Origin of the sequence: Dactylosporangium sp. CA-152071 (genome assembly GCF_050936335.1) — a bacterium.
In the GTDB taxonomy this organism is placed as follows: Bacteria; Actinomycetota; Actinomycetes; order Mycobacteriales; family Micromonosporaceae; genus Dactylosporangium; species Dactylosporangium maewongense.
This window is the reverse complement of sequence record NZ_JBNJMZ010000001.1, coordinates 5,512,200-5,736,727: the sequence shown is the minus strand read 5'-3', so window position 1 is coordinate 5,736,727 and position 224,528 is coordinate 5,512,200. Positions and strand designations below refer to the sequence as shown.

Genomic DNA, 224,528 nt, shown 5'->3' with positions numbered 1-224,528 from the left:
TCTACCAGCTCGTCGACGGCCATCTGCGTCTTCACGAAGAGGATCGTGCGGCCCTTGCGGGCGGCGATCGACGCGGCGATGGCGAACTTGTCATTCGGCGGGACCAGCAGCACGTGGTGGTCCATGGAGCCGACAGAAGCGGTCGGCGGCTCGATCGAGTGCGTGACCGGGTCGACCAGGAAGCGCTTGACCAGCGAGTCGACGTCCTTGTCGAGCGTCGCGGAGAAGAGCAGGCGCTGGCCGCCGGCCGGCGTCTGACCGAGGATCTCGGTGACCTCCGGCAGGAAGCCCATGTCGGCCATCTGGTCGGCCTCGTCGAGCACGGTGACCTCCACCGCGTCGAGCCGGCAGACCCCGCGCTTGATCAGGTCACCGAGGCGGCCGGGCGTCGCGACGAGCACGTCGACCCCCCGCTCGAGCGACCAGATCTGCCGGTCATACGGCACGCCGCCGACGGCGGTCTTGCAGAACAGGCCGAGCGTCTTCGCCAGCGGCGTCAGCGCGTCGTTGACCTGCATCGCGAGCTCGCGCGTCGGCACGAGGATCAGCGCCTTCGGCGCATGCGGACGGGACCGCCCGCTCGCCGCCAGCCGGGCCAGCAGCGGCAGGCCGAACGCGAGCGTCTTGCCCGAGCCGGTGCGCCCCCTGCCCAGCACGTCACGGCCCGCGAGGACGTCTGGGACCGTCGCTGCCTGGATGGGGAACGGATCGGTGATGCCCTGGTCGGCGAGTGCGCGCACCAACCTGGCGGGCAGACCGAGGCCGGCGAAGCCCGGCTCATCGGTGGATTCGAAGATGGAGGGGAACGAACTGGGGTCAGCGAGCAGCAAGGAGCTGGGACCTTCCGATTGGAGACCCTTCAGCTTATCCGATCTCGCTCACCGACCCCGCGTCGAGGTGTCGTGCCTCACTATTTCTGCGGTACGCCGCTGAACATGTCCTCCATGAATGACTTGGAGAACGTGACAGCGAGGTAACCGCCCACCACGAGCACCACCACGATGACCGCGATGATGACCATGACTTTCAGGTTGCTGGATCGGGCCGGCTCGTCGTCGTCCTCGTCCGCTTCCTGCGTGCCTTGACTCAAGATGTGCCCGGTCAGCGAGCCGGAGTTCTCCAAAGGACTGCTGCCGCCGTCGGCCGAGGCTGTTGTCACCGGGGTGACACCTTGCCCGCCATAGACTGTGCCCGCAGAGCCGCGATGGTTCCGAGCCCATTTTCCGTAGCTTTCCGCCGCGGGCGAAGGGCCCGCGTCGCTCACCACCTGGGTCTCGTCGGACGCAGGCGGGGGGATCGCGGGCGGCTGCTGATGCGGCGGAGGAGACGGGTTGGCGGGTGCGCCGCTCGACGGGTAGACGGCGCCGGGCGTCCTGTCGTTGGACGGCCGGTCGTCCCGCTCGGGACCCGTCGACGGCGGCTCGGACGGGGTCCAGGCGGGCGCGCCCCAGCCCGTCTGCTGCAGCGGGGGCAGCTCGGGCTGGGCGGTCGGCACCGAGTAGGCGGGCGGCCCGTCGGAGGAAGGCGGCGGCGCCCAGCCCTGCCCTGAGTCCGGCGATGACGGAGGCGGCGCCCAGGCAGAAGCCGCGGGCGCGGCAGGAGAGGAGGGAGCGGAGGACGCAGACGGCGCGGAGGGGTCTGCGGCCGGCGCGGCCCAGCTCGGCGCGAACGGCGCCGACACCGAGTCAGCGGCCGGCGGCGGTGGCGTCCAGCCTGACGCCTGCCCACCGGGAGCCCAGCTCGGCGGCGCCGACACCGGCGGCGTGGAGTCCGACGGGCTCGCCGAGGGGATGGAGAAGGCCGGCGGCGATGAGACCGGCGGCATGGAGTCTGACGGTGACGCTGATGGCATGGTGTACGACCCAGCCCCCGAACTAGGTGGCGCAGAACTCGGCGGCGTCGACTGTGACGGCGTCGCGGACGGCATGGTGAACGATCCGGACACAGCGCCCGGCAAGGAGACCGGCGGCATGGAGTCCGACGGTGATGCTGATGGCAATGTGTACGACCCTGCCCCGGAGCTTGGTGGCGCCGAAGCAGGCGGCTCCGACGCCGGAGCCCCGTAGGCGGGCGGCGCGAACGGCGGAGTGCCCGCACCCGGCCCACCCGCCGCCGGCGGCGGTGCGAACGCGGGTGGGGCGAACGGCGGGCTGCTGGAGGCCGGTCCGCCCGAGGTGGGCGGCGCGAACGCGGGCGGCGTCGAGTCCGACGACGGCGGCGCGAACGCCGGCGGTGCCGACGCTGGTGCGCCGAACGCCGGTCCGCCCGAGGTGGGTGGTGCGAACGCGGGTGGGGCCGAGGCCGGTCCACCTGAGGTCGGCGGTGCGAACGCGGGCGGGGCGAACGGCGGGGTGCTGGATGCCGGTCCGCCCGAGGTGGGTGGTGCGAACGCGGGCGGGGCGAACGGCGGGGTGCTGGATGCCGGTCCGCCCGAGGTGGGTGGTGCGAACGCGGGCGGCGTCGAGTCCGACGACGGCGGCGCGAACGCCGGCGGTGCCGACGCTGGTGCGCCGAACGCGGGTGGGGCCGAGGCCGGTGCGCCGGAGGTGGGTGGTGCGAACGCGGGCGGTGCCGAGTCAGATGACGGCGGTGGGGCGAACGCGGGTGGGGCGAACGGCGGGGTGCTGGACGCTGGCCCGCCCGAGGTGGGTGGTGCGAATGCGGGTGGGGCCGAGGCTGGTGCGCCGAACGCGGGTGGAGCCGAGGCCGGTGCGCCGGAGGTGGGTGGCGCGAACGCGGGCGGTGCCGAGTCGGACGACGGCGGCGGGGCGAACGGCGGGGTGCTGGAGGCCGGTGCGCCCGAGGTGGGTGGGGCGAACGCCGGTTGAACCGGGGGCGCCTGCCAGGAGGGTGCCGGGGGAGAGGAGACCTGCTCGCCCGTCTGGCCGGTGCCTGGCTGCCAGGCCTGAGCGGCCGGCGGCGGGGCCCAGCCCTGGCCGGGTGGGGCGGCCCAGCCCTGCTCGCCCGGTGCGGCGGCGGGCTGCTGGCCCTGCGGCTGCTGCCAGCTGGGCTGGGCGGGTGCCGGCGGCGCGGCCCAACCCTGCGCGGGCGGGGCTGACGCCGGCGGGGCGGACCATCCCTGCGCGGGTGGGGCCGGGGGCTGGCTTGGCGTTCCGTAGGTGTTGGGCTGGCCGGGCGTGCCGTGCTGGGGGGGCTGGCCGGGAGCGCCGTATTGACCTGCGGGGCCGGACTGCCCGTGCTGAGGCGGCGTGCCGTACTGACCCGCGGCGCCCTGCTGGCCGGGCTGCGGGGCACCCCACTGACCAGGCTGGGCCGGGGCGCCGTGCTGTCCCGGAGCGCCGTGCTGTCCCGGAGCGCCGTGCTGACCAGGAGCACCCGGATGCCCCGGAGCGCCGTGCTGACCAGGAACACCGTGCTGGGCCGGGGTGCCGTACTGCCCGGGCTGGGCGGGCGTGCCGTACTGGCCCGGCGCACCGTGCTGGGCGGGCGTGCCGTACTGGCCCGGGACGCCGTACTGGCCGGGCTGGGCCGGGGCGCCGTGCTGGGCCGGGGCGCCGTGCTGACCAGGAACACCCTGCTGGCCGGGAGCGCCGTACTGGGCAGGGGTGCCGTACTGGCCGGGAACGCCGTATTGACCCGCCGGGCCGGTCTGGCCGTGCTGCCCGGGGGTGCCGTACTGCGGCGGGGGCTGGTAGGCCGGGGGCTGCTGGGCAGGGGGGCCGTAGCCGCCGGGGGTGGGTTGGGCCGGGGGAGCCTGCCAGGGCTGCTGCGCCGGGGGCTGGGTCCAGCTCTGGCCGGGCGGGGTCGACACGGGCTGCTGGCCAGCCAGCCACGGCTGCGCAGGGGCCGGCGGCTGCTGCGGTCCGGCAGGCGGCTGCGGTACGCCGGCGGCCGGCTGGGCCCAAGCGGGCGCCCCGTCCTGTCCGGGGGCAGCGGCCGCGGGCTGGCCGGCGTCGGAGGTGCCCCACGGGTGCTGGGAGGACGGCGTCGTGTACGGCGTGGGCGCCTGGAACGGCGACGGCGGCTGCGGCCCTGGCCCGGGGAACGGCGGCGACGGCGCGGGTCCGGGGCCCGGGACCGGGGACGGCTCAGGCACGGGGAACGGCTGCGGCGTCGGCTCCGGTTCCGGCACGGGAGCGGGCTCGGGCGCAGGGGGAGTCGGCGGGTACGGCGTCGGGATCGGCTCGGGCTCCGGCGCCGGCGGGAACGGTGCCGGCTCCGGCGTGGGCACGGGCTCCGGACTCGGGAACGGCGACGGCTCCGGGCCGGGGAGCGGCGACGGCTCCGGCCCCGGGATCGGGTCGACAGGCGCCGCGGCAGGCGAGGCGTCCTGACCAGCGGCGGCGAAGGCGCCGGAGGGAGAGGCGCCCGGACCGGCCATGGACTGGGGCAGGGCCATGGAGGTGCGGTACACGGTCGGGGTGGCGGCGGCGCGGGCGGCCTGCTCGGCCTCCTCGGCGGTCACCGAGTGGGCGCCGGGCACGGAGGCGCTGGCCCGGGCGGCGACCACGGCGGCGGCGAACGCCCCGGCGACCGGCAGCACCACCGGAGCGGAGGAGACCGGAGCGGACGAGCCGGGCGCCATCAGCGGCTCGGCGGGCACGTCGACGACGGGCCGGTCGATCGGCGCGAGCACAGGCTCAACGGCGGGCTCGGCTACGGCGGCCGGAGCAGGCTCGGCGGCGGGCGGGAACGGCAGGGACGGCCGCTGCACCGCGAACGGATGCACCACCTGCGGCTCCGACACCGGCGCCTCAGCAGCCGAACCAACAGGTGAACCAGAAGGTGAATCGCCGGCAGCGGGTGAATCGGAGGACGAGGGTGCGCTCCACGGCAGCGCGAACGCGTCCCACGACGACTCCGGCAGCGGCCGCGGCGCCCGCGCCCGGCTCGGCAGCGGCGGCAACGATTCCTCAGACGAACCAGCGACCGGCGAACCAGCGGGCGAGTCGGCCGGCGAACCAGGGGCCGGCGACACCGGGTCCTCGATCGACGCGGCGGGAGCCCCGAAGCCCGACACCGGAACCGGCGCGAACGGCGGCGCCGCCACGTCCGAGGACTCCGGCTCCGCGGGGTGGATTCCGGAGTACGGCGTGGACTCGCCGGGCGGGGGACCGTACGTCCCGGCGACGGAGTCGAAGCTCGGCAGCTGGAACGCCGGCGGCTCGGCGGAGAGCGCGGCGGCGATCACGTCCGCCTCGGGCTCGGCGCGGCGGCGCGGCCCGTCGGGACCGGCCGGCCGCTGGTCGGGCGCCTCGTTCAGCGAGCCGCTCGGCGCGGGGCTCAACCCGGCGTCCACACCGGTGCTGGCGGGGCCCAGGCCCGCGGGGCTCACGCCGGCGTCCAGGCCTTCGGGGGTGTCGGGCGCCTCGGACAGCCCGTCGGACGCGGGCACGGTGGTGTCGGTCGAGTGGAACGCCGCGACCATCGCCGCGACCTCCGGGTCGTCCTCGTCGTCGTCGGCGTCCGCGAACGGGTCGCCGCCGGGCCAGAGGGCGCCGTCGGTGGGGGTGGGCGGGAGCTCGTACGCCGCGTCAGGGACCACTTCCTCCGGCGTGTCCGGCGGCAGGTCGGCGCCGACCGGTGGTGGCGGCGGCAGCGGCGGCAGGTCGTCGAGTGCTTCCGCGTCGGTGCCGGCCGCCGGGTTCGTGGCCTGCGGCTGCGCGCCGGGCGGGAAGCCGAACGGGGAGCCGGCCCGCACCCCCTCGTCGCGTGCGCCGTCCCGTGTCTCCCGCTCGTCCATTGCTGCCCTCCATGACCGTGCCCTGCCCGGGCGTCGTCGCGCTTCCGGCGTGCCCCCACCGCCGGTCACGCGTCCACGGTGCCACATCGAGTCACGGAACGCTGGACCGGACCTCGGTCGGGTTTTAGATCATCCGCCTGCGCGGACGCCGGATTTGTTGGGAAACGAACGGACCGGCCACGGGAGACCCCGTGAGCCGGTCCGGTGGAACAGGTCGCTCAGTTTCCTGACGCGGACGCCGTGGTCTGCGCGGTCGTGCTGGCCCCGGCGGCGGACGGCTTGAGCGCCGACTTCGAAGGCGCCGCGGCGCTGCTGGCCGGCGTGCTCGGCGGCTGCGTCGTGTCCTCGGGCTTCGGCGCCGGCGAGGGCGCCGAAGCGGACGTCGACGCGGAGGCCGATGCGGTCGCGCTCGCCGAGGCGGACGCGGAGGCCGTCGCGCTCGCCGAGGCGGACGCGGTCGCCGAGGCCGTGGCCGACGCTGTGGCCGACGCGGTGGCGGATGCCGTCGCCGTCGCCGACCTGGTCGCGCTCGGCGTCGCGTTCGGTGCCCGCACCGCGTCGAAGATCCGGGTGGCGCCGAAGAAGCGCGACCACTTGACCTGCCCGATCTTCACCTTGTCACCCGTGGTCGGCGCGTGCACCATCTTGCCGCCGCCGACGTAGATGCCCATGTGGTAGATCGAGCGCCAGTCGCTGGAGTCGCTGGCGAAGAACACCAGGTCGCCCGGGAGCAGCTGGTCGCCGAGGGTGCGCTTGGTCGCCTGGATCGCGTGGGTGCCGTGGTACATGTCGTTGGCGACCCGCGGCACGCGGACCCCGACCTGCCCGTAGGACCAGTAGGCAAGCCCCGAGCAGTCGAAGGTGCTGGGGCCTTCGTCGCCCCACACGTACCAGCTGCCGATCTTGCCAAGTGCGTAGTTCAGCGCCTGGAGGGCCTTCGGGTTGGCGACCATGCCGTCGACCGGCACGTTGTCCACGGTGCCGAGGACCTGCTCGGCGGCCGCGTCCTCCGCGGCGATCCGCAGGACCGCCGCCTCGTTGTCGGCCTTGAGCTTCTGGAACTCGGCGTCCTTGATCCTGAAATCGGAGTCCAGCGGCACGAACGTGCCCTGCGCGGCGAGGTAGGTCGACTGGGCCAGCTCGTACTGCTGCTTGGCGGCCGCCTCCTCCTGCTCGGCGCGCAGCAGGCCACGGGCGTCCTCCTGGCTGCCCGGCTGCTGACCGAGGCCCGGGGCGAGCAGGCCGAACTGGTGCAGGTTGTGGGCATAGCCGTCGAGCGGGCCGAGACCCGTCGCGCGCTTGTAGGCCTCCGCGGCGGCCGAGTCGGCCCGGCTGCGCAGCTCGGTGACCTGGTCGGTGGCCAGCCGCAGCTTGTCCTGGGCGTCGGAGGCCGCGGCCTGCGCGGTTTCCAGGTCGATCTGTGCCTGGAGCCGTTTCTGCCCGAGCGTGCTGACGGCGACCTCGAGCGTGGCGAGCTGGGTGGCGAGCGGGCCGCGCTGCGTCGTGGTGCTCCCACCGACGGGCACGGGCGTGCCGGTGCCCGTCTGCCCGGGCATGAGGAGCGTGCCGGCCGCGATCGGCCGCGAGCCCGTGTCGGGGATCGCGCCGCCCGGATCGGCGTACACGGGCCGGGGGACCAGCGAGCACAGCAGCGTGCACACGATCGTGGCGACGAACATCCTGCCGCGCCGGCCGGTCGAGTGCTTCCCGCGCTGTCTGGGGGTCATGGCCGCGACCTGCGCGGACCCCTCTGCTTGGGCAGGCGGGACCCACTCGTCGCCGGGATAGCTCGCCGCTCTCAGTACCAATCCGTCCATGCCACCGTCCCCAGTCGGTCTGCCCGCCATTGGTCGATCAGGATCGATCGATCAGTCGGTCTGCCGCCCGACCGTGTTTCTGCCCACTTTTGTTTACCTCACGGAAGCAATCAGCGTCGAGAGCTGATCAATGTCAGCTTGCTCGCGATGAGGTGAACAGAGAGATGAACACCGCACTGGCGCCCGGGCCTCTTCCCCGCCGGACGGGCCGACGTACGCTGGCCTCGTGGATGCAGGTGTGAAGCGTGAACTCGAGGCCAAGGTCGTCGCCGGCGAGCGGCTGAGCAGGGAAGACGGCATCGCTCTGTATGAGAGCGACGATCTTGTCTGGCTCGGGAAGCTGGCGCACCACAAGCGCACCGAGCTCAACGGCGACCGGGTGATGTTCAACGTCAACCGGCACCTCAACCTGACCAACGTCTGCTCCGCCAGCTGCGCATACTGCTCGTTCCAGCGCAAGCCGGGCGAGAAGGACGCCTACACGATGCGCATCCACGAGGCGGTCGCCAAGGCCAAGGAGATGGAGGACGAGCAGCTCACCGAGCTGCACATCGTCAACGGCCTGCACCCGACCCTGCCGTGGAAGTACTACCCGAAGGTGCTCCGCGAGCTGAAGGGCGCGCTGCCCGGCGTCAAGCTCAAGGCGTTCACCGCCACCGAGATCCAGTGGTTCGAGAAGATCAGCGGCCTGCCCGCCGACGAGATCTTCGACGAGCTGATCGACGCCGGCCTCGAGTCGCTGACCGGCGGCGGCGCGGAGATCTTCGACTGGGAGGTCCGCCAGCACATCGTCGACCACGCCTGCCACTGGGAGGACTGGTCCCGCATCCACCGCCTCGCCCACAGCAAGGGCCTGCGGACCCCGTCGACGATGCTCTACGGCCACATCGAGGAGCCCCGGCACCGGGTCGACCATGTCATGCGCCTGCGTGAGCTGCAGGATGAGACGGGCGGCTTCACCGTCTTCATCCCGCTGCGCTACCAGCACGACTTCGTCGACTCCGCCGACGGCAAGATCCGCAACAAGCTGCAGGCCCGCACGAAGATGGCCTCACCCGCGGAGTCACTCAAGACCTTCGCCGTGTCGCGGCTGATGTTCGACAACGTGCCGCACGTCAAGTGCTTCTGGGTCATGCACGGCCTGTCCGTCGCCCAGCTCTCGCTCAACTTCGGCGTCGACGACCTCGACGGCTCGGTCGTCGAGTACAAGATCACCCACGACGCCGACAGCTACGGCACGCCCAACACGATGCACCGCGAGGACCTGCTCCACCTGATCTGGGACGCCGGCTTCCAGCCCGTCGAGCGCAACACGCGGTATGAGGTCGTCCGGGAGTACGAGAAGCCGACGCCCCTCGCCGCGCGCCGGGCGGAGCCGCAGCAGGTCTGGGCGTAGAACGACACCATGTCCGCTCTGCTGAAGTACTCCCTCGCCCGGCTCGGGCTCTTCGTCCTGGCCGCCGCGGTGATGTTCGCCGTCCCGCTCGACATCAGCGTGCTGCTGAAGCTGATGATCGCCGTGGTGGTCTCCGCCGCGCTCGCCTTCTTCCTGTTGAAGAGCCTCCGCGAAGAGGCCTCCGTGCAGGCGGTCGGCGCCGCCCAGCGCCGCACGGAAAAGCGCGATCGACTGCGCGCCGCGCTCAACGGGGATGATGATGGGGGTGAAAGCACCACCAAAGCGGACCAATAGCGCTTAAACCTTGGATGGTGCAGTCCACCCAAGGAGTCACGATGGCCCGCAAGCTGTCCGTTTCACTCTCGCTCGCCGGCGTCGGCCTGCTGCTGCTCGTCGGGGTCAACCCCGCCGGCGCCGCGCCCGCCGAGCGGTCCGGCAGCTACGTGGTGGAGGGCGTCCGTACCCTCGAGGACCGCAACCGGGTGGCGCGCAGCGGCGCCGCGATCGACGGGATCGACCACGGGCGGGCCGAGATCACCGCCCTGCCGTCCGAGGTGCGCAAGCTGCGCGACCAGGGCTACGCCGTCGCCGAGGTCCGCGCCGAGGACTTCCCCGTCGCCGACTCGGGTTACCACAACTACGCCGAGATGGTCGCGGAGCTGGACAAGGCCGTCGCCGACCACCCGGCGATCGCCCGCAAGATGAGCATCGGCAAGTCGTTCCAGGGCCGCGACATGCCGCTGATCAAGATCTCCGACAACGTCGCGGTCGACGAGGACGAGCCGGAGGTCCTCTACGGCGCCCACCAGCACGCCCGCGAGCACCTGACCGTCGAGATGGCGCTGTACCTGGTGAAGCTGTACACCGACGGCTACGGCAAGGATCCCCGCATCACGAAGCTCGTCGGCAGCCGCGAGCTGTGGATCGTGCCGGACCTCAACCCTGACGGCGGCGAATACGACATCGCCACGGGCGGCTACCGCAACTGGCGCAAGAACCGCCAGCCCAACGCCGGGTCCAGCAGCATCGGCACGGACCTCAACCGCAACTGGAGCTACAAGTTCGGGTGCTGCGGGGGATCGTCGGCGAACCCGTCGTCGGAGACCTACCACGGCGATGCGGCGTTCTCCGCGCCCGAGACCCAGCGACTGCGCGACTTCGTGCTCAGCCGGCGGGTCGACGGGGTCCAGCAGATCAAGGCGAGCATCGACTTCCACACGTTCTCGGAGCTGATCCTCTGGCCGTTCGGCTACACGGTCGCCGACACGGTGTCCGGGCTCAACGCCGACCAGCAGGCGGCGTTCGAGGCACTCGGCGCCGGGATGGCGAAGTCCAACGGCTACACCGCCCAGCAGTCCAGCGACCTCTACATCACCGACGGCTCGGTCATCGACTGGCTGTGGGCGACGCAGGGCATCTTCGCCTACACGTTCGAGATGTACCCCGGGCCCGGCTCCGCCAGCGGCTTCTACCCGCCGGCGAGCGTGATCGCGGCGCAGACGGCCCGCAACAAGGAGGCGAGCCTGCAGCTCGCGGAGTACGCCGACTGCGTCTACCGGATGATCGGCAAGCAGGCGCAGTACTGCGGCGGCGACACGGTCTGGTCGGACGACTTCGAGACCGCCAAGGGCTGGACCACCACCAGCGGCACGGCGACCGCCGGGCTGTGGGAGCGCGGCAACCCCGAGGCGACCACCCAGAACGGCCCGAAGCAACTCGGCGACACCGTCAGCGGCGACTACGACCTGGTCACCGGTCGCAAGGCGGGCACCGCGGCCGGCAGCTACGACGTCGACGGCGGCACCACCGGCGTGCGGTCACCGTCGGTCGCGCTGCCCGCCGCCGGCCCGCTCACGCTGGGCTGGTCGTGGTACTTCGCGCACGCCGCGAACGCGTCGGCCGCCGACCAGTTCAAGGTCAGCGTGGTGCAGAACGGCTCGAAGACCGCGATCTTCACCCGGGCCGGCGCGGCGTCCGACCGTGCCGCGGTGTGGGCCGCGGCCAGCGCCGACCTCACTCCCTACGCCGGCAAGACGATCCAGCTGCTGATCGAGGCCACCGACGCCGCCGGCGCCAGCCTCATCGAGGCCGCCGTCGACGACGTCAAGATCACCCGCGGCTAGCGTTCACTAGAGGCCGCCCGAAAAGCCGTACTCGTCGGAAATCTCGATCAGTGCGAAATGAGCACCGGCCGGGTCGGCGACGCGGGCGTACCAGCCGGCCGACGACACCATCGGCTTGCGGGCGACCGTGCCGCCCAGCTCGGCCACCCGCTCGCACGCCGTGACCGCGTCGTCGACCATGAAGCACACCGTCCAGTGCTCCGGCAGGCCCGTGGGGAACCGGCCGTCGATCGGCAGCAGCCCGCCGACGGCGTCGTTGTGGTGGTGCAGCTCGAAGTACGGCTCGGCGTTCTCCGTCTCCACCGCGTGCCACCCGAAGACCTCGCCGTAGAAGGCGCCCGTCCGGTCCAGGTCGTGGGCGGCCAGCTCGTACCAGCAGATCGCGCCCGGCTCGAACGACACCTGCGCCCCGCCGAACCTGCTGCGCTGCCACGTGCCGAAGACCGCGCCGCCGGCGTCGGCGAACACGGCGGCCGTGCCCAGGTCCCGCACGCTCGCCGGCGGCACCTTCACGGACCCGCCGGCCCGCTGGACCGCCTCGGCGGTGCGGACCGGGTCGTCCGTCGAGATCGAGATCAGCCACGCGGGCCGGCTGGCGGTGCGCAGGCCGGCCACGGCGCGGCCGTTGAGCGTGAAGTGCCCGTCGTCGTTGAACTGCCAGCCGAAGAGGCCGCCGTAGAACGCCCGCGCGGCGACCGGGTCGGGGCTGCCGACCTCGGCCCAGCACGGTGTACCCGGCGCGTAACCCCTTACTCGCATTCCGCGTCCTCCCGGTTGTCACACTGTTTCGAGATAGTGACATCCGGGACGTGATCACGACACCCTATCCAACGGTGCAGGAAGCGGACGTTCGTGGAGAACGTCCAACCGCGACACCGCCCGCGTCAGGACCACGAAGAGCCGGTTCAGCCCGCGCGGCTCGGCCTCGACGATGTCGGCCGGCTCCACGACGATGACGTGGTCGTACTCGAGACCCTTCGCCAGGCTCGCCGGCAGCACCGTGACCCGCTCGTGGACCACCGAGGCGGCGATCGCCGGGACCGCCGCGTCCGCCGCGATCACCCCGATCGACCCCTCGAAGGTCAGCGCCAGCCGCACCGCGTCCTGCAACGGCGTCGCGCCGATCGTCAGCGCGCCGTCGGTCCGCAGCGACCGCGCCTCCGGCACGTCGACACCGAGCGCCGGCAGCAGCCGGTTGGCCAGGGCGACCACCGCGGCCGGCACCCGGAACCCCGTCGTCAGCGGCACCACCCGCGCGTCCGGCTTGCCCAGGTGCGCCAGCAGGGTCCGCCACTCCAGCGCCGCCCACGGCGCCGTGCCCTGCGCGAGGTCACCGAGCAGCGTGATCGACCCGTGCTCGGAGCGCCTGGCGATCACCCGCGCCTGCATCGGCGACAGGTCCTGCGCCTCGTCCACCACGACGTGGCCGAACGAGGGCACCCGGTCGATCAGTCCGGCGGCCTCGTCCACCAGTACCGCATCCGCCGCCGACCAACGGGCGGACCTCGCCGTCTTCGGCGGCTTGGCCCAGGCGATCGCCGCCTGCTCGTGCGGCTCGAGGAGCTCGTCGGCCGGGTCGCTGAGCACCTCGAACACGAGCTGCTCCGGCGTGACCGCCGGCCACGCGTGATCCAGCACCGCGACCACCGGCTGCGACTTCCCCATCCGCCGCTGCCAGCCCTCGCTCGGTGAGTCGCCGCGCCGCGCCTCCGACTGCCGCATCAGCAGCGACACGATCCTGGCCCGCACCCGCTCCCGGCCGATCCCGTACGGTGGCGCCTCCCGCCGCACGTCGTCGACCACCCGCCGCAACGCCTCCGCCGACACCCGCCACCGGTAGGACCCGTCGGACACCGTCAGGGGCTCCTCCGGCTTCCGGATCTTGCCTTCCAGGCGTCTGCGCAGCACGTCCGCCATCCGCGGGTCGTGCTTCACCCTCGCCGCGGCCTCGTCGTCGTCCGTTTTCGCCGGTGTACCGAGCAGCCCGTCGATCGTGGACTGCTGCACCTCGATCTCGCCGAGCGCCGGCAGCACGCTCGCGATGTAGCCGAGGAACGCGCTGTTCGGCCCCACGATCAGCACCCCGGACCGCTTGAGCCGCTCCCGGTGCAGGTACAGCAGGTACGCCGCCCGGTGCAGCCCCACCGCCGTCTTCCCGGTCCCCGGCGCCCCCTGAACGCAGATCGACTCGTCCAGCTCCGCCCGCACCAGCTCGTCCTGCTCCGGCTGGATCGTCGCGACGATGTCCCGCATCGGCCCGACACGCGGCCGCTCGATCTCCTCCAGCAGGATCCTGCTGGTGCCGAGCTCCTCGCCGGCCTGCAGGTTCTCGTCCTCGAAGCTGGTCAGCTCGCCCTTGACGAACCCGAACCGCCGCCTTCTGCTGACGTCCTGCGGGTCCTTGACGCTCGCCTGGTAGAACTTCCGGCTCATCGGTGCCCGCCAGTCCAGCACCATCGGCTCCCCGGCGACGTCGGTGACATGCCGCCGCCCGACGTGGAACTTGTCCTGCTCGATCTCCAGCTTCCCGAAGAACAACGGCGTGTCGGGACTGTCCGCCAGCTCGGCGATCCGCCGGGCCAGATGCCGCCCCAGCGTCTCCGCCGCGAACGGGTCCCCGGCCACCTGATCCCCGGTCGAGAACAGATCCTCGGCATGCTCCCGCATCCTGCGGAGCGCTTTGCGTGAGGCTTCCAGGTGCGCTCGCTCAGCGGCGAGCTCGTCTTCCAGTGCGGGCACGGTGATTTCCTTCAGGGGAATCTCAGCAGCTGCTCGCTCGCGTATCCGGACCGCATCGACCCGGCGCGTAGGGACGTCCGCTGCGGTGCCTACCTCACCGCGGCCGTCAAGCGGTCCACCACCTTACGCCCCACCCACCACCCCCTCCACCCATTTCCACCGTCGTGTCGGCTCCGCTGGTTCAGACGCGGGCGTCGGCGGTGCGGGCGGCGTGGCGGCAGGACTCGGCGAGGAAGCAGCGACGGCAGTCCGGGGTGGCTGCGGTGCACGTGTCGTAGGCGACCTGCTGGAGCAGGGGGTGGACGCGCGCCAGGTCCGGGCCGTAGGCGAGGAGGTCCGCGGCGACCCGGCGGCTGCCCGGTTTGGTGAGGCCGCCGTCGTGGTCGGTGAGGCCGAGACGGTACGCGACCCGCATCAGGTGCTGGTCGATCGGCACCATGTCGGGCACGTTGTTGATGATCGTCACCACGAGGGCGGCGGTGTGGGTACCGACGCCGGGCAGCGACAACAGGTAGTTCAGGGCGAGCGAGCCGGAGCCGGCGATCAGCCGGTCGAACGCCGTCGCGCCGCGCCTGGTGAGGATGGCCGCCGTGGCGTGCAGGCGGGAGGCCTTGACCTCGCCGAGCGGCCTGACCAGCTGGGCCAGCCTGGGCAGTGGCAGGGCGGACAGTCGTTGCGGGGTGAGGCCACCGCATGTGGCGGCGAGCCGGGGAAACACCTTCCGCACCGCCTCGGCGGGCCGGCCCTGGGCCAGGATGGCCAGGACGAGCGTCTCGAACGGCGAACCGTTCAGCAGGATCATGCCCTGGTGGTGCCGGCGCAGCGTTCTCAGCGCCGGGTGACCCGCGAGGGCCATGGCGCCGACCTGTTCGCCGTTGCGGAACGTGGAGATCAGCACGTCACGCAGCAGCGCCTCCTCCGCACTCGTCCGGAAGGTGAACCGCAGCCCGCCGTGGTCGGCCTCGACCCGCACCGGGACGCCCCGCCCGTTCGGGTGGTAGGTGCGTTGCCACTCGCCGACCCCGGTCCTGTACCAGGCCAGGGCAGGGATCTGCAGCTTCATGGTGGCTGCGAGATCAGGCGTGGTGTCGCATTCCAGGCGTAGTGCGGTAAGCATCCGTGCACCTCATCGGCAGGGGGCCAGGACGGCGAGGTACGACCGAGATGCCATCGCGTCCACCCAGCGGCGCTCAACGCGCCGGTGCCGATGCCACTTCGGAGTGCCCTCCCGAAGTAGCGCGCTACGTGCCCACCCCGTTACAGATAGGCAGATCGTGATCGTCGGTGGCTGGTCGAAACGCCGACCGATCGGCGCAATTCCCCCGTGGGATGCGGCGGAAGCGCCGCTACGGCAGGGTCCATCGTTGCGCGTCGGACTGGTTGCAGGCCGACATCCGCTGCGGGGCCCTGCTGCTCACGTTGTCCGGGCTCCCGAGGCACAGCCCCGACGCCTGGTTGATCAGCGAGCCCGCGGGTCCGGACCGCCACCGCTGGGCCGGTCCGCCGTCGCAGCCGCGCAGGCGGAGCTGGTCGCCCGACGCCTGCAGGCACCGGCCGACGGCCCGGATGGTGCCGTCCCCCGCCACGGTCCATGCCTGGCCGGAGTTGCCGTTGCAGTCCGCCCGCCGGACCTTGTCGCCGCCGTCGTCCGGGTAGGCGCTGCCGTCGAGGCACAGCCCGGAGGCGCCGGTGATCCGGCCCGTGCGGGACTCGACGCCGGGCGGCGGCGACACGCCGGGCAGTTCGCTGGGCGCGGGGTCACCGTTCGGCGGGACGGCATCCGACGGGCTGGGTGACACCCCGGGCAGCGGCGGCTTCCCGGGGACGGACGACGCCCCGGCAGTCGCCGGCGCGTCCGACGCCCCAGCCGTCGCCCCGGCCGACGCCGCCTCCGTGTCCGGCAGGCCCGGCGCGGCGGCCGTCTCGAAGAGGCCACCCCTTGGCGCCGCCGTCCAGGCCGGGCTCGCGGCGGGCGCCGCGGGCCGGTCGCCGAGGCCCAGCCCGAGCGCGGTGGCGCCCAGCGCGAGCACCAGCATGCCCGAGCCGACGGCAAGGCGGCGCCAGCGGACCCGCCTGCCCGGACGGGCGGCCTGGGTCGGGAGGACGTCGGTGGGCGTCCCCGCGTGCCGGCCGTCGTCCTCGGATCGGTCGTCGGGCGCCGGTACGTCGTCCAAGGGCTCGTCGGCCGCGAGCTGGTCCGCGAGCAGGCGGACGTACGGACGAACCAGCAGCGGCTCGTCGTCGAGTTCCGGCCCGGCCGTGCACGCGGCCGTCATGCTGGGATCGGTCATGCGCCGGCCGCTCCCTCCACCCAGGGCCGCCGGTTCAGCCGCGGCCGTCGCCGTCGCGGCCCTCGAACACCATCACGAACAGCGCCGGGGGTCGCATGACGCCGAACGTAGCGGCCATCGGTGCGTACTGATGAAATTGCGGAGGGTGATTTCGGAAATCACCCTCCGGATTCACCCGCCCCGGGTGGGTGGAACGTCTACCTCCGTCCGGCCAGGGCGCGTCGTGGCCCTGGCCGAACGGCCGACCGTCAGCCGGCGGCGATGTCCACGGGCAGCGGCTAGAAGTGCTCGCGCAGCTCGGGGAGCAGCTCGAACGCGAGGAACGCGGCACCCGTCGGGTCCAGCAGGAACGCGCCCTGGCCGATGCCCGCGTCCACCGGGCCGGCCATCAGGCGCCCGCCCAGCGACTCGGCGCGCGAGGCGGTCGCGGCGCAGTCGTCGACCAGGATGATCGTGCGCCAGTGCGCGGGGGTTCCCGGCGGGTAGAGCGCGCCCATCGGGCTCATGCCGCCGACCACCCGGTTCGTCGCGACCCACTCGTGGTACTCCTGGTTGGCGCCCGCCGAACCGGCACGCTCGGTCCAGCCGAAGACCTTCCCGTAGAAGCTGACCGCCGTGGGAATGTCGGGGGTGACGACCTCGCTCCAGCAGATCGCGTTCGACTCGTTGACGACCTGCGTGCCGGCGAACGTCCCGCGCTGCCACGCGCCGAACACCGCGCCGCTCGCGTCGGCGAAGAGGGCGCTGCGTCCGCGCGTCCCGGCCTGCGCCGGCGGGGCGAGCATGCTGCCGCCCGCGTCGGCGACCAGGCCCGCGGTCGCCTCGGCGTCCTCGGTCGACACGTAGGTCAGCCACGCCGACGGGCGGCCGGGCGCGGCGGCCAGGCCGGCCACCGCCAGGTCGCGCAGCAGGAACGTGGTGGTCCCGTCGTCGGCGGGCGCCGCCGTCCAGCCGAAGAGCCCGGTGTAGAAGTCGGCGGAGGCCGAAGGGTCGGGGCTGGTCAGCACGGTCCAGCACGGCGTAGCAGGGGCGTAACCACGTACTCGCACCAGTCCCCCTCAGTTGAAGATCCCCAACGATAAGAAAAAAGGTCTGACCTTAGATCATCCGAAGGGCCATGAATACCCTGGGTACGTGGCTGATGAGACCCCGGTGCGAGCGAACATCCGCGACGCCTCGACCATGCGCGCGCTCGCGCACCCGGCGAGGATCGCCATCCTCGACCGGCTCTTCGACGGCGGGGAGCCGGCGACCGCGACGGAGCTCGCCGAGGTCTGCGGCCTGTCACCCAGCGCGACCAGCTACCACCTGCGCGAGCTGGCGAAGGTCAACCTGATCGAGCAGGCGCCGAGCCGCGGCGACGGCCGGGAGCGGGTCTGGCGCAGCCAGCTGCGGGGGCTCAACATCGAGCCCGGCCCGGAGGGCGGCGCGGCGGAGCGGGCCGCGGACCGGGAGCTGTCGCTGATGTTCCTGGAGATCGAGGACGCCCGGGCGCGGGCGTGGCTGGCCCGCCGCGACGAGGAGCCCTACGCGTGGTACACGGCCGCGACCTCGGCCGACATGCAGATCCAGGTCACCGCGGACGAGCTCAAGGCGCTCAACGACGAGGTGTTCGCGCTGTTCGAGCGGTACGCGCGGTCCCGCCGCCCCGACCCGCCGGAGGGCGCCCGCCAGGTGAACGTGACGTACCGGACCTTTCCCCGCAGTTAGGGCAACCATCTGGTGATCACGAGATGTGAAGCATTAACTTCGAAGTATGTCCTTCACATCCGCTCGTGACGTGTACCTGCTCGCGGTCGCGCGAGGCGTCTCGTACCTCGGGGACTTCATGGCCGCCACCGCGATCCTGCTCGCGCTGCAGGACCGCGGCGCGGGCGGATCCGCCGTCGCCGCCGTCCTCATCGCGTCGGTCCTGCCGGTCGTCGCGCTCGCCCCGCTCGTCGGTCGGCTCGTCGACCGGGTCGACAGCCGCGTCCTGCTCACCGCCGTCGGCCTCGGCCAGGCCGCCTGCTGCGCCGCGATGGCCCTCACCACCAGCACCTGGCTGCTGATCACGCTGGTCGCGCTGCTGGCCGCCGGCGTCGCGGTGACCTCACCGACGTTCAACGCCCTGCTGCCCGACTGCGCCGGACCCGACGGCGTCGGCCGGGCGATGGCGATCGGGCAGACCGCCAACTCGGTCGGCTCGCTCGCCGGACCCGCCCTCGCCGGGCTGCTCGTCGGCGCGTTCGGCCTGCGCGTCCCGCTGCTCATCGACGCCGTCACCTACCTGGCCGTCGTCGCCGCTGGGCTCCTGCTGCGCACCCGCCGCACGGCGGCGCCGGCAGAAGCGGCAGGCACTGGTCGTACACCGTGGAAAATCCGCGACGACAGATTCCTGCTCGCATTGACCTGCCTGGTCGGGGCCATCGTGCTCACGATCAACGTCGACATGGTCGTGGGCGTGTTCTTCATCCGCGAGACACTCGGCGGCAGCCCCGCCGAGTTCGGGCTCGTCGAAGCGGCGTGGACGGCCGGCATGCTCGCCGGAGGATGGCTCGCCGCGTCCCGCGCCCGGGACGACGGCGCACTCGGCCGGGCACTCGCGCTGATGCACCTGGCGACCGCGCTGGTCGTGCTGCTGTCAGGCTTCGTCACCGCGGTGTTGCTGGTGTACCCCCTGTGGCTGCTGGGCGGCGCCGTGAACGGAGCGGAGAACAACTTCCTCGGCGTCATCGCCGCCAGGCGCGTCCCCGCGGCCGTGCGAGGGGCGTTCTTCGCCCGGTTCGGCGCCGTGATCAACGCCGCCAACCTCATCGGCTACGCGGCCGGCGGCGTGCTCGTCGGCCGGTTCGAGCCACGGCAGATCGTCATCGGCTGCGGCGTCGCCGGCCTCATCGCCGCCGCGACCCTCGGCGGCTGGATGTGGCGGGTCAGCGCGGCGGCTGGGTCAGCAGCTGCTTCGTCACTTCCCGGCACGTCTTCGTCCCGTAGTCCTTCCCCAGCGTGCTCGGGTAGTGCGCCATGATCCCGATCGTCCACCCGTCGCCGACGGCCATGCACGCGATGTGCCACTGACCGTCGTCCCGGGCGAGCCAGCCGTTCTTGATCGCGGTCGCCTTCTGTACGTCCGCCGGCAGCACCTCGATCGGCCCGAACCGCCCCGGCCCGCGCACGTTGCGCATCTCGTTGAGCAGCCAGCCGGTCCACTTCGGCCCCGCCGCCCGCCCGTCGCCGATGCACTTCGCCAGCCGGGCCACGTCACGCGCCGACATCTGCGTCAGGCTCCACGAGTTCTGCGTGCCCTTGGTCTCCGTGAGCCCGCAGGTCGTGATCATGCGCTTGATCGAGGTCAGGTTGCCGTTCTGGACGTGGTACTTGAACGTGTTCTCCGTCTCGGAGTCGCGGATCATGCGCGTCAGCTCCTGCAGCGCGACGGCCGCGGGCTGCTTGTTCTGCTCGGCCTGCCGGCGCAGCCAGTCCGCGGCGACCCAGGCCTTCGCCATGCTCGCGGTGTCGCTCGTCGTGTACGGGGTCGACCCGTACATCTTGTCTTCCTTCAGGTCGTAGAACGCCCACGACCAGAAGCCCTTGACGTTCATCGTCACCGGGTTGGTCGGCGTGAAGAGCGGGCCGCTGGGGCTCGGACTCGCCGCCGGACTCGCCGCGGACCCACTCGCCGCGGCTTCCGAGGCCGCTGCGGCGGCCTGCTGGGTGTTTTGCGGCTTTTGCTCCGCGGGTGTGCTGCAGCCCGCCAGCATGATGGCGCAGGTCAGTACTGCGAGGGGGCGTCGCATCCCCCAGAGGGTACGCGCCGTGACAATGCCCCGCCCGCCTGCGTGTCCCGCCGGATCACGCGCTGTGACAATGACCGCCTCTCCTGCTTGAGCGGCGAATCCTGGGGCACCATGGGCGGTGTGCCTGCACTGCAGCGGCCCCGCGTCGGCCACATCCAGTTCCTGAACTGCCTGCCGCTCTACTGGGGGCTGATGCGCTCGGGCGCACTGATCGACGTCGACCTGCACAAGGATTCCCCCGAGCGGCTGAGCGCCGCCCTCGTCGCCGGCGACCTCGACGTCGGCCCGATCACCATGGTCGAGTACCTGCGCAACGCTTCCGACCTGCTGCTGCTACCCGACATCGCGGTCGGCAGCGACGGCCCGGTGCTGTCGGTCAACCTCGTGTCCACCGTGCCGCTCACCTCGCTCTCGGGCCGGCGCGTCGCGCTCGGCGCCACGTCCCGCACCGGCGTCATGCTCGCCCAGATGTACCTGGAGTCGAAGGTCGGCGTCACGCCCACGTACTTCCAGAGCCCGCCCGACCTGGCCCGCATGCTCGACGAGGCCGACGCCGCCGTGATCATCGGCGACGTGGCCCTGCGCGCGATGCACGACGCCCCGCAGCACGGCTGGACCGTCACCGACCTCGGCCAGGCCTGGCGCGACTGGACCGGCCTGCCGATGGTCTTCGCCGCCTGGGCCGTCCGGCGCTCCTTCGCCGAGGCCCACCCCGGCCTGGTCAAGGACGTCCACCAGGCATTCCTGCGCTCCAAGGAGCTCTGCCTGACCGAGCTCGACGAGGTCGCCGAGGCCGCCGCCCGCTGGGAGACTCTGTCGGCGGCGACCCTCGCCCACTACTTCCGCGTGCTGGACTTCTCCCTCGGCGCCCGCCAGGTCGAGGGCATCCGCGAGTTCGCCCGCCGCACCGCCGCCCGCGGCGTCGTGCCCGCCCTCCCCCCGAACGGCCCGGAGTTCTTCATCGGCTAGTACTACATTCGGTGACTGTTGCGTATACGGTTTCAGTGATCAATCCGGCAGGGCCAGCGCGGCGGCGGGACCGATCCCGGCCCGACCGGCGCGGCGGGAGGCGGGTTCGCTAGGCCTGGAGCTGGCGGGTGACGCTGGTGCAGATCTCGGCGCCGTAGCCCATGCCCTTCGAGGACGGGTAGACGGTCAGGACGCTGAGGACCCACTCGGTGCCGATGGCCAGGCAGTTGACGTGCCACTTGCCGTCGCTGCGGGCGATCCAGCCGTTCTTGACCGCCGTCGCCGCCTGCTCCGTGGCCGGCAGGGCGGGCACGATGCCGAACTCCTGGCTGCTGGCGACGTTGCGCATCTCGTTGAGGACCCAGTCGGTCCACTTCGGACCGGCCGCGCGGCCGTCGCCGATGCAGGCGCCCATCCGGGCGGCGTCGCGGGCCGAGAGCAGGGTGCTGGCCCAGTCGATGTAGGCCTTGCTGTCCGTCAGTCCGCACATCTGCACGAGCCGCGTGATGCTGGCCGAGCGGCCGTCGAGGGTCCAGAAGTACGAGGCGGCGGTGTTGTCGCTGTTGCGGATCATGGATGTGAGCTGGCGGAGGATCGAGGCGCTGGGGTTCGGGGTGCGGCGCAGGTAGTCGGCGGCCAGCCAGGCCTTGATCATCGAGGCGGTGCGCTGGGTGGTGGCGGCGTTGGGGGAGCCGGCCATCTCGCCGGTGCGGCGGTCCAGGACCGTCCAGGACCAGAAACCCGTGGCGTTGACCGTGACGGCGGCGGGGTGCAGCAGCGCCGGCGGGAGTGACGGGGCGGCCGGGGCCGCCGGGGCGGCCTTCCGGGTCGCCTCGACCTGCGGCGCCGTGGACTCGGTCACGGCCGCGGGCGCGGCGGCGCTGAAACTGTGGTCGTCCAGCAGGTCGCTGCCCCACACGAACGGGACGCCGATCATCACTGCGACGGCCAACAGTACGAGCATGGTGAATCCGACGCGCTTGCGCATGGGTCGGTGGTCCTCCCTGGCGGTCGCACCCATTGCATCGACCGCTGGTCATGAGCAGATGTAGCCGGGGTAACCAGCACGTAAGCAATCAGTGGGTGACGCCACGTGATGATCCCGGACAGTCTCTCCTTCCAACGCATTCTTCGCAGCTCGGACGCGCTCAAAGGTCCCTGGTAGTTGCCTCGATGGCTGTGACACCTTCTTGCCGATCCAGTCGGTTGCTGTAACACTGAGGGGGTGTACGGCAACGACTTCGCCCCGCTCCTCGAGCAGGTGGACAGCGCCGAGCGGGACCTTCAAGACGCCGCCGGCCGGGACGTCGCGGCTGGTGAGGACCTCCAGGGCTACTTCGACGCGATCGTCGCGGCCGACCAGAAGATCGAGCCACGCGACTGGATGCCCGAGGCCTACCGCAAGACGCTGATCCGGCAGATCGCCCAGCACGCGCACTCGGAGATCATCGGCATGCAGCCGGAGGGCAACTGGATCTCCCGCGCGCCGTCGCTGAAGCGCAAGGCGATCCTGCTGGCGAAGGTGCAGGACGAGGCCGGGCACGGCCTGTATCTCTACGCCGCCGCCGAGACGCTCGGCATCTCCCGCGACGAGCTGGTCGAGATGCTCATCGACGGCCGGCAGAAGTACAGCTCCATCTTCAACTACCCGACCCTGACCTGGGCCGACGTCGGCGCGATCGGCTGGCTCGTCGACGGGGCCGCGATCGTCAACCAGGTGCCGCTGTGCCGGTGCTCCTACGGGCCGTATGCGCGGGCGATGATCCGCGTCTGCAAGGAGGAGTCGTTCCACCAGCGGCAGGGGTTCGAGATCCTGCACACGCTGTCGCACGGCACCCCCGGGCAGAAGGCGATGGCGCAGGACGCCGTCGACCGGTGGTGGTATCCGTCGCTGGCGATGTTCGGTCCGCCCGACGGCGACTCGACCCACTCCGAGCGGTCGATGGCCTGGAAGATCAAGCGGTTCTCCAACGACGAGCTGCGGCAGCGGTTCGTCGACATGTGCGTCCAGCAGGCCGGCGTCCTCGACCTGCGGATCCCCGACCCCGACCTGCGGTGGGACGAGGAGCGCCAGCAGCACCACTACACCCAGCCCGACTACGACGAGCTGATGCGGGTGATCAAGGGCGACGGCCCCTGCAACCAGGAGCGGATGGAGCACCGCCGGCGGGCCCACGAGGAGGGCGCCTGGGTGCGTGAGGCCGCCATGGCGTACGCGGCGAAAAGAGAGAACAGTGCTGTTTGAAGTGTTCGTCCGGCCGAGGCGGGGGCTGTCCCACGCTCACGTCGGCAGCCTGCACGCGTCCGACGCCGAGATGGCGCTGCGCAACGCCCGCGACGTCTACACCCGCCGCCAGGAGGGCGTCTCGATCTGGGTCGTGCCGGCCGCGGAGATCACCGCGAGCAGTCCCGACGAGAAAGACGCCTTCTTCGCGCCCGCCGCCGACAAGGTGTACCGGCATCCCACGTTCTACGACGTGCCCGAAGGTGCGAGCCACATATGAGCCACTTCGGATACGTGCTGGGCCTCGCCGACGACGCGCTGATCGCCGCGCAGCGGCTGAGCGAGTGGTGCTCGCGGGCGCCGGAGATGGAAGAGGACATCGCCCTGGCCAACATCGCCCTCGACCAGCTCGGCGTCGCCAGGATGCTGCTGGGCTACGCCGGCGAGCTCGAAGGCCAGGGCCGCACCGAGGACGACCTGGCATACCTGCGCGAGGCGCACGAGTTCCGCAACGTCCGGCTGGTCGAGCTCGACAACGGTGACTTCGCGGTCACCATGGCCAAGCTGCTGTTCCTGTCCGTGTACCAGCGGCTGCTCTACGACCGGTCGATCGGCGCCGGCGACGAGCGGATCGCCGCGGTCGCCGCCAAGGCCAGGAAGGAGTCGGCGTACCACGTCGATCACAGCTCCAGGTGGGTCGTGCGGCTCGGCGACGGCACCGATGAGTCGCACCGCCGCATGCAGGCCGCCGTCGACCAGATCTGGCCCTACACGCACCAGCTGTTCGAGGCCGGCCCCGCCGTGCACGCCCTGGCCCTGGCCGGCGTCGTGGTCGCCCCGTCGACGCTGCGCCCGGCCTGGCTCGAGACGATCGACACCGTCCTGAACGAGTCCCAGCTGAGCCGACCGACGACCGAAACGGCGTCCCAGCTGGGCAGACCGGCGACTGAATCGGCGTCCCAGCTGAGCAGACCGAACACTGAAACGGCGGTCATGAGCAGGACCGAGCACACCGAGGCCCTGACCGAGCTGCTCGCCGACATGCAGGTGCTGCACCGCGCACACCCGGGAGCCCGCTGGTGACGCTGTTCGACGTGGTCGCCGCCGTCAAGGACCCCGAGCTGCGGGTCCTCAACGTCGCCGAGCTCGGCATCCTCCGCGACGTCGACGTCACCGAAGACGGCAGCGCCGTCACGGTGACGATCACCCCGACGTATTCGGGCTGCCCCGCCATGGACCTGATCCGCAGCGATATCGAGTCCGCCCTGCACGACGCGGGCGTCGAAGACGTCAAGGTGCGGACCGTGCTCGACCCGCCCTGGACCACCGACATGATCACCGAGGAGGGCCGGTCGAAGCTGGCCGCGGCCGGCATCGCGCCGCCGAGCTCCACCAAGGTGACCGTCCAGCTGTCGATCCGGTGTCCCAGGTGCGGGTCGCCGGCGACCGAGCAGCTGTCCCGGTTCGGCTCGACCGCGTGCAAGTCGCTGTGGCGCTGCACCGCCTGCCTCGAGCCCTTCGACGCGGTGAAGGCGCTATGACTGCCCCGCCCAAGCTGCGCCGCCCGACGTTCCACCGGCTGCCCGTCGTCGACGTCGAGCAGCTCACCGACGACTCGGTCGTGGTGACGTTCGACGTCCCGGTGCCGCAGCGCGCCGCGTTCGCGTTCCAGGCGGGGCAGCACCTCACCGTGCGCAGATGGCACGACGACACCGAGGTCCGCCGCTCGTACTCCATCTGCTCGAGCCCCTCGAAGCTCGCCGCCGAAGGGGTCCTGCGGGTCGGGATCAGAGCGGTGCCCGGCGGGGCGTTCTCGTCCTACGCGGTCGCCGACCTCTGCCCCGGCGACGAGATCGACGTGATGCCGCCGCTGGGCCACTTCACCACGGCGTTCGACCCCGCCCGCACCCGGCACTACGGTGCGCTGGTCGCCGGATCCGGCATCACGCCGGTCCTGTCGCTGGTCGCGACGGCCCTCGAGGTCGAGCCGGCCAGCCGGTTCACCGTCGTCTACGGCAACCGCGCCGCCGGCACCGTCATGTTCGCCGAGGAGCTCGCCGACCTCAAGGACCGCCATCGCGAGCGGCTGCACGTCGTACATGTGCTGTCGCGGGAGGCGCAGGAGTCGGCGCTGCTGTCGGGGCGCCTCGACGAGCAGCGCATCGGCGCCATCCTCGACACGCTTGTCCCGGCGGCCACCGTCGACGAGTGGTTCCTGTGCGGGCCGCACGGCATGGTCCTCGACGCCCGGGTCGCGCTGAGCCTCCGGGGCGTGTCCGACAACGCCGTGCACACGGAGTTGTTTCATGTCGCCGATGTACCGGCAGCGCCTGCCCGTGTCACCTCTGAAGCAGCGGGCGTGACGGTCGACATCGTGCTCGACGGCAGGACGTCGACCATAGCGATGGCTCCTGACGAGCGGATTCTCGACGCCGCGCTCAGACAGCGACCAGAGCTGCCGTACGCGTGCAAGGGCGGTGTCTGCTCCACCTGCCGTGCCAAGGTCGTGTCCGGTTCCGTGGAGATGGCCCGCAACTTCGCCCTGGAGCCCGACGAGGTCGCCGCCGGGTATGTCCTCACCTGTCAGGCCCTGCCGATCACCGACAAGGTCGTGGTGGACTACGACGCATGACGCTGTGCTTCGATCCGTGGATCGATCCCATCCGCGGCCGCGGCGGCTCCGAATGAACGACATGAGACCCGAACACGAGGAGCTGCCCACCCAGCGACTCGTCGCCGTGCCGCCCCCGCAGCGCCGCGTCGACGCCGACGAGCTGCTGGGCCGGGTCGCCCGGGGCGACGAGCGGGCGTTCGCCGAGCTGTACGACCTGCTGTCGCCGCGCGTGTACGGACTGATCCGCCGCGTGCTGCGGGACCCGGCCCAGTCGGAGGAGGTCGCGCAGGAGGTCATGGTCGAGGTGTGGCGCAACGCCGGCCGCTTCGACGGCACCCGCGGCTCGGCGACCGCGTGGGTCTTCACGATCGCGCACCGCAGGGCCGTCGACCGGGTCCGCGCCGAGCAGGCCAGCAGCGACCGGGCGCAGCGGGTGGCCGCCAGCAGCGTCGACACCCCGTACGACGACGTGGTCGAGACCGCGACGGCCCGCATCGAGCAGCAGCAGGTCCGCCGGTGCCTCGACGGCCTCACCGACCTGCAGCGCGAGGCGATCACGCTCGCGTACTACAACGGCAACAGCTACCGCGAGGTCGCCGACCTGCTCGGCGCCGCGCTGCCGACCATCAAGACACGCATGCGTGACGGGCTGATCCGGATGCGGGACTGCCTGGGGGTGGCGTTCTGATGGCCGAGACGGTGGACATCCACGCGCTGGCCGGCGCGTACGCGCTGGACGCGGTCGACGACCTGGAGCGCGCCGCCTTCGACCGGCACCTGCGGGAGTGCGGGACGTGCGCGGTCGAGGTCGCCGAGCTGCGGGAGACGGCCTCGTGGCTGACCCACGCGGTCGCCGAGGCGCCCCCGCCGCGGCTGCGGGAGTCGGTACTGGCCGAGATCGGCCGGACGGCGCAGGAACGACCCCGGCGGGGTGCCTCCGGCGCGGGCCGGTCCCGGCGCGCCCGGGTGCTGCGCTGGGCCGCCGGCGCGGTGGCGGCCGCGGTGCTGGCCGCCGGCGTGGGGGTGGCGACGTGGACGGTCGCGCAGCAGGACGTGCGGCGGGAGAACGCCCGGGTCGACGCGGTCCTCGCCGCTCCGGACGCCCGCCTGGTCTCCTCCGAGATGGCGGGCGGCCGGGTGACGCTGATCGTCTCGCCGTCGCGGAACGCCGCGGTGGCGGTGCTGGACGGCCTCGACAACCCCGGCGCCGGCAAGGCTTACCAGCTGTGGATGGTCGACGACTCGGCGCACAATGCCGGCGTCCTCGCTGGTGGGACGGGCCGGCAGTACATCTCCGGCCTCGCGCCGATGTTCGCGGTCACCGTGGAGCCCGCGAGCGGCTCGTCGAGCCCCTCTGACACGACGGTCGGGCAGATCACGCTGTGAGTGCGGCCTCGATCGCGGCCTGGTCCTCGGCGGTGGGGACCCAGGATCCGGCCGCGACGTTGGCCTCGACCTGCTCCGGGCTGGTGGCACCGGCGATCACGCTGGTCACTGCCGGGCGGGCGGCCAGGCCACCGATGGCGACCGCCAGCAGGTCGACGCCCCGCTCCCGGCCGACCGCTTCCAGGCGCTCGATCGTGTCCCAGGGCGCGGCGGCGAGGACCTTGTCGAAGCCGTCCCGCGCCAGGCGGGTGCCCTCGGGGGCGGCCTCGCCGCGCCGGTACTTGCCGGTCAGCAGCCCGTGCGCGAGCGGGAAGAACGGCAGCAGACCCACGCCGTAGTGCTCCAGCGCCGGCACCAGGTCCTTCTCGATGCCACGCTCCAGCAGCGAGTAGTAGTTCTGCGCGCTGACGAACGGCGCCTTCCCGGTGGTCTTCGCGGTCCACGCCGCGTCGGCCGCCTGCCACCCGGAGAAGTTCGAGTGTCCGATGTACCGGACTTTGCCCGCTTTGATGAGCGCGTCGAGGGCGTCGAGGGTCTCCTCGATCGGCGTCTCCGGGTCCGGGGCGTGCAGCTGGTACAGGTCGATGTAGTCGGTCTTCAAGCGCCACAGCGACGCCTCGACGGCCTTCGCGATGTACCGCCTGCTGCCCCGCGCACCCCAGTCGGGCCCGTTCGAGCCGCGCGCGTCCATGCCGAACTTGGTCGCGACGATGACCTCGTCCCGGCGTTTCCCCAGCGCCCTGCCCAGCGCCTCCTCCGAGGCACCCGGGGTCGCGCCGTACACGTCGGCGGTGTCGAACAGGGTCACCCCGAGATCGATCGCGGCGTGGACCACGCCCGCCGCGCGGTCCGCGTCGATGCGGCCGCCGAAGTTGTTGCATCCGATGCCGACGACGGAGACGGTCAGGCCCGAGGAGCCGAGGCGTCGATAGCGCATGTCAGTCACTTGGTGATCCTAGGCACGAGAGGTCGCGGGGCCCTGCCATACCCGTTTGCCGCCAACGTAGTCTCGGAGGTGTGACGGAGACTCCGGTGATCAGCGACATCCTGCAGCGTGCGGCCGACGGCGGGCGGATCAGCGCGGAGGAGGCGCTGCTGCTCTACACCGACGCCCCGTTCCACCCGCTCGGTGAGGCGGCCGACACGGTGCGCCGCCGACGATACCCGGACAACATCGTCACGTACCTCATCGACCGCAACATCAACTACACCAACGTCTGTGTCACGGCCTGCAAGTTCTGCGCCTTCTACCGGGCGCCGAAGCACGCCGAGGGCTGGACGCACGGCACCGAGGAGATCCTGCACCGCTGCCAGGAGGCGGTCGACCTCGGCGCCACCCAGGTGATGCTGCAGGGTGGTCACCACCCGGAGTACGGCGTCGGGTACTACGAGGAGCTGTTCTCCTCCGTCAAGCAGGCGTTCCCGTCGCTGGTCATCCACTCGATCGGCCCGTCCGAGGTCCTGCACATGGCCAAGGTCTCCGGCGTCTCGATCGAGGAGGCGATCCTGCGGATCAAGGCCGCCGGCCTCGCCTCCATCGCCGGCGCCGGCGCCGAGATGCTCCCCGAGCGCCCGCGCAAGGCGATCGCCCCGCTCAAGGAGTCGGGCGAGCGCTGGCTGGAGGTCATGACCCAGGCCCACCGCCTCGGCGTCTCCTCCACCGCCACGATGATGATGGGCACCGGCGAGACCAACGCCGAGCGCATCGAGCACCTGCGCATGATCCGCGACGTGCAGGACAAGGCGGTCGCCAACGGCTACACGACCGAGGCGGACCTCGACGGCACCGTCGGCGGCTTCCGGTCGTTCATCCCGTGGACGTACCAGCCGGAGAACAACCACCTGAAGGGCCGCACCCAGGCGACCAGCCTCGAATACCTGCGGCTCGTCGCGGTCTCGCGACTGTTCTTCGACAACATCGCCCACCTCCAGTCCTCGTGGCTCACCACGGGCAAGGACGTCGGGCAGGTGTCGCTGCACCTCGGCGTCGACGACCTCGGCTCGATCATGCTGGAGGAGAACGTCATCTCCTCCGCCGGCGCCCGCCACCGCTCCCGCCTCACCGAGCTGGTCCAGATGATCCGCGACGCCGACCGGATCCCCGCGCAGCGCGACACCCAGTACCGCCATCTGCGCGTCCACCTGACCCCCGCCGACGACCCCACGGACGACCGCGTGCAATCACACTTCTCCTCGATCGCCATCCCCGGCGGCGGCACCGGCCGCTCCATCCCGCTGACGCCGGTGTCGTCATGAGCCGCGCCTCGCTGGACAAGCAGCCCCACGAGGTCGCCGCCATGTTCGACGGCGTGGCCAAGCGCTACGACCTCACCAACACCGTGATCTCCGGCGGTCAGGACCGCATCTGGCGCCGCGAGACCCGCCTCGCGCTCGGCCTCAAGCCCGGCGAACGCGTCCTCGACCTCGGCGCGGGCACCGGCGTCTCGACCGAGGAGCTGGCCAAGTCCGGCGCCTTCGCCGTCGGCGTCGACCTCTCCATCGGCATGCTCCAGGCCGGCCACGTCAAGCGCCCAGCGGTCCCGCTCCTCGCCGGCGACGCCCTGGCCCTGCCCTTCGCCGACGAGACCTTCGACGCCATCACCATCTCCTTCGCCCTGCGCAACATCGTCGACACCGATGCCGCGCTCCAGGAGATGGCCCGCGTCACCAAGCCCGGCGGCCGCCTGGTCATCTGCGAGTTCAGCCACCCCACCTGGCGCCCCTTCCGCGGCGCCTACCTCGGCTACCTGGTCAAGGCCATCCCCCAGGTCGCCAAGCGCGTCTCCAGCAACCCCGACGCCTACGTCTACCTCGCCGAGTCCATCCGCGCCTGGCCCGACCAGGAAGGCCTGGCCGCCCGCGTCGCCGCCAACGGCTGGCGCAAGGTCGCCTGGCGCAACCTCACCGGCGGCGTGGTGGCCCTCCACCGCGGCTTCCGCGTCTAGCCCTGACCGCCACCTCACCGCGGCCCGCCGCCGGGATGCTCACCCTGCACCCCGGCGGTTTCGCGTCGGGGGAGGGCTCACCTCGCACCGCGCGGCGGACCCGTTGCGAGACGCTCACTCCGCACCGCGCGACCGGCCGCCCACATTGCACGGCGGTCCGTCGCGAGAAGCTCCAGAAACTGGGCGGCAGGTCCGTCAGATCTGGTCCTCCTCGCCGGGCGCGACGAGTCGCCCCAGCGCGTGGTCACGAAGGCTCACCTGCGTTCACCGGGGGAGACTCACCCCGGCACCCCGGCACCCCGGCACCCCGGCACCCCGGCACCCCGGCACCCCGGCACCCCGCACGTCGGCACCCCGCACGCCGGCACCCCGCACGCCGGCACCCCGCACGCCGGCACCACGCACGCCGGCACCACGGCGGGGCGCGCCGCTGCGACCACACCAACAGGGGCGCGCCAGCGGGCGACGTCCGATGGCCGGATGCCGTTGAGTGTGGCTCCGGCTGAGGCTCCGCGACCGACCCGCCCGTGATCCCGTGCGGTTCCGGGGCCAGGGCTACCGGAACCGCACGGGATCATGAAGGACGGGGCGGAGGGCGGGGCGCCGGCCAGGCTTTCCAGTGCAGCGGGCCGAGCGCCACTGTCACCACCGCACCGGGGTCGAGCGGCGGCACTGTCACCACCGCACCGGGGTCGAGCGGCGGCACTGTCACCACCGCACCGGGGTCAGGCGGTCCAGGTGCTGGCGCAGCTCGGCCACCAGGTCGGACGGGCGGGTGGTCAGGTCGGTCCAGGAGTAGCTGACGACCGTCCAGCCGGCGGCGGCCAGCCGGGTGTGCCGCTCCCGCAGCGGCGCCGGCTCCAACTCGTCGATGCCCAGCTCGATGACCAGCTTCGCCTCGGGGAAGACCAGGTCGCCCAGGCCGATCAGGCCCCACCGGTCGCTGATCGGCTCGTGCGGCGACCAGCCCCAGATCCCGGCCCGCTGCAGCAGCTTCCCCGCCAGCTTCTGCGCGGCCGTGCGGTTGCCCAGGGCGACCATCCGCACCAGCCGGACCAGCCGCGGCGTCCCGTGCCGGCCGGTGGCGTCGCGGATGCGGGTCGCCAGGTCGGGCATCGTCGTCCAGCACTCCTGCAGGGCGGTCGCCAGCAGGGCCGAGGCGGCGCCGTCGGGCAGCAGGCGGGCGCAGTCGAAGACGGTGCGTGACGGCGTCGTGACCTGTTGCTGATCGACGGTGCAGATGTCCGTCGCGGGCAGGTCCACCGGCACGACGTGGACGTGCCTGAGCCGGGGGCGGCGGCCGGGAAATGCGACGAACGTCTCTGTGCTCGGCACCTCCCACCCATGCCAGCGGGCGGCGGAAGGGCCGGCGAGCACGGCGCCGGGAAGGGCGAGCTGCGCGGCGACGTCGCGCAGCCTGGGGGTGACCGGCAGGCCGCGGTCGGCGAAGACGTCCCGGACGACCGGGGACCAGTCGCCGGCCTGCACCTTGGTCCTGATTCGCAGCGTGCTGAAACCGCAGCTCAGAGCCTGTGCGCGAGTGAAGAGGCCGCATTGGTCAGCGGCAAGTGCGTCGAGCCGGTCACGGTCCGGCTGCCCGGGGTTCATGATGACCGAGGATCGTCATGCGCCCACCCGAAGTCGACGCACAACAATTTTCTGTGGATAACCCAGCGCCATGATCACCGTCTCCGAGACGCTGGATCAGACCGACCGCTGCCTTGTCGTCCTATTTGCCGATCTAGGTGACCGCCGGGGTGAAAACTTAGGGTCGCCTAACCGACAGCGGACCTCGTCACGGTTCTAGACTCGCACCAGAGTGACTTTGTGAAGACTTTCACGAGCCGGAAACGACCGGGAGCGACCCCCGGGAGCTGCCGGTCAGCGAGACGAAGGGCAGGGAGGTGGCGGCTGTGACCGACACGCGGCAAGACGCAGATGTCATCGTCGTCGGCGCCGGGCCCGGCGGTTCGTCCGCCGCGTTCCACCTCGCCCGGCACGGGCTGCGGGTGCTGCTGCTGGAGAAGACCGAGTTCCCCCGGGAGAAGGTCTGCGGCGACGGCCTGACCCCGCGCGCGGTCAAGCAGCTCATCAAGATGGGCATCGACACCACCGAGGAGAAGGGCTGGCTGCACAACCGCGGCCTGCGCGTCATCGGTGGCGGCATCCGGCTCGAGCTCGACTGGCCCGACCTCGCGAGCTTCCCGGACTACGGGCTGACCCGCACCCGCATGGACTTCGACCAGATGCTGGCCACGGCCGCGACCGACGCCGGCGCGATCCTGCGCACCGGCACGCCGGTGACGGGGCCGATCCTCGACCGCACCGGCCGGGTGGTCGGCGTGACCGCGACCGGCCCCGGCAAGGAGCCGCTGGAGTTCCGGGCGCCGCTGGTCATCGCGGCCGACGGGGTCTCCGGCCGGTTCGCGCTCGCGCTCGGCATCGCCAAGCGGGAGGACCGGCCGATGGGTGTGGCCGTCCGGCAATACTTCCGCAGCGAGTTCCGGCACGACGACGACTACCTGGAGTCGTGGCTGGAGCTGCGCAGCCGCGAGTCCGGCGACAAGCTGCTGCCCGGCTATGGCTGGATCTTCGGCCTCGGCGACGGCCGGGTCAACGTCGGCCTGGGCGTGCTCAACAGCAGCGTGGCCTACGGCAAGACCAACTACAAGACGCTGCTCTCCGACTGGGTCGACAACACGCCGGCCGAGTGGGGCCTGTCCGACCCGGCCAACGCCGAGGGCAAGCCGCAGGGCGCCGCGCTGCCGATGGGCTTCAACCGGGTGCCGCACTACACCCGGGGCGTCCTGCTGGTGGGCGACACGGGCGGCATGGTCAACCCGTTCAACGGTGAGGGCATCGCATATGCGATGGAGTCGGGTGAGCTGGCGGCGGAGATCGCCATCCAGGCCCTGGCCCGCCCGCAGGGCACCGCGCGCGAGCGGGTGCTGGCCAACTACCCGACCGAGCTCAAGGCGCGGTATGGCGGCTATTACCGGCTCGGCAACATCTTCGTGAAGCTGATCGGCAATCCGCAGGTGATGCGGATGGCCACCAAGCACGGCATGCCTCACCCGATGCTCATGCGGTTCGTCCTGAAGCTCCTCGCCAACCTCACCGACCCGCGGGGTGGCGACGCAATGGACCGTGTGATCAACGCGATGACCCGGATCGCGCCGGCAGCTTAGCCAGCAGGCAGACATATGACGGCACATCCCGAAAACCGCAACTGAACAGCCAAAGCACAGCCAAAAGCACAGCCCCGGACGGAGCGGTCCGGACCTCACCGAATAGTGTTAAACCGCATACAGCTTGAGTGGTCCCCAGGGGCGGCAGCCCCGCCGGGCTCGCCGAAAGGACGGAGCAGCACAGTGTCGCTCGCGCCGTACGTACCTATCCTCGGACTCTTCGCCCTTGCCGCAGCCTTCGCGCTGTTCTCGGTGGCGGCGGCCCCGTTCGTCGGGCCGCGCCGCTTCAACAAGGCGAAGCTCGACGCCTACGAGTGCGGCATCGAGCCCACTCCGCAGCCCGTCGGCGGTGGCCGCTTCCCGGTCAAGTTCTACCTGACCGCGATGCTCTTCATCGTCTTCGACATCGAGATCATCTTCCTGTACCCGTGGGCCATGAACTTCGGCATGCTCGGGGTGTTCGGGTTCGTGGAGATGGTCCTGTTCATCGTCACGGTGTTCGTCGCGTTCGCCTATGTGTGGCGGCGCGGCGGGCTGGATTGGGACTGAGCCATGGGCATCGAGGAAAAGGTACCGACCGGCGTTCTGCTGACGACCGTCGAGAAGCTGGTCAACTGGTCGCGCAAGGCCAGCTTCTGGCCCGCCACGTTCGGCTTGGCCTGCTGCGCCATCGAGATGATGGCGACCGGCGCGGCCCGCTACGACCTGGCGCGCTTCGGCATGGAGGTCTTCCGGGCCAGCCCCCGCCAGGCCGACCTGATGATCGTGGCCGGCCGGGTGAGCCAGAAGATGGCCCCGGTCCTGCGCCAGATCTACGACCAGATGCCGGAGCCCCGCTGGGTGCTCTCGATGGGCGTCTGCGCGTCCAGCGGCGGCATGTTCAACAACTACGCGATCGTGCAGGGCGTCGATCACATCGTGCCCGTCGACATGTACCTGCCGGGCTGCCCGCCGCGGCCCGAGATGCTGATCGACGCGATCCTGCGGCTGCACGACAAGGTGATGGCCGAGCCGCTCGGTGACCGTCGCCGCCGCATGATCGAGGCGCGGGTCGAGCGCGACGGCGCGCCGATCGTGGCGCCGGGCGCGATGCCGTCGAGCTACCGGTTCGACAAGGCCAAGCGCGCCGAGTGGACCAAGGCCGTCGCTCAGGGCCGCGAGGAGCAGCTGCGCATCCAGAAGTGGATGGAAGAGCGGGCGAACCTGTCCGGAGGAGCGAAGTGACTGAGGTAGAACCGGTCGGTGCCGAGCTCGGCGCCCCGGCGCAGTTCCCCCCGTCCAGCACCGCCGGCCGCGGCATGTTCGGCGTGCACGGCACGGGCGACACCTCCGGCTTCGGCGGTCTGCGCCGGCGCCGCGAGGTCGAGCTGGACTCGCCGCGGCCGTTCGGCGGGGACTTCGACGAGGTCGTCGACGCGCTCGAGGAGGCCTACCCGGGCTTCAACGACGCGATCGAGCGGATCGTCGTCGACCGCGGCGAGCTGACGCTGCACATCGTGCCCGATCGCATCGCCGAGGTCGCCCAGATCATGCGCGACGACCCGGCCCTGCGCTTCGAGCTGCTGTCATCGGTGTCAGGCGTCGACTACCTGGGCACCGACGGCCGGCGGCTGCACGCCGTCTACCACCTGACCTCGATGACGTTCCGCCGCCGGGTCCGGCTGGAGGCCGCGGTCACGACCGAGGACCCCCACCTGCCGAGCGTCACCCAGGTGTACCCGACCGCCGACTGGCAGGAGCGGGAGACCTACGACATGTTCGGCATCGTCTTCGACGGCCACCCCAACCTGACCCGCATCCTCATGCCCGACGACTGGGAGGGCTTCCCGCAGCGGAAGGACTACCCGCTCGGCGGCGTGCCGGTCGAGTACAAGGGCGCCGAGATCCCACCGCCGGACCAGCGGAGGAGTTACCAGTGACCACCGATTACGCAAGCGCCCGGGAGACCACGGAAGGCCGGGTCTTCACCGTCACCGGCGGCGACTGGGACTCGGTCGTCAACGAGGCGGGCGCCGAGGAGCGCATCGTCGTCAACATGGGCCCGCAGCACCCGTCGACCCACGGCGTGCTCCGGCTGGTCCTGGAGCTGGAGGGCGAGACGGTCACGGAGGCCCGGACCGTCATCGGCTACCTGCACACCGGCATCGAGAAGAACCTCGAGTTCCGCAACTGGACGCAGGGCACCACGTTCGTCACCCGCATGGACTACCTGGCGCCGATCTTCAACGAGACCGGCTACTGCATGGCGGTCGAGAAGCTCCTCGGTATCGAGGACCAGATCACGCCCCGCGCCAAGACCATCCGCGTGCTGATGATGGAGCTCAACCGGGTCGCCTCCCACCTCGTGTGGCTGGCGACGACCGGCATGGAGCTCGGCGCGCTGTCGATGATGATCTACGGGTTCCGCGAGCGGGAGTACATCCTCGACATCTTCGAGATGATCTCCGGCCTGCGGATGAACATGGCCTACGTGCGGCCGGGCGGCGTCGCGCAGGACGTCCCCGAGGAGGCCCTCGCCAAGATCCGCGAGTTCCTCGGCTGGATGCCCGAACGCATCGACATGTACGAGGACCTGCTGTCGGGCAACACGATCTGGAAAGAGCGCACGCAGGGCGTCGCCGTGCTGGACGTGACCGGCTGCCTGGCGCTGGGCATCACCGGCCCGGTGCTGCGCTCCGCGGGCCTCGGCTGGGACATCCGCAAGCAGCAGCCCTACGCGGGCTACGAGACCTACGACTTCGAGGTCCCGACCGAGTCGACCGGCGACGCGTGGGGCCGTTACAAGGTCCGGCTCAACGAGATGCGCCAGTCGGTGCGGATCGTCCAGCAGGCCATGGACCGGCTCGAGCCCGGCCCGATCATGATCGGTGACAAGAAGATCGCGTGGCCGGCGCAGCTGGCGATCGGCGGCGACGGTCTCGGCAACTCCCTCGACCACGTCGCGAAGATCATGGGCCAGTCGATGGAGGCCCTGATCCACCACTTCAAGCTGGTCACCGAGGGCTTCCGGGTGCCGGCCGGCCAGGTGTACGTGCCGATCGAGGCGCCCCGCGGCGAGCTCGGCGTGCACGCGGTCTCCGACGGCGGCACCCGCCCTTACCGGGTGCACTACCGGGAGCCCAGCTTCGTCAACCTGCAGGCGATTCCGGCGATGGCCGAGGGCGGGCTGCTCGCCGACGTCATCGTGGGCGGCGCCTCGCTCGACCCCGTCATGGGTGGGTGTGATCGTTAATGGCGTTCAGTGAGGTCACGCGCGAGCGCGCGCGGCAGATCATCGCGCGGTACCCCGAGGGCCGGTCGCGCTCGGCGCTGCTGCCGCTGCTGCACCTGGTGCAGTCGGAGCAGGGATACGTCTCGCCGGAGGGCATCGCCTTCTGCGCCGAGATCCTGGGCATCACCAAGGCACAGGTCGGCGCGGTCGCGACGTTCTACACCATGTACAAGCGCAAGCCGACCGGCGACTACCTGGTCAGCGTCTGCACCAACACCATGTGCGGCGTCCTCGGCGGCGACAAGGCGTACGAGGCGCTGCGCGACCACCTGGGCGTCGACCACGACGAGACGACCGCCGACGGCAAGATCACGCTCGAGCACGCCGAGTGCCTGGCCGCCTGCGACTACGCGCCGGTGATGACGGTCAACTACGAGTTCTTCGACCAGATCACCGAGGACAGCGCGCTCACCCTGGTCAAGCAGCTGCAGAACGGCGAGCGCCCGCAGCCGACCCGCGGCACGCGCCTGTGCACGCTCAAGGAGATGGCGGTCCAGCTGGCCGGCTTCGCCGACGACCGGGGCGACGACGTCATCGCCGACGGCCCCGCGGGCGAGCCGACCCTCGCCGGCAACCGGCTCGCGGAGCGCTTCGGCATCGCGGTCCCCGGCTTCGACCCCGAAACGCCGATCTCCAAGAAAGAGGAGGCGAAGCCGTGACGCTGGACTACCAGCCCTCCCAGGAGTCGCTGTCGAAGCTGACGCCGGTGCTGACCAAGCGCTGGCTCTCGCCCGACGCGTGGAAGATCGACGTGTACGAGCGGCTCGACGGCTACACCGCGCTGCGCAAGGCGTTCAAGGCCCACCCTGACGAGCTGATCCAGCTGGTCAAGGACTCGGGCCTGCGCGGCCGCGGCGGTGCCGGCTTCCCCACCGGCATGAAGTGGGGCTTCATCCCGCAGAACGACGGCAAGCCGCACTACCTCGTGGTCAACGCCGACGAGGGCGAGCCGGGCACCTGCAAGGACCTGCCGCTGATGATGGCCGACCCGCACGCGCTGGTCGAGGGCGTCATCATCGCCTCCTACGCCATCCGGGCCAACTTCGCCGCGATCTACATCCGCGGCGAGGCCGTCCACTCCGCCCGCCGCCTGCGTGCCGCGGTCGAGCAGGCGTACGCCAAGGGGTACCTCGGCAAGAACATCCTCGGCAGCGGCTTCGACCTCGACCTGGTCGTCCACAGCGGCGCCGGCGCGTACATCTGCGGCGAGGAGACGGCGCTGCTGGACTCGCTGGAGGGGTACCGCGGCCAGCCCCGGCTGCGGCCACCGTTCCCCGCGACGCATGGGCTCTACGCCTCGCCGACGGTCGTCAACAACGTCGAGACGATCGCCAGCGTCCCGTACATCGTCCTCGGCGGCTCGGCCTGGTTCCGCAGCATGGGCACCGAGAAGTCGCCCGGCCCGAAGATCTACTCGATCTCGGGACGGGTCAACAACCCCGGCCAGTTCGAGTGCGGTCTCGGCGTCACGCTGCGGCAGCTCATCGACCTGGCCGGCGGCATGCAGGCCGGCCACGAGCTGAAGTTCTGGACGCCGGGCGGCTCTTCGACGCCGATGCTCACCGACGAGCACCTCGACGTGCCGATGGACTTCGAAGGCATGGCGGGCGTCGGCACGATGCTCGGCACCACCGCCGTCCAGGTCTTCTCCGACCAGGACGACATCGTCTACGCGACGTACCGGTGGATCGCCTTCTACCACCACGAGTCCTGCGGCAAGTGCACGCCGTGCCGCGAGGGCAACTACTGGATGGTGCGGATCCTGCACCGCATCCTCGCCGGCCAGGGCACCCACCAGGACCTCGACACCCTGCTGGACGCCTGCGACAACCTCCTCGGGCGCTCCTTCTGCGCGCTCGGCGACGGTGCCACCAGCCCGGTGACGTCCTCGATCAAGTACTTCAAGCAGGACTACCTGGACTACATCGAGGGTCGCAAGGCCCCGATGTTCAAGGGCGAACTGGTAGGAGCCCACTGATGACGGACGTCGTTCCGAAGGTCGAGACGGTCAAGCTGACCATCGACGGCATCGAGGTCGAGGCACCCAAGGGCGCCCTCGTCATCCGGGCCGCCGAGCAGATCGGCATCTCCATCCCCCGCTTCTGCGACCACCCGCTGCTGGCTCCCGCCGGCGCGTGCCGCCAGTGCCTGGTCGACGTGGAGGGCCAGCGCAAGCCGGTGGCCTCGTGCACGCAGCCGGTCGCCGAGGGCATGGTGGTCCGCACCCAGATGACCTCCGACGTGGCCAAGAAGGCCCAAGAGGGCATCATGGAGTTCCTCCTGATCAACCACCCGCTGGACTGCCCGGTCTGCGACAAGGGCGGCGAGTGCCCCCTGCAGAACCAGGCGATGAGCAACGGCCAGGCCGAGAGCCGGTTCGTCGAGCACAAGCGGGAGTACCCGAAGCCGCTGCCGATCAGCACCCAGGTGCTGCTCGACCGCGAGCGGTGCGTGCTGTGCCAGCGCTGCACCCGGTTCTCCGACGAGATCGCCGGCGACAAGTTCATCGACCTCATGGAGCGCTCGTCCAACGAGCAGATCGGCGTCTTCCGGGGCAACCCCGAGTCGCCCGAGGACGACGCGCCGTTCAACTCGTACTTCTCCGGCAACACGATCCAGATCTGCCCCGTCGGCGCGCTCACCAGCGCGCAGTACCGCTTCCGGGCCCGGCCGTTCGACCTGGTCTCCACGCCGAACGCGTGCGAGCACTGCGCGGCCGGCTGTGACCAGCGGGCCGACCACCGCCGCGGCAAGGTCATGCGCCGCCTGGCGGGCGACGACCCGGCGGTCAACGAGGAGTGGAACTGCGACAAGGGCCGCTTCGCGTTCCAGTACACCAACGCCACCGACCGGCTGACCAAGCCGCTGGTGCGCGACGCGAAGACCGGTGAGCTGCGCGAGGCGAGCTGGCCCGAGGCCCTCACCGTCGCGGCCGCCGGGCTCGCCGCGGCGAAGGACAACGGCGGCGTCGGCGTCCTGACCGGCGGCCGGCTGACGGTCGAGGACGCGTTCGCGTACTCGAAGTTCGCCCGGGTCGCCCTCGGCACCAACGACATCGACTTCCGGGCCCGCCCGCTGTCCACGGAGGAGACCGAGTTCCTCGGCTCGTCGGTGGCCGGCCAGGTCGAGGTCACGTACGCCGACATCGAGCGCGCCGGCGCGGTCGTCTTCGTCGGGCTGGAGCCCGAGGAAGAGTGCCCGATCATCTACCTGCGGGCCCGCAAGACCTACCTGAAGCGGGGGCTGGCCAGCTACGCGGTCGCCCCGTTCGTCAGCCGCGGGTTCGAGAAGCTCGGCGCGACCGTCCTGCTCACCGCGCCGGGCGCCGAGGCGGAGGTGCTCGGCGGGTCCGAGCAGCTGCGCGAGGCGCTGTCGGCCGAGGGCGCGATCCTGTTCGTCGGCGAGCGGCTGGCGAGCGTCGAGGGCGGCCTGTCCGCCGCGGCACGGATCGCCACGGAGACCGGCGCCAAGCTCGCCTGGGTCCCACGGCGCGCGGGTGACCGCGGCGCGGTCGAGGCCGGCGCGCTGCCGACCCTCCTGCCGGGTGGCCGTCCGGTGTACGACCCGGCCGCGCGCAGCGAGGTCGCCGTCGCGTGGCAGCTCGACGCGGGCGTCCTGCCCAGCGCGTCGGGACGGGACACCGACGCGATCATCGCCGCCGCGAAGGCCGGCCAGCTCGGCGGGCTGCTCGTCGGCGGCGTCGACACGGGCGACCTGGCCGACCCGCGGGCGGCCGAGGAGGCGCTCGACGCGGTCGGGTTCGTGGTCAGCCTGGAGCTGCGGCTCAGCGCCGTCGCCAAGCGCGCCGACGTGGTCCTGCCGATCGCCCCGGCGGTCGAGAAGAGCGGCTCCTACGTCAACTGGGAAGGCCGGGTCCGGCCGTTCATCACGGTGCTGAAGACCGCCGCGATGAGCGACGCCCGCGTGCTGGACGCGCTCGGCCGTGAGCTGGGCATCGAGCTGGGTGTCGGCGACGTCGACGCGGCGCGGGCGCAGCTCGCCACGCTCGCGGAGCTGCCGCTGCCGGGCACCGCCACGGCCGGCGCCGCGCTGCGCGCCAGCGTCCGGGCCGAGGTGCCGACGGTGGCCGCGGGTGTGGCCGCCACGCCGGCCGGCGGCCAGGCGATCCTGGCGTCCTGGCACCACCTGATCGACAGCGGCTCGCTGCAGGACGGCGACGGCCACCTGGCCGGCACCGCCCGCACGTCGGTCGCGCGGATCTCCAAGAGCACCGCCGCCGACCTCGGGGTCGCCGACGGTGACCCGGTGACGGTCGGCACGGCACGGGGCGCGATCACCCTGCCGGCGCTGGTCACCGACATGGCCGATCGCGTCGTCTGGGTCCCGACGAACTCGCCCGGCTCGACCCTGCGGCGCACGCTCGGCGTGGCCGAAGGTGCGCTGGTCGAGATCAGCACTGGGGGTACCAACTCATGATCCTCGCCGCGAACCTCGACCAGTTCGGCAAAGACCCCTGGTGGCTGGTGCTCGCCAAGGTCGTCGTGATCTTCGCGTTCCTGGTCGTCATGACGCTCTTCGCCATCTGGTACGAGCGCAAGGTCGTCGCCCGGATGCAGGTCCGCCCGGGGCCGAACCGCAACGGCCCGTTCGGCCTCCTGCAGTCCCTCGCCGACGGCCTGAAGCTGGCGTTCAAGGAAGACATCATGCCGCGCCTCGCGGACAAGGTGGTCTTCTTCTTCGCGCCGGTGATCTCCACGGTCACCGCGTTCACCGCGTTCTCGGTGATCCCGTTCGGCCCGACGGTGTCGATCTTCGGCCACCACAGCCCGCTGCAGCTCACCGACATCCCGGTGGCGGTCCTGCTGGTGCTGGCGTGCTCGTCGATGGGCATCTACGGCGTCGTGCTCGGCGGCTGGGCCTCCGGCTCGACCTACCCGCTGCTCGGCGGCCTGCGCTCCAGCGCCCAGATGATCTCGTACGAGGTCGCGATGGGCCTGTCGATCGTCTCGGTCTTCCTGGTCTCCGGCACGATGTCGACCTCGCAGATCGTGGAGAAGCAGGCCGGCAACGGCACCGTCGACATCGGCGGCTGGAGCGCTGACCTGCCCGCCTGGTACGGCATCCTGCTGCTGCCGAGCTTCCTCATCTACTTCATCTCCGCGGTCGGCGAGACGAACCGGGCGCCGTTCGACCTCCCCGAGGCCGAGTCGGAGCTCGTCGGTGGCTTCCACACCGAGTACTCGTCGCTGAAGTTCGCGCTGTTCTTCCTCGCCGAGTACGTCAACATGGTCACCGTCTCCGGCCTGTGCACGACGCTGTTCCTCGGCGGCTGGCGGGCTCCGTGGCCGATCTCGCTGTGGGACGGCGCCAACCAGGGCTGGTGGCCGGTTCTCTGGTTCACCATCAAGGTCCTGCTGCTGCTGTTCGTGTTCATCTGGCTGCGCGGCACGCTGCCCCGCCTGCGGTACGACCAGTTCATGCGGTTCGGCTGGAAGGTCCTCATCCCGGCCAACCTGATCTGGATCCTGACCCTCGCCGGCATCCTGCTGACGATCAACACCGACAGCCTCAGCTCGATGGGCAAGTTCGGCGTCTCCGTAGCGATCATCGTCGCGGCCCTGGCGCTCGGCCTGGTGGCGATCGTCCTGTCGCGGCGCGGCGCCACGGTCGTCGAGATCCCGGAGGCACACCCCGGCGGCCGGGTCGGTGGCAGCAAGGGCTTCCCCTTGCCGCCGCTCAACCTTGAGGTCCCGCCCAGCCCGCGGGCCAAGCGCGTGATCGTCGAGCGGGAGCCCGTCTCGACCGGCAAGGAGTCAGCATGAGCATCGGTGGAACGCTGAAGGGCTTCGGCGTCACCTTCTCGCACATGTTCAAGAAGGTGGTGACCGAGGAGTACCCGGAGCAGCGCAAGCCTCCGGCCCCGCGGTACCACGGCCGGCACATCCTCAACCGGTGGCCGGACGGCCTGGAGAAGTGCATCGGCTGTGAGCTGTGCGCGTGGGCGTGCCCCGCGGACGCGATCTTCGTCGAGGGCGCCGACAACACCGAGGACGAGCGATTCTCGCCCGGTGAGCGGTATGCCCAGACGTACCAGATCAACTACGCCCGCTGCATCTTCTGCGGACTGTGCATCGAGGCCTGCCCGACCCGTTCGCTGACCATGAGCAACGAGTACGAGCTGGCCCGCGACAACCGGCGCGACCTCATCTTCACCAAGGAGATGCTGCTCGCGCCGCTGCTGCCGGGCATGGAGCGCCCGCCGCACGACATGCGTCTCGGCGACACCGAGAAGGACTACTACGTCGGCGCGCTCGACAACCCCGGCACGTCCGCGGGCGCCGAGCACTACAAGGGGGGCCAGGCGTGAACCACTCCCTGGAAGCCCTGAACCTGCTGGCCGCCGCGGGTGACGTGAAGGGCGGCGAGGCCGCCACCTTCTGGATCCTCGCCCCGATCGCGGTCCTCGGCGCCATCGGCATGGTCTGGGCGCGCAACGCGGTGCACTCCGCGCTGTTCCTGGTGATCACGATGCTGTGCCTGGGCGTGTTCTACGTCCTGCAGGCCGGCCCGTTCATCGGCATGGTGCAGATCATCGTCTACACCGGCGCCATCATGATGCTGTTCCTGTTCGTGCTGATGCTCGTCGGCCGCGACTCCTCGGACTCGCTGATCGAGACGTTGCGCGGCCAGCGGATGGTGGCGATCCTGCTCGGCGTCGGGCTGGCCCTGCTGATGGGTATGGGGCTGTACCGCGCGCTCGGCGGGAGCGCCCCGAAGGGGCTGGCCGAGGCGAACGCGGCCGGCAACGTGACCGGCCTGGCCAGCCTCATCTTCACCAAGTACGTGTTCGTCTTCGAGGTGACCTCGGCGCTGCTGATCACGGCGGCGGTGGGCGCGATGATCCTGGCGCACATCGAGAAGCGCAAGGAAGACAAGGTCGGCCAGCCGGAGCGGATGCTCGCCCGGTTCCGGCCGGGCAACTACCCCGCGCCGAAGCCCGGCCCGGGCGTGTTCGCCACCTCCGACTCGGTGGCGACGCCCGCGCGGCTGCCCGACGGCACCCCGTCGGACCGCAGCATCTCCAAGATCCTCCCGACCCGGGAGTTGACGTCGGCAGACGTCGCACCGAAGGGGACCGAAAAGTGACACCGACGTACTACATCGTGCTGGCGTCGATCCTGTTCACGATCGGCGCGGTGGGTGTGCTCATCCGGCGCAACGCCATCGTGCTGTTCATGTGCATCGAGCTCATGCTCAACGCGGCCAACCTCGCGCTGGTCACGTTCAGCCGGATCAACGGCTCGCTCGACGGCCAGATCATGGCGTTCTTCGTCATGGTCGTCGCGGCGGCCGAGGTCGTCGTCGGCCTGGCGATCATCATGTCGATCTTCCGGACTCGACGCTCCGCAAGCGTCGACGACGCGAACCTGCTGAAGTACTAGGGAGCGGGTTGTGGAACAAATCGCCTACACGGCGGCGTCCGGGTGGCTGGGCTCGTTCTGGCTGCTCGTCGCGATCCCGCTGGCGAGCGCGGCGGTGCTGCTGCTGCTCGGCAAGCGCGCCGACCGTTGGGGACACTGGCTCGGCGTGCTCAGCGTCGCCACGTCCTTCGTGCTGGGACTGACCTACTTCTTCACGCTCCGCGGGCTGGAGAACCGCAGCGGCGTCGAGCTGAAGCTGTGGGACTACATCGGCGTCGGGGACTTCAAGGTCGAGCTGGGTCTGCTGTTCGACCCGCTGTCGGCGATGTTCGTCCTGCTGATCACGGGTGTCGGTTCGCTGATCCACCTGTACGCGGTGGGCTACATGGACCACGACCCGGGTCGCCGGAAGTTCTTCGGCTACTTCAACCTGTTCGTCGCGGCGATGCTGCTGCTGGTCCTCGGCAACAACTACGTGATGCTCTACTTCGGCTGGGAGGGCGTCGGTCTCGCGTCCTACCTGCTGATCTCGTTCTGGTACCTGCGCCCGAGCGCGGCGACCGCCGGTAAGAAGGCGTTCCTGATGAACCGCGTCGGTGACGCCGGTTTCGCGATCGCCATCTTCATGATGTTCGCCTACCTCGGCACGGTCGACTACGCCGAGGTCTTCAACAACGTCGACAAGCTCAGCGGCGGCGTGATCCTGACGATGGCGCTCCTGCTGCTGCTCGGCGCGGCCGGCAAGTCCGGCCAGTTCCCGCTGCAGGCCTGGCTCCCGGACGCCATGGAGGGCCCGACCCCGGTGTCGGCGCTCATCCACGCCGCCACGATGGTCACCGCCGGCGTCTACCTGGTCGCCCGGTCGCACGCGATCTTCGACGCCAGCGAGACGGCGCAGCTGATCGTGGTCGCGGTCGGCGCGCTGACGCTGCTGATTGGCTGCATCATCGGCACCGCCAAGGACGACATCAAGCGGGTCCTTGCCTGGTCGACGGTCAGCCAGATCGGCTACATGTTCCTCGCCGTCGGTCTCGGTGGTGCGGCGTACGGCCTGGCCCTGATCCACCTGCTCGCCCACGGCTTCTTCAAGGCCGGCATGTTCCTCGGCGCCGGTTCGGTCATGCACGGCATGCACGACCAGACCGACATCCGTCGCTTCGGCGGACTGTGGAAGTACATGAAGATCACCTGGGTCACGTTCGGCCTCGGCTGGCTTGCCATCATCGGCTTCCCGTTCCTGTCCGGCTACTTCTCGAAGGAGCCGATCATCGCGGCGGCCTTCGAGCGTGAGGGCTGGCAGGGCTGGGTCTTCGGTGGCGCGGCGATGCTCGGCGCCGGGCTGACGGCCTTCTACATGACCCGGCTGTTCTGGCTGACGTTCCACGGCCCGAAGCGCTGGACCGACGACATCCACCACCCGCACGAGTCGCCCGCCATCATGACGATTCCGCTGATCCTGCTGGCCGTCGGTTCAGTCGGCGCCGGCTACCTGCTGAAGGGCTCGGTGCCGGACTGGCTGACGCCGGTCTACGGCACGGAGAAGGAGGAGGCGGTCCACGGCGCACTCGGCCATGACGCCGTCACCTGGCTCTCGCTGCTCGTCACGGTGCTCGGTGCCGGCCTGGCCATCGCGCTGTTCAACAAGGGCACCGCCCTGCAGGAGCAGCCGGCCGGCGTGCTGGTCACCGCGGCCCGCAAGAACCTCTACACCGACTCGTTCAACGAGGCGGTCTTCGAGGCGCCCGGCCGCTACCTGACCCGCGCGCTGGTCTACCTCGACAACCGCGGCATCGACGGGCTGGTCAACGGCCTCGCCGCGGGTGTGGGCGGCGGCTCCGGCCGGCTCCGCCGGGCGCAGACCGGTTTCGTGCGCTCCTATGCCCTGTCCATCCTTGGAGGCGCGGTGCTCGTGGTGGCCGCCATGCTGGCGGTGACGTTCGGATGAGCTCCTTTCCGTACCTGACCGTGCTCACGGTCGCGCCGCTCGTCGGCGCCGCCGGGATCGCGTTCCTGCCGAAGGACAAGCCGGAGCTGGCCAAACGCGCCGCGTTCGGCTGGTCGCTGCTGATCCTGGCGCTGACCGTCGGGCTGTGGCTGCAGTTCAAGCCCGACGGCGACCGGTTCCAGTTCCGCGAGTCGTACACCTGGATCCCGCAGTGGGGCGCCAAGTTCACGTTCGCGGTCGACGGCATCGCCCTGGTGATGGTCGCGCTGATCGCGCTGCTGGTGCCGCTGGTCGTGCTCGCCTCGTGGCACGACGCCGACAAGAGCAAGCGGTCGGTGCCGGCGTACTTCGCGCTGCTGCTGGCCCTCGAATCCACGATGATCGGCGTCTTCGCCGCGCAGGACGTGTTCCTGTTCTACGTGTTCTTCGAGGTCATGCTCGTGCCGATGTACTTCCTCATCGGCTCCTACGGTGGGCACCAGAAGCAGTACGCGGCCGTCAAGTTCTTCCTGTACTCCCTCGTCGGCGGCCTGTTCATGCTCGCCGCCGTGGTCGGGCTGTGGGTGCTGGGCGGGCACACCTTCGACTGGCAGACGCTGGTGTCCGCGGACTTCAGCGTCACCGCCGAGCGGTGGCTGTTCCTCGGCTTCTTCCTCGCGTTCGCGATCAAGGCGCCGTTCTTCCCGTTCCACACCTGGCTGCCCGACGCCGGTGGCGCCGCGCAGGCCGGCTCGGCGGCGCTGCTCGTCGGCGTCATGGACAAGGTCGGCACGTTCGGCATCCTGCGCTACTGCCTGCCGCTGTTCCCCAACGCCTCGAAGTACTTCGCCTGGCTGGGGCTGACGCTCGCGCTGGTCGGCATCGTGTACGGCGCGCTGGTGGCGATCGGTCAGCAGGACCTGAAGCGGCTGGTCTCCTACACGTCGATCGCCCACTTCGGCTTCATCGGCATCGGCATCTTCGCCTTCACCACCCAGGCGGGCACCGGCGCCGTGCTGTACATGGTCAACCACGGCCTCGCGACCGGCCTGCTCTTCCTGGTCGTCGGCATGCTGGTCAGCCGGCGCGGCAGCGCCCTGGTGAGCGACTTCGGCGGCGCCGGCAAGCTCGTGCCGGTCCTCGCCGGCGTCTTCTTCATCGCCGGTCTCGCCTCGCTCGCACTGCCCGGCACCTCGCCGTTCGTCTCCGAGTTCCTGGTGCTGATCGGCACGTTCACGGTGAACAAGACGGTGGCCGTCATCGCCACCGCCGGCATCATCCTGGCCGCCGGCTACGTGCTCTGGATGATCCAGCGCACCACGCAGGGCACCACGAACCCGAAGCTGCTCGAGATCAAGGCGATGACCCGCGACCTGTCGCTGCGTGAGGCCGTCGTCGTCACGCCGCTGATCGTGCTGATCCTGGTGCTCGGCTTCTACCCGAAGCCGGTCATCGACGTGATCAACCCGGCGGTCAAGGCGACGATGACGGACATGCACGTCACCGACCCGAAAGCCACCGCAGGCACCGTGGAGGCCGGCAAGTGAACGACAAACTCCAACTGCCGCACCTGGATTACGCGGCGCTGTCGCCGATGCTGATCCTCTTCGGCGTCGCGTGCGTCGGCGTGCTCGTCGAGGGCTTCGTACCCCGGCGGATCAGGCACACCGTGCAGCTGTCGCTGTCGCTGCTCGGCATGGTCGCCGCGCTCGTCATGGTGATCAACCAGGGCAGCAAGGAGGTGCTCACGGCGCACACCGCGGTCGCCATCGACAAGCCGGGCCTGTTCCTGTCGGCGTCGGTGATCGTCCTCGGCATCGTGTCGCTGCTGCTGATCGGGGAGCGGACGCTGGAGACCGGCGGCGCGTTCGTCGCGCAGGCCGCGGTCACCGCCAACACGGACGCCGACCGCGACCAGGCCACCCGCACCGCCGGCGCCACCGAGGTCTTCCCGCTGGCGATGTTCGCGTTCGGCGGCATGCTGCTCTTCTGCACCGCCAACGACCTGCTGGTCATGTTCGTGGCGCTCGAGGTCTTCTCGCTGCCGCTGTACCTGCTGTGCGCCCTCGCCCGCCGCCGGCGGCTGCTCTCGCAGGAGGCCGCGCTCAAGTACTTCCTGCTCGGCTCGTTCGCCTCGGCGTTCTTCCTCTTCGGCATCGCGCTGATCTACGGGTACGCCGGCCAGGTCGACTTCAAGGCGATCGACACCGCGATCCAGAGCTCCGCCAACGACGACATCCTGCTCTACGTCGGCCTGGCGATGCTGTCGATCGGCCTGCTCTTCAAGGCCGCCGCGGTCCCGTTCCACGTGTGGACCCCGGACGTCTACCAGGGCGCGCCGACCCCGGTCACCGCGCTCATGGCGGCCTGCACCAAGGTGGCCGCGTTCGGCGGTCTGCTGCGGCTGGTCAACGTCGGCTTCTCCCGCACCGAGTGGGCGCTGCAGGACGTGCTCGGCACCGTGGCGGTCATCACGATGCTCGTCGGCGCGATCCTGGCCGTCACGCAGACCGACATCAAGCGCCTCCTCGCCTACTCGTCGATCGCCAACGCCGGCTACCTGCTCGTCGGTGTCCTCGCGTTCAGCAAGGGCGTCTCCAGCTCGATGTTCTACCTGGTCGCCTACGGCTTCACGGTGCTCGCCGCGTTCGCCGTGGTGACCCTGGTCCGCGACGCCGACGGCGAGGCGACCCACCTGTCCCGCTGGGCCGGGCTCGGGAAGCGTTCGCCGCTGTATGCGACGCTCTTCACGTTCATCCTGCTGGCCTTCGCCGGACTGCCGCTGACCAGCGGTTTCACCGCGAAGTTCGGCGTCTTCGCCTCCGCCATCGACGCCGGCCAGACGTGGCTGGTGATCGCCGGCGTGGTGAGCAGCGCCATTCTGGCCTTCCCCTATCTGCGGGTGGTCGTCATGATGTGGCTGTCGGAGCCGGGCGAGACCACCCCTGCGGTGTCGATCCCGGGCGCGATGACGGCAGCGGCGCTGGTCATCGGGACCGTCGCGACCTTGGTGCTTGGTGTCGCCCCGAGCGTGCTGCTCGATGCGACCGAGCACGCCGGGGCATTCTTCGGAAAATAGCCCCGCACACCGTGACGTCCCCCGTGGCCAACCACGTGGGGACGTCGCTGTATGAAGGGCGCCGCAAGCTGATCGGACAGGCTATGGCATCGTTGGAGCTGTGGTGAGTACGGGAACCGTGCAATCGGGTGCGTCTGTCGGCCTGACTTTCGCCGATCCGGCGTTGGAAAGCAGCGTCATGGCGATCCTCAAGGACGTCGAGACGGTGCTGATCGACTCCGTCGACAGCGCCAACCCGCTGGTGACCGAGGCGGCCCGCCACCTGGTCAACGCGGGCGGCAAGCGCTTCCGCCCGCTGCTCGTGGCGCTCGCCGCGCACTTCGGCGACCCGAGCTCGCGCGACGTCGTGATGGCCGGCGCGGTGGTCGAGCTGACCCACCTCGCCACGCTCTACCACGACGATGTCATGGACGAGGCGGACGTGCGCCGCGGCGCGCCCAGTGCGAACTCGCGCTGGGGCAACTCCCTGGCGATCCTGATCGGCGACTACCTCTTCGCCCGTGCCGCCGCGTGCGCCACCGAGCTCGGCCTCGAGGCGGTCAAGATCCAGTCGAGCACGTTCTCCCGCCTCGTGCACGGCCAGGTCGCCGAGACCGCCGGCCCGATGCACGGCGAGGACGCGATCTCGCACTACCTGCGGGTCATCTCGCAGAAGACCGGCTCGCTGATCTCGACCAGCGCCCGCTTCGGCGGCATGTTCGGCGGCTGCAGCGAGGAGGAGATCGAGGCGCTCGCGACCTTCGCGGAGACCTTCGGCATCGCCTTCCAGCTGTCCGACGACCTGATCGACATCGCCAGCGAGAGCACCCAGTCGGGCAAGACGCCCGGCACCGACCTCCGCGAGGGCGTGCCGACCCTGCCGGTGCTCTACGCGCTGGCCTCCGGTGACGGCGACGCCGCGTCGATCCGCCTCCGCGAGATCCTGTCCGCGGGGCCGGTCACCGACGACGCGCTGCACGCGGAGGCGCTGGGGCTGCTCCGGGAGTCCGCGGCGCTGAAGCAGGCCCGCGAGACCGTCCGTGGCTATGCCGACCGCGCACGGGCGTCCCTGGCCCCGCTGCCGCACGTGCCGGCGCGCGCGGCCCTCGAGTCGCTCTGCGACTTCATCGCCGACCGCACCAACTGATCCTTTCCGAAGCCCCGGGGCGGTCACGACGACCGCACCGGGGCTTCGGCATGTCCAGCCATATTGCTCATAGCGACCTGGCGCCGGTACCTGCCCCCGCAACAACTCGCAACGGCGTGATGACAGCCAGGAGCGGCTTGGCGGAACTCGCGCGACGGTTACTCAAGCGCGCACCCATTACTTCCACAGATGCCACGGTCGCGGCCTGAGCATTACTCACGCTACACGGCGTGTCGACAACGTGACTGCACATGACCCATGTCCAGAATGGGCTATTCATCGCTATGTGTAGAGCCGCCGGATTCCCTGACCTGGCTCCAGAAATGATCAAAGTGTTCCCTGGACCCGCTCCAGTTTCATATGGTGTGAATCCAGTTACTGCTGCGGCTGGGGAGGGCGGCGGTGCGGGATCCACAGGCCGAACCCTCGGACCTCATCCGGAGCGTTTCGAGGGCACTACGAGTCTTGGAGGCCGTGGGTCAGTCACCACGCGGCCTCACCGTGAAGCAGATCGCCAGGCGATGTGACTTCACGGTCGCTACTACCTATCACCTGGTGCGCACCCTCGCGTACGAGGGCTACGTCATCCGCCGCGAGAACGGCACCTACGTGGTCGGCCTGGAGATCGCCGACCGCTACCGGGAGCTGGTGCTCGCGTTCCGGGGGCCCAGCGCCGTCACGGACCGGCTGCGCCGCGCCGCCGCCGAGACGGGGTACAGCCACTACCTGGGGCGCTTCATCGGCGGCAGGATCGCCGTGACGGCCGCTGCCGAGGGCCCGCGGACGCCGCCGCTCGACGACCTGGTGCCCGGCTACGACGAGGCCGCGCACGCGACCGCGCTGGGCAAGGCGCTGCTCGCGACGATGAGCGCCGACCAGCGGTGGCGGTTCCTGAAGGAGTACGGGATGCGCGCCTACACCTCGGCGACGCTGACCTCGCCCGAGGCGCTCGACTCCGACCTCGCCGCCGGCGACCGCCGCGGCATGCAGATCGAGATCGGCCAGTTCCGCCAGGGCCTCGCCTGCGCGGCCGTCATGGTCGTCAACGACCGCGACCCCGACCGCCGGGTCGTGCTGGCGTGCGCGCTGCCGCCCGCCGAGCTGATGTCATCGGCGAAGGTCGTGCGGACCCGCCTGCTGGCCACCGCGCACCACCTGGCGACGGTCCTGGCCGAACAGTGAAGCGGGTGCCTCCCCCTCGTACAGGGGAGACACCCGCCACAGAGATACGGCTCAGACGCCGATGTTGCGGCCGTCCACCCGCCACGCCACCGCGACGCCCGGCTTGGCGAAGTCGCCGTCGGGCCAGTTCGACGCCGGCTTCTCGATCGAGGCGCCGGTGATCTCACCCGGGTGCTGCACCGCGACGAACGCGCTCTTGTTGTCGCCGTGGATCCACGGGCCGCAGGTCTCGGCGCCGTAGGGCACCGTCAGGAACTGCTTCAGGTGGCCCTTCTCCGGACCCTCGAGCGGCACCGCGAACAGGCCGTCGTTGGTGCCGAGCGCGTTGCCGTCCGTGGAGATCCACAGGTTGCCGGCGCCGTCGAACGCGACGTTGTCGGGACAGGAGATCGGCGACACCTGGGCCTTGTCGAAGCCCATGAAGTAGGTCGCCGGGTCCTTCGGGTCACCGCAGACGATCGGGATCGTCCAGGTGAACGTCGTGCCCGTGTGGTCGCCCTGGTCCTCGGTGATCTCGAAGATGTGGCCATGCTTGTTGTTCGTGCGCGGGTTCGCCTCGTCGGCGGGCGCCTTGCCGGCCGGGCCGCGCGCGGTGTTGTTCGTCAGCGCGACGTAGATCTTGCCGGTCTTCGGGTTGGGCTCGACGTCCTCGGGGCGGTCCATCTTGGTCGCGCCGACCGCGTCACCCGCGAGGCGCGTGAAGATCAGCACCTCCTCGACCGACATGCCGGGGACCTGCGACTTGCCGTCCTTGACCAGCGCGACCCACTCGCCGGTGCCGTTGAACGCGCCGTCGGCGGGCAGCTTGCCACTGCCGTCGATCTCCGCCGCCGACGTGAAGCCGAGCTTCGCCACGTACAGCGAACCCGACTCCAGCAGCGTCAGGTTGTGCCGGCGGGCGAAGTAGGACTTCCCGCTGTCGAACTTCTTGTCCGACACGAACTTGTACAGGTAGTCGAAACGCTCGTCGTCGCCCATGTACGCCACGGCCTTGCCGTTCCTGGCGATGATGATGTTGGCGCCCTCGTGCTTCACGCGGCCCAGCGCGGTGTGCTTGCGCGGGGTGGAGCCTGGCGTGAACGGGTCGATCTCGACGACCCAGCCGAAGCGGTTGGCCTCGTTCGGGTTCTTCGTCAGGTCGAAGCGGGCGTCGGCGCGGTCCCACTTGCGGCTGCCCGACGGGTAGTGGTTGACCGTGTCGATGCCGTACCGGTTGAACCGGGTCTTCGCCGGCTCGACGGCGGTCTCGGCGCCGACGAAGTACTGGTTGAAGTTCTCCTCGCCCGACAGGATCGTGCCCCACGGGGTCACGCCGCCGGCGCAGTTGTTGAGCGTGCCGATGACGTCGCGGCCCGACGGGTCCGCCGCGGTCTTCAGCAGGGCGTGGCCGGCCGCGGGGCCGGTCATCTTGAAGTGCGTCGCCAGTGCGGTGATCCGGCGGTTGTACCGCCGCGACCCGCGCGACACCGGGGTCCAGCGACCCGAGTCGCCGACCCGCTCCAGCTCGACCACCGACATGCCGTGCGCCGCCATCGCGGTGCGCAGCTGCTCGACCGACAGCCCGTCGATGCCCGGGAAGTTCGGGAACATCAGGTCTTCGTTGGTGTACTCGTGGTTGCACACGAGCAGCGCCCGCTCGCCCCGGCGGTCCAGCGGCAGCACCGCGACGAAGTCGTTGTTGTAGCCGAACTGCTTCGACTGCGCGTCGGCGGACTGCTTCGCGACGTTGAACCGCGGCGCGCCCGGCACGACCTCGTCGCCCCACTTGATGACGACGGCGTGGTCGTACCCGTTGGGGACGACGATGCCGTCGACCTGGTTGGGCGTGACCGCCTTGAACGTCAGCTGCGACGGCTCGGGGCTCTTCGCCGCGAACGTGTCGACCTCGGGCACCACCACGTCAGGCTCGACGGCCTCCCCAGCCGGCGCGGCGAACGCGGGCGTCCCGACGGCGGCTCCCGCCCCGGCCAGGCCCAGCACCAGCGCGCCGGCGCGCATGACGCCCCGCCGCGACACCGCGTTCACCTGGTCGGTGAAGTACGGGTTGTCGGACTGGTTCGGCACCGGGTGCTCGCAGGCGTTGCCACAGCGGTACAGGCAGGTCATTCGGTCACGGCCGCCGTGCGTCACGTTGGCCGCGCCGATGAACGGTAACGGCCGGCGATGGGTATCCGACATTACGGGCTCCTGATCCTGATCAGCGACGGGGGATGACACGCGACCCTAGGGATGTCGGGTGAATGACATGTGACGCCACCTTGAACCGCTGTGCGTATTAGTGCGTAGAAGCCAGTGGAAGGGATGCGGATAGTGCCAAAGCGTGAGTACAGACGATGCTGACCTGCTGCTGAAGGCGCTCCACAAGGAGCACGGAGACGCGCTGCTCGCCCACGCGCTGCGAATGACCGGCGGAGACCGTCAACGGGCCGAGGACCTCGTGCAGGAGACCCTGCTGCGGGCCTGGCAACACCCGGAGGCGCTCGACCCGGCGCGCGGCTCGGTGCGGGCCTGGCTCTTCACCACCGCTCGGAACCTTGCCATCGACGCGTGGCGGCGACGCTCCGCGCGGGTCGGCGAGGTCTTCACCGACCAGCTGCCGGAGGCTCCGGTCGCGGTCGACGAGACCGAGCGCGCGGTGGAGTCCTGGGTCCTGGCGGAGGCACTGAACCGGCTTTCCCGACCGCACCGCGAGGTCCTGGTGGAGTGCTTCTACCAGGGACGCTCGGTCGCCGAGGCGGCCGAACGACTGGGCGTGCCCCCGGGCACCGTCAAGTCGCGGACCTACTACGCACTGCGTTCGCTGAAGGTCGTCCTGGAGGAGTTGGGGGTGGGCAATGAGGTGTGAACACCTCCATGACTCGGCCGTGTACGTGCTCGGGGCGCTGTCGCCCGAGGAGCGCGACACGTATGAGCGGCACCTGGCGAGCTGTGCGGAGTGCCAGGCGGAGGTGGCGGAGTTCGGCGACCTGCCGGAGCTGCTCGGCAAGCTTGATCCTGGCGTCGCTTCGTGGGCCGGTCCCTCGGCTGTGCCGCCGTCCTCGTCTTCGTCCTCGTCCTCGTCTTCGTCCTCGTCTTCGGACCTTTCGTGGGCCGGTCCGTCGGTCGCGTCTTCGCCTTCGTCTTCGTGGGCCGGTCCGTCCGCCGTTCCTTCGCCGGCCGATGCTTCGTGGGCTGATCCGCTGCTGCCGCGGGTGCTCGACCGGGCGCGGCACAGCCGGCGCACCGAGCGGCGCCGCCGTCGCTGGCAGACCGCGGGGACGGCGCTCGTCGCCGCCTGCCTGGGCGTGCTCGCCGTGCTCGGGGTGCGGTCCGCGGGGCTCGGACAGCCCGATTTCGTGGCCATGCAGGAGGTCGCGGCTACGGTACCGGTGACCGCCAGCCTTGCGATCGAAGGGCTCGACGACGGCACCCTCGTGCGGATGCGGTGCGCCTACAAGCCCGGCGGTGGCTACGGCAAGTGGACGTACAAGCTCTACGTCGTGCCGAAGTCCGGCGAACCCGAGGAGCTCGACTCGTGGACCGCCGGCGCCGGCGACGAGTACGAGCTCAAGGCGCACAGCCAGTTCCGGCGCGACAACATCCAGAAGATCGAGATCCGCGGGGCGGACGGCACGCCCCTGCTCGCCCTCGACGCCTGACCTTCGTCGTCTGACTCACACCGCTTCACGGACGGCGGTCGCCGGCTCCTTCACGGCGGCCGCCCTTCGCTTGTGGCTGTGCCGGATCGCGTCGGCGGTGAAGATCGCGAGCGCGCACCACACGACGGCGAACCCGGCCAGCCGCACCGGCGGCATCGGCTCGTGGAACACCAGCACGCCCAGCAGCAGCTGCAGCGTCGGCGTCAGGTACTGCAGGATCCCGAGACCCGACAGCGGCACCCGGTTCGCCGCCTCCGCGAACAGCAGCAACGGCACCGCGGTCAGCAGGCCGCTGCCCGCCAGCATGATCGTGTGCCAGGTCGACACCGTGACGAACGTCTCCTGGTGCCGGCTCGCCAGCCACGCCAGGAACGCGAGCGCCGGCAGCGTCAGCACCGCCGACTCCAGGAACAGCCCCTCACCGGCGGGCAGCCCGAGCCGCTTCTTGATCAGGCTGTACGTCCCGAACGAACCGGCCAGCGTCAGCGCGATCCACGGCAACCGCCCGTTGTCCACGCTCAGCACGACGACGGCGACCAGGCCGACGCCGAGCGCGACCCACTGCAGCCGCCGCAGCCGCTCGCGCAGCACCAGCACGCCGAGCAGGATCACGAACAGCGGGTTGATGAAGTACCCCAGCGACGCCTCGACCACGTGGTCGGTGTCGACGGCGAAGATGTAGACACCCCAGTTGACGGCGATGAACACCGCCGCCGCGGCGATCCCGGCGAGCCGCCTGCCGTCCTTGACCAGCGCCTTCAGGGTCTTCCACCGCGACAGGACGGTCAGCAGCACCGCCACCGAGATCAGCGACCACACGATCCGGTGCGCGAGCACCTCCACCGCCCCCGCCGGCCGCAGCGCCCGGAAGTACAGCGGGAACACGCCCCACATGATGTTGGCGGACAATGCGGACAAATACCCACGGCGCAGCGGTTCCACGCCTCTTACCGTAAGGGGCGGTCGGCCAACCGCCCCTCACCGGGTCGTTCGCCTACCTGTAGTTGCGGGGGTAGTACTGCTGCTGCCGCGACGGCGGGGGCTGCCGGCGCTGGTTTCGGTCCTTGTCGCCACCGTCCGGGATCACGAGGTTGATGACCCAGCTGACGATCCCGATGAACAGCGCCCCGAGCACCGCCGACGGCCAGAAGTTCTCGACGTGGAACGCCAGGTCCAACTGCTCGGCGATCCAGCTCGTCAGCATCAACAGCAGCCCGTTGACGACCAGCGAGATCAGTCCGAGCGTCAGCAGATACGCCCAGCACCCAATGGTCTTGATGATCGGGCGCAACACCGCATTGACGATCCCGAAGATCGCGGCGACGACGAGCACGGTGAGCACCGTCCGCCCAGTCGTCCCCCCAACAGTGATGCCCGGGATCACCAGCGTTGCCAGCCACACCGTGAACGCACTCACGCCGAGCCGGATCAGGATTCCCATGCGGGTGATCGTGCCACGCCCCACCAGGGTGGTGCTAGCTGCGACGCTGTACTTCCGCCGCTGTACTTCCGCCCCACCGCTGCGCGGCGGGTCCCGGCGGGGCTTCCCACCCGACCGCTGTGCTTCCGCCCCACCGCTGTCGCGGCGGGTCCCGGCGGGGATTCTCACCCGCACCCCAATGCTCGCTGCGCTCGCACCGCCTGCGCGCTGCGCTTACCGCGCGCCTTCGGCGCGAGGCGGCGGCTTCCGCGCCTGCGCGCCGCATCCGGTGCCCGGCGTCCGCCGTGCCCCATCGAGTCCAGCCATCGACCCTCGCCGTTTGCCCCAGCCGGCTGCACCGAACAAGCGCCGACGGCCGTCAAGCCCGATCGGGACGCGGTGAGCTGCTGCATCCTGGTGCCCTTCTGCGCATCTCCAAGGCCCGGGCGTTGCATTCCCGGGAAGCGTCGGTGGATTGGAGCTTGGGGGAATAGGCGGCTCCTGCATTTGGACCAGGGACATCGGCGGCGACAGCGGCATTTGCTCGGGTCAAGGGTTCGAGAAGGACGAGGCCGGTGTGGTGGGCCGCGATGTGCGTTGTGGAGTTCGTGGATGTTGGTAGCGGTCGCGGTCCGTTGGGTCAGGACGGAGTGGCCACGCGCAAGGTGGTCTGGGTCAGCGGGTGGGGCGGCCGATGAGCTGGAGCTCGATGGGGGTTGGGGACAGGTGGGTCCAGCGGAGGGTGTGGTGGTTGATCACGGTGCCGAGCATCTCGGGTGGGATGCGGGTCAGCCAGGAGGCTGAAGCGGTCAGGCCGAGGACGTCGGTGGCGATGGTGGCCTCGGCTGGGGTCAGGGGCTGAAGGAAGACGAGGTCGGCCTCGGTCAGCAGGTCGGCATCGGCGAGCGTCAGCCCGTCACGGATCACGAGGGTGGCGCGCCAAGCGGACTCGGTCGAGATGGCAGGGAAGCCGGCTCCGACAACGAGATCTGCGTCAGGGCCATCGACGGGAGTGGGAGTGAAGCCGGTCGACGGCGCAGGTGTGGACGTGAGAGCGGGTCTGGGGGCGTTGGCGTGAGCAGGGGTGGCGGCGGGCCTGGAGCTGGCGGTGGGAGTGCGGTGAGCAGCGGCCGCGGGTCGGGCGGTGGGGGCGGCGTCGAGGTCGAGGATCAGGAGTTGGGGGTGGGTGGGGGTCGGGGCGGGGAGGGCGGCGGGCTGGGTTGCTGGGAGCAGGGTGATCTGCTCGCCGGTGAGGGAGCGCAGGAACGGGGACCAGGTGTCGGGGCGGGACGACTGGATCGTGACGTGGGCGCCGACGGCCAGGGCGCGCAAGGTCAGGAGCTGGACGCAGCGGGCGCCGCCGATCAGGACGGCGCGGGTGGGCTGGGCGCGGAACGGGTGGATGACGGCGGGAGCGCCGCGGCGGTCGCGGCCGAGCATGAGGCCGGCCGGGGCGGGGGTGGGCTGGAGGGAGGCGAGGTCGGCGGCGGTGACGGGTCGGGCCGGGGTGCCGTCGGGGGTCAGGTCGTCGCGGCCGGTGAGCAGGCCGGCGAGCGCGGCGGTGCTCGACGGGGCGCCGCCGCCGAGGGGGAGCGTGGCGGCCAGCCCGTCGAGCTGGGCGCCGCGCAGGCGGGTGACGGCGGCGTCGTGGGTGGTGGCCAGGCGGTGCAGCGCGGCGGTCGCCCGGTCCAGGGCGGCCGGGGTCGGGGCCGCGAGGCGGATCGTCAGCGCGGCGCGGCACGGGTCGTCGCCGGCGGCGGTGAGGGCGACCGTCACGGCGGCGCACGGCAGCGTCAGCAGATGCGTGGCGAACGGGCCTTCCCGCGGGCGGCGGCGCAGCCTGAACACCGCCTGGTGCAGGCCGCCGACCTCCAGGCCGCGCCTCGTCTCGCGGGTCGGCAGGCCGGGCCGGTCGCCGGCGATCTCCGCGAGCGCGGCCGAGGCCGACGGTGCTGAGAGGGGGTGGGCGGGCAGGTGGGCCTTGGTGAGCTGGCGGCACACGCGGCGGACCGCGGCGACGAGCGTGTGCTCCAGGTCCTCGCGCTGAAAGCCGCCGGCGCGGCGGGCGCGCACGCACAACAGGACCCGCTGGTGTGCGAGGACCTGGCCGTCGGTGAGCTGCCGGTAGGACACGGCGGAGGGGGACGCGTCGCGGTCGAGGGCGGCGGTCGCGCTGATCAGCAGCTGGACGCGTAGGTTCGGAAGGTCCGGGGCGGGCGGGGGCAGCAGCGTGCTCAGTGGCGGGAGCGGCGGCGGGGCGTCGCCGAGCAGATCGGACAGGTCGCCGACCTGGAGCATCGCGGCCAGACCGTCGGCGTCCTCCACCACGCCCGCGGCGACACCATCGATGTCTACGGATGTCACGAAGGGCCGGACAGCGGTGCCACGCGAGCGGGCGAGAAGGCCGACCGGCGCCACCACCAACCCCAGGGCCCACGCCGGGTGCACCGTCCACGCCAGGACGGACAGCGCCAGCGCGGCCTGCGCCAGCACCACGTACAGGACCTTCCTCATATCGCCCCCCGCCTATGCGATCCACGGAATATCGTAGAGCGCCGGTACGACATTTTCGGAGGGGCTGCATGGCGTCGCGGCAGGACCAGCTGCATTCGTATCAGTTCATGGTCCAGCGGGTCGTGGCCGCGTTGGTCATGCGCGAGGGCGACCCGCCGAGATCGCCGTTTCGGCGCGTAGCAGGGGCAACGCTGGTCGGCGTGCTACTCGCGGCGCTCGGCATCGGAGGCGCCGCGGCTTATGCGCTGATCGTCCCCGGCACCTCCGGCAAATGGCGCGACGAAACAGCGATCATTGTGGAGAAGGAGTCGGGCGCCCTATTTGTGTATCGCGACCAACGCGTCCATCCAGTCCTGAATCAGGCGTCCGCGCTGCTCATCATCAACCGCGCCGGAGCGAAAACCGTGTCGGTCGGCAGGAAGGCGCTGGCCGGGGCGCCCCGCGGCGCGCCGCTCGGCATTCCGGGCGCGCCCGCGTCGCTGCCGCCCGCGAAGAGCCTCCACCGCGGGGCGTGGGCAGTCTGCGCGCAGCAGGGCGAGTCGGTGCTGTTCGTCGGCGCGAACGCGCCACGCGACGGCGCGCCGCTCGGGACCGGGGCGCTGCTGGCGAAAGGAACGACAGAAAGCCTGTACCTGGTCGTACACGGGCGAAAACACCTCATCAGACAGCCTGGGAGCGTCCTGCCCGCGCTGGTGTGGTCGGGACGCGGCCAGGCCAAGGTCGCCCAGGCGCTCCTGCACGCCATCCCATCAGGCCCTGACCTGGTCGTCCCCGACATCGCCGACCGCGGGCGCAAGGTCGCCGCGGGCACGGTCGGGCAGCTGTTCGAGGTCCGCACCGGGGACAGGGCCGACGCGTTCGTCGTGACGGCCGGCGGGCTCGCCTCGGTGACCCCGCTGCAGGCCGCGCTCCTGCAGGTCAGGCCGCAGCCGCTGACACCGGGGGAGTTCGCCGCGCTGGTCGGGGACCGGCCCGTCCACCCGCTCGCGTCCGGCGCCGGCCTGCCCTCCGAGGTGCCTGAGCTTCTCGACGATGTCTCCGGCGTCGCGTGTACGACCAGCGAGGCCGCCATCACGACCGGCAACACGCTGCCCGACCTCGGGGCCGCACTGCAGACGTCCTCGGCGTCGGCCTCGGGCGCGGTGCTGGCCGACCGGATCGTGGTGGCGCCGGGTGGGGGTGCGCTGGTCCGTACCGACTCCGGAAACCTCACACTGATCACCGATCTCGGCCGCAGGCACGCCCTTCCCGTGGCGGGCGTCCTGTCCGGCCTCGGCTATCAGGGCGTGGAGCCGGTCATGGTGCCCGGCGAGTTCGTCGCGCTGCTGCCGGCCGGACCGGCGCTCGACCCGGAGGTCGCGCTCAGTAGTTCGTGAGGATCAGGTCCGAGCTGGCCCGCGCGTCGGACCGCAGGTTGATGTCGCGGCGCGTGGCCATCGTCGTGGCGGTGAAGTCGCCGTAGATGCGACGGGTGGCGTCGGTGTCGCTGTTGGTCATGGTGATCAGGACTCCGCGTCCGGTGGCGGCCCGCATCGCGGCGGCGAGGCGCTCGTGGTCCGTGTCGCGGAACTGCCCCGGCGTGTACCGCTTGAAATCCGCGAACCCGCCCTCGGGCAGATACGGCGGGTCGAGAAACACCCAGTCGCCCGCCGCCGCCTCACGCAGCGGCTCCTCGAAATCGCACAGCCGGATGTCCACCCCGGCGAGTGCCGCCGACGCCGCGAGCAGCGTTTCCCGGCGATAGTACGGGCGGTCGTAAGCGCCATAAGGTGCGTTGAACCCGCCCCGCCGATTGACCCGCCAAAGCCCGCGAAACGCGGTCTTGTTGAGGTAGATCACCCGGGCGGCCCGCTCGATGTCGGTCAGATCGTCGGGATTCTGCGCCCGGACCGCGGCGAACCGCTCGGCCGTGTTGGGCAGCGCGTCCAGCCGCCGCATGACCGCTTCCGGATGCGCGGCCACGGCGCGGAAACAGGCGACGAGCTCGGGATTGGCGTCCGACAGCACCGCCTTGGCCGGCCGCAACTCGAAGAACACCGCGGCACTGCCCATGAAGGGCTCCCAATAGCGCCCCGTGAACGGTGGCGCCATCGCGATCAACTGCGTCGCATACCGGGTCTTCCCACCGGCCCACTTGATGAACGACCGGCCATCCGCCACGCGCACCATCGTAAAGGAGCGGCGAAATGCCGGAAGTTATCCACAGGGAGGAATTACGTCTGGTTGCGGATCGGTGACTGCCGATACGGTCGGCGAGTCCGCGACACGAGAGACGGGGTGAGCACCGTGGCACAGACGACACAGGCGCAGCAGGCCGAGCTGCAATCGGCGGCACAACGGTTCGAGCAGGTCAACGGCGAGCTGCAGACCATGCTCAGCACGCTGATGCGCGAGCTGGAGACGACGAGGACCGGCTGGCAGGGCGCGGGCGGCCGGTCGTTCGACACGGTCAAGCAGGCATGGCACCGCGACCAGGACACGCTCAACAAGAACCTGCTGGAGACCGCCGAGGGCCTGCGCTCCACCGGCCGCAACTACGAGGTCTCCGACACCGACGCCGGCGCCCGCTTCCGGGGCATCGGCACCAAGCAGCTGCCGCTCTGAGCCGGGGGAGACACTCATGGACGACACACTGGTGGTCAACTTCGCCGCCATGGACCACGCCGGGCAGTCCATCCAGAGCGCGCTCAACACGCTCACCGCCCGCCTCGACGAGGTCTCACAGCTCGGCCGGCGCCTGACCGCCGGCTGGCAGGGCGAGTCCCAGCAGGCGTACGCCGCCCGCCAGGCCAACTGGGAGCGCGCCGGCGCCGACCTGGCCGCGACGCTGCGGGAGATCAAGGTCGCCCTGGACGAGTCCATGCGCCGCTACCTGGAAACGGAGCAGCGCAACAGGCACCTGTTCCCCCAGCGCTGAGGCGCCCGGAGGACGGCCCGGTCCGCACCTGCTCGCGGACCGGGCCCCTGCCATGCCCGTCGCCTCGCGGTTTGCGGGCAGGTTCGACGAGCGTCGGGGGTCGCCCCCGGCGCTCGCCGGTTTGGGAGAGGCCCGTGTCTTTCGTCCGAAGGGAAGCGAACGGCACGGTGTTTCTGGTCGGGTTGTCAGCGGCGCGGGGTGAAGGCGGGGGCTGAGCGGTCGGGAGTGGTGTCGGTGGGTTCGGGGAGGCGTTGGAGGCCTGGGCGCCAGCGGCGGTTGCGGCCGCGGGGCAGGACGACCGCGGCCAGCAGGAGCAGCGCGGCCGCGCCGGTGGTCAGGGCGGCGAGGAGGAGCGTCCGGTGCTCGGCCGCGGCGCGCTCCGCTGCGTGTGCGTCCGTGGCGATCGGAGGGAGTGGCCGGCCGGCGCGGGTCGGATGGGCGCCGGTCTCCTCTGTCAGTGCGCGGTAGGGGTTCAGCACGCCGGCGCCGTAGCCCGGGCCTGCCGTGCCGCCGTCGGCGGTTGCCGTGAGGCGGGCGGCGATCTCCTGTGCCGTCAGTTCCGGGTGGTACTGGCGGAGCAGGGCTGCCGTGGCGGCGACGTACGGCGTCGCGAAGCTCGTGCCCTCCACCATGGCGAGGCCGCGGGGTGGGGAGGTCGTCACGACGCGGCCGCCGGGGGCCACGAGGTCGACGTACGGGCCGGTCTGCGAGCCCGGCAGGCGCTGGCCGTCCGGGCCGATGGCACCGACGCCGATCACACCGTCGTACGCGGCGGGGAACGGGGTCCGGTTGCCCTCCGCGAACCTGTTCCCAGCTGCGGCGACCAGGACCACGTCGCGCGACACCGCGAAGCGGACCGCCTCACGTACGCCGGGATTGTCCTGGTATGACACGAGCGACAGGTTGATCACCCCGGCGCCCAGCTCGACGGCCGACCGGATCGCCGCGGCGACGCCTGCTGGGGTGCCGCGCCGGCCGGCGGTGCTGCCGTCCTCGAGCTCGACCAGCTCGCTCACCCGGATCGCCAGGATCGTCGCGGCCGGGGCGAGGCCCCGCAGCGGTGAACCGGCGACGGGGCGCGCGGCGATGATGCCCGCCACGCCCGTGCCGTGGCCGACGCAGTCGACCAGCGAACCGCCCTCCTGGAACTGGTCTGGACCCTCCCGTACCGCGCCCTGGAGCTGCGGGTGCCCGGCGTCGACACCCGAGTCGACGACGGCGACCGTCACGCCGTGGCCGTCGGCGAGGGGGTCGAGCTTGCGGTGGTCGTACATCTGCGAAGGCCAGGGAAGCGAGGTCGGGGCGGGCGCGGGTGGCCGGATCGGGGCCGGGCAGGCAGATGGAGCGTGCGCCTCGACCGTCGGAGGTGCGACAAAGAATGCGACGAAGCAGCATGAAACACTCAGAAAGGCCGTTCTGACGGCTCCTGGCATGCGCAGATCGTAGTCGTTCGACCCTCGGACGGTGACGCTCGTGAGACAGGCCTGGGTTCGGAGGCGGTTGGATCGCTATGCTGGCCGGAGCGCTTGCAGGGTCGCACCCCTCGGATTGCCGTGGCCGTATAGGTTAAGTTTCGCGAGCGCGGCGGTTCCGAGCCCGACAGAGGGGGTGGCCGTGAGCGAGTGGCAGCCGGCCACCGAGGCTGAGGGCGCCATGCGTGACGCCCTGCGCGCCAATGACCAGGAGCAATACTTCCGCATCCTGGCGCGGACGGACATCTTGCTGCCCATCGCGCCCGAGGGCGTGCAGAGCGGCGACTCCGGCTGGGGCACCTGGACGACCGAGGGCCGCACGCACGTGCTGGCGTTCACGTCGCCCGAGGCGCTCCGGGAGTGCCTCGCCGGGCATCCGGGCACGCATCGGCGGGTGCCGTTCCGTGACCTGTCCGGCATCTGGCCCAACGTCGAGTGGTGGCTGGCGGTCAACCCCGGCCTGCCCATCGAGGGCTACCTGCCGTCGTGGTTCGTGACCCAGATCACTCGCGGCGACGTCCGGCTGCCCGGGCGCACGCTCGGGGCCCGGGCGAGGATCGAGCAGGCGTCCGGCCCGCGGGCCAGGGCGACCGCGCAGGTGCCGGTCCGCGGCGTGCCCAACCAGCCCGCCCCGACGCCGATCGAGCGCCATCGCATGAAGGCCGCCGAGTCGTCGTCGCCCGCACCGACCTCCGCGCCGCCTGGTTCCGGGCCCGGGGCTGCTGGAGCGGGCGGCGCCCGGTCCGGGATGCCTGGTGCCGGCGCCGGTGCTCCGGGAGCCGGAGGTTCGGGGGCCGGTGGGTTCGCGGGCGCGGGGCAGTCGGGGCTCGCCGGGCGGTCGCCTGCGGGGCCGCCGCCGAGGCGGGACGTGCCGCCGCCTGACGTGGCGCCGCCCGGGGCGTTCCTGCCGACGCGGGCCGATCGGCCGATCAACTACGAGCGCACGACTGGGGCCGCGGGCTATGACCGGCCCGCCGACTTCCGCCGTCCCCGGCCGCCGGTGACGCCCGCTGCCGCTCCGCCGCCGACGGGCCGGTCTGGGCTCTTCGACGATTCGGACCGTTCGTCGCTGGACGTGCCGGGCGAACGCGAGCTTTTCGGCGACCTGCAGTCCGAGGCGCCCAGCCGCGCGCCGGGCTGGTCACCTGGTGCCGACACCCGCCCGGCAGCGCAGTCCAAGTCGTCCGGCCTGCCGATGCGCCCGACGTCGCCCGCTCCCGGGTCCGCCGGTTCGTCTGGTCTGCCCATGCGGCCCGGTGCCGGTGAGTCCGGTGCGTCGGGCTTCGCGGGGCGTCCGGGTGGTGCCGAGGCTGGTCCTGGTGGCCTGCCGATGCGCCCGACGTCACCTGCTCCCGGGTCCGCCGGTTCGTCTGGTCTGCCGATGCGACCCGGTGCGGAGCCTGGTGCTTCCGGGCTGCCCACGCGGCCCGGTGGCGAGTCCGGCCTGCCGACGCGGCCTGGTGGTGGTGAGTCCGGTCTGCCGATGCGGCCGACATCGCCGGCGGGGGGCTTGCCGTCGCGGCCGTCCACGGCGCTTGGTGGTGGCTCGGCGTCCGCTCCCGGGCGACCGCAGTCCGGTGGCCTGCCCTCGCGCGGTGCTGACGCTCCTGGGCAGGACGACCGTGAGGGCGATCCGCGCCGGTACTGGCCACGCCGCGAACCCGCACGCAGCCTCGGCGAGATCTTCACCGAACACGCCGACCCGGTGATCCCGGCGGCGTGGCAGCCGCCCCCGGACCTGCCGCTGTCGACCGCTCCGCCGCTGCCGACCCGCCAGCCGGGTGGGCGCGGCGAGGCTGACGTGCCGGCCGCGTTCAGGTCTGGAGAGGGCGGCTCGCTGCCGTCCCGGCCGACCCCCGGTGGCGGCTCGCTGCCGTCGCGACCCAGTGTCGGCGAAGGTCCTCAGCCCGGCGGTCCGGGCGCTCTCCCGCAGCGGCCCGCTGGTCAGGGCGCGCCGGGTGGGTTGCCGGTGCGTCCCGGGCTGGTCGACCCCGGCGCGTTCCGGCCCGGTGAGAGCGCACCGCGTGAGGGTGGGTTCCCGCAGCCTGCGCCAGGTGGGTTCCTGGGCGGGCGGGACAGGGACGAGGAGCCCCGCCCGGGTCAGGGCGAGAGCGGGCCGCAGGAGCAGGGCGGTTTCCTGTCCGCACCCGCGGGGTCCCGTGCCGAGGAGCCGCGGCGGCCGCAGACGGAGCCGCCGTTGCCGTTCGACCGGCCGGTGTTCGACCGGCCAGGGTTCAGCCGGCTGGACATCGAGGCGCCCGAGGTCGATGAGGCGCCCGCGCCCGCCGACGAACCTGCCGCGCCGGTGGACGAGCCGAGTTCGCTCTTCGGGCCGGTCAAGGGGCGAGCCAAGGCCGCCGGGTTCGGGCGGGTCTCGGACCTGGACGATCACCCGTTCTTCGCCGATGCCGAGCCTTCCGGGTTCGACATGCCGGGCCGCTCGTCCGGGCTGTCCGACCGCGCGCCGCACGAGCAGGTGCCGTGGGGCCCGGACGCGTTCGAGCAGAGCAACGGCGACCAGATGGCCCGGGAGATCGCCGCCCAGCAGGCCGCCCGCGAACAGGAAGCCCGCGAGCAGGCCGCCCAAGAGGCCCGCGAGCAGGAAGCCCGTGAGCAGGCCGCACAGGCCCGCGAGCAGGAAGCCCGGGACCGGGCCGCTCAGGAGGCACGCGAGCAAGAAGCCCGGGAGCAGGAAGCCCGGGAGAGGGCCGAGCGCGAAGCCCGTGAGCGGGCCGCCCGCGAGCTGGCCGAACAGGAAGCCCGGGAACAGGAAGCTCGGGAGCAGGAGGCATGGGAGCGGGCCGAGCAGGAGCGGGCCACGCAGGAGGCCGCCCGGGAGCTGGTGGCCCAGCAGGCCCGCGACCTCGAAGCGCAGGAAGCGGCCCGTGCGCAGGCAGAGCGGGACGCCGAGGCGGCGGCCGCCCAGAGCACGTTCGAGCCGTGGCGGCCGTCCGACGAGGCGACAGGCCTCGACCTGGCGGCCGAGCTGCGGGCGATCGAGGAGCGCGCCGCCCAGGCCAGGGCGGCCGAGGAGCAGGCCGCCCGCGAGCTGGCCGAGCAGCTGCGGGCGATCGAGGAGCGCGTCGCCCGGTCCAGCGCCGTCGAGGACGCCCGCCGCCGCGCCGAGGAGGCCAGCGGCCGAGCCACGGCAACGTCTGAGACAGGCAGCGGTGCCGCGTTCAGCCACGCCGACGCCGACGACGCGGTAGGCAGCTGGACCGGCGCGCAGGACACCCCCCGAGGCGACAGCGAATCGACCCAGGCGATCGGCCGGCCCGCTGAAGACACCCCGATCTCGTTCTTCGCCGCCGGTGCAGCCGCCGGTACAGCAGCCGAAAACGCAACGGGAGCGGCGCCCTCGCACGAGGTGAGGTCCTTCTTCGAGTCGGTCTACGAGCCCGAGCTCGTCGACGAGCCGCCGGTGCGGCTGCACGCCGAGGTCGTCGACGCGGAGGTCGTCACCCCGCCCGCGACGGTGCCGGTGAAGTCGGCCGCGGCGCAGGCGCGGGACTTCCGGCCGGCCAACACGGTCGAGCAGGACCTGTTCGAGGCGGTGCAGGCCAACAGCACCGACCGGTTCCTGTCGACGCTGCTGCTGGCCAAGGTCCTGGTGCCGGAGTGGAACGGTGAGGGGCTGATCGACCCGGCGTCGTGGCGGACCGAGCACATGAACGGCCTGCCGCACCTGGTCGTGTTCACGTCCGCGGAGCGGATGGCGGACCGGCTCGGCGCGGACACGCAGGGTAGCTGGATCAAGTTCACGCGGCTGATCCGCAACTGGCCGCCGGGGGACCAGCTGGCGTTCGCGGTCAACCCGGACTCGCCGACCGGGGCGGTGCTGCCGGGCACGGAGGTCGTGCAGCTCGCGACGTGGGCCGCCGAGCTGGGCCTGGGCGTCGACGAGCCGGAGCCGGTGCAGCCCGCGGCGGCGGCGAGCCCCGTGCAGCAGCCGAGGCCGGCGTTCGAGCCGCCGGCGGCCAGCGGGCCGCTGCTGATGCAGAAGCCGATCTCGCCCGAGCAGCTGTCGTACTACCTGGAGCGCGGCTACGACCGGGTGTCGGGCTTCGTGCACCGCGCCGGCGAGGTGGCGCATCTGCAGACGCCGGAGCAGCTCTATCAGGCGCTGGGTCTGGGGTACGCGGGCTCGTCGTTCAAGCCGGACGCCGAGGAGGCGTACGTGCTGCGCTGGAAGGCGTACCGCGGCGACCTGTACCGGATCCCTTACGGCGGGTCGCACGAGGCGGGGATGCGGGCGATGGAGGGCTGGGTCATCGAGCGCCCGCCGTTCCGGGGCAACGGGTTCGCGCCGAGCGAGACCAGCGACGTGATCGCCGAGTTCAAGGTCGACAGCGCCCGGCTGCCGCACCACGCGGAGCTGTGGCGGCTGCGGCGCGACGGCAGGCAGGAGCTGATCGCCCGCCTCGACGCCGACGGGCCGGCGTGGCGGAAGGGCCAGGAGCTGTGATCCGGGACGGTTACGCGGCCCGCTGGCAGGGCGCGGAGTACGAGGCCAGCCCGGACGGCGACAACGTCCGCCTGTACCGGCCGGATCCGAGCGACGGATTCGAGGAGGTGCGACCCGGGCGGTTCCGGCGGGTGGTGCCGCTCGGCGAGGTCGACTTCGCGTACGTCCGCACGACGTGCTTCTGGCGCGACGAGCCGTTCATCGTGCTCGGCGAGCACGACGGATGGCTGCGCGTCGAGTACACCGGCGGCAAGGCGACCGTGGCCACCGAGCTCGGCCTGGAGGAGTTCGACTACGGCGTGTATCAGGGCTGGGCCCCCCGCGCAGACGTCAGCGAATTACGGGAATATCGGGTCTAGTCCGAAAACTGAGGGTGAGTGGGCGTGCGGCAGCTCCCGGCGATGCCGGGACCTGCCGTATGTTGCTTCACGCTGCTTGTGGTTGGGGTCGTTCGGCGGTGACGGTGTAGCCGAGGGCTTCGAGTTGGCGGATGTGGTTGCGGGCTCGTCGCTCGGGGTTGATCCGGCTGTCGTAGAAGTCGGCGCCGAGGTCATGGAAGGTGGCCTGGGCGTCGCCGAGGATGTGCCAGATGACGATGAGGGTCGACCGGCCGATAGCGACGATGGCCCGTTTCGCGCCGCGTCTTCGGGCGATGCGACGGTAGCGTTCACCGAGGAAGGTCGGGGTCCGGGCGGCGCTGACCGCGGCCTGGCCGAGGGTGCGGGCCAGGTAGGGGTTGCCGTGTCCGGTGGCGCTGCTGCCTTTCTTGCGGCCGGCGGATTCGTTGACCTTGGGTGAAAACCTGGCCCAGGAGGCCAGGTGGGCCGGGGTCGGGAAGCGGCTCATGTCGGTCCCGATCTCCGCGATGATCGCCCGGGCGGCGATCGCGCCGACACCGGGGATCTGCTCAAGCCGGGTCGCCGCTTGCGCGAAAGGGGCGATGCGGACCTCGATCTGGGCGTCGACGTCGGCGATGTCGGCCTCGATCGCGTCGATCCGGGTGAGCATCTTGGCCAGCAGGAACGCGTGATGTTCGCTGAACCGGCCGACGAACGCTTCCTCCAGCGTGCCGATCTTGCGGCGGAGGGTCGAGCGGGCCAGCTGCGCCAGCCGGCCCGGATCGCGTTCACCGGCGATCAGTGCAGCCATCATGGCCCGGCCCGAGACACCGAAGATGTCCGAGGCGACCACCGACAGCTTGATCTGCGCGTCCTCCAGCAGCTTCTCGGCCCGGTTCTTCTCCGCTGTCTGCGCAGCGACGAGATCGACCCGGTACCGGGTCAGGTCCCGCAGCATCCGAATTTCCGGCGGTGGCACGAAACTGGGCCGCAGCATCTGCCGTTCGGCGACCTTGCACAACCACACCGCATCCAACCGGTCGGTCTTGGGCCGTCCCGGCAGATGCTTGACGTCACGGGCGTTGACCAGCCACGTCTGGAACCCGGCCGCCTCGAGGAGGTAGAACACCGGCTTCCAGTAGTCGCTGGTCGCCTCCATCACCACCCGCGTCACACCGAGCTGCCGCAGCCGGTCGGCCATCCGCAGCAACGACCTCGTCATGGTCGAGTAGGTGTCGACCTCCTGCAGCCGCCGACCCGGCCTGGCCGGGTCGGGCAGCCGGGCGCAGCACACGAGCGTGGCCTTACCAATGTCCAGCGCGGCGATCCGCTCGATGATCTCCTCGCGCTCCTGCGTCTCCTCCAACACGTGGCCCTCCCTGCCCACGCCGAACCGTGCCAAGGCGTCGCCCGCGGCGGCCACTGAGGGACAGCGAATCTAGTCCTCGTGCTCGAAGCAACAGTGAAGGGCCCATCAGCGTGACCACCAGCATCCGACTAGCCCACGGCCTGGAACGAACCAAGAAGACACGACGTCAGCGGGCGACCCCACCACGGCACCACCAACCACCCACACACCGCAAGAGACGAATGCAGTTTTCAGCCCGGAACGGGCCGCCAACCGGCGAACGGGACTAGCCCGTTTTGATCCACCGCAGGATCTCCCCGGTCACGAGCTCCGGCTGCTCGAGATGCGGGAAGTGCCCGACATCGGGGATCAGTCGCCACTCGTACTCGGCCTGCGCGTAACGGCCCGAGCCCTGCGCGGTCCGCGGCAGCACCGCCGTGTCCAGCGCGCCGTGCAGCTGGAGCACGGGCGCGGTGATCGGCGTCTGGAGCTGCTTGACGAAGCGGTACCCCTGCAGCCGCAACGCCGACCGCGCCGCCCACCGGTAGGTCTCCAGGGCGCAGAACGCCGCCTGCGGGATGCGCATCGCCTGCCGGCAGCAGTGCTCGTAGTCGCGGTACTCATCGGTGCCGACCCACGCCGGCCCGCCCCACATCGCCAGGTACTCGCCGACCAGCGCGGCGTTGTCGCGGGTCAGCACGTGCTCGAAGCGCGGCAGCTGAAACTTCAGCACCGGTCGCGCGGCCGCGAGCTGGCCGCGGGGGTCGGTCGCGAGCGCCGCCCGCAGCCGCAGCGGGTGCGCCGCGCCGAGCACGACCAGGCGCCGGACCAGCTTCGGGTGGAATGCCGCCGTCGCCCAGCCGATCATGCCGCCGTACCCGGCGCCGACGAGGTGCGCGGTCCGCTCGCCGAGCGCGCGGATCAGCCCGGCGACGTCACCCGCCATCGTGTACCCGTCGTAACCGCGCGGTGGCTTGTCGCTCGCACCGTAGCCGCGCAGGTCGACGGCCACCGCCCGGAAGCCGGCGTCGGCGATCGCGCTGAGCTGGTGGTGCCATGCGTACCAGAACTCGGGGAAGCCGTGCAGAAACAGCACGAGCGGACCGGTTCCGGCCTCCACGACGTGGAACCTCGTGCCGTTGGCGCTGACGAAGCGGTGCGACCACGGCCCGTCGAGCATGACGCACGTGTCGTCTACCGCGGGGTTCATGTAGCTCAGCGTAGGGCCCCGGAGCCCGGATCCCTGCCAGGCGACCGGGTGTGATCCGCCGCTCCGGGGAACGCCGAGGGTTCTCGGCAGGGGTGGGTCACGCTTAGCGTGCAGCGCATGAGCCTGCCGTTGCCGCTGATCGAAGTCTCGGGCACACCTGGTGAGTGTGGCGTCGCTTACGGTGCTGCCGCCCGTTCGATGATCGCGGCGAACACCGCCAACTACATCGAGCGGTTCGCGGCGACGGGGCTCGACCGCCCGGCCGTCCGGCGCGCCGGCAGCCTGTTCCGCGCCGCGTCCCGGCAGCACGCCCCCCGCGTGGCGGAGATGCTCGACGGTGTCGCTGAGGGTGCCGGTGTACCGGTGGAGGAGATCTACGCCCTCAACGCGCGCACGGAGCTGCTGTACGGCAACACGGAATGCACCTCGATCGGCGTGCTGGACGGGCGGACGGCCTCCGGTCACACCCTCCTGGCGCAGAACTGGGACTGGCACCCGGCGCAACGCCCGTACACGCTGCTGCTGGCGACCCGGGACGAGCGTGGATCGACGGTGCTCACGCTGACCGAGGCCGGCATGCTGGCCAAGACGGGGTTCAACGACGCCGGCCTGGGCGTGTGCGTCAACATGCTCACCAGCGACCGCGACGGCCGGCCCGGCGGCGTGCCCTATCACGTCCTGCTCCGCGCCGTGCTGGAGGAGGACGTGCTCGGCACGGCGCTGCGGGTGGCGTGCTCCACGCCGCGCAGCGCGAGCATCAACCTGCTGCTCGGTCAGGCGTTCGCCGCGGGTGTACCGGGGGAGCTGATCGATCTGGAGGTCGCTCCCGGTGACGTCGGCGTGCTGCATCCGGTCGACGGCGTGATCACCCACGCCAACCACTTCGAGGCGCTGCCGACGGTGCGCGACACGTTCCGCGACTTCGGCGGCTCGTCGTTCTTCCGCGGCGCCCGGGCGCGCCGCCTGCTCGGCACGCTCCCTGTGGATGAGAAGCACCTCCAGGCGGTGCTCGCGGACCACGGCGGCCACCCGCAGGCGATCTGCCGGCACGACGTGAACGCGCCGACGGAGGAGGACCGCTCGGAGTCGCTGTACGCCGTGATCCTCGACCTCGACGAGCGCCGGATGTCCATCGCCGCCGGCCCGTCGTGTCAGGCCGACACGTATCACGAGGTCCGACTAACCGGACTTTTCGCCTGACCGCTGCGGTGCAGAACCACCTTAAATGTATCTGTGCTGATGAGGCTGTTCCGGCGGCCGGCCGCTGCCGTCAGAAGGCCTGTTTCCGCAGCTCAGCACGGTTAAGCCCGGCAGGTCCCCGGTGATCTTCGCGGTGGGTGGTCGCGCGACTCCTTAAGTCCTGGTCAGAGCGCTTCATACGCGGCTTGTCGGTGCTCTTGGCACCTACTACCTTCCCGATCGACGCACGTGAGCCCCCACCTCGTCGGAATCGGGATTTGTAGATGAACGAGCGAGACGTGCCGAGACGGCGCCCGGGACAGGGCCCTGACGGTAATTACGACCCGTACGCCGACTCGTACTACGAGTCCGGCTACGAGGACCAGACCGGCAGCGGCCGGCGTGGTTACGACCGCGCCATGCCCGCCGACCGCGGCGGCTCGGGCCCGCACTTCTACGACCCCAGCACCACCGCCCGCAACTACGGCGCGGGCCTGCCCGACATCGATGACGAGGACTTCGACGACGAGCAGCCGTCGAACTGGCGCCGCCGCACGGCGATGATCGCCATCGGCGGTGGAGCGGCAGCCCTCATCGGTGGTGGCGCCTACGCCGTCACGCAGTTCTTCGGCGAGGGCACCCAGCCCTCCAACGTCGGCGCCGAGACGCCCGTCGACACCGCCGCCCCGGCGTACGTCGACCAGAACCAGAGCCTGATGAACGGCCAGGCCGGCCTCGGCATCCGCAAGAACACGCCGACCACGGGCAACTCGTTCGGCACCCCCGCCGACGCCGCCAAGAACGCCAAGGTCACCGCGAAGACCGTGCTGCCGACCAAGGACCCGGTCCGGCACCTCGCTTCGCGGCTGACCTTCGGGCCGAACGCCAAGACGATCGCCGACATCAACAAGCTCGGCATCAACGGCTGGATCGCCAAGCAGCTGAAGCCCGAGACGATCCCGCTCACGCGCGGCGAGCAGAAGGCCGACGCCGAGCTGGTCACCTGGGCCATGTCGTACGAGCAGCTGAAGGCCCAGCGCGAGGACCTGGACAAGAAGGGCATCCAGGCCGACGACCAGAACGTCCGCTACGCGATCGCCAAGCAGCTCTTCTCCGACCGCCAGCTCTTCGAGATGATGGTCGACTTCTTCGGCGACTACTTCCACGTCGCGGCCTTCCACGACGGCAACGAGCTGATCCGCGCCTCCTTCGAGCGCGACGTCATCCGCAAGCACGCGCTGGGCAACTACGTCGACATGTTCGTCGCCGGCAACAAGCACGCGGCGCTGCTGCGGTACCTCGACCAGGACGAGTCGACCAAGGACCAGATCAACGAGAACCTCGCCCGCGAGAACCTCGAACTCTACACGGTCGGCGCCTTCAACGGCTACACCGAGACCGACGTCCGGCAGGCCGCCATGCTGCAGACCGGTCGCAGCATCCGGGACAACCAGTACGTCTACCGTCCGGAGCAGCACTACGTCGGCCCCGTGAAGATCATGGGCTTCTCGCACCAGAACCCGACCGCTGAGGGTGGCGAGGCCGTCCAGGAGGCGTACTTCCGCTACATCGCACTGCACCCGAACACCGCGCGGTACATGGCGCAGAACCTCGCGACCCGCTTCGTCTCCGACGTGCCGCCGAAGACGCTGGTCGACGCCATGGCGAAGACCTACCTGGACAAGAAGAGCAACATCCCGGCCGTGCTCATGACGATGCTGAGCCGCACCGAGTTCTGGGAGTCCGTCGGCCAGAAGGTGCGCCGCCCGGGCGAGTACCTCACCGCGACCTACCGCGCGCTGGGCATCGGCGCCGAGGCCCCGGCCGGCTTCACCTCCAACAACATGAACGTCAGCCCGATGGTCCAGGGCCTCGGCGACATCAAGCGCAAGCTGGAGGAGTACGGCCACGCCCCGATGGAGCTGCCGACCCCCAACGGCTACCCGGACGTCTACGTCGCCTGGACCTCTGCCGGCACGATGGTCAACCAGTGGAACGACGCGTACGGCGCCGTCACCGGCGGCCGCCGCCAGTTCACCTGGCAGAAGCCCGAGGCGATCATCGCCGCGCCGCCGGCGACCGCGGGTGCCTACCTCGACGCGCTGACCAAGAAGCTCATCAACGTCACGCTCGACAACGACCGCCGCCTGGCGATCCTGCACATCCTCGGCCCGGCGACGACCGCGAGCACCCCCGTCGACGCCACGTTCAACGGCGCGATCGCCTCCATCGTCCGGGCGATCTTCGCCACTCCCCACCACCACCTCCGGTAAGTCGAGGCATACCAATGGAGAAGACAGTGCGCGCACAACACCCGTCACTGCACCCTGAGTGCCCCGACCTGCTGAAGCTCGGCCCCAACCGGTTCGAGGCCGCCCTGCGCGCCGAGGCCGTCGCGGTGCAGGAGGAACAGAAGGCGACCCGCGACGAGTACCTCGAGCTCGCCCGCCAGGAAGACGAGCAGGACGATGGCAAGGGCGTCACCCGCCGCCGGTTCTTCGTCGGCGCCGCGGCCACCACGACCGCCCTCGCGACCAGCCAGTTCCTGACCACGCAGGCCTCGTTCGCGGCCACCCCGACCGGCACGCTCATCCACGTGTTCCTGTACGGCGGCGCCGACGGGCTCTCGCTCTTCGCCCCGATGAACGACGCGGTCCTGCAGCGCGTCCGCCCCAGCTTCACGCTGCCGGAGAACGGGTCCATCCCGCTGGACCGCGGGTTCGGCCTCAACCAGTCCTTCGCCCCGCTGAAGAAGTACCTGGACGGGGGCCAGCTGGCCTTCATCCCGGCCGTCAGCGACCGGCGCCTCGACCGCAGTCACTTCGCCGCGACCGACATCTGCCAGCTCGGCGGCCTCCCCGCCGAGACCGGCGGCATGGGCTGGCTGACCAACCTCGCCGACAAGCTCGGCCCGGGCACCGCCTTCCGCGCCATCGGCATCGGCTCGACCCTGCCCCGCTCCCTCGTGGGCGGCGGTGGCGCGCTCGCGCTCAACAGCGTCGGCTCCCTCAACGTGAACGGCGACGGCAAGTACAAGCAGGCCACCGTCGACGCCATTCAGAAGCTCTTCACCGGCACCAACCACCCGATCGAGGCCCCGGTGAAGGCCGGCATCGACGCCCTCACTCTCGCCTCCACGCTGGCGCAGAAGGGCTACACCCCCACCGAGGGCGTCAAGTACACCGGCGTGGGCAACGCCTTCAAGGAGCTCGCCCAGCTCATCAAGGGCGGCGCCAACGTCCGCATCGCCACGATCGGCATGGGCGGCTACGACACCCACGAGAACCAGGGCACCCGCGGCGGCTACCTGGCCGGCCGCTTCGGCGAGCTGGCCGCCGGCATGGCCGCCTTCTTCGACGACCTGGGCGACCTGGCCGCCAACATCACCGTCATGGTCTCCACCGAGTTCGGCCGCCGCGTCGCGGAGAACGGCGGCGGCACCGACCACGGCAAGGGCGGCGGCGTCATCGTCCTGTCCGGCAAGAAGCTCGCCGGCAACCTCCTCGGCAACTGGAACGGCCTCACCACCCTCACCAACGGCGACGTCCCCGAGTACAACAACATGTTCAGCGTCTTCGGCTCAGTGGCCCAGGGCCGCTTCGGCCTGACCGACGCCGAGGTCGGGCAGATCTTCCCGCGCCAGACCTACACGCCGGTCAAGATCTACGCGTAGCTCCACCTACGCGTAAGTAGGGGCGGCCCCGGTCCCGGGGGCCGCCCCGCTGTTCTTCCGCTGTGCTGTGCTTCCGCCCCACCGCTGTCGCGGCGGGTCCCGGCGGGGCTTCTCACCCGACCGCTGTGCTTCCGCCCCACCGCTGCGCGGCGGGTCCCGGCGGGGATTCTCACCCGCACCCCAATGCGCCGCTGCGCGGCGCACAGCCGACGCTTGCGCGTGGCTGGAGTTGCGCATACGCGCCCATCCCGTGGTCACCCGCCGCCGCGCCGGGAGAGAACCACCCCGGCGCCGCCAACCGGGGTCATCCGCCGCGACTGGTGAACGAAGGACAATCGTGGCCGTGCGGGCGACCGCGACGCGCCTTGGATCATGTGTGGTGGCTGCTGGGGGCGGTCGTTCTTAAGCCTGGTCCGCGTGTGAATGCTGGTCTGGGCCGAGGGGCGTTCGCGGCGTCTGGTGATCGAAGGACGGTCGTGGCTGTCTGGGCGACCGCGACGCGACTTGGATCACGAGTGGGGACTACGCCGCCAGGTGCATCCGGCCGAGACGGGCTCGCGCGCCATCCATTGCCCGCCAGGCTGCGGGCCGAACCGGCTCTGCTGTTGATCAAAGACGGCCGTGGTTGTCCGGGTGGGCCACTACGCGAGTGGAATCACGAGCGGCGGCCGGAAGCGCCCGAACGCATCTATCCGACAGGCGCGCCACCCATCGGTCCCGGCTCGATGGAGTTGGGCTCGCTGCCTTCTGACCGCCGGCCACGTAGTCGTCTGGCTTGGCTCGGCCGGCTCCGGCTGACGACAGGCGCGCCCTTCGTCGGTCCTGGTCCGATGGAGTGGGGCTCGCTGGCTTTGACCGCTGGCTTCGTGGTCGTCTGGCTGTTGGCTCGCCCGGCTCCGGCTGACAGCAGGCTCCGCGTCAGCGACCTCTGGCTCGGTTGGCTTCGGCTGATGGCCGGGTTCCGCGACGGGCCGGCAGCGGTGAGACGCTGCCGGCCCGGGAAGCGGGGGTGTCAGTCCTCGGACTTGCCCGACTGGAGGCCGGACGAGATCAGGTCCATGACGGTCGAGTCCTGCAGGGTGGTGACGTCGCCCAGGCTGCGGTTCTCGGCGACGTCGCGGAGCAGCCGGCGCATGATCTTGCCGGAGCGGGTCTTCGGGAGCTCCGGCACGAGCATGATCTGGCGGGGCTTGGCGATCGGGCCCAGGGTCTTCGCGACGTGGTTGCGCAGCTCCTGGATGAGCGCCTCGCCCGCGTCGCCCTCCGTGTCGACGCCGCCGCGCGGGATGGTGAACGCGACGATCGCCTGCCCAGTCGTCGGGTCGGTGGCGCCGACGACCGCGGCCTCCGCGACCTTCGGGTGGCTGACGAGCGCGGACTCGACCTCGGTCGTGGAGATGTTGTGACCCGAGACGAGCATGACGTCGTCGACGCGGCCGAGGAGCCACAGGTCGCCGTCGGCGTCCTTCTTGGCGCCGTCACCGGCGAAGTACATGTCCTGGAAGCGTGACCAGTACGTCTCCTTGAACCGCTCGTCGTCGCCCCAGATGGTGCGCAGCATCGACGGCCACGGCTCGCGCAGGACCAGGTAGCCGCCACCGCCGTCGGGGACGGACTGGGCCTGGTCGTCGACGACGTCAGCGGAGATGCCCGGCAGCGGCCGCATGGCGCTGCCCGGCTTGGCGGCGGTGACGCCCGGCAGCGGGGAGATCATGATGGCGCCGGTCTCGGTCTGCCACCAGGTGTCCACGATCGGGCAGCGGTCGCCGCCGATGTGCTCCCGATACCACATCCAGGCCTCGGGGTTGATCGGCTCGCCCACGGAGCCCAGCAGGCGCAGCGAGGAGAGGTCGAACCCGGCGGGGATGTCGTCGCCCCACTTCATGAACGTGCGGATCGCCGTTGGCGCCGTGTACAGAATGGTGATCTTGTACTTCTGGATGAGCTCCCAGAAGCGGCCACGGTGCGGCGTGTCGGGCGTGCCCTCGTACATGACCTGCGTGGCGCCGTTGGACAGCGGCCCGTAGACGATGTAGCTGTGCCCGGTCACCCAGCCGATGTCGGCGGTGCACCAATACACGTCGCTGTCGGGCTTGAGGTCGAACACCGCGTTGTGCGTGTAGCTCGCCTGGGTCAGGTACCCGCCGGTGGTGTGCAGGATGCCCTTCGGCTTCGCCGTGGTGCCCGACGTGTAGAGGATGAACAGCGGGTGCTCGGCGTCGAACGCCTCCGCGGTGTGCTCGGCGGAGGCGGTCTCCACGACGTCGTGCCACCACAGGTCGCGGCTGTCGTCCCAGTCGACGTCCTGGCCGGTGCGGCGCACCACGATGACCTTCTCGATGCTCGGCGACTTGGCCGCGGCCTCGTCGACGATCGCCTTGAGGCCGCTGGGCTTGCCGCGGCGGAAGCCGCCGTCGGCGGTGATGACGACCTTGGCGCTGGCGTCGTTGACCCGGCCGCCGAGCGCGTCGGCCGAGAAACCGCCGAAGACGACGCTGTGGGTCGCGCCGATGCGGGCGCAGGCGAGCATCGCGACCGCGGCCTCGGGGATCATCGGCATGTAGATCGCGACCCGGTCGCCGGCGGTGACGCCGAGGTCGGTCAGCGCGTTGGCGGCCTGGCACACGGAGCGGTGCAGGTCGGAATACGTGATGGTGCGGGTGTCGCCGGGCTCGCCCTCCCAGTGGATGGCGACCTTGTCGCCGCGGCCGGCCTCGACGTGCCGGTCGACGCAGTTGTACGCCACATTGAGCTGGCCGCCCACGAACCACTTGGCGAACGGCGGGTTGGTCCAGTCAAGGACCTGCTCCCACTCCTTGGCCCAGCTCAGCCGGTGGGCCTGCTTCTCCCAGAATGCGAGCCGGTCCTGCGTGGCCTCTGCGTAGGCACCCTCCGTCACGTTGGCGGCGGCGGCGAACTCGGCAGGCGGGGGAAACTGCCGGGTCTCGTTGAGAAGGTTTTCCAAGGTCTCGCTCATCGGTGATGGCTCCTCGATGTGGTCCAGCTCTCGCAAGCAGGCTAGTTGGGGGGTGTGACAGTTTGCGAGTGTTCTGCGCTGAGTGGCGCCTGTGAAGCGCCGGGCTCTTCTGTAAGTATTGTTACCAGTAGGGGCACGATACCGTTTGCCCGTGCAAGATGACCCACTCGCTCCGCTGTTGGATCTGGCCGATGTCCGGCCGGCGTTCGACGCCGCGCGCGTCGCCGTCGACGCGGCCATGCGCCACCGTGCCCTGCGCCGCTCCGGCGGGCCCGTCGCCGCCGAGGTCGCCCTGCGTTCGTCGGTCGCCAGCGCGGCGCTCGACACGCACGGCTTCGACCTCGAAGGAGTGCGGGCCGGTGTCGTGACCGACCCGGTGGTCCACGGCGCGCTGCGGGCGACCGCGGCCCTCGACGGGCTGACAGGCACCTGGTCGAAGGCGCCCCGCCAGGCGCTCGCCCGGCTGCACACGCTGGTCGCCCGCGACGTCGTGCCCGAGGCGTCGCTCGGCCGGCCGGTCAAGCCGGAGGCCGCGACGCGTCTCGATGCATTGTCAGCGCTCATCACCGGTGGCACGAAGGTGCCCGTGTTGGTGTTGGCGGCAGTCGTACATGGTGAGCTTCTGGCTCTGAAGTCTTTTGACGGGCCGAACGGTGTGGTGGCGCGTGCGGCGGCGCGGCTGACCTTGATCGGCGGCGGGTTGGACCCCCGGGGCCTGCTGGCGATGGATGTGGGCCACCGTAGCCGCGAGCCCGAGTATGTCGGTGCGGCCAACGCCTTCGCGACGGGCACGCCGGATGGTCTGCGCTCCTGGCTGCGCCACTACGCGACGGCGGCCGAGCGGGCGGCCGAGGAGCTGGTCGAGATCTGCGACAGCGGCGCCTACGTACAGTGAACGGCGCCCCATCCAGAGGCGCCGTCACACACGTCCTACCGGGTTACCATGCGTGCACTTTGAGTCCGTTGTCGGCGGTCCTTGTGGAGCCGCCGCAACGCGCCTACCGCGGCTGATCGCTCGTGGGTGCCCGGTGGCCGTGCACGAGATCCGTGCAGATCCCGCTCTTCTGTTCTACGCCGCGACCTCCATGAGCGGAAGTCCTCGGCGGCAGAATGTGACGGATGGTGCTGCTGTGATCATGCCGCGGTGAGGGCCGCCTTGGTCCGGCGGTGCTTGCTGTACAGCGCGAACGCGATCGCCAGCCCGACACCGACGCCGATCGCGGCGGCCGTCACGGGCACCGCCGGCCGCTCCCGCAGCCGCCGGCTGAGCGGGATCGGGTGCCGGAATGCGAGCATCGGCCAGCCGCGCTCGATCGCGATCTTGCGAAGGCCGCGATCGGGATTGACGGCCGTCGGGTGTCCGACGAGGCTCAGCAGCCCGGCGTCGGTGACCGAGTCCGAATAGGCGAAACAGGCAGCGAGGTCGTAGTCACGCTCCGCTGCGAGCTCCTTGACCGCGACGACCTTGTTGGGTCCGGCGGCGTAGAAGTCGACGTCACCGGTGTAGCAGCCGTCCTCGCCGATGACCATGCGGGTCGCGACGATGTCGGTGACACCGAGCTGCTCGCCGATCGGCCGCACCATCTCGTCGCCCGAGGTCGAGACCAGGACCACGTCCCGGCCGGCGGCGCGGTGCTCCTCGATGAGCAGCACGGCCTCCGCGTAGATGTACGGGCTGATCAGCTCATCGAGCGTCTCCCGCACGATCTGCCGGACCTGCTCGGCGCGCCAGCCCTTGACCAGGGCCGCGAGGTAGTCCCGTGTCTTCGCCATGGTCTGCTCGTCGGAGCCGCCGCCGACGCGGAAGAGCAGCTGCGCGTAGGCGCCTTTGATCACGTCGCGGCGGTTGATCAGCCCATCGCGATAGAACGGTCGACCGAAGGCCAAGGCGCTTGACTTGGCGATCACCGTTTTGTCCAGGTCGAAAAACGCGGCGCTACGCCCCACGGCGGGCAAGTGTAGCGTTGTCGGACATGGTGTGGGGGCCGGACGCCGCAACCCCGACTACGGATCACGCTGGGCGTGTGCTCGATCACGCAAGATTACCGGCGGGCGAAATATTGATTGGCGTTCCGGGCGTGTTGCGGGCCGGGCCTACTCGACGTATGGCGGTCCACTCAGGCATGCTTATGTTTACGACGCGGTTTCACGTCGACGCGACAACGATCTGCTATTGACTCTCAGCGGTTGCACCCCCCGTAGCCGCTGAGTGGGTTCGGCTCGACCCCCCCGGAGCCGAACCCCCGGCGACCCCCGTCACCCCCCGGCGGGGGTCGTCCCCTTTGTATCTCGACTGCTATGTGGCGTTTTGCTGGGTGGCCCGGCGATTGGTCGGGCTAAGGGCATTGACGCTCGATGCTTTGTTGAGCGTTCACGGTTAGGCATCTCCTGCCGTTTTGATTTTCCTCCACGGTACTGCCGGCGCACCGCAACGCGGCATTACACCCGATTTGTCCGTACTGCTGTAGCAGATCGACTGATGGTGCGGGAGATATCCACAAGCGGCGGGTTATCCACAGAAACGAGCCGGCGGTCGAGCGGCCGAGGCGAGGTCGGGGCGATGGTGTGCGGAGTCCACCAGCCCGTCTAGACCGTGGAGCACGCCGTGACCCGTCACCGACCGCTGCTCGTCACCGCCGACGTCGACCTGCTCGACGACGTGCTCGCCCTCGCCGCCGGGGTCGCCCTCGACGTCGACGTCGAGCACGGACCCGAGCCGGCCAGGGCCCGATATCCCCACGCGCCGATCGTCCTGATCGGCGACGCCGCGGCGCAGGCGTGCGCCCGGGCCCACCTGCCGCGCCGGCGAGGCGTCGTGCTGCTGACCCGCGACCACGGGACGGACCGCCTGGCGGCGCTCGCCGACGCGGTCGGCGCCGAACAGATCGTCCGCTTCCCCGACGGCGCCGCATGGCTCACCGAGCGCCTCGCCACGGTGGCCCACGGGCCCGCCGTCACCGTCTCCGCCCGCGGCAGGATCCTCGCCGTCCTCGGCGGGCGCGGCGGCGCGGGTGCCAGCGTCCTCGCCGCCGCCCTGGCGATCACCGCCGGCAACGTCGGCCTGCGCTCCCTGCTCGTCGACGCCGACCCCCTCGGCGGCGGCGCCGACCTGATCCTCGGCTGGGAAAACGTCGCCGGCCTGCGCTGGCCCGCGCTCGCCGCGACGAGCGGCGCCGTCGACCCACCGGCGCTCGTCTCGGCCCTGCCCAGCCGCGGCGACGTGGCCGTCCTGTCCTGCGACCGCGGCCAGCCCGGCGGCCTGTCGCAGGACGCGATGGCCGCCGCGCTCGACGCCGGCAGCCGCGGCCGCGACCTCGTCGTCACCGACCTGCCCCGATCGCTGGACGACGCGGCGGTCCTCGCCCTGCGCGCCGCCGACCGGGTGCTCCTCGTCGTGCCGGCCGAGCTGCGCGCCTGCGTCGCCGCCGCCAGGGTCGCCGCGACCGTCACGCCACACACCGACGAGCTGCGGCTGGTCGTCCGGGGCCCCGCGCCGGGCCGACTGCGCACCAGGGACATCGCGCGCTCGCTTGGCGTGCCGGTCGCTGGCACTCTGCGCGCCGAGCCCGGCCTCACGCGCCGGCTCGAGAAGGGCAGCCCACCGGCCGGCGACGGCCGCGGCCCCCTCGCCCATCTCTGCCGCCGCATCATCGGCGACCTCGGCCTGGCGACCGGAGCGGCGGCATGAGCGCGCCGCGGATCGGGACTGCAGGTCTTTGCTCAGGCGGGCGCTGGGGCGCAGCGGAGGCGACGGCATGAGCGCATTGATGCTCGACGAGCGCAGCAAGGCGGCGCCGGGCAGGCGGATCGTGACGGCCGGCGGAGGGGTCGTCACGAGCTCGCTCGACGAGTTCGCCGAGCGGGTCAGGCTGCGGATGACCGTCGGCAGCGTCGAGCCGACCCCGTCGGCGGTGCTGGAGGCGGTGCGCGCCGAGCCGGGCGCCGCGCTGCTCGGCGAGAGCACGCTGCGGCAGGTCGCCGACCGTCTCATCGGCGAGATGATCGGCGCGGGCGGGCTCGCCCCGCTGCTCGCCGACCCGTCCGTGACCGACGTGCTGGTCAACGGTGTGGAGGTGTGGGTCGACCGCGGCGCGGGGCTGCGGCGGGCCGGCGGACGGTTCGGCGACGCGACCGAGGTGCGGCGGCTGGCGCAGCGGCTCGCGGCGAGCGCCGGGCGGCGGTTGGATGACGCGTCCCCGTTCGTCGACGCGCAGCTGGCCGACGGCACCCGGCTGCACGCGGTCCTGCCGCCCATCGGCCGGGAGGGGCCGTATCTGTCGCTGCGGACGTTCCGCCGGCAGACGTTCACGATCGACGAGCTCATCGCGCGTGGCACGTTCGACCCCGGCGCGGCCCGGCTGCTCGCCGCGATCGTCGCGGCGCGGATCCCGTTCCTGGTGACCGGAGGCACGGGCACTGGCAAGACCACCGTCCTGGCGGCGCTGCTGTCCCTGGCCCCGCCCACGGAGCGGCTCGTCGTCGTAGAGGACGCCGCGGAGCTGCGACTCTCGCACCCGCACGTCGTGTCGATGCAGTCGCGGATGTCCAATGTGGAGGGCGCCGGCGAGGTGACCCTCCGCGACCTGGTCCGCCAGGCGCTGCGGATGCGCCCCGACCGGCTGGTCGTCGGCGAGTGCCGCGGCGCGGAGATCGTCGACCTGCTCGGCGCCCTCAACACCGGGCACGAAGGCGGAGCGGCCACCCTGCACGCCAACTCGCCGGCCGACGTGCCGGCCAGGCTCGAAGCGCTCGGGCTGCTCGGTGGCGTGCCGAGAGCGGCGCTGCACGCCCTCGCCCACGCGGCGCTGCGGGTCGTGATGCACCTGCAGCGAGCCGGCGACGGCAGCCGCCACCTCAGCGAGATCTGCCTCCTGGAGGCGCATCCGGAGCAGCGCACCACCGTCATGGCCACCGCCTGGCGGCGCGGCACCGGCAGGGCGGCCGCGGCCGACCAGCTGGAGACGTTGATCGCCGCCCGAGGCATCACACCGCCCCGCTCCTCGGGGCCCTGGCGCTATGAGAGAGGAACGGGCTGGCAATGAACGCCATCGACCTGGCCCTCATGACCGGCGGCGGCATGACCGTCTTCTGTGGACTGTTCGTGCTCCGCCGGCGCCGGGCGCGCGCCCGGCTCGACCGCATCACCCGGCATCGCAGGACGACCATCGCCGCACGGTGGCCGAAGGCCGACCGGCTGCAGGCCGCGCTCGTCGACCGTCCCCGCGCGACCATCACCGCCGGCTGCGTGGTCGCGGCCGGGATCGGGCTGCTGAGCGGCGGCCCGGTCGCCGCCGTGCTGGCGGGGGCGTATGCGGCGGTCGGGCTGATCGGTGTGCGCCGCCAGCTGGCACGCCGGGCGGCCGACCGTGCGGTCGCCGAGCTGCTCGACACGATCGAGGACGCGGTCGGAGACCTGCGCGCGGGCATCGTGCCCTTTGCGACCGCCGCGCCGTATCCGGGCGGGGCGGACGTGGAGCTGTACACCACGCCGAGCCCATTCCGCACGCCTGGTGCGGGCGGCCTCGGGGCGACCGTCCGCCGGATCTGGGACGCCGCCGACAGGCAGGACGGTCAGCCCACCGGCCGCGACCGGAATGCGCAACGGCGCCGGCCCCCTGCAGGTCGGAACGCTGCCGAGGCCGCACTTGCTGCGAACCGTCGCCACACCGGTCGGGGCGCCATCACCGGCCGGGCTGCCGTTGGCGGCTGGGCTGCTGTCGATGGTCGCGCTGCGGTCGGCGGATCGGCTGGGGCGGATGGCTGGCCCGCGATCAACGGCCGGTCTGCGGTCGATGGCTGGGCCGCGGCTGACAGCCACGGCGTGGTTGATGGTTGGGGTGCAGCTGATGGTCGGGCTGCAACTGACCGTCGACCTCTGGTCAGCGGCTGGGCTGTGGCTGACGGTTCGTCCACGGTCGGTGGCTGGGCTTCTGTCATCAATGGCCGGCCTGCAGACGATGTCTGGTCTGCAAACGAAGCCCGCCCTGCGGTCGATGGCCGAGTTGCGGAACGTGGCCGGTTCGCAGGCGGCTGGCAGATGACGAATGACCAGGTTGCCGAACATGGCGGGGTTGCCGACGGCTCCCCGACGGTGGTGAACGGCCGGGCGACGGGCGATCTCCCCGCAGCAGATGGTGGCCGGGCGGTCGGCCGGTATGGGGTCGAGAGCGGCCGGGCAACGACAGGCTGGCCGGCGGCGGGAACTGGTCAGGTCGCGAATGGCTGGTCGGCCACGAGAACTGATCGGACTGCGAGTGGCCGGGCTGCGAGTGGCCGGACTGCGAGTGGCCGGGATGCGAGTGGCCCAGCCGCGAGTGATCGGGCTGCGAGTGGTCGGGCTGCGAATGGTCGGGCTTTGGGTGACCGTGTGGCGGGCGGGGGCGTGGTGTCGAGCGGTGGTCTGGTCGGCGGCGGGGTCGGGGCGGCCGGGTCGTCTGGTCGAGCGCGCGGCGGGCGGGCGCGGAGGCGCGAGGAGGCTGCGGTCGCGGTCGCGATGGCGCGTCTGGAGGCCGCGCACCGGGTCAGTGAGGCGCTCGGCACGCCGCTCGCCGATCTCCTTGACCAGGTTGAGGCCGACCTGCGGGCGGGGCAGGCCCTCCGGCTCAACCTCGCGGCGCAGACGTCCGGGGCGCAGACGACCACGACGCTGCTGGTCGGGTTGCCGGTGGCGGGGCTGTGGCTCGGCGCGAGCATCGGGGTCGACCCCGTCGGCCAGCTGCTGCACACGCCGCTCGGTGCGGCGTGCGCGATCGTCGCGGTCGCGTTGCAGTGCGCCGGGATGTTGTGGACCGGGCGGATGGTCGGGTCCGTCGTCGCGGAGGTGCGGTGATGGGCCGGGGGCGACGGTGGCTGTACGCGATCGGTTGTGGCCTGGCCGCCGGGCTGCTGCTGGGCGGGCTCGTGGGTGTCGTGGCCGGCGTCGTGTCGGCGGTCGCGGCGGAGCGGATGCTGCGGCGGGTCGAGTCCCCGCACGTGCGGCGGGAGCGGGCGACGGCCCGGGGTGACCTGCCGTTCGCGACGGATCTGCTCGCCGCCGCGTTGAGGACCGGCGCGCCACCCGATCGTGCGGCGATCGTGGTCGGGGAGGCGGTCGGCGGGCCGGTCGGGACCAGGTTGACGCTCGTCGGACGGGCACTGCGGCTCGGTGCGACGCCGCGGGATGCCTGGGCGCACCTGGCCGACCTGCCCGGCGGGCGGCGGCTTTCCCGGGTCGCCGCCCGCAGCGCCGACCGGGGCACGGCGCTGACGCAGGCGCTGGAGCGGCAGGCGGCGGACCTGCGGGTCGCGAAGGCCGCGGCCGGCGAGGCGTCGGCACGCCGGGTCGGCGTGCTGGTGGTGCTGCCGCTCGGGGTGTGCTTCCTGCCCGCGTTCGTGCTGATCGGGGTCGTGCCGGTGGTCGCCGCCATCATCCGCGACGTGGTGAGCGCCCTGTGATTCGTATTCAAGTTCATCGATCGGTTTGGTTCAGCGTCATCGTGAAGGAGCACCAGTGCACAACCTCCGCGCCCGTCTTCGTGCCTTCCGCCGGGAAGACCGTGGGTCGCACAGCATCGAATACGTCCTGGTCATCGGCGTCGGGGTGGCGCTCGCCGCGGTGCTGCTGAGGGTGGTCGTGTCGGATTCGACGTACGACGCCATGTTCCGCCTGATCGGCGGTGCGCTGGCATGAGAGACGACCGGGATCGTGGCGCCTGCCGTGGGGGTCCGTGGCGCCGGCGGAGATGGACGCTCCGCAACGGCCGGGCCGACGACCGCGGATCGGCGACGGTCGAGTTCGCCGTGACACTTCCTGGAGTCGTCGTCCTGCTGCTGATCTTCGTCGCCGGGTGGAGCGCCTTCGCGGCCAAGGTGCGCCTCACCGACGCGGCGGGGCTGGCGGCACGGGCGGCGGCCCGCGGCGAGCCGGTGGCGTCCCGCGGCGCCATGCCGGCGGGCGCCACGATCTCGGTCCAGCGTGACGGCGACCTCGTCCGCGTGACGGTGCGCCAGCGGGTCGGCCTCGGCCCGCTGCCGTCGATCACGTTGCAGGAGGAGGCCGCCGCCCTGGTCGAACCCGGAGCGGAGTCCTCATGACCGGGCGGCGACAGGCGGCCGGGGCCCGGGATCGCGGGTCGATCTCGCTGCTCATGGTGGTGCTTGGGGTCGTGTTCGTGGGGGCGCTGCTCGCCGGGATCGGTCTGGGCGGTGCCAAGGTCGCGCGGCACCGGGCGCAGAACGCGGCCGACGCGGGTGCGCTGGCCGGGGCGGTGTGGGCGATCGACGGTCCGGCGGTGGCCTGCGCGGTCGCCGGCGAGGCGGTCACGGCCAATGACGCGAGTCTGGTCAGCTGCGCGGTCGACGGGTTCGAGGTGTGGGTGACCGTCGAGGTCCGCCTGGGCGACGGGATGGCCGGCGGCAAGGCGAGCGCCCGCGCGGGGCCGGTGTGGTCCACCGGTACCGGCGACGCTGACGACGACAGATGACTACAGCGACGCGAGGACGAGCGAGAGGACCTGGACCGCATCGTGCTTGTTGAGGGGGTTGTTGCCGTTGCCGCACTTGGGGGACTGCACGCACGAGGGGCAGCCCTGCTCGCAGCGGCACTCGGCGACGACGGCACGGGTGGCGCCGAGCCAGTCGGTGGCCACGTCGAACGCGCGCTCCGCGAAGCCGGCGCCGCCGGGATGGCCGTCGTAGACGAAGACGGTCGGCAGGCCGGTGTCGGCGTGCAGCGCGGTCGACAGGCCACCGATGTCCCAGCGGTCGCAGGTCGCGACGAGCGGCAGCAGGCCGATCGACGCGTGCTCGGCGGCGTGCAGGGCGCCGGGCCAGTCGACCTCCGCGATACCGGCCTCGTCGAGCGCCTCGGGGGACACGGTCCACCAGACGGCGACGGTCTTCAGGATGCGTTCGGGGAGGTCGAGCTGGCGGGTGTCGATGACCTCGCCGCTGGTGATGCGGCGGTGCTGGTAGCTGACGACCTGGGAGGTCACCTCGACCTCCCCGAGCGAGAGCGTGACCGGGCCCGCCGTGCGGGTCTGGCGGACCGACAGGACGGTGAGGGAGGTGACGTCGCGGGGATGGGTGCTCCAGTCTGGCTCCTCGGCGTGGACGAGCGCGACGGAGTCGGCCAGGTCGAGCTTGTCCACGACGTACGAGACGCCCTGGTGCAGGTGGACCGCCCCGGTGTGGACCTGATGGTGCGCGGAGCCGGTGTCGACCGTGCCGAGCAGGCGGCCGGTGGCCTCCTCCACGACCGCGATCGGCCCGCCGCCCGCGCCGCGGAGGTCGACGTCCGGGCGGTGGCGCTCCGTCCAGTACCAGCCGCTGGGCCGCTTCCGCAGGATCCCCGCGGCGACCAGGGCGTCGAGCGTGGCCTCGGCGGTCGGCCCGAAGAGCGGCAGGTCCGCCGGGGTGAGCGGCAGCTCGGCGGCGGCGCAGCACAGTTGCGGCGCGAGGACGTGCGGGTTGCCGGGGTCGAGGACCGTCGCCTCGACCGGCTTGCCGAACAGGGCCTCCGGGTGGTGCACGAGGTACGTGTCGAGCGGGTCGTCCCGGGCGACCAGCACGCACAGTGCGTCGCGGCCCGCCCGGCCGGCCCGGCCCGCCTGCTGCCAGAGGGAGGCGAGGGTGCCTGGATAGCCTGAGATGAGGACCGCGTCGAGACCGACGAGGTCGACGCCGAGCTCCAGGGCGTTGGTGGACGCCAGGCCGAGCAGGGTGCCGTCCATGAGGTCGCGTTCGAGGGCGCGGCGCTCTTCGCGGAGGTAGCCGGCGCGGTAGGCGGCGACCCGGTCGCCGAGGCCCGGCACGGCCTGGTCGAGTGAGCGCCTTGCCATGCTCGCCACCACCTCGGCGCCCTTGCGGGACCGGACGAAGGCGAGTGTCCGTACGCCGGCGATGACTGCCTCGGTGAGCAGGTCGGCGGTCTCCCGCAGTGCCGACCGTCGCACCGGCTCCGCGTCCCGCCCGGCGCCCGCGAAGTCGCGCGCCGCCCCGGCGACGCCGCCCGCTGCGGTTGCGGCGCCGCCCGTGGGTGTGGACCTGCGCGCGGTCGCGGAGGCGCTGGCGGTGGTGGAGCTGTGAGCTGCGGTCGGGTTGGCCGCGGTCGTGGAGCCGCGCGCGGTTGCGGAGGCGCTGGCGGTTGTGGAGCTGTGAGCTGCGGTCGGGTTGGCCGCGGTCGTGGAGCCGCGCGTGGATGCGGAGGCGCACGCGGTCGTGGAGCTGTGCGCGTTTGCGGAGCCGCCTGCGGTCTTGGCGTCGGCAGTGGTTGACAAGCTGAGGGCGGTTGTGGGGCTCTGTGCCGAGGTCGTGGGGCTGGCCGCGGGTGTAGAACCGGCCGTGGTTGTCGGGGTGGCCGCGGTCGTGGAGCCGCGCGCGGTTGTGGAGTCGCCTGCAGTCGTGGGGGCGGGGATAGTCGTGGGGGCGGGGATAGAGGTGTGCGGCGTGGTGGAAGGGCGGGTGGCGACGGCGGGTGTGGTGCGTTCCGCGACCGTGGTCATGAGGGTGGGGTCGTCAGGGAGGAGGAGTTCGGCCTCGCCGATGCCGGAGAAGTCGGGGGGCGGTGGAAGCAGTGGGGGTTCCCAGAGGGCGAACGTCACCCCGCCGCGTGGCGATGCGTCTGTGGTCACGGCGGTCATCGGCAGGCCGGTCAGGCGCGAGCCGGAGGACTGCGGGTCGCCTGAGGTGGCGGACGCCAGGACGAAGCACGGGGACGGCAGGCCGCGAGGCGTGTAGCGGGCGGTCACCCGGCGCAGGCGGCGCAGGACGTGGGCGACGTGGGAGCCGAAGACGCCGCGGTACGTGTGGCACTCGTCGACGACCACGAAGCGCAGGCCGCGCAGGAAGCGGGTCCACGAGGCGTGGTTGGGCAGGATGCCGTGGTGGAGCATGTCGGGGTTGGTGAGGACGACGCGGGCGTGCTGGCGGACCCAGTCGCGTTCCTCGCGGGAGGTGTCGCCGTCGAAGGTGGCGGGGCGGGTGTCCGGCAGGTCGAGGGCTTGCAGCGAGCGGAGCTGGTCGGCGGCCAGGGCCTTGGTCGGCGAGATGTAGAGCATCGTGGCCTTGGCGTCGCGCAGCAGGGCGGAGAGGGCCGGCAGCTGGTACGCCAGGGACTTGCCCGAACCGGTGCCGGTGGCGACGACGGTGTGGGTGCCGGACCACGCGAGGTCGGCGGCGGCGGCCTGGTGGGTCCACGGGAGGGCGACGCCGCGGGCCTCGAAGGCGGTGCGCAGCGAGGGCGGCGCCCACGACGGCCACGCGGCGGTGGACCCGGCGCGGGGCGGCACGTGCTCGACGTGGGTGAGCGACTCGGCGCGGTGGGACGGTAGGAAGGAGTGCGGAAGTACGGCCGTCACGTCGAGCACTCTAAGACAGATGTTCGAAGAAGAAGGCGTGATACACGTGTGGCAATTGTGGGAAACAGGGTGGACGCGTCGCCTTGCGGAGGCGTCGATGGTTAGATGCCCGAGAGACTCATTGTGCGCAGCACCCGCCAGAAGAGGAGGTCCGCATGGAGCTGTCGTTGTCGACGTACGACTCCGGCGACCACACAGTGCTCGAAGTCGGCGGTGAGGTGGATGTGTACACCGCGCCACGGCTTCGCGAGAAGCTGGTCGAGCTCGTCGAGACGGGTGCCCGCCATGTCGTGGTCGACCTGAGCCGGGTGGAGTTCCTCGACTCGACCGGGCTCGGTGTGCTCGTGGGCGCGTTGAAGCGGCTGCGGGCTGTCAACGGCACGTTCGGGCTGGTGTGCGCGCACGAGAGGCTCCTGAAGATCTTCCGGATCACCGCCCTGGATCGGGTGTTCTCCCTGTACGACTCCGTGGCCGCCGCGACCGCCGCGGCCGGCTCGGACACCGAACCCACGGCGTAGGTTCATGCCCACAGTCAGGCTGTCGTTCTCGCCGGCGGCCGCACACGTCCGCACCGCCCGTCTGGTCGGTGTGGCCGTCGCGCGGCGCGCCGGTGTCGCCGAGGAGCTGCTGGAAGAGGTCAGGCTCGCCATCGGTGAGGCGTGCTCCCGTGCCGTCGCGCTGCACCGCTCGCACGGGCTGGACGACCTGGTCGACGTCGCGATGGCCGACGGCGACCGGTTCACCGTGCTGGTGGTCGACCGGGCGGCGAACGGGGCGATGGTGACCCGCGCCGAGGGTGAGACCGGGGATGAAGTCATGGTGCTGTCGGACCCGGCGCTGCCGCTGACCACCCCGCCCGACCTCCTCGCGGAGGAGGCGGTCGCGGCGAGGATGGGGCTCGCCCTGCTCGCCGGGCTCGTCGATGACCTCAACGTCTCCGAGCTGGGCGAAGGCGTCGGCACGCAGGTGCGCATGTCGTGGCCGCTGGAGCGTCCGACGGAGTAGAGCCGCCGGGGCGCCCGACGGGACGGCCGTGGGAGCGCTCAACGGAGTGGCCACCTGGAACGCCCAATCGAGTGAAGCGCGCCACAAACCGGACCATCGACAAAAAGCGATCTCTTGAAACGCGCAAGTCGGTGTGACCACAGACACGCTCTGCGGCTAGAGTACGGCGATCGTGTATGACGGGCCTGGTCATTGGGTACCTCGACCGTCCAGCACGGCTCCCTTGGGAGAACCCGCCGCCGGCCTGACCGCTCGCGGCGCTGTCATGTGTCGGTACAGGAGGACAACGAATGTCCGCAACACTCGTCGCAGCCGACGAGATTTCCCTCAGCGGGAACAACCTGACCTACGTCGTCGTCGCGCTCGTCATCGCCTTCGTGGCGCTGGGCTTCGCGGCCGCGCTGGTCAAGGCTGTGCTCGCGACTGGTCGGGGCACCCCGAAGATGCAGGAGATCGCCGGGGCGGTGCAGGAGGGCGCGACCGCGTATCTCACTCGCCAGTTCAAGACCCTCGGCATCTTCGTCGTCATCGCCGTGGTGGTGCTGTTCCTGCTCCCCGTGGGTGACGTCGGGGACAACGAGACCATGGTCAAGATCGGAAGGTCGGCGTTCTTCATCGTCGGCGCGGTCTTCTCGGCCTTCATCGGCGGCGCCGGTATGGCGCTGGCCACCCGCGCCAACCTGCGCGTCGCGGCGGCGGCCCGAGAAGACGGCGGCCGGGAGAAGGCGATGAAGATCGCCTTCCGGACCGGTGGCGTCGTCGGCTTCCTCACCGTGGGCCTCGGCCTGTTCGGCGCGGCGCTGGTCGTGCTGATCTTCAAGAGCGACGCCCCGACCGTGCTGGAGGGCTTCGGCTTCGGCGCCGCGCTGCTCGCGATGTTCATGCGGGTCGGCGGCGGCATCTTCACCAAGGCCGCCGACGTCGGCGCCGACCTGGTCGGCAAGGTCGAGCAGGGTATCCCGGAGGACGACCCGCGCAACGCCGCCACCATCGCCGACAACGTCGGCGACAACGTGGGTGACTGCGCCGGTATGGCCGCGGACCTGTTCGAGTCCTACGCCGTGACCCTGGTCGCCGCGCTGATCCTCGGCCGGGCCGCGTTCGGCGAGGAAGGCCTGGTCTTCCCGCTCATCGTCTCGACGATCGGTGTCATCGTCGCGATCCTCGGTGTGGCGCTCACCCGCCTGCGCCCCTCCGACCGCAACGGCCTGGTCGCCATCAACCGGGCGTTCTACATCTCTGCCGCAGTCTCCGCGGTCCTGGTGGCCGTCGCCGCGGTCGTCTACCTGCCCAAGACGTGGGCCGGCCTGCACGGCCAGACCGACTCGCTCAAGGCGATCGTCGGGCTCACCGGCGACGACGCGCCGCCGTTCGGCCCGCACGTGACCGCCATCATCGCCTGCATCATCGGCATCGTGCTCGCCGCGATCGTCCAGGCGCTGACCGGGTACTTCACCGAGACCGAGCGCCGCCCCGTCAAGGACATCGGCAAGAGCGCCCTCACCGGTCCGGCCACCGTGGTGCTCGCCGGCATCAGCGTCGGTTTCGAGTCGGCCGTCTACTCCGCGCTGGTCATCGGCGCCGGCGTGTTCGGCGCGTTCCTGCTCGGCGGCGGCTCGATCACCCTGTCGCTGTTCGCGGTCGCCATGGCCGGCACCGGCCTGCTGACCACTGTCGGCGTCATCGTCGCCATGGACACGTTCGGCCCGATCAGCGACAACGCGCAGGGCATCGCCGAGATGTCCGGCGACATCGACGAGCGCGGCGCCCGCACGCTGACCGAGCTCGACGCGGTCGGCAACACCACCAAGGCGATCACCAAGGGCATCGCGATCGCCACCGCGGTGCTCGCCGCCACGGCGCTGTTCGGCTCCTACACGGACTCGATCCTCAAGGAGTTCAGCCAGGTCGAGGTCGACAAGTTCCTGAACGTGGCCAACCCGGGCAACCTGGTCGGCCTGCTCATCGGCGCGGCGGTCGTGTTCCTCTTCTCGGGCCTGGCGATCAACGCCGTCGCCCGCTCGGCCGGCGCGGTCGTGTTCGAGGTGCGCCGCCAGTTCCGCGAGTTCCCGGGCATCATGGACTACAGCCAGCGCCCGGAGTACGGCAAGGTTGTCGACATCTGCACCCGTGACGCCCAGCGTGAGCTCATCACCCCGGGTCTGCTCGCGGTGATGGCGCCGATCGCGGTCGGCTTCGGTCTCGGCGTCGGCCCGCTCGCGGCGTACCTCGCCGGTGCGATCGGCACCGGCACGCTGATGGCGGTCTTCCTGTCCAACTCGGGTGGCGCGTGGGACAACGCGAAGAAGCTCGTCGAGGACGGCACGCACGGCGGCAAGGGCTCCCCGGCGCACGCCGCGACGGTCATCGGCGACACCGTCGGCGACCCGTTCAAGGACACCGCCGGCCCGGCGATCAACCCGCTGATCAAGGTCATGAACCTGGTCGCGCTGCTCATCGCGCCTGCCGTGGTCGTCTACACCACGGGCGACGGCAGCCCGGCGGTCCGCTTCGCGATCGCGATCGCGGCGACGCTCGTCGTCGCCGTGGCCGTGCTCATCAGCAAGCGCAAGCCGGTCGCGGTCGACGCCGGCAACGGCGACGACTCCAACGCGCAGGAGACGACGCCGGAGCGGGTCACCGCCTGACCTTCCCACCGATCCGACGCCCCGGCCGGGAGCATCCGGCCGGGGCGTCGTATTTGTCGAACAGACGATCGGTTCTAGGCTTCCATCCATGCACTTCCGCGCCGTCGCCACAGCCGCCCTCATTGTCGTCGTTTCGACGGGTATGAGCGGCTGCGGTGACGACGGCAGCGGCGACATCGCCCCCAAGCACTGGGCGCAGCAGGTGTGCACGGCGCTCACCCCCTGGCGGACCGAGATCGCCGACCTGACGACGAAGGCCCAGCAGCAGCTGCAGTCGGCGACGACCGCCGCGCAGACCAAGACCAACATCGTCGACCTGCTCGCCGGCGCCGAGACCTCGAGCGAGAAGGCCCGGGCCGGGATCAGCGGCGCCGGCGTGCCCGACGTCTCCGGCGGCGACAAGGTCGCCCAGCAGTTCACCGGCTCGCTCGCGAAGGCCCGCGACGCGTATGGCAACGCGAAGCGCTCCGTCCAGGGCCTGCAGACCGCCGACGCGAAGGCGTTCTACACCTCGGTCGGGTCCACGTTCGCGGTGCTCAAGGAGGAGTACGAGCAGAGCGCCATCGACCCGCAGCACGTCAAGCAGAAGGACCTGCAGAAGGCCTTCAACGAGGTGCCCGAGTGTCGGTGACGCCGGCTCGGAGCCGGCAACTGTCGCTGTTCGGGGTCGAGGCGCGCCCGCCCACCCCGATGGACCTGGAAGGCCTGCTCGCCGGCGCGGGCGAGGTCGGCAGGATGGGCGGCACCGCGAAGGTGTCGATCGAGGTCGAGGACGCCTGGCGGGCCGACGTGCTGCGCGCCGAGTGCGAGCAGCGGGGCCTGGTCGTGTCCTGCGAGCCGACCGGCGTCGAGGACCGGTGGACCGTCCGGACGGCGTACGCGGCGCTGCTGGCCCCGCTCGCGGCCCGCTGGCTCGACGGCACCGCGAAAGTTTCCCCACCCGACCTGGTGCTCGACGGCCGGCGGCTGCGGCTGTGGGTCGCGGCGGCGGGCTCCTGGGACGGCCAGCGCGCCTACCTGCTCCGCCTCGCCCCGAGCCGCCCCGCCCTGACAGACGAGGACGTCGATCCCGAAGCGGCGGACGACCAGGTCATCCCGTTCGATCCGTCGGGCGACATCTCGGACATGTCCGGGGTGGGGGGCGGCACGGACACCGACGGGGTCGGAGCGGGAAGCGAGGCGCGGCGAACCGGACGAAGCGGCACCGGCCAGGGTCCGGCGGGCGCGGCGGACGTAGGTGATGCCGGCGACGACGGGTCGGCTGCGGCCGGCGTCGAAGTGGTCGAGGGCGCGTCGGGCAAGCCCCGAACAGGAGACGGGGCGGAGCTGGTCGGCGACGAAGGCCTCGACGAGATCGAGGACCTGCCCGGCAAGCCCCGGGTGAAGGCGAAGAAGAAGGCCGCACCGCTCATCTCCGGGTTCGATCCCGGCCCCGTCGACCTGGGCGTGGAGGTCGAGGACTGGGTCGACGACGTCCGCGACGAGTGGCCCGACTCCGGGGTCGCCGACCTGCCCACCGTCGAGCTCGACGCCGTCACCGAACCGCCGGCCGAGGCTCCCGCGGTACCGACGCAGCAGGACGAAACCGATGAAACCTCCATCAACAGGAGAATCGCGGACAACTGGGTCGCTATCGGAGATGCCCTGGCGGCCGTCGGATTGATCGCGGTGTTCGTCGGTCCCAAAGCCGGCGGGCCCGCGTACCGGATCGTGGGACTGCGACGCGTGACACGTCTCGCGGAGCTCGTCGGTGAGCCACCGGCCGGGGCGCCGAACGCGAGTTGGCCGAGGTGACCGCGGGGTAGACTGGCCAGTCGGCGCGCAGTGTGATTCCACCCGCCATCGGGGTCACCGCCGTACGACAAAGCGTGACAAATACGGCAGCCGATGCGACACGATCGCAAGATCGGGCAGGTAGCGCTTCTGCTTGGGTGTACCGTGGCGCCGATCGGCGTGTCGCGAGCCGACCGCCGGGTGCCGCATTGCGCAACTCGGCGCGAGAGCGCGCGTTACGTTTGACACATGTCCGTCCGCACCGGGGAGAGCTGTGCCGAACTCCGCCAACACGAAGCGGCTGGTGATCGTCGAGTCGCCGGCGAAGGCCAAGACGATTTCGGGCTATCTGGGCCCGAATTACGTCGTGGAGGCGAGCTTCGGCCACGTCCGTGACCTGCCTGTGGGCAAGAAAGACATGCCCGAGGACCTCAAGAGCAAGCCGTGGGCCTACCTGGGCGTCGACGTCGACAACGATTTCACCCCGGTCTATGTCATCTCGGCGGACCGGCGTAAGCAGATCACCCGGCTCAAGGAACTGCTGAAGTCGGCCAGCGAGGTCTACCTCGCCACTGATGAGGACCGCGAGGGCGAGGCCATCGCCTGGCACCTCTTCGAGACCTTGAAGCCGAAGGTCCCGGTCAAGCGGATGGTCTTCCACGAGATCACCCGGCCGGCGATCCAGGCCGCCGTCGCCAACCCGCGCGAGATCAACCGCGCGCTCGTCGACGCCCAGGAGGCCCGGCGCATCCTCGACCGCCTCTACGGCTACGACCTGTCCACCGTCCTGTGGAAGAAGGTCCAGGGCGGCCTGTCCGCCGGCCGCGTGCAGTCGGTCGCCACCCGGATCGTGGTCGAGCGCGAGCGGCAGCGGATGAAGTTCCGCTCCGCCGAATACTGGGACATCCTCGCCAAGCTCCTGCCCGACGGCGACACCCGCACGTTCAACGCGACGCTGCTCGCCATCGACGGCGACAGGGTCGCCACCGGCCGCGACTTCGACCCGGAGACCGGCAAGGTCCGGCCCAACGCCGGCGTCATCCACCTCGACGAGCAGGGCGCCCGCGGCCTCGCCGCCCGCCTGGAGGGCCGGCCGTTCACGGTCACCCGGGTCGAGGAGAAGCCGTACCGGCGCAAGCCCGCCGCGCCGTTCATCACCTCGACGCTGCAGCAGGAGGGTTCGCGCAAGCTGCGCCTGTCCAGCGCGCAGACCATGCGGATCGCGCAGCGGCTGTACGAGAACGGCTACATCACGTACATGCGAACCGACTCGGTGAACCTGTCCGAGGCCGCGATCGCCGCCGCCCGCAAGCAGATCCTCGACCTCTACGGCCCGAGCGCCGTCCCCCCGCAGCCGCGCCGCTACACCGGCAAGGTCAAGAACGCGCAGGAGGCGCACGAGGCGATCCGCCCCGCCGGCGACAGCTTCCGCACGCCCGGCGACGTGGCCAAGGAGCTCAGCGCCGAGGAGCTGCGCCTGTACGAGTTGATCTGGCAGCGCACCATCGCGTCGCAGATGACCGACGCGGTCGGCAACAGCACCTCCGTCCGGATCAACGCGACCACCCCCGCCGGCGAGTCGGTCGACTTCAGCACCACCGGCAAGACCATCACCGATCCCGGCTTCCTGCGCGTGTACGTGGAATCCTCCGACGACGAGAACGCGGAGGCCGAGGACGCCGAGCGGCGCCTGCCGGTGCTGGTCAAGGGCCAGACGCTGACCGAGAAGGGGCTGACCGCGACCGGGCACACCACCCAGCCGCCGGCCCGCTACACCGAAGCCTCGCTGGTCAAGGTGATGGAGGAGCTCGGCATCGGGCGCCCCTCCACGTACGCCTCGATCATGGAGACGATCAACAACCGCGGCTACGTGTTCAAGCGCGGCCAGGCACTGATCCCGTCGTTCCTGGCGTTCGCCGTGGTCGGGCTGCTGGAGAAGCACTTCCCGCGCCTGGTCGACTACGACTTCACCGCGTCGATGGAGAACGTCCTCGACGAGATCGCCAACGGCGACGAGAGTGCCGTGGACTTCCTGCGCCCCTTCTACTTCGGTGGAGACACGGGCGACGAAGGGTCGGTGCCCCGCCAAGGCGGGCTGAAGCGCATGGTCACCGAGCGCCTCGGCGAGATCGACGCCCGCGGGATCAACTCGATCCCCCTGTTCCGCGACGAGGCCAACCGCGACGTCGTCGTGCGCGTAGGGCGGTACGGGCCGTACCTGCAGCGCTTCCTCGCCGACCAGCCCGAGGGCGACGAAGGCGACCGCGCGACCGTGCCGGACGGGCTCGCCCCGGACGAGCTCACCCCCGAGAAGGTCGCGGAGCTGTTCGTCGGCGGCGCCAGCGGCGAGCGCAAGCTCGGCGAGCACCCCGAGACCGGCGAGCCGATCGTCCTCAAGTCGGGGCGCTACGGGCCGTACGTGTCGACCGGCGAGAAGAACTCCTCGCTGTTGTCCACCCAGTCGCCGGAGCACCTGACCCTCGAAGAAGCCCTGCAGCTGCTGACCCTGCCGCGGCTCGTCGGCAAGGACCCCGACGGCGTGGACATCATCGCCTCGCCCGGCCGGTACGGGCCGTACATCAAGCGCGGCACCGACACCCGTTCGCTGGAGAACGAGGGCCAGCTCTTCACGATCTCGCTCGACGCGGCCATGGTGCTGCTGCAGCAGCCGAAGACCCGCGGCCGCGCCGCTGCCAAGCCGCCGCTGCGCGAGATGGGCCCCGACCCGGCGACCGAGAAGCCGCTGGTCATCAAGGACGGCCGGTTCGGCCCGTACGTGACGGACGGCGAGCACAACGCGTCGCTGCGCCGCAACCAGACGGTCGAGTCACTCTCGGTGGACGAGGCGAGCGAGATGCTGGCCGAGAAGCGGGCCAAGGGCCCGGCGCCGAAGAAGCGCGCGGCGAAGAAGGCCACGAAGAGCGCCGAGGACGGTACGGCGGCTTCCGCTTCCGCTTCCACTTCCGCGAAGAAGACGGCGGCGAAGAAGACGGCGGCGAAGAAGACCACGGCGGCGAAGAAGACGACCACCGCGGCGAAGAAGGCAACCCCGGCCAAGAAGGCAGCCCCGCGGAAGGCCACCTCGGCGAAGAAGTCGACCCCGCCGGGAGAGTGACCAGCCGGCGTCGCCGACGCACAGCCACCAGTCCGGATACGCACGGTCGCCACATCGACGCGATGGCGACCGTGACGCGATCCGTGCAGTGGATCAGTGGATCGGCGCCTGTGGACGGCAGTTCCGGTGGCGGTGCGGATGCGGTGACGCGCGATCCGTGCAGGGGTGGTGAAACGGCGGGTCAGGCGCCGGGTGGAAAAGGGGTCAGGCGCCGAGGACGCGGTCTGTGTAGGTGTTGGCGAACAGGCGGCCCGGGTCGAGCTTGTCGCGCAGTGCGGTGAAGTCGGTGAAGCGTGGGTAGGCCGCGGCCAGTGACTCCGCGTCGCGGAAGTTCATCTTTCCCCAGTGTGGGCGGCCGCCGAGGGGGGTGGTGACGGCCTCGAAGCGGCGGAAGTACTCCTCGAACGGGGCGCCGACGTACTGGTGGATGGCGATGTAGGCGTTGTCGCGGCCGTGGCCGTGGGAGAGCCAGATGTCGTCGGCGGCGGTGAAGCGGACCTCGACCGGGAACTGGATCTTGTACGGCAGGCCGGCGATCACCGAGCGGAGGCCGTCGAAGGCTTCGCGGAGGGCGGCGCGGGGCAGGCCGTACTCCATCTCGACGAAGCGGACCCGGCGGGGGGTGCAGAAGACCTCGTGCGAGGCGGCGGTGTACGTGCGTGCGGACAGTGCCCGGGCCGACACACGGCTGATCGTGGGGACGGTCGAGGGCAGGGCCCGGCCGAGCCGGCACGCGCCGCCGAAGACGGTGTTGGACAGGAAGTCGTCGTCGAGCCAGCGGCGCCAGCCCGCGAGGGGGTGGTCGGAGGCGGGCACGATGTTGTTGCGCTTCATCTGGACCCGGTCGGTGTAGGGGAACCAGTAGAACTCGAAGTGGTCGTTCGAGGCGATGTGGGTCTCCAGGCCCGACCACACGTCGGACAGCGGCGCCGGGCGCTCGTCGGCCTGCAGGATGAAGGCCGGCACGCATCGCAGGGTCACCTCGGTGAGCACGCCCAGCGCGCCGATGTTGACCCGGGCGGCGGCGAACAGGTCCGGTTGGGTGGACGCCGAGCAGCGCACGACCGCACCGTCGGCGGTGACCAGCTCGAGGGCCTCGATGAATGTCGAAAGGCACCCATATGCGGCGCCTGTCCCGTGTGTACCGGTGGACAGCGCCCCCGAGATGGTCTGCGCGTCGATGTCGCCGAGGTTGGGCATGGCCAGGCCGTGCGCGGCGAGCGTGGCGTTGAGGGTCGCGAGTTTCATGCCGGCCTGGACGGTGACGAGGTTGCCCTCGACCCGGACGAGTGACGCCATCTGGTCGAGCTCGATCCGCACGCCGTCCGTCAGAGCGGTGGGTGTGAAGGAGTGCCCGGAGCCGACGGCCTTGACCCGGAGCCCCTCGTCCGCCGCGGCGCGGAGCACAACGGCCAGCTCAGCGCTGGTCGACGGGTGTGCGACACGCGTCGCCCGCGCGGTCTGGTTGCCGGCCCAGTTGGCCCACGGAGAAGTCACGAAACCTGAGTACCCTTCACGTATGCCCGCCGTCAATGACCCGTTGAACCACAAGGGTGATATGGGCTATCCGCCGATCCCGCCCGCTCGTTGACGTGAGTAGGTTTCAGAGGGACGAGCTTGAGGGGGGACTGCCGGGTGGCGACGCAGACAGTGGCCAGTGCCGGGACGAAGCCGCTGCGCCGGGTTCCGGTGCAGGGGCGCAGTGTGGCGAGGGTCGGGCGGATGCTCGACGCGTGCGCCGAGCTCGTCGACGAGGTTGGCTACGACGGGTTGACCACGACGCTGCTCGCGGAGCGGGCGGGGGTGGCGATCGGCTCGGTCTACCAGTTCTTCCCGGACAAGCGCGCGATCGTGCAGGCGCTCACGCTGCGCAGCTTGGAGGGCTACCTGGAGCGCCTCGGCGCCCGGCTGGCCGACGAGGACATCTCGCACTGGTGGGACGCGGTCGACGCGGCCATCGACGAGTACATCGACATGCACCGCACGGTGCCGGGCTTCCGGACGCTGCACTTCGGTGACGTCGTGGACATCCACCTGCTCGACGACGAGCGGGACAACAACGACGTCATCGTGTCGCAGCTCGCGGCGCTGCTCATCGGCCGGTTCGGCATCGTGGACGCCGAGCGGCTCCAGTTCGTGCTGGCGATCGCGGTCGAGGCCGCCGACGCGCTGATCAAGATGGCGTTCCGGCGCTCGCCGGACGGCGACCGCGCGGTGCTCGGCGAGGCCAAGGCCCTGATCAAGGACTACCTGCACCACCGCCTCTGACGACGTCGTTCGGACCCTTTATCGGCTGCTCGCGAGGCCGGTAAAGGGTCTGAAACCTCGTGTTGACAATCCCACACGTCCTGTCCGCTTTGCCCCGCACGACGCATACTCGTGGTCGACCGGTACCCCACTTTCGAGGACTGGATCCACCGCGATGAACAGTGCTCTGAACAGCCAAAAGAGCAGCCAGAAGAGCGGCCGGGAGAGCGGCCGGAGCATCGGCATCATCGGTGCCGGGCGGGTCGGCGCGGTGCTCGGCGCCGCGTTCGTGAACGCCGGCCACCAGGTGGTCGCCGCGGTCGGTGTCTCGACCGCCTCCAAGGCCCGCGCGGAGCAGCTGCTCCCGGGCGTCGCGCTCCTCCCCGCCGACCAGGTCGCCGCCTCCGCGGACCTCGTGCTGCTGGCGGTCCCCGACGACGTGCTCGCCGGCCTGGTGCACGGGCTGGTCGAGACCGGCGCGCTGCGCGCGGGGCAGATCGTCGCGCACACCTCCGGCGCCCACGGCCTCGACGTCCTCGCGCCTGTCACGGCAGCCGGCGCGCGCCCCCTGGCGCTGCACCCGGCGATGACGTTCACCGGCACCGCCGTCGACCTGAGCAGGCTCGCCGCCGGTGTCTCGTTCGGCGTCACCGCCCCCGACGACCTGCGTGACCTCGCCGCCTCCCTGGTCGCCGACCTCGGCGGTCAGGTCGAGTGGATCGAGGAGGAGCGGCGGCCGCTGTACCACGCTGCCCTGGCCCACGGTGCCAACCACCTCGCCACCCTCGTCAACGAGGCGCTCGACCGGCTGCGCGACGCCGGCGTTCAGCACCCGGAGCAGGTCCTCGCCCCGCTGCTCGGCGCCGCGCTGGACAACTCGCTGCGCCTCGGCGACGCCGCCATCACCGGCCCGGTGTCCCGCGGCGACGCCGGCACGGTCGCCAAGCACCTCAGGGCGCTCGACGCGGTCGCCCCGGAGTCGGTGCCGCCCTACCTGGCGCTCGCCCGGCGCACCGCCGACCGGGTCATCGCCGCCGGCCGGCTCCGCCCGATGGACGCCGAGCCGCTGCTCGACGTGCTCAGCGGCTCCGGGCATAAGGGCGGCGACTCCGGACAGAAGGAGGGCTCAGCGCAGAAGCAGGTGCCGGTGATCGCCGCGCAGCGCGGCGGCCGCCGGAAGGCCAAGGGCACCGGAGGTAAGCCATGATCGTCGCCGAGACCCGCGAGCAGCTCGCCGTTGCGCGGGCGGGAGCGCGCGGCACCGTCGCTGTCGTCATGACCATGGGTGCGCTGCACGAGGGGCACGCCGAGCTCCTGCGTGCCGCACGCGCCGAAGCGGACACGGTCCTGCTCACGATCTTCGTCAATCCGCTGCAGTTCGCGCCGGGTGAGGACTTCGAGCGCTACCCGCGCACCGTGGAGGCCGATCTGGCGATCGCGGAGCGGGCCGGTGTGGACATCGCGTTCACGCCGACGCCGGAGATCATGTACCCGCAGGGTGAGCCCGCGGTCCGGGTCGACCCCGGGCCCGCCGGCAACGAGCTCGAGGGCGCCAGCCGGCCGGGGTTCTTCCACGGCGTGCTGACGGTGGTCAACAAGCTGTTCCAGCTGACCCGCCCCGACGTCGCGTACTTCGGGGAGAAGGACTACCAGCAGCTCGGCATGATCCGGGCGATGGTCCGCGACTTCGACCTGCCGATCGTGGTGCGGGGCGTGCCGACGGTGCGGGAGCCCGACGGTCTCGCGCTGTCCAGCCGCAACCGCTACCTCGCCCCGGCGGAGCGGCAGGCGGCGCTGGTGCTGTCCAGGGCGCTCACGAAGGCGGCGCGCAGCGAGGACCCTGTCGCCGTGGGGATCGCCGAGTTCGCGACGGAGCCCGAGGTCAAGCTCGACTACTTCGTCCTGACCGACCCGATGCTGGGCCCGGCACCCGCGCACGGCGCCGGCCGGCTGCTGACCGCGGCCTGGGTCGGCGGCACCCGCCTGATCGACAACATCGCGGTGGACCTGCCGTGACGCACCAGAGGCGACATCGCGGTGGACCTGCCGTGATCCGTACCAGAGGCGACAAAGCAGTGGAGATGCCGTGATCCGTACGATGCTCAAGTCCAAGATCCACCGGGCGACGGTGACACAGGCCGATCTGCACTATGTCGGTTCGGTAACGGTCGACGAGGATCTGATGGACGCCGCGGACCTGCTCGCCGGCGAACAGGTCGCGATCGTGGACGTCACCAACGGGGCGCGGCTGGAGACCTACGTGATCGCCGGGCCCCGCGGCAGCGGCGTCATCGGGATCAACGGCGCCGCTGCGCACCTGGTCCACCCGGGTGACCTCGTCATCCTGATCTCCTACGCGCAGCTCGACGACGCCACCGCCAGGACGTACCAACCGCGGATCGTCCACGTCGACGCCACCAACGGAATCATCGAACTCGGTCACGATCCCGCGGACGCCATACCGGGTATGGTGGGCGAGCCTGTGAGGGGAGACCTTCTCCGGGCGTAAGCACCTGGGGAGGTGGCGGTGCGGCGCGCGGTCGTGCTGGTCGTGGCGGTGGCGACACTGCTGAGTGCCTGCGCGCGACCGACCCCGGCCGGCACCGACAAGGACCTGGTCAACGGCTGGCCGATGCTGCCGGCCGCCGTGCTGCAGCAGCCCACCGCGCCGGCGTGTTACGCGCTGCCGGCGGGCACCGCGAGCGCCGACGTCACGAGCTGGCCGGCGCCGGTCGGCTGCACCGAGCCGCACGAGGTCGAGCTGATCACGGTGGGCCGGTTCGCCGGTGCGGACGCCGAGCGGGCCACCCCGCCGAACGTCGGGAGCCCGGCCATGCGCGACGCGTACCGACGCTGCGCCGACGACGCGAAGGCGCTCCTGGGCGCGGACTGGCGCACCGGCCGGGTGTCGCTGAGCGTGGACGTGCCGAAGCCGTCGCTGTGGGACGCCGGGGCGCGCTGGTTCCGCTGCGACCTGCAGGCGCTCCAGGACATCGACCGCTTCAGCGTCGCGACCCGCACCGCGTCGCTGCGCGGCACGCTGCGCCCCGACGGCGGGGAGCTGCGCATCGGGTGTGTGAAGGTCACCACCAAGGCGGGCGGCGCCGCCGGCGACATCGACCGGATCTTCCCCGCCTCGTGCACGACCCCGCACGAGGGCGAGTTCGCCGGCCTCTACGAGCCCCCGGACGGTGAATACCCGGCCGACAGCGAGGCCCGCAGCAACGCCAACCTCGCCGGCTGCCGCCCCGTTGTGGCGGGCTTCACCGGCGTGCCGGACGACGTGAACTTCCGCTCCCGCACCGGTCTCGTAATGTGGCCCTATGACAAGACGGCCTGGGAGCTCGGCAACCGCGGGGTGCGCTGTTTCGTGTGGCCGCCGAAGCCGGTGACGACGTCGTTGCGGGGCGCGGGTACAAAGGGTCTACCGATCACAATCGCGTAGATGCTGTCCTAGATCTGGCAGTTGGGCCGGGTTGCCAACCACATTGATCATTGGCACACTGCACCCGCGCTGTGTGCGCCGGGGGAGGGGTTGGAATCATGGTGCGTTTTCGACGGCTCGCCATGGCGGTGGCACCGGTCGCCGCCGTCGTGATGCTGGCGGGCTGCTCGACGCCCGCGGGTGTCGACAAGAACCTCGTCGACGAATGGGCCATGCTCGCCGCACCCAAGGTTCCCTCGCCGCCGGTCGGTGCGTGCTACGACACCACCGTGCCGTACTTCGAGACGGACACCCTCACGGTCTTCTCCTTCACGGCCGTGGCCTCCTGCACGACCGCGCACATCAGCGAGACGTTCTTCGTCGGCGAACTCAGCGGCACCGCGGCCAGCGCGTCGTCGCCGCCGAAGGGCGCGGACCTCAAGGACGCCTGGGCGAAGTGCAACACCGAGGCGCAGACCTTCCTCGGCGGCGACTACCACGACGCCCGCCTCGAGCTGATCGTGCTGCCCCCGTCGACGACGCAGTGGAGCGGCGGCGGGCGCTACTTCCGCTGTGACCTCGCCGAGGTGCAGAGCGACGCCGGCAAGCCGATCAGCCGCACGAGCAGCCTCAAGGGCAACCTCACCGGCGACAAGCCGATCGCGCTGACCTGCGCCCAGGAGATCTACGAGGCCGACGGCAAGACCTGGGACGACTACGAGCCGAGGGCGTGCACGCAGACGCACAACATGGAGTACGTCGGCACGTACCTGGCCGGCGAGCGGGCCTTCCCGAAGAACGCCGACGAGCGGCGCGCCGCGATGCGGACCGGCTGCGAGGCGCTCGGCGCCAAGTTCCTCGGCATGACGCAGCAGATGCTGGACAACCACCAGGAGGTCGGCATCGGCTTCTGGATGGTCGACGAGGAGAACTGGCTGCGCGGCAACCGCACCGCCCGGTGCTACGCGATGCTCTACGGCACCAAGAGCACGATCCGCTCCCTCAAGGGCCTCGGTCAGAGCAAGATTTGATCCCCTCTGCGAGACTGTGAGGCCCGTGCTACGAGGTGAGGGAGTTCTGCCGATGAAGCGGTGGACCGCCGGGCTGTCAGCGGCGCTGGTGCTGTTCGCCGCGGGCTGCGGCAATCCGGCGGGCACGGACGGCGACCTCGTCAACGGCTGGACCGCCCTCGCGGCGCCGAGCGTGCCCAAGCCCTCCGCCGGTGAGTGCTGGACCTTCTCGGGTGACGCCGACAAGCTCGCCGTCGGACCCGACCTGGTCGAGGTCGAGTGCACCGCGTCGCACGCCAGCGAGACGTTCAAGGTCAGCGAGTTCACCGGCGCCATCGCGCAGAAGTCGACGGTGCCGGCCGACGCCGACCTGATCGACGCGTTCACCGCCTGCCAGGCCGAGGCCATCAACTTCCTCGGCGCCGACTGGCACGACGGCCGGCTGATGCTGCGGGTGCTGCCGCCGTCGTCGAAGCAGTGGACCGGTCAGGCGCGCCACTACCGGTGCGACCTGATCGAGGTCTCCGACGACACATACACGATCGCGCCGCGCACGACGAGCCTCAAGGACACCCTGCGGGGCTCCAAGCCGGCCCTGCTCCGCTGCGTCAAGGTCGCGACCGACAGCAAGGGTGGCATCGAGGACTTCATCCCGGTCCAGTGCGACACGCTGCACAACGGTGAGTACACGGGCACCTTCTACTCGCCGGACGCGCGGCCGTATCCGAGCGACGCCGCGGCCCGCCGTTCGCTGCTGCAGCCCGGCTGCAAGACGATCGTGGCGCGCTACCTGGGGCTCACCGACGCCGAGTACGACCTCAACAAGCAGATCTCGTTCGCCTGGTCGACCGCGACGCCGACCCGGTGGGGCTACGGCGACCGCACCGCCCGCTGCTACCTGATGCTGGAGGGCAACCTCTCGGTCAGCCGCTCCCTGCTGGCGAACGGCAACCGCCCGGTCTAGGAGCGAGCCGGTGACGTCCCGGTCCAAGACGGGTCGTGACGTTACCGGCCGGTAATGGCACACTGCTTCCTCATGAGGCGGGTCATCTTCATCGTCGTCGTGCTCGCGCTCGCCGGGGGCGGCGCCTACTGGCTGCTGCGCGACGGCAACCGGAAGATTCCGAAGACCCCACCCGCCGCCGCGCCGCAGGCCGGCTCCTGCTGGTCGGTCGACGCGGCCGGCGCGAAGGCCGCCTTCCCGTGGGCCGGCGGCCCCGTCGGCTGCGCCGCCGCCCACACCGCCGAGGTGTTCCACGTCGGCCAGGCCACCGAGGACCTGCTGCACCGCCTCGACAAGGCCAAGGGCCAGGACGTCGCGATCGCCCAGAACCTCCTGTACGCCCAGGCCCGCCGCGCCTGCGTCGTGCAGGGCACCGCGTTCCTCGGCGGCAACTGGCACGAGTCGAAGGTCCAGATCCTCGCCTCGTGGATCACGCCGGCCAAGGACGGCTTCTTCGGCTGCGCGGTCGCCCCCGTGACCGGCCCGGCCGGCGACGAGTTCGCGACCCGCGAGGGGAGCCTGGCCAAGGCCGGGCCGAGCCTGCCGATCGAGTGCATCTCCGCGCTGAAGTACGTCGGCTGCGCCGGCCCGCACGACGGCGAGTACTCCGGCAGCTACTCGATCGCCCCGATGGACGCGCCGTTCGACGAGACCGCGGTGCGCAACGCGTCGGCGAAGGGCTGCACGAGCGTCGGGCTGCGGTACCTCGGCCTGGCGGAGACCGCCGACCGGGCCGACCTGTCCGCCGCCGCCGTCGGGCCCAAGACCGGCTCCGCCTGGCTCGGCAGCGACCAGACCTTCGCGTGTTACCTGATGAGCGCACGCCCGCTGAAGGGAACCATCCAGAAACTGGGCACGGGCCCCTTGCCGTTCGCGTGATTCTCGGCACGGCGCGCAATGCCTGGTTGTGATGTTTGACTGGAGTGATGGAGCTGCCCGTACTACCGCGCCGACTCGCCGGGCCCCAGCCGGGGTGGGCCGAGCCGACCGACGTCGTCGTGATCGGCTCCGGCGTCGCCGGGCTGACCGCGGCCCTGCACCTGCGCGAGGCCGGCCTGCACGTCACCGTCGTCACGAAGGTCAACATCGATGACGGCTCGACCCGCTGGGCCCAGGGCGGCATCGCCGCGGTCCTCGACCCGCTCGACACGCCCGAGGCGCACGCCCAGGACACCCTCGTCGCCGGCGTCGGGCTGTGCGACACCGCCGCCGTCGACGTGCTGGTCCGGGAGGGGCCGACCCGCGTCCGCGAGCTGATCCGCTGGGGTGCCGAGTTCGACCGCAACAACGACGGCTCCCTCATGCTGACCCGCGAGGGCGGCCACCACGCCAACCGGATCATCCACGCGGGCGGCGACGCGACCGGCGCCGAGGTGCAGCGGGCCCTGCACGCCGCCGTCCACCGCGACCCGTGGATCCGCCTCATCGAGCACGCCCTCGTCCTCGACCTGCTCACCGACGCCGCCGGCCGGGCCTGCGGGGTCACCCTGCACGTCCTCGGCGAAGGCGCGGAGGACGGCGTCGGCGCGGTCCTCGCCCGGGCCGTCGTGCTCGCCACCGGCGGCATGGGCCAGATCTACTCCGCCACCACCAACCCGATCGTCTCCACCGGCGACGGGGTCGCGCTCGCCCTGCGCGCCGGGGCCGCCGTCACCGACATCGAGTTCGTCCAGTTCCACCCGACCGCGCTCGCGCTCAACAACCGCGACTCCCAGCAGCCGCTGGTCAGCGAGGCGCTGCGCGGCGAGGGCGCGTACCTGCGCGACGGCGACGGCAACCGCTTCATGGTCGGCCGCCACGAGCTCGCGGAGCTCGCCCCGCGCGACGTCGTGGCCAAGGGCATCTACCGGGTCATGCGCGCCGAGGGCACGAACAACGTCTGGCTCGACGCCCGCCACCTCGGCCGGGACTTCCTCGAGGGCCGGTTCCCGACGATCGTGGCGTCCTGCCGGGCGGCCGGCGTCGACCCCGCCGCGGACCTCATCCCGGTGTCCCCGGCCGCGCACTACGCCTCCGGCGGCGTCCGCACCGACCTGCACGGCCGCACGTCGATCCCGGGCCTCTACGCGTGCGGTGAGGTCGCCTGTACCGGTGTGCACGGCGCCAACCGGCTGGCCTCCAACTCGCTGCTGGAGGGGCTGGTCTTCTCCCGCCGGATCGCCGAGGACATCGCCCGCGACCTGCCCGCGCAGACCGACCCCGTGGCCGGCGACCTGCCGGCGTGGACCGCCGACCCCGGGCTGCGCGGCCCGCTGCAGGCGGCCATGTCGGCGCACGCCTCGGTGCTGCGCAGCGCCGAGTCGCTCGACCAGGCGGCGCAGGCGATCGCCAAGCTGGCCCTGGACCGCGCCGCGCCCGGCCTCGCCGGCTGGGAGGCCACCAACCTGCTCACCGTCGCGGCCGCCCTCGTCGGCGCCGCCGACCAGCGGCAGGAGACCCGCGGCTGCCACTGGCGCGAGGACTTCCCCGACGCCAGCGACGTGTTCCGCGGCCACTTCCTCGCCGGCCTGTCCGACACCGGCGCCCTGACCGAGACGTGGGAGGACGCGTGACGCCCCTCGTGGCCGCCGCCGGTGCCCTGACCGAGACGTTGGAGGACGCGTGACCCCGGAGACCGAAGCGCTGTTGCGGAAGGTCGGGCTCGACCCGGTCGCCGTCGGCGAGATCGTCGAGCGGACCCTGACCGAGGACCTCGGCCCCGACCGCCTCGACGTGACCAGCGTGGCGACCATCCCGGCCACCCAGACGGACTCCGCCGAGCTCGTCGCCCGCGCCGACGGCGTGGTCGCCGGCCTGGCCGTCGCGGCCGCCGTGTTCGAGGCCGTGTCCCCGTCCGTCGAGGTGGCGATCCACGCCGTCGACGGCTCGTCCGTCGTGCGCGGCACGGTGCTCGCGACCGTCACCGGACCGACCCGCGACCTGCTGACCGCCGAGCGCTCCGCCCTCAACCTGCTGTGCCGCATGTCGGGCGTCGCCACCCACACCCGCCGGTGGGCCGACCTCCTCGACGGCACCAAGGCCCTGGTCCTCGACACCCGCAAGACCACGCCCGGCCTGCGCATCCTGGAGAAGTACGCGGTCCGCGCCGGCGGCGGCACCAACAAGCGCATGGGCCTCTACGACGTCGCCATGATCAAGGACAACCACAAGCTGGCGGCGGGCGGCATCTCCGCGGCGTACGCCCGGGTCCGTGAGGCGTTCCCCGACGTCCCGGTCCAGGTCGAGGTGACCACGGTCGGCGAGGCGGTGGAGGCGGTCACCGCCGGCGCCACGTTCCTGCTGCTCGACAACATGGCGCCGGACCTGCTGCGGGAGGTCGTGGCGGCGGTCGGCGGCCGGGCCGAGCTGGAGGCGACCGGCGGCCTGACCCTGGAGACGGCGGCGGACTACGCGGCCACCGGGGTCGACTACCTGTCCGTCGGCGGCCTCACCCACTCCTCACCGATCCTCGACATCGCGATGGACCTGCGGACCCACTGAGCCCCTACGCGGGGAACGCGACGGCGACCAGCGCGGAGAACCGCTGGACCTTCCACGCCGGCGGGACCACCGCGGCGCAGCGTTCGACGCCGGAGACGCACACGATCGCCTGCACCGACGAGACCGGTGCGGGCGGGGCGGACGGGATCACCGACTCGGCCGCGACCAGCTCGACGTCCGGCAGGGAGATCTGCAGCGGGTACTCCCACAGGTCCCCGTCCATGACCAGGCCGACCCGCCGGACGCCGCTGGCCTTGATGGCGTCGATCGCCTGCTGGTACGGCACCGCCTGGTCGGGCAGCCGGACGAAGCGCTCCTGCCAGTCGGTGAGGGTGAAGACGGAGCCCTGGCCGACGAGGCGGCGGGGCTGCCCGTACGCGACGGAGATCCCGCCGGCCGCGAACGCCGCCGCCATGACGACGATGAGCGCGGCCGCGGTGGCGCGGTGGGTGCGCAGGCGGTCGGCCCAATAGCCGGCGAGCGGCGCGCCGAGCGCGAACGCGGGCAGGATCAGCCGGTTGCCCCAGTCCTGCCACTTGACGACCGCGGCGGTCATGACGAACGCGCCGAGCACCATGACCGCGTAGCCCCTCAGCAGCGGGGGCAGCCGCCGCCACACCAGCGTGACGACGAGGGCGCTCAGGATCAGCGCGGACTGGATGGGGTACGGCGAGCGGTCCTCGTCCGGCTTCCAGCGCGTGCCGGGGAAGACGCTCCGCCACTGGGTGATCTTTGGGTCGTTGGGGTTGACGCCCGCGACGTCCGCGACGGCGATGACGGCGTCGCTGACCACGCCGTTGACCGCCGGGAACGGCGTGGTCAGCGTGGAGGCGGCCAGGCGCAGGCCGTTGACCAGCACCGCGGGCGGGTCCTTGCGCTCCGTGGACAGCGAGGCGCTGTAGCCGGGCGGCCCGAGCGGCGAGCCGAACGCGTCGTTGACGCGCAGCATGGCCGGCCCGGCGAGCACGACCATGCCGGCGACGATCGTCAGGCCGGCGCCGGCGGTGCGCAGCCACTGCCCGGTCCGGCCACCCGCCCCGTCTGAGAGCCCGTCTGAAAGCCCGCCTGAAGGCCCGTCGGAGGGCACGGGAGCCTCGGACGTCACCGCGGACCGCGCCGGCCGGAGACGGAGCTGGCAGACGCCCCAGAAGACGAGGATCGGGGCGAGCGGCATGAGGCCGGTCGACTTGGTGACGGCGGTGAGGCCGGCGACCGTGGCGAGGGTCAGGACGTCGCCGGCGGTGGCGACCCGGCGGGCGCCGTCGAGCGCGAGGCTGGCGGCGCAGGCGACCCACGCGGTGACGACGAGGTCGTTCTGGGTGCTGGTGGCCTCCAGGGCGACCGCCGGGGCGGTGAGCAGGACGGCGGCGGCGATGAGCTGGCCGAGGCGGCCGACGCCGAGCTGGGCGGCGCAGCGGGAGACGGCGACGGCGGCCAGCAGCGACACGCCCCACTGCAGCAGGTTGTACAGCGAGTCGTCCCCGGTCAGCAGCCGGGCCTGCAGCAGCAGGTACTCCGCGCCCGGGACCAGGATGATCTGCTGGTTCTGGATCGTGGCGTAGGGGGCCAGGTCGCCGTCGGCGATCCAGTGCTCGATCTTCGTGAGGTGATAGTGGTTCGAGTCGTAGTTGTTCGGCGAGTGGGCCAGCGCGAGGACCAGCTCAGCCAGTACCAACGCCGCAAACGCTGACAGCAGCACCTTGTCCCAGTTTCGCAGGACAAGGTGGGGAACGTGCAGGTGGCGCCTGGCGAAGAAGGCCGACACGCCGGCGAAGAGCAGCCAGTAGACGATCACCGGCCAGGTCGTGATCAGCCCCGCGAGCGACAGCAGCTCGACGAAGACGACCGTGACGCCCGCCACCGTGGCCGCCGCGCGGATGACCGCCTGGCGGGCGTCCAGACTGCCCGGACGCAGCGCGAACGCGGTGAACACCAGCGCCGCCAGCGGGAGGAGCGCGAGCAGCGTGCGGGCCGTCGGCATCATGGGAACCGGATCGTAGATGACCAGGCTCACCCCGCCGCTGGCGGGCCTTTCGTTAGGCTCACCGCGTGCTGCTGTGCATCGACATCGGAAACACCAACACGGTGCTCGCCACGTTCGAGGGCGAGAAGCTGGTCCACTCGTGGCGGATCAAGACCGACGCGAGGGCCACCGCCGACGAGCTCGGCCTGCTCTACCGGGGGCTGCTCGCCACCGACGCCGTGTCGCTGACCGGCATCGCGGCCTGCTCGACCGTTCCCGCGGCCCTGCGCTCCCTGCGCACGATGCTGCAGCGGTACTACCCGGGCGTCCCGACCGTGATCGTCGAGCCGGGCGTGCGGACGGGTGTCCAGCTGGCGATCGACAACCCGAAGGAGGTCGGCACCGACCGGGTCGCGAACACCCTGGCCGCCTTCACGCTCTTCGGCGGCCCGTCGATCGTCGTGGACTTCGGCACGTCGACCAACTTCGACGTCGTCTCCGCCCGCGGGGAGTTCCTCGGCGGCGTGCTGGCGCCCGGCATCGAGATCTCCGTGGACGCCCTCGCGGCCCGCGCCGCCCAACTGCGCAAGGTGGAGCTGGTCAAGCCGCCGCGGGTGATCGGCAAGAACACGGTCGAGTGCCTGCAGTCCGGCGTCGTCTACGGCTTCGCCGGGCAGGTCGACGGCATCGTGCGGGGCGTCACCGCGGAGCTGGGTGTCCCGGTGAAGGCGGTCGTCGCGACCGGTGGCCTGGCCCCGATCGTGATCGGCGAGTCCGCCACAGTCACGCACCACGAGCCGATGCTCACCCTGATCGGGCTGCGACTGATCTTCGACCGCAACCGCGGTTAGCGTTTGCGGCCGATGTACGCGTAGGTCACGTACGGCAGCTCGAACTCCTCGGTCCGCGGCAGCACCTCCAGCAGCTGCTCCTCGAGCCGTCGCCGCGCCTCGTCGCCCGAGACCAGGTAGTAGCTGCGGGACTTGACCAGCTCCAGGAACGACTCCCTCGTGTGGGTGGCGCTCCACTCGAACGTCCCCCGCTCCACTGGGCCGAAGAGGGGGCCGAAGTCCTGCACGGCCGTCTCGTCGAACGCGTCGCGCTCGCGGGCGCCGTCGAAGAGGGTGGAGGACTCGGCGACCCAGGGGACGCGCTCGTCGCGGATGTTCCAGATCGGGACGAAGCGGCCGCCGGGCCGGAGGACGCGGGCGATCTCGGCGTGTGCCGGCTCGCCGTAGAACCAGTGGTAGGCCTGCCCGGCGGTGACGACGTCGACGGACGCGTCCGGCAGGGGGATGTGGGTGGCGTCACCCTTGCGGGCTTCACCTGGGATCTTGGCACGCATCTTGTCGTCCGGCTCGACGGCGATGGTGTGATGGCCCAGCTCGCGGAGCTGGCGGGTCAGGATGCCGGTGCCCGCACCAAGATCGCAGATTTCGGATTTTTCCGGTATCGCCCATTGCAGGGCCTCGCGCGGGTACCGGGGGCGGATGCGGTCGTACAGGTCGGCGGCCGCTCCGAACGAGGAGGCATGTGCTGCGAAATCCACGCCGCCAAAAGTACCGAATCCGAAGTTGCGAGGTCGCGCCGTAAAACGCGGAATTGGCCGGCCGGGCGCGCATGGCTCTCTCTGGGCGGCTGTTGGCCTCTGCTACCTGCAGCCGCCATGTTGCAGTTGTGCAAGGTGGTGCTGCACCTGCCATTCGTCACGCATAGCAATGCGACGGACACGGATTTGCGTCGGCGTATCGCCCTATCCGATTCCGAGGCCCTGTCTTCCTTGCCTGCGGCCCTGACTGCGGTGTGCGTGCCGGGTGTGGATGCCTGATCGGGAACCATCCGCGCGCGATGGAGTACGGAATGCCACCGGCGGCAGGCGTGTGATGGGAATCGATCGCGTTGGCGTGCGGCCCGTCGCGCCCGGCATTCGGGAAACGCGGTGTCTTTCCGCTGGTGCGGTAGCGGTAGTTTCGGCGTACCGTTGACGAAGCGGACCCTGATTGCGTTATCTTTGCATTCGCACAACGCGGGGCGAGCTTCCTCGAAGGGAATACGACAGTGGCCAAGCGGACCATCCACGTGCTGGTCGACGACATCGACGGCGGGGACGCCGACGAGACCGTGAAGTTCGCGCTGGACGGCGTTCAGTATGAGATCGACCTCTCGAAGAAGAACGCGACGAAGCTGCGTGACGCGTTCGGGCCGTTCCTCGGTGCGGCGACCAAGGTCGGCCGGGGTGGCGTCGTGGTCGGAGGGCGCGCCGCCAGTGCCCGCGGCCGCGGTGGGGCAGCCGCCGATCGCGAGCAGAACAAGGCGATTCGGGAATGGGCTCAGAACAAGGGCATCAAGGTCTCCGACCGGGGCCGCATCAAGCAGGAAATCGTGGACCGCTACAACGCCGAGGCCGGCCGTTAGCGCTCGTTGACCGGTTTCGGCCTGAGCGGTCGTTTTGGGGTTCTTTCAGCGCCTTTCACCCATCGTAGCCAACTTGCTACGGTGGGTGACTTGCGTGGTGCGTCGATTTCGCTCTTGGCGTACGGGCTCGCCAGCAGGAACACGGCGACGGATGCTCGCGTTGAGCAAAAGCGCCGGGTACACGCGTCCCCGGCGGGTAGACAAGTACCACGCAACGACTCCGACATGGTCCGATGGTGGGGTGCGGCAATGGCGCACACCCGCAATGTGTCGGCCTACGGCGATAGAGTGATGGCACGGTCACGTTGGCGTCCGACAGAGCTTCGGCGTGGCGACCCCCTCGAGGGGTTCCGCGGCAGGGGCGGCGGCGACGGACACGGCACGTGAAGGAGCAGGGATGTTCGAGCGGTTCACCGACCGAGCACGACGGGTTGTCGTCCTGGCGCAGGAAGAAGCCCGGATGCTCAACCACAACTACATCGGCACCGAGCACATCCTGCTCGGCCTCATCCACGAGGGTGAGGGCGTGGCGGCCAAGGCGCTCGAGAGCCTCGGCATCTCGCTGGAGGGAGTCCGCCAGCAGGTCGAGGAGATCATCGGCCAGGGGCAGCAGGCGCCGAGCGGGCACATTCCGTTCACGCCACGAGCCAAGAAGGTGCTGGAGCTGTCCCTGCGCGAGGCGCTGCAGCTCGGGCACAACTACATCGGCACGGAGCACATCCTGCTGGGTCTGATCCGCGAGGGTGAGGGCGTGGCCGCCCAGGTCCTCGTGAAGCTCGGCGCCGACCTCAACCGGGTCCGCCAGCAGGTCATCCAGCTGCTCTCCGGCTACCAGGGCAAGGAGCCGGCCGCCGCCGGCACCGGTGCCCCCGGCGAGGCTGCTCCGTCGACCAGCCTGGTGCTCGACCAGTTCGGTCGAAACCTCACCCAGGCCGCCCGCGAGGGCAAGCTCGACCCGGTCATCGGGCGCGAGAAGGAAATCGAGCGGGTCATGCAGGTCCTGTCCCGCCGCACCAAGAACAACCCGGTGCTGATCGGCGAGCCGGGCGTCGGCAAGACCGCCGTGGTCGAGGGCCTGTCCCAGCGGATCATCAAGGGCGAGGTGCCCGAGACGCTCAAGGACAAGCAGCTCTACACGCTCGACCTCGGTGCCCTCGTCGCCGGTTCGCGCTACCGCGGTGACTTCGAGGAGCGCCTGAAGAAGGTGCTCAAGGAGATCCGCACCCGCGGCGACATCATCCTGTTCATCGACGAGATCCACACGCTCGTCGGTGCGGGTGCCGCCGAGGGCGCGATCGACGCCGCGTCGATCCTCAAGCCGATGCTGGCCCGTGGTGAGCTCCAGACCATCGGCGCCACCACCCTCGACGAATACCGCAAGCACCTCGAGAAGGACGCCGCGCTTGAGCGCCGCTTCCAGCCGATCCAGGTGGGTGAGCCGTCGCTGGCGCACACCATCGAGATCCTCAAGGGCCTGCGCGACCGCTACGAGGCGCACCACCGGGTGACGATCACCGACGCCGCCCTGGTGGCCGCCGCGACGCTGGCCGACCGCTACATCTCCGACCGCTTCCTGCCGGACAAGGCGATCGACCTGATCGACGAGGCCGGCGCGCGGATGCGCATCCGCCGGATGACCGCGCCGCCAGACCTGCGCGACTTCGACGAGCGCATCGCCCAGGTGCGCCGCGACAAGGAGTCCGCGATCGACGCGCAGGACTTCGAGCGGGCCGCGCAGCTGCGCGACAAGGAGAAGCAGCTGCTCGGGCAGAAGGCGCAGCGCGAGAAGGAGTGGAAGGCCGGCGACCTCGACGTCGTGTCCGAGGTCGACGACGAGCAGATCGCCGAGGTCCTGGCGAACTGGACCGGCATCCCGGTCTACAAGCTGACCGAGGAGGAGACGGCCCGCCTCCTGCGCATGGAGGACGAGCTGCACAAGCGCCTCGTCGGCCAGGACGACGCGGTCAAGGCGGTCTCGAAGGCCATCCGGCGCACCCGGGCCGGCCTGAAGGACCCGAAGCGCCCCTCCGGCTCGTTCATCTTCGCCGGCCCGTCCGGCGTCGGGAAGACGGAGCTGTCCAAGGCGCTCGCCGAGTTCCTCTTCGGCTCCGAGGACGCGCTGATCCAGCTCGACATGTCCGAGTTCCACGACCGCTACACGGTGTCGCGCCTCGTCGGTGCGCCTCCCGGGTATGTCGGTTACGACGAGGGCGGCCAGCTGACCGAGAAGGTCCGCCGCCGGCCGTTCTCGGTGGTCCTCTTCGACGAGATCGAGAAGGCCCACCCGGACGTCTTCAACACGCTCCTGCAGATCCTGGAGGACGGCCGTCTCACCGACGGTCAGGGCCGCATCGTGGACTTCAAGAACACGGTGATCATCCTGACCACCAACCTGGGCACCCGCGACGTGGCCAAGGCCGTGTCCCTGGGCTTCCAGGCGTCGGAGGACAACGAGTCCAACTACGAGCGGATGAAGCAGAAGGTCAACGACGAGCTGAAGCAGCACTTCCGCCCGGAGTTCCTCAACCGCATCGACGACACGATCGTCTTCCACCAGCTCGCGCAGGACCAGATCCTGGGCATCGTCGACCTGATGATCGCCCGCATCGAGTCCCAGCTGCGCAACAAGGACATGGGCCTCGAGCTGACCGACAACGCCAAGAAGTTCCTGGCGAACAAGGGCTATGACCCGGTCCTGGGGGCCCGGCCGCTGCGCCGGACCATCCAGCGCGAGATCGAGGACTCGCTCTCCGAGCGCATCCTGTTCAACGAGCTCCGCCCGGGCCAGATCGTCGTCATCGACTGCGAAGGCGACCCGGCCCAGTTCGAGAAGGCCAAGCTGGTCTTCAACGGCGCCGACCGCCCGGGCGCAGTCCCGGACGCCGTCCCCGCCGAGCTGACCAAGGGCGGCTCCGCCGAGGAGTCCGCAGCCTGACCCGGCACCACGCGAAAGGCCCCCGTCCACTCAGGACGGGGGCCTTTCCCGTTTCGTGCGGTTCCGTTCTTGCGACCACCGCTCTCCCGCCGGCACCGTTGTCGTGCAGTTTGTTCAGCCACGCACCGCCGTCCACCTCGCGTGCTGACCACTTCCTACTGGAACCTTGGCATTCCACCGCGACCGAATTCGTGCGGTGTTCACTTTGAACCAGCGCCATCAGGCAAAGTTCGTCGCGCATTCCGGCTGCGCCCGGCGCGCCGGCGTCCAGCGGATGTGGTGATCGAAGGACGAAACCGGTCGTGATGGCAGCCAGATCCGTCCTTCGATCAAATTCAACGGTGTGGCGTCCGCCGGTGCGGTGGCCAGATCCGTCCGTCTTTCCATCAACCTCCCACATTGCGGGGTCGTCAGGACGTGATCGAAGGAGAGGACTGGTCGTGGGGACAGCCAGATCCGTCCTTCGATCAACTCAATCGTGCGATGGGCGGGGAGGGCCGGTCTTGGTGGCGGCACGATCCGGGCATTGATTGTCGGTGGCGTTGTGGGGGCATGTTGCGGGGATGGTTCACGCGGGTGGGTGGGGTTGGTGGCGAAGAGTGACATGTCGAGGGTTCGTGGGGGCGGTCGGCGGGTTACGTTGCCTGGCGTGAGTGGGTGGTGGCGGGACTTCGGGGCGGCGCGCTTCGGGCGGCCGGTCGCGCCGCGGCCGATCGTGCGGACGGGGTTGCTCGCGCGGCTCGACAGGGCGTTCGACGAACCAGGCCGGGAGCAGGCCCACCGAGCTGCCGACCGGGACGCCGGCCTCACGCCGGACCGGGAGCGGCCACGCCGACCTGCCGACCCGGACGCCGGTCTCGCGCCGGAGCGGTCTGGCACGTTGCCCGGGCAGGGGCTGAGTGAGAGGGCCGAGGCGGGGCAGGAGGCTGGGAGCGACAGGGCGGCAAGGGCGCCGGTGGTTGTGGTGGTGGCGGGGAGCGGGGCGGGGAAGAGCATCCTGCTGGGGCAGTGGGCCGAGCGGCGGGGGGCGGTGCTCGTACAGGCGGAGGAACTGCCGGCTGAGGTGCCTCCGGGTGCCCTCGTCGTGGTTGACGGGGTGGAGCGGCTGGAGGTCGGGGGTGCTGGGTGGGGGTGGGTGGTCGCGCGGGTCGGGGTGGTGCCGCTGGTGCTCAGTGGCAGGGAGCCGATTCCGGTGGACGCGGTGGACCGGTTGGGGGCGGGGCACCTGGCGTTCGGCGAGGATGAGACGTATCAGGTGCTGGCGGCGGCGCTGGCGGATGCGGCGGGGGCCGACAGGCTGGCGCCTGACCTGCATCTGTTGACGGGGGGATGGCCCGGGCTCGTCGGGCTGGCGGCGGCGTGGCTGGCGCGGGTGCCGCAGGCGGAGCGGGCGGGCAGCCTGCGGCAGCTGGCGCGGGTCGACGGGGGGCTGCAGGAGCATCTCGTCGGCGCGCTGGTCGGGGTGCTGGACGCGGGGGAGCGGGAGCTCGTGCGGCGGCTCGCGTACCTGCCGGCGGTGGACGCCGGGCGGGCGGATGTCCTGGGGCTGGCGGAGGAGTGGGGCGCGGTGCCGCCGCTCGTGGTGCCGGCCCGTGCGGAGAAGGAGGCTTTCGTAGTACCGGAGCCGCTGCGGAAAACGATCCAGCAGCGGCTGCCGCTCGCTGAGGCCGAACGGCAGGCGCTGCTGGAGGCGTTTCAGGGAATGTAGTCCTCCAGCAGGGCCGGGGTGAGGCCGGCGGCCTTGATGGCCTGGAGGGCGGCGATGAAGTCGTCGACGAACCGGTCGCGGAAGTGCATCAGGATGATGTCGCCGCGCTGGACCGTGTTGCCCTGCTGGTAGCGGACGATGCCCTTGTCGACGGTTTCCTTCCAGAAGAAGGCGGCGTGCATGCCGCAGTCGTGGGAGGCCTTCAGCGTCGTGTCGTCCTTCTCGCCGTACGGCGGGCGGAAGAGGACCGGGCGGCGGCCGTACCAGTTGCCGAGCTTGTCCGCGGAGTCGCAGATCTCCTTGCGCTGGACGTTGTACGACTTGCCGCGCAGGCTCTGGTGGGTGACCGTGTGCGCCTCGATGACGGCGCCGGCGTCCTGGAGGCGCTTGAAGTACTGCGGGTCGTTCCTGATCGCGTCGATCATGAGGAACAGCGTGACGGGCACGCCGGCCTGCTTGATCAGGTCGAGGGCCTCGGGGCGCTTGACCTGGCCGTCGTCGATGGTGATGAACGCGACGGGCTGGTCGGTCGGGATGCGGGAGTAGTACGCCGCGAGGTTGCCCTCCGGCAGGTGGACCTTGTCGGCCTTCGGGGCGCGGTCGAACTTCGGCAGCCGGTCACCGTAGTTGACGCCGGCGGGTGGTGCCGCCGCGGTGGTGGCCTGCGTCTTCGAGGGCTTCGCGGCGGGCGAGGCCGACGGCGGGGCCGCTTCGGACGAGGCCGGCGACGCCGCGACGGCGCTGGAGGCGACCGCCGGCGGCGGGGCGGCGGCGTCCGTCCACTTCGGATGGTCAGGCTTCGACGCGGCACAGCCCGCGAGCGTCGCGACGGCGAGGACCGCCGCGGCGATCCGGCGTGCCCTTAGGCGAGGGATGAGCACGCCGTGAGCCTATCCATGCGGGCACGTGAGGGGAGTCCCGAAAAGTGTGGGAAAAACCAGCTGAACCGGCTGCAACCCTCGCCTCACCCGGGCAGCGTGAACGTCCCACCCCGCTCGCGGACCAGCCCGTCCTCGATCAGCCCGGCCAGCGCCCGGCCGCGCTGCACCTCGTCGTCCCAGACGAGGTCGAGCCGCGCCGCGGGCACCGGGTCGTCGCTGGCGCGCAGCACCGCGAGCAGAAGGCCCCGCACATGGCGGTCGGTTCCGTGGTACCGCTGGGTGCGCCGGCTCGGGCCAGTGGACGCCGGCGCCCCGGCGATGCGCCAGGCACAGACGCCGGCCATCGGGCACTCCTCACAGCGTGGTGCGCGGGCGGTGCAGATCACGGCGCCGAGCTCCATGAACGCGACCGAGGCGCGGGCCGCCGCCTCGTGGTCCTCTGGCAGCAGCACCTCGACGGCGCGCAGGTCGGCGGGGGTGGTGGCCGGTCCGCCGTCGGCGACGCCGTCGACGATCCGGGCGACGACCCGGCGGACGTTGGTGTCCACGACCGGGTGGCGCTGGCGGAACGCGAACGCGGCGACCGCCCGGGCCGTGTACATGCCGATGCCGGGCAGCGCGAGCAGCGCGTCGACGTCGTCGGGGACGACACCGTCGTGCCGCTCCACGATCGCCACCGCGCACGCGTGCAGGCGCAGGGCGCGGCGCGGGTAGCCGAGGCGGTCCCACGCGCGGATGGCCTCGCCGGGCGGGTCGGCGGCCAGGTGGGCGGGCGTCGGCCAGCGCTCCATCCAGCGGCGCCAGGCGGGGTCCACCCGGGACACCTGGGTCTGCTGGAGCATGACCTCGCTGACCAGCACGCCCCACGGCGTCGCGTCGGGCTGCCGCCAGGGGAGGTCCCGGGCGTTGGCGTCGTACCAACTGGTGACGGTCTGTGAGAGGGCGATGGAGGCGATAAGGAAGGATAAGCCAGGTGAACGAGTACGCCGTCACCGTCATCGGCCACGACCGCCCCGGCATCATCGCCGACGTCGCGGAGATCCTCGCCGGTCTGGGCCTCAACCTCACCGACTCGACGATGACCCGCCTGCGCGGGCACTTCGCGATGACCCTGGTCTGCGCCGGGTCCGTGTCCGCCGCCGAGGTCGAGTCGGCGCTCGCGCCGCTGACCGCCGGCCGGACGCTGCTGGTCACCGTCCGCGAGGTGGGCCAGGACCTGGTCGACGAGCCTTCGGGCGCGCACTACGTGCTGACCGTCCACGGCGCGGACAAGCTGGGGATCGTGGCGGCGCTCTGCCGTACCGTGGCGGCGGCGGGCGGCAACATCACCGACCTGACCACCCGTCTGGCCGGCAACCTCTACGTGGTCGTGGCCGAGGTCGACGCGCCCGGGCCGATGGCGGACCTGGCCGAGGCGATCGAGCGGGTCGCCGGCGAGCTCGGGGTCGAGGCGACGCTGCGCGCGGGCGAAGCGGACCTGATGTGACCGTCCTGCAGGTCGTCCAGGCCCCCGCGGAGGTGCTGGGCTCGGCCGGCGTTGCCGTGGACCCGTGCGCCGACGACATCGTCAAGCTCGCGGCCGACCTCGTCGACACGATGCGGGTGTCGCCCGGCTGCGTCGGGCTCGCCGCGCCGCAGGTCGGCGTCGGCGCGCAGGTCTTCGCCGTCGACGTCACCGGCCACCCGAAGGCCCGCACCGTGCACGGCACGCTGGTGCTGTGCAACGCGCGGGTCGTCGAGGCCTCGCAGTGGCAGAAGGGCCGCGAGGGCTGCATGTCGGTGCCCGACCTCACCGGCGACGTGAAGCGCGCCAACCGGCTCGTCGTGGCCGGCCAGGTCCCCGGAACGGGTGACGAGATCGAGATCACTACGGATGCGTTCGAGGCGAGGGCTTTACAGCACGAGATCGATCATTGCGCTGGGTTACTGTTCCTTGATCGTGTTGCCGGCGCGCATGCCGTATACGCCCGCAAGGTCTATCTCTGAGCGGTCTACACGGCGCGCCGCCCCGTTCGCCACCCGTTCCCTCGATACGGTGAGTGCATCATGAAGCTGACGGTTGGCCCGCTTCCCGCTGGCGTTTACTGGCGGCGTCGCGCCATCCTCGGCGGGGCGCTGCTCATCGTGGTGCTCATGCTGTGGGTGCAGTGCTCCGGACCGGACCCGAAGCGGACCCCGGCATCGGCACAGACCAAGGCTCCGGCTTCCACGGGGCCCACCGCCACGCCTGCCGCGGCCGAGCCGACGATCCAGACTCCGACGACCGGCGACCCGGTCTCCAGCGCGCCGCCTTCGAGCGCGCCCGCCGTGACGTCCACGGTGCCGGTCTGCGCCGACACGGACCTGTCGCTGGTGGCGCAGCCCGAGCAGGCGATGCAGTTCCGCGGGGCGTATCTCAAGTTCTTCCTGAAGATCAAGAACACCTCGACCCGGGAGTGCACGCGCGACGTCGGCGCCGACTATCAGGAGCTCTACCTGCAGGTAGGTGCGGTCAAGATGTGGTCGTCGGACGCCTGCGACGCCCCGAAGGGCAGCCAGCCCACGACGCTGAAGCCGGGTATCGAGGTCCAGTTCTCCACCACGTGGAACGGCAAGACCACCAAGGACGGGTGCGAGCACCGGGAGCTGCCGCCGGCCGGCAAGTATGAGCTGATGGCCCGCCTCGACACCAAGCTGAGCGCGCCGGTCCAGGTGCAGCTCACCTGAACGTAGCTTCTAGACGTAGCGCTCCAGGATCGAGGCCTCGGCCAGGCGGCTCAGGCCCTCCCGGACGCCGCGGGCGCGGGCGTCGCCGACGCCGTCGACCGCCTGCAGATCCTCCACGGTCGCGCCGAGCAGCCGCTGCAGGCTGCCGAAGTGCTCGACCAGCCGGTCCACGACGAGCGCCGGCAGCCGCGGTACCTTGGCCAGCAACCGGAACCCACGAGGCGACACCGCGGCGTCCAGGGCGTCGCTCGCCCCCGGATAGCCCAGCGACTTCGCCACCGCGACCAGGTCGATCAGCTCCGTCGCCGTCAACGCGTCCAGCTCGTCGAGCGCGTCGTCCGACGAACGGCTGCGCCGCCCCGATGGCAGGTAGTCGCGGATCACCAGCGTCCGGTCGGCCTCCACGCCCGCCATCAGCTCCTCGAGCTGCAGCGCCAGCAGCCGCCCGTCGGTGCCGAGCTCGACCACATACCCCGCGATCTCGTCCGCGATGCGCCGCACCATCTCCAGCCGCTGCACCACCGCCACCGCGTCGCGGACCGTGACCAGGTCCTCGATCTCCAGCGCCGAGAGCGTCCCACTGACCTCGTCGAGGCGCAGCTTGTACCGCTCCAGCGTGGCGAGCGCCTGGTTCGCCTTCGACAGGATCGCGGCCGAGTCGTCCAGCACGTGCCGCTGGCCGTTCACGTACAGACCGATGATCCGCATCGACTGGCTCACCGAGATCACCGGGAACCCCGCCTGCTTCGCCACCCGCTCGGCCGTCCGGTGCCGGGTCCCCGACTCCTCCGACGGGATGGTCGGGTCCGGCATCAGGTGCACGGCGGCCCGGACAATTCTCGTGCCGTCACTCGACAGGACGACAGCACCGTCCATCTTGCACAGCTCACGCAGCCGCGTCGCGGAGAACTCGACATCCAGCGGGAACCCGCCGGTGCAGATCTGCTCCACCACCTTGTCGTAGCCGAGGACGATCAGGGCGCCCGTGCGCCCCCGGAGGATGCGCTCCAGCCCGTCACGCAGCACCGTCCCCGGCGCCATCAGGGCGAGCGTCGCCCGCAGCGGGTCTGCGGCGGCCCAACCCCCGTTGAGGCCGGTGTGGGAACCGCCTCTGCTGGGCTCGCGGTCTATCGGCACCCGCACAGTCTACGGATGGTCGGACATCTGGTGCTGGTGCGGTATCGACCCAACCCGTAGAGTGGGCCGACCCCATCAGTCGATGGATCGAAGTTGATGTCTGCGTTCAGTCTGTGAGGTCCCACCGGTGGCCGGTCCCGAGCGGATCGAGTGGCGGCGCAGCTTCCCGTCCCGCGCACTGGTCAGCCTCGCCTGGTATGTGCTCTCCGCCGCGCTCGCCGTCGGCCTGGTCCGCGGCTTCTTCGCCGACGAGCCCGACGTCCTGCCGTCAGGCGCGAACAACCCCCTCGCCGACCTTCCGATGTGGACCGTCGCCCTCGCCGCGGTCGGCGCCACCCCCTTCGTCCTCGCCGTCGTGCGCCGCCCCCGGGTCGGCGCCAACCACTTCGCCCTCACCCTGCGCCCCGGCTGGGTCCGCACGCTGGTCCTGCCGTGGTCGCGCGTCGCGCAGGTGGCCCTGATGGACGTCGGCGGCGAGCGGTACCTGCTGGTCAGGCTCCGGGCCGGCCTGGACCGCACCGGCACCAACCCCGGCTGGCTCGACCAGAACGTCGTCCGCGAACTGTCGAAGACCCCGTCGAAGCGCGCTCGCGGCTTCGACGTCGCCGTCCGCCTCCGCGACTTCACCGGCACCTCCGACGGCCGGCTGGCGGCCTTGGCCGCCTTCGCCCCCGACCAGGTCCTCATCGCCAACCACCTGCCGCTGTAGCTGTATTTCCGCCCCACCGCTGTCGCGGCGGGTCGCGGCGGGGCTTCTCACCCGACCGCTGTGCTTCTGCCCCACCGCTGTCGCGGCGGGTCCCGGCGGGACTTCTCACCCGACTGTGCTTCCGCCCCACCGCTTCGCGGCGGGTCCCGGCGGGGATTCTCACCCGCACCCCAATGCGCCGCTCCGCGGCGCACAGCCGCGTGTGCCGCGCTGGCTGGGATCGCGCGTGCGCGCCGCAACCTGTGGCCGGCCGCCGTCCTGCCGCAGTGCCGGGAAGGCGTTCAACACGCACAGTGGGCCGGGCGGCGTCCGGCGCCCGCGACAGGCGTTGGTCAATGCCCTGCTATGCGGCATTCATGCCATCGACATTGCGCAACCCACCCACAAATGATCTCTGAATTGGGGGGCAGATCGCGCAATGTTTATCCGAGCCGCATGCGCCGGAACTGACGGTGCTGGCTGCGGTGCGGCTGGGCTGGTGCGGTGCGGGGCTGGTTGAGTGGCTGTGGGTCGGTCCGGGCTGGATTGGTGGGCTGGTGCGGTGTGGGTCAGGGGGCTGTGGGTGCTGGGCGGGGGCTGGCTGAGTGAGTGGCTGCGGTGGAGGTCGAGGGGGCGGTTGCGTGGGCGCGGGTCGGGCCGGGATGGGGTTGGTGGGGTGGGTCAGCGGGGGTCGGCTTCGCTGGAGGCCTTTACGGCGTAGTGCAGGGCGGTGCGCACGTCGGCGACCTCCAGGACCCGCATGCCGGGTGGGGTGACGCCGGTGGCGGCGGGGCCGCAGCCGGGTGGGACGAGGGCGAAACGGAAGCCCAGGCGGGCGGCCTCGGCGAGGCGGCGGGGGACGGCGCCGATGCGGCGGACCTCGCCGGTCAGGCCCACCTCGCCGATGACGACCAGGTCGGGGGGCATGGGGAGGTCGTGGGCGGCGGAGGCGGCGGCGAGGGCCAGGGCCAGGTCGACGGCGGGCTCGGTGACGCGGAGGCCGCCGACCGTGGCGGCATAGACCTCGCGGTCGTGGAGCTGGATCTTGGCGCGCTGCTGGAGGACGGCGATGATCATGGCTAGGCGGGCGGAGTCGAGGCCGCTGACCGTGCGGCGGGGGGAGCCTGGGGTCTGGGCGCCGATCAGGGTCTGCACCTCGGTGACGAGGGCGCGGCGGCCCTCCATGGCGACGGAGACGCAGGTGCCGGAGACGGCGTCGGCATAGCGGGTGAGGAACAGGCCGCTCGGGTCGGGCAGGCTGGTGATGCCGCCCTCGTGCATCTCGAAGCAGCCGACCTCGTCGGCGGCGCCGAAGCGGTTCTTCAGGCCGCGGACCATGCGCAGCGAGGAGTGCTTGTCGCCCTCGAAGTTGAGCACGACGTCGACGAGGTGCTCCAGGACGCGGGGGCCGGCGACATTGCCGTCCTTGGTGACGTGGCCGACGAGGACGGTGGCGAGGCCGCGCTCCTTGGCGATGGCGACGAGGGCGGCGGTGACGGCGCGGACCTGGGTGACGCCGCCCGCGACGCCGTCGGTGCCGGGGGCGGAGATGGTCTGCACCGAGTCGAGGATGAGCAGCCCGGGCTTGACGGCGTCGAGGTGGCCGAAGACGGCGCCCAGGTCGCTCTCGGCGGCCAGGTAGAGCCGCTCGTGGAGGGCGCCGATGCGCTCGGCGCGCAGACGGACCTGGCTCACCGACTCCTCGCCGCTGACGACGAGGGACGGGGTGTCGCTGTGCTTGGCCCACTGCTGGGCGACGTCGAGCAGGAGGGTGGACTTGCCGACCCCGGGCTCGCCGGCGAGCAGGACGACGGCGCCGGGGACGATGCCGCCGCCGAGCACCCGGTCGAACTCGGCCACGCCGGTCGGGCGGGCCTGGGCCGGCTTGGCGCTGATCTCGGCGATGGGCCGGGCCGGCTCCAGCGGGGCGCGGCTCTGGACGGAGCGCAGGGCGGTGGGGCCGAGCGCGGCCAGCGGTGAGGACTCGATGATCGAGCCCCACTCACCGCACTCGGGGCACCGCCCCATCCACTTGGCCGGCCGGTGGCCGCACACGTCGCACTGGTAGGCAGCGCCCCTCGTCTTCGTCACATCCGAAAACTAGCCGAGGGGTACGACAGAAAAACTATTCGCCCTCGTGCCCCACGACCGAGGACGGCTTCGGCAGCGGGCTCAGCGGCACCGTCATCGGCAGCTCGCCGAGGGTGAGCTCGGTGGTGGTGCCGTCGGCATACGTGAAGGTGAACTTGACGTCCGCCAGCGCGCCTCCGGCCATCAGCACGTCGCCGGAGAGCTTCTCGACCGCGAGGTAGGTCTTGGTGCTCTGGCTCAGCGCGACGAACCCGCCGACCGGGATCTCGACGGCCATCTTCGCCGTGCCGACCGGGGCGGGCGCGGCGACCACGGAGGGCGACTTCGTCGCAGACGCAGGCGCAGACGGCGACCCGGACCCGGAACGCGGCGCGGACGGCGAGGCCGAAGAAGGCGAAGGCGCGGCAGAAGTGGGCGCGGGCGCGGCAGCGGCAGGCATGGCCCCGCCGACCAGGACCACGGTGCCCGCGGCGGAGGTCACGCCGGTCAGCTTCACGGACTGCTTCGCGTTGTTGAACAGCCGCACCTCGATCGGCACGACGCTGCCGGGCTTGTACTCGTTCGAGTAGGCCACAGCGCCGTCGCGCAGCGCGATCAGGCCGTCGGTGCTGTTGGCGCTGACGCCGGGCACCGCGGCGACCTGGGTGTCGGTCTGCGTGATCTGACCGGCGCTGCAGCCCGAGAGCAGACCGACGCCGAGCGCGGCGGAAGCCAGCAGCGCGGCGCCCAGTACCGTGCGGCGGCGGGCAGCCGGAATCGTACGCGTCACCTTGGGTCCTCCATCTGGATCGGGCGGCCGACTACAGCCTAGATGCCGTTGATCGGCCGATTACGCGCACCCTGACACTGCACCGGTCATTCCAGGTTCAAGCCGCTGACCAGCAGGAATACCACATCGATCAACGCCACGGCGATGACCGACAGGAAGGGGACGCGGGAGGTGGGGTCGCGGCGCATGGCGTACACGCCGAAAGACAGCGCGGTCAGAGCGACCCCGAGGGTCGGCCAGAACAGCGGCGGAGGCGGCCCCGGCGGCCCGAACGCCAGGGCCCCGGTGGCGAGCAGCAGCAGCACGGCCGCGGCGGCGAGCGAGCCGCGCCGGCCGAGCAGGTGCGGCAGGCCCCGGACGCCGGTGCGGATGTCGTCGTCCAGGTCGGGCAGCGTGTTGACGAAGTGCGCGCCGGCCCCGAGCAGGGCGCCGGCGAGCAGCAGCCACGCCGGCGGGTGCAGCCCCGCACCCAGCACGACGAACGCCGGCAGGCAGCCGAACGACACCGCGTACGGCAGCACCGACACCGGCGTCGCCTTCAACGGCCAGTCGTAGAGCAGCGCGGAGACCAGCGCGACCAGGGCGACGAGTCCGGGGGTGACGCCGGACAGGAGGCCCAGCGGCAGCACGAGCAGGCCCGCCACGACGCCGAGCGAGAGGATCGACCGGCGGGACACCACCCCGGCGGCGACCGGCTTGTCCGTGCGGCCCACCGCGGCGTCCCGCGGGGCGTCCAGGGCGTCGTTGACCCACCCGATGGAGAGCTGGCTCGCCAGCACCGCAGCAGCCGCCGCAATCACACCCGGCCAGGGTCTTCCGAGTCCGAACGACAGCAGCGCGGCGACGGCCGTGACCGCCACCGCCGGCTCCGGGTGGCTTGAGCGCAGAATCGCGCGAGCAACCGACACTCGGCAAGTGTGGCTGTCGGAGGGGTTCCGTGTCAGTCTCGATCCATGCGATCGACGCGCCGGGCGCGTAACGACCCTGGTCAGTATGACGACCTGGCCGGCGAGTGGTGGCGTCCTGGGTCGCCGCTGTCGATGCTGTACTGGCTGGCCCGCGCCCGCGCCCGGCTCATCCCGCCGGCGGAGCGCGACGGCGCCGTGCTCATCGACCTCGGGTGCGGTGGTGGGCTGCTCGCCCCGCACATCGCCGGCAAGGGTTACCAGCACGTCGGCGTCGACCTGGTCGTGTCCGGGCTGGAGCAGGCCGCGGCCCACGGCGTCCTGCCCGTGCTGGCGGACGCGCGGCGGCTGCCCTTCCCCGACGGCACCGCCGACGTGGTGAGCGCGGGTGAACTGCTGGAGCATGTCCCGGACTGGCCGGCGGTGGTCGCCGAGGCGTGCCGCGTGCTGCGGCCCGGGGGCTGGCTGGTGCTCGACACGCTCGCCGACACCGCCGTGTCGCGGCTGGTCGCGGTGCGGATGGCCGAGGCGATCATTCCGGCGGTGCGGGGCATCCACGACCCGGCCCTGTTCGTCTCCCCGAGGAAGCTGCGAATCGAGTGCGCGCGCCACGGCGTGCCGCTCGCGGTGCGGGGCGTCCGGCCGACGCTGCCCGCGCTCACCCGGTGGCTCGTCACCCGCCGCAACGCTGTGCCGATCGTGCCGACGTTCACCACCGCGATCCTCTATCAGGGGCGCGGCAGAAAGGGGACCCAGTGACAGGTGCCGCGATCGCAGGCATGGGTGTGACATTCCCCGGCCCGATGCGCCAGGACGAGGTGTGGACGGGCTTCTTCGAGCGGCACTACAGCGGCCCCCGCAAGGGGTTGGCGAAGCGGATCTTCACCAACTCCGGCGTGGTCAGCCGGCACGGCGCGGTCAACCCGCTGATCGAGGACGCGTCGAGCTGGTCGACCGCCAAACGCATGGGCCGCTACCTGACCGAGGCGCTGCCGCTGGGCAAGGACGCGGTCACGAGCGCGCTCGACGCCGCCGGGCTGCGACCAGACGAGATCGGGCTGTTCGTGGTGTGCTCCTGCACCGGGTACGCCACCCCCGGCCTCGACATCCTCCTCGCCCGCGACCTCGGCATGGCGCCGACGACCCAGCGCCTCTTCATCGGGCACATGGGCTGCTACGCCGCGCTGCCCGGGCTCGGCGCCGCGACCGACTTCGTGTCCGCCCGCGGCCGTCCGGCCGTGCTGCTCTGCCTCGAGCTGACCAGCCTGCACGTCCAGCCGCCCAGCGAGGATCCCCAGCAGATCGTGGCGCACGCCCTCTTCTCGGATGCGGCGGCGGCGGTGGTACTGGTGCCGCGGGCCGGACAGGAGGTCGCCGAGATCGCCGCCGTGACCGACACGGCCACGGCGGACCACATGACCTGGGACGTCACCGACCTCGGCTTCCGGATGGGGCTGTCGCCGAAGGTGCCCGACGTCCTGGCCATCTACGTCGCCGACCTGGTCGGTGACCTCCTCGCCCGGCACGGCCTGACCCTCGCCGACGTGGACGGCTGGGCGGTGCACCCGGGCGGCCCGCGCATCCTGGACGTGGTGCGCGACCAGCTCGCGCTGCCGGAGTCCGCGCTGGCCGAGTCCCGCGACACCCTTGCCGAGCACGGCAACTGCTCGTCCCCGACGGTCCTGCTCATCATCGACGCCCTGCGCCGCCGCCCCTCCGGCCCGCCGAGGAACACCGTCGCGCTCGCGTTCGGCCCGGGGCTGACGCTGTACGGGACGCTCCTGCGCGGCCTCTGACTTGATCAGGCTTTGATCAGGCCTTTTTTGATCAGGCGGTCGGGGCCGGGACCGCGGTCGCCAGGTTGCCCAGCTCCGAGTCGAAGGCCGACGCCGCCGTCACGGAGCTGACCGCCCTGATCACGGTGCCGTCGGCGGCCACCAGCAGGGCGGCCGTGGTGCGGCTCGGGGCGAGGAACGGCACCGCGGCCCGCACGGAGCTGTTGGGGTCGGCGAGCGCCCGGACCTTCACCTTCTCGTTCAGGCCCGGCGGCAGCGTCGGGACCCGGGCCGCGACGACGACGACCGTGGCCGACGGTGCCTTGCTCGCCGCGACCGCGTCGACCGTGCCCGTGATGAGGTCCGCGCAGGTGCAGCCCTCGACCAGCAGTACAACGGCCGGGGTGAGGTCATGCAGCGGCACCGCGGCGCCGTCGGCGTCGAACAGGCTGTGCCCGGTCAGCTTCACCGCGGCGGGTGGCGACGGCGGCGCCACCTGCGGCGTGCCGTTGGGATTGCGCCGCGGCCACGCGACGGCGAACAGACTCACCAACGTCGCGATGACGGCGATCGACATGATCAGCAGCGGCACGGCGAGCCCCGGGGAATCGTCTCCCGCTCGCTGGACCGGCTCGGGCTTCAGATGCAGCCGGCGCCGCCAGCGGCGACGGATTGCGGCACGGCGGAATTGTCGACGGATCGATGATCCTTCATCGTCGAGTGCGCCCGCATCGTCGGGAATGATGATCGTGCCCCACTCAGGGGGCAGGTCGGGGAGGCCACCACCATCTTGTGGTCGCTCACCACCGCCGTTGTCGCCCCGCAGCGTGCCCATCGCTGTTCTCCTCGCACCTGCCTCAACTTTCCCTCACCTGACGCGTCGGCGCCAGAGGAGCCACCCATCGAGATGGATGAAGAGTTTCCCACGCTCCGCCGCTGGTGGCGTCACGGAGAGTGGTGTCGGAACGGTGCGCCGACGCATCTGTACGTACTCGCGGCAATCAATCGGAAATGTCCCACAGGCTGCGCATTTGCGTGTGCCCAGGGTTGTTGATCCGTTACGCAGCAGGTTCCACGATTCATGTCAAGCGGGAGAAAGGGGACTCACATGTGTTCTGACCTGCGCGAATGCTGCTCTCTGGGGTGGGACGACAGCGCGTGACCGTGTTACCCTAGACACAGCGAAAGGGGTTTCGAACCTATGGTTTTCAGTGTCGGCGAGACCGTTGTCTACCCCCACCACGGGGCCGCACTCATCGAGGCAATCGAGACTCGGGTCGTCAGGGGCGAGGAGAAGCAGTATCTCGTCCTCAGGGTCGCTCAGGGTGACCTGACGGTGCGGGTGCCCGCCGAAAACGCCGAGATCGTCGGCGTGCGCGAGGTGGTTGGCGAGGAAGGCCTGACCAAGGTCTTCGACGTCCTCCGCGCTCCGCACACCGAGGAGCCGACCAACTGGTCGCGGCGTTACAAGGCGAATCTGGAGAAGTTGGCCTCCGGCAATCCGCTCAAGGTCGCAGAGGTCGTTCGTGACCTGTGGCGCCGTGACCGGGAGCGTGGTTTGTCGGCCGGCGAGAAGCGCATGCTGGCCAAGGCGCGGGACATCCTGGTCGGTGAGGTGGCGCTCGCTGAGAAGAGCACCAAGGATGAGGCCGAGACGCTGCTGGACAAGGTGCTGACCGAGGCCTGACATCTCAGCCCGGCTATCACTGAGACCGAGGACCGCGACGTGACGGCGCACCCACGCGTGCGTGGTGACGTCGCGGTCCTCGTGCCTGCTGCGGGCATGGGGGTCCGACTCGGCCCCGGCGCCCCGAAGGCACTGCGGCTCCTGCGAGGGGAGCCGCTGCTTGTGCACGCCGTTCGCCGGGTGGCAGCTGCCCCGAGCGTCGGCTGCATCGTCGTGGCCGCTCCTTCCGACGCCGTCGACGACGTCACCGCACTGCTCGGTCCACTGGTCGCCAGTCCTGTGACCACTGCGCCAATTGTCGCCAGCGAGACCTGTGGTGCGGCTGAGCCGAAGCTGGAAGCTTCCAGTGAGTCTCCGCTGCTGCCCGGGTCGCCGCTGTTGCTCGTTGTCGCGGGTGGGGCGAGCCGGCAGACGTCGGTCGCCGCCGCGCTGGCCGCGGTCCCCGCGGAGTTCGGCATCGTGCTCGTCCACGACGCGGCGCGCGCACTGACCCCACCGGAGCTGGTGGAGACGGTCGCGGACGCGGTGCGAGGGGGGCACGGCGCCGTCATACCCGTTCTTCCTGTGGTCGACACCATCAAAGAGGTCGACAATTCCGGCATTGTCGTCGGTACCGTCGACCGCTCGGTCCTCCGCGCCGTGCAGACCCCGCAGGGTTTCCGCCGCGACGTGCTGACCAGCGCCCATGCCGCAGCCGTCGACGAACACACCGACGACGCCGGCATGGCGGAGAAGATCGGCGTGCCCGTCCACACGGTCCCGGGCTCCGAGGCGGCCATGAAGATCACCCGGCCGTTCGACCTGGCCATCGCCGAGCTGCTGTTCTGACACCGTGCACCGCCCGCCGGTCTGGCTCGTGGACGTCGACGGCGTCATCAACACCCGTCGCCCGCTCTGGGGCCCCGACCTGCGCCGCGGCGTCGCCCGCGCCGATGGCGTCGACTGGCCGATCCGGTGGGCGCCCGCGCTCATCACCCGGATGCGCCGCCTGTACGACGCCGGCCTGGTCGAGCTGCGCTGGTGCTCCACCTGGTGCCCGGACGCCGCCGAGCTGGAGCGGCTCTTCGGGCTGCCGGCGCTCGGCCGGGCGCTGACCCGTGCCGAGCTGGCCGAGTCTTTGTCGACCGACGCCCTGAAGTTCGCCGCCGCCCGTCGCGTCCTCGCCGCCGGCCGCCGCCTGGTGTGGACCGACGACACCGCCGTCCCGGCGACTACCTTGACCGCCGGCGGCCGCGCCCTGCTGATCCGCCCACACCCCCGCCGCGGCCTGCGCCCCAGCGACCTGACCGCGATCGAGACCTTCGCCCGCCGCCCCGCTTTTTTGTCATACCCGGGCGATAGTGTCGATGGCATGACGGGGATCGATCATCCAGCCACGCGGCGGTTACCTCCGAGGCGACCGGGCGCAGGTCGTCGGGCATCTGGAGCGGCCCAGGTCTGACGTGACCTGAGGCACGTGCCTTGGGGTCGGCACGCGCCTGGGGTCGGCACGCGCCTGGGGTCGGCACGCGCGATCGGAAGGCGGACCCGGGTCGACTCGGGAGGAGACCCACGCTCCGGTCGCGGTCGGACTCGCCGGTCTGCTCGTGGGTCATGCCGGCGTCTGGCGTTCGAAATCCGCGCTCGAGATGGGTGCGGCGCCCGGCCGAGTTTGACGGAATCCGCCGATTCGGACACCAGTGCCCGAATCTTTGCGCGAATGTCCGCGCCTGGAGACCGGTGCCTGGAGGTGATCGCGGCCGACCCTCCGCTCGGCGGTGGTCGGCGCTTGGAGGGGCCGCTTGGACGTCGGCGCTTGGAGGCTCGCCGCCGATGCCCGTCTGAGGGGCGGCCTCCGGAGCCAGGGTCCGTCCACCTGCGTGAGGAGGTTGGCCCCCTCGTCCCCTCGTCCCCTCGTCGGCTCGCCGCCCCCATCCCGTCCACCCGCGTGAGGAGGTTGGCGTCTGGAGACTGAGCCCGGCGGCGGCCGAAGCCAGGAGGCGCGCCTCTGTAGGCCCCAGCTGGGGTTGACGTCCGGAGGCGGGCGTCTGGAGACCCGCGTCCGGTGCCGACGTCTGAAATGCCCGCGTTTGAAGGTCGGCGTCTGAGGCTGTTGTCCAGAGACCTGCGTCCGGAGATCCGCGCCTGGAGATCCGCGTCTCACAGGTCGGCGTCTGGAGACCGGTGCTGGAGAGGCACGCGTCTGGGCCCGGTGTCCGGAGATCTGCGTCTCGAGGTCGGCGGCCGTGCACAGACGCGACGGTGTCGGCGAGTTCCCTGGTGAGGCCGGCTGGAGACCCGTGCTGTGGAGGCGCGTGTCTGGGGCCGGTGTCCGCGGAGATCCGCGTCTCACAGATCAGTGGCTGGAGACCGGTGCAGGGAGGCGTGCGTCTGGAGGTCGGCGGGTGGGCGCGGCGTGCACGAGCGAAAGGCGTACACGAACGAAACCGGCCCCGGGCGATGAGCGCCGCGGGGCCGGTGAGAGACGGGAACGAGTGGTCAGGCGGCGGCAGGGGAGACCGGGGCGGCCGAGACAGGGGCGGCCAAGGCAGGGGTGACCTGTTTGCGGGGGCGGCGGCGCCAGACCAGGTAGGAGGCGATCGAGCCGCCGATGCCCAGGGTCGCGATCGCCACGCCGGCGATGGACATGCCCAGGTGGTCGCCGCGGGCGGTGGCTGAGCCGAGGGCGGCGTAGGCGATGGTGGCGGGCAGGGCGCCGAGGGTGGTGCCGGTGATGAACGCGGACCGGCGGACGCGGGTGGTGCCGAAGACGTAGTTGGCCACGCAGAACGGCACGAACGGGATCATGCGGGAGATGATCACGGCGACGATGCCGCGGTTGGCGACGGCCTGCTCGACGGCGAGGAAGCGGCCGCTCAGGTGGCGGGTCATGAACTCGCGGCCCAGGAAACGGCCGATCGTGTGGGCGATCAGCGCGCCGAGGGTCACCCCCGCCAGGATGTACAGGACGCCGCCGGCGAAGCCGAACAGGACGCCGCCGACGCCGGCGAGGAGGGTCCGGGGGACCAGGGCGGTGGTCAGCAGGGCGGTGCCGAAGACGGCGATCGCCGGGGCGAACGGGTGGTCAGGGCCCACGGCATGGGTCAGCGACGATTTGTCTGGGTGGATGATCAGCATCACCACGGACAACGTCGCGACCAGCAGGGCGAGCAGCCCGAAGCGCAAGGCGGCTCCGGTGCGCCACCACTGCTGTGGGGCTTTCGGGGTCGTCTGGTCGCTGCGCACCCGACCTAGCCTAGGCCCGGAACGCCACGATGCCGAGCCTGATGACGAGCCGGCAACCGGAAGTTCACGATTGTGCACCGGTCGTCGTACCCTCCCAAAGTGATCCGGAAATGATGTTGATCGGCAACGGGACGGATGTGCACGCGTTCGAGAAGGGCCGCGAGTGCTGGGTCGCGGGGCTCAAGTGGGACGGGGTCGACGGCCTCGCCGGGCACTCCGACGGCGACGTCGCCGCCCACGCGATCTGCGACGCGCTGCTGTCCGCGGCGGGCCTGGGTGACGTCGGGGCGATCTTCGGCACGGGCCGCCCGGAGTGGTCCGGCGCGAAGGGCGTGACGCTGCTCGCCGAGGCCGCGCGGCTGGTCCGGGCGGCGGGCTATGAGATCGGCAACGTGTCCGTGCAGGTCATCGGCGTCGCGCCGAAGGTCGGCAAGCGCCGCGCCGAGGCGGAGGACACGCTGAAGGCCGCCATCGGCGCGATCGTCCGGTTGTCGGGCACGACCACCGACGGGCTCGGCTTCACGGGCCGCGGTGAGGGTCTCGCCGCCACCGCCGTGGCGCTGATCTATCCCGTACCGAAGGAGTAGAGACACACGTGAACGAGATGCTGCGCGAGCTGCTCGACCGCCGGGCGTTCCTGGTGCTCAGCACGATCAACCCGGACGGCGCCCCGCAGTCGAGCGTGATCTGGGCCAAGCACGACGGGGGCGATGTCGTCTTCTCGACGATCCGCGGCCGCCGCAAGACCCGCAACATGGAGCGCGACCCCCGGGTGTCGATCTGTGTGTACGACCCCGCCAACCCGTACCGCCACGTCGAGCTCCGCGGCACCGTCGCCATCACGGAGGAGGGCGGCCCGGAGCTGATCGACGAGCTGAGCCGCTCGTACGACGGCAAACCCTGGATCGAGAAGGTCCCGGGCGTGACGAGGGTGGTCTGCCGGGTGACCGCCACCAAGGTCGTCGAGCACTAGCGGAAAAAACGCACCCAACCGCCGCCGACCCGCCGCGCGTCAATGCGGTGGGAGGCGATGTGCGCGACGAACTGGAGCGGGAGTACGTGGAGTACTTCCAGCCGCGGCTGCCGCAGCTGCACCGGCTGGCGGTGATGCTCTGCGGCGACGCCGACCGCGCCGACGACATCGTGCAGGCGGCGGTCACGACGCTGTACGCGCGGTGGCGGCAGGTGCGGCAGGTCGGCAACCTCGACGCGTACGTGCGGCGGAGCGTGGTCAACGCGTTCCTGAGCGAGCGCCGCCGCCTCTGGTCCCGGGTCGTGCTGACCGAGACGCCGCCCGACCGGCCGGCTGTCACGGGGCAGCCGGCCGACGAACGGCTGGTGGTCCGGGCGGCGCTGCGGACGCTGCCGCCGAAGCAGCAGGCGGTGCTGGTGCTGCGGTTCCTGTGCGACCTGCCGGTGGAGCAGGTCGCGGAGCTGGTCGGCTGCTCCGCAGGGACCGTGAAGAGCCAGACGTCGGACGGGCTGGCGAAGCTCAGGAAGCAGCTGGGCGTGCTCGCGCCGGCCGGAGGTGCACGATGACCGAGGATCTGCTGGCCCCGCTGCGCGACCCCGACGTGCGGCCGCCGAGGGTCGACCTGCACCGGGCGATCCGGACCGGCCGGCGCCGGCGCAGGATCCGGAACGCCGCGGTCGCCGCCGCCGCCGTGCTGGCGGTGACCGTCGCGATCGGCGCCGTGCGGAGCCGCCCCCAGGCGATGCCGGCGGATCGGACGCCGCTGCCGCTGCCGACGTCGACGATCGCTCCGCCGCTCGGCGAGTGCACGATCAGCAAGGACACCGCGCCGTGGGCGAAGTGGCATCCATGGTTCGTGCTGGACGACACCTGGCGGGTGGTCGTGCACCTCGAGGCGCGGGGCACGGGACCGGTCGAGGCGGTGCGGTACGTGGACGGTGCCGTCGAGCGGATCCCGGACGTGCCGAGCAGGTTCCAGCTGACGAACGTGAACCGCGCGGGTGACTTCGCCGGGGTCAACGGGAAGGTCGAGCGCGGCTGGGTGTACCGCGACGGCCGGTTCAGGGCCCTCACGCTCCCCAAGGGCGCGACGCACCTCGCGCTGACCGACATCAACGAGGCCGGTGATCTCCTCGGCGCGGTGGACCTGGGAAACCCCATGGGTTATGAGGCGGTGGTGTGGCCGGGCGGCCGGCCGGACCGCCCCCGGATGCTCAAGGCTCCCGCCGGTCATGTCGCGCGGGCGACCGGGATCGCCTGGGACGGCCTGATCGTCGGCGAGCTGGTCAGGGGTGATGTCGTCACACCGTATCTGTGGCACCCCGACGGCACCGGCGAGCCGTTGCCGGTGCCGCCGGAGGTCGGCGGGAAGGTCGAGGTCACCGGCCTGACTGGTGATTGGGCGGTCGGGTCCGGGGTGCGGTGGAACATCCGCACCCGCCACGCCGACGCGATCAACGGCCTGAGCCGCCGGTGGGCTGTCGTCGACATGTACGGGCGGGTCTACGGCGAAACGGACACGCCCGAGCACCGGCAGGCGGTGTGGGTCAACGGCACCCTCCAGCCGGTGCCCGACCAGTTCGAGGGCCGGACAGCGCGGCCCGAGGCGGTCCGGGACGACGGCCGGCAGCTGTTCGGCTGGTCGCTCCCGGACAACAGCCCTGTGCGCTGGGACTGTGGCTAGACGGTGCGGGCCCAGGTCCAGGCGTAGCCGGTGTCCTCGACGGACAGGCCGGGCTCGCACAGGTCGAGCGGGCGGAACGTGTCGACCATGACCGCCAGCTCGTCGAACGCCTCCACGCCGAGCGACCGCTCGACCGCGCCCGGCTGCGGGCCGTGGGTGAAGCCGCTGGGGTGCAGCGAGATCGAGCCCTGGACGATGCCCGACCCGCGGCGCGCCTCGTAGTTGCCGCCGGTGTAGAAGAGCACCTCGTCGGAGTCGACGTTGTGGTGGTTGTACGGCACGGGGATGGACAGCGGGTGGTAGTCGACCTTGCGCGGCACGAACGAGCAGATGACGAAGTTCGGGCCTTCGAAGGTCTGGTGTACCGGCGGTGGCTGGTGCAGCCGGCCGGTGATCGGCTCGAAGTCGTGGATCGAGAACGCCCACGGGTAGAGGCAGCCGTCCCAGCCGGCGACGTCGAACGGGTGCTGCGCGTACACGTGCTCGGTCCACCCGCGCCGGTGCTGCACGAGGACCGGCACCTCGGTGCCCTCCACCAGCAGGGGTGACGAGGGTGCGCGGAGGTCGCGCTCGCAGTACGGCGAATGCTCCAGGAACTGGCCGCGCCTGGACAGGTACCGCTTGGGCGGCCCGATGTGCCCGGACGCCTCGATCACCAGCAGCCGGACCTCGCCGGAGACCGGCACGAGCCGGTGGATCACCGACGTCGGGATGATCGCGTAGTCACCCTCGTTCAGCGGCAGCGCGCCGAACACCGACTCGACCAGCATCGAGCCGGACTCGACGTACAGGCACTCGTCGCCGATCGCGTTGCGGTACAGCGGGGACGGCGCCGTCGCGACCGCGTAGGACAGCCGCACGTCGTCGTTGGCCAGCAGGTGCTGCCGGCCCAGGACCGCGTCGGAGGGCCCGCCGCCGAGCTTGTGCGTCTGGAGATGGCGCGGCTTGAGCGGCAGGTTGGGCGCGCGGGTCGTGGCGAACGGCGTCACCACGGTGGCCGATAGAATAGCCGTCGGTCGATGCGTGTGGTACAGCAGGGACGAGTCGCTCGAAAAACCCTCCTGCCCCATCAGCTCTTCCGCGAACAGTGAGCCGTCCGGCTGGCGAAACTGGGTGTGTCGCTTCGGTGGAACGTCGCCCACGCGACGGTAGTAGGGCATCGCTGCCTCCCGGAAGAATGGAAACCGTCCGGATAGCGGACGAAGTTGTCCGCCCTGTATAGCGTCCATTAGATTCGGAAGCCGTGTCAAACGCAGTACCGCCTCTGCTGGCCGCCCTGGTCGACGACGCCGCCGTCTTCCCACCGGGGAGCATGTCGCTGCCCGACGCCGTCCCGGCCCACCTCCGCCACCGCGCCGGCCGGTGGGCGCCGATGATCGGGCCGCTGCTGGTCCCCGCCGCAGACCTGCCCGAGATCGCCGCGACCGTCGACATCGGCGTCGTCGGCGAGCCGGCCGCCGTGGACCAGGCCCTCGCCGCGATCCCCGGCAACCTCACCGTCCGGCAGGTCGAGTCGCCCGTCGCCAAGCGCGGCGAGGACCCCGCACCCGGCATCGACCGGCTCGCCGCCCTGGCCCAGAAGCACAGCGACAAGCCGTGGTCCTGGTACTTCGAGGTGCCGCTCGCCTGGGGCCTGATGCAGGCCCTCGATCACCTGGCGAGGCTGCGGGCCGACGGGCTGCCGGTCGCCGCGAAGTTCCGCACCGGGGGGCTCGCCGCCGAGCTGTTCCCGACGCCCGTCGAGCTCGCCGCCGTGATCTGCGCGTGCCGGGACCGGGGGCTGCCGTTCAAGCTGACCGCGGGCCTGCACCACGCCGTGCGGCACACCGACCCCGACACGGGCCTGGTCCACCACGGCTTCCTCAACGTGCTCGCCGCGTGCCTGGCCGCCGAAGACGGCGCCGAGCCCGCCGACCTGGCCGGCATCCTCGCCGCCACCGACGGGCTCCCGCTCGCGACGGCCGTCCGCGGCGCGCTGGACCGGCCGCGCCCGCTGTGGGTCGGCTTCGGCAGCTGCAGCGTCGACGAGCCCGTCACCGACCTGACCAACCTGGGCCTCCTACCCCGAGAGGTGCATGCGTGACCCCGTGGATCCAGCCCGCCGCCGACGACCCCTTCGGCCTGCACAACCTGCCCCTGTGCGCCACCCGTGACGGGTGGGTCGGCGTCCGCGCCGGCGACCTCGTCCTGAACCTCGCCGCCGCCGAGGAGGCCGGCCTGGTCGACGCCGGCGGCGCGTTCACCGGCGCGCCGAACCTGAACCGCTTCCTCGCTGCCGGCCGCCCCACCTGGACCCGGGTCCGCGCCCAGCTCACCGACCTCTTCACCGGCGGCGTGACCGGGACCGTCGAGCAGCACCTGCACCCGGTGGACGGCGTCGCGCTCGCGCTGCCGTTCGAGGTCGCGGACTACGTCGACTTCTACTCCTCCGAGCAGCACGCCAACAATCTCAGCGCGATCTTCCGCCCCGACGCGCCGTCGCTGCTGCCCAACTGGAAGTCGCTGCCCATCGGGTACCACGGCCGCGCCGGCACCGTCGTCGTCTCCGGCACCGACATCCCGCGCCCCCACGGGCAGCGCAAGGCGCCGGACGAGGAGCGCCCCAGCTACGGCCCGTCCCGGCGGCTGGACGTCGAGGCCGAGCTCGGGTTCGTCGTCGGCGCGCCGTCCGTGCCCTCCAAGGGGGCGATCGCCGTCGACGACTTCCGCGAGCACGTGTTCGGCGCCGTACTGGTCAACGACTGGTCCGCCCGCGACATCCAGGCGTGGGAGTACCAGCCGCTCGGCCCCTTCCTGGGCAAGTCCTTCGCCACGTCGGTGTCGCCGTGGGTCGTGCCGCTGGACGCGCTGGAGCCCGCGAAGGTGGCCGCCGTGGTCCAGGACCCGCCCGTCCTGCCCTACCTCGCGGAGTCGGAGCGCTACTCGTACGACATCCGCTGCGAGATCCGGTGGAACGGGACGCTCGTGTCGCGGCCGCCGTATGCCGGCATCTACTGGACGCCCGCGCAGCAGCTCGCCCACCTCACCGCCAACGGCGCCTGGGCGCGCACCGGCGACCTGTACGCGTCCGGCACCATCTCCGGCGACACGCCCGAGCAGACCGGTTCGTTCATCGAACGTACGTGGAACGGCGCACAGCCGGTCCGGCTCGACGACGGCATGACCCGTAGCTTTCTGCTCGATGGCGACACGGTCACGATTTCCGCCACCGGGTGGTGTACGGGTGGGGCCGTGGTTGGCTTTGGTGAAGTGACCGGCACGGTGGTGACGCAGGTGTGAGAAGCCCGGCGATCGACGGTCACCGTGAGCAGAATGCGACGATCGCCGGGTATGGTGCCCGGCGGAGGTGGTTATGGGGACCGGTGGTGCTGGGCGTCTTTCGGTGCGCCCGCGGACTTGGCCCCGGTCGTTGCGCCGGGTGCTCACCGCGCTCCTCGCGCTCGTGGTCATCGCGGCGATGGGCGTCACCGCGTACCGGACCCTCAAGCCCGCCGAGACGGTCAGCAGCGCCAAGAAGCCGGTGCCGTCGCCCGAGCCGGTCAAGTCCATCCAGTACGCCGAGCTGCCCTCCGCCCCGCTGATCGTCGAGGGCCGCCTGCGCGTCTACACCGAGCAGCGCCGGGTGTTCGCCGACACGCCCGTGACCGCGCAGCGGCTGATGACGCCGCACTGGGCGTACCGGCGCTGGCCCGCGGAGGTCGTCTCGGTCGTCGCCGTCGAGAAGCCCGCCAGCGGCGTCGGCATGTCCGTGGTCGTCACCAAGTGGTCCGACGGCGAGATCGTCGCCCTGGACGCCGAGAAGGGCGACATCGTCTGGCAGGTGCGCATTGACCCCGCCGACGGCGAGACGTTCAAGGGCCGCCGCACCGGCGCGAAGACGCTGTACAGCCCGGAGGACCTCTTCGTCACCACCTCGGCGCTGGACCACCAGCAGGTCGTCATCGCCACCGGCAAGGACGTCGTGCAGGCCATCGACCCGGTCGACGGCAAGATCCGCTGGACCCACTCCTTCGCCGCCACCCCCGGCTGCCACGCCGTCGACTGGACCAGCCTCGACGCCTACTTCGTGAAGGACACCTGCGCCAAGCCGGCGACCCTCGAGGTGTACGACGCCGGCACCGGCGCCCTCCTCACCACGTGGCGCCCGCCGGGCGCGTCGATCGGCCCCGACAACATCACCAACTGGTACCTGGAGCCGACCTCCTGCCAGCTCGGCCGCTCGGGCTGCGCCCTGTTCAAGGCCGCCCCGACCGGCGACGTGGTCTCCTTCGCCGACGCCGCCTCAGGCATCGGCAGCATCACCCCCACGTACTGGTCCCTCGGCGCCGACCACATCGTCAAGCCGGAGCTCGTGCCCGACAAGGACAAGGTCGTCGTGGTCGGCGACGTCCTGGCCGAGCAGGTCGTGGGCGGCTACATCTGGGCCTTCTCCCGCACGTCCGGCCAGCGCCTGTGGATGTCGGAGGTCTCGGGCACGCTGATCGGCGCCGACCAGCGCAACGTCTACCTGATCAACCGCGACTACCAGCTCCTGGTCCTGAACCTCGTCACCGGCGCCGTCACGTCGAGCACCGAGCTGCGGATCCGGCCGGAGGACAGGTTCGTGTTCAGCGAGCTGTACCTGCACGGCGGCTACCTCAGCGTGGAGCGCCTGCACACCACCAACGCGTCGGAGATCGACGACAGGTACTACTTCAGCATGAACACCGTCGTCCTGGTCGGCATCGGCTGATGCCTCCCGCCCTTGCCGGCGCCCCTGTTCGTGGCGGTCGGGTTCGCGGCGGTGGCCTTGCCGCGGCCGTCACGCTGACCGCGGCGCTGCTGGCCGCCTGCTCTTCCGGCTCTGGCTCTGGCTCCAGTTCCCATGGTCACGATGCCACGCCGAGGGTGACGGCATCGGCCGGCGCGTCGCCGACGGTCTCCGTTGCCTTCAACGCGACCGACGTGCAGTTCGCGACCGACATGATCCCCCACCACCAGCAGGCCGTGGACATGGCTGACCTGGCCGCCACCCACGCCTCGAACCCCGACGTGAAGGCCCTCGCCGCGAAGATCCACAAGGCCCAGGATCCCGAGATCGGCACCATGTCCGCCTGGCTCCGCTCATGGGGCGAGCCGGTGCCGGGCCCCATGCATCACGAAGCGGGCGACATGGGCGGCATGCCCGGCATGCTCACCGACACCGAGCTCCGCCAGCTCGCGGCCGCCAACGGCCCCGCCTTCGACACCAAGTTCCTGACCCTCATGATCAAACACCACGAGGGCGCCATCGAGACCGCGAAGACCGCCCAGGAGCAGGGCTCAGCGGTCAAACACCTCGCAGCCGAGATCGCGACAACCCAGACCGCCGAGCTCACCGAGATGAAGACCCTCCTCGACAAGCTCCCGTAGCCCGTCAGGGGCGCTTGCCGGGCAGGGATCCGGAAGGCCTCGGGCTGGGCGAGGTCTTCCGGATCATGAGCGCAGCGGTCAGAGGCAGTCGAGGAAGGCGTCGTTCTCGCCGGGGGAGCTGATCGTGACGCGGACGCCGTCGCCGGCGAAGGCGCGGACGATCACGCCGGACTCCTCGCACTTGGCGGCGAAGTCCAGGGCGGCGTCGCCCAGCGGCAGCCAGAAGAAGTTCGCCTGGGTGTCGGGGACATCCGGGTACACCTTGCGGACGGCGGTGACGACCCGCTCGCGCTCGGCGGTGATCAGGTCGACCCGGCGCTGCATCTCGTCGGCGGACTGCAGGGCGGCCAGGGCCGCGGCCTGCGCCGTCGCCGAGGTCGAGAACGGCGTGATGACCTTGCGCACGGTCGCGGCGACCTCGGGGGAGCCGATCAGGTAGCCGACGCGCAGGCCGGCCAGGCCCCACGCCTTCGAGAGAGTGCGCAGGACGACGACGTTGGGGCGGTCGCCGTACTCCACCAGGCCGTCGGGCACGTCGGGGTCGGTGACGAACTCGCGGTACGCCTCGTCCAGGGCGACCAGCACCGTCGGCGGTACAGCATCCAGAAACGCGTCGAGAGCGGCCTTGCCGGCGGCGGTCCCGGTCGGGTTGTTCGGGTTGCAGACGATGACCAGGCGGGTCCTGTCGGTGATCGCGGCGGCCATCGCCGGCAGGTCGTGCTCGTGCGAGGCGGTGTTGGGCACGCGGACGCTGGTCGCGGCGGAGGCGGCGGCGATGATCGGGTACGCCTCGAACGAGCGCCAGGCGTAGACGGCCTGGTCGCCCGGGAGGCAGGTCGCGCGGAAGAGGTGCTCGAAGAGGGCGACGGAGCCGCAGCCGGTGGCGATGCGGTCCGGGTCCACGCCCAGCCGGTCGCTGAGCGTGGAGCGCAGCGCGGTGGCGCCCGGGTCCGGGTACCGGTGGGCGCCGCTGATCGCCGCCGTGACCGCGTCGACGACGCCGGGCAGCGGGCCGTACGGGACCTCGTTGCTCGCCAGCTTGATCGCGCCGGGCACGGTGCGGCCGGCGACGTAGGCGGGCAGGGCGTCGAGGTCGGGTCGCGTGAGGCGGGTCATGAAGGATCTCCACTAGGTTCAGAAGGCTGCTGCGGAACGTCCCGCACCACGACGGTGCCGGCCGAACGGTCGTGGAAGGCCCGGTGCAGCGGCCAGTCGATCACCGGCGAGAGGCTGTCGAGGAACTGCAGCACGAACCCGACGCCGCAGGTCCACAGCAGCACCGACAGGCCCAGCGGGTTCCACCGGCGGATGGCGCGGCCGTAGCCGATGCGCTCCTCGCTCTCCAGCCGCATGACCTTGATCTTCAGCAGGCGCTTGCCCAGGGTCTGGCCGTTGTTGGCGATCGCGGGCACCTCGTAGGCGAACCAGAGGGCCGCGATGAGGATGAGGATCACCACCTGCAGCGAGTTGGCGCGGTCCGGCGGCACGACGTCGCTGGGCGACTCGTTGGCCAGGTAGCGGTCGTACGACTCCTGGAACACCGGCCACATCTCGCGCAGGTACTGGTAGACGAACCAGCCGGTGACCACGGCGTTGATCAGCAGCAGCGCGGCGATGTCGACGAGCCGGGCGAGCAGCCGCGCGCCGAGGCCGGCGACCTGGCGGCCGTGCGGCATGGCCGCCGCCGGGTTGAGGCCGGCGAAGGCCTGCGGCGGGAGCAGCACCTGGACGGCGCCGGTCGGGTACCCACCGGGCGGGAGGGTGCCCTGCGGCTGGGCGCCGGGTGGCAGCGGCGCACCCGGCGGCAGCACGATGGCGCCGGGCGGCAGCTGGCCGGGTGGGAAGCCGCCGGGTGGCACGGGCGTGCCGGGCGGCAGGATGACCGCGCCCATCTGCGGGATGGGCTGCGGTGGCGGTTCGACGGGCGGTGGAGCGACGGCTGGCGGCCCCGCCGGCGCGACCGCGTCGGCCGGGATGGCGTCGCCGATCCAGCCTTCACCGTCCCAGTACCGCTGGACGGCCGAGTCGACGGGGTCCTTATACCAACCTGGAGCTGTCACCTGTTGACCTTTACCACAACCGTCGTCGCGACCTTGTCGTGCAGGCACTGCTGGTATGGCTTGTCCCACAGCTGCCAGAGGCCGTCGACCCAGGAGAAGAACGGAACGAAGATCGCCACCACGTACTGCATCAGCCAGCGCTTGGCGGCAACGCCGCGGGTGATCGGCGCCGACGGGTTGTCGAGCCGGATGAGCGTCAGACCGAGCGCCCGCTTCCCCAGTGTGACACCGCGCCGGGACGGGAACAGCTCGACGTAGTACACGTAGCTGAGGGCGAACAGCCCGACGAAGAGGCCGACGTACATCAGGATGATCGGCCCGATGAACGTCCCGGGGTCGGGGGAGTTGGTGATCTGGCCGGTGACGGGGTCGGTCTCGATCTGCGACGCCTGCGACTCGGCCCAGGCGACGATCCCGATGATCGCCGGGATCATCACGATCATCGACAGGAAGCTGAAGACGATCGCGTCGATGATGTATGCGCCGAGCCGAGCGCCGAATCCGGCGAGCGGCTGACCGGTCGGCGCCATGGGCACCGGCGGAGGCCCGTAGTAGGCCTGCGCCGGCACACCGTATGCACCCTGGGGGTACGGGTTGTGCTGCGGATGCTGAGGGCCCTGGGGGTATGGGTTGTGCTGAGGAGGCTGAGGGTATGTCACCCCGACAGTGTTACAGGTTCCCGCGACTCTCCTGCTCCCTCTCGATGGCCTCGAAGAGCGCCTTGAAGTTGCCCTTGCCGAAGCCGAGCGAGCCGTGCCGTTCGATCAGCTCGAAGAACACCGTCGGGCGGTCCTGCACCGGCTTGGTGAAGATCTGCAGCAGGTACCCGTCCTCGTCGCGGTCCACGAGGATGCCGCGCGCCTTGAGGTCCTCGATCGGCACCCGCACCCGGCCGATCCGCGCCCGCAGCTCGGGGTCGTCGTAGTACGAGTCGGGCGTCACCAGGAACTCCACCCCGGCCGCCCGCATCACGTCGACGGTCCGCAGGATGTCCCCGGTCGCCAGCGCGATGTGCTGCGCGCCCGGCCCGCCGTAGAACTCCAGGTATTCGTCGATCTGCGACTTCTTGCGCGACACGGCGGGCTCGTTGAGCGGAAACTTGACCTTGCGGGTGCCGCTGGCGACGACCTTGCTCATCAGCGCCGAGTACTCCGTCGCGATGTCGTCACCGACGAACTCCGCCATGTTCGTGAAGCCCATGACCCGGTTGTAGAACTCGACCCACTCGTCCATCTTGCCCAGCTCGACGTTGCCGACGACGTGGTCGACCGCCTGGAAGAACCGCTTCGCCGGCGGGGCCACGATCGGCTGCTTCGCCACGAAGCCCGGTCGCCAGGGGCCGCTGTACCGCGAGCGGTCGATCAGCGTGTGGCGGGTCTCGCCGTACGTCGCGATCGCCGCGACCCTGATGGTCCCGTGCTCGTCCGTCTCGTCGTGCGGCTGCTCGAGCCCGGTCGCCCCCTGCTGCAGCGCGTGCGCGTAGGCGGCGTCGACGTCCGGCACCTCCAGCGCGATGTCGGCGATCCCGTCACCGTGCCGCTCGTGGTGCTGCGTCGCCGCGGCCTGCCGGTGGACCCCGCCCGCCAGCACGAACACCGCCGAGCCGGACCGCAGCACGTACTCCGCGTGGTCCCGGTAGCCCTGCTCAGGCCCCCGGTACGCGACCAGTGTCATCCCGAACGCGGTCGAATAGAAGTGCGCGGCCTGCTTCGCGTTGCCGACGTAGAACAGCACGTGATCGAGCCCCGTCAGCGGGAACGGATCATGCGAAACGTCGCGCTCGACAGCACCGATGAGCTCGTTGATGTCCTCGACAGCCTGGGTCATGCGCCAAGCCTCGGTCGCCCACGGCGGCTGTGCAAGGAACGCTATTCTCCATGGTCAGGTTGCTCATTTTGCCGTTGGTTTCGGGGGTACTGGTGGACAAGTTGCCCAGTCCGATCGACACGCTGGACGCCAGGCTGATCGCGCTGCTCGCCCTGGAGCCCCGCATCGGTGTGCTGGAGTGCTCCCGCCGCCTGCAGGTCGCCCGCGGCACGGTCCAGGCCAGGCTCGACCGCCTCACCGATCGCGGCGTCATCCGCGGCTACGGCCCCGACATCGACCCCGCGGCCCTGGGCTACGGCGTGACCGCCTTCGTCACCCTCGAGATCCGTCAGCGCTACGGCCACGACCCGGTAGCCGCCCACCTCGCCGAGATCCCCGAGGTCCTGGAGGCCCACACCATCACCGGCTCAGGCGACCTGATGTGCCGCATCGTCGCCCGCTCCAACTCCGACCTCCAACGCGTCATCGACCGCGTCATGGGCTTCGACGGCATCGAACGCTCCTCCACGATCATCGCCCTCGCCGAACAGATCCCCCACCGCACCCTCCCCTTGGTCCACGCCGCCTCCCGCTCACCCGTGGGGTAACTCCGTTCAGCCGCAGGTGCCTGGCCAGGCCGTATACAGAACGTATACACTGCAGAAGTGGGATACCAGTGGATGCCCGGCCTCGTGGCGATCCTCTGTGCTGTCGCCGAGCATGGGGAGCAAGACCATGCATGACGATCTCGACCACGCCCAGATCGCCGCCGACCAGGAGTTCGCCCGCGCGTTCGCTGCAGGTGAGGTCGAGCTTGTCTACGACGACTCGGCTCCGGTGCCGGACCTGCCACCCGCCGGCGCGCCGGTCACGGTCGTCCGGCCGGTCCGGTTACCGCACGAGGTCGATGCCGCGGTGAAGCGGCTCGCCGATCAGACGGGAACCACGCCGTCCGCGCTCATCCGGCGCTGGATCGAGGCGGCGCTCGTGAACGAGACCACTCCCGACCCGGTCGCGGAGCTGCGGTACCTCAGCGCCGCTGTGCAACGCATCGCCGAGACGCTCGACTCGGACCGGACCCGCAACGCCGCCTGAGGTCGGGGCCCGGCCCGGATGTCGTCCCGATCGTGGGAACCCGACCAGCGGGTTCGCCGCGGCAGCAGTGCAAGAACGCGGAAGCCCTCGCCGGCGAGGGCGAGGGCTTCCGGCGGCGAGAAGGTCAGCGGCGGCCGACGGTGAGGACGGGCTTCGTGACCTCGGCGAAGAAGTCGTTGCCCTTGTCGTCGACGACGATGAAGGCGGGGAAGTCGACGACGTCGATCTTCCAGACGGCTTCCATGCCGAGCTCCGGGTATTCGAGGACCTCGACGTGCTTGATGCAGTCCTGGGCCAGGCGGGCGGCGGGGCCGCCGATGGAGCCGAGGTAGAAGCCGCCGTACGTGTTGCAGGCCTCGGTGACCTGCTTGGAGCGGTTGCCCTTGGCGAGCATGACGAGGGAGCCGCCGGCGGCCTGGAACTTCGACACGTAGGCGTCCATGCGGCCGGCCGTCGTGGGACCGAACGAGCCCGACGCGTAGCCCTCGGGGGTCTTGGCCGGGCCGGCGTAGTAGACGGCGTGGTCGCGGAGGTAGGCGGGCATCGGCTCGCCGGCGTCCAGGCGTTCGGCGATCTTGGCGTGGGCGATGTCGCGGGCCACGACCAGGGGGCCGGTCAGGGACAGGCGGGTCTTCACCGGCAGGGCCGACAGCTGCGCGCGGATCTCCGACATCGGGCGGGTCAGGTCGACCGCGACCACGTCGTCGTCCAGGTGCTCGTCGGTCACGTCGGGCAGGAAGCGGGCCGGGTCGCGCTCCAGCTGCTCCAGCCAGACCCCGGACTCGTTGATCTTCCCGACGGCCTGGCGGTCGGCGGAGCAGGAGACGGCGATCGCGACGGGGCAGGAGGCGCCGTGTCGCGGGAGGCGGACGACGCGGACGTCGTGGCAGAAGTACCGGCCGCCGAACTGCGCGCCGATGCCGAACTCCCGCGTCAGCTGCAGCACCTCGGCCTCCAGCTCCAGGTCGCGGAAGCCGTGGCCGGTCGGTGAGCCAGACGTGGGCAGCGTGTCGAGGTACTTCGCGGAGGCGAGCTTCGCGGTCTTCAGGGCGTGCTCGCCGGAGGTGCCGCCGATGACCACGGCCAGGTGGTACGGCGGGCAGGCGGCGGTGCCGATCAGGCGGAGCTTCTCCTCCAGGAACTGCATCATCCGGGTGGGGTTGAGCAGGGCCTTCGTCTCCTGGTAGAGGTAGCTCTTGTTGGCCGAGCCGCCGCCCTTCGCCATGAAGAGGAACTTGTAGGCGTCGTCGCCCTCGGCGTACAGCTCGATCTGCGCGGGCAGGTTGGAGCCGGTGTTCTTCTCGTCCCACATAGTCAGCGGGGCGAGCTGCGAGTAGCGCAGGTTGAGGCGGGTGTACGCGTCGAAGACGCCACGGGCGATCGCCGCCTCGTCGTCGCCGTCGGTGAGGACGAAGCGGCCGCGCTTGCCCATGACGATCGCCGTGCCGGTGTCCTGGCACATGGGCAGGACACCGCCGGCGGCGATGTTGGCGTTGCGGAGCAGGTCGAGCGCGACGAACCGGTCGTTGGGGGAGGCCAGCGGGTCGTCGATGATCGAGCGGAGCTGGGCGAGGTGCGCGGGGCGCAGGAAGTGCGCGATGTCGTGCATCGCCTCGTCGGTGAGGAGCGTCAGCGCCTCGGGGGAGACGGTGAGGAACCGCCCGTCGCGCCCGATCCCGTCGCTGGTGACCAGCCGGTATTCGGTGGTGTCGGGTCCGAGCGGCAGCAGCGGCGAGAACGCGAACTCAGGCATGCCTCGACTGTAGTTACTGGATTCCGGCCAGTCTGAGCAGGGCGGCGGTGAGTGCGGCGGCCACCACGACGACCACGAACGGCAGCTTCCGCCACGCGAGCACGGCGCCGACCACGACGCCGGCCGGCCGGGCGACGCCGACGAAGTCGGTGCCGTCGAGCAGCGCGGCGGTGCCGATGAGCGCGGCGAGCAGCGCGACCGCGGCCAGGGTCAGGTAGCGCTTGACGGTGTCGGAGACCGACAGCCGGCTGCGCAGGACGGGTCCGGCGAAGCGCAGCGCGTACGTGCCGGCGGCCAGGACGATGATCGCGATCCAGCTCATGACGGCCACCTCCGGAACGTGGGAACGGGCAGCCTCAGGACGGTCGCCGCCGGAAAACCCGGAACGGGCAGGCTCATGACGGCCGCCGCTTGGAACCGGGCACGGGCAGCGCGAACGCGAGTCCGAGCAGCGCCAGCAGCACGGGCAGCCCGGCCGGCAGCAGCGGCGTGGTGGCGAGCGCGATCGCGGCACCGGCGACTGCCACTCGTACCGACGCGGAATCCTTCAACGAGGGCAGCGTCAGTGCCAGGAGTGCGGCCGGGAACGCCGCGTCGATGCCGTAGCGGTTCGGGTCGCCGAGGGCGCTGCCGGCGATCGCGCCGACGGTCGAGGCGATGTTCCACGTGACGAACAGCGCGACACCGGTCAGCCAGTACGCGCGGCGGCGCTGCGCCGGGTCGTCCTGCGCCAGGGCGAACGCGACCGACTCGTCGGTCAGGATGTGGCTGCCGACGATGCGCCGCCACCGGCTCGCGCCGAGCGTCTCGTTGCCGATCGCCAGGCCGAACGGCAGGTGCCGGGCGTTGAGCAGCAGGCCGGCCAGGACGATCGCGAGCGCGGTGCCGCCGGCGGAGACGAGCCCGACCGCGAGGAACTGCGCGCCGCCCGCGTAGACGAACGCCGACATGACCACGATCTGGCTGAGCGGCAGGCCGGCGGCGGTGGCGATCGCGCCGAACGAGAGGCCGACCACGACGGCCGCGGCACACAGCGCGCTGACGTCGCGGACGACGGGATCCCGTGTTCGTATCATCGAACGCATAGTTCGATATGCTGGACTTTGCTGAAGCCGTTCGTCAAGTCGAATGATCCGTTCGTTAGACCGAACAGGGGGTCGCACATGGGCGCGCCGTTGGAGTTCATCGCCGCCGCGCTGCGCCGCGAGCGCGACCGGGAGAAGCTGTCGCTGAGCGAGGTCGCGAAGCGGGCCGGCATCGCCAAGTCGACCCTCCACCAGCTGGAGTCCGGCGCCGGCAACCCCAACATCGAGACCCTGTGGGCCCTGGCGGTCGCGCTCAACGTGCCGTTCAGCCGCCTGGTCGAGCCGCCCGCGCCGACCGCCCCCCGGGTGATCCGTGCCGGCGAGGGCCCCTCCATCCAGGCCGAGCAGGCCGACTTCGGCGGCGCGCTGCTCGCCACCTGCCCGCCGGGCGCGAAGCGCGACATCTACCTGATGAACGTCGGCATGGGCGGCCCCCGCAAGGCCGACGCGCACCTGCTGGGCACCGTCGAGCACGTGGTCCTGATGAGCGGCCGCCTCCGGGTCGGCCCTTCCGACGCGACCGTCGACCTGTCACCGCACGACTACTGCTCGTTCCCCGGCGACGTGCCGCATCTCTACGAGGCTCTCGAACCCGGCACGTCGTTCACGCTCGTGATGGAGCACCGCTAGCTGTAGGGCAGGAACCCCAGATTCCGTCCACGGGAGACGATCAGCCCGTCCGGTCCGACGCCGAGGACGTCAGAGCTTGTCTTCGCGTCGAGCCTGAGGGTGCCATTGTCCGGCTTGTACGCCTTGAGCGTCCCCGAGTCCCGGATCAGCACCGCGTAGCGGGTGATCGCCACGTCCGCCTTCTCGCCGATCTCCTGCTTCCACGCGGTCTTCCCCGTGGTCAGGTTGATCACCTGGAGGGTCTTCTTGTCGGCGCCGCGGATCAGCCCGTACTGGCTGTCGGCCGCGACCAGCGTGTCCCCGAGCGCCCCCACGAACAGCTCCCGCCCGTCGCGCGGCGACAGGAACACCTCCCGGTTGTCCCCGCGGGTCGCCGCGATCACCGAGTCCGCCCCCGCCGGGTCCCTGCGCTGCTCACACCCCGCCCCGGACGACGTCCGCAGGTCGTAGCCGTCCTTGCGCCAGACCGTCTTGCCCGTCGTGGCGTCCCGCGCCTCCAGGCTGTAGCGGCAGTTGCCGTCCTTCGGCTGCGCGGTCGAGACGAGGACCCTCCCACCGACGACCACGATCCGACTGGTGTTCGTCGGTTCTTCGGTACGCAGCCGCTTCCCGCTGAGCGTGTCGATCACCTGCACCCGCTGGTCGATCGGGAAGCCCAGCATGGCCGGAATGGCGTTCGGGCTCGCCTCGACGGCGTTGTCGTACGTGTCGGAGAGCAGCCTGGTCCCGAGCAGGTCCGTGTTCACGCCCGCGAGCACCCGCCCGATCCCGGGCAGCGTCAGCTTCCAGATCTGCGCCCCGTCCTTGGGCGAGCGCGCCGTGAGGGTGCAGTCGGTCAGCCCACCGCAGGCCAGCGCCAGCACCGAGTCCCGGTAGGTCCACGCCCCGACCGCGTCGCCGTCCTTCCACTTGACGGACCCGTTCGCGGGGTCGACGGCCTCGAGCCCCTTCCCGCGCCGCCCGACGACGACCACCTGACCGGCCCCGTCCCCGGCGACGGCGGCCCAGTCGGCCTCCTTGTCCCACAGCTTCGTCCCGCTGCGCAGCCCCCGGGCCTCGATCGTCCCCCGCATCTGCACGACCACGGCATCCCCGGCGATCACGGCCGCCGACGGCTGCCCCCCGACCCGGTCCGTCCACAACGTCTCAGGCTCCGACAGTTTCCCGCCACTGGAGGCGACCTTCTCCCACCAGCCCGTGAAGTCCATCGACATCTTGGGCAGCGGATTCCACCCGGTGACCAAAATCCCCGTGATGATGAGCGCCAGCACCCCGATCGCACCGAGCGCCGTCTCAAAGTTCCGGACCGCTCCCCTAGCCACCCGCCCACCGTAACGGCGCCGGATCTTACTGCGGTGGATCGCCCGATAAGCCCGTGTCGCGGATATTTCATCCACCCGTGTCAGCGGCGGTCTCTTGGCCGGCGGGGGACCTTCTGGCGCACGGGAGTCGAGCCAGGTTTAGTTCGAGCTATAGTTTGTCGGTGCCGACCGATCCCGCACGGTGCTGGGCGATCAAGACCACAACCGACGTCCGGCAATGGCTTCGCGCGCTGCGGCGCGACGATCCGGACACCTACCGTTCGGTGAACGTCGCCATCGACTTGCTTGCCGAGCGCGGTCCCGGCCTGGGTCGCCCGCTGGTCGACACGCTGCAGGGCTCGGACATCGCCAACCTGAAGGAGCTGCGGCCAAGATCGGGCCGTGACGTGGCGATCCGTGTCCTCTTCGTCTTCGACCCTTGGTCGCAAGCAGTGCTACTGGTCGCCGGGAACAAGGCCGGCGACTGGTCCGGGTGGTACAAAACAGCGATCCCGCTGGCCGAGGTCGCCTACGGAAGCTGGCTGGCGTTCGAACGTAAGAGGAGGGAGGACTCATGACCGAGTTCCACGACTGGGACGACATCCGCGCCGAGCTCGACGACGGTGACAGCGACGCCCTCACCGCGGAGCGGGCGCGGACCGAAGCGTGGGTCAGTGCCTTCCACCTGGCCGAGGAGCGCAAGCGGCTCGGACTCACCCAGCGCGAGGTCGCCGACCTCATGGGTGTCACACCGGGCAGAGTCAGCCAGATCGAGAACGGCGACTTGGACGTCAACGAGGTCGCCACCCTCAGCCGCTACGCCCAGGCCCTCGGGGCCCGGCTCCGCATCATCTTCGACTACGGCGACGACCTGCGGCAGATCGCCTGACCGTGTCGCTGCCACCCGCGCACCTAAGGTCACCCGGCGGCCGCCGCTCGTCGTGGATCGCGGGGGCGGTCGGTTGATTGAGGTGAGCCGATGGGCGGCCCGACCCGAGCGGTTGGCGGAGGGTGATCGGGACGTGACGCTGTAACACTCCGGGGTCATGACTGAACCGATCGCTCCCCGGCCGGACGTTCCATACGTGCCAGGCGTCGAAACTCCGCAGCTGTTCGGGCATCCGTCGACCTGGCCACAGGTGGACCCGGCCATGACGGAGTCGCCGCCGGTGCCGGTCGCGCCGGTGCGGCGCAAGGCGTCCGTGTTGTGGATCGCGTTGCTGGCCGGTGCGATCGTGCTCGTCAGCGGCGGGGTCGCGCTGGCGACGGCGGCTGCCGGGATCGGGCCGGTGGCCGGCATGTTCAAGGACTCGGGCGTCGCGGCATGCGAGACCATCCGCGACAACGCCGCCGCGAGTCAGTCGGAGAAGAAGGCCAGTCCGTCCGTCACGCCGAGCAGCGACAAGGCGGCCGAGGCGGCGGCGTATCTGAAGTGGCGGAAGGCGTTCGCCGACTCGCGTCACGAGGATCTGCGGGTGGCCGGGACGGCGGCGCTGGACATGATCAACCAGTTGGCCGGAGCGGGGCAGAGTGAGGATGACCTCGGGCTCGCGCTTGCCATGGTGGGGCAGCTCGTGGAGAAGTGGAGCGCGCTGGCGGGGGCGTGTGCCAACCATGGCGTCGTGATTCCGAAGCTCACGGAGATGAGTGGGCAGTGAGGTGGGCCGCCTCGACCGGGGTGGAGGCGGCCCGTCGGGGCTAAACCAGCGGGTGGGCGAGGCGGACCGTGGCCAGGGTGGTCTTGATGCCGCTGTCGATGAGGCGGCCGGAGGCGTCGAAGGCGCCTGGGCCGTCGGTCATGCCGAAGTCGTTGTCGTTGATGAGGGCGATCGTCCACGGGTTCAGGACGGCGACGCCCTCGATCTTCTTCTGGGTGCCGGGGACGGTGTTCAGGTCGATGACGAGGGTCTTCGGGACGAGGGTCACCGCGGAGGCGTCCTGCTCGAGGGAGGGCACCGTCAGAGGGTTGTCGTAGGGGCCGCCGAGGAGGTTGGTGGCCTTGCGCAGGTCGGCGCGGTAGAGGCGGGCGGCCTGGTCGGTGCGCTCCTGGACGAGGACGGTGTTGGGGCCGAGGCCGACGATGGAGGAGATCTTCAGCTCGGCGGGGTTGGTCTGGCCGGGGTCGACGACCGAGACGGGGGCGAACTGGTAGGCGTACTCGCCGATGACCTTGCCGGAGCGGGGGGAGAAGCGCAGCAGGCGGGTGTTCAGCGACGCCTCGCCTGCGGCCTTGGTCGGGACGAGGAGGGGGCTCTGCAGGCCGATGACCAGGTCGCCGCCGGGGAGGACGCCGAGGCCCTCGAAGCCGCGGTTGACCTTGCGGGAGGCGTAGATGGCCGGGAAGGCCTCGATCACCGGGTAGTCGGTGCCGGTCAGGCCCAGGCCCGACGGGACGTAGCGGGCGAGGACGCGGCCGCGGGACGACACGTGGACCAGCGAGGGGCTGTACTCGTCGACGAGCCAGAACGTGCCGTCGTCGGCGCGGACGATGCCTTCCGTGTCCAGGCCGTTGGGGTTGATCGACAGCGGGGTGCCGGCGTTGTACGTGTAGGGCTGCTCGTCGTGTGGCAGCTGGTTCGGCAGGCCGGTGACGGGCTTGCCGGACGAGGTCGTGATCGGGATGGTCTGCACGACCTTCAGGACAGAACCGGCAGCGCGGACGCGGACGATCGTCGGGTTGAAGTCGGGGGTCGGGAAGGTCCGGCGCTTCTCGGTGCCGACCGTGATCTGGCCGTTGGGGCCGCGGTCGGTGATCGTCCAGTACTCGCCGGGGCGGCCGGCCGGGAAGATGTCGCTGCCGATGCCGCCGAGCTTGACGCCGCGGTCGTCGGCGACGCCGAGGGCGCTGAGCGGGATCGAGGGCAGGGTGGCCGTCGCGGTGACCCGGGCGGCGCCGCCGTGAGCGGACGCGGGGGTCGCCGACAGCAGCAGGGCCGGGACGGCGACGGCGGCGGTCACGGCCGCGCGCAGCAGGAATGGCATAGCTCGACACGATGGGCGAGCCGGCCGAAGGCGGTGTGGCCGGAGGGTGAACGGGGGCCGCACACAACGTTGGGCGCGGCCCCAGAATGCGAATTCGCGCCGAAATGTCCCCGTTCGTCCAGAGCAACCCCGCAGAGGGCTTGAGTAGCCCGAATCCGGTTTATGAGCAAACCGCCTGCAAGACCTGGACGCATTCCGGCACACGCATGTCGTTCCACGAAAAAGACTCCACGGCGCTGCTCTTTCGCCGCTCTCATTTGACTACCATCGGGCAATACCGCGTGCAGCTTCGAGGGGAGGCAGGCGCCGCACAGAGGGTGGTTATGCGCAATTCGACCAAGTTTTCGATCTTGGGGCCGGTGCAGATCCGCACGCCGGGCTCGGAGATCACGGTTGCGGCGCCCCGTGAGCGGATCCTCCTGGCGCTGCTGTTGCTGCGCGAAGGGCAGCTGGTGCCGTTCCAGCAGGTCATCTCGGCCCTGTGGGACACCAGCCCGCCGACCACCGCGCGGGCCCAGGTGCACAGCTGCGTCTCCCGGCTCCGCCAGCTGCTGCGCCGCGCCGGGCTGCCCGAGGAGCTCGTCATCACCGAGCCTTCCGGGTACCGCATCAAGGTCGGCGCCGACGAGCTGGACGCCGTCGTCTTCGCCGCCCGGGTCGAGCGCGGCCGGGCCGCGGCGGCCGACGGCGACCTGGCCTCGGCCCGCGACGAGCTGCGCGCCGCCCTCGCCCTGTGGCGCGGCCGGCCGCTCGCCGACGTCGACTCCGACGCGGTCCGCGCCTCCGCGGCGCACCTGGAGGAGCAGTGGACCGCCGCCCTGTCGCTCTGCCTGGACCTGGAGCTGCGGCTCGGCGCGGCGGAGGAGATCCTCGCCGAGGTCGCCGACCTGGTCGAGCGGTTCCCGCACCACGAGCAGTTCCGCGGGCACCTGATGACGGCGCTCGCCCGCACGGGGCGGCGGGCCGACGCGCTCGCCGTGTTCCGCCGGGGGCGGGCGATGCTCGCCGAGGAGCTCGGCATCGAGCCGGGCGCCGAGCTCGTCGAGCTGCACCGCAGGATCCTCAACGGCGACGTGACGCTGCTGCTCGCGCCGCCCGAGCCGGCCGACGAGGGGCGCCGCGCCGCCCGCTGCCTGCCGCGCGACATCGCGGACTTCGCCGGGCGGGCCGACGCGTTCGCCGAGATCGTGGCCGCGCTCAGCGACGAGCGGCATGCCGTGCTCGCGATCGACGGGATGGCCGGCACCGGCAAGACCACGCTCGCCGTCCGCGCCGCGCACGCGGTGTCGCCCGGGTTCCCCGACGGGCAGCTCTACCTCGACCTGCGCGGGCACAGCGACCGGGCGCCGCTGGACCCGGGGGAGGCGCTCGGCGCGTTGTTGCGGCAGTTGGGGGTACCGCCGGAGCGGATCCCAGCCGTCTCGGACGAGCGCGCGGTGCTCTGGCGGACCGAGCTGGCCGACCGCAGGGTGCTCGTGCTGCTCGACAACGCCCTGGACTCCGCGCAGGTGCTGCCGCTGCTGCCCGGCACGGCGCTCACGGGGGTGCTCATCACCAGCCGGCGCCGGCTCGGCGGGCTCGACGGCGCCCGGCCCGTGTCGCTGGACGTGCTGCCGCTCGACGAGGCGGTGGAGCTGCTGCAACGCACCGTCGGCGCCCGCGCCGTCGCCGACCCGGCGTGCACCGTCGAGGTGGTGGAGCTGTGCGGGCGCCTGCCGCTGGCGGTGCGCCTGGCGGGCGCGCGGCTGCAGCACCGGCCGAGCTGGACGATCGCCGACCTGGCCCGCCGGCTGCGCGGCGCCGACCGGCGGCTGCCCGAGCTGGCCGTCGACGGGCGGACCGTGGCGGCGGCGTTCGCGCTGTCGTTCCAGCAGCTGCCGGCGCACCTGCAGCAGTTCTTCGCGGTGCTCGGCGTGCACCCGGCGGGTGACTTCGAGCCGGCCGTCGCCGCCGCCATGGCGCAGCTGCCCGTGGCGGACGCCGAGGAGCTGCTGGAGGACCTCGTCGACGTCCACCTGGTCGAGGCGCCCGAGGCCGGCCGGTACCGGCTGCACGACCTCCTGCGGGACTACGCGGCCCAGCTCGTGGCCGACGCGGACGCCGTCGTCGACCGGATGCTGGATCATTATCTGTACAGCGTGGCCGCCGCGAACGCGTTCCTGGAGCTGGCCGACACGCGCGTCGCCCTGCGGCTGGACACCCCGCCGCCGGCCGCGCGGGTGTTCACCGGGATCGCCGAGGCGCGCGGGTGGATGGAGCGCGAGCTGCCCAACGTCCTCAGCGCCGCGCGCCTCGCCTCCGACCTCGGCCGGCACCGGCAGATCTGCCTGATGACCCGCGCGGTGTCGCCGTTCCTGTTCGGCTTCGGCTACGGCGAGGCGCAGCTCGACCTGTACGAGCGGGCGATCGCGGCCGCGCGGACCCTGCCCAGCGCGGAGCTGGAGGCGGAGGCCCGGAACTACCTCGCCGGCGTGTACTTCCGGATGGGCCGCATGGCGGACGCCCTCTCGACGCTGCGGCTCGTGACCGCCATCGCCGAGCGTGAAGGCATCCCCCGGCTCATGGGCACCGCGCTGACCAACATGGCGATGCTGCACAGCCGGCTCGGCCAGTACGCCGCCGCCATCGCCGCCGCGGAGGCCGCCGCCGCGCTGCACCTGGACGAGGCCCCGGCGCACCTCCAGTTCAAGATCAATAGCACGATCGGCATCGCGCACACCCAGGCCGGCAACTACGACCAGGCCCTGCAGGCCAACCGGCGCGGCCTCGCCGCCGCGCGCACGCTCGGCGGGATGCGCGCCGTCGGCATCATGATGGGCGAGCTCGGCCTCAACCACCTGCACCTCGGCCACCTCACCGTCGCGCCGGCCCTGCTGCGGCGCGCGCTGACGCTGAAGCAGCACTCGGTCAACCAGTTCGGCTCCGCGGAGACCCTCAGCAAGCTCGGCACCGCGCACCGCCTGCAGGGCCACCTCGCCGACGCCCTCGCCTGCCAGCGCGCCGCGCGGTCGCTGATGGACCAGGTCGCCGACGTCTCCGGGCAGTGCCTCACCGCCAACGACCTCGCCCTCACGCTGCGCGCCCTCGACATGCACGACGAGGCCCGGCAGCTCAACGAGGAGGCGCTCGCCAAGTCCGTGCGCATCGGCGACCGGTACGAGCAGGCCCGCGCCCTGGCCGGCCTCGGCCGCCACGAGCAGGCGGTCGCGCTCTTCGAGGAGCTCGGCGTCAGTGATCTGGGCGCGCTCTACCGTTGACGGCGGTCGCCGCGGGGCACTGTAGAACGTATGGAATTCCGCGTGGAGCACGACACCATGGGCGAGGTCCGCGTCCCCGCCGACGCGCTGTGGCGGGCGCAGACGCAGCGCGCCGTCGAAAACTTCCCGATCTCCGGCGGCCGGCTGGAGTCCTCCCACATCAAGGCCCTGGCGCAGATCAAGGGCGCGGCCGCCGCGGTGAACGCCTCCCTGGGCGTCCTGCCCGAAGGGCTCGCGCAGGCGATCGTGGCCGCGGCGGCGGACGTGGCGAGCGGCGTGCACGACGACCAGTTCCCGATCGACGTGTTCCAGACGGGGTCGGGCACGTCGTCGAACATGAACGCCAATGAGGTCATCGCGACGCTGGCGTCCCGGTTGCTGGGCTCGCCGGTACACCCGAATGACCACGTGAATGCGTCGCAGTCGTCCAACGACGTATTTCCCACCTCCATTCACATCGCCGCCGCGTCGGCTCTGACATCCGAATTGGTGCCGGCTCTCTCCGTGCTTTCTGACGCCTTGTCGGATAAATCGGACTCGTTTGCGTCTGTGGTCAAGGCGGGACGGACGCATCTCATGGATGCGACGCCGGTGACGCTCGGGCAGGAATTCTCCGGATACGCCGCTCAGGTCCGGTACGGCATCGATCGAATTCAGTCCGTCCTGCCGTGCGTCTGCGAGCTGCCCCTCGGCGGCACGGCGGTGGGGACGGGCATCAACACCCCGCCGTCGTTCTCCGCCGCGGTGATCGCCGCCCTGGCCGGGACGACCGGCCTGCCGCTCACCGAGGCCCGCAACCACTTCGAGGCCCAGGGCGCCCGCGACGCCCTCGTCGAGGCCTCCGGCCAGCTGCGGACCATCGCCGTCGGCCTGTACAAGATCGCCAACGACATCCGGTGGATGGGCTCCGGCCCGCGCGCCGGCCTGCGCGAGCTGCGCCTGCCCGACCTCCAGCCCGGCTCGTCGATCATGCCCGGCAAGGTCAACCCCGTCGTCCCCGAAGCGGTCCGCCAGGTCGTCGCCCAGGTCATCGGCAACGACGCCGCCGTCGCGTTCGCCGGCTCCCAGGGCGACTTCGAGCTCAACGTCATGCTCCCGGTGATCGCCCGCAACCTCCTGGAGTCCATCCGCCTGCTCGCCAACGCCGCCCGCCTCTTCGCCGCCCGCTGCGTCGACGGCCTGGAGGCCAACGAGGAGGTCCTGCACTCGTACGCCGCCGGCTCCCCGTCGATCGTCACGCCCCTGAACCGCTACCTCGGCTACGACGAGGCCGCCGCCATCGCCAAGGAGGCCCTCGCCACCGGCCACACCATCCGCGACGTCGTCATCTCCCGTGGCCACCTCGACAAGGGCACCCTCACCCAGGCCCAGCTCGACGAGGCCCTCGACCTGCTGTCGATGACCCACCCCTGACGCGGACTTAGGCTGCACGGATGCCGAGCCTCACCGCCGCCGTGCAGCGGGCCGACAGTCCGGTGGGGCGGTGGATGCGGGCCACGTTCCCCCACCTGGCGCCGCTGCAGCAGGCCCTCCGGGAAGCGGCCGACGAACTGGCGGTCACCCCGTCGGCGGCGGTCGCCCTCGGTACGCAGGGCGGGGCGATCGACTGGTGGATCCGCCTGCTGGTCGACCCGCGGGTGTCGCTCGAACTGCCGATCCGGGGACTGTGGGACCGCCGGGCGGCGTTCGACGGGGCGGGGCGGGAGCTGCTGGAGGTGCTCTGCCCGCGCCGCCCCACCGTGCTCGAGGTCGGCCTGCACGAAGGCCGGCCGGACGAGTGGTGGGCGCGGACCTGCTACGCGCTGGCGCTGCTGGTCGAGCGGTTCCGCAACCCGATGGCCACCGGCTCACGGCTGTTCACCCTCCCCGCCGGCAGCAGGGCGGACGACCTGCTCGCCCTCGCCAACGACGACGAGGTGGCCGACCTGATCGCGATGCGCGACCTCGCCCGGACGCGGCTGCTGCCGGGACTGGCGGCCGGGACCGTGCACAGTGGACCGACGTTCGACGGCAGCGAGCTGCTCGCGGCGGACGCCGATCTCATCGTCGCGGGGCTCCTCATCGACATCAAGTCGGGCTCCGGCGGCCGGCCGCGCCTGGACGGCACCAGGTCACCGGCGCTCGCCGCCACCGACGTGTACCAGCTGCTCGGCTACGCCCTGATGGACTTCAGCGACCGGTACGCGCTGCGCGGCGCCGGCATCTACGCGGCCCGGTTCGGCTGCCTCGTACAGTGGCCGCTCACCGAACTGATCCAGCACGCGACCGGCCGGTCCGGCCGCGGCCTCCTCGACCTCCGGCGGGAGTTCGAGGACCTGGTCAGATCCGGCGGCGGACCCAGCGGCCGAGCAGGGCGCAGGTGACCAGGAAGAGGAGGAGGAACGTGCAGGAGCGCCACATGTCCGCGGTGGTGTTGTTCCCCGTGTACGCCTTCACGCCGTAGAGGAAGTAGCCGGCGTCGGCGAGCAGGGTGCCGAAGAGGACCTTGGTGTCGGTGCGCGGGCCGCGCCTGGCGGGCGGGGCACCGTGGTTGACGTGGATGTCGCCGCTCTGGGTGGCGTACAGGTCGCCGTTGTTGACCGAGTTGTTCTGGCCGCCGTTGCTCACAGGCGCTCCTTCGCATTGGGGCGCGACACCAGCTGCGGGATGGTGTGGCTGGCCGGGTCGTGCATGCCGAGCACGGCGACCGCCTGGTCGAACGCCTGCGGGACCGGGCGCCCGAAGCCCAGCGCGGAGTAGAACGACGCGGCGAAGATGGTGGCGACCTCGTCGGTGACGGACGCGTTCATGCCGACGACGTGGTCGACGTGCCGGCCGATCTCCGCGGCCTGCGCGGCGGAGTGGCAGGCGTTGAGCACGACGACCCGGATCTGCTCGCCGGCGGTCCGGAACAGCTCCCCGATCCGCGCCGCGGACACCCGCCGGTCGGTGCCGTCGCCCGCGGACAGGTACACCTCGCCGGCCCGGTTGCCATGCCCGCTGAAGTGCACGATCTGCGGGTTGTGCTGGTTCAGGTACTGCAGCAGGTCCAACGGCCGGACCGCCCAGCACGTGATCAGCTCGAACACGTCCCGGTCGTGCGCCAGCCGCAGCCGCTCGGTGACCTGCCGCGCCTCCTCGTCGATCGCGAGCCGCTCGGTGCTGCCGGGGTTGGCGGCCAGCATCAGCACCCGGACCTTCCGCACCGGCACCGGCATCGACCGCCCCGTGACGGTGATGTCGCCACCCTGCGTCACGTACATGTCGCCGCTGTGCACGGTGTTGGTCTGCGGCCCGTACTCCTGCATGCCTCCTCCTGACGGACAGCCTGGCCGGAGGGGTTCCGCTCGGGTCGGGCAGGGACCAGGATGCAGCGATGGGGATGCGTTGGCGGAGCGTGATCGGCGGGCTCAGCGGGCTCGCCGCGGCGGTGATCTGGGCGGTGTGCCTGGCGATCTACCAGCCGTACATGGAGCCGTCTCCGGCGGCCGAGTTCGTCGGCAACAACACGTACTGGCCGCGGGACATCCGGCAGCTCGCGATCCTGCTCGCGTTCGGCGGGGTGGTCCTCATCTTCCGTGCCGACCTGCGGGCCGTCCTCGCCGCCGCAGTGGGGGCCGTGATCTGGGTCGGGGCTGACCTGGCGCTCGACCGGGCCGGCGTCAGCGGTGGCGCGGCGGCCGTCTGGCTGGCCGTCGGTGGCGCCGTGGCGTTCGCCGGGATGGTGTTCGCCGCCCGTACGGTGGCGACCCCCGAACCCGGACCGGCGCACTTCCTGACGACGGTCTTCGCGGTGGCCGCCGCGGTCACCGTGCTGATCACGACGCCGTGGGACGAGCCGGTCACCGACGCCGCGGACGTCCGCGTCGAGAACGGCCTCTCCCTGCTCAAGGTCGTCCTCATCGTCATGCTCGCGGCCGTCACGGTCGGGCTCCTGCCGCTGGACCGTCTCCTGTGGGCGTTGCCGTTCGCCGCGCTGGCCGCGCTCGCCGCGTGGCCGGCCACCGCCGCGTACGGCTGGCTCGGCGCCCTTGGCCTGGTCCTCCTGCCGTCGGCCGCCGCGGCCGCGGTCACCGCCACCGGCGACGTGCCCCCGCTGCGCCTCCTCGCCATCACGGGCGCCTGCGCGTTGGCGCTGATTCCGGCGTACCTGCTGCTGTACTTCATCGGCTCCGCGGTCGGCACGGCGATGACGTCCCTGGCCGGCAACCCCGCCATCGACTCCGCCGACACCGACCTCTCCCTCGCCACGGTGGCGCTGCTGCTCGGCCTGCTGTTCGCCACGATCAGCCGCGCCTTCCTCGCCTCAGCACCGTCTTCGCCTTCTTCTTGGCCTGCACCTTCGGCTGTGGATTCGGCTGCGGACTCGTCTTCGGCTCCGGATGAGGCTCGATGAGCGCCATCCGCCTCCGCCCGGTGACCGAATCGGACCTGGCGATGTTCCACCGGTTCGCCACCGAGCCGGGCCTCATCGGCCTGGACTGGTCCGGCTACCGCGACCCGCACGCGGCCGGCCGGCGCTTCGCCCTGGACGGCTACCTCGGCCCCGACTCGGGCCGCCTCATGGTGGAGGCCGACCCGGACGGCGTAGCGGCGGGCTTCGTCAGCTACATCGCCGGCAAGTACAGCGGCCCCATCGGCTACTGGGAGATCGGCATCGCCCTCCTCCCGCAATGGCGAGGCCGCGGCCTGGGCTGGCGCGCCCAGGCCATGCTGTGCGACCACCTCTTCGCCCACTCCCCGGTCCAGCGCATCCAGGCCGGCACCCACCCGGAGAACATCGCCGAACAGAAATCCCTGGAGAAGGCCGGCTTCACCTTGGACGGCATCGTCCGAGCCTGCGAGTTCCGCTCCGGCCGCTGGCACGACGGCTACCTCTACAGCCGCCTCCGCACCGACCCCGCCCCGCCGCTGTAAGCCACCTCAATCACGGAGAAGAGGAACGGGCCATGACCGAGGCCGCGACCTGGCGCGACGTGAAGGTGAAGGCTCGTGCCGCCGACCCGATGTGGGACAGCACCGAACGCGTCGCCCGTCGCCGCGAGATGCATGAGCAGATGCTCGCCTCGGTCAGCGGCGCGCAGTCCGCCGAGATCCGCGAGCGGCTTGAGTCGCCCCAACAGCAGCGGTCGTAGGTGACTCCCGTGCGGCCGCCGGCCGACTATGTGCCGTACGGCGACCGCAGGCCATACGTCGTTGCGGACAGCCTGACCGAGCTGCGTGGTCCGACGAGCGGCACGGTCGTGCTGCCCCGCCACCTGGATTGGTCAGGCAGCGCCGAGCACGACCTGGACCGGCCGGCCCGGCTCGCCTCGATGTATCGAACGGTGCTGGCCGAGGCTGCCACGGAGGACGATCTACGGGCCTGGCTCGACGGTGTGTTGCTGGTTGGGCTCTGGCGGGCGATGTGGCTGCCCGCTCGGCTTCGCGGTCTCTGGGAGAACCGGTTTCCAGAGCTGGCCCGGTGCGTGGGGTCAGCGCAGGGCGGAGGCGACCGTGGTGGCGGCGGTGGTGACGAGGGTGGGGACTGAGGTCGGGTCCAGGGCGGTCAGGGCGACCACCCCCACGCTCGCCTCCAGGCCCTCGACGCCGGCGACGGCTGCGGCTACGCCGTAGGCGCCGGGCTGGAGTTCGCCGACCGTCGTGATGGCTGTGTAGTCGCCGCGGCGGCCGGCGAGGATGGCTTTGCCGGCGGCGCCTACGTCCAGGGCGTGGCGGGAGCCGGTCCGGTAGGCGACGTGGAACTGGGTCCAGCTCGGCTCCACCACTGCCAGGGCGTAGGCCTCGCCGCCGTCGGCGATGGTCAGGTGGGCGGTGGCGCCGACAGTCTCGGCCAGGCGGCGTAAGGCCGGCAGGGCGGCGTCGGCGACGAGGGGCTGGGCGCGGCGGGCGAGCTGGAGGACGCCGGCGCCCAGGCGGAGGCGGCCGGAGCGGTCGCGGCGGACCATGCCGTGCTCGGAGAGGGTGGCGACCAGGCGGTACACGACGGCGCGGCCGACGCCGAGGAGGGCTGCGGCCTCCGTCATCGTCAGGCCGCCGGGCGTCTCCGCGACCACGTGCAGCAGACGCAGGCCACGGTCGAGGGTCTGGGCGGTCTCGGTAGCCACAGGCTCAGGTTAGTGCTGGTGCGGGTTTGGAGCGGTCCGACCGTTACTCTTGCATCCGTGACCCTACGCCTGTATGACACCGCGACCCGATCGGTCCGGGACTTCGTCCCGATGACGCCCGGGCAGGTCGGTATCTACCTGTGTGGGCTCACCGTGCAGGGCGGGCCGCACATCGGCCACCTGCGCTCCGGGGTGAACTACGACGTGCTGCGGCGCTGGTTCCTGCGCTCGGGTTACAACGTCACGTTCATTCGCAACATCACCGACATCGACGACAAGGTCCTGGTCAAGGCGGAGGAGCAGGGCAAGCCGTTCTGGGCCGTCGCGTATGCCAACGAGCGGCTGCTGTCGGCGACCTACCTGAAGCTCGGCGTGCTGCCCCCGACCTACGAGCCGCGGGCGACCGGGCACATCACCGAGATGCACGAGCTGATCCAGCTGCTCATCGACCGCGGTCACGCGTACCCGGCGACGGACGGCAGCGGCGACGTATATTTCGACGTGCGCTCGCACGCCGAGTATGGCGCGCTGTCCGGGCAGCGGCCCGACGACATGGAGCCCGCCACGGACGGGCCGGAGCGGGCGAAGAAGGACCCGCGGGACTTCGCGCTGTGGAAGGGCACCAAGCCCGAGGAGCCGGCCGAGGCCAACTGGCCGTCGCCGTGGGGGACCGGCCGGCCGGGCTGGCACATCGAGTGCTCGGCCATGTGCTGGCGGTACCTCGGCATCGAGTTCGACATCCACGGCGGCGGGCTGGACCTGAAGTTCCCCCACCACGAGAACGAGGTCGCCCAGTCGCACGCCGCCGGGCACCCGTTCGCCCGGTACTGGGTGCATCACGCGCTGCTGAACCTCGGCGGGTCGAAGATGGCCAAGTCGCTCGGCAACGTGATCAACCTCGAGGCGCTGGTCGAGGCCGGCCTGCGCCCGGTCGAGGTGCGGTACTACCTGCTGGCGCCGCACTACCGGTCGGTGATCGACTACTCGCAGGAGGCGCTCGAGGAGGCCGCCGCCGCGTTCCGCCGCGTCGAGAACTTCGTGACCCGCGCGGTGGAGCTGGTCGGCCCCGGCGAACTGTCGGAACTGCCCGACGCGTTCGTCGAGGCGATGGACGACGACCTGAACACGTCGCGCGCGCTCGCCGTCCTGCACGATGTCGTACGGGACGCGAACACCGCTCTGGCGGCCGGCGACCGGGCGGCCGTGTCGGCGGCCCTCGCCACGGTGCGGGCCATGCTGGACGTGCTTGGGCTCGACCCGCTGGACGCCCAGTGGAGCGACACGCAGGCCGGGGACCTGACGCGGGTGGTCGACGCGCTGGTGGCGCTCGCACTGGAGCAGCGCACCGCGGCCCGCGGCCGCAAGGACTGGGCCGCCGCCGACGCGGTGCGGGACCAGTTGAAGCACGCCGGTATCGCGGTGGAGGACACCCCGGCCGGTCCACGATGGACGTTGGAGAGCTGAGAACAATGCCAGGCAATTCTGAACGCCGCGGCAAGCGGGTCGTCTCGAAGAAGGGCGCCGCCAAGGGCTCCGGTGGGAAGAACCGGCAGTCCCTGACGGGCCGCGGTCGCACCCTGCCCGCGGACGAGCGCCCCTGGCACAAGGGGTACAGCGGCGACGAGGAGCTTCCCCAGAAGACCGCCCGCAAGCAGGCCAACGAGCTGCGCGCGGCGGCCGCCCAGGGCCGGGCCCCGAAGATCGGCCAGCCCGGCACGAAGCGCACCGCCGGCAAGGGGCCGTTCGGTGCCTCGAAGCCGACCTCGGCAGGGGCACGGTCCACGCCGCGCGTCTCGCCCGGGCGGAAGTCGTCGCAGCCGAAGGACGGGCCGGAGCTGCTCGTCGGCCGCAACCCGGTCGTCGAGGCCCTGCGCACCCACGTGCCGGCCACCGCGCTGTACGTCGCCCTCGGCATCGACATGGACGAGCGCGTCAAGGAGGCGGTCCGCACCGCCGCCGAGCGCGGCATCGCGATCCTCGAGGTCACCCGCGCAGAGCTCGACCGGATGACCGGTGGCGTCCTGCATCAGGGCCTCGGCCTGCAGGTGCCGCCGTTCGCATACGAGCCGTTCGACGACCTGCTCGCCGCCGCCAAGGAGCACACGGCGCCGCTGCTGATCGCCCTCGACGGCATCACCGACCCCCGCAACCTCGGCGCGATCATCCGCTCCGCCGCGGCGTTCGGCGCCCAGGGCGTGTTCCTCACCGAGCGCCGGTCGGCGGCGATCACGGCCACCGCGTGGCGCACCAGCGCCGGCGCCGCCGCCAGGGTCAAGGTCTCCCAGGTGACGAACCTGACCAGGTCCCTGAAGGCCTGTCAGGACGAGGGCTTCATGGTCGCCGGCCTCGACGCCGACGGCGCCACCTCCCTGTACGACCTGGAGGCCGCCGTCGGCCCGCTGGTCGTGGTGGTCGGCTCGGAGGGCCGCGGCCTGTCCCGCCTCGTGGGCCAGACCTGCGACCTGAAGGTCTCCATTCCCATGATCTCCGACATCGAGTCGCTGAATGCGTCGGTAGCTGCCGCGGTCACCCTCGCCGAGGTCAACCGCCGCCGCACCCAGTAGCGCCGTTCACACGAAGAAGCGCCGCCCGGTCCATGGACCGGGCGGCGCTTCTTTCAGCTCCGGCCGGTGCACGCCACCTGACTAGGGGTGCAGGAGCAGCTCGGCGAACTCCTGGACGCGGTCGCGCGTGATGCCGTCGCGCTGCTCGACGGCCAAGGGGTGGTCGGTCGCCTCGAGCTCGACCCTTGGGCGGCTGCCGACCGGCTGGGTGTGCACGTGGGTCTTCAGGCTCAGCGTCGTCGGCTCGTACACGGGGATCTCGGTGGACAGCCAGCCGAAGTACGGCGGCTCCTGCTCCCGACCCGGCGTCGTCCACAGCTCCAGCGACCGCTCGAAGTTGGCCCTGCTGAGCGACACCCAGACGCCCCAGTCGAAGTCGGTGTCGGCGTCGAGCACGGGGATGACGATGCGGGCCCGGACGAAGAAGTGCTCGGCCTGGATGATGCACAGCTCGTCATCGAGCGTGCTGCTCTCGTCGCCGGCGTAGTCGTCGCTCCACACCTGCGGGGCGACCGCCCCGTAGGAGAACGGCATCCCGCCGTGGCGTTGGCCGCAGCCCCGGCACACGAACCCCTGCTCACTCATCGAGCGACCCTACAGCGCCGGGCGCTAATGTTCGCGCCATGGCCGACATGCAGGCGGCGTTGGCGGATGTACTGGCGAGCATCGATGACATCACCGTCAGGCTCCGGCCGGGTGCCGTCCAGGAACTCGCGACCAGCGGGGACCGCAGCCTCGTCCCGCGGGTGCAGGCGGCGCTGGAGCGTTGTCTGGACGACGAGGACCACGAAGGGGTCGAACTCCTCGCCGGGATCCTGGCGGGAATCCGCGGCACGCGGGCGTTTCCGCTGCTGCTGCGGGCGGTCGCGCGGCCGGTACAGCACGAGTGGGAAGGGCTCCAGGCGACCCTCGCGGGGCTCATGGCGGCCGACCCGGCGGGGTGCCGGCCGGCGGTGCTGGCGTTCGCCGCCGAGCGGCACCGCGACCTGCGGTGTGCGGGACTGTGGGCCCTCGGCCATGTGGTCACGCCCGCAGACGTCGAGCTCCTCGAAGCGGCCCTTCGCGACGCCGACCGGCGGGTGCGGGGGACGGCCCTCGGCGCGCTGTCCGAGCTGCACGGCGACGAGCGCGTGGTGCCGGCGATGGTCGGCATGCTGCGGGACCCGGAGCTGGGCCTGCGCAGCGGCGCGCTGATGAGCCTCGGGTACTACGGCGACCTCGCGGCGCTGGACAGCATGGTCACGCTCCGGCACGACCCGTCGGTGCTGGTCCGCGAGGTGCTGAGCGTGTCCGTCGGGCAGCTGGTCGTGCCCACCTGGCGGTCACCGCGCCAGCAGCCGGGACCGCCCGCCACCGCCGCTCAGGTGGAGACGGCGAGAGCCGCCCTGCGCGAGCTGCTCCGCGACGAGAACCGCAGCGTGCGTGGCTGCGCGGAGCGCGGTCTGGGCATGATGGGCCGCCTTTGAGAGCACCTATGCGAGCGAGGCCCGCACGTGGCGGCGCGCGTCGTGGATCCGGGACTTGATGGTGCCGACCGGAATGTCGAGGTGGGCGGCGATCTCCTCGTACGACAGCTGACACAGATCACGGAGCACCAGCGGGCCGACCAGCTCGGACCGGTGCGCCTCCAGCTGCTCGAGGGCGTCCAGCAGATCCAGGCGGGACCCGGCGATGACGCTCGTCGTGCGGGGGTCGGCGGTGTCGAGGGGCAGCTGCGGGGTCGACTGCTCACTCGCCCGGCGCTTCAGGCTGCGGTACGTCTGCCGGGCGCAGTTCGCGGTCACCACGTACAGCCACGTGGAGAAGCGGGAACGGGCGTCGAACGTGGTGATTTTCATCGCCACCTGGAGCAGCGCGTCCTGGCACGCCTCCTCGGCGTCCTGGCGGCAGGGCAGGATGCGCTGGCACTGGCGCATGACCTGCGGGGCGATGCCGGCCAGCAGCGCGTCACGCGCGGCCGTGTCGCCGGTCGCGGCGCGCGCCGCGAGCTGTTCGATGTCGGTCAACGAAGCCCTCCATGGCCGATAATTGCGGCGTGCCAGTGCCTGACAATATCGGTCGATATCGCGTGCTGCGACGCATCGGGTCCGGTGCCTTCGCCACCGTGTGGCTGGGGGCCGACGACGCGCTCGACGCGTCCGTGGCGATCAAGGTGCTGGCCGACAACTGGACGTACCACTCGGACCTGCGGGCGCGGTTCGAGGAGGAGGGGCGGATCATGCGGCGGGCCGACTCGCCGCTGCTGGTCCGGGTCCTCGACGTCGGCGAGCTGCCGGACGGCCGCCCGTATCTCGTGATGCCGTTCGCCGCCGGCGGCACCCTCGCCGACCGGCTCGCCGGCGGGCCGCTGCCGGTCGAGGAGGCGCTGCTGGTCGCCGCCGACATCGCCGACGCCGTGGCGGAGCTGCACGCGGCCGGGGTGCTGCACCGTGACCTGAAGCCGTCCAATGTGCTGTTCCAGCCCGCGCCGGGCCGGGACCGGGTCCTGGTCGCGGACCTCGGCCTGGCCAAGGCCCTTGCGACCGCATCCGGTTTCACGATCGCCGCCGGTACGCCGGGCTACGCGGCACCCGAGCAGGCGCGGCTCGGCGGCGGGCTGGACGTGCGGGCCGACGTCTACGGGGTCGGCGCGACGCTGTTCCACATGCTCACCGGCCGCCCGCCCACCGCGGGCGAGAGGATCGCCGGGAAGAGCCCGGTCAACGACATCGTGCGCCGGGCGCTGCACCCCGATCCGCGCAAGCGCTTCGCGTCGGCGGCCGAGCTCTCCGCCGAGCTGCGGTCGGCCGTCGACTCGATCGGGCGGACCACCCGGCGGCACAAGGTGTGGCGGTCGGTGACGCTGGTTGCCGCCGTGGCAGCTGTACTGGCAGGCAGCGCGGGCTCCGCCGCCGCGGGCGGGCCGCCGCCGGGCTGGGTGCGGGTGCACGACGCCGACGGCGTGCTGTCGATCGCGGTGCCGCCGGCCTGGGCGGGCCAGCTGCGCGACGCGGGCTGGGACCCGGCGGTGCTCGGGCTGCGCGGCGGCCGCGCCCCGGGCCTCGTGGTGACGACCGACGTCGTCGCCTGGGCGGACCCGGCGAGCGCGCCGCCCGGCGTCTTCGCCGGCGCCTTCACCACCGGCGGCCCGGCGCCCACGCTGCCCGAGCACGCCGCCCCCTGCGTCCGGCAGCCGGACCGCACCGTGGCCGTCGCCGGCGCACAGGCGCAGGTCCGGCGCTGGACGTCCTGCGCCGGACCTGTCTCCTACAGCGAGGTGCTGCTCTCCGCCCGTGGCTACGGGGTGTACGTGCAGGTCAGGCAGGTGGGCACCGCGGACCGTACCGACGAGATCCTGGCCGGCCTGCGGCTGTCCGCCTACTCGTAGCAGTTCTGGTTCGCCAGCTGCAGGGTCACGTCCGCGACCTTGTTGTCGACCGTCGTGATCCGGAAGACGGCCTTGTCGTTGCTGGGCACCTTGGCGAAGTGCCGGCCCTGGGTGAGGGTGCCGTCGACGATGGTCCAGTTCGAGTACAGGCCGCGCGCCTCGGTGACGGACATGCCGGCCCGCAGCCCTTCGGCCGTCGACAGCGTGGGCCACGCCTGGATCGCGGCGATGCCCCGGTCCGGGGACAGGAAGACCCTGCCCTGGCCCGCCGGTCGGCCCTTGATGAACGCCTGGGCGCAACCGGAGTCGTCGAACGCGGTCAGCAGCCCGGTGGCGACGGCCTGCTCCCGGGTCATGCCGAGCCGGAGCGCGCCGTACCCCTGCGGGCCGAGCACCAGCGTCGTGGTGGTGGCGCTGGTCTTCGTGGCGGCCGGCGCGGCCTCCGAGGTGGTGGCCGACGTCGGCGCGGCGGGGGCGGACGAGGTGGGGGTGGTGGCACCGGCCGGGGCGGCGGCGCCGTCCTTGCGCTCGGGCGACGTGCTGCAGGCGGACAGCAGGAGGGCGGCGGCGACGATCGCGGTGATGGCCTTGGTACGCATGATGGGCTCCCTGAACGGTTGTTGTTTCGGTGTCGCAGGGTTCGATGCGCCCCTCGGGGACTTTGTTCGCCGGATCGAAGTCAGGAATCCGTCACCGCCACTGATCTTGCGCGAGAGCGGGCCGGACTGCTACCCGTACGCTGGATTCGTGATCCGCGTGGCCGTCGCCGCCGAGCATGCCGAGAGCCGTGCCCTGTTCGCGGCGCTGCCCGGCATCGAGGTGGTCGCCTCGGCGGCGACCGGCCGGGAGGCGGCCGAGGCCGTGGCCGCCGCCCGGCCGGATGTGCTCGTCATGGACCTGCGCCTGCCCGGCCTCGACGCCGTGGTTGCCGGCACCGCCGTGCTGGTGCTGAGCATGTCCGACGGTGCGGCGCAGCTCTTCGACGCGATGCTGGCCGGCGCCCGCGGGTACCTCGTCAGAGGCGCCACGCAGGACGAGATCTGCCACGGGATCGCGGCGGTCGCGGCCGGCCGGGCCTTCTTCGGGCCCGGCGTCGCCCGCCGGATGCTGGACCACTTCGCCGCGACTGATCTGAGCGCGAAGGGGTTGAGCGCGAAGGGGTTGAGCGCGAAGGAGCGGCAGGTGCTGGAGCTCGTCGCCGCCGGCCTGCCCGCCGCGACCGTCGCGACCCGCCTCGGCCTGGCCGCGGGCACCGTCGCCGGCTACATGTCGGCGATCGTCACGAAGCTGCACGGAAGTAGTGGCCGGCCGCCAGGTCCTCGAGCAGGCCGGGGTGGGTCGGCTGCCAGCCCAGCAGCTCCCGGGTGACGGTGCTGGACGCGGGGATGTCGGCGGCGAAGAACCGGCCGATCCAGCCGAGCTCCTCGGCGGCGGCGGGTGCGACCGGCAGTCCGAGGCCGTCGCCGATCGCCGTGGCGATGTCGCGGGCCGGCACGCCCTCCTCGTCGACCGCGTGCACGATGGCGCCGGCGGGTGCGGTGAGCGCCAGTCGTACCAGGGCGGCGGCGTCGAAACGGTGCACCGCCGGCCACCGGTTGGTGCCGTCGCCGATGTACGACGAGACGCCCCGCTCGCGCGCGACGCGCACCAGCTCGGCGACGAACCCGTGGTCGCCGGCGCCGTGGACGGTCGGGGCGAAGCGGAGCGAGACGCTGCGGACGCCGCGCTCAGCGAACTCGAACGCCAGCTGCTCGGCGCCGCCGCGTGGGGCGTCGGGGCCGCTGGAGGGGTTCTGGTCGTGCTCGGTCGCGACCCGGCCGGGCGTGATGAGCGCGACGCCGGACGCGAAGAGGAACGGCTGGCCCTCGGTCAGGGTCTCGCAGAGGGCGGCGATGGCGGCCCGCTCGGTCCGCCCGGCGCCGGCGTAGTCGGTGAAGTCGTGCTTGAACGCGAGGTGCACGACGGCGTCGGCGTTCGCGGCGCCGGCCCGGAGGCTGTCGAGTTCGTCGAGGCTGCCTCGTTGGGGTGCGACTCCGGCTTTCCGCAGGGCGTCCGCCTTGTCGGCGTCCCTGGCGAGGCCCACGACGTCGTGGCCTGCGGCGATGAGCTCGGGGACGACGGCCGATCCGATCCAGCCCGTCGCTCCGGTGACGAAGATGCGCATGGTTGTGCCCTTCCGATGGACGATGTCAGTCGCTGACATCACCGACCATAGCGCGTGATGTCAGGAGCTGTCATCACTAGACTCGTGAGCTATGGCACGCTGGGAGCCGGACGCGCGGGGACGCCTCATGTTGGCGGCGCTCGCGCTGTACACCGAACGCGGCTACGAACAGACCACCGTCGCCGACATCGCCCAGCGCGCCGGCGTCACGGAGCGCACGTTCTTCCGCCACTTCGCCGACAAGCGCGAGGTCCTCTTCGACGGCTCCGGGATGTTGCAGGACACCGTGGTCGCCGCGATCGCTGACGCTGCTGCTGCTGACGGGCCGCTCGACGTCGTCGGCGCCGCCATGGAACGCGCGGCTGTGTCGATGCAGGACCGCCGCGACTTCGCCCGCCAACGGGCCGCCATCATCGCCGCCACCCCGAGCCTGCACGAGCGTGAGCTGCTGAAACTCGCCACCCTCGGTACCGCGGCCGCCGCAGCGCTCCGAGACCGGGGCGTGCCGCCCGTTGCCGCCGCCCTCGCCGCCGAGCTCGGTGTGGCGGTCTTCAAGGTGGCGTTCGAGCAGTGGATCACCGACTCGCCGGACTTCCCGGCGTGCATCCGCGCCGCTCTCGATGAGCTCAGCGCACTGCACAGCCCATCACCCGCGCCGCGACCGTGACGAACGGCGGCACCAGCCGCACCAGGTCCTCGATGGTCGCCAAGATGTGAGGCTGAACGAACGATTTGGCGGCGCACCTAGGATGGGCCGGTGAATGAGCCTCAGCAGGGCTTCGCGATCGGCGTCGACCTCGGCACGTCCAACACGGTGGCCGTGGTGCGCTGGCCCGACGGCCGCACGCGGCCGCTGCTGGTCGACGGCGCGCCGATCATGCCGTCCGGGGTGTACGTCGACGAGCACGGCAGGCTGCACGTCGGCCGTGACGCGGCCCGGCTCGCGGGGCTCGACCCGTCGCGCTTCGAGCCCAACCCGAAGCGCCGCATCGACGAGCCGACCGTCCTGCTCGGCGACCGCGAGATCCCGACCGTCGACCTGCTCGCCGCCATCCTCGCCGCCGTCGCCCGCGCGGCCGTGGAGGCGGTCGGGTTCCTGCCCACGGCGGTCCTGACCTACCCGGCGGCGTGGGGCGCCCGCCGCCGCGACACCCTCGCCACCGCCGCCCGGCGCGCGGGCTGGCCGCCGGTCATGCTGGTCCCGGAGCCGGTGGCCGCCGCCCGCTATTTCGCCGATGTACTGCGCCGCCCCGTTCCTGTCGGCTCCGCCCTCGCGGTGTTCGACTTCGGCGGCGGCACGCTCGACATCGCCGTCGTCCGCAACGACAACGGCCGCTTCACGGTCATCGGCTCCGGCGGCGTCGAGGACCTCGGCGGCCTCGACATCGACGCGGCGCTGGTCGAGCACCTCGGGCAGGTCATCGCCGGGTTCGCGCCCGCGACCTGGGACGCGCTGCGCAACCCGATGACGACGACGCAGCGCCGGGACCGCCGGCTCTTCTGGGACGACATCCGTGGCGCGAAGGAGATGCTGTCCCGCTCCACCGTCGCGCCGATCACCGTGCCCGGCGCGGACCAGGCGATCCACCTCACGCGCGAGGAGCTGGACCGGGTCGTCGGGCCGCTGATCCACCGCGCTGTCTGGGAGACCGGATCGGTGATCGCGTCCGCGGGCCTGCGGGGCGACCAGCTCGCCGGGCTGTTCCTGGTCGGGGGATCGTCCCGGCTGCCGCTGGCGGCGAGGCAGTTGCATGCTCAGTTGGGGATTGCGCCGACTGTACTGGAGCAGCCGGAGCTTCCTGTCGCCGAAGGGGCGCTGGCTGAGGTGGCGCCGCCGCCCGCGCAGGTGGGGTTCGGCGGCGCCGAGGTGACCTCCGCGACCGGCTACGGCGCCAGCCCGACCGGCTTCATGGCTGGTTCCCCGGCTGGTTCTCCGGTCGGTTCGCCGGCTCATCCTTCGACTGGTGCTTTTGGTGGCGCGCCGTCCGCTCCGGTGTCGCCGGGGTTCGGGGCGCCGACGTCCGGCGGGCCCGCGCCGACCGGCAGGCCCGCGCCGGCCGGCTTTCCGATGTCGGCGGCGCAGGTCATCCCGCCCGGTCAGTACGGTGCGACCGCTCCGCCGACCGAGTCCATCTCCATTCCTCCTGGTGATCCTCCGCGCCGTTCCCGCCGGGGCCTGCTCGTCGCCGGTATCGCCGCGGTCGTCGTACTCGCCCTCGTGGCCGCCGGCAGCTGGTTCTGGTTCTTCCGCGACGGCAACACCGCCGTCGACTTCGCCACCCTGAAGGCCGAGAAGTCGTTCGAGATGGACGACCCCTCGAAGATCGACGCCACCCTGTCGGTCACGCTCAACGAGCGCGCCGTCATCGGCTGGCAGGTCGACAAGCAGTTCTTCGTTCAGGCCATCGACCTCGACGGCATGAAGGCCGCCTGGTCGAAGGTCACCCTCGACGGCAACTACAGCAAGTGGAGCCTCGCGGCGTACCAGGGCGGCATCGTCGTCACCGCCACCGGCTCGGACCCCGGCAAGATGTTCCTGCTGGACTGGAAGAGCGGCAAGAAGCTCTGGGACGCCCCGTTCAACTCCTACGATGAGCTCTATGGTCTCGGCCCGGTGCTGGCGATCCACCGGTACGAGGGGAAGAAGATCGAGACGGTCACCTGGGCCGGCAAGGACAGCTGGAGCCGGCCCGACCACGCCAAGGGCTCCGCCATCTACAGCCAGACCAGGAACACGGACCTCCGCGGCCCGGGCAACTTCGCCGGCGCGCCCGCCGTCCGCGACATGAAGGCCCGCGACGACCTCGTCAGCGTCGACGGCGACGACACGATCCGCCTCATCAAGGCCTCCGACGGCTCTGACATCCGCAGCTGGAACAACATCGGCGAGTACGGCGCCAAGTACCTCGCCCACGAGGACAAGCTGTTCGTCGCGGGCGGCAGCACCAAGTACAAGGTCAGCGTCTACGACCTGACCACATCTGGTCAGCCGGCGCAGATCTACAGCTTCTCCAACGACAAGGTCCAGGTCGTCGACATGGCCCCGTGCGCCGATGACCGGCTGTGCCTCATCGACGGCCCGTCCGGTGGCAAGGAGAACAAGGTCCGCGCCATCTCCGTCGCCGAGAAGAAGCAGGTCTGGGAGGCTCCCGCTCCTGGCTCGACGGTGCTCATCCCCGCCGGTCGCCAGCTGTTCGCCACCGACTGGGACAAGCCCGCCAGCGTGCTGCTCTCGCTCGACGGCAAGCAGGTGCTGCGCGACGAGGACAAGGCCTCCTACGGCGTCCGCGTGACGGCCGGCAGCCTGATGTTCTTCACCGGCACCCTGAGTGCTTCCTCCGCCTACGACGTCTCGCTCGTCGGCGTCACGTCGTCCTCCGGCGAGCGGATCGCCCTGGGCCCGCTGTCCTCGAAGGTGGCCGGCCTGAGCTGCTCGTGGAACGCCTCCGTGATCCTGTGCGCGTCGGAGGGCAGGTTCCAGGTGTGGCGGTTCGCCGCTTCCTGACGGTTCTCATGGAAAGGGCCGGCTCTCCTATGGAGAACCGGCCCTTTCGCTATGTGCTAGTTCAGATGCGCAGGCCCGTCGCGGCGTTGAACGCGTGGTGCGTGTTGACGTGCGGCCGGACGTACACGATCTCCGTCAGGCGCGGCGTGCGGCGTGGGTCGGCCCGGACGACGAAGCGCTCGTCCTGGCCGTCGAGCGCGACGGTGCCGTGCACGTACGCGTCCGAGCCCAGCTCCTCGACCAGGTCGACGGTGATCGGGATGCCACCGTCGTTGGGGCCGACCAGGTCCGTGTCCTCGGGGCGGAACCCGACCGTGACGCGGTTGCCGCCACCGTCGGCCTGCGCCGCGGAGATCTGCTGCGGGGTCAGCGGCAGCGTGACGTCGCCGAAGCGGCCGCCCTTCTCCGTCAGCGGCACCGTCTTGATGTTCATCGCCGGCGAGCCCATGAAGCCCGCGACGAAGACGTTGGCCGGACGGTCGTACAGCGCACGCGGGCTGTCGACCTGCTGCAGCACGCCATCCAGCAGCACGGCGACCCGGTGACCCATGGTCATGGCCTCGACCTGGTCGTGCGTGACGTACACGGTGGTGATGCCGAGCTTCGCCTGCAGCGTGGCGATCTGCGAACGCGTCTGCACACGCAGCTTCGCGTCGAGGTTCGACAGCGGCTCATCCATGAGGAAGACCTGCGGCTCACGCACGATCGCGCGACCCATGGCGACACGCTGCCGCTGACCACCGGACAGCGCCTTCGGCTTACGGCCGAGGTAGTCCTCCAGCTGCAGCATCGCCGCGGCTTCCTTCACCCGCCGGTCGATCTCGTGCTTCGGCGTCTTGCGCAGCTTCAGCGCGAACGCCATGTTCTCGTACACCGTCATGTGCGGGTACAGCGCGTAGTTCTGGAACACCATCGCGATGTCACGAGCCTTGGGCGGCAGGTGCGTGACGTTGCGGTCGTTGATCAGGATGTCCCCGGCGTCGACATCTTCGAGGCCGGCGAGCATGCGGAGCGAGGTCGACTTCCCGCAGCCCGACGGGCCGACGAGGACGAGGAACTCCCCGTCACCGATCTCGAGGTTCAGCTGGTCAACAGCGGGACGCGGCGTCCCCGGGTAGATCCGGGACGCTTTCGCGTACGTGACCGTAGCCATGACAGAGTGCCACCTTCCACCGGCAGGAACGTGCCGGACGATCCGAGTAGAAGCCCCAGGCAGCGTCACTGCACACCCAGAGTTCCCGTAACACTAGGCGCCGTTCACCGCTCTGCCAAGGTCGCCAGCCCTTTTTGCCCACTTTGCTGCCAACCCGCCCGACCCGTATGTCGGAGGCAAGCCCCCCGCCCGGCCCGGTAGGATCAGCCCACCAGCCGACGTGGCGCAATTGGTAGCGCACCCGACTTGTAATCGGAAGGTTGCGGGTTCAAGTCCCGCCGTCGGCTCTTGCTAGACCCATGCCGACCTGGGGTTTCTGTTTCCGCTCGATCTGTGGCATCGATCAGGCGCCCGAATCGGAGACCAAACGGAGACCACCGGGACCACCGTGACCGCCCGCGGCGGCCTTCCGCGGGACGATCGCGGCGGTCGCTTCCGCCGCTTCGCGAGCCACCTCGGCGAAGACGTGGCCGTAGGTGTCGTCCGTGATCTTGCGTGACGAGTGGCCGAGCATCTCCGAAATAATCTTGGTGTCGATGCCCGCGGCCTTCGCCAGCGTCGCCGCGCCATGCCGTAGATCGTGCAGCCGGATCGGGGGCAGGTCGGCCGCGGCGACGAGTTCGCCGAACAGGTCCGTCAGCCACGGCGGGTTGAGCTCCGACCCGTCCTCCCGCGTGAACACCCGGCCCGAGTCGACCCACGCGGCGCCCCACTTGAGGCGGTCCTCGCGCTGCTGTCGCCGGTGCGCCTTGAGGGCCAGGCACGTCGCCTTGTCGAGCGCCACGTCGCGGTCGCCGGCGTCGGACTTCGGCCGACCCGCGCCGACCTTGCCTGCGGCGGAGAACAACTGCTCGGCGATCGTCGCGACACCGTCGTCCAGGTCGAGATCGACCCAGCGCAGGCCGCAGGCTTCACCGCGACGCAGGCCGACGAACGTGACAAGGTGGAAGAGGGCATAGAGCCGGTGCTCGGTGATGCTGTCAAGGAACGCGCCGGTTTGGGCCGCAGTCCACACCATGACCGGGCTCGGTCGTTCCCGTTCCTCGAGCGCCGCGATCTCGTCAGCCAGGCGGGCGGCCTCGGGGCGGTCGCGCCGGGCGAGCGCCTCAGCCCGCGCAGCCTCCTTGGCGGTGATAGCGGCACGGATCTCCTGCCAGCGGGCAACCCGCTCCCGCGTCCAGACCAGCCCCTTCGGCCGCTTGCCTGATTCGAGCTTCACGAGCTTCGCCACGTTCGTGACGATGAGCTGTTCGTTTAGCGCGTCGGTCAGCGCCGACCGGAGCGTGGCCCGGATGCGCTGCTTCGTCGCCGGCCCCACAGGCTTGCGGTAGCGCAGTGCGCGCCGTTCATCCTTGGTGCCGTTCGCGCGGACCTCGGCGAGGCGCTCATTGAAGTCGTCGATGTCGTCGAACATCGCCGACACGTGCTTAACGCGGAGCTTGTCCATCTCGATCGGCCCGAGAGCTGGCTTCAGGTAGATCCGGATGTTGCTCTCGTAGCCGGCCCACGTGGTCGGCCGGATGTCCTTCTTGCTCTCAAGCCATCCGTCGAGAAATTCGCCGACCGTGACGCGGCTCGCGATCGGCTGCCCGGTGCGGACGCGCCGACGGATGTCCTCGGCCGCGGGCAGAGGCGCGTGCTGCTTCAACGCCTCGTCGACGAGCTGCATGATCTGCGCTCGATCCGGGGCGCCGAGGTCTCCGGGCGCGGGGATCGCCAGCAGCTCGACGACGGCCTTTCCCTCGGCGAGTGCGTCGCCCTCGGTCCGGTGGGCGCCACGCTTCACAACCCGGCGTTTCTCCGTGGTGGAGTCGGTCGGCATCTCGATCCGCCAGGACCACGACCCGTGCCGCGGGTTGAGAGAGCCGTCGGCACGACGGAACTGCGGGCACTTCTGGCCCAGTTCGCGGCCGCCTGCATCGCGGCACCTGCAGCGCTTGAACGTCGACACCCTCACGAGTCGCTGTCTCCATCGTCCGATGCGTCGGCGTCGGACTCGAAGTTCTGGGCGAACTCCTGCGCCTCGCGGATGCGGGCGCCGTCACCTGGCCGGTACTCCCTGCCGGTGCGGAGGGCTGCCCAGTCGACGAACTTCAGATCGCCGGGATGCTCGGCAGCGTAAGCGTCCGCCTGCTCTGGCGTCATGAAGACGTGCCGCTTCTCGTCGATGTGCCGCTCGTCTGCGGCGAGTTCTGGCGGCGTAAGTCCGTGCCGGCGCATCTCCGCGCGCTTCTCCCGCAACCTGAACAGCACTGCGGTTGCGCGGGCGAGTTCCTTCTCCCGCTTGCGCTCGTCCTCGTCCGGGGGGTACAGGCGGCCGATGAGCACGTCGTGGTACTCGCTCATCAGCGCGTCGTGGGAGCGGTAGAGCTCGATGGGGGTTGCGGCCGAATTCCAGGCGTTGCCGTCGGTGATCAGCGGCCGAGCGCTGCTCTCCAGCTCCTGGGCTGCCGGGCGGCCGTCATCGCGGACGTGAAGGTCGCCCATGAACCAGCGCGCGGCATCCCAGGTGTCGATCCGTCGGCGGGGCACGACGGGTGATTCGGCGTCGGTGCCGATCGGGAACGCGAGCATGATCGGCGGGACGTCCAGTGCGGCAGCGAGGACGGTCAGCTCGTCGACGGTGATGTCCCGTCGGCGTTCGCCCTTCGGTCCGCGGCGGCCGGTCTCGATGTTGGCGACGGCCGGACCGGTGAGTGCCGGGTAGCCGAGTTGAGCGCATCTTTCGGCGAGCTGCTCGCGGGTGATGCTGCGGCTCTTTCGGATCCGGACGATCCGGCGGGCGATGACGTCGCTGAGGTTCTCTTCGTTTGCACTCATGATTTAGACACGTTACGCCTGATGTTGCTTCATGTCGATCAGGCGCGTACGCTACTAGCAGGGCGTATCCGCATCGCCCGTTTTTTCGATCTGAGGCACGTGTCGTTTGCGTTCACAACGTGTCGTTTTCATGAGTTGGAGGTACGCGAATGGCCCGAACAGTCCGCTGGACCCGCGAGCGGCTCATTGCCCTCGGCGTCCGCACCGACCTGGTCACCGCCGGCGCAGCGCTCGGGATCGGCCGAACCACAGCGCATGCGCTTGCGCGTCGCGGTGAGTTCCCGGTTCCGGTGCTGCGCTTGGGCAACAAGTACGTGGTGCCTACTGCACCCCTGTTCGCGCTGCTCAATGTTGATGTTGAGCCCCGCAAGGAAGAGCCCTCGGTCGCCTGAATACGGAACTCGACAACCCCCGATGTCGATGTCCCCGCCCGGCCGAGACCACCCGCCAGTCGGCAGAGATCCCCAAACACGAACGGGCCGGGCCCCCCGGCCCGGCGCCGCCACCAACGTCCTGAAGGACGCCACATCACCGATGAGAATTCTAACCACGCCTAGCCCGATCGGGAATGCCAACAATCGGAGCCGGCACAAGAACCTCCCCACCGTGCCCGCATCCCTACTGGCGCCCAGCGGCAGACGAACCCGATGGGCGATCATCACCGCACTCTGCCCGCTCGGCTACGGAGGGCGGCACCTCCACTTCGGCGACGCGCTCATCCTGACCGCAGTCCGACGCGCGGGGTGCGGCAGGGGTCGCTACCTGGTGAAAGCGGCCCGGACGTACAGGCGGGCCGCATGACTACCGCGCACGTAGCGGCGCCCCGCGCCCACCTTGCCCGGCGGCAGCCGTGAACGACATCATCACGTCCCACCCCACGCGGCCCCACGCCGACACCGGCATCGAGGGTGGCGACCCCTGCGTCCACCGATTCCACGCACCCGGCCCCACCGACGCGCACCGGCGCAACGTCCGGGGACTCGACCGGCACCTCTGCCTCGCCGACGCGCCGACCGAACCTGGCGAACCCATCGACTGGACCCAGACCGCACTGTCGTGGGAGCAGCGCGAACACCAGGGGTGCGCTGCATGAGCCGCGGATTCGGCAACGACACGTGGGTGCCCGGCGACCCGCTGGACAACGCGCCGCCCAAGAGCAACCGCCCCCGCGTCATCGACGCCGCCCGGCTCGCCGAGTCCCTCGCGCTGATGCAGCGCACCAACGAACTCATCGGCGAACCGGTCAAGGCCCCGGCGCACCCCGCCCCGACGCAGCGCGAAGACGGGCACCGCCGCGCACAGGCCGACCGGGACGACGACGAATGGGAGCGCACCCTCGCGGGCGAGGCGCCCGCCGAGGACGACCCGGGACCACCCGACGCCGACAAGGACACCGTCCGGCGCGACGACGGCGGCAGCGAGCAGGGGCACACGGACCCCGACGCGATCCCGTCCACCGTCGCGGCCGTCCGGAAGGCACACGCCCTCCTCGGCCGATTCGCGGGGATGGACGCGATGGTCCCGCCGGCCAGAGTCGTTGACGAGATCGTCGCCCTGCTGTACCGAGCGGCCAATCCCGACGGGAAGGACGGGGCGGTGCCACTCCGCCGCGCACCCGAATACCCGACCAAGTGGCTGCCCCCCGTCATGCAGGCCCAGCTCGACGCCATCGGCGCGCTTCCGATGGCGGCAGTGGCGGGAGCGCTGCTCGGGTGCGGATCGGCAGCGTCCATGATGAGCCGCCTCGTCATCGACGACACCCGCCGCGTCGTCCCCACCCTGTGGATCCCGTCCATCGGGGACGCCGGATCGGGGAAGACCCCAGCGGCCGACCTCGCCTGGAAGCCGTACCGCAGCCACGCCGAACGGGCAGCGCTGAGGTACGTCGCCGAGATGAAGGCGTGGAAAGACCTCGACCCCAGGGACCGGCGGATCATGCCGAAGCCGGTCAACTCGTCGAAGCTGTCCGAGGACACCACCGTCGAGATGCTGGCCCGCAAACTCAACGGCAACGGCGAGTGCATCGCACTGGTGCCGGACGAACTGACGACCGTCCTCGACGGCATCGGCCAGTACAAGCAGCGCGGCGGCGGCGTGGGCAGCGACAAGGCCCGCTTCCTCGCCCTGTGGTCCGGGAAGTCGTGGACCTACGAGCGGGTGGGGAAGGACGACGACCCGCTGTTCATCCACATCGCCAACCCCGTCATGCCCGTGTTCGGAACGATCCAGCCCGAGTTCGTCAGCCGTCTCGGAGATGCCGCGTCCGACATGCAGCCGCGCTGGTTGCCGCACTGGAGCGAAGGGCTGAGCGGCACCGAGACCGGCCGTACCGCATTCGAGTGGGAGGCGGCACTCCGTGTTCTGCTCCACGACCTGGAGCGGCCCCGGGCCTGGGGCATGCCGCGTGACTGCGACGCCCGTCGGGAGTTGCTGGCCGCCGAGGAACGGTGGGCCACCGAGCGGGCCGACATCACCCAGACCGCGGCGTCGACGTCGTTCCTCGCGAAGGGCGGCGAGCACGCGGCCCGGATCGCGCTGGTGCTGGCCGAGGTGTGCGCGGCCGGGGAAGCTGCCAGCCGCGGCGAGAGCAAGGTGACAACGGGTGTGATCCCGCTGTGGGCCGTCCGGGCTGCTGTCGAGGTCGTCGACTACTGCGCGGCCGTGTGGCGGATGTTGCCCGACACTCAGGCGCCGCTGTCGAGGTCGTGGGCTGAGGCCCGGATCGCCGAGAAGGACGGCGTGCTGAACGCGTGGCTGCGCAAGCACGGCGGGCAGGCGACCAAGCGGGAGATTCAGCGGGCCGGGGTCGCTGGGGCGAAGACGATGGATGACGCCCAGGCGTTGGTCGACCGGCACGTTGCCGTCTACGGCGAGGACGCCGCAGTGCTGGGCTCCAGGGGCTCGATCGTGGTTTACGCGCGATGAGCGGCCACTACAGAGCGTGCCTGTCACCTGTCGGGTCGGACCTGCGACCTGTCGGGTGTCACCTGACAGGTCGGGTCCGTCTGGGAGTGCTCTCACGTACGCGTAGATCTGAGGGTAAAACTACTCTCCGTATATCACAGCCCCTCGGTTCACTCACTGTAGGTAGGGGCGTGAGTCCTAGTACACGTCTCCACCTGTCAGGTAGACGCGCCGTACCCGACAGAACCCGACAGGTGACAGGTCGCCCGACACAACCACACACCGTCACCACAGCCTCAAAGCGCTGGGAACAGCGCACGCCGAAGGCCCGAACGGACCGTCATCGCCCCGTTCCTCGACGCGCTCTTAAAGACCGCAACCACCGACCACGAAGGAGTCACGCCGTGACCTACACCTACCCGCCCAGCCTCGACCACGACGGCTGCTGCACCGACCCCACCTGCCGCGCCCTCGGCGAGTGGCTCGACCTCATCGCCGCCGACCTCAACGCGACCGGCCACCACCAGCCCGCCGAGCAGGTCCGCGCCGCCAAGACCGACCAGGACTTAACCGACGCCGCGGACCACCTCGATGCCATCGCCGGCGCCGCTGACGACCCCGACCTGTACGACCGGCTCAGCGTCCACGCCCGGATGCTGCGCCGCATGGCCGGGATCTACGACCCGCCGCCCGCCTACCCGTCGATCGACGACCGCACGCAGCTCTGCGACTGGAGCGGTGAGGTGTACGCGCCATGAGCCTGCCCACCATCACCGGCACCGGCCAGTTGCTCGGCGACCCGAAGACCGGCCCGACCCGCACCGGCGGCACCTGGACCAACTGCGTCGTCAAGTTCCAAGCGTGGCGGAAGGGCGTCGACGGCTGGGAGGAAGGCGATGCGGTCGTTGCAGCCGTCATCACCTTCGATGACGAGGCGGGTCGCATCCTCTCCGGACTCGGCAAGGGCGACAGCATCACCGTCACCGGCACCGCCACCGTCGGCCTCTGGAAAGACACGGCGCAGTTGCGGATCACGGCCGACACGATCGCGCTCCCGGTGCGCCGTGCGAAGGGTGGGGACCAGCCCCCACCCTCGGCTTCTTCCCGGCGCCGCGAAGAAGCCCCGGCTACCGAGTGGCCTAAGCCCGCCGTTCCCGGCCAGGTCACTGGCCTGCACCAGCCGCTGACTGGTGCAGGCCAGCGCGGGCCAAGCGCCGTCCTCGTCAACCTGCGACAGCACGCCGATCGTCGGCGGAACGCCTCATGAACACGGAGACCAGCATGACCGCCACACCGAGAGCCGCCAGCATCTACGGCGAGTTCACCGCCCGCGAGCGCCGGATCGTCGTCGCGTTCGAACGCGCCACCGACCCGCTGTACGACACCCTCGACTGCGCCGACACCAGTGAGGCGTACACCCTCATGTCCCAGCAGTACGGCGTCGTCCAGACCCTCGACGCGTGCCGACGCAACCGGCATTTCCTCGCCGAGCTCGGCGACTGCGTCGAGTCGCTCGACGAGCAACTGCGGGAGGGCGGCGCCGAGCTGAGCATCGCCGCCGGTCTGTTCCTCGCCGCCGAGGCCAGCCAATACCAGACGAAGCGGGCAGGCGTCGAGCGCTGCCTGCTCGATGCCCTGCTCGGCCCTGCCGGGCGCTGAACCACATGCCACCTGGGGCCCAGATCCACGGGCCCCTCGTCAAGAAAGGACACGGGGTGACCATGACCACGGACAACCCTGACCAGGGAAAGAGCAAGCGCGGACGCGGCGGTAACGGGCGATTCGTCCGCACCGACGACACTGCCGTTCAGGACGCCGAGGCGTGCCGCCTTCGCAGCGACGGAGTCGGCTACCAGGAGATCGCCGACCGGTTCGGGTACGCCAATGCGTCGTCGGCGTGGAAGGCGGTGAACCGCGCGCTGAAGGCGACGGTCGCCGAGCCGGCCGCGCGTCTGCGGGCATTGGAGCTCCTGCGCCTCGATGCCGCGCTCATCGAGGCGTTCAAGATCATGCGGGCGGATCACGTCGCGCATTCCAACGGCCGCGTGATCATGGACCCTGCCGATCCGACGAAGCCGCTACTCGACCCTGGGCCGAAGCTGCAGGCAATCGACAAGATCGTCAAGGTCAGCGAGAGCCGCCGGAAGCTCATCGGCATGGATGCCCCCATGAAGGTGGACCTCCCGACCGCTGCCCAGGTCGAGGCGGAGATCGCCCGCCGTGCCGCCGAGCTCGGCATCGGCAACACCGAGGGGGACGAGCAGTGACCATCGACAACCTGCCCATCTGCGACGCCGGCCGCTGCTCGGTGATCCTCGACGCGCTTGCCGCGCGGGACGACCGGATCAGCGGCAACCTGGCCGCCGTCGTGGCCGCAGCCATCGAAGCGACCCTCACGGACTTCGGCGTCGACCACGCCGACACGACCGTCCGGGCGGCGCTTGCAGGCCACCTGGCGCGCCTCGGCGGCACCGCCACCGATCCGGGCAAGGTGACGTGACCACCGGGAACCCCTCCCCGGTGGGTGCCAACCAGAACCGCGACGGCGCCCGACGTCGAGCACGGCCCCGGCGCGACCATCTGGGGAGGTTCGCTCGCCGCCCCTCGGAGCATGTCGAGCCGGCAACGATGGCCGCCCTCCTGCGGGCGGTCGCGCTCGGCGACGACGAGGGCGTCCGCGTCATCGTCGGCACGTGCGACCCGCAGCGGTTGATCGATCGCCTCCTTGAGGCCGTGTTGCTCCTGGGGCAGAGCCGGTATGGCTCCCGGGAGGGCATGGCCGCGTCCATGAGTGACCTGCTCGGCTGGCTGGTGGTAAACGAGGTCAGCAGATGGCGGACCTGACCGGCTCGCCGCGACCGGGGCGGGGGCATCTGGTCGCCCCGGTCGCGGGGTTCCCTGCGTTCGTGCTCGCGATCCTCCTTGACGAGCACATGCCGGCCCGGCTGGTGAGCCTGGCAAAGCTGGTCGAGAAGGGTCACCTGCCTCCGAGCCGTCTTACCGCGACCCGCGAGACGTGGGCTGCGATCCGGGCTGCTGGCGAGGAGTGGAAGCACAGCGCTTCCGCTGGCGGAAGCACGGAAGCCCTGCCTGCGGAAATGCCCTCACGATCATCCCAGGAGATCGACACCGCCACGGCCGCCGACCTGCTGCGCGTCACGGAGTCCCGTGTTCGGCAGCTGGCCCGGTCCGGTGACATCGCCGCCCGCAAGGTCGGAGGTGTGTGGCTGGTCGATCGATCCGAGATCGAGATGAGGAGGGCAGCGTGACCAGCACGTTCGACAGGTTGGTTGAGTCATACCGAGTTCGCGGGCTAAGCGCGGAAGCCGCTCGCCGAGCCGCGATCGGCCGGGACGGCTTCACCGAGTCCAACGCCCGAGCGGAGTTCGACCGGAACGACCGGCTCCGCGTGGCTGAGGCCGCTGCTGCTGCTGCTGCGGTTCGCGCCCCGGTCGGGCCGTCGCCCGACCTCGCGATGGAGACTGTCGCGGTGGCGGAGGCCGCCCGCCGGCAGCTCGGCATGGACGAGCCGTCCTCGCGCAAGTACGCGATCAGTCTGCAGGAGCGGGAGATGCGCCGCGGCGGTCACGAGCACGCCGCCCGCTGGCAGAAGGCGTTCGCCGTGGCCCTGCGCGAGTCGGCCGCAGCGTGACCGGCGTGACCGAGTCCCGGTGGGTGCTCAAGCCGGTCCCGCCGAAGCCGACGCCGGACGAGGCGGCCGAGGCGCTCGCCGCCGCGGAGTCCTCGCTGTCCCGGTGGACTGCCGACAGCGACGAGCGGACCCGGGCCGCGGAGGTCGCCGCCGCCGAGCTGGCCGAAGCTGAGGCTGTCGCCGGCGACGCAGCCTACGAGACCCCTGACAACCTGGACCAGCTCGGCGATGATCTGATCCGTCGGCGTACCCAGCTTGAGGTCAGCCACCGTGCTGTGACGGCCGCGCACGGCCGCGTTGACGTGGCCCGCCGAGAGGTGCTGACCGCCCGCGCTCTCGACGCCCGGACCCGTGCGGATCGTCTCCGTTCGGTTGCCGCCGCCCGTCAGGCCCGCACCGACCAGCTGATCGCCGAGGTCAACGCGTTCGAGCAGACCAGCTTCACCGCGTCGCCGTTCACCGACTCGGCGGCGCCTATGCCGCTAACGAAGCGGATGCTGCACCGCGCCGAGTGGCTCGACGGACAGGCCGACGACCTCGCCCGCGCCGCCGAGACCGCCAACCGGGAGCAGCTCGCCGCGGCAGTGGCCCGGCCGCCGCTGCCGCTGGAGGCCGTCGAGGAGCAAGCGTTCGGGTCCGCCTTCGACTCCACTGAACGGCCGGTCCCGGCCACTTCCTGAACTGCGCGCCCGGCGCGCCCCTGGGATTCCTCCTTGTCCCCGGGGCGGGGCGCGCCGGGCGTGCATCGTACGCACTCACATGAACGGGCGGTCTGACCGTGGCAGCATCTGGCGGGTCAGCTAGCGGCATCTCCGCGGGATCGGTCCACGTCGACGTCATTCCTCGGACTGCGGGCTTCTGGGCGGCATTCGTCGCCCAAACCACACCCGGCGCCACGGCGGCCGGCAACACCATCGGCGCAGCCCTCGGCGCCGCGATATCGGCCCGGATCCGCGCCGCCGTCAACGGCAGCCTGAGCGGCCTTACGCCGACCGCCGCCCGCCACGGCGCCGCCCTCGGCAACCGGTTCGGCGGCACGTTCGCGACCACCGCCGAGCAGCGAATCCGGGCAGCTCTGCGGGCGCTCCCTGAGTACCGGGTCAACATCTACGCGCGGGCGACCGACGCCGAGCGGAAGATGCGGGAGCTCCGCGACCAGCTGGAGAGGCTGTCGACGAAGCGCATCGGGATCGACATCACCGAGACGCAGGCACGTGAGGAAGTCGCCCGCCTCAGGGCCGAGCTCGACCGGCTCGCCGCAACCGCGTCATCGCCGAGGGTCCGCGTCGACACCGGCCGCGCCTCCATCGAACTTGCCCTGCTCGAACAGCAGCTTGAACGCCTGGACGGGCGCAGGGCCGGCGCCGAGGTCGACGTCGACACCGACCGGTCCAGGATCGGCGTCAACCGTCTCACTGACGCGATCCTGACCATCGGCCCGGCCGCCGTCCCGGCCGCCGCGTCGGCTGCCGCTGCGATCGGCGGTATCGGTGCCGCTGCCGTCATCGCAGCCCCGTCCGTCGGCGTGCTCGCGCTCGCGTTCGGCGGCATCGGCGGCGCGGTCAAGGCGCTGAGCAACGCGCAAGCCGAGCAGGCCAAGACCGGGAACACCGCGGTCCAGCAACAGAGGTCCCTCGCGTCCAGCAGCGACCAGGTCCGCTCCGCCGTGGCGTCCCTCGCCAACACCCGCGCGAACGCCGCCGACCAGCAGCGCCGCAGCCTGCAGCAGATCGCCGACGCGGAACGCGCGGTCACTCGCGCGCAGGAGGCAGCGACCCGGGCGCAGGAGTCGCTCAACGACGCCCGCGAGGCGGAACGCCGCAGTCAGGAGGACACGGCGCAGGCGCTCAAGCGCAACGCCGTCGACCAGGCGAAGGCCGCGACGCAGGTCGCGGAGCTGCAGCGCCAGCTGGCGTCGTTCGGCGGGGAGAACACCGCGAACGCTCTCGCCGAAGCGCAGGAGCAGGCGGAGGAACTCGCGATCACCGGGCGGCGTCTCGCCGCCGATCAGGAGCGCGACCGGAAGACCGGCATCGACGGGTCGAAGCGTGTCCTCGAGGCGCAACGCTCGCTCGCGGAGGCGCAGCAGAAGGTTACCGACGCTGTCCGCGCCGAGGGTGAGGCGCGGCTGCAGGCGGCGTCGCAGGCCCGGCAGGCAGCGTTCCAGATCGCGCAGGGCCAGGCCGCGATCACAGCCGCACAGCGGGCCGCCGGCGCGGCACTCTCGGCGACCGCGTCGACGGCAGGCTCGGCACTGGACAAGCTCGACGACGAGCTGCGGACCCTGCCGCTCAGCGGCCAGAGGTTCGCCCGCTTCATCTTCGGCCTGAAGCCCGACCTGGACCGTCTTCGCGCGTCAGCGTCCGACGGTCTCCTGCCGGGCGCCGAGGCGGGTATCCGGCGGCTCCTGCCGTACATGGACGGTCTGACGGACTACGTCGGCGAGCTCGCCGACGAGCTGGGGCGCACCGCGGATCGGGCTGGCCGCGCGCTCACGTCGCCGTTCTGGTCGCGGTTCTTCACGCTCGTCGGCAACGAGGGCGTGCCGACCCTGCGAGGCCTAGTCACCGTGACCGGGAACGTGGCCGTCGGCATCGCCGGCATGGTGCAGGCGTTCATCCCGTTCGAGCGGTCGATGGGCCGCGGGCTGATCAACCTCACCGATCGGTTCGCGAACTTCTCGCAGGGGATGTCGACGAACAAGGGCTTCCAGGAGTTCATCCGTTACGCGAGCGTCGAGGGACCGCGGGTCGTCGCCACCATCGGCGAGCTCATCCGGGTGGGCGTCCGCATCGGGCAGGCGTACGCACCCGTCGGGTCCGTCGTCCTCGGCGTCCTCCGCGGGATCACCGCAGGCCTCAACGCTATCCCGCTGCCGGTGCTGACCGGGCTCGTCATCGGGATCACCGCCTACAAGGCGGCGACGCTGCTCGCTGCCGGCGCGCAGGGCCTCCTCAACTCGGGCCTCCTGACCGGCGCCGCCCGGATGATCACCTTCGGGTCGGTGACCACAACCACGATGACGCAGGCCGGCGCCATCCCCAGCACGACGACCGCCGCCACCCGGGCGATCAACGCGATGAGCGGCGCGATCGGCGGTCCGTTCGTCCTGGCGCTCACCGCCGCCGCCGTCACCATCGGGTACTTCGTCTCACAGAACCAGAAGGCGAAGCAGGAAGCCCAGGCGCTCACCTCAGCGCTCGGCGACTACGGCCGCGCCTTCAAGGAGGGCGTCAACCCGGCAACCGTCGAGAACGCGAAGGCGATCCTCGCCCAGAACGAGAAGCTCCGCGGCCTCGTCGAACTGACCCAACAGGCAGGCATCAGCTCACAGACGCTCGCCGCCGGCCTCAACGGCGAGGTCGCCGCCCGCGATGAGGTTACGAAGGCGATCCAGAACCAGATCGACCTCGCGTACCTGGAGAAGGCGTTCCAGAGCGGCGAGGCGCACGAGGCTACCGAGCGCCGCATCAAGGACCTCGAGGCGCTCCAGAAGGCGTTCGACTCGACCAACGCCAACGCCGCCGAGGCGGCCCGGCTCGCGTCCGGGCTCGCCGCCGAGCAGAAGAAGGCGAACGGGGTCTTCGACGAGGCATCGCCGACGGTCAAGACCCTCGCCGACTCGTACAAGATCCTCGCAAGCGCCCAGTCCTCCACCGCCGACAAGGCCCGCGCGCTGAAAGACGCCGAGGACCTCCTGTTCGGGTCTGCGCGCGCCGCCGACGAGGCCGCCGAGAACCAGGCCAAGGCGCTCCTCAACACCAACAAGGTGCTTGAGGTACGGGAGAACCTGACCGGCAAGGGCGCCAAGACACTCGACCTCAACACCGAGGCTGGTCAGAGACTGCGTGACAGCCTCAAGGATCAGCTCGCCGCGATCAACGCGACCTTCCGCGCTCGTGTCGCGGACGGCGAGTCGATCGAGTCGGCGACGAAGAAGCATGACGAAGAGGTCGAGGCGCTCAAGAAGAACGCCACTCAGCACGGCATCAACGGCAAGGCCGTCCAGAACCTGATCGACATCTACGGCAAGGTGCCGCCGTCGAAGTCGACCGACGTCACGATCAGCGGCATCGACGCGACGAAGGCCCAGCTCGATGAGTTGCTCGTCTACCAAACGGCGCTCCGCGAAGGCATTAGCTTGAGCACCGCCCGCGGGAGGCTGCACCCCGACGTCACCTCTCCGGGCGGCAAGGGCAACTCGCGCGGGTCGCTGCTCGCCGCCGGCGGCCCCGTCGTCGGACCCGGCACCGGCACTTCCGATGACGTGCCGGCCGCCGAACGCGCCACGGGCGCCAGGTACTGGCTGTCCAACGGCGAGTTCGTGCAGAAGACCGCCGCGGTGCAGCACTACGGCACAGGGTTCATGCATGCCGTCAACGACCTGAAGTTCCCGAAGGCCGCCGCACGGACATACGCGGCCGGCGGTCTCGTGCAGGGCTTCTTGACGGAGCACTACCCGTTCCCGGCGACCACGAAGACCACGCGCATCCCGACACGGGAAGAGGTCGCTGCTGCGGTCGCCATCAAGGGCATCGCCGGTGCGTGGCCGTCGAGCCCTTCGGCGCAGCGCGGCGACAGCGGCGTGTGGAAAGCCGTTCTCGCCCTGATCAAGTCCGGCCCCGGCGGTGGCACGTTCGGGAATGCTTACAGACCCGGTGACCCGAAGTGGCACGGTTCAGGACGCGCGATTGACTGGATGGGCTTCAACCAGGACGCCCTCGCGACCTACCTCGCCGCGCACCGCCCCCTGGAGCTCATCCACCGCACGCGGACCCGCGACTACGCGTACACGCGGGGGGTGAATAAGGGTTCCTTCAACAACGCGTTGATGGAGCAGCACCGCAACCACATCCACGTGGCTCTCCGCGCGGGTGGCCTGGTGGGCGCCGCAGCACCGCAGATTCCGTTCGGCGTGTACGACAGCGGCGGCCATCTACCGCAGGGTCTGAGCCTCGCCTACAACGGCACCGGCCGGCCCGAGGTCATCCCCAACCCGCAGACCGGCGGCGGCGAACCCCAGTTCAACGTGATCCTGTCGGCGGCAGACCCACAACTGAAAGCACTCGTGTCGATGATCGACGTCCGCGTCGAACGGGCCACCGACCAGCTTGCGCGTGACCTCCGGAGCGGCCCTCGTGTCTAGCGGCACTGCGGCACGACGTCCTACGCGCACGACGCACACCCGGCACTACCGGGTCGCCGCCGCCGACACATTCACCCGAGGTCCACGGGACCGACCGGCGCGCGAGGGACACCTCCACGCCGAGCGGGCCGAGCGAGATCTCCGCGTTCGGCTAGCTGCTGGCGAACGCCCGGCCGTGCTGCTTGTTGCGCCCGAGCGTGCGACCCGGGCGAAGATCGGCCCGGACGGTCACGTCTCCAAGGTGTTCGCGTGGGCGCCACCCGGCGCGGACGACATTGGTCTCCGGGACTTCTGGACGCACGTCCCGCACGTGACCGCAGAGCTCGAAGTTCAATCCAGTGCGCCGGACTTCGCCAGCAACCTGTACGCGGCCAACGGCTCAGTCTGGGTCAGCTCGGGTCGCGTCCGGAGGCTCACGGTCTCGGGGTGGCTCGGGCCGGTCTCCGACCAACTCGCCGAGCGGTACGGCGTCCCTGTCGATGTTGACCCGGCCCCGGAACTGCCTCCGCCGCCGCTGATCGGCGCGGGGTCGATCCTGTGCCGCAACGTGCTGCCCGACGTGCTTATTGCCCGGCTCCTCGCGTTGCCACGCCCCACGGGAAGCCTCGTCGAACGGTACCCCGGGTTTCAGCCGCCACGCCTTGCAGCAGAGCCGCCATGGGAAGACTGGGGCGGCATCATCAGCAACGCCCTTGTCGGCGCTGGCGAAGTCCTTGGAGCGCCGATCAACTACTGCGGCGAGTTCGGCGTCGTCGAGTACCTGCCGGGCGACCGGTTTCCAGAGCACACCGACCACATCGACGCTGGTGCTGACACATGGGACCGGACGGTCTCGTTCAGCCTGCTTTTGAACGAGCCGGACAGGGACTTCCGGGGTGGGGAGTTTGAGATCGGCGGTCAGGACATGGACCTGCACCGCGGCGACCTGATCGCGTTCACGTCCCGAACGCCCCACGCGGTCCGGCAGATCACGGCCGGCAGGCGGCTCGTGCTCGTGGCGTTCGGCGAGTACCGCAGGTGACCGGGCCGCTCTACGGGGACAGGGGCACAGGGTTGCCGTTAGGCGTCCACCGTTAGGCCCTGCCGCGCCGGGGACATGCGTCCCGGCGCGGCAGGAGAGAGCCGAGAGCTACCGGAACGCGTCGATCCGCCGCTGCTCGCCGGCGAAGTACTCGCGCGCCTCCGGGCTGGCGTCGTCGGCGAGGTAGTCGCGGACCTCGTCGAGCAGGTCCTGCCACTCGGTGAGCTGCTTCGCCTTGAACGCCGGGTCGACCTCGTCGACGGGGCGGGTCGTGCCGTCGATCGTCTCGGGCAGCCCGGTCGTGATCGTCCGGTAGCTCCACAGAGCCTCGGCCTCGGTCATGCCGTCCATACCGCCTACGTGCAGGGGTGCCATGGTGCTCTCCTGTTCCGGCCCGCAGGCCGCTCGATGTGGGGATTGCGTGATTGCTTGCGTGCACTGGATCCGGCCGTAGCGGTCCACGCCCAGAAGTCCGCGTGCACATGCGGGTGTGCGCGTCCGTGTCACGCGCGCGATACCAGCGGCCGACGCTGTCGGCAAGCAGCCGTGGTCACGAACCGGTGTTACGACGGTGCGCGACGCGTTCGGCCGGCTCACCAGAAGGTCAGACCCTTCCGCTTCGTCGGCAGGACACGCTGACGCTCCCGCTGCTCGATCTGGTGCTGCTCGACCCGGTCTTCGAGGCGGAGGCACAGCTGCTGCAGGTCGTCGATGATGACCCGCCACAGCTCGTCGGCGAGCGTCGCCGGTACGCCGCCGCGCACCACGGCGCGGAGGCGGTCATACCAGACCTGCGTCCGCTTCCGGTGGGTGTCGGCGGCGGCGAGACGCTGCGCCCAGAACGCTTCCCGGCGCTCACGTGAAGCGTTCTGCCGGGCGGTGCGCCGGCGGGCGGTGTCCTCGTGGACGGGGGTCTGGCTCATGAAGGTCGGCTCCTTGGTTGCTGTGAGTGAGTTGCTATGCGGCGGCCAACTGCGTAGCCTCGCGCGCGTGCGCGTCACGGGGCCGCGTTGGGTCGCTCCTGGCGCCGGATTGGACTGCCGCAACGGCTGCCGCCGCCGCATTGCCGGTGACACGCAGTGAGCGCGCCCCCGTGCCGGGGGAGGTCTTCCCGCCCCTCTTCCGGCGGTCTTCCTGCGGGTCTCCCGGACCTCTTCCGGACCCTCTTCCCCGCCCGTCTTCTCGACCGGCGGCAGCCGCTCCCACCAGTGAGGACGCCAGAGCGGGCCCCCGGGACGAGCCGGCGTCGGGGAGACCGGCAACCCCTTCCCCTTCTCTGGGCTCACCGTCGAGCGTTTGAGGATCATCGGGATCAGCCGGCGCGCTGAGCTGCTGACTGATCCCACGAACCCCACCGTCGGCGGCCGGCAGGGGAGAGCAGCCGCCGACGGTGGAAGTCACGGCAGAACTTGGCTGATCGCCGCACTCGCCGCGGTGATCGCCGCCCGCATCGCAGTCCGGCGCCGCGCCTGCTCGGCGGTGAGCGGGCTCCCGACCGGCGTCCAGTCGGAACGCAGCCAGTCGGCAGCGTCAGTGAGCGCACGGGCGGCGCGGTCAAGGTCGGTTTCGGCGTGGGCCAGCATCTCATCCGGCGTCGGCAGGGTCACCGCCGATCACCTCGTCCACGGCCAGTGGTGGCCGCCCCGGCCGCCCCTCGGTGGGCGCTCATCTGGCCGCCCCGTGGTCGTAGCCGTTGGCGTGGCCGAGGCTCGCCTTGGCGGCCGTGACATGGCGCCGCATGGTGCGCTCTGGGACGTCGAACCTCGCGGCCAACTGCGCCGCGGTGACCTGTGGGTTGCGCTTCAGCGCTGCGGCCACCTTCTGCACGGTTGCCGAGCCCCGGTCTGGCCGTGGCTTCCGCTGTGGCTGGCCGCCCGCCGATCCGCGTTCCCCCTGCTCGCCGCCCTGCTCGTCGTCGTACTCGTCGGCCAGGTTGCTGCCGTCGCTGGCGCCGATCATGGCCGGTTCGTCGGCCACCTCAACGGCCAGTTCTCGGCCATTCGTGGCCGCCGAAGTGGCCGGTTCGTCGGCCACGACCGCGGCCAATTCCGGCCGCTGAATGGCCGCCAGATTGGCCGCCGCTTCGAGCCTGGCCGTGGCCGCCGCAGTGGCCGACTCGATGGCCGCGATGTGGCCGGCCATCTGGCCGTCGACGGCCTGCCGGACAGCGGCCAAGATCTCGTCCTTGACCTCGTCCGGGTCGAACGGCTCGCCCGCGATCGACGGCACCCGGACCGGCGCCTGGTGTGCGGCGATCCGCGACGGCAGCAGGTCCGCGGCGATGAGGTCGGTCAGGCCGACGTAGTCCGCCTGCCGCTCCAACTCGTCGGCGACGCGATCGAGATCGTAGGCGTTGATCGCGATGCCTGCCGTCACCGGGTCGACCGCCTTGCGGATCTTCTTTTCCAGGACGCGGCTGATGCCCTTCACCCGGCGGTCCCGGCGCATCGCCAGTTCCGCCTGGAACAGCGAACCCGTCAGGCCGAGGCTCGGCTTGGCCTTCGCCATAGACCGCGCCCGCAGCGTGATCCAGGGGTGCCGCACCCAGTGCGTGATGAACTCGTACCGGGGCGGCAGGTCCGACATCTGGCCGTTCGCACGGAGCCGGTCCCGCCGCCGGTGCTCGGTCGACAGCGCCCACACCAGGAACCCGACGGTCGACATGAAGGCGAAGAACGCGCCGGTCACCTTGTTGTCGTGCGCCATCCAGTTGAAGACGGTCGCGAACGCGGCGATGCCGACGGCGAGCAGGTAGGTGAATATGGCGCTCTCGCCGAGTCGGCGCCGCACCTCGGCGGTCCGCATGATGACGACCCCGCCGAGCTCCAGCACGGACACGGCGGGGACCGCGACCCACCACGGCACGCCGATGACCTCGACCGCGCCGGACACCTGCCCGCCGAGAGCGGTCAGGAGCACGAACAGGTAGAAGACGGCCTTCAGCTTGTTCGTCCACGCGTTCGTCTTCTCGAGGTCGGCGTCGTACTCGGCGACCTTGCCGCGTCGTCGCGACGTCCGGCCGTAGTCGGGTTCGGTACCGTCCGGTCCCACGCGCGCGGGCGTCACGGGGCCGGGCTGTCCGTCCGCCCAAGGGCCGCCGGTTCCGTCGTCCGGAAAAACGTCGGTGCCGTGGTCGCTCACGGGGTCTCCTCACGGCTGGTGTAGATGAAGCGGTAGAGGGCCTGCTGCAGGTCGACGAGGTCCCCGCCGCGGGCGACGGCCGGGTTGGTCAGGTCCGGGAAGCCGTGCGCGGCGAGCACCCGGGCCACGTCCAGCACGAGGCCGAGCGTGAACCGCGGGTCGTCGTCCTCGCCGAGCGGCTGGACCGGGTAGGCGCTCACGCCGACGCTCCGAGCTGAACCATCGCGTCGACGCGGACGTGCAGCGCCGGCGTGTCCGGGTCGGTCTCCTCGCTCAGGTCGGTGAAGACCTGGACCTCGCCGGGGCAGTCGGTGTCCGTGCAGCACCACAGGTCGTGGAGCAGCGCGACGACGGACTGCACGGTGCCGCCGACCGTGATGTAGTCGCCGATCTGCAGCCGCCCGGCGGGGACCGCGTTGACCGCGGTGCACGCCGCTTCGAACAGGGCGGCGGCGAGCTCGAACGCTCGGTTGGGGCTGAACCGGTACGTCTCCAGCTCGGTGCCGTCGTTGACGAGCGCCATCAGGTGAACTTCGGGCTGCTCCAGCTGGGCAACGAACACCGACGCGGCGTCGTCGCCCCTGCTGCGGTCCGCCGGGACGACCGTGGCTGGCGACGTGTGCCAGTCGGTGTGGTCGTGGTGCTGAATGTGCTCGGTGCACCACGGCGGACCGCCGGAGCACGCGCCCGGCAGGTGGCCGACGTGAGGGCGGTGCGGTGCGATCGTCACGACTGCACCCCCGCCGGGACGAGGTCGGCCGCCTGGATCGCGGCGGCGATCAGTGCCTGGCCGAGCTGCAGGGCCGCGGCCGGGGTGAGGGCTTCCGCCCAGTCGTGGTTGCCGCGGGTCGGGCCGTCGCCGGCAAGCCAGACGTAGGGCACCCCGGGGTCGGGGCTGCGCAGGTCGTCGTCGTCGCGGCAGGCCACCACGAGCGCCGTCACGTCGGGCTCGCCGAGCCCGACGTTGACTGCGGTCGCCTCGTGGTGGCGCTCCTCGCGGTGCGCGCCGCACTCGGCGGTCACGCGGCACCACGGCGGGCACGGAGCGGGCGGCGGCAGCTCGACGACCCGGAAGCACGAGTTGCCCGCGAAGAGGACGGCGGTCACCGGACCTCACCGCCTTCACGGCCCAGCGCGACGAGCGCCAGCAGGTGCAGCGCGAAACGCTCGGTCTCGTCGAGGGTCGCGATCGCATCGGAGTTCGCCCCCACCCGAGCAGAACGAGGCGCCCCACCGAGGCCGATCTCCACCATCAGGCCCTGGTGCCGGTCCATCATCAGGTGCGCACGGGCGTACGTGGCGAAGTCGTTGTCGATGTCGCCGAGCGCGTCCCAGCCGTGGCCCGACATCGGCGTCCGCTCGCTGTGGTGGTTGCTCGCGTGGACTACGGCGTAGTCGGGGTCGTGCCAGTCGGGTTCGCCGATGCACCACGGCGGGCAGTCCGGGAGGACGACCTTCACGTCCGACGTCGACAGGTCCGGTGCGGGCTTCTCGATCGCGAGCGTCATCGGGGCTCGCCTCCTTCGGTCTTGGTGAACTTGCGGGTTGACTCGGTGGCGCTGGCGCCGGCGAGGCGACGGCGGGCTTCGTCGCATAGGCGAGTCACCGCGTGCGGGGCGATGCCCAGGCGCTGGGCGGCCTCCGTGGCGCCGAGGCCGTCCCGGAACCGCAGCAGGACTGCCTGCTGCTGCCGAGGGGTGAGGGTCGCAAGCTGGTCCGGGTCCGACACGGCCGCCGCGAGGGTCGGCCATGTCGTCTCGATCTCGGGGGCAACCGCCCGGATGGCGGCGTTGACCTTCTTCAGGTGCGAGTGGACCGTTCCCGTGCTGATGCCGAGCCTGCGCGCGATCTCCTGGTTGTCGAGCTGGTCGAGGTAGCGCAGCTGTGCCACCTCGGCGGCCCTCGGGCTCAGCCGCGAGAGCACACCCTCACGCAGCGCCTCGGCCGCGACGTCGGTGCGGGTCAGTGCCGGCGGGCGCTCGTCGAGCAGTTCCCGAACCTGGAGAAGGGCGTTGTGGCCGAGCTGCCGGGCGTTGTGCTCGGCAATGCCGATCTCGTCGGCGACGTCGGACCACCGCATGTCGTGGCCGTAGTGCAGCACGAGGGCAGAGCGTCGGCTCGCGCCGAGCTTGTCTAGCGCTGCGTGAAGCCGGCGCAGCCGGCGGTGGTTCGCGGCGCTCATCTGCGCTGGGGCGCGCGAGTCATGCTCGGCGAGGTCAACCACGTCACTGGCGGGAACGTCGCGGCGCCGCCGGTGGGCTGCCAGGATCTGATGGCGAGCCATGGTCCAGATGAGCGGCGCCGGGTGGCGGTCCTGCTCGAAGCGGTCACGGATGGTCCAGGCGTAGGCGAACGTCTCCTGGACGACGTCCTCCGCGTCGCGGGCTCCACCCATGGTGCGATGGACCATGGCAAGGAGTGGCCTGCGTAGTTCCCGGTAGGCAGCCTCAACGTCGAGGACCTCGACGGTGGGCGGCTCCATCACGGCGGTCATGCCGCACCGCCAAACGCCGGCGCGACGTCGAGCAGACCCCATGAGCGCAGCTGCGTCTTGGCACGGCCGATGTACGTCTTCACCTTGTCGGGCTTGACACCCATCACGCGGGCCGTGTCGGTCGTCGACATGCCGTCGACGTAGCGCAGCTGCATCGCGGTTCGCTGCCGCGACGACAGCCGGGCGAGCGCGGTCACGGCGGCCGGCGTGAGGTAGGTGGTGATCCGGGTCCGCAGACCGCGGAGCGGCACCATCTCCCCCGGCTTGAACTCGGCGGCGACACACGCCCCGGACAGGTCCGTGTGGACGCGGACGGTGCCCGCCCCCTGGTTCAGCCGCAGCCCGGTCACGGTGTGCGTGGTTCGGTCGACGGCGATCCGGTCGCCGATACGCAGGTCACTGGCGCGCTTCATGCCGCGGGCCGCGATGACGTGCGCGAGGATCTCCCGGGCGATCTGGTCGGCCTCGTCGAGGGTGGCGTAGCCGCCGTCCCCGCCGGGCATCCGGTCGCGGGTCGTCGCCATGTAGAGGCGGGTCCGGCCCGCGGCACCGTCGAGGGTGTCCCGCCGCTCCAGGTTGAGCGTGAAGCCGTTGCTGCCGCGCTGGTCACCGGCGGACATCGGCAGGTCGATGGAGGCGCTGTCGTGGTAGATCGTCTCGTCCTCGCGGAGCACCTCGAGGTCGTGGTTGTCCGGAGTGCCGGCACACCACGGCAGACCCTGCGGGCAGCGCGCGGGCGGCGCTTCGATGGGCGCCGTGGTGGCGGGACGGTCGAGGGTGATGGTCATGACTGGGCACCGCCGTTCGCGGGGTCGAGGGTGGGCAGTTCGGTCACGGCCGGGTCGGCGGCGGCGAGCACGCGCAGGACAGCGCCGAACGCGGTGTAAAGGTCGCGGAGCTGGGCCTCGTCGACCTCGACAACCGGGGGCGGCTTCAGCCCTGCGCCGGCCACGATGCCCAGTTCGAGCAGCGGGCGGCTGTCCGCGTCGCCGTAGACGGTGAGGATGAACCGGGCGCTGTCCGGGTTGCCGGCGTCTGCGGGGACGTCGATCGGTCGGCTGTAGTGCAGGTGACCCGGCTCGGCTGTGCACTCGGCGATCTCGCACCACGCCGGGTGGCGCACGTCATGCGGCGACACGGGACACCTCCGCGACAGCGGCACGGACACGGTCGGCGGTGATGGACTCGGCTGGTTTCGCGGGCCGCTCGTCGGAGCAGACCGTTGCGCGGCGGCCGTGCCACCACAGCACCCGATGGTTGTGGATCTCGATGTATCCGGTGCCGAGGGCGGTCAGCTCGATCTGCCCCATCCCGAACCACTCCAGCCACTCCAGGCCAGCCGCGATGGTGGCGGTGTGGAGGGTGACCACGTCGTGGTGGGTCAGGACGATCCGGATCGGGCAGGGCATGCCCCCGGCGACCGCGGCAGCGATCTGCAGCAGGGCCTCACGGCGCGGGATGCTCATCGGGTCACCTCGCCCCGGGTGGTGGTGACGCTGTCGGCGGCGTCGAGCAGGGCGGCGGCGAACGCGCGGGCCTGCTCGGGCGTGAACCCGACCGCGTCGGTGATCAGCGAGCCGAAGTCGGCCGGCAGGAGCCACACCACGGGGAGCGTCTGCCCGTCGTTGGTGTCGAGCCGGGCGGCCGTGACCTCGATCGTCTTCGGCTGTTCGGCGGCGACGAGGCTTGCCGGGCCGCCGGTCTTGATCGGCGTGTACGCGCCGTGGTGGTACTCGGCGCCGTCCGGGTCGGTCTCGTGGGTGAAGCACCACGGCAGCCGGTCGGGGCACGGGACAAAGCGGAGCCCGGTGCTCTGGGCCGGGGCCCCGCCGGTGACGGCGGGGCGCTCGACGGTGATCGTCATCGGGTCTCCTCGATCTGGTCGGCGAGGTTCAGGGCAGCGGCGGCAAGCTGACGCAGCTCGGCGGCATTCAGGTCGACGCCATCGGGGTGCGAGTCGACGCTGACCGCCACGACGCCGGCAAGCCCGGCGAGGTCGTACCGGTTGAGGCGCAGCGACACGCTGCCGGCGATCAGAGACTTGCCGCCGGAGGCCTCGATGAACTCCGGCGCCGACTCGTGCAGCACGGCGCCGTCGTCATCGATCAGGTCCTGCGTGCACCAGGGCGGGCACGCGGGCGCGGTGGTCAGGGTCGCCGTGCTCATCCAGTCACCTCGGGCGGTGTCGGGCCGGCGGTGGTCGGTCCAGGAGTTGCACCCATCCAGGCCGCGACCTCGGCGGCGAACCGGTCGGAGGCGAAGCCCAGCAGCGCATCGGCCATCGTCAGGAAGTTGGCGACCCGATCGAGCTGGGTGTGCACCTGCGCGGTCGGCAGCGAGGGGACGTCGAGGTCAACGACCAGCCAGCGCGCGCCACCAGACACGTGCGTTGAGACGGTCACCTGCCCGTCGGGGTCGGTCCATGGCTCCGCCATGCCCCGCTTGACACCCGCGCGGTCGAGGCGCAGCAGGAACGACGGGCAGGAGATCGACAGCAGGTCCGGCTGGGCCGGGTCGACGACGAAACCGGCGATGCTGGCGTGCGCCCTGTCTGCGGTGGACTGGTTCCGGCGATCTGCCCGCGTCATGAAGATCGGGATGCGGGCAACGATCGGCTCTACGGCGGCGGCGGTCATGGGGTCACCGCCGCAGCGGCCGGGCGTGCGTCGTCGCGCCACACAGGCAGCCCGACCCGCTTCGCGTGCGCCCGAGCCCGGCGGTTCATCTCCGACCGCGCCTTCGCCTTCGACGCCACGGTGACGCACTCGACGTCACCGGCGCCCGACGGCTGGTCCTGGATCTGCCACCCGGCCCCGCGGACCTGATGCGCGGACGCCAGCACGTGACCGCGGGCGCTGTACCCGCGGCCGGTGGCAACGACGACCTCCATGTGCGAGACGCCCTCGTTGACCACCACGCACCGCTGCTGCTGGGCCTTCCACCCGTCGACGTACGGGTGCTTGTCCGAGCGCCAGAACCGCCACACGCACCGGTCGGTGGTGACGGTGACCTGGGCGTGGATCTCGCCGTGCGGGGTGCGGGAGACGATCGTCTCCCACCGCCCGGCCGGGGTGAAGATCAGGCCGGGCGCGTGCATCTCGTCGACCTTCCACTCGAGCGCCGTCGGGCACTCGTGCTCGGCCTCGTCGTCGTAGCCGCTCACGCCGCCACCGTCACGGGCGCGGCGTCCGTGGTGCCGTCGAGGTCGTCGGCGTTGAGCAGGGCGGCGGCGAGCTCGCGGCGCTGGGCGCGGGTCAGGGTGACGCTGAACGCGGTGCTGTAGTCGCTGCCCGTGAGGGTGAGGACGACGTCGGTCTGGGGCGTCCAGCCGTCCTCGTTCCAGTCGGACCGCTCCAAGGTGACGGAGATGCGGGCCTCGCCGCCGTCGACCTTGTCGACCGTGTCGGCCTGGTAGACGGTGCGCTCGTGCTCGCGGGCCATCTCGTAGGCGTGGCCCTGGGGTTCGGCGTGCCAGAGGCCGCCGCCGATGCAGTCGCCGGGGCACCACCGGGGGCAGGTCCACCACGTGGTCTCGGCCTCGGCGAGGTACGGCACGAACGCGGGGATCGGGGGGACGACGGAGAGGTGGGAACGGTTGGCCTTAGGGTTGGTTGCCATGAGCGAGGCCTCCAGTGGTTTGCTCTAGGGCCCCGGGCTGCGGTTGCGTCGCGTGTTCGGGGCCCGCTTCTTTGGTGCTGGTCTGGCCGGGTGGCCATCGGTGCGTCCGGGAGACCCCGGGCGCACGGGAAAGACACCCGGGTCAGTGGTCCTGCTGCGCGTTGATCCACGTCCGCCCGGTGTCGGTGAGCGCGACGATGTTGATGCGGTCCCAGCAGCGGGCCTCAAGGCGACCGTCGGCGAGCATCGCGTCACGGGCGGCGGTCTCGTCGTCGCTGGCCGAGTTGAAGTAGCCGGCGGCGATCCAGCCGTTGAGGCTGTCGATCCGGCGGGCAAGCATCAGCTCACGGTCGATGGGCATGCGGGAGCTCCTCGCGAGGTTTGGGGGTGCGGGGCGGGATCGGGGGTCGTGGTCCCGCCCCGCGGCGGGGGGAGGCGTCAGGCGGCGGGGTACGCGGCGACGAGCTCGGCGTACCGGCGGAGGGCGTGACCCTCGAAGTCGTGGCGGGAGCAGAGGTCCGGGGCGTGCTGGCCGTTGCGGCGGCCCTGGACGAGGATTCCGGCCTGCGCGGTCTGGAAGATGCGGATGCTGACCGGCCCGGCGGTGTGCTCGCGGATCTCACCCTGGGCGAGCGGCGCGGCCGGGTCGGCGGTCTCGGCCTGGATCTCCTCGGCGCGGGCGAGCTGCAGGTAGGCGCTGGCGGTGAGCGCGGCGGCGACCTCGTCGGAGAAGCTCGCGCACTGGTCCTCGACCCGGTAGCTGCCCTGGTAGACGGTGACGGTCCAGGCGGAGAAGGTCACGCGCTGGAGGGTCACAACCGTGCGTCCGGCCTGCTCCTGCATCTGCTGGCCGATGGCCAGGACGGGCTTGCGGGTGGCGGCGGGAGCCTTGGTAAGTTCCATGTAGATCGGTCTCCTGTTAGCGCAGGTGTCCGGTTCAGGGCTCCGGTTGGTGTTAGCGCACCGTCCGGGGCCCGTTTCTCTTACGCCTTGAACTCTACGGCACGATGCCACATGGGTCAAGGCATTGGGCATAGTGCCCACCATTGAGTGTGGTGTGGTGCGTGTGGGATCATGCACAGTGTGACCACGCGAAAGCCCCAGGAGACGGCCAGCGCGGCAGCCGACCCGCTTGCTGCTGCGGCTGCCGCATTCGCCAACAGCCGAGACGCCGAGAAGGCCGCCATCCGAGCGATGGAAGACGCCAAGCGCTCCCGTCAGGCCGCCGCCGAACATCTGAAAGCCGCGCGGAACACGCTGGCCGAACAGATCGTCGCCGAGGCGAAGGCCGGCATCCGGCAGAAGACCATCCTCGAACGCCTCAACGGCGTCTACACCCGAGAGAGCGTCCGCCGCATCTGCCGCGAAGCCGGCATCGAACCGGCCGAGTAGCACTGACCGCACCGCGCACCTCCCGTGGTTGGGTGGGCCCGACGACGGCCGTAGTCGCCGCCGAACCCGTGACGACCACGCTCCGCCCGGAAGGAGGCCGGCGGGAGATGGAGCAGCTTGCGCACCCCGGCGCATTCATGCTCGACGTTGCGCACCCTTGCGCAGCCATGTCCCCGCCGCCGCCGCGCCCGTACGCTCAAACCGCCCCAGCATTCACCGCCTCGCGCACCGGATCAGGGTGACCGCCATGCCGAAGCCCGTGACAAACCACGAACTCGACGCCCTGCTCGCCGACGCCGGATACAGCCAGACCCAGGCAGCATTCGCCCGCCAGGTCAACGCACACAGCCGGCAGAGCCGCGGCATCGAGCTGCAATACGACGGCGCCTCCGTCTACTGGTGGCTCCGAGGACGCACCCCCGACGACCCCGCCCCGGCCGTCATCGCGGAGGTACTGTCTCGGCGCCTCCGCCGGACGATCAACCCCGAAGACCTCGGGTTCCGGCGCGGCGGCGCAGACCTGACACGGCTCGGCCTGACGTACGACTCGTCCCTCGAGGACAGCCGTACCACCGTCGCCGACCTGTGGAGGTACCTGTTGCTGCGCCGTGACGTCCTGACCGCCGCCCCGCTCGTCGTGGGCGCAACCATGACCGCCGGGTGGCGGTGGATGTTCGACCCGCGCGACCCCGACGTGTCCCGCAACGGCGGCCGGCGCGTCAGCCTCGGCGACGTCGCCGCCCTGCGCGCCAGCCAACAGCAGCTGCTCAACCTCGACCGGCAGCACGGCGGCGGACACGCCCGCGCGCTCATGGTCGGCTGGCTGCACCGCGAGGTGACCCCGATGCTGCACGGCGGCTACACCGACAAGGTCGGCCGCGAGCTGCACGCGGCCGTCGCCGAACTCACCGGGCAGGTCGGGTTCATGTCGTACGACGTCGGCGACCACGGCGTGGCACAGCGGTACTTCATCCAGGCCCTGCGCCTCGCGAAGGCCGGCGATGACACCGCGTACGGCGCCCACATCCTCGCCAACATGGCGACGCAGGCCGTGTTCCTCCGCCAGCCCGCCGAGGCCGTCCGGCTCGCCAGGGCCGCCGTCGAGGGCGCCCGGCGCGCTCACCCGTCGGTGATGGCGCGGCTCTACACCGCCGAGGCGTGCGCGCACGCGATCTCCCGCGACGAGGCCAGCTGCTCCACGGCGCTCCGCAACGCGGAGCGGGCGATGAGCAAGGCGACCAGCGGCGGCCCCGCGTGGGCCGGGTACTTCACGCCGGCGCACTTCGCCGGCACGGCGATGCGCTGCTGGCGGGACCTCGGCCGCCCCGACCGGGCCCTGCAGCACGCCGCAGACGCGATGCTCGTCGACGAGGGCGGCACCCGAACCCGGGCGCTGCACACCGCGCTGACCGCGACCGTCCACGCGACCGGGCCGCGACCGGACGTCGAGCATGCCGCCGCACTCGGCGCCGAAGCTCTGGCGCTCTCCGGTGAGGTCCGGTCCCGGCGGGTCGTCGAACGCGTCGACGAGCTCGCGCATCTGCTGCGACCGCACCGCAGGAACCAGGCCGCGGCGCGGTTCCTGCGGCAGGTCGAGCGCGCGCCGTTGGCTGCCTGATGTCCGAGTGGCTCCCACCTGAGGAGTGGTTCTCGAAGCTCGCCGCGTTCCACGCCGTGGTGTCGGTGCTCATCACCGACACCGACGGGCGGGTGCTGCTGGTGAAGCCGAACTACCAGGACCGCTGGACGCTGCCCGGCGGGTACGTCGACGAGGGCGAGGCGCCGCACGAGGCGGCCGTACGTGAGGTCCGTGAGGAACTCGGGCTCAACCTCCAGGTGGGCGCACTGCTCGTCGTGGATTGGGCGCCGCCGGCGGGTGCCCGGACTCGGGCGCTGATGAGCTTCACGTTCGACGGTGGCACGCTCGACGACCCGGGCCGGATCAGGCTCCGCGTCGAGGAGCTGGACGGGTTCGCGTTTTGCACAGCGGCGGAGGTTGCCGACCGGCTGCCCGCTGCGGTGTCACCCCGGGTGTCGACCGCGCGAACCGCGCGGCAACGTAAGTGCACGATGTACCTCGCGGGCAGAGGGTCTGTTCCGTTCACGTGAACGGAACAGACCCCCTGTGCTACCGCCGCATCCCAGGAAGGCGCTCTCGTTCGCGCCCCCGAGGCCTTGTCGATGATCGCCTTGGTGATCACGGAGGTGCCGCCGTCAGCGCACCTGACGAACCACGACGTGGCTCGCTGCCACATGCGAGGCGACCTGGTCGACGCTCAGTTCCGCCGCCTGCTGAATGCCCCCCGGTCTAGACGCGACCATCGTTGGATCTGCCCGCCAGGGCATCCGCCTCAGCTACTGCCCGTTCGCGGCGGCGGATGCGGGTCTTCACGTCGGCGAGGAAGACGGTGAGCGCGTGCGCCGCCGCGCGGCCGGCGTCACTGTCGGGGTCAAGCGGCTGCGTGTTGAGGCTCATCGGTGGCCGCATTCAGCGTCGTGGCGTTCGTCAGCGCCGCAGCAGCACGGCGGCGCGCTAGGTCATGCAGTGCCCCTGCGAGCACTTCGCCTGCAGCCTCGATGGCTTGCGCCTTCAGGACGCGCTGCTCTGGCGTCAGGTGAGCATCGCGTTCGAGCGCTTGATCGTCACCAGCTGACGGTTGTAATGGGTGCTTGACTTGCCCACGAGTCATGTCCGTTTTAACGGTTTTTAGATAGCTTCAGGATGCGCGCCGAACGCCGTCGGCCGAAGACCCGATACGACTCCACACATCCGGGCGTCCCCGTCCGTGTTCCTGTCGATCAAGCGGCCGACGGCATAACGTCAGCCGTGTGACAGACGAACCGGCAGGCCCTCCGTCCGGCCCGTGGCTCCCCGAGCATTTGCGCGGCCTCACCCGGGAGACCGCCACCGACGAGCAGCGGGCGGAGATCCGGGCGGCGTTCCGGCAGCGGCTGAACGACCTCGACGCGTACTGGACGCCAGCACGGCGGGCGGAACGGAACACGGAGTTCGAAGCCCTGCTGGCCAAGAATCAGATCAAGGTCGACGCCCGAAACGCCGCGGAGGCTGCGGACCCGTCGCTGCGGTGGCGCCGGCTCGGGACGGAGGCGGCCCGCAGTGCGGTAGTGGCGGAGCGAGTCGTGCCGGTGGAGGGTGTGACTGCGTTCCGGGCCGCGTTCGACGAGGCGCTCCCACAAGCGCGGGCGGAAGACCCGCTGGGGCGCACCGGACGATAGGCCTCTCATCCAGGGTAGAAGTACTCTCAGACCATGACTGGGCAGCAGGGCGACCAGCCCGGCGACTACGTCGACGAACGCGGCGTGACCATCACCGCCGTCGGCTGTGCAAGGATGCGCGCGAAGTTGGACGAGCTCAACACCCGGTGGACGCCGGAGCAGCGCGCCGAACGTCGTGCCGCGCTCGGTGCGCGAATCGACGGGGCCATCGACGAGCGACGTGCGGAACGCGAGGCGGACCCGGTCGCGTTCTGGCGCGCTCGTGGCGAGGAAGCCGCCCGAGAGGTGGTGCAGCGGGAACGCTATCTGCCGGCAGAGGCGCTGGAGCCATACCGGGCGGCGTTCGACGTTGCCCTGCGTGAGGAACGAGTCCAGGCCGCCGGTCCCGGCGATGAGGGCCGCGAACAACGGGCGCCTGCGAGCTGAGGAACGGCGGCTCGCTCCCACGCTTTGACTCAGCGCAGCTCGTCCGGCACCTCGGACGCCGACGCAACGAACGTCATCACCACGTAGCCTTCCCCGAACTCGCGCACCTGCAAGTCGTATTCGTGCAGGTCCCGCACCTTGCCGCCGTCACGCCGGACCGCATCGACCATGAGCCGGACCAGGAGCCCGTCAAAGGTCGATACCTGCTCCTGGTCGTCGAAGTCGATGACCCGGGTGAACCGGTCGAGGCGGGTCTCGTACTGGTTGCGACGCAACTTGAACTCGTACCGTTTCGCGGTCACGGTCACCCTCCGGGGTCAGGTGAGACTGTTCGGGTGACCCGAGGGTATCCGACTAGCCTGATCATTTGGCCGACCGCTGCCGCGCCGACCCGCTCATCCCGTAGGCGCGTCACCCATCGATGGTTGAGGATCCGCGGATGGGTCTCTTCAACAAGCTCACCCCCGAACAGCAGGCAGCCGCGGACGCCGAGAAGGCGCGCGCCAAGGCCGAGAAGCGGGCCGAGCAGGAACGACAGGCGTTCGAAGCGTCCCCGCAGGGCCTGGCGAGGGCCGCGTACGCACGCGGCGACCTCGTCCTGCAGACGAGCTTCGAGATCGGCTCACAGCAGGCGATCGTCGCGGTGATGATGGCCGCGTTCTCCGTCGGCAAGACCGCCGACCCAAGCGCCATCCTCAACGCCGTCGCGTCGGAGGGCTGGGACCTGGTGAACGGTTCGGTGGTGTTCGTGCAAACCGGGCAGGAGTCGCGGGACAAGTTCCTTGCGTCCGGGCAGCAGGTCGCGGTCGCCGGCGCCACGATCGGCTACTACTTGTGGCGGCGGCGCTGATCACACAACCTGGATGTCTGCCAGGCCCGGCCCGTACAGGTCGGGGTCCTGGGTGACCAGCGGGCAGTCGAGGGCCCGCGCTTCCCACAGGGCGTGCCGGGCAGCGAACGTCCCTGACCAGCCCGCGATCTCCACTGCAGCTCGCTCTCCCAGCGGCAGCACCGTGATGGTCGGCATCCACAGGAACCGGTCCCACGCCGTCGTGGACGTCTTGAGGGTCGCGCCAGCCTCAACGATCGCGAGGGCTGGGACGACGATCTCGGTTGCTCCCTCGTCGGCTCGCTGCCACAGCATGAACACGGTCGGGTGGGAGTTGAACAGACCTACGAGGGCAGTGGCATCGAAAACCAGCACAAGGAAGACGCTATGACGCGTGTATGACAATTCCAGGTCTTGGGAGACCAAATCGTTATGTGCGCCAGTGCCAGCTAAGCGGCCTGCTGACCCTCGTCGTGACGGCGCGCGGCGGCGATGATCTCGTCGGCGCGGCGGATGTCCTCGTCCGTGACCTCGGGGATCAGGTGCGGCGCTTCCCGCTTCAGTCGCTCCAGCCCGGCGCCGGGCGTCCACTGAGGTGGGCCAGCGGGTTCGGGAGTCCTGTCCATAGGTCCGACGGTAGGAGATGACAACGGCGTTGTCATCTCTACTGCCGGATGACTTGCCGGCAGCACGTGAAGCGTCAAGCCATCGCTGTAGGGTCTACTCGTCGAACGGACACACCTTGTGGTTGGCGTCCCACCACAGCACGTAGAAGACATTTGCGGTGACGAACCCCCACAAACGTTCGGTGTAGCCCATCCCGAATCGGAACAGTGAATCGACCCGCTGGTCGTGGCCGAGCTCCGCGATGCGCTGCTGAGCTTCCGGGCAGATGGTGTCGATGGACTGCTCGTGGTGGATGAGCCGATTACCCTCCCGCCAGTGGGTCACGTCGCGCCACGAACGTTGACCGATGTCGCGGAGGAAGTGCAGCAGTATCCCGGCCTCTTTGTCCGTGAACCACATCCATGCGCCGCTGTACTCGGTGTCGGCGTACCTGAACGAGACCGCGACGGGCTGGTTGCCATCGCGGTCTGGAAGGCCGGCGAGGGTGTTCGGCCGTGCGTCGGGCTGCTGCCGGGCTTTGGTTCTTGACCTTTTCGGCGACATGGGTCAGGCGCTGGTCACCGGCGGAACATCCTCGAGCGTTCCCCAGTCGAACTCGTCAACGGGTGTGGCGCTGTCGTCGTCGGCGACGTAGGTGTAGTAGTCCCGCATCTCCTCGACGGTGATCTCCACCTGACACAGGTCCGTCGGCCCATAGCCCCTGCGAGCGTTACGCCACGGGCCTTCGGAGTGGGTGAGGTAGCTGAGCTTACGGCCGGTCAGGTCGCCGTAGGTGGCCAGCACCGCGTCAACAGTGCCGGCCTGAACCTTGGTGAGGTTCGCGGCGTCGCCGCGGGGCCAGTCCGCAACGTTGAACCGCCCGCGGTGGGCGTTGAACAGTTCCTTCACCACGGGGCCGTTCGCCCATGCCTCGATGCGCTCGTCGAACAGTGGCTCTTCGATCCACACCAGATGCCACGCCTGCGAGTAGTACACGAGTTTCTGCAGCTTCATCGTCGACATCGAGCCCTGTTTGGCCAGGATGTAGGCCGCAACGTCGTGAGCGGTCGCCATGCTGATCGCCTCCTGGCTGGCCCTTCGTGTATCACCGTGACGCCCTCAGCGTAGCGGCCTGGACACAGGGCAGACCATAGCGACTGAAAGGTGCAGCTTAAGGGTGGTTTTCACGTACGGGCTGAGCCGCATTGAAGATCCACGACGTCACCCGCAGGGGGTAGGCCACGCGTCCAGCGGAATGCCCCTGACCGCGCGCCATCGCAGGTCACGGCACTGCGGTCATCGACCGGCGGCCCGTTGCCCGCATACCGCCGCATGTTCGGCCAGCCATTGCAGCGCGGGTGCCATCGCCGCCACCGGCTCGTCGGTGCCGCGCCCAGTGCACCGCTGCGTCAGGTACCCGGCCAGGTTCATCTCGATCCAGGCTTCCCCGCCGCTGGCAGTACGGATGACGTCCGAGACGACCTCCCTGTACTCGTCCACACCTCCATCGTGCCGCGGGCCGCCGGTCTCCCATCAAGGAATGCGCCGACCAGCCGAGCCCTCTCGCCGTCGCCGACTGGCAGCATCACCGCCATGCCGTCGCAGTCAACGAAGTGGGTCACGGTCGTCATCGGCGTCCTGTTCATCGGCACGCCCATACTCGGCTTCGCCGGATACGGCACCGGCCGCATGCGTTGGCCGTGGGAATGGCCGTGGGAATCCTGGTGTTGCTTCGTGCCCTGGACGGTCGGCGTCCTCGGGTATCTGCTCACTGTCGATGACGGCGACGGCGAGCGGTAGGTCCGGCAGTACGATCCCGGCAGCCGAAGCTGCCGGGCTCACGTGCAGGCGCGGATCCACGCCGCCACGCGATTCACTCGGAGGGCGGGGTTCAACCCATCGGGTACGTCGGGCACAGTCGCTTGTGCACGACGTCGAGGATCTTCGCCGCCTTCGCCAACCCGAACCCTTCTGGATGGTTCGGCGACGTGAACCGCTTGTTCGTGAGCTCGACGAGCTTCGCCCGGTCGTTCGGGAACGACTTGATCGACGAACACTGGTCGCGGCCCCGCCCGACGATCCTGTCCTCGTCCTTCTTCCCGACGATGTCCGGGTCGATGGCTTTCAGGTCGGCGATGTACGCGGCCTGCGTTGCCGCGTCAGGCTTCGGCGGGATTCCGTTGGCGGCCTCCGCGCTGGAGAGGTCCCGGGGACTGGCGGCAGTTGTCGGCGCGACGCTCGCGGGTGTCGTCGCCGCGGCCGGCGGGTCCGCGTTCGGGTCCGCTTTCGGCGTGCCACCACACGCGACAGCAAGGCCAGCGGCGACAGTGAGGGCGAGGACGGTACGACGCATCAAGCGGCTCCAGGGTCGAAGGCGTGGCAGTACAGGATCATCACCTACAGCTTGATCTGCAGCCCGGTCAGGCTGCCCTCGTTGAATCGCCGCACGCCACGATTCGACACCTCGACACCGTACGGGCCGACACCGCTGGGCACCTCGATGCTGAACGGCACCGCGCACGCCGACGCGCGGATCACACCGTCCGATCCCCTGGTAATCCCCCGTGCTTCCCCGGCTCCGAGCTTCCCCACTGCGAGCGTCTTGCCGGACGCGTCGAAGTACGTGACTTGAGCGCCCTCAGTGATGTCCTCGTAGTCCTTGCGGCCCTTGCATACGGGGTTTTCGACGCTCTGCCACTCGAAGTTCGGCAATTCAAGCACCACCACCCCGGCGATGGCGACACTTCCGGCCGCCGGCGCGGGCGCCGCGCTGTCGGGCCGCATCACGTACCACACGCCGAGGCCGACGATCGCCATCAGGACGAGCGCGGCGCCCGTGAACGCGGCGAACAGGCTGGGGCTCACTGTTCGCGGTGCGGGCGACTCGACCATTGTCGGTGTCGGCCACGTTGACGGGTGGCCGAACTGTTGTGGGGCGTCGGGCGGTGTCGTCATGGCCGTGGACGGTACCGCCAGCATCTGCATGATCACCCTCCGCTGAGTGGTGGAGGGTGTAGAGGCCTATCGTGCCTGTCGATCCTGTTCGACCGGCGGCTTCTGCGGTGGGTTCAGCGCGAAGCCCGGCAACCGTGGGGCTGCCGGGCTTCTGCCTGTCCACGGTTCCGGCGGGCGCTAAGCCTTCTTCGTGCAGGTGAGCACGATCAGTGTGCTCGTCGACACCTGAGTGCCAGCGGGCGTCGACTGCTTCGTCACCGTCCAGTTCGAAGCGAGCAGCACGACCGTGTCCTCGGCGTCCTGAGACCCGAACTGGATGCGGGTGAAACCGAGCTGCTCCAGCTCGTCCTGCGCGATCGCCGCGTTCTTCTTGACGAGGTCCGGCATGGTGACCATCGCGGGCGACGGCGACGCTTTCGCCGACGTCGGTGCAGGGTTTCCGGCCGCCGTGGTACGCGCCTGCGTCGCAGGGCCAGCCGTGGCCGCCGCCGGCGACGTGTCCGGCTTGCCGGTGACCACGCCGACCACGACGAGCACCACGCAGGACAGGACCGCGACCGTGCCGAGCGTGATGCCGAGGATCAGGCCGGTGCTCATCCCGGGCTTCGTTGGCGGGGCCGGGCGGAACGGCTGTGTTGGATGCATCGCCGGAGTGTCCCGGGGTTCGCGGTGGTGTCGCAACGGCCGGCAAGTCACTCAAAGAGGCACCCTCGGCGCACACGGGTGGCCGACAGTGGCCGCTCCGTGACCCGCACGGCTACGCTGTCTGCCGCCGAGCGGTCACCGCACCGCGTCGTGCGCCTTCACCGCACGCAGCAGCGTCGGCCGGCTATGCCGCCGCAGCGGGTGACACGGTTCCCCGTGCCAGACGACCGTCCGTCCGAGTCCAGGTTATCGGCCCATCACCTCCGGCAGGGTCACGCCCATCAGGTACATGAGCCCGGCTGTGGCGGGTGCGAGGCAGAACAGGATGAGGCACAACCGGAGGGTGCGGTCCGTTCGCCGGACGGCGAAGCGGACGAGCTTCACGAGTTCAGACAGAGATTCCATACCGTGGGTATCACCATTGCCCCTCCGCGAAGCGGCCCCGCAAGAAGCACCGTTCTCCCTGGCAGGACCGCCCATGGCGGTCCGTGACGATGAGGCGTGATACGGCATCCAGCGATACGGCAGATTGGCGGCTCGCCCTGCTGGCCGGTTATTGCCGCCCTTTCGCCGCCTTAACCCTGCCGGCCCTCCACGTCCGCCCGCTCCCCCCACCCCAGGCCTTGTTCGAGCAACGCTCGCCGCTGCTCGTCCAGTGCCTTGTTCTTGCCGGGCTCCCACTGGCCCACCATGGCGACGAGCGCGTCGCCGAAGAGACTGCTCCCCTTCGGTGAGTCCAACGATCGGATCAGAGGTGTCCATCGTCGCTGTGATCGTGGGGGCAGGTCGCATTGGTCATCCACAGTGGACAAACTTGGAGACCGAGAGGAGACCGGGCGGTCCAGGTGGGGACGCCATGGTCTGACATGATCTATCCCCAAGAACGGCCCGTGAACTGCTAGAACGTTAGGCCGTGTCATCAGGTGGCACAGCCTGGCACGCGAATGCTTCCACTTGTAATCGGAAGGTTGCGGGTTCAAGTCCCGCCGTCGGCTCTCCTGATCAAGCCCTGAGCTGGTGCTATCCACCGAGTGCGGGCTGAATTGTTCCTGGCGGACAGACTTTGGGTTCGATCTGTGCTCCTGTTGCGCCGCCGCCATTCAGCCTGTCATCGCATCGCGTGATCGACGTCGGCCAGTCAAACCAGACAATCGCTCCGACGTTCTGACGGGGTGGTGCCGGCCGTGGGGTCGGCGACGTAGCGTTGGCTGGGCACTGCTGTTGTCGGCTCTTGCGTTGACGTACGCCAGAGGAGGACATCATGTCCTTGGACAAGATGATGGAGTCCGCCAAGCGTGGCCTGGCGACGGGCCGGGCCCGGATAGACGAGACGAAAGCCCAGCGGCAGCGTGACAAGCTGCTGTATGAGCTCGGTAAGGCCAGCTACGCCGAACACGCCGGCCATGCGACGCATGAGGCCGTGGCACGGAAGCTCCGCGCTCTGGATGACCATGAGCAGGCGCTTCGCGCGAAGTACGAGCGGCGGGCGAGAGACATCATGCACCCGGGAGCCGAGTGCGTTAACGAGGGCGAGACCGCCGCGGCCGCCGCGCGGAAGATGCGCGAGCTCGGGGTCGGCTCCCTGCCGATCTGCGGCGCGGACGACCGGCTGCACGGCATCATCACCGATCGCGACATCGTCGTGCGGTGCATCGCTGAGGGCCAGGATCCCGGGCAGGTCAGCGTGCGCGACCTGACCAGTGGTGAGCTGGTCTGGGTGGATGCCGGCGCCGGCGTCGACGAGGTGCTGCATCAGATGGAGGACCGCCAGGTCAAGCGGCTGCCGGTCATCGAGAACCATCGGCTGGTCGGCATGATCAGCGAGGCCGACCTGGCTCGCAACCTTGACGAACGCCGGCTGGCCGAGTTCGTCGGGAAGGTCTACGCGACGTCCGACGTTCCCTGAAGCCGGCCGCTCCCAGACCCTAGGCCGACGGGCTGGGCGGCCCGGCCGACGCGGGGGAAGGCAGGTTCGCCCCGAGCTGGTCGGCGGGGGTGAGGACCGCCGCGTACCCGGTGTCGGTGAGTGTGCCGTCCCGGTGCAGCTCGTTGAGCCGGGCGCGCAGACCGGCCAGCTCCATTGCGGCGAGGTCGTTGTTGCCGCGCGCGAGTTGGCCGGCGAGGTTGTCGAACCGGCGGTTCAGCTCACGCGCGGTATCGCGGTCCAGGCCGCCGCCACCGGTCTGGGCCTGAACGGCGGCGCGAGCCGCAGCCAGCGACGCCTCGACCGGGTCGTTCGTCGGGGTGCTCGGTGCGTCGCTCACTGTGTCGGTCGGCGTTGGGCTCGGGGTGTCGGTCGGCGGGTCACTCGGGGCCGCGCTCGAGATGTCCGCGGACGGCAGGGAGCGGGTCGTCTCCGCGGGGGTGGTGGGCGCCGCGGCCGGGTGGCCGGATCGGTCCGGGAGGACACCGAGCGCGAACACGGCGACGGCCGCCGCGCCAAGCGCCGTCATCGCGATCCCGGTCGAACGGCCCCGTCGCCGGGCAGTCGGCTCGGGTGGCTCGCCGAGCGCGGGCAGGTTCTGCGTCGCCGGCCGCACCGGGGCGCGGCCGCGGATCGGCGCCTCGCCCCCGAGCGCGGCCGGTCCGGCGGTACGTGCGAGCACAGCCGTTCCGGTCCCGCCGGCGGCGCCGGACAGCGCCGCGCGGACCTGCGCCGCACTTGCCGGCCGGTCCCTCGCCCGCTTGGCCAGCAGCGCGCCGACCAGCCCGGCGAGCCGCGGCGGCAGGCCGGGCCGCAGTACCGTCACCGGAACCGCTGCCTGGTGAATCTGCTGCCAGGCGATCTGCACCGGCGAGCCTTCGGTGAACGGCGGACGGCCGGTGAGCATCGCGTACAGCACACAGCCCAGCGCGTACAGGTCGGTCCGGGCGTCGACGGGCTCGCCGAGGACCTGCTCCGGTGCCATGTACGAGCTGGTGCCGACCACGGTGGCGGGCGCGGTCAGCGCTGCCTGTGCCCGGTCGGTGATGCGGGCGATCCCGAAGTCGCAGACCTTCACCCGGCCCTCGTCGCCGATGAGGATGTTGGCCGGCTTCACGTCCCGGTGTACCACCCCGGCGTCGTGCGCGGCCGCCAAGGCGTCGCACACCTGCTCGGCGATGCGCACCGCACGCCGCGGATCCAGCGGACCCCTGGCCAGCTCGTCGGCGAGGCTGTGCCCCTGGACCAGCTCCATCACGAGGTACGGCGTAACGCCGTCCACCCCGACGTCGTACACGGCGACGATGCTCGGGTGTGACAGCCGCGCAGCGGTGTGCGCCTCGCGCTCGAACCGCTCCGGTATCGACGGATCCGCGCCGCCCTGGTCATGGAGCATCTTCACGGCCACAGGTCGATCCAGCCGCCCGTCGAAAGCCAGCCACACATCGGCCATACCGCCGCGGCCGATGACCGATCGCAGCTCGTACCGGCCGTTCAGCAGACGCCCCACCATGGTGGTTAACCTTGACACAATCGTCCTAATCACCCCATAGGGGCGTCACGACACGTCACGGTGGCCGGACGCCCGGCGTCGTCCTGCCCTGGCCGGACAGCCGGGTGGCCACGGATGCTTGAAGCCGTAGAGGTCGACGATCATCGCCGCACGGTCCAGAAAAAACGCCGAGGCGCAGCATCGCGCCCGCCGCTGGTGACGCCGTTCAGGCGTCCTCCAAGTCCTCTGGGAGCAGGGTGGTCAGGGCTTCCCTGTCCATGTTGGCGGTGCCGCGCAGGCGCATCGCCTGGCGGCCGGTCATCGACTCCAGGAGCTGTCGGGCGGCGCGGGCGTTGCCGAAGGAGTCGTCGGGTTCGCTGGTGTCCGACGAGCGGGCGTCGAGCGCTGCCCGTACAGCTGCCAGGGTCTGCGGTGGGCACTGGTAGTGCTGCTCGGAGGCCATCCGGTGGAAGATGGCGACCAGCTCGTCGACGGTGTACTGGGCGAATTCGATCCGCCGGCCGAACCTGCTGCGCAGTCCCGGGTTGGTGATCAGGAAGCGGTCCATCTCGGCCGGGTAGCCGGCGACCACCACGACGACCTCGTCCCGGTGGTCCTCCATCAGCTTCACGAGCGTGTCGACCGCTTCCCGGCCGAAGTCGTGACCGGGACCGTGGTGTGCGGAGAGCGTGTAGGCCTCGTCGATGAAGAGGACGCCGCCGCGGGCCTCCTCGAACCGTGAGGTCGTTTTGAGCGCGGTCTGGCCGACGAACCCGGCGACCAGGTCGGCCCGGCTGACCTCCACCATGCCGCCGTCGGCGAGGACGCCGAGCGCGGCGAGCAGCCGACCGTACAGGCGGGCGACCGAGGTCTTGCCGGTGCCCGGCGGGCCCACGAAGATCAGGTGCCGGCTCAGCGGCTGCGCCGGCAGTCCGAGCGCGGCGCGGTGCTGGGCCATCTCGACCTGCGCGACCAGCGTCGCCACTTCCCGCTTGACCGCGCCGAGACCGACCATGGCGTCGAGTTCGGCGAGGAGTCGCTGCGTCTCCTCCTGGTCGGCGACCCCCACTCCGGCGGCGATGCCCGAGGCTGCCCGCGCCGCCGTCACGTCCTCGGGCAGCAACGTCGTCAACGCCGCCACGTCATAGGCGTCGTTGCGGGCTGAGCGGCGAGCCAGGTTCTCCCGCATCGCCTGGAACAGCATCCGGGCCGCCCGGCCGTTGCCGAAGTTGGCGGCGCGGCTGAGCTGGATCATCGTCGCGGTCAACGCGGCGCGGGTCTCGCCGGGCACGACGTAGTCCTCGTCCACCGCGAACTTCTCGACGATCTCGACGAGTTCCTCGACCGTGTAGTGCGGGAAGTTGATCGTCGTGGTGAACCGGCTCCGCAGGCCGGGATTGACGTCCAGGAGCTTGCGCATCTCGTTCGGGTAGCCGGCCATGATGACGATGACCTCGTCCCGGCGGTCCTCCATCAGCTTGATGAGCGTGTCGATCGCCAGCCGGCCGAAGTCGTTGCTGTCCTCGTTGCCGGATGCGGGCGCGAGCGCGTAGGCCTCGTCGATGAAGAGGACCCCACCCCGAGCCCGCTCGAACGCGGCGAGCGTGCGCTTCTCCGTCTCACCGATGTGCGAGCCGACCAGCTTCGCCCGATCCGCTTCCTCGACGTGGTCGCGCGCGATGAGGCCGAGGGCGGAGGCGATCGCCGCATAGCGCCGCGCCACCTCGGTCTTGCCGGTGCCCGGCGGTCCCGTGAAGATCAGGTGCCGCTCCAACGACACCGGCGTCAGCCCACGCTCGGCCCGGCGCCGCTGGTAGTCGGCGAAGTCGACCAGCTTGCGCACTTCCTCCTTGACCCGGCCCAGCCCGATCATCGCGTCGAGCGCGGCGAGTGCCGTGTCGAGCCGGGGGCCCTGCTCCGCGGGCGCGGCCTGGTCCGAGTTCTGTGTCGCCGCTGTACTGCTGGCTTGGCCGCCCGTCGCCCGTCGTCCTTCATCGGTGACCGGGCTCTCGCCGGCGGGCGCTGACTCGCGCGCCCCCTCGGGCAGTGGGCCGACGTGACGTGCGAACGTGACCGGTTCGCCGCCCCTGAGCCAGACGTCGTCCTCGGCGTTGCCGGTGGCGGTGCAGTCGGTCACCTCCATCTCGCCGCACGCGTCGAACTGAATGCCGTCGCGGCGGTTACCGGTGGTGGCGCACCGGATCAGCTCGCCGCTCGTGCCAGCGCCGACGTAGATGCCCACGATGCTGTCGGTGACGCTGACACCGGTCAGCGTGGCACGCGCATTGCTCAGGGCGATGCCCGTCTGCCCGCCGGAGTTGATCCGTACATCGCTGGCGACCAGCCGGGCACCCTGTACGACGATACCGGACCCCTCGGCCCGCTCGATGCTCACGCCGGACATGGTCGCGGCGCCCTGGGAAAGGACGACGCCGACGCCGACATCGCGCAAGGCCAGGGTGTCCAGCCACACCTCGGCCGTCGGCCCCTGGATGCCGACCGCCGGCACACTCTTGTCCGCGACGTCGCGGACCGTCCAGTGGGAGTACCTTCCCTTGGCGTTGGTCACGCCCAACGCCTGGGAGGCGACGGACTCCATGGTCACGTGCTGCATCACAGGTGCCGCGTCGCCGCTCACCTGCACCCCCAGGCCGTTGATGCGCCGCAGCTGGACGTGCTCGAAACGGGGGGTCGCACCCGCTTCGACCGCGATCGCGCTGGCCCCATCGACCTGCTCGACGGTGCACTCCTCGAACGTGCCGGCGGCGCCGCGGACCACGATCGCCTGCGCGGCGAGCTCACGCAGCCGCGCCCGCCGCACGACCGGCCTGGCACCGTTCGCCACCATGATGGCCGGCATCTTGCTTCCGGTGACGGTCACATCGACGCACTCACCAGACGCGCCGTTATGCCAGTACAGACCGTTGCCGGCCGCACCAGTGACGGTGCAGGCGGACACCGCGACCGCCGCGTTGTCGGCCACGATCCCGCTCACCCCGACGGGGCCGATCGTGCACCGCTCGATGACGCCCTTCCCGTCGCGGACCTGAATACCGTCCGCCGCAATCGAACGCAGCGAGCACCCACGCACGGTGGCCACACCACCCCGGACGAAGACAGCCGAAGCGACGCCCTCCAAGTGGCTGTCCTCGACGAGGATCTCGCCGGCGTCAACCAGTACCGTGGCGAAATCCCGGTCGTCACCAGCGATCGACAACCCGCTCAGGACCGACGAGCCACCACGGACGTGAACCGCAGCTCCCCGCGCCGCCCGCCACCGCACAGAACCGGCACCGTCGCGCGCCTGGATCCGAACCGCCCGGGTCAGCACCACCGACTCCTGGTAGTCACCCGGAGAGACGAGCACCGTCGCACCTGCCGGCGCTACGGCCGTCGCCGCCGCGATCGACGGATACCCACCCGGCCAGCCACGCGCGACTTGCAGCACCACACTCATTTGTGCCCCTCCCGTGCGCCGCACTGTACCGGGACGCGGCCACCTGTGCCTGCCACCGGAAGTCCAGGCACGGACACTTTGGTCTCCCACGCAACGCTGATCGCTAGGCTGCCTGCCATGGCGCTGTCCCAGATTGAGCAGCCCGCCATTGAGGCGGCACTTGCCGAGTTCGACAAGCTCGGCAGGCAGGACTTTCTCAACATGTACGGGTTCGGTTTCGCGACCAAGTACCTGTTGCGAAAGGAGGGCCGCTTCTACGACCCGAAGGCGATCGTCGGCGCGGCCCACCGGCACACCGCCGGCGGCAATCCGCTCAAGCCGAACGAGTTCGACGCAACAGAGGCGATCGCCCGCCTCGAACGGCTCGGCTACGAGGTCGTGCCGTTCTCCGGTTTGTGGTGGGTCAATCAGGGCGACACGTACAGGGCCGAACGCGACGGCGGTTACCTCTGGGCACCGCAGCAAACGAAGGCCGGACGCTCGGTCGCCCACCACAAGGACGTGAACAACCTCGCGGTGGGACAGCGCATCATCCACTACGCCGCGAACCACATTCGCGCGATCGGCACCGTCGCCGAGGCGCCGTACACCGCGCCGCGTCCCGCAGAGTTCAACACCGATGCTTGGGGTGACATCGGCTACCTCTGCCCGGTCGACTACGCGGAGCTGCCGAATCCGATCCCGCGCGACGAAATCCCGGATCGCTCCCCCGAGGTCGGTCCGTTCACCAAAGACGGCAACGTCAAGCAGGTCTACCTCGTCCCGATCAACCACCCGCACGTGTGCACGATGCTGGAGTTCCTCAACAAGCGGATCCCCGACCTCTTCGGCGGCGCCGTGACACACGAGCACGCCAGCGCTGCGCCGACCGTCGAGCGGACCGGCCCGTCGGATCCGATTCTCGAAGCGTTGCTGGCCTTCAAGAATGTGGTGTTGGAAGGTGTACCGGGCACCGGTAAGACCTACGCCATCGAACGCTTGGCCGCGATGTGGCGGGCCCGCACGGGACGCGAACTGCTGTCGTTCGACGGCCGCAACTACCGGGCGATGGTGTTGCATCCGAGCAGTTCATACGAAGACTTCATCGAGGGTCTCCGGCCCGGCTCGCCGAAGCCTGGCGCGACATCGGGTCTGTTCGACGAGCCGGCGGCATCGGACGGCGGATTCAGCGTCAAAGATGGCTTCTTCTTGACGGTCTGCGCGGCGGCGGCAGCGGCGCCCGACCGCGATGTCCTCGTACTGTTCGACGAACTCAACCGATGCAACGTCCCGAGCGTCTTCGGTGACCTCCTGCTGACGTTGGAGGCCTCACGACGCGCGACGTACAAGTCCAGCGGAGGGCCGGCGAGCGCCAAGGACTGGCAGGTCGCCACGCCCGCCCAACTGACGTACTCGGGCCGCACATTCTTCGTGCCCGACAACGTCTACGTCATCGCCACGACGAACACGACGGACCGTTCGGTAGCGCCGCTGGATGCGGCATTGCGCCGACGGTTCGCCTTCCACCGCCTCGAGCCGGTCATGCCGGACGGCAGCGTGTTGCCGGAGACTGTGTCGGGTCCGCCGCGGGAACTGTTCACGCAGTCGGCGAAGATTCTGCGAGATTTGAATGACCACGCACTGCGCCCGTGCCTCGGCCCGGACGCGATGCTCGGACAGTCGTACCTGTACGCCGTTGCGACCGCGCTCGCGGAAGCGTCCACGCTCGAATCGGCCATGCGTTCGTTGCAGCTGCAATGGCGGTACACCATCCTGCCGCAGCTCATCGACATTGTGCGCGGTCTGGGCGCCGACGATCTCCTCGCCACCAATACGCGCGCCAGCTGGTTTGCGCAGCATGGCGCGCTGGAGCAGGTGCGCAAGACGGCCATGCCCGCGCTGAGCCAGCTGGACGACTTCCTGCAGCAGTCGCTGGAATTGCAGGTGGTTGTCGACGGTACGGGGCTCGCACGTGGAGCGCGGATCACCACGTACCGGGTCAGCGCCGACACCAGCGGAGCACTCGCAAACGAAGTTTCCATCGACCTCTTCGATGAGGACGAGGACGCCATCGCATGAGTGTCACGCTCACGGCATCGCCCCGCGGCGCCCGAATCGGGTTTACCGCGGCCGGGAGCGTCGACCACCAGATTGTGCTCAGCGTGGCGCCGAAAACGTGGCGCCCGCCCAACACCGCCACTGTGGTGCATGTCCCCGAATGGCCAGCTCGCCGCCATCACGAACTGACCCTGTATGAGCTCGACCGGCTCCACGTCACGGCCGACCACCCGGCAATGGACGCTCTCCTCACCAGCTGTCTGGAAGCGTCCCGGCGGACCCAACAAGGCGCGGTGCGCTGGGACAGCAGCCTGCTGGCGCCGGATGTTCGTCCACGGAATCTCCATACGGTTCGAAGTTTGGATGGCAACAACCAGCATGTGACCACCGACCTGCTGCAACTCTTCGACCGACTGAACTTCCTGGCGCCGCGTCCGGAGTCTCTGCACGGAGCCTCGGGCAAGTCTCCATTGCATCGGCCGCTGCTGTGTCGCCGGTTTCTCGATGAGGTACTGGCTCGCACGCACGCAATTCGCCGCGGATACCGCACGGTGGTCGCACCCCGCATCGCAGTCCGCGGCCGAATCGACGCTTCCAGCGCGGTCCGGTACGCCGCAACAGGCGACCCGCGGCTGACTTGCCGCTACGACGAACTCACCGAGTCCACCGAGCTGCTCGGCATTGTCTGTGCAGCGTTGGAACGAATCGCCGACGGACTCGGCATGCGGTCCCCGTTCGCCGGCCGGTTCGCCGAACAGCAACTCCGCCACGACGCGGTCACCCTGCGCCGGGCGCTGTCAGGAGTGGCGACAGTACCGCCGGCGACAGCATTACGAATCGGGCCACGGCTTCACCTGAACCGGTTGGATCAGCCATGGGTCGATGCCCTCCGCCTCGCCCTGGCACTCCTCGCCGAAATCGAGTTCGTCGCAGCGGAAGCCGACCGGCGTTTCGCGGACGCGATCGAACTGTCGTTTCCCACCGACAAGATCTGGGAGAAAATCGTCTACGACGTGCTGTCCCGCAGCCACTTCACCAAGGTGCTGGCGCAAGCCGCCCTGCCAGCCAACCTGGTCGCCGACCCCTGGGTCGACAATCCACTCAAGCCCAGCGAGAGCCGCCCGGACAACGTGGCCTGGCACGGCCCAACAATCTGGATCGCCGACGCAAAGTACAAGACCCTCGCAGCCAGCAAACCCCCGGACCGCAACGACCAGTACCAGATGTTCGCCTACACCCACCTCCTCGACGACACCGAAGGCAACGTCGAGCGAGCCCTGCTTATCTACCCAGGCGAAGGCACCACCCGAACCTGGCGCCGAGGCCGCGACGCAGCCCCTACTCCCGTGCGGCTGTCCACGGTACGAATCCCGTTCCCACAACCGGAGGATGCCCGCACAGCAACCGCCTGGGACACCTACCTCGACCAATCCGCCAACCGATTCCGCGAGGTCACCACGCCGCTGAGCACGCCCCTGTAACGCGCTTCATTTTTGAAGGCGCGGCGAACGACCGCCGTCCGTTCTTCTGAAGCCTCAGCTGCGTCAGGTCGGGTTCGCAAGGCGGGAGCGGGCGGTGTCCAGCTGGGGCTGGGTGAACAGTGGTGCGAACTCTGGGCGTAGGGCCAAGGTTTCGACAGTTAGGTCGAGGCGGCCTCGCTCCCAGAGTTCCGTGAACCCGTCCGATACCGTCGGTGTGTTCAGCAGCTGGCGCGCTGTAGCTGGTCCGCCCTTGGCAGCCAGCATCGAGTGGAACGCTTTGGCGGTGTAGCCGGCCTCGTCGCGGGCTCGCTCGTACAGGCGGACCATTGCTCGATGGAAGCGCGTCTCGAGCGCCGAGAGGCTGGACAAGTCGACGGGCGGCTCCGCTGGCGTGAATGGCGGCGGGGAAGTGGCGGTGTTGTGCGTAATCCGCAGAACGCGGGTCACGCTGAGGAAACGTAGCGCCGCGGGGTTGGTTGGTGGGAAGTACTGGACCAGGCCGACCACGTTCGAGTGTGTGTCCAGGACCGGTGCGTCCTGGTGGTGCTTCGCGGCGGCGAGAACAGCTCTTGCTTCCTGCTGCCGTACCCAGCAGACGAACTTGGCGCCGGTTGGATGGGCTCGTTCGATAACGACGTTCGAGCGGTACTTGCGCGCCTCCTCAGAGGCGCTCTGGTAGTACCGAGCCCAGCCGACGACCTTGCCTTCGTGGCGGATCGGGGTGTCGGTTGTCTGCTGGTATGCCTGGATGGCTGCGAGTGCCTCGTGCGGTCGGATCCAGGCAACGCTGCGGTAGCCGACGGGAACCATGACTTCGGCATCCTGAGCATCGGCGGGCGCGGGCGCCGACGTCCGGGCAACCGGCGACGCGGCGGCCCGAGGACGCGGCACCGGCGGCGCCACCGTTGCGGTGGCGGTAGCGTCGGCTCGATCCGGAGCAGAGGCCGTTGGGGGCGTAGAGGGTAAAGGTGCCGGTTCGGGTGCGGTCTCCTGCACGGCGCCGTCCGGGCCGATCGTCACAGTCTTGCCGAGGGAGATGAGCCGTGCGATCTCCCGCTGTTGTTCGATGCTGAAAGGCAGGATTTCCTCAGGAATCGTTGGTGTGACGACCGGCGGCTCCGGCTCCGGGATTGGGTCCGGCGCCGCCGTTTCAACGACAGGTTCGACGGCTGGCGGCGGCACGTACAAGCCGATACCCAACTCCTCGATGCGATGCCACACAGGCTCCATCGCGGCAGCCGGGTCTCGGCTGAACACGCTGCCGCGGATGCGGACGAAGACGCAGTTGCCGACGCGTTCCAACACTGTCTGCCGGCGAATGTCGCCTTCCCAGTGGTCCGGTCCGTGGTACGGGTCACCGTCGCACTCGATGGCGAGGCGGCGGCCGTCCGGGGCGAGGAGGACAAAGTCGATCCGGTAGCTGCCGATGCGGAACTGCGGAAGGGGCCGGTAGCCACGGAGTAGGAGATGCTTGAGCACTGCCCTTTCAAAATCGCTGTCGCAGCGCTGCTCGAGGTTGTCGTATGCATCTTCGGCGTTGGTGACGTTCTGGCAGTAGCGCAGCAGCTTGCCGCGAGCATCTTCCGGGTTGAGGTCCTCGGGCTGTACGGAGTGGAACACCCAGAGCTGGTCTCGAGCACGCGACGCCGCGACGTTGACCCTGCGGTGGTACTCGCGCTTCGTGAATGCCGAGATCGAGCCCCTGTGCGGGGACACGACCAGCGTTACCAGGACGACGTCGCGCTCGTCGCCCTGGAAGGTGTACGAATCGCCGACACGAAGGCGGCGGCGGCTGATCTCCTCTTCGCCGACAAGGCTGCGGATCCGGTTGAGGATGTACAGCGCCTGGTCACTGGTGCTGAGCAGGCTGACGACACCGATGGTCTTCCCACGGTAGGCAGGGTCGCCGATGATCGTGGTGACCTGCTCTACGAGGGCGTCGGCCTCGGCCACGTTGACATCGCCGTACGAGCCGACCGCCTGCCGGATCCCTTCAGGCACGTACACGGTGCGGACCGGATCGCCGATGCCCTGAGGACGGTCGGTGCGTAGCGGTTCGATGGCGTTGTCGTAGTACTCCCGGCTGGAGAATTCGATGATCGCCGGCACGCACCGGAAGTGTTCGGTGAGCCGAATGCGTTGCGGTGAGCGGCGGACCGCGTGGTCGTACAGGCTGCCTTCG

General features: G+C 70.9%; 217 protein-coding genes, 1 tRNA gene and 2 pseudogenes (2 of these 220 cut by a window edge). 131 read left to right on the top strand and 89 right to left on the bottom strand.

All coding sequences use genetic code 11. The features are described from left to right. The 3 genes from ACQEVZ_RS25640 to ACQEVZ_RS25630 form a co-directional block, all read right to left on the bottom strand. A protein-coding gene (locus ACQEVZ_RS25640) for a DEAD/DEAH box helicase (protein WP_360566526.1) crosses the window boundary here: on the bottom strand, positions 1-827 show its 5' portion. It extends 478 nt beyond the left edge of the window; 827 of the gene's 1,305 nt are visible here — the first part of the coding sequence; it begins with the start codon at positions 825-827; its stop codon lies beyond the left edge, outside the window. 83 nt (positions 828-910) lie between these two features. Then, positions 911-5,704, bottom strand: a complete 4,794-nt coding sequence (locus ACQEVZ_RS25635; RefSeq protein ID WP_433370859.1) for a hypothetical protein — start codon at positions 5,702-5,704, stop codon at positions 911-913. A gap of 218 nt (positions 5,705-5,922) precedes the next feature. After that, entirely contained in the window at positions 5,923-7,431 is a 1,509-nt protein-coding gene (locus tag ACQEVZ_RS25630; RefSeq protein ID WP_433370856.1) for a C40 family peptidase, read from the bottom strand. A 316-nt stretch (positions 7,432-7,747) separates the two neighbouring features. On the opposite strand from ACQEVZ_RS25630, the gene mqnE reads away from it, so the two are divergent. From mqnE to ACQEVZ_RS25615, 3 genes are read left to right on the top strand one after another with little or no spacing between them, the layout of a single operon-like run. Beyond that, positions 7,748-8,917: an aminofutalosine synthase MqnE gene (mqnE, locus tag ACQEVZ_RS25625; protein ID WP_360566418.1), complete on the top strand. Its 1,170-nt coding sequence runs from the start codon at positions 7,748-7,750 to the stop codon at positions 8,915-8,917. Positions 8,918-8,926: 9 nt separating this feature from the next. Then, positions 8,927-9,211: a DUF4229 domain-containing protein gene (locus ACQEVZ_RS25620; RefSeq protein WP_354889493.1), complete on the top strand. Its 285-nt coding sequence runs from the start codon at positions 8,927-8,929 to the stop codon at positions 9,209-9,211. 41 nt (positions 9,212-9,252) lie between these two features. Beyond that, positions 9,253-11,040: a M14 family metallopeptidase gene (locus tag ACQEVZ_RS25615; RefSeq protein ID WP_433370852.1), complete on the top strand. Its 1,788-nt coding sequence runs from the start codon at positions 9,253-9,255 to the stop codon at positions 11,038-11,040. Between the two features lie 6 nt (positions 11,041-11,046). Here ACQEVZ_RS25615 and ACQEVZ_RS25610 read toward each other — a convergent pair whose 3' ends face one another. The 5 genes from ACQEVZ_RS25610 to ACQEVZ_RS25590 form a co-directional block, all read right to left on the bottom strand. Further along, a complete protein-coding gene (locus ACQEVZ_RS25610; RefSeq protein WP_433370849.1) occupies positions 11,047-11,799 on the bottom strand; it encodes a VOC family protein in 753 nt (250 codons plus the stop codon). 54 nt (positions 11,800-11,853) lie between these two features. Beyond that, positions 11,854-13,785, bottom strand: coding sequence for a HelD family protein (locus ACQEVZ_RS25605; protein WP_433376980.1), 1,932 nt, complete (start codon positions 13,783-13,785; stop codon positions 11,854-11,856). Between the two features lie 175 nt (positions 13,786-13,960). Next, positions 13,961-14,896 (bottom strand): endonuclease III domain-containing protein, encoded by a 936-nt coding sequence (locus ACQEVZ_RS25600; protein ID WP_433370846.1) that lies wholly within the window; start codon positions 14,894-14,896, stop codon positions 13,961-13,963. Between the two features lie 229 nt (positions 14,897-15,125). Further along, positions 15,126-16,070, bottom strand: coding sequence for a ricin-type beta-trefoil lectin domain protein (locus ACQEVZ_RS25595; RefSeq protein ID WP_433370843.1), 945 nt, complete (start codon positions 16,068-16,070; stop codon positions 15,126-15,128). Positions 16,071-16,348: 278 nt separating this feature from the next. Then, complete coding sequence (locus tag ACQEVZ_RS25590; protein ID WP_433370840.1) at positions 16,349-17,119, bottom strand: VOC family protein; 771 nt, start codon at positions 17,117-17,119, stop codon at positions 16,349-16,351. An 85-nt stretch (positions 17,120-17,204) separates the two neighbouring features. Here ACQEVZ_RS25590 and ACQEVZ_RS25585 point away from each other — a divergent pair, with 85 nt between their 5' ends. Both ACQEVZ_RS25585 and ACQEVZ_RS25580 read left to right on the top strand, forming a co-directional pair. Next, on the top strand, positions 17,205-17,780 hold the full coding sequence (locus ACQEVZ_RS25585; RefSeq protein ID WP_344508988.1) for an ArsR/SmtB family transcription factor: 576 nt from the start codon (positions 17,205-17,207) through the stop codon (positions 17,778-17,780). 46 nt (positions 17,781-17,826) lie between these two features. Continuing rightward, on the top strand, positions 17,827-19,077 hold the full coding sequence (locus tag ACQEVZ_RS25580) for an MFS transporter (protein ID WP_433370836.1): 1,251 nt from the start codon (positions 17,827-17,829) through the stop codon (positions 19,075-19,077). Here ACQEVZ_RS25580 and ACQEVZ_RS25575 read toward each other — a convergent pair. Continuing rightward, the gene (locus tag ACQEVZ_RS25575) at positions 18,983-19,846 is read right to left on the bottom strand and encodes a hypothetical protein (RefSeq protein ID WP_433370833.1); all 864 of its coding nucleotides are present in this window, start codon (positions 19,844-19,846) and stop codon (positions 18,983-18,985) included. The two genes, ACQEVZ_RS25580 and ACQEVZ_RS25575, sit on opposite strands and share 95 nt — an antisense overlap. Positions 19,847-19,966: 120 nt before the next feature. Here ACQEVZ_RS25575 and ACQEVZ_RS25570 point away from each other — a divergent pair, with 120 nt between their 5' ends. Next, positions 19,967-20,815 (top strand): menaquinone biosynthetic enzyme MqnA/MqnD family protein, encoded by an 849-nt coding sequence (locus ACQEVZ_RS25570; RefSeq protein WP_344508992.1) that lies wholly within the window; start codon positions 19,967-19,969, stop codon positions 20,813-20,815. A 109-nt stretch (positions 20,816-20,924) separates the two neighbouring features. Here ACQEVZ_RS25570 and ACQEVZ_RS25565 read toward each other — a convergent pair whose 3' ends face one another. Further along, on the bottom strand, positions 20,925-21,779 hold the full coding sequence (locus ACQEVZ_RS25565; RefSeq protein WP_433370830.1) for a serine hydrolase: 855 nt from the start codon (positions 21,777-21,779) through the stop codon (positions 20,925-20,927). 261 nt (positions 21,780-22,040) lie between these two features. On the opposite strand from ACQEVZ_RS25565, the gene paaA reads away from it, so the two are divergent. The 7 genes from paaA to ACQEVZ_RS25530 all read left to right on the top strand — a co-directional run bounded on the left by paaA (position 22,041) and on the right by ACQEVZ_RS25530 (position 27,039). Beyond that, positions 22,041-23,060, top strand: coding sequence for a 1,2-phenylacetyl-CoA epoxidase subunit PaaA (paaA, locus tag ACQEVZ_RS25560; protein ID WP_433370827.1), 1,020 nt, complete (start codon positions 22,041-22,043; stop codon positions 23,058-23,060). Continuing rightward, positions 23,011-23,319 (top strand): 1,2-phenylacetyl-CoA epoxidase subunit PaaB, encoded by a 309-nt coding sequence (paaB, locus tag ACQEVZ_RS25555; protein ID WP_425552374.1) that lies wholly within the window; start codon positions 23,011-23,013, stop codon positions 23,317-23,319. The genes paaA and paaB overlap by 50 nt, the downstream gene beginning before the upstream one ends. Then, positions 23,316-24,122 carry a 1,2-phenylacetyl-CoA epoxidase subunit PaaC gene (gene paaC, locus ACQEVZ_RS25550; RefSeq protein ID WP_433370823.1) on the top strand — a complete coding sequence of 269 codons (807 nt, stop codon included), beginning with the start codon at positions 23,316-23,318 and terminating at the stop codon, positions 24,120-24,122. The genes paaB and paaC overlap by 4 nt, the downstream gene beginning before the upstream one ends. Continuing rightward, a complete protein-coding gene (gene paaD, locus ACQEVZ_RS25545; RefSeq protein WP_433376977.1) occupies positions 24,116-24,580 on the top strand; it encodes a 1,2-phenylacetyl-CoA epoxidase subunit PaaD in 465 nt (154 codons plus the stop codon). Before paaC ends, paaD begins: the two co-directional genes overlap by 7 nt. After that, entirely contained in the window at positions 24,577-25,671 is a 1,095-nt protein-coding gene (gene paaE, locus ACQEVZ_RS25540) for a 1,2-phenylacetyl-CoA epoxidase subunit PaaE (protein ID WP_433370820.1), read from the top strand. Before paaD ends, paaE begins: the two co-directional genes overlap by 4 nt. Positions 25,672-25,732: 61 nt before the next feature. Then, positions 25,733-26,341, top strand: a complete 609-nt coding sequence (locus ACQEVZ_RS25535; protein ID WP_360566392.1) for a sigma-70 family RNA polymerase sigma factor — start codon at positions 25,733-25,735, stop codon at positions 26,339-26,341. After that, positions 26,341-27,039, top strand: coding sequence for an anti-sigma factor (locus ACQEVZ_RS25530; RefSeq protein WP_433370817.1), 699 nt, complete (start codon positions 26,341-26,343; stop codon positions 27,037-27,039). The genes ACQEVZ_RS25535 and ACQEVZ_RS25530 overlap by 1 nt, the downstream gene beginning before the upstream one ends. Here the strand turns inward: ACQEVZ_RS25530 and ACQEVZ_RS25525 are convergent. After that, a complete protein-coding gene (locus ACQEVZ_RS25525) occupies positions 27,029-27,976 on the bottom strand; it encodes an aldo/keto reductase (protein WP_433376974.1) in 948 nt (315 codons plus the stop codon). The two genes, ACQEVZ_RS25530 and ACQEVZ_RS25525, sit on opposite strands and share 11 nt — an antisense overlap. An 80-nt stretch (positions 27,977-28,056) precedes the next feature. Between ACQEVZ_RS25525 and mqnC the strand changes: the two genes are divergently transcribed. Both mqnC and ACQEVZ_RS25515 read left to right on the top strand, forming a co-directional pair. Next, a complete protein-coding gene (mqnC, locus tag ACQEVZ_RS25520) occupies positions 28,057-29,295 on the top strand; it encodes a cyclic dehypoxanthinyl futalosine synthase (RefSeq protein WP_433370814.1) in 1,239 nt (412 codons plus the stop codon). Further along, the gene (locus tag ACQEVZ_RS25515) at positions 29,292-29,984 is read left to right on the top strand and encodes a demethylmenaquinone methyltransferase (RefSeq protein WP_344509009.1); all 693 of its coding nucleotides are present in this window, start codon (positions 29,292-29,294) and stop codon (positions 29,982-29,984) included. Before mqnC ends, ACQEVZ_RS25515 begins: the two co-directional genes overlap by 4 nt. A 708-nt stretch (positions 29,985-30,692) precedes the next feature. Here the strand turns inward: ACQEVZ_RS25515 and ACQEVZ_RS25510 are convergent. Next, the gene (locus tag ACQEVZ_RS25510) at positions 30,693-31,472 is read right to left on the bottom strand and encodes a hypothetical protein (protein WP_433370811.1); all 780 of its coding nucleotides are present in this window, start codon (positions 31,470-31,472) and stop codon (positions 30,693-30,695) included. Positions 31,473-31,897: 425 nt separating this feature from the next. Here ACQEVZ_RS25510 and ACQEVZ_RS25505 point away from each other — a divergent pair, with 425 nt between their 5' ends. The 17 genes and pseudogenes from ACQEVZ_RS25505 (at position 31,898) to ACQEVZ_RS25425 (ending at position 51,136) form a co-directional block, all read left to right on the top strand. Beyond that, on the top strand, positions 31,898-33,172 hold the full coding sequence (locus ACQEVZ_RS25505) for a geranylgeranyl reductase family protein (RefSeq protein WP_344509013.1): 1,275 nt from the start codon (positions 31,898-31,900) through the stop codon (positions 33,170-33,172). A 183-nt stretch (positions 33,173-33,355) separates the two neighbouring features. After that, a complete protein-coding gene (locus tag ACQEVZ_RS25500; RefSeq protein ID WP_344509015.1) occupies positions 33,356-33,721 on the top strand; it encodes an NADH-quinone oxidoreductase subunit A in 366 nt (121 codons plus the stop codon). 3 nt (positions 33,722-33,724) lie between these two features. Further along, the gene (locus ACQEVZ_RS25495) at positions 33,725-34,396 is read left to right on the top strand and encodes a NuoB/complex I 20 kDa subunit family protein (protein ID WP_033363264.1); all 672 of its coding nucleotides are present in this window, start codon (positions 33,725-33,727) and stop codon (positions 34,394-34,396) included. Then, positions 34,393-35,091, top strand: a complete 699-nt coding sequence (locus ACQEVZ_RS25490; RefSeq protein ID WP_344509017.1) for an NADH-quinone oxidoreductase subunit C — start codon at positions 34,393-34,395, stop codon at positions 35,089-35,091. Before ACQEVZ_RS25495 ends, ACQEVZ_RS25490 begins: the two co-directional genes overlap by 4 nt. Beyond that, positions 35,088-36,404 carry an NADH-quinone oxidoreductase subunit D gene (locus ACQEVZ_RS25485; protein WP_363393719.1) on the top strand — a complete coding sequence of 439 codons (1,317 nt, stop codon included), beginning with the start codon at positions 35,088-35,090 and terminating at the stop codon, positions 36,402-36,404. Before ACQEVZ_RS25490 ends, ACQEVZ_RS25485 begins: the two co-directional genes overlap by 4 nt. Next, a pseudogene (gene nuoE / locus ACQEVZ_RS25480) lies at positions 36,404-37,093 on the top strand (NADH-quinone oxidoreductase subunit NuoE); the annotation flags it as partial. The gene ACQEVZ_RS25485 and the pseudogene nuoE, both read left to right, overlap by 1 nt. An 11-nt stretch (positions 37,094-37,104) precedes the next feature. Then, a complete protein-coding gene (gene nuoF, locus ACQEVZ_RS25475) occupies positions 37,105-38,421 on the top strand; it encodes an NADH-quinone oxidoreductase subunit NuoF (protein ID WP_344509370.1) in 1,317 nt (438 codons plus the stop codon). Continuing rightward, complete coding sequence (locus ACQEVZ_RS25470; RefSeq protein ID WP_433370805.1) at positions 38,421-40,880, top strand: NADH-quinone oxidoreductase subunit G; 2,460 nt, start codon at positions 38,421-38,423, stop codon at positions 40,878-40,880. The genes nuoF and ACQEVZ_RS25470 overlap by 1 nt, the downstream gene beginning before the upstream one ends. After that, positions 40,877-42,226 carry an NADH-quinone oxidoreductase subunit NuoH gene (gene nuoH, locus ACQEVZ_RS25465; RefSeq protein WP_433370802.1) on the top strand — a complete coding sequence of 450 codons (1,350 nt, stop codon included), beginning with the start codon at positions 40,877-40,879 and terminating at the stop codon, positions 42,224-42,226. Before ACQEVZ_RS25470 ends, nuoH begins: the two co-directional genes overlap by 4 nt. Then, on the top strand, positions 42,223-42,771 hold the full coding sequence (gene nuoI, locus ACQEVZ_RS25460; RefSeq protein ID WP_360564074.1) for an NADH-quinone oxidoreductase subunit NuoI: 549 nt from the start codon (positions 42,223-42,225) through the stop codon (positions 42,769-42,771). Before nuoH ends, nuoI begins: the two co-directional genes overlap by 4 nt. A gap of 8 nt (positions 42,772-42,779) precedes the next feature. Then, entirely contained in the window at positions 42,780-43,550 is a 771-nt protein-coding gene (locus ACQEVZ_RS25455; protein WP_433376970.1) for an NADH-quinone oxidoreductase subunit J, read from the top strand. After that, positions 43,547-43,846: an NADH-quinone oxidoreductase subunit NuoK gene (gene nuoK / locus ACQEVZ_RS25450; protein WP_344509027.1), complete on the top strand. Its 300-nt coding sequence runs from the start codon at positions 43,547-43,549 to the stop codon at positions 43,844-43,846. Before ACQEVZ_RS25455 ends, nuoK begins: the two co-directional genes overlap by 4 nt. A gap of 10 nt (positions 43,847-43,856) precedes the next feature. Further along, positions 43,857-45,770, top strand: a complete 1,914-nt coding sequence (gene nuoL / locus ACQEVZ_RS25445) for an NADH-quinone oxidoreductase subunit L (protein ID WP_433370797.1) — start codon at positions 43,857-43,859, stop codon at positions 45,768-45,770. Next, positions 45,767-47,296, top strand: coding sequence for an NADH-quinone oxidoreductase subunit M (locus ACQEVZ_RS25440; RefSeq protein ID WP_433370794.1), 1,530 nt, complete (start codon positions 45,767-45,769; stop codon positions 47,294-47,296). Before nuoL ends, ACQEVZ_RS25440 begins: the two co-directional genes overlap by 4 nt. Further along, positions 47,293-48,828, top strand: a complete 1,536-nt coding sequence (gene nuoN / locus ACQEVZ_RS25435; protein WP_344509033.1) for an NADH-quinone oxidoreductase subunit NuoN — start codon at positions 47,293-47,295, stop codon at positions 48,826-48,828. The genes ACQEVZ_RS25440 and nuoN overlap by 4 nt, the downstream gene beginning before the upstream one ends. A 178-nt stretch (positions 48,829-49,006) precedes the next feature. Further along, complete coding sequence (locus tag ACQEVZ_RS25430; protein WP_433370791.1) at positions 49,007-49,954, top strand: polyprenyl synthetase family protein; 948 nt, start codon at positions 49,007-49,009, stop codon at positions 49,952-49,954. A 402-nt stretch (positions 49,955-50,356) separates the two neighbouring features. Continuing rightward, a complete protein-coding gene (locus ACQEVZ_RS25425; protein ID WP_344509037.1) occupies positions 50,357-51,136 on the top strand; it encodes an IclR family transcriptional regulator in 780 nt (259 codons plus the stop codon). Between the two features lie 51 nt (positions 51,137-51,187). On the opposite strand, the gene ACQEVZ_RS25420 is transcribed toward ACQEVZ_RS25425, so the two are convergent. Beyond that, complete coding sequence (locus tag ACQEVZ_RS25420; RefSeq protein ID WP_433370787.1) at positions 51,188-53,314, bottom strand: PhoX family protein; 2,127 nt, start codon at positions 53,312-53,314, stop codon at positions 51,188-51,190. A gap of 142 nt (positions 53,315-53,456) precedes the next feature. On the opposite strand from ACQEVZ_RS25420, the gene ACQEVZ_RS25415 reads away from it, so the two are divergent. Then, on the top strand, positions 53,457-53,981 hold the full coding sequence (locus ACQEVZ_RS25415) for a sigma-70 family RNA polymerase sigma factor (protein ID WP_344509041.1): 525 nt from the start codon (positions 53,457-53,459) through the stop codon (positions 53,979-53,981). A gap of 19 nt (positions 53,982-54,000) precedes the next feature. After that, entirely contained in the window at positions 54,001-54,774 is a 774-nt protein-coding gene (locus tag ACQEVZ_RS25410; protein WP_433370784.1) for an anti-sigma factor family protein, read from the top strand. Positions 54,775-54,789: 15 nt separating this feature from the next. On the opposite strand, the gene rarD is transcribed toward ACQEVZ_RS25410, so the two are convergent. The 3 genes and pseudogenes from rarD to eccE form a co-directional block, all read right to left on the bottom strand. After that, positions 54,790-55,716, bottom strand: coding sequence for an EamA family transporter RarD (rarD, locus tag ACQEVZ_RS25405; RefSeq protein WP_433370781.1), 927 nt, complete (start codon positions 55,714-55,716; stop codon positions 54,790-54,792). A 139-nt stretch (positions 55,717-55,855) separates the two neighbouring features. Next, positions 55,856-56,215: pseudogene (locus ACQEVZ_RS25400) on the bottom strand (phage holin family protein); the annotation flags it as partial. Positions 56,216-56,869: 654 nt separating this feature from the next. Further along, the gene (gene eccE / locus ACQEVZ_RS25395) at positions 56,870-58,708 is read right to left on the bottom strand and encodes a type VII secretion protein EccE (protein ID WP_433370778.1); all 1,839 of its coding nucleotides are present in this window, start codon (positions 58,706-58,708) and stop codon (positions 56,870-56,872) included. 68 nt (positions 58,709-58,776) lie between these two features. Between eccE and eccB the strand changes: the two genes are divergently transcribed. Beyond that, positions 58,777-60,084 (top strand): type VII secretion protein EccB, encoded by a 1,308-nt coding sequence (gene eccB, locus ACQEVZ_RS25390; RefSeq protein WP_433370775.1) that lies wholly within the window; start codon positions 58,777-58,779, stop codon positions 60,082-60,084. Here eccB and ACQEVZ_RS25385 read toward each other — a convergent pair. Further along, entirely contained in the window at positions 60,071-60,868 is a 798-nt protein-coding gene (locus ACQEVZ_RS25385) for a DNA adenine methylase (RefSeq protein ID WP_354889448.1), read from the bottom strand. The genes eccB and ACQEVZ_RS25385 overlap by 14 nt on opposite strands. Positions 60,869-60,994: 126 nt before the next feature. Between ACQEVZ_RS25385 and ACQEVZ_RS25380 the strand changes: the two genes are divergently transcribed. Together ACQEVZ_RS25380 and ACQEVZ_RS25375 are read left to right on the top strand one after the other, a co-directional pair. Further along, positions 60,995-61,312: a WXG100 family type VII secretion target gene (locus ACQEVZ_RS25380; RefSeq protein WP_344509052.1), complete on the top strand. Its 318-nt coding sequence runs from the start codon at positions 60,995-60,997 to the stop codon at positions 61,310-61,312. Between the two features lie 16 nt (positions 61,313-61,328). After that, complete coding sequence (locus ACQEVZ_RS25375) at positions 61,329-61,625, top strand: WXG100 family type VII secretion target (protein WP_360564049.1); 297 nt, start codon at positions 61,329-61,331, stop codon at positions 61,623-61,625. A gap of 185 nt (positions 61,626-61,810) precedes the next feature. On the opposite strand, the gene mycP is transcribed toward ACQEVZ_RS25375, so the two are convergent. Next, on the bottom strand, positions 61,811-63,058 hold the full coding sequence (gene mycP, locus ACQEVZ_RS25370) for a type VII secretion-associated serine protease mycosin (RefSeq protein ID WP_433370770.1): 1,248 nt from the start codon (positions 63,056-63,058) through the stop codon (positions 61,811-61,813). A 181-nt stretch (positions 63,059-63,239) separates the two neighbouring features. Between mycP and ACQEVZ_RS25365 the strand changes: the two genes are divergently transcribed. Further along, entirely contained in the window at positions 63,240-67,562 is a 4,323-nt protein-coding gene (locus ACQEVZ_RS25365) for an SseB family protein (protein ID WP_433370767.1), read from the top strand. Next, positions 67,559-67,921, top strand: a complete 363-nt coding sequence (locus ACQEVZ_RS25360; RefSeq protein ID WP_433370764.1) for a hypothetical protein — start codon at positions 67,559-67,561, stop codon at positions 67,919-67,921. Before ACQEVZ_RS25365 ends, ACQEVZ_RS25360 begins: the two co-directional genes overlap by 4 nt. A 67-nt stretch (positions 67,922-67,988) precedes the next feature. On the opposite strand, the gene ACQEVZ_RS25355 is transcribed toward ACQEVZ_RS25360, so the two are convergent. Both ACQEVZ_RS25355 and ACQEVZ_RS25350 read right to left on the bottom strand, forming a co-directional pair. After that, positions 67,989-69,269: an IS110 family transposase gene (locus ACQEVZ_RS25355; RefSeq protein WP_433370761.1), complete on the bottom strand. Its 1,281-nt coding sequence runs from the start codon at positions 69,267-69,269 to the stop codon at positions 67,989-67,991. Between the two features lie 265 nt (positions 69,270-69,534). Next, positions 69,535-70,458, bottom strand: a complete 924-nt coding sequence (locus tag ACQEVZ_RS25350) for an alpha/beta fold hydrolase (protein ID WP_354889439.1) — start codon at positions 70,456-70,458, stop codon at positions 69,535-69,537. 117 nt (positions 70,459-70,575) lie between these two features. Between ACQEVZ_RS25350 and ACQEVZ_RS25345 the strand changes: the two genes are divergently transcribed. The 3 genes from ACQEVZ_RS25345 to ACQEVZ_RS25335 all read left to right on the top strand — a co-directional run bounded on the left by ACQEVZ_RS25345 (position 70,576) and on the right by ACQEVZ_RS25335 (position 75,310). After that, the gene (locus ACQEVZ_RS25345; protein WP_354889438.1) at positions 70,576-71,658 is read left to right on the top strand and encodes a C45 family peptidase; all 1,083 of its coding nucleotides are present in this window, start codon (positions 70,576-70,578) and stop codon (positions 71,656-71,658) included. A 278-nt stretch (positions 71,659-71,936) separates the two neighbouring features. Next, positions 71,937-73,910, top strand: a complete 1,974-nt coding sequence (locus ACQEVZ_RS25340) for a DUF1800 domain-containing protein (RefSeq protein WP_433370757.1) — start codon at positions 71,937-71,939, stop codon at positions 73,908-73,910. A 26-nt stretch (positions 73,911-73,936) separates the two neighbouring features. Next, a complete protein-coding gene (locus ACQEVZ_RS25335; RefSeq protein ID WP_344509065.1) occupies positions 73,937-75,310 on the top strand; it encodes a DUF1501 domain-containing protein in 1,374 nt (457 codons plus the stop codon). Positions 75,311-76,322: 1,012 nt separating this feature from the next. On the opposite strand, the gene acs is transcribed toward ACQEVZ_RS25335, so the two are convergent. Then, positions 76,323-78,287, bottom strand: a complete 1,965-nt coding sequence (gene acs / locus ACQEVZ_RS25330; RefSeq protein ID WP_344509067.1) for an acetate--CoA ligase — start codon at positions 78,285-78,287, stop codon at positions 76,323-76,325. A gap of 151 nt (positions 78,288-78,438) precedes the next feature. Here acs and ACQEVZ_RS25325 point away from each other — a divergent pair, with 151 nt between their 5' ends. After that, positions 78,439-79,182, top strand: coding sequence for an oxidoreductase (locus ACQEVZ_RS25325; RefSeq protein WP_344509069.1), 744 nt, complete (start codon positions 78,439-78,441; stop codon positions 79,180-79,182). 239 nt (positions 79,183-79,421) lie between these two features. On the opposite strand, the gene ACQEVZ_RS25320 is transcribed toward ACQEVZ_RS25325, so the two are convergent. Beyond that, positions 79,422-80,234, bottom strand: coding sequence for an HAD family hydrolase (locus tag ACQEVZ_RS25320; RefSeq protein ID WP_433370752.1), 813 nt, complete (start codon positions 80,232-80,234; stop codon positions 79,422-79,424). A gap of 658 nt (positions 80,235-80,892) precedes the next feature. Between ACQEVZ_RS25320 and ssd the strand changes: the two genes are divergently transcribed. The 7 genes from ssd to ACQEVZ_RS25285 all read left to right on the top strand — a co-directional run bounded on the left by ssd (position 80,893) and on the right by ACQEVZ_RS25285 (position 86,749). After that, positions 80,893-81,975 (top strand): septum site-determining protein Ssd, encoded by a 1,083-nt coding sequence (gene ssd, locus ACQEVZ_RS25315; RefSeq protein WP_354889432.1) that lies wholly within the window; start codon positions 80,893-80,895, stop codon positions 81,973-81,975. Between the two features lie 67 nt (positions 81,976-82,042). Next, positions 82,043-83,329: a TadA family conjugal transfer-associated ATPase gene (locus tag ACQEVZ_RS25310; RefSeq protein WP_344509075.1), complete on the top strand. Its 1,287-nt coding sequence runs from the start codon at positions 82,043-82,045 to the stop codon at positions 83,327-83,329. Further along, complete coding sequence (locus ACQEVZ_RS25305; protein WP_433370747.1) at positions 83,326-85,116, top strand: type II secretion system F family protein; 1,791 nt, start codon at positions 83,326-83,328, stop codon at positions 85,114-85,116. The genes ACQEVZ_RS25310 and ACQEVZ_RS25305 overlap by 4 nt, the downstream gene beginning before the upstream one ends. Further along, positions 85,116-85,721, top strand: coding sequence for a type II secretion system F family protein (locus tag ACQEVZ_RS25300; RefSeq protein WP_433370744.1), 606 nt, complete (start codon positions 85,116-85,118; stop codon positions 85,719-85,721). Before ACQEVZ_RS25305 ends, ACQEVZ_RS25300 begins: the two co-directional genes overlap by 1 nt. 55 nt (positions 85,722-85,776) lie before the next feature. Further along, positions 85,777-85,956 (top strand): DUF4244 domain-containing protein, encoded by a 180-nt coding sequence (locus tag ACQEVZ_RS25295; protein ID WP_344509081.1) that lies wholly within the window; start codon positions 85,777-85,779, stop codon positions 85,954-85,956. A gap of 110 nt (positions 85,957-86,066) precedes the next feature. After that, the gene (locus tag ACQEVZ_RS25290) at positions 86,067-86,360 is read left to right on the top strand and encodes a TadE family type IV pilus minor pilin (protein WP_433370740.1); all 294 of its coding nucleotides are present in this window, start codon (positions 86,067-86,069) and stop codon (positions 86,358-86,360) included. Continuing rightward, entirely contained in the window at positions 86,357-86,749 is a 393-nt protein-coding gene (locus ACQEVZ_RS25285) for an Rv3654c family TadE-like protein (protein ID WP_433370737.1), read from the top strand. Before ACQEVZ_RS25290 ends, ACQEVZ_RS25285 begins: the two co-directional genes overlap by 4 nt. Here ACQEVZ_RS25285 and ACQEVZ_RS25280 read toward each other — a convergent pair whose 3' ends face one another. Further along, positions 86,750-89,623: a DEAD/DEAH box helicase gene (locus tag ACQEVZ_RS25280; RefSeq protein ID WP_433370734.1), complete on the bottom strand. Its 2,874-nt coding sequence runs from the start codon at positions 89,621-89,623 to the stop codon at positions 86,750-86,752. A gap of 155 nt (positions 89,624-89,778) precedes the next feature. Between ACQEVZ_RS25280 and ACQEVZ_RS25275 the strand changes: the two genes are divergently transcribed. From ACQEVZ_RS25275 to topA, 6 genes are all read left to right on the top strand, one after another. Beyond that, positions 89,779-90,141 carry an STAS domain-containing protein gene (locus ACQEVZ_RS25275; protein ID WP_344509087.1) on the top strand — a complete coding sequence of 121 codons (363 nt, stop codon included), beginning with the start codon at positions 89,779-89,781 and terminating at the stop codon, positions 90,139-90,141. 4 nt (positions 90,142-90,145) lie between these two features. Beyond that, complete coding sequence (locus tag ACQEVZ_RS25270) at positions 90,146-90,628, top strand: ATP-binding protein (RefSeq protein ID WP_344509089.1); 483 nt, start codon at positions 90,146-90,148, stop codon at positions 90,626-90,628. A 290-nt stretch (positions 90,629-90,918) separates the two neighbouring features. Further along, a complete protein-coding gene (locus ACQEVZ_RS25265; protein WP_433370730.1) occupies positions 90,919-93,276 on the top strand; it encodes a sodium-translocating pyrophosphatase in 2,358 nt (785 codons plus the stop codon). 88 nt (positions 93,277-93,364) lie between these two features. Continuing rightward, positions 93,365-93,907 (top strand): hypothetical protein, encoded by a 543-nt coding sequence (locus ACQEVZ_RS25260; RefSeq protein WP_433370727.1) that lies wholly within the window; start codon positions 93,365-93,367, stop codon positions 93,905-93,907. After that, entirely contained in the window at positions 93,904-95,070 is a 1,167-nt protein-coding gene (locus ACQEVZ_RS25255) for a hypothetical protein (protein ID WP_433370724.1), read from the top strand. The genes ACQEVZ_RS25260 and ACQEVZ_RS25255 overlap by 4 nt, the downstream gene beginning before the upstream one ends. Before the next feature lie 253 nt (positions 95,071-95,323). After that, positions 95,324-98,164, top strand: coding sequence for a type I DNA topoisomerase (topA, locus tag ACQEVZ_RS25250; protein WP_433370721.1), 2,841 nt, complete (start codon positions 95,324-95,326; stop codon positions 98,162-98,164). Positions 98,165-98,368: 204 nt separating this feature from the next. Here the strand turns inward: topA and ACQEVZ_RS25245 are convergent, their stop codons facing one another. Continuing rightward, positions 98,369-99,661 carry a D-arabinono-1,4-lactone oxidase gene (locus ACQEVZ_RS25245; RefSeq protein WP_433370718.1) on the bottom strand — a complete coding sequence of 431 codons (1,293 nt, stop codon included), beginning with the start codon at positions 99,659-99,661 and terminating at the stop codon, positions 98,369-98,371. 225 nt (positions 99,662-99,886) lie between these two features. On the opposite strand from ACQEVZ_RS25245, the gene ACQEVZ_RS25240 reads away from it, so the two are divergent. The 10 genes from ACQEVZ_RS25240 (at position 99,887) to nadC (ending at position 109,328) form a co-directional block, all read left to right on the top strand. Further along, positions 99,887-100,432: a TetR/AcrR family transcriptional regulator gene (locus tag ACQEVZ_RS25240; RefSeq protein WP_344509097.1), complete on the top strand. Its 546-nt coding sequence runs from the start codon at positions 99,887-99,889 to the stop codon at positions 100,430-100,432. A gap of 154 nt (positions 100,433-100,586) precedes the next feature. Continuing rightward, positions 100,587-101,618 (top strand): Rossmann-like and DUF2520 domain-containing protein, encoded by a 1,032-nt coding sequence (locus ACQEVZ_RS25235; RefSeq protein WP_433370715.1) that lies wholly within the window; start codon positions 100,587-100,589, stop codon positions 101,616-101,618. Further along, positions 101,615-102,427 (top strand): pantoate--beta-alanine ligase, encoded by an 813-nt coding sequence (panC, locus tag ACQEVZ_RS25230; protein WP_433370712.1) that lies wholly within the window; start codon positions 101,615-101,617, stop codon positions 102,425-102,427. The genes ACQEVZ_RS25235 and panC overlap by 4 nt, the downstream gene beginning before the upstream one ends. A gap of 70 nt (positions 102,428-102,497) precedes the next feature. Then, the gene (gene panD, locus ACQEVZ_RS25225) at positions 102,498-102,920 is read left to right on the top strand and encodes an aspartate 1-decarboxylase (protein WP_344509101.1); all 423 of its coding nucleotides are present in this window, start codon (positions 102,498-102,500) and stop codon (positions 102,918-102,920) included. A gap of 18 nt (positions 102,921-102,938) precedes the next feature. After that, positions 102,939-103,856, top strand: a complete 918-nt coding sequence (locus tag ACQEVZ_RS25220; protein WP_433370708.1) for a septum formation family protein — start codon at positions 102,939-102,941, stop codon at positions 103,854-103,856. Positions 103,857-103,954: 98 nt separating this feature from the next. Next, the gene (locus tag ACQEVZ_RS25215) at positions 103,955-104,866 is read left to right on the top strand and encodes a septum formation family protein (protein ID WP_344509105.1); all 912 of its coding nucleotides are present in this window, start codon (positions 103,955-103,957) and stop codon (positions 104,864-104,866) included. 52 nt (positions 104,867-104,918) lie between these two features. Further along, a complete protein-coding gene (locus tag ACQEVZ_RS25210; RefSeq protein WP_433370704.1) occupies positions 104,919-105,809 on the top strand; it encodes a septum formation family protein in 891 nt (296 codons plus the stop codon). A gap of 72 nt (positions 105,810-105,881) precedes the next feature. Next, positions 105,882-106,727 (top strand): septum formation family protein, encoded by an 846-nt coding sequence (locus ACQEVZ_RS25205; protein WP_433370701.1) that lies wholly within the window; start codon positions 105,882-105,884, stop codon positions 106,725-106,727. A gap of 47 nt (positions 106,728-106,774) precedes the next feature. Then, positions 106,775-108,400 carry an L-aspartate oxidase gene (locus ACQEVZ_RS25200; RefSeq protein ID WP_344509111.1) on the top strand — a complete coding sequence of 542 codons (1,626 nt, stop codon included), beginning with the start codon at positions 106,775-106,777 and terminating at the stop codon, positions 108,398-108,400. A 49-nt stretch (positions 108,401-108,449) separates the two neighbouring features. Further along, a complete protein-coding gene (gene nadC / locus ACQEVZ_RS25195) occupies positions 108,450-109,328 on the top strand; it encodes a carboxylating nicotinate-nucleotide diphosphorylase (RefSeq protein ID WP_360564001.1) in 879 nt (292 codons plus the stop codon). A 4-nt stretch (positions 109,329-109,332) separates the two neighbouring features. Here the strand turns inward: nadC and ACQEVZ_RS25190 are convergent, their stop codons facing one another. Beyond that, the gene (locus ACQEVZ_RS25190) at positions 109,333-111,312 is read right to left on the bottom strand and encodes a hypothetical protein (RefSeq protein WP_433370696.1); all 1,980 of its coding nucleotides are present in this window, start codon (positions 111,310-111,312) and stop codon (positions 109,333-109,335) included. A 65-nt stretch (positions 111,313-111,377) separates the two neighbouring features. On the opposite strand from ACQEVZ_RS25190, the gene ACQEVZ_RS25185 reads away from it, so the two are divergent. After that, positions 111,378-112,142: a type III pantothenate kinase gene (locus ACQEVZ_RS25185; protein ID WP_344509117.1), complete on the top strand. Its 765-nt coding sequence runs from the start codon at positions 111,378-111,380 to the stop codon at positions 112,140-112,142. Here ACQEVZ_RS25185 and ACQEVZ_RS25180 read toward each other — a convergent pair. After that, on the bottom strand, positions 112,139-112,840 hold the full coding sequence (locus ACQEVZ_RS25180) for a methyltransferase domain-containing protein (RefSeq protein ID WP_433370693.1): 702 nt from the start codon (positions 112,838-112,840) through the stop codon (positions 112,139-112,141). The genes ACQEVZ_RS25185 and ACQEVZ_RS25180 overlap by 4 nt on opposite strands. A gap of 509 nt (positions 112,841-113,349) precedes the next feature. On the opposite strand from ACQEVZ_RS25180, the gene ACQEVZ_RS25175 reads away from it, so the two are divergent. Then, positions 113,350-113,706: a histone-like nucleoid-structuring protein Lsr2 gene (locus tag ACQEVZ_RS25175; protein ID WP_033363218.1), complete on the top strand. Its 357-nt coding sequence runs from the start codon at positions 113,350-113,352 to the stop codon at positions 113,704-113,706. A gap of 397 nt (positions 113,707-114,103) precedes the next feature. Next, entirely contained in the window at positions 114,104-116,641 is a 2,538-nt protein-coding gene (locus tag ACQEVZ_RS25170; protein ID WP_363393817.1) for an ATP-dependent Clp protease ATP-binding subunit, read from the top strand. Positions 116,642-116,860: 219 nt separating this feature from the next. On the opposite strand, the gene ACQEVZ_RS25165 is transcribed toward ACQEVZ_RS25170, so the two are convergent. Further along, entirely contained in the window at positions 116,861-117,028 is a 168-nt protein-coding gene (locus ACQEVZ_RS25165) for a hypothetical protein (RefSeq protein ID WP_433370689.1), read from the bottom strand. A gap of 262 nt (positions 117,029-117,290) precedes the next feature. On the opposite strand from ACQEVZ_RS25165, the gene ACQEVZ_RS25160 reads away from it, so the two are divergent. After that, positions 117,291-118,349 carry a hypothetical protein gene (locus ACQEVZ_RS25160; RefSeq protein ID WP_433370686.1) on the top strand — a complete coding sequence of 353 codons (1,059 nt, stop codon included), beginning with the start codon at positions 117,291-117,293 and terminating at the stop codon, positions 118,347-118,349. Here ACQEVZ_RS25160 and ACQEVZ_RS25155 read toward each other — a convergent pair. Next, complete coding sequence (locus ACQEVZ_RS25155) at positions 118,337-119,230, bottom strand: polysaccharide deacetylase family protein (RefSeq protein ID WP_433370683.1); 894 nt, start codon at positions 119,228-119,230, stop codon at positions 118,337-118,339. The two genes, ACQEVZ_RS25160 and ACQEVZ_RS25155, sit on opposite strands and share 13 nt — an antisense overlap. 83 nt (positions 119,231-119,313) lie before the next feature. Then, positions 119,314-120,186 carry an A/G-specific adenine glycosylase gene (locus ACQEVZ_RS25150; RefSeq protein WP_433376966.1) on the bottom strand — a complete coding sequence of 291 codons (873 nt, stop codon included), beginning with the start codon at positions 120,184-120,186 and terminating at the stop codon, positions 119,314-119,316. Positions 120,187-120,203: 17 nt separating this feature from the next. Here ACQEVZ_RS25150 and ACQEVZ_RS25145 point away from each other — a divergent pair, with 17 nt between their 5' ends. The 3 genes from ACQEVZ_RS25145 to ACQEVZ_RS25135 are packed head-to-tail and all read left to right on the top strand — an operon-like array spanning position 120,204 to position 121,936. Further along, complete coding sequence (locus tag ACQEVZ_RS25145) at positions 120,204-120,716, top strand: glycine cleavage system protein R (RefSeq protein ID WP_360563985.1); 513 nt, start codon at positions 120,204-120,206, stop codon at positions 120,714-120,716. Beyond that, positions 120,713-121,216 carry a peptide deformylase gene (locus ACQEVZ_RS25140; RefSeq protein ID WP_344509132.1) on the top strand — a complete coding sequence of 168 codons (504 nt, stop codon included), beginning with the start codon at positions 120,713-120,715 and terminating at the stop codon, positions 121,214-121,216. The genes ACQEVZ_RS25145 and ACQEVZ_RS25140 overlap by 4 nt, the downstream gene beginning before the upstream one ends. Before the next feature lie 60 nt (positions 121,217-121,276). After that, positions 121,277-121,936 carry a hypothetical protein gene (locus ACQEVZ_RS25135; protein ID WP_354889400.1) on the top strand — a complete coding sequence of 220 codons (660 nt, stop codon included), beginning with the start codon at positions 121,277-121,279 and terminating at the stop codon, positions 121,934-121,936. Positions 121,937-121,945: 9 nt separating this feature from the next. On the opposite strand, the gene disA is transcribed toward ACQEVZ_RS25135, so the two are convergent. After that, positions 121,946-123,073 (bottom strand): DNA integrity scanning diadenylate cyclase DisA, encoded by a 1,128-nt coding sequence (gene disA / locus ACQEVZ_RS25130; protein ID WP_425552377.1) that lies wholly within the window; start codon positions 123,071-123,073, stop codon positions 121,946-121,948. Between the two features lie 127 nt (positions 123,074-123,200). On the opposite strand from disA, the gene ACQEVZ_RS25125 reads away from it, so the two are divergent. Further along, positions 123,201-123,782: a hypothetical protein gene (locus ACQEVZ_RS25125; RefSeq protein WP_344509135.1), complete on the top strand. Its 582-nt coding sequence runs from the start codon at positions 123,201-123,203 to the stop codon at positions 123,780-123,782. A 660-nt stretch (positions 123,783-124,442) separates the two neighbouring features. On the opposite strand, the gene radA is transcribed toward ACQEVZ_RS25125, so the two are convergent. The 3 genes from radA to ACQEVZ_RS25110 all read right to left on the bottom strand — a co-directional run bounded on the left by radA (position 124,443) and on the right by ACQEVZ_RS25110 (position 127,565). Further along, positions 124,443-125,852 (bottom strand): DNA repair protein RadA, encoded by a 1,410-nt coding sequence (gene radA, locus ACQEVZ_RS25120; RefSeq protein ID WP_344509137.1) that lies wholly within the window; start codon positions 125,850-125,852, stop codon positions 124,443-124,445. 34 nt (positions 125,853-125,886) lie between these two features. Further along, positions 125,887-126,621, bottom strand: coding sequence for a hypothetical protein (locus tag ACQEVZ_RS25115; RefSeq protein ID WP_433370676.1), 735 nt, complete (start codon positions 126,619-126,621; stop codon positions 125,887-125,889). An 86-nt stretch (positions 126,622-126,707) separates the two neighbouring features. Continuing rightward, complete coding sequence (locus ACQEVZ_RS25110; protein WP_433376963.1) at positions 126,708-127,565, bottom strand: UbiA family prenyltransferase; 858 nt, start codon at positions 127,563-127,565, stop codon at positions 126,708-126,710. A gap of 9 nt (positions 127,566-127,574) precedes the next feature. Between ACQEVZ_RS25110 and ACQEVZ_RS25105 the strand changes: the two genes are divergently transcribed. Both ACQEVZ_RS25105 and ACQEVZ_RS25100 read left to right on the top strand, forming a co-directional pair. After that, positions 127,575-128,285 carry a methyltransferase domain-containing protein gene (locus ACQEVZ_RS25105; protein ID WP_354889395.1) on the top strand — a complete coding sequence of 237 codons (711 nt, stop codon included), beginning with the start codon at positions 127,575-127,577 and terminating at the stop codon, positions 128,283-128,285. A 20-nt stretch (positions 128,286-128,305) separates the two neighbouring features. Continuing rightward, a complete protein-coding gene (locus tag ACQEVZ_RS25100; protein ID WP_344509143.1) occupies positions 128,306-129,322 on the top strand; it encodes a type III polyketide synthase in 1,017 nt (338 codons plus the stop codon). A gap of 31 nt (positions 129,323-129,353) precedes the next feature. Here the strand turns inward: ACQEVZ_RS25100 and ACQEVZ_RS25095 are convergent, their stop codons facing one another. After that, positions 129,354-130,136, bottom strand: coding sequence for a hypothetical protein (locus ACQEVZ_RS25095; RefSeq protein ID WP_344509145.1), 783 nt, complete (start codon positions 130,134-130,136; stop codon positions 129,354-129,356). A gap of 366 nt (positions 130,137-130,502) precedes the next feature. On the opposite strand from ACQEVZ_RS25095, the gene ACQEVZ_RS25090 reads away from it, so the two are divergent. The 3 genes from ACQEVZ_RS25090 to ACQEVZ_RS25080 are packed head-to-tail and all read left to right on the top strand — an operon-like array spanning position 130,503 to position 132,429. Then, the gene (locus ACQEVZ_RS25090; RefSeq protein ID WP_033363204.1) at positions 130,503-130,988 is read left to right on the top strand and encodes a CarD family transcriptional regulator; all 486 of its coding nucleotides are present in this window, start codon (positions 130,503-130,505) and stop codon (positions 130,986-130,988) included. Between the two features lie 39 nt (positions 130,989-131,027). After that, the gene (gene ispD, locus ACQEVZ_RS25085; RefSeq protein ID WP_433370670.1) at positions 131,028-131,816 is read left to right on the top strand and encodes a 2-C-methyl-D-erythritol 4-phosphate cytidylyltransferase; all 789 of its coding nucleotides are present in this window, start codon (positions 131,028-131,030) and stop codon (positions 131,814-131,816) included. 4 nt (positions 131,817-131,820) lie between these two features. After that, the gene (locus ACQEVZ_RS25080; protein ID WP_433370667.1) at positions 131,821-132,429 is read left to right on the top strand and encodes a hypothetical protein; all 609 of its coding nucleotides are present in this window, start codon (positions 131,821-131,823) and stop codon (positions 132,427-132,429) included. 1,037 nt (positions 132,430-133,466) lie between these two features. Here ACQEVZ_RS25080 and ACQEVZ_RS25075 read toward each other — a convergent pair. Beyond that, complete coding sequence (locus ACQEVZ_RS25075) at positions 133,467-134,213, bottom strand: TVP38/TMEM64 family protein (RefSeq protein ID WP_433370664.1); 747 nt, start codon at positions 134,211-134,213, stop codon at positions 133,467-133,469. A gap of 110 nt (positions 134,214-134,323) precedes the next feature. Here ACQEVZ_RS25075 and ispF point away from each other — a divergent pair, with 110 nt between their 5' ends. Genes ispF through ACQEVZ_RS25055 form a run of 4 tightly spaced genes read left to right on the top strand, consistent with a single transcriptional unit; the run spans position 134,324 to position 136,870 of the window. Then, positions 134,324-134,800, top strand: a complete 477-nt coding sequence (gene ispF, locus ACQEVZ_RS25070) for a 2-C-methyl-D-erythritol 2,4-cyclodiphosphate synthase (protein ID WP_344509154.1) — start codon at positions 134,324-134,326, stop codon at positions 134,798-134,800. Positions 134,801-134,817: 17 nt separating this feature from the next. After that, the gene (locus ACQEVZ_RS25065) at positions 134,818-135,186 is read left to right on the top strand and encodes a PPOX class F420-dependent oxidoreductase (protein WP_354889701.1); all 369 of its coding nucleotides are present in this window, start codon (positions 134,818-134,820) and stop codon (positions 135,184-135,186) included. 59 nt (positions 135,187-135,245) lie between these two features. Further along, positions 135,246-135,752 (top strand): SigE family RNA polymerase sigma factor, encoded by a 507-nt coding sequence (locus ACQEVZ_RS25060; RefSeq protein WP_344509156.1) that lies wholly within the window; start codon positions 135,246-135,248, stop codon positions 135,750-135,752. Further along, positions 135,749-136,870 carry a hypothetical protein gene (locus tag ACQEVZ_RS25055; protein ID WP_433370659.1) on the top strand — a complete coding sequence of 374 codons (1,122 nt, stop codon included), beginning with the start codon at positions 135,749-135,751 and terminating at the stop codon, positions 136,868-136,870. The genes ACQEVZ_RS25060 and ACQEVZ_RS25055 overlap by 4 nt, the downstream gene beginning before the upstream one ends. Here the strand turns inward: ACQEVZ_RS25055 and ACQEVZ_RS25050 are convergent. Further along, complete coding sequence (locus ACQEVZ_RS25050) at positions 136,867-138,030, bottom strand: homogentisate 1,2-dioxygenase (RefSeq protein ID WP_344509160.1); 1,164 nt, start codon at positions 138,028-138,030, stop codon at positions 136,867-136,869. The two genes, ACQEVZ_RS25055 and ACQEVZ_RS25050, sit on opposite strands and share 4 nt — an antisense overlap. 83 nt (positions 138,031-138,113) lie before the next feature. Here ACQEVZ_RS25050 and ACQEVZ_RS25045 point away from each other — a divergent pair, with 83 nt between their 5' ends. The 4 genes from ACQEVZ_RS25045 (at position 138,114) to ACQEVZ_RS25030 (ending at position 142,261) form a co-directional block, all read left to right on the top strand. Next, positions 138,114-138,953: a hypothetical protein gene (locus tag ACQEVZ_RS25045; RefSeq protein WP_433370656.1), complete on the top strand. Its 840-nt coding sequence runs from the start codon at positions 138,114-138,116 to the stop codon at positions 138,951-138,953. Beyond that, a complete protein-coding gene (fahA, locus tag ACQEVZ_RS25040) occupies positions 138,950-140,149 on the top strand; it encodes a fumarylacetoacetase (protein WP_433370653.1) in 1,200 nt (399 codons plus the stop codon). Before ACQEVZ_RS25045 ends, fahA begins: the two co-directional genes overlap by 4 nt. Before the next feature lie 139 nt (positions 140,150-140,288). Next, positions 140,289-141,602 (top strand): PQQ-binding-like beta-propeller repeat protein, encoded by a 1,314-nt coding sequence (locus ACQEVZ_RS25035; protein ID WP_433370650.1) that lies wholly within the window; start codon positions 140,289-140,291, stop codon positions 141,600-141,602. 155 nt (positions 141,603-141,757) lie between these two features. Beyond that, the gene (locus ACQEVZ_RS25030; RefSeq protein WP_433370647.1) at positions 141,758-142,261 is read left to right on the top strand and encodes a DUF305 domain-containing protein; all 504 of its coding nucleotides are present in this window, start codon (positions 141,758-141,760) and stop codon (positions 142,259-142,261) included. Between the two features lie 78 nt (positions 142,262-142,339). Here the strand turns inward: ACQEVZ_RS25030 and hisC are convergent, their stop codons facing one another. The 4 genes from hisC to hppD all read right to left on the bottom strand — a co-directional run bounded on the left by hisC (position 142,340) and on the right by hppD (position 146,148). After that, entirely contained in the window at positions 142,340-143,377 is a 1,038-nt protein-coding gene (hisC, locus tag ACQEVZ_RS25025; protein WP_433370644.1) for a histidinol-phosphate transaminase, read from the bottom strand. After that, positions 143,374-144,321 carry an RDD family protein gene (locus tag ACQEVZ_RS25020; RefSeq protein WP_433370641.1) on the bottom strand — a complete coding sequence of 316 codons (948 nt, stop codon included), beginning with the start codon at positions 144,319-144,321 and terminating at the stop codon, positions 143,374-143,376. Before ACQEVZ_RS25020 ends, hisC begins: the two co-directional genes overlap by 4 nt. Next, positions 144,318-144,890: an RDD family protein gene (locus ACQEVZ_RS25015; RefSeq protein WP_344509174.1), complete on the bottom strand. Its 573-nt coding sequence runs from the start codon at positions 144,888-144,890 to the stop codon at positions 144,318-144,320. Before ACQEVZ_RS25015 ends, ACQEVZ_RS25020 begins: the two co-directional genes overlap by 4 nt. 100 nt (positions 144,891-144,990) lie before the next feature. After that, on the bottom strand, positions 144,991-146,148 hold the full coding sequence (hppD, locus tag ACQEVZ_RS25010) for a 4-hydroxyphenylpyruvate dioxygenase (protein WP_433370638.1): 1,158 nt from the start codon (positions 146,146-146,148) through the stop codon (positions 144,991-144,993). Between the two features lie 101 nt (positions 146,149-146,249). On the opposite strand from hppD, the gene ACQEVZ_RS25005 reads away from it, so the two are divergent. Continuing rightward, positions 146,250-146,735, top strand: a complete 486-nt coding sequence (locus ACQEVZ_RS25005; protein ID WP_360568684.1) for an Lrp/AsnC family transcriptional regulator — start codon at positions 146,250-146,252, stop codon at positions 146,733-146,735. A 127-nt stretch (positions 146,736-146,862) separates the two neighbouring features. Further along, complete coding sequence (locus ACQEVZ_RS25000) at positions 146,863-147,222, top strand: CopG family transcriptional regulator (RefSeq protein WP_433370634.1); 360 nt, start codon at positions 146,863-146,865, stop codon at positions 147,220-147,222. A gap of 124 nt (positions 147,223-147,346) precedes the next feature. Here ACQEVZ_RS25000 and ACQEVZ_RS24995 read toward each other — a convergent pair whose 3' ends face one another. The 3 genes from ACQEVZ_RS24995 to ACQEVZ_RS24985 form a co-directional block, all read right to left on the bottom strand. Beyond that, a complete protein-coding gene (locus tag ACQEVZ_RS24995) occupies positions 147,347-148,975 on the bottom strand; it encodes a fumarate hydratase (protein ID WP_344509182.1) in 1,629 nt (542 codons plus the stop codon). Positions 148,976-148,988: 13 nt separating this feature from the next. Further along, positions 148,989-149,297 (bottom strand): AzlD domain-containing protein, encoded by a 309-nt coding sequence (locus ACQEVZ_RS24990; RefSeq protein ID WP_354889368.1) that lies wholly within the window; start codon positions 149,295-149,297, stop codon positions 148,989-148,991. Between the two features lie 73 nt (positions 149,298-149,370). Beyond that, entirely contained in the window at positions 149,371-150,051 is a 681-nt protein-coding gene (locus tag ACQEVZ_RS24985) for an AzlC family ABC transporter permease (protein WP_433370629.1), read from the bottom strand. A gap of 87 nt (positions 150,052-150,138) precedes the next feature. On the opposite strand from ACQEVZ_RS24985, the gene ACQEVZ_RS24980 reads away from it, so the two are divergent. Further along, on the top strand, positions 150,139-150,690 hold the full coding sequence (locus tag ACQEVZ_RS24980) for a helix-turn-helix domain-containing protein (RefSeq protein ID WP_344509188.1): 552 nt from the start codon (positions 150,139-150,141) through the stop codon (positions 150,688-150,690). Here the strand turns inward: ACQEVZ_RS24980 and ACQEVZ_RS24975 are convergent. After that, the gene (locus ACQEVZ_RS24975; RefSeq protein ID WP_433370625.1) at positions 150,687-152,012 is read right to left on the bottom strand and encodes a PQQ-binding-like beta-propeller repeat protein; all 1,326 of its coding nucleotides are present in this window, start codon (positions 152,010-152,012) and stop codon (positions 150,687-150,689) included. The genes ACQEVZ_RS24980 and ACQEVZ_RS24975 overlap by 4 nt on opposite strands. Positions 152,013-152,173: 161 nt before the next feature. On the opposite strand from ACQEVZ_RS24975, the gene ACQEVZ_RS24970 reads away from it, so the two are divergent. The 3 genes from ACQEVZ_RS24970 to ACQEVZ_RS24960 all read left to right on the top strand — a co-directional run bounded on the left by ACQEVZ_RS24970 (position 152,174) and on the right by ACQEVZ_RS24960 (position 153,649). Then, positions 152,174-152,569 (top strand): type II toxin-antitoxin system RelE/ParE family toxin, encoded by a 396-nt coding sequence (locus ACQEVZ_RS24970; RefSeq protein ID WP_433370622.1) that lies wholly within the window; start codon positions 152,174-152,176, stop codon positions 152,567-152,569. Next, complete coding sequence (locus ACQEVZ_RS24965) at positions 152,566-152,880, top strand: helix-turn-helix domain-containing protein (protein ID WP_433370619.1); 315 nt, start codon at positions 152,566-152,568, stop codon at positions 152,878-152,880. The genes ACQEVZ_RS24970 and ACQEVZ_RS24965 overlap by 4 nt, the downstream gene beginning before the upstream one ends. Before the next feature lie 157 nt (positions 152,881-153,037). After that, a complete protein-coding gene (locus ACQEVZ_RS24960; RefSeq protein WP_433370616.1) occupies positions 153,038-153,649 on the top strand; it encodes a hypothetical protein in 612 nt (203 codons plus the stop codon). A 40-nt stretch (positions 153,650-153,689) separates the two neighbouring features. Here ACQEVZ_RS24960 and ACQEVZ_RS24955 read toward each other — a convergent pair whose 3' ends face one another. Then, positions 153,690-154,973 (bottom strand): esterase-like activity of phytase family protein, encoded by a 1,284-nt coding sequence (locus ACQEVZ_RS24955; RefSeq protein WP_433370613.1) that lies wholly within the window; start codon positions 154,971-154,973, stop codon positions 153,690-153,692. Positions 154,974-155,332: 359 nt separating this feature from the next. On the opposite strand from ACQEVZ_RS24955, the gene ACQEVZ_RS24950 reads away from it, so the two are divergent. From ACQEVZ_RS24950 to ACQEVZ_RS24940, 3 genes are read left to right on the top strand one after another with little or no spacing between them, the layout of a single operon-like run. Beyond that, on the top strand, positions 155,333-158,230 hold the full coding sequence (locus ACQEVZ_RS24950; protein ID WP_433370610.1) for a BTAD domain-containing putative transcriptional regulator: 2,898 nt from the start codon (positions 155,333-155,335) through the stop codon (positions 158,228-158,230). Between the two features lie 30 nt (positions 158,231-158,260). Then, a complete protein-coding gene (locus tag ACQEVZ_RS24945; protein WP_433370607.1) occupies positions 158,261-159,643 on the top strand; it encodes a class II fumarate hydratase in 1,383 nt (460 codons plus the stop codon). A gap of 20 nt (positions 159,644-159,663) precedes the next feature. After that, positions 159,664-160,593 (top strand): hypothetical protein, encoded by a 930-nt coding sequence (locus tag ACQEVZ_RS24940; RefSeq protein WP_433370604.1) that lies wholly within the window; start codon positions 159,664-159,666, stop codon positions 160,591-160,593. Here ACQEVZ_RS24940 and ACQEVZ_RS24935 read toward each other — a convergent pair. Together ACQEVZ_RS24935 and ACQEVZ_RS24930 are read right to left on the bottom strand one after the other, a co-directional pair. Then, positions 160,550-160,837 (bottom strand): hypothetical protein, encoded by a 288-nt coding sequence (locus ACQEVZ_RS24935; protein WP_433370601.1) that lies wholly within the window; start codon positions 160,835-160,837, stop codon positions 160,550-160,552. The two genes, ACQEVZ_RS24940 and ACQEVZ_RS24935, sit on opposite strands and share 44 nt — an antisense overlap. After that, entirely contained in the window at positions 160,834-161,517 is a 684-nt protein-coding gene (locus ACQEVZ_RS24930; RefSeq protein ID WP_433370598.1) for a CHAT domain-containing protein, read from the bottom strand. Before ACQEVZ_RS24930 ends, ACQEVZ_RS24935 begins: the two co-directional genes overlap by 4 nt. A 68-nt stretch (positions 161,518-161,585) precedes the next feature. Here ACQEVZ_RS24930 and ACQEVZ_RS24925 point away from each other — a divergent pair, with 68 nt between their 5' ends. The 3 genes from ACQEVZ_RS24925 to ACQEVZ_RS24915 are packed head-to-tail and all read left to right on the top strand — an operon-like array spanning position 161,586 to position 163,344. After that, positions 161,586-162,605, top strand: a complete 1,020-nt coding sequence (locus ACQEVZ_RS24925) for a hypothetical protein (RefSeq protein ID WP_433370595.1) — start codon at positions 161,586-161,588, stop codon at positions 162,603-162,605. After that, the gene (locus ACQEVZ_RS24920) at positions 162,602-163,126 is read left to right on the top strand and encodes a GNAT family N-acetyltransferase (RefSeq protein ID WP_433370592.1); all 525 of its coding nucleotides are present in this window, start codon (positions 162,602-162,604) and stop codon (positions 163,124-163,126) included. Before ACQEVZ_RS24925 ends, ACQEVZ_RS24920 begins: the two co-directional genes overlap by 4 nt. Before the next feature lie 32 nt (positions 163,127-163,158). Beyond that, the gene (locus ACQEVZ_RS24915) at positions 163,159-163,344 is read left to right on the top strand and encodes a hypothetical protein (protein WP_433370589.1); all 186 of its coding nucleotides are present in this window, start codon (positions 163,159-163,161) and stop codon (positions 163,342-163,344) included. A gap of 339 nt (positions 163,345-163,683) precedes the next feature. Here the strand turns inward: ACQEVZ_RS24915 and ACQEVZ_RS24910 are convergent, their stop codons facing one another. Continuing rightward, on the bottom strand, positions 163,684-164,316 hold the full coding sequence (locus ACQEVZ_RS24910; protein WP_344509213.1) for an IclR family transcriptional regulator: 633 nt from the start codon (positions 164,314-164,316) through the stop codon (positions 163,684-163,686). Positions 164,317-164,373: 57 nt separating this feature from the next. On the opposite strand from ACQEVZ_RS24910, the gene cysS reads away from it, so the two are divergent. Next, on the top strand, positions 164,374-165,780 hold the full coding sequence (gene cysS, locus ACQEVZ_RS24905) for a cysteine--tRNA ligase (protein ID WP_433370585.1): 1,407 nt from the start codon (positions 164,374-164,376) through the stop codon (positions 165,778-165,780). A 5-nt stretch (positions 165,781-165,785) separates the two neighbouring features. After that, positions 165,786-166,880 (top strand): 23S rRNA (guanosine(2251)-2'-O)-methyltransferase RlmB, encoded by a 1,095-nt coding sequence (gene rlmB, locus ACQEVZ_RS24900; RefSeq protein WP_433370582.1) that lies wholly within the window; start codon positions 165,786-165,788, stop codon positions 166,878-166,880. Between the two features lie 81 nt (positions 166,881-166,961). On the opposite strand, the gene ACQEVZ_RS24895 is transcribed toward rlmB, so the two are convergent. Further along, positions 166,962-167,465, bottom strand: coding sequence for a DUF2199 domain-containing protein (locus ACQEVZ_RS24895; RefSeq protein ID WP_433370579.1), 504 nt, complete (start codon positions 167,463-167,465; stop codon positions 166,962-166,964). Positions 167,466-167,503: 38 nt separating this feature from the next. Between ACQEVZ_RS24895 and ACQEVZ_RS24890 the strand changes: the two genes are divergently transcribed. Further along, positions 167,504-168,346 (top strand): HEAT repeat domain-containing protein, encoded by an 843-nt coding sequence (locus tag ACQEVZ_RS24890; protein WP_433370576.1) that lies wholly within the window; start codon positions 167,504-167,506, stop codon positions 168,344-168,346. A 6-nt stretch (positions 168,347-168,352) separates the two neighbouring features. On the opposite strand, the gene ACQEVZ_RS24885 is transcribed toward ACQEVZ_RS24890, so the two are convergent. Continuing rightward, complete coding sequence (locus tag ACQEVZ_RS24885) at positions 168,353-168,886, bottom strand: RNA polymerase sigma factor (RefSeq protein ID WP_433370573.1); 534 nt, start codon at positions 168,884-168,886, stop codon at positions 168,353-168,355. Between the two features lie 62 nt (positions 168,887-168,948). Here ACQEVZ_RS24885 and ACQEVZ_RS24880 point away from each other — a divergent pair, with 62 nt between their 5' ends. Continuing rightward, entirely contained in the window at positions 168,949-170,247 is a 1,299-nt protein-coding gene (locus tag ACQEVZ_RS24880; RefSeq protein WP_433370570.1) for a serine/threonine-protein kinase, read from the top strand. Here ACQEVZ_RS24880 and ACQEVZ_RS24875 read toward each other — a convergent pair. Then, positions 170,238-170,846, bottom strand: coding sequence for a hypothetical protein (locus ACQEVZ_RS24875; protein ID WP_433370567.1), 609 nt, complete (start codon positions 170,844-170,846; stop codon positions 170,238-170,240). The genes ACQEVZ_RS24880 and ACQEVZ_RS24875 overlap by 10 nt on opposite strands. Positions 170,847-170,994: 148 nt before the next feature. On the opposite strand from ACQEVZ_RS24875, the gene ACQEVZ_RS24870 reads away from it, so the two are divergent. Beyond that, a complete protein-coding gene (locus ACQEVZ_RS24870) occupies positions 170,995-171,615 on the top strand; it encodes a response regulator transcription factor (protein WP_433370564.1) in 621 nt (206 codons plus the stop codon). Here the strand turns inward: ACQEVZ_RS24870 and ACQEVZ_RS24865 are convergent. Beyond that, positions 171,527-172,411: an SDR family oxidoreductase gene (locus ACQEVZ_RS24865; RefSeq protein ID WP_433370561.1), complete on the bottom strand. Its 885-nt coding sequence runs from the start codon at positions 172,409-172,411 to the stop codon at positions 171,527-171,529. The genes ACQEVZ_RS24870 and ACQEVZ_RS24865 overlap by 89 nt on opposite strands. 91 nt (positions 172,412-172,502) lie before the next feature. On the opposite strand from ACQEVZ_RS24865, the gene ACQEVZ_RS24860 reads away from it, so the two are divergent. Both ACQEVZ_RS24860 and ACQEVZ_RS24855 read left to right on the top strand, forming a co-directional pair. Further along, on the top strand, positions 172,503-173,078 hold the full coding sequence (locus ACQEVZ_RS24860) for a TetR/AcrR family transcriptional regulator (protein ID WP_433370558.1): 576 nt from the start codon (positions 172,503-172,505) through the stop codon (positions 173,076-173,078). Between the two features lie 90 nt (positions 173,079-173,168). Further along, the gene (locus ACQEVZ_RS24855) at positions 173,169-175,916 is read left to right on the top strand and encodes an Hsp70 family protein (protein ID WP_433370555.1); all 2,748 of its coding nucleotides are present in this window, start codon (positions 173,169-173,171) and stop codon (positions 175,914-175,916) included. 61 nt (positions 175,917-175,977) lie between these two features. On the opposite strand, the gene ACQEVZ_RS24850 is transcribed toward ACQEVZ_RS24855, so the two are convergent. Next, a complete protein-coding gene (locus ACQEVZ_RS24850) occupies positions 175,978-177,069 on the bottom strand; it encodes an ABC transporter ATP-binding protein (RefSeq protein WP_344509242.1) in 1,092 nt (363 codons plus the stop codon). 214 nt (positions 177,070-177,283) lie between these two features. Here ACQEVZ_RS24850 and ACQEVZ_RS24845 point away from each other — a divergent pair. Beyond that, positions 177,284-177,356, top strand: a tRNA-Thr gene (locus ACQEVZ_RS24845). Between the two features lie 56 nt (positions 177,357-177,412). Here the strand turns inward: ACQEVZ_RS24845 and ACQEVZ_RS24840 are convergent. Both ACQEVZ_RS24840 and ACQEVZ_RS24835 read right to left on the bottom strand, forming a co-directional pair. Continuing rightward, a complete protein-coding gene (locus ACQEVZ_RS24840) occupies positions 177,413-179,020 on the bottom strand; it encodes a tyrosine-type recombinase/integrase (RefSeq protein WP_433370551.1) in 1,608 nt (535 codons plus the stop codon). A 2-nt stretch (positions 179,021-179,022) separates the two neighbouring features. Then, complete coding sequence (locus tag ACQEVZ_RS24835; protein ID WP_433370548.1) at positions 179,023-179,889, bottom strand: helix-turn-helix domain-containing protein; 867 nt, start codon at positions 179,887-179,889, stop codon at positions 179,023-179,025. A gap of 149 nt (positions 179,890-180,038) precedes the next feature. Between ACQEVZ_RS24835 and ACQEVZ_RS24830 the strand changes: the two genes are divergently transcribed. The 14 genes from ACQEVZ_RS24830 (at position 180,039) to ACQEVZ_RS24765 (ending at position 192,612) form a co-directional block, all read left to right on the top strand. Further along, on the top strand, positions 180,039-180,281 hold the full coding sequence (locus ACQEVZ_RS24830) for a DNA-binding protein (RefSeq protein WP_433370545.1): 243 nt from the start codon (positions 180,039-180,041) through the stop codon (positions 180,279-180,281). Between the two features lie 458 nt (positions 180,282-180,739). Beyond that, positions 180,740-180,982, top strand: coding sequence for a hypothetical protein (locus ACQEVZ_RS24825; protein WP_433370542.1), 243 nt, complete (start codon positions 180,740-180,742; stop codon positions 180,980-180,982). Then, positions 180,979-182,814: a DUF3987 domain-containing protein gene (locus ACQEVZ_RS24820; RefSeq protein WP_433370539.1), complete on the top strand. Its 1,836-nt coding sequence runs from the start codon at positions 180,979-180,981 to the stop codon at positions 182,812-182,814. Before ACQEVZ_RS24825 ends, ACQEVZ_RS24820 begins: the two co-directional genes overlap by 4 nt. Before the next feature lie 383 nt (positions 182,815-183,197). After that, positions 183,198-183,551: a hypothetical protein gene (locus ACQEVZ_RS24815; RefSeq protein WP_433370536.1), complete on the top strand. Its 354-nt coding sequence runs from the start codon at positions 183,198-183,200 to the stop codon at positions 183,549-183,551. Beyond that, positions 183,548-184,060 (top strand): hypothetical protein, encoded by a 513-nt coding sequence (locus tag ACQEVZ_RS24810; protein WP_433370533.1) that lies wholly within the window; start codon positions 183,548-183,550, stop codon positions 184,058-184,060. The genes ACQEVZ_RS24815 and ACQEVZ_RS24810 overlap by 4 nt, the downstream gene beginning before the upstream one ends. A 14-nt stretch (positions 184,061-184,074) precedes the next feature. Then, positions 184,075-184,452 (top strand): hypothetical protein, encoded by a 378-nt coding sequence (locus ACQEVZ_RS24805; RefSeq protein ID WP_433370530.1) that lies wholly within the window; start codon positions 184,075-184,077, stop codon positions 184,450-184,452. Between the two features lie 56 nt (positions 184,453-184,508). Next, positions 184,509-185,060 (top strand): hypothetical protein, encoded by a 552-nt coding sequence (locus ACQEVZ_RS24800; protein WP_433370527.1) that lies wholly within the window; start codon positions 184,509-184,511, stop codon positions 185,058-185,060. Beyond that, a complete protein-coding gene (locus tag ACQEVZ_RS24795; RefSeq protein WP_433370524.1) occupies positions 185,057-185,293 on the top strand; it encodes a hypothetical protein in 237 nt (78 codons plus the stop codon). Before ACQEVZ_RS24800 ends, ACQEVZ_RS24795 begins: the two co-directional genes overlap by 4 nt. Before the next feature lie 128 nt (positions 185,294-185,421). Continuing rightward, complete coding sequence (locus ACQEVZ_RS24790) at positions 185,422-185,637, top strand: hypothetical protein (protein WP_433370521.1); 216 nt, start codon at positions 185,422-185,424, stop codon at positions 185,635-185,637. Then, the gene (locus ACQEVZ_RS24785; protein ID WP_433370518.1) at positions 185,625-186,062 is read left to right on the top strand and encodes a helix-turn-helix domain-containing protein; all 438 of its coding nucleotides are present in this window, start codon (positions 185,625-185,627) and stop codon (positions 186,060-186,062) included. Before ACQEVZ_RS24790 ends, ACQEVZ_RS24785 begins: the two co-directional genes overlap by 13 nt. A gap of 206 nt (positions 186,063-186,268) precedes the next feature. After that, positions 186,269-186,445 (top strand): hypothetical protein, encoded by a 177-nt coding sequence (locus tag ACQEVZ_RS24780; protein WP_433370515.1) that lies wholly within the window; start codon positions 186,269-186,271, stop codon positions 186,443-186,445. Between the two features lie 5 nt (positions 186,446-186,450). Next, positions 186,451-187,125 (top strand): hypothetical protein, encoded by a 675-nt coding sequence (locus tag ACQEVZ_RS24775; RefSeq protein ID WP_433370512.1) that lies wholly within the window; start codon positions 186,451-186,453, stop codon positions 187,123-187,125. Positions 187,126-187,223: 98 nt separating this feature from the next. Beyond that, positions 187,224-191,591, top strand: a complete 4,368-nt coding sequence (locus ACQEVZ_RS24770) for a hypothetical protein (RefSeq protein ID WP_433370509.1) — start codon at positions 187,224-187,226, stop codon at positions 191,589-191,591. A 310-nt stretch (positions 191,592-191,901) separates the two neighbouring features. Beyond that, on the top strand, positions 191,902-192,612 hold the full coding sequence (locus ACQEVZ_RS24765; protein ID WP_433370506.1) for a 2OG-Fe(II) oxygenase: 711 nt from the start codon (positions 191,902-191,904) through the stop codon (positions 192,610-192,612). Between the two features lie 108 nt (positions 192,613-192,720). Here ACQEVZ_RS24765 and ACQEVZ_RS24760 read toward each other — a convergent pair whose 3' ends face one another. The 19 genes from ACQEVZ_RS24760 to ACQEVZ_RS24670 all read right to left on the bottom strand — a co-directional run bounded on the left by ACQEVZ_RS24760 (position 192,721) and on the right by ACQEVZ_RS24670 (position 202,768). Continuing rightward, the gene (locus ACQEVZ_RS24760; protein WP_433370503.1) at positions 192,721-192,987 is read right to left on the bottom strand and encodes a hypothetical protein; all 267 of its coding nucleotides are present in this window, start codon (positions 192,985-192,987) and stop codon (positions 192,721-192,723) included. A 218-nt stretch (positions 192,988-193,205) separates the two neighbouring features. Further along, positions 193,206-193,535 carry a hypothetical protein gene (locus tag ACQEVZ_RS24755; RefSeq protein ID WP_433370500.1) on the bottom strand — a complete coding sequence of 110 codons (330 nt, stop codon included), beginning with the start codon at positions 193,533-193,535 and terminating at the stop codon, positions 193,206-193,208. A gap of 474 nt (positions 193,536-194,009) precedes the next feature. Then, positions 194,010-194,219, bottom strand: coding sequence for a hypothetical protein (locus tag ACQEVZ_RS24750; protein WP_433370497.1), 210 nt, complete (start codon positions 194,217-194,219; stop codon positions 194,010-194,012). A gap of 58 nt (positions 194,220-194,277) precedes the next feature. Next, positions 194,278-195,663, bottom strand: coding sequence for a hypothetical protein (locus tag ACQEVZ_RS24745; RefSeq protein WP_433370494.1), 1,386 nt, complete (start codon positions 195,661-195,663; stop codon positions 194,278-194,280). 86 nt (positions 195,664-195,749) lie between these two features. Continuing rightward, positions 195,750-195,953: a hypothetical protein gene (locus ACQEVZ_RS24740; protein WP_433370491.1), complete on the bottom strand. Its 204-nt coding sequence runs from the start codon at positions 195,951-195,953 to the stop codon at positions 195,750-195,752. Beyond that, a complete protein-coding gene (locus tag ACQEVZ_RS24735) occupies positions 195,950-196,483 on the bottom strand; it encodes a hypothetical protein (RefSeq protein WP_433370488.1) in 534 nt (177 codons plus the stop codon). Before ACQEVZ_RS24735 ends, ACQEVZ_RS24740 begins: the two co-directional genes overlap by 4 nt. Then, positions 196,480-196,860 (bottom strand): DUF6907 domain-containing protein, encoded by a 381-nt coding sequence (locus ACQEVZ_RS24730; RefSeq protein ID WP_433370485.1) that lies wholly within the window; start codon positions 196,858-196,860, stop codon positions 196,480-196,482. Before ACQEVZ_RS24730 ends, ACQEVZ_RS24735 begins: the two co-directional genes overlap by 4 nt. Beyond that, the gene (locus tag ACQEVZ_RS24725) at positions 196,857-197,261 is read right to left on the bottom strand and encodes a hypothetical protein (RefSeq protein ID WP_433370482.1); all 405 of its coding nucleotides are present in this window, start codon (positions 197,259-197,261) and stop codon (positions 196,857-196,859) included. Before ACQEVZ_RS24725 ends, ACQEVZ_RS24730 begins: the two co-directional genes overlap by 4 nt. After that, positions 197,258-198,247, bottom strand: a complete 990-nt coding sequence (locus ACQEVZ_RS24720; RefSeq protein WP_433370479.1) for a sigma-70 family RNA polymerase sigma factor — start codon at positions 198,245-198,247, stop codon at positions 197,258-197,260. Before ACQEVZ_RS24720 ends, ACQEVZ_RS24725 begins: the two co-directional genes overlap by 4 nt. After that, positions 198,244-199,035, bottom strand: a complete 792-nt coding sequence (locus ACQEVZ_RS24715) for a sigma factor-like helix-turn-helix DNA-binding protein (protein WP_433370476.1) — start codon at positions 199,033-199,035, stop codon at positions 198,244-198,246. The genes ACQEVZ_RS24720 and ACQEVZ_RS24715 overlap by 4 nt, the downstream gene beginning before the upstream one ends. Next, complete coding sequence (locus ACQEVZ_RS24710) at positions 199,032-199,385, bottom strand: hypothetical protein (RefSeq protein WP_433370473.1); 354 nt, start codon at positions 199,383-199,385, stop codon at positions 199,032-199,034. The genes ACQEVZ_RS24715 and ACQEVZ_RS24710 overlap by 4 nt, the downstream gene beginning before the upstream one ends. Further along, positions 199,372-199,713, bottom strand: coding sequence for a hypothetical protein (locus tag ACQEVZ_RS24705; protein ID WP_433370470.1), 342 nt, complete (start codon positions 199,711-199,713; stop codon positions 199,372-199,374). The genes ACQEVZ_RS24710 and ACQEVZ_RS24705 overlap by 14 nt, the downstream gene beginning before the upstream one ends. Then, the gene (locus ACQEVZ_RS24700; RefSeq protein ID WP_433370467.1) at positions 199,710-200,111 is read right to left on the bottom strand and encodes a DUF6907 domain-containing protein; all 402 of its coding nucleotides are present in this window, start codon (positions 200,109-200,111) and stop codon (positions 199,710-199,712) included. Before ACQEVZ_RS24700 ends, ACQEVZ_RS24705 begins: the two co-directional genes overlap by 4 nt. After that, on the bottom strand, positions 200,108-200,413 hold the full coding sequence (locus ACQEVZ_RS24695) for a DUF6907 domain-containing protein (RefSeq protein ID WP_433370463.1): 306 nt from the start codon (positions 200,411-200,413) through the stop codon (positions 200,108-200,110). Before ACQEVZ_RS24695 ends, ACQEVZ_RS24700 begins: the two co-directional genes overlap by 4 nt. Then, positions 200,410-200,883: a hypothetical protein gene (locus ACQEVZ_RS24690; RefSeq protein ID WP_433370460.1), complete on the bottom strand. Its 474-nt coding sequence runs from the start codon at positions 200,881-200,883 to the stop codon at positions 200,410-200,412. Before ACQEVZ_RS24690 ends, ACQEVZ_RS24695 begins: the two co-directional genes overlap by 4 nt. Beyond that, complete coding sequence (locus ACQEVZ_RS24685; protein ID WP_433370457.1) at positions 200,880-201,410, bottom strand: hypothetical protein; 531 nt, start codon at positions 201,408-201,410, stop codon at positions 200,880-200,882. The genes ACQEVZ_RS24690 and ACQEVZ_RS24685 overlap by 4 nt, the downstream gene beginning before the upstream one ends. Further along, positions 201,407-201,865 (bottom strand): hypothetical protein, encoded by a 459-nt coding sequence (locus ACQEVZ_RS24680; protein WP_433370454.1) that lies wholly within the window; start codon positions 201,863-201,865, stop codon positions 201,407-201,409. Before ACQEVZ_RS24680 ends, ACQEVZ_RS24685 begins: the two co-directional genes overlap by 4 nt. Positions 201,866-202,007: 142 nt before the next feature. Next, a complete protein-coding gene (locus ACQEVZ_RS24675; RefSeq protein WP_433370451.1) occupies positions 202,008-202,226 on the bottom strand; it encodes a hypothetical protein in 219 nt (72 codons plus the stop codon). Positions 202,227-202,303: 77 nt separating this feature from the next. After that, positions 202,304-202,768 carry a hypothetical protein gene (locus ACQEVZ_RS24670; protein ID WP_433370448.1) on the bottom strand — a complete coding sequence of 155 codons (465 nt, stop codon included), beginning with the start codon at positions 202,766-202,768 and terminating at the stop codon, positions 202,304-202,306. A 180-nt stretch (positions 202,769-202,948) separates the two neighbouring features. Between ACQEVZ_RS24670 and ACQEVZ_RS24665 the strand changes: the two genes are divergently transcribed. The 3 genes from ACQEVZ_RS24665 (at position 202,949) to ACQEVZ_RS24655 (ending at position 205,366) form a co-directional block, all read left to right on the top strand. Continuing rightward, on the top strand, positions 202,949-203,257 hold the full coding sequence (locus tag ACQEVZ_RS24665) for a hypothetical protein (protein WP_433370445.1): 309 nt from the start codon (positions 202,949-202,951) through the stop codon (positions 203,255-203,257). 247 nt (positions 203,258-203,504) lie between these two features. Continuing rightward, a complete protein-coding gene (locus ACQEVZ_RS24660) occupies positions 203,505-204,875 on the top strand; it encodes a hypothetical protein (RefSeq protein WP_433370442.1) in 1,371 nt (456 codons plus the stop codon). Next, on the top strand, positions 204,875-205,366 hold the full coding sequence (locus ACQEVZ_RS24655) for an NUDIX domain-containing protein (RefSeq protein ID WP_433370439.1): 492 nt from the start codon (positions 204,875-204,877) through the stop codon (positions 205,364-205,366). The genes ACQEVZ_RS24660 and ACQEVZ_RS24655 overlap by 1 nt, the downstream gene beginning before the upstream one ends. Before the next feature lie 199 nt (positions 205,367-205,565). Here the strand turns inward: ACQEVZ_RS24655 and ACQEVZ_RS24650 are convergent, their stop codons facing one another. Next, on the bottom strand, positions 205,566-205,733 hold the full coding sequence (locus ACQEVZ_RS24650) for a hypothetical protein (protein WP_433370436.1): 168 nt from the start codon (positions 205,731-205,733) through the stop codon (positions 205,566-205,568). Between the two features lie 353 nt (positions 205,734-206,086). Between ACQEVZ_RS24650 and ACQEVZ_RS24645 the strand changes: the two genes are divergently transcribed. After that, positions 206,087-206,494, top strand: coding sequence for a hypothetical protein (locus ACQEVZ_RS24645; RefSeq protein ID WP_433370433.1), 408 nt, complete (start codon positions 206,087-206,089; stop codon positions 206,492-206,494). Positions 206,495-206,527: 33 nt separating this feature from the next. Continuing rightward, a complete protein-coding gene (locus ACQEVZ_RS24640) occupies positions 206,528-206,920 on the top strand; it encodes a hypothetical protein (protein WP_433370430.1) in 393 nt (130 codons plus the stop codon). 29 nt (positions 206,921-206,949) lie between these two features. Here ACQEVZ_RS24640 and ACQEVZ_RS24635 read toward each other — a convergent pair whose 3' ends face one another. Further along, positions 206,950-207,222, bottom strand: a complete 273-nt coding sequence (locus ACQEVZ_RS24635) for a hypothetical protein (protein ID WP_433370427.1) — start codon at positions 207,220-207,222, stop codon at positions 206,950-206,952. A 137-nt stretch (positions 207,223-207,359) separates the two neighbouring features. Between ACQEVZ_RS24635 and ACQEVZ_RS24630 the strand changes: the two genes are divergently transcribed. Continuing rightward, positions 207,360-207,770 (top strand): hypothetical protein, encoded by a 411-nt coding sequence (locus ACQEVZ_RS24630; protein ID WP_433370424.1) that lies wholly within the window; start codon positions 207,360-207,362, stop codon positions 207,768-207,770. On the opposite strand, the gene ACQEVZ_RS24625 is transcribed toward ACQEVZ_RS24630, so the two are convergent. The 5 genes from ACQEVZ_RS24625 to ACQEVZ_RS24605 all read right to left on the bottom strand — a co-directional run bounded on the left by ACQEVZ_RS24625 (position 207,771) and on the right by ACQEVZ_RS24605 (position 209,855). Continuing rightward, a complete protein-coding gene (locus ACQEVZ_RS24625) occupies positions 207,771-208,124 on the bottom strand; it encodes a hypothetical protein (RefSeq protein ID WP_433370421.1) in 354 nt (117 codons plus the stop codon). 74 nt (positions 208,125-208,198) lie between these two features. Next, entirely contained in the window at positions 208,199-208,375 is a 177-nt protein-coding gene (locus tag ACQEVZ_RS24620; RefSeq protein ID WP_433370418.1) for a hypothetical protein, read from the bottom strand. A 94-nt stretch (positions 208,376-208,469) separates the two neighbouring features. After that, positions 208,470-208,919: a hypothetical protein gene (locus tag ACQEVZ_RS24615; RefSeq protein WP_433370415.1), complete on the bottom strand. Its 450-nt coding sequence runs from the start codon at positions 208,917-208,919 to the stop codon at positions 208,470-208,472. Between the two features lie 3 nt (positions 208,920-208,922). Beyond that, on the bottom strand, positions 208,923-209,429 hold the full coding sequence (locus tag ACQEVZ_RS24610) for a Panacea domain-containing protein (protein WP_433370413.1): 507 nt from the start codon (positions 209,427-209,429) through the stop codon (positions 208,923-208,925). Between the two features lie 222 nt (positions 209,430-209,651). Then, positions 209,652-209,855 carry a hypothetical protein gene (locus tag ACQEVZ_RS24605; protein ID WP_433370410.1) on the bottom strand — a complete coding sequence of 68 codons (204 nt, stop codon included), beginning with the start codon at positions 209,853-209,855 and terminating at the stop codon, positions 209,652-209,654. A 93-nt stretch (positions 209,856-209,948) separates the two neighbouring features. On the opposite strand from ACQEVZ_RS24605, the gene ACQEVZ_RS24600 reads away from it, so the two are divergent. Continuing rightward, positions 209,949-210,155 carry a hypothetical protein gene (locus ACQEVZ_RS24600; protein WP_433370407.1) on the top strand — a complete coding sequence of 69 codons (207 nt, stop codon included), beginning with the start codon at positions 209,949-209,951 and terminating at the stop codon, positions 210,153-210,155. A 91-nt stretch (positions 210,156-210,246) separates the two neighbouring features. Here the strand turns inward: ACQEVZ_RS24600 and ACQEVZ_RS24595 are convergent, their stop codons facing one another. The 5 genes from ACQEVZ_RS24595 to ACQEVZ_RS24575 all read right to left on the bottom strand — a co-directional run bounded on the left by ACQEVZ_RS24595 (position 210,247) and on the right by ACQEVZ_RS24575 (position 212,695). Further along, the gene (locus ACQEVZ_RS24595) at positions 210,247-210,708 is read right to left on the bottom strand and encodes a hypothetical protein (RefSeq protein WP_433370404.1); all 462 of its coding nucleotides are present in this window, start codon (positions 210,706-210,708) and stop codon (positions 210,247-210,249) included. Positions 210,709-210,752: 44 nt separating this feature from the next. Continuing rightward, positions 210,753-211,340 carry a hypothetical protein gene (locus ACQEVZ_RS24590; RefSeq protein ID WP_433370401.1) on the bottom strand — a complete coding sequence of 196 codons (588 nt, stop codon included), beginning with the start codon at positions 211,338-211,340 and terminating at the stop codon, positions 210,753-210,755. Between the two features lie 147 nt (positions 211,341-211,487). Then, positions 211,488-211,907: a PASTA domain-containing protein gene (locus tag ACQEVZ_RS24585; RefSeq protein ID WP_433370398.1), complete on the bottom strand. Its 420-nt coding sequence runs from the start codon at positions 211,905-211,907 to the stop codon at positions 211,488-211,490. A 294-nt stretch (positions 211,908-212,201) separates the two neighbouring features. Continuing rightward, positions 212,202-212,360 carry a hypothetical protein gene (locus ACQEVZ_RS24580; protein ID WP_433370395.1) on the bottom strand — a complete coding sequence of 53 codons (159 nt, stop codon included), beginning with the start codon at positions 212,358-212,360 and terminating at the stop codon, positions 212,202-212,204. 170 nt (positions 212,361-212,530) lie between these two features. Beyond that, positions 212,531-212,695, bottom strand: a complete 165-nt coding sequence (locus ACQEVZ_RS24575; RefSeq protein ID WP_433370392.1) for a hypothetical protein — start codon at positions 212,693-212,695, stop codon at positions 212,531-212,533. A gap of 521 nt (positions 212,696-213,216) precedes the next feature. Between ACQEVZ_RS24575 and ACQEVZ_RS24570 the strand changes: the two genes are divergently transcribed. Beyond that, positions 213,217-213,861, top strand: coding sequence for a CBS domain-containing protein (locus ACQEVZ_RS24570; protein WP_433370389.1), 645 nt, complete (start codon positions 213,217-213,219; stop codon positions 213,859-213,861). A gap of 19 nt (positions 213,862-213,880) precedes the next feature. Here the strand turns inward: ACQEVZ_RS24570 and ACQEVZ_RS24565 are convergent, their stop codons facing one another. Together ACQEVZ_RS24565 and ACQEVZ_RS24560 are read right to left on the bottom strand one after the other, a co-directional pair. After that, a complete protein-coding gene (locus ACQEVZ_RS24565; RefSeq protein ID WP_433370386.1) occupies positions 213,881-215,392 on the bottom strand; it encodes a protein kinase domain-containing protein in 1,512 nt (503 codons plus the stop codon). 205 nt (positions 215,393-215,597) lie between these two features. After that, on the bottom strand, positions 215,598-218,738 hold the full coding sequence (locus ACQEVZ_RS24560) for an AAA family ATPase (RefSeq protein WP_433370383.1): 3,141 nt from the start codon (positions 218,736-218,738) through the stop codon (positions 215,598-215,600). A gap of 207 nt (positions 218,739-218,945) precedes the next feature. Here ACQEVZ_RS24560 and ACQEVZ_RS24555 point away from each other — a divergent pair, with 207 nt between their 5' ends. Continuing rightward, positions 218,946-220,886: an McrB family protein gene (locus tag ACQEVZ_RS24555; RefSeq protein WP_433370380.1), complete on the top strand. Its 1,941-nt coding sequence runs from the start codon at positions 218,946-218,948 to the stop codon at positions 220,884-220,886. After that, a complete protein-coding gene (locus tag ACQEVZ_RS24550) occupies positions 220,883-222,346 on the top strand; it encodes a 5-methylcytosine restriction system specificity protein McrC (RefSeq protein WP_433370377.1) in 1,464 nt (487 codons plus the stop codon). The genes ACQEVZ_RS24555 and ACQEVZ_RS24550 overlap by 4 nt, the downstream gene beginning before the upstream one ends. 63 nt (positions 222,347-222,409) lie before the next feature. Here ACQEVZ_RS24550 and ACQEVZ_RS24545 read toward each other — a convergent pair whose 3' ends face one another. Next, positions 222,410-224,528, bottom strand: the final stretch of a protein-coding gene (locus tag ACQEVZ_RS24545; protein WP_433370374.1) for an AAA domain-containing protein. The gene runs 3,260 nt beyond the window's last position; 2,119 of the gene's 5,379 nt are visible here — the last part of the coding sequence; the start codon falls outside the window, past its right edge; it ends in the stop codon at positions 222,410-222,412.

What these genes read in the sequence shown, in the direction of transcription:
- ACQEVZ_RS25635 (WP_433370859.1), bottom strand. Translation starts at nt 5,704, where the DNA reads ATGGACGAGCGGGAGACACGGGACGGCGCACGCGACGAGGGGGTGCGG.
- ACQEVZ_RS25630 (WP_433370856.1), bottom strand. Translation starts at nt 7,431, where the DNA reads ATGACCCCCAGACAGCGCGGGAAGCACTCGACCGGCCGGCGCGGCAGG.
- ACQEVZ_RS25620 (WP_354889493.1), top strand. Translation starts at nt 8,927, where the DNA reads ATGTCCGCTCTGCTGAAGTACTCCCTCGCCCGGCTCGGGCTCTTCGTC.
- ACQEVZ_RS25615 (WP_433370852.1), top strand. Translation starts at nt 9,253, where the DNA reads ATGGCCCGCAAGCTGTCCGTTTCACTCTCGCTCGCCGGCGTCGGCCTG.
- ACQEVZ_RS25610 (WP_433370849.1), bottom strand. Translation starts at nt 11,799, where the DNA reads ATGCGAGTAAGGGGTTACGCGCCGGGTACACCGTGCTGGGCCGAGGTC.
- ACQEVZ_RS25600 (WP_433370846.1), bottom strand. Translation starts at nt 14,896, where the DNA reads ATGCTTACCGCACTACGCCTGGAATGCGACACCACGCCTGATCTCGCA.
- ACQEVZ_RS25595 (WP_433370843.1), bottom strand. Translation starts at nt 16,070, where the DNA reads ATGACCGATCCCAGCATGACGGCCGCGTGCACGGCCGGGCCGGAACTC.
- ACQEVZ_RS25580 (WP_433370836.1), top strand. Translation starts at nt 17,827, where the DNA reads ATGTCCTTCACATCCGCTCGTGACGTGTACCTGCTCGCGGTCGCGCGA.
- ACQEVZ_RS25575 (WP_433370833.1), bottom strand. Translation starts at nt 19,846, where the DNA reads ATGCGACGCCCCCTCGCAGTACTGACCTGCGCCATCATGCTGGCGGGC.
- ACQEVZ_RS25565 (WP_433370830.1), bottom strand. Translation starts at nt 21,779, where the DNA reads ATGCTCGTACTGTTGGCCGTCGCAGTGATGATCGGCGTCCCGTTCGTG.
- paaC (WP_433370823.1), top strand. Translation starts at nt 23,316, where the DNA reads ATGAGCCACTTCGGATACGTGCTGGGCCTCGCCGACGACGCGCTGATC.
- paaE (WP_433370820.1), top strand. Translation starts at nt 24,577, where the DNA reads ATGACTGCCCCGCCCAAGCTGCGCCGCCCGACGTTCCACCGGCTGCCC.
- ACQEVZ_RS25535 (WP_360566392.1), top strand. Translation starts at nt 25,733, where the DNA reads ATGAGACCCGAACACGAGGAGCTGCCCACCCAGCGACTCGTCGCCGTG.
- ACQEVZ_RS25530 (WP_433370817.1), top strand. Translation starts at nt 26,341, where the DNA reads ATGGCCGAGACGGTGGACATCCACGCGCTGGCCGGCGCGTACGCGCTG.
- ACQEVZ_RS25525 (WP_433376974.1), bottom strand. Translation starts at nt 27,976, where the DNA reads ATGCGCTATCGACGCCTCGGCTCCTCGGGCCTGACCGTCTCCGTCGTC.
- ACQEVZ_RS25515 (WP_344509009.1), top strand. Translation starts at nt 29,292, where the DNA reads ATGAGCCGCGCCTCGCTGGACAAGCAGCCCCACGAGGTCGCCGCCATG.
- ACQEVZ_RS25495 (WP_033363264.1), top strand. Translation starts at nt 33,725, where the DNA reads ATGGGCATCGAGGAAAAGGTACCGACCGGCGTTCTGCTGACGACCGTC.
- ACQEVZ_RS25470 (WP_433370805.1), top strand. Translation starts at nt 38,421, where the DNA reads ATGACGGACGTCGTTCCGAAGGTCGAGACGGTCAAGCTGACCATCGAC.
- nuoH (WP_433370802.1), top strand. Translation starts at nt 40,877, where the DNA reads ATGATCCTCGCCGCGAACCTCGACCAGTTCGGCAAAGACCCCTGGTGG.
- nuoI (WP_360564074.1), top strand. Translation starts at nt 42,223, where the DNA reads ATGAGCATCGGTGGAACGCTGAAGGGCTTCGGCGTCACCTTCTCGCAC.
- ACQEVZ_RS25440 (WP_433370794.1), top strand. Translation starts at nt 45,767, where the DNA reads ATGAGCTCCTTTCCGTACCTGACCGTGCTCACGGTCGCGCCGCTCGTC.
- ACQEVZ_RS25430 (WP_433370791.1), top strand. Translation starts at nt 49,007, where the DNA reads ATGGCGATCCTCAAGGACGTCGAGACGGTGCTGATCGACTCCGTCGAC.
- ACQEVZ_RS25420 (WP_433370787.1), bottom strand. Translation starts at nt 53,314, where the DNA reads ATGTCGGATACCCATCGCCGGCCGTTACCGTTCATCGGCGCGGCCAAC.
- eccE (WP_433370778.1), bottom strand. Translation starts at nt 58,708, where the DNA reads ATGAGGAAGGTCCTGTACGTGGTGCTGGCGCAGGCCGCGCTGGCGCTG.
- eccB (WP_433370775.1), top strand. Translation starts at nt 58,777, where the DNA reads ATGGCGTCGCGGCAGGACCAGCTGCATTCGTATCAGTTCATGGTCCAG.
- ACQEVZ_RS25375 (WP_360564049.1), top strand. Translation starts at nt 61,329, where the DNA reads ATGGACGACACACTGGTGGTCAACTTCGCCGCCATGGACCACGCCGGG.
- mycP (WP_433370770.1), bottom strand. Translation starts at nt 63,058, where the DNA reads ATGCCAGGAGCCGTCAGAACGGCCTTTCTGAGTGTTTCATGCTGCTTC.
- ACQEVZ_RS25350 (WP_354889439.1), bottom strand. Translation starts at nt 70,458, where the DNA reads ATGAACCCCGCGGTAGACGACACGTGCGTCATGCTCGACGGGCCGTGG.
- ACQEVZ_RS25345 (WP_354889438.1), top strand. Translation starts at nt 70,576, where the DNA reads ATGAGCCTGCCGTTGCCGCTGATCGAAGTCTCGGGCACACCTGGTGAG.
- acs (WP_344509067.1), bottom strand. Translation starts at nt 78,287, where the DNA reads ATGAGCGAGACCTTGGAAAACCTTCTCAACGAGACCCGGCAGTTTCCC.
- ACQEVZ_RS25310 (WP_344509075.1), top strand. Translation starts at nt 82,043, where the DNA reads ATGAGCGCATTGATGCTCGACGAGCGCAGCAAGGCGGCGCCGGGCAGG.
- ACQEVZ_RS25305 (WP_433370747.1), top strand. Translation starts at nt 83,326, where the DNA reads ATGAACGCCATCGACCTGGCCCTCATGACCGGCGGCGGCATGACCGTC.
- ACQEVZ_RS25300 (WP_433370744.1), top strand. Translation starts at nt 85,116, where the DNA reads ATGGGCCGGGGGCGACGGTGGCTGTACGCGATCGGTTGTGGCCTGGCC.
- ACQEVZ_RS25285 (WP_433370737.1), top strand. Translation starts at nt 86,357, where the DNA reads ATGACCGGGCGGCGACAGGCGGCCGGGGCCCGGGATCGCGGGTCGATC.
- ACQEVZ_RS25275 (WP_344509087.1), top strand. Translation starts at nt 89,779, where the DNA reads ATGGAGCTGTCGTTGTCGACGTACGACTCCGGCGACCACACAGTGCTC.
- ACQEVZ_RS25270 (WP_344509089.1), top strand. Translation starts at nt 90,146, where the DNA reads ATGCCCACAGTCAGGCTGTCGTTCTCGCCGGCGGCCGCACACGTCCGC.
- ACQEVZ_RS25265 (WP_433370730.1), top strand. Translation starts at nt 90,919, where the DNA reads ATGTCCGCAACACTCGTCGCAGCCGACGAGATTTCCCTCAGCGGGAAC.
- ACQEVZ_RS25260 (WP_433370727.1), top strand. Translation starts at nt 93,365, where the DNA reads ATGCACTTCCGCGCCGTCGCCACAGCCGCCCTCATTGTCGTCGTTTCG.
- ACQEVZ_RS25240 (WP_344509097.1), top strand. Translation starts at nt 99,887, where the DNA reads ATGCTCGACGCGTGCGCCGAGCTCGTCGACGAGGTTGGCTACGACGGG.
- ACQEVZ_RS25235 (WP_433370715.1), top strand. Translation starts at nt 100,587, where the DNA reads ATGAACAGTGCTCTGAACAGCCAAAAGAGCAGCCAGAAGAGCGGCCGG.
- panC (WP_433370712.1), top strand. Translation starts at nt 101,615, where the DNA reads ATGATCGTCGCCGAGACCCGCGAGCAGCTCGCCGTTGCGCGGGCGGGA.
- ACQEVZ_RS25215 (WP_344509105.1), top strand. Translation starts at nt 103,955, where the DNA reads ATGGTGCGTTTTCGACGGCTCGCCATGGCGGTGGCACCGGTCGCCGCC.
- ACQEVZ_RS25210 (WP_433370704.1), top strand. Translation starts at nt 104,919, where the DNA reads ATGAAGCGGTGGACCGCCGGGCTGTCAGCGGCGCTGGTGCTGTTCGCC.
- ACQEVZ_RS25205 (WP_433370701.1), top strand. Translation starts at nt 105,882, where the DNA reads ATGAGGCGGGTCATCTTCATCGTCGTCGTGCTCGCGCTCGCCGGGGGC.
- ACQEVZ_RS25200 (WP_344509111.1), top strand. Translation starts at nt 106,775, where the DNA reads ATGGAGCTGCCCGTACTACCGCGCCGACTCGCCGGGCCCCAGCCGGGG.
- ACQEVZ_RS25190 (WP_433370696.1), bottom strand. Translation starts at nt 111,312, where the DNA reads ATGATGCCGACGGCCCGCACGCTGCTCGCGCTCCTCCCGCTGGCGGCG.
- ACQEVZ_RS25170 (WP_363393817.1), top strand. Translation starts at nt 114,104, where the DNA reads ATGTTCGAGCGGTTCACCGACCGAGCACGACGGGTTGTCGTCCTGGCG.
- ACQEVZ_RS25165 (WP_433370689.1), bottom strand. Translation starts at nt 117,028, where the DNA reads ATGGAAAGACGGACGGATCTGGCCACCGCACCGGCGGACGCCACACCG.
- ACQEVZ_RS25135 (WP_354889400.1), top strand. Translation starts at nt 121,277, where the DNA reads ATGAAGCTGACGGTTGGCCCGCTTCCCGCTGGCGTTTACTGGCGGCGT.
- ACQEVZ_RS25105 (WP_354889395.1), top strand. Translation starts at nt 127,575, where the DNA reads ATGCGATCGACGCGCCGGGCGCGTAACGACCCTGGTCAGTATGACGAC.
- ACQEVZ_RS25100 (WP_344509143.1), top strand. Translation starts at nt 128,306, where the DNA reads ATGGGTGTGACATTCCCCGGCCCGATGCGCCAGGACGAGGTGTGGACG.
- ACQEVZ_RS25095 (WP_344509145.1), bottom strand. Translation starts at nt 130,136, where the DNA reads ATGGGCACGCTGCGGGGCGACAACGGCGGTGGTGAGCGACCACAAGAT.
- ACQEVZ_RS25090 (WP_033363204.1), top strand. Translation starts at nt 130,503, where the DNA reads ATGGTTTTCAGTGTCGGCGAGACCGTTGTCTACCCCCACCACGGGGCC.
- ispF (WP_344509154.1), top strand. Translation starts at nt 134,324, where the DNA reads ATGATGTTGATCGGCAACGGGACGGATGTGCACGCGTTCGAGAAGGGC.
- ACQEVZ_RS25065 (WP_354889701.1), top strand. Translation starts at nt 134,818, where the DNA reads ATGCTGCGCGAGCTGCTCGACCGCCGGGCGTTCCTGGTGCTCAGCACG.
- ACQEVZ_RS25055 (WP_433370659.1), top strand. Translation starts at nt 135,749, where the DNA reads ATGACCGAGGATCTGCTGGCCCCGCTGCGCGACCCCGACGTGCGGCCG.
- ACQEVZ_RS25050 (WP_344509160.1), bottom strand. Translation starts at nt 138,030, where the DNA reads ATGCCCTACTACCGTCGCGTGGGCGACGTTCCACCGAAGCGACACACC.
- hisC (WP_433370644.1), bottom strand. Translation starts at nt 143,377, where the DNA reads ATGACCCGCCTCACGCGACCCGACCTCGACGCCCTGCCCGCCTACGTC.
- hppD (WP_433370638.1), bottom strand. Translation starts at nt 146,148, where the DNA reads ATGACCCAGGCTGTCGAGGACATCAACGAGCTCATCGGTGCTGTCGAG.
- ACQEVZ_RS25000 (WP_433370634.1), top strand. Translation starts at nt 146,863, where the DNA reads ATGCATGACGATCTCGACCACGCCCAGATCGCCGCCGACCAGGAGTTC.
- ACQEVZ_RS24995 (WP_344509182.1), bottom strand. Translation starts at nt 148,975, where the DNA reads ATGCCTGAGTTCGCGTTCTCGCCGCTGCTGCCGCTCGGACCCGACACC.
- ACQEVZ_RS24990 (WP_354889368.1), bottom strand. Translation starts at nt 149,297, where the DNA reads ATGAGCTGGATCGCGATCATCGTCCTGGCCGCCGGCACGTACGCGCTG.
- ACQEVZ_RS24985 (WP_433370629.1), bottom strand. Translation starts at nt 150,051, where the DNA reads ATGATACGAACACGGGATCCCGTCGTCCGCGACGTCAGCGCGCTGTGT.
- ACQEVZ_RS24980 (WP_344509188.1), top strand. Translation starts at nt 150,139, where the DNA reads ATGGGCGCGCCGTTGGAGTTCATCGCCGCCGCGCTGCGCCGCGAGCGC.
- ACQEVZ_RS24965 (WP_433370619.1), top strand. Translation starts at nt 152,566, where the DNA reads ATGACCGAGTTCCACGACTGGGACGACATCCGCGCCGAGCTCGACGAC.
- ACQEVZ_RS24960 (WP_433370616.1), top strand. Translation starts at nt 153,038, where the DNA reads ATGACTGAACCGATCGCTCCCCGGCCGGACGTTCCATACGTGCCAGGC.
- ACQEVZ_RS24955 (WP_433370613.1), bottom strand. Translation starts at nt 154,973, where the DNA reads ATGCCATTCCTGCTGCGCGCGGCCGTGACCGCCGCCGTCGCCGTCCCG.
- ACQEVZ_RS24945 (WP_433370607.1), top strand. Translation starts at nt 158,261, where the DNA reads ATGGAATTCCGCGTGGAGCACGACACCATGGGCGAGGTCCGCGTCCCC.
- ACQEVZ_RS24940 (WP_433370604.1), top strand. Translation starts at nt 159,664, where the DNA reads ATGCCGAGCCTCACCGCCGCCGTGCAGCGGGCCGACAGTCCGGTGGGG.
- ACQEVZ_RS24930 (WP_433370598.1), bottom strand. Translation starts at nt 161,517, where the DNA reads ATGCAGGAGTACGGGCCGCAGACCAACACCGTGCACAGCGGCGACATG.
- ACQEVZ_RS24925 (WP_433370595.1), top strand. Translation starts at nt 161,586, where the DNA reads ATGGGGATGCGTTGGCGGAGCGTGATCGGCGGGCTCAGCGGGCTCGCC.
- ACQEVZ_RS24920 (WP_433370592.1), top strand. Translation starts at nt 162,602, where the DNA reads ATGAGCGCCATCCGCCTCCGCCCGGTGACCGAATCGGACCTGGCGATG.
- ACQEVZ_RS24915 (WP_433370589.1), top strand. Translation starts at nt 163,159, where the DNA reads ATGACCGAGGCCGCGACCTGGCGCGACGTGAAGGTGAAGGCTCGTGCC.
- rlmB (WP_433370582.1), top strand. Translation starts at nt 165,786, where the DNA reads ATGCCAGGCAATTCTGAACGCCGCGGCAAGCGGGTCGTCTCGAAGAAG.
- ACQEVZ_RS24895 (WP_433370579.1), bottom strand. Translation starts at nt 167,465, where the DNA reads ATGAGTGAGCAGGGGTTCGTGTGCCGGGGCTGCGGCCAACGCCACGGC.
- ACQEVZ_RS24890 (WP_433370576.1), top strand. Translation starts at nt 167,504, where the DNA reads ATGGCCGACATGCAGGCGGCGTTGGCGGATGTACTGGCGAGCATCGAT.
- ACQEVZ_RS24875 (WP_433370567.1), bottom strand. Translation starts at nt 170,846, where the DNA reads ATGCGTACCAAGGCCATCACCGCGATCGTCGCCGCCGCCCTCCTGCTG.
- ACQEVZ_RS24865 (WP_433370561.1), bottom strand. Translation starts at nt 172,411, where the DNA reads ATGCGCATCTTCGTCACCGGAGCGACGGGCTGGATCGGATCGGCCGTC.
- ACQEVZ_RS24860 (WP_433370558.1), top strand. Translation starts at nt 172,503, where the DNA reads ATGGCACGCTGGGAGCCGGACGCGCGGGGACGCCTCATGTTGGCGGCG.
- ACQEVZ_RS24850 (WP_344509242.1), bottom strand. Translation starts at nt 177,069, where the DNA reads ATGGCTACGGTCACGTACGCGAAAGCGTCCCGGATCTACCCGGGGACG.
- ACQEVZ_RS24835 (WP_433370548.1), bottom strand. Translation starts at nt 179,889, where the DNA reads ATGAGTGCAAACGAAGAGAACCTCAGCGACGTCATCGCCCGCCGGATC.
- ACQEVZ_RS24830 (WP_433370545.1), top strand. Translation starts at nt 180,039, where the DNA reads ATGGCCCGAACAGTCCGCTGGACCCGCGAGCGGCTCATTGCCCTCGGC.
- ACQEVZ_RS24820 (WP_433370539.1), top strand. Translation starts at nt 180,979, where the DNA reads ATGAGCCGCGGATTCGGCAACGACACGTGGGTGCCCGGCGACCCGCTG.
- ACQEVZ_RS24810 (WP_433370533.1), top strand. Translation starts at nt 183,548, where the DNA reads ATGAGCCTGCCCACCATCACCGGCACCGGCCAGTTGCTCGGCGACCCG.
- ACQEVZ_RS24805 (WP_433370530.1), top strand. Translation starts at nt 184,075, where the DNA reads ATGACCGCCACACCGAGAGCCGCCAGCATCTACGGCGAGTTCACCGCC.
- ACQEVZ_RS24790 (WP_433370521.1), top strand. Translation starts at nt 185,422, where the DNA reads ATGGCCGCCCTCCTGCGGGCGGTCGCGCTCGGCGACGACGAGGGCGTC.
- ACQEVZ_RS24785 (WP_433370518.1), top strand. Translation starts at nt 185,625, where the DNA reads ATGGCGGACCTGACCGGCTCGCCGCGACCGGGGCGGGGGCATCTGGTC.
- ACQEVZ_RS24780 (WP_433370515.1), top strand. Translation starts at nt 186,269, where the DNA reads ATGGAGACTGTCGCGGTGGCGGAGGCCGCCCGCCGGCAGCTCGGCATG.
- ACQEVZ_RS24760 (WP_433370503.1), bottom strand. Translation starts at nt 192,987, where the DNA reads ATGGCACCCCTGCACGTAGGCGGTATGGACGGCATGACCGAGGCCGAG.
- ACQEVZ_RS24755 (WP_433370500.1), bottom strand. Translation starts at nt 193,535, where the DNA reads ATGAGCCAGACCCCCGTCCACGAGGACACCGCCCGCCGGCGCACCGCC.
- ACQEVZ_RS24725 (WP_433370482.1), bottom strand. Translation starts at nt 197,261, where the DNA reads ATGACGCTCGCGATCGAGAAGCCCGCACCGGACCTGTCGACGTCGGAC.
- ACQEVZ_RS24720 (WP_433370479.1), bottom strand. Translation starts at nt 198,247, where the DNA reads ATGACCGCCGTGATGGAGCCGCCCACCGTCGAGGTCCTCGACGTTGAG.
- ACQEVZ_RS24715 (WP_433370476.1), bottom strand. Translation starts at nt 199,035, where the DNA reads ATGACCATCACCCTCGACCGTCCCGCCACCACGGCGCCCATCGAAGCG.
- ACQEVZ_RS24705 (WP_433370470.1), bottom strand. Translation starts at nt 199,713, where the DNA reads ATGAGCATCCCGCGCCGTGAGGCCCTGCTGCAGATCGCTGCCGCGGTC.
- ACQEVZ_RS24700 (WP_433370467.1), bottom strand. Translation starts at nt 200,111, where the DNA reads ATGACGATCACCGTCGAGCGCCCCGCCGTCACCGGCGGGGCCCCGGCC.
- ACQEVZ_RS24695 (WP_433370463.1), bottom strand. Translation starts at nt 200,413, where the DNA reads ATGAGCACGGCGACCCTGACCACCGCGCCCGCGTGCCCGCCCTGGTGC.
- ACQEVZ_RS24690 (WP_433370460.1), bottom strand. Translation starts at nt 200,883, where the DNA reads ATGACCGCCGCCGCCGTAGAGCCGATCGTTGCCCGCATCCCGATCTTC.
- ACQEVZ_RS24680 (WP_433370454.1), bottom strand. Translation starts at nt 201,865, where the DNA reads ATGGCAACCAACCCTAAGGCCAACCGTTCCCACCTCTCCGTCGTCCCC.
- ACQEVZ_RS24675 (WP_433370451.1), bottom strand. Translation starts at nt 202,226, where the DNA reads ATGCCCATCGACCGTGAGCTGATGCTTGCCCGCCGGATCGACAGCCTC.
- ACQEVZ_RS24670 (WP_433370448.1), bottom strand. Translation starts at nt 202,768, where the DNA reads ATGGAACTTACCAAGGCTCCCGCCGCCACCCGCAAGCCCGTCCTGGCC.
- ACQEVZ_RS24660 (WP_433370442.1), top strand. Translation starts at nt 203,505, where the DNA reads ATGCCGAAGCCCGTGACAAACCACGAACTCGACGCCCTGCTCGCCGAC.
- ACQEVZ_RS24655 (WP_433370439.1), top strand. Translation starts at nt 204,875, where the DNA reads ATGTCCGAGTGGCTCCCACCTGAGGAGTGGTTCTCGAAGCTCGCCGCG.
- ACQEVZ_RS24650 (WP_433370436.1), bottom strand. Translation starts at nt 205,733, where the DNA reads ATGAGCCTCAACACGCAGCCGCTTGACCCCGACAGTGACGCCGGCCGC.
- ACQEVZ_RS24640 (WP_433370430.1), top strand. Translation starts at nt 206,528, where the DNA reads ATGACTGGGCAGCAGGGCGACCAGCCCGGCGACTACGTCGACGAACGC.
- ACQEVZ_RS24630 (WP_433370424.1), top strand. Translation starts at nt 207,360, where the DNA reads ATGGGTCTCTTCAACAAGCTCACCCCCGAACAGCAGGCAGCCGCGGAC.
- ACQEVZ_RS24620 (WP_433370418.1), bottom strand. Translation starts at nt 208,375, where the DNA reads ATGGACAGGACTCCCGAACCCGCTGGCCCACCTCAGTGGACGCCCGGC.
- ACQEVZ_RS24615 (WP_433370415.1), bottom strand. Translation starts at nt 208,919, where the DNA reads ATGTCGCCGAAAAGGTCAAGAACCAAAGCCCGGCAGCAGCCCGACGCA.
- ACQEVZ_RS24610 (WP_433370413.1), bottom strand. Translation starts at nt 209,429, where the DNA reads ATGGCGACCGCTCACGACGTTGCGGCCTACATCCTGGCCAAACAGGGC.
- ACQEVZ_RS24600 (WP_433370407.1), top strand. Translation starts at nt 209,949, where the DNA reads ATGCCGTCGCAGTCAACGAAGTGGGTCACGGTCGTCATCGGCGTCCTG.
- ACQEVZ_RS24595 (WP_433370404.1), bottom strand. Translation starts at nt 210,708, where the DNA reads ATGCGTCGTACCGTCCTCGCCCTCACTGTCGCCGCTGGCCTTGCTGTC.
- ACQEVZ_RS24590 (WP_433370401.1), bottom strand. Translation starts at nt 211,340, where the DNA reads ATGCAGATGCTGGCGGTACCGTCCACGGCCATGACGACACCGCCCGAC.
- ACQEVZ_RS24585 (WP_433370398.1), bottom strand. Translation starts at nt 211,907, where the DNA reads ATGAGCACCGGCCTGATCCTCGGCATCACGCTCGGCACGGTCGCGGTC.
- ACQEVZ_RS24580 (WP_433370395.1), bottom strand. Translation starts at nt 212,360, where the DNA reads ATGGAATCTCTGTCTGAACTCGTGAAGCTCGTCCGCTTCGCCGTCCGG.
- ACQEVZ_RS24570 (WP_433370389.1), top strand. Translation starts at nt 213,217, where the DNA reads ATGTCCTTGGACAAGATGATGGAGTCCGCCAAGCGTGGCCTGGCGACG.
- ACQEVZ_RS24565 (WP_433370386.1), bottom strand. Translation starts at nt 215,392, where the DNA reads ATGGTGGGGCGTCTGCTGAACGGCCGGTACGAGCTGCGATCGGTCATC.
- ACQEVZ_RS24555 (WP_433370380.1), top strand. Translation starts at nt 218,946, where the DNA reads ATGGCGCTGTCCCAGATTGAGCAGCCCGCCATTGAGGCGGCACTTGCC.
- ACQEVZ_RS24550 (WP_433370377.1), top strand. Translation starts at nt 220,883, where the DNA reads ATGAGTGTCACGCTCACGGCATCGCCCCGCGGCGCCCGAATCGGGTTT.